Source organism: Pseudomonas sp. TMW22080 (assembly GCF_022496745.1).
GTDB lineage: Bacteria > Pseudomonadota > Gammaproteobacteria > Pseudomonadales > Pseudomonadaceae > Aquipseudomonas > Aquipseudomonas bubulae.
In genome coordinates, this window is record NZ_SCFF01000005.1 from 1 (window position 1) to 224,245 (window position 224,245).

Here is a 224,245-nt window from a genome sequence, read left to right on the forward strand (position 1 = left end):
CCCGAACTCAGTAGTGAAACGATGCATCGCCGATGGTAGTGTGGGGTTTCCCCATGTGAGAGTAGGTCATCGTCAAGATTAAATTCCAAAATCCCTGTCTGCTCGCGCAGACGGGGATTTTGTTTTTATAGAAGTCCCAAGTTTTCGCAGGCACGTTTTGATAACGGATCTGCCACAGAATTTCTTGACGACCATAGAGCATTGGAACCACCTGATCCCATCCCGAACTCAGTAGTGAAACGATGCATCGCCGATGGTAGTGTGGGGTTTCCCCATGTGAGAGTAGGTCATCGTCAAGATTGAATTCCGAAACCCCTGTCTGCTAACGCAGACAGGGGTTTTGTTTTTGCGCGACGTAAATCCCCAGCGCCCTTTCTGTTCGTCTGAACCCCCTTCCAAAAGCCAAACCTCAAATCGCACAGCTGCGCTTTCGTCGGATTAAGCACATTGCCATCAAACGTGGCTAAGTATTCTGCCGTCCGTGCCGACAGCCTGTTGAGCATTGCGTGCGAGCAGAGCTGCCAACAGGTTGCACACACCGTACGCATCCCAACTTTTGGCATAAGAAGTCCCATGCTATGAATCTCAAGTTCAGTCATAAAATCCTTCTGGCCGCTTCAGGCGTCGTGGTTCTGGCGTTTGCGTTATTCACGTTGTACAACGACTATCTGCAGCGCGACACCATCAAGCAGAACATCGAGTCCTCGGTGCAACAGGCTGGCAACCTGACAGCCAGCAGCGTTCAGAACTGGCTTGGTGGCCGCATTCTGGTGCTGGAGAGCCTGGCACAGAATATTGCGCAGCAAGGCAGCCAGGCTGATCTCCCTGGCCTGGTTGATCAGCCGGCATTCACCTCCAACTTTCAGTTCACCTACGTCGGGCAAGCCAATGGCGTGTTTACTCAACGCCCTGACGCGACCATGCCTGCAGGTTATGACCCCCGCGAGCGCCCCTGGTACAAGCAAGCTGTAGGCGCCGGTCAGACCATGTTGACACCTCCTTATATGGCAGCTGTCGGAGGCCTGATTGTGACCATCGCCATGCCCGTTAAAAAAGGCGGTGAGTTGTTGGGTGTGGTGGGAGGTGACCTGAGCCTGGACAGCCTGGTCAAAATCATCAATTCGGTTGATTCCGGTGGCCTGGGCTACGCGTTTCTGGTGAGCAGTGATGGCCAGGTTATCGTTAGCCCGGATAAAGATCAGGTGATGAAGAACCTGAAGGACATTTACCCGGTCAGTACTCTGCGCATCGAGAAGGGCATTCAGGAAGTGACGCTCAATGGTCATGAGCGGATTATTTCCTTTACCCCGGTGACAGGCCTGCCGTCCGCGGATTGGTATATCGGTCAATCAATAGACAAAGAAAAAGCATACGCGCCGCTGTCAAAATTCCGTACGTCTGCGTTGATTGCAATGTTTATTGCAGTGGCCGCGATTGCGTTGTTGTTGAGTTTGTTGATCCGTGTACTGATGCGTCCACTGACCACCATGGGCCGTGCGATGCAGGATATCGCCCAGGGCGAGGGTGACTTGACGCGCCGTCTGGTCATTGAGAACAAGGACGAATTCGGTGAGCTGGCCAGCTCGTTCAACCAGTTTGTCGAGCGTATCCACGCCTCGATCAGCGAAGTGTCTTCTGCTACTCGTCAGGTTCATGACCTGTCACACCGCGTTATGGCCTCATCCAACGCTTCCATTGTCGGCTCGGACGAGCAAAGTGCGCGCACCAACAGTGTCGCCGCGGCGATCAATGAACTGGGTGCCGCCACCCAGGAAATCGCCCGCAACGCCGCCGATGCTTCGCAACATGCAAGCGGTGCCAGCGAGCAGGCAGATGACGGTCGCAAAGTGGTTGAACAGACCATCCAGGCCATGACCGAGCTGTCGCAGAAGATCAGTTTGTCGTGTGCGCAAATAGAAACCCTGAATGCCAGCACCGACAACATCGGGCACATTCTGGATGTGATCAAAGGTATCTCTCAGCAGACCAACCTGCTGGCCCTCAACGCAGCCATTGAGGCTGCGCGTGCGGGCGAAGCGGGTCGCGGCTTTGCCGTGGTGGCGGATGAGGTGCGCAACCTCGCCCACCGCACTCAGGAGTCGGCAGAGGAGATACATAAAATGATCACCTCGCTGCAGGTAGGCTCCCGCGAAGCGGTCAGCACCATGAATGCGAGTCAGGTCTCCAGCGAGGAGAGTGTCGAGGTCGCCAATCAGGCGGGTGCCCGTTTGATCAGCGTGACTCAGCGCATCGATGAGATCGACGGTATGAACCAGTCGGTTGCCGCCGCCACTGAAGAGCAAACGGCAGTGGTCGAAACCCTCAATGTGGATATCAACCAGATCAACTTGCTTAACCAGCAAGGTGTGGTGAACCTTAACGAAACCCTTAAGGACTGCGATGCGCTATCGCAGCAGGCCAGCCGTCTCAAGCAACTGGTCGACAGTTTCAAAATCTGAAACCCGCAGGTCAGCAATAAGTTATCCACAGCCCTGGCGATTCATATGTCAGGGCTGTTTTGTTTTGACCATGCTCAAGTAGTAGGTAATAGCCTTCACCCCGCGCTGCAGGTGCAACTCCAGCTCTGCAATACAAGCCTCGACATCTCTGGCCCGGGCATAACGCAACAACGCACGGTGATCGTCCTGGCACAACTTGCCAAGGTTCATCTGCTCAAGGTTGAAGCGTAGAAAACGCTCTTCTTCAATTAGCCCGGCCTCAATGAGTGCCAGCAGTTTTTTATTAGGAGCCTTGCAGTAAAGCGCCTGATGAAATTGCCGATTGAGTGTGCCGATTTTTCCGAAGTCTTTTTCGATCTCGAGCGCTTCGATATAGCCCTCGGCTTCTTCGAAATCCTCTTTGCTCAACAGTGGTACTGACAGGCGCAGTGCCTGGGCTTCGAGCAACTGTCGCAGTTCATAGGTCTCGAGCGAGTTGTCTTCAATCAAAGGAGCGACCACGGCACCCTTGTATTGCACGACCTGCAGCAAACCTTGAGCTTCCAGCTGACGCAGTGCTTCGCGTACAGGCATACGGCTGACGCCAAACAACTTCGCCAGTGCTTCCTGGCGAATGGCTGTACCGCAAGGCAAACGGCCATCAAGAATGGCGTTGCGCAAGGTTTCTTCGATCTCCGAGCGCGCCAGGTGAGCGGGTATGGGACCCGACACAACTATGCTGTTTAAGGGATTGTTTTTGACGGCCACGTTGCGACTACCTGTGCCGACGAACCGGCATACATGTTTGGATCCAATTCAAGTTAGGTACTGACCTGATTGCTGTCAAACCTTGTTACGCATAGTTTAGCGTGACTGCGGGATAAGAGATTGCATGGGGCCACTATCTTTCTTGGCGGGTGCCCTCCCTTTTGTTATGGGCTGTGCCCTACAATCGCCGAAGTTAGAGCTGCCCGATTTGCAGCACCAATGCACAGCAGGTGAGGGATGGGCGTACTCAGCAACAACGATGTGGGTGAGCAACGGTTTGAACTCCTGTTACAGCCCTCTAACGTTTTTTCCAGCCTGATTCGTCAGCCGTGGCTGTGGTGTATTTTGCTGCTGGCCGCAGGAGTACGCTTTTACGGTTTCACCGCCTCGGCGATCTGGTGCGACGAAGGCTCCAGCCTGATGCTGAGCGACTACCCGCTGTCGGGGATCTGGTTTCATGCTGCGCACGATGTTCACCCTCCGTTGTATTTCATGCTGTTGCACGGCTGGATAGCGCTGTTTGGTGACAGCCTGGTCTCGATTCGTTCCCTGAGTGTCCTGCCCGGCATTGCCACGGTATTTTTCGGTATCTGGCTGGTACGGCTGGTGGCCACCCCGCGGGCTGCATTGCTGGCGGGCCTGCTGCTGGCGTTATTGCCTACCGCCGTGCGCTACAGCCAGGAAGTGAGGATGTATTCACTGATGGGGTTGTGGCTGATAGCTGCCACAATCGCGCTGGTGTACTGGGTCAAGGCCCCGCATAAGTATCGCTACCCGGTGCTCTACACCGTGCTGATGGCGGCTGCTTTTTACACCCATTACTTCACAGCGTTTTGTGTAATGGCCCATTGGCTGTACCTGTTGCTAAGTGGCCGCAGCAGCGGCTGGCTGATCAGGCGCCCGGCCTGGTGGCTGGTTAACGTTGCCATTGTGCTGTTGTTCCTGCCCTGGCTGCCGGGGTTGGTGGATTTGCTGCAACATATGGATGAACTCAAGAGTGGCGGTGATGTGGGGTGGGAGCCTGCAGTCGATGCCCGCTCCTTGCCCGCCATGACGTGGCAGCTGTTGATACAGGATGAAGGCGACTACCTGCCCTGGCCGTTGTTCTGGCTGGCACCGCTGGCACTGCTTGGCGGCGTCGCAGGAATGGCTGTACGCGATTCAAGCCCGCATAAATTCATCACGTTGATCGTGATCTACACCCTGCTGCCGATCCTGGCCATTTACGCCGTATCCTTTATCTCGCCTCTGTTTATCGAACGCTATGTGATGTTTGCAGCGTTGGGTTTGCCGCTGCTTGTGGCGATTGCAGTCGATCAACTGTTCAAGCGCAAGCGGGCGCTGGCCATAGCGCTGCTGACACTGTTCATTGGCGCCGAAGTGACGGGCTTGCGCAGCAACTTCAGCAGCGATGCCGATCATTTTGATCGTCTGGTGGAGCACGTTAACCAGCAGTTCAAACCCGGTGACCGGATCGTCGTCAGTGACTTGTTCTGGTACTTCAGCTTTGTCTATTACAACAAGACCGGATTTCAACCGATGCTCTATACGCCGCCCCTGGAAGATGGCACTTCAGGGCGCCCGAATGACTATGGCTTTGGCACGCTGGTCAATGGCCACGGCACAAGTATCTATGTCGATCGCCTGAGCGATATGCCCCCAGGCCCGGGTCGTATCTGGCTGATCAGCAGCAAACTGCAGCCCGACGACTTCAGTGCAATTCCCATGGATTGGCGCAAAGCACAGGACCTGGCCGTCGATGACACTCAGGCTCGTCTATATTTGACCTGCGTTGCCGCCAAATGCGGCTCTGAACCTGAATGGAGTCAACTCGATGCAAAAGCCAACCCATAGCCTGCCATCCTTGTTCAAGCAGCTGGGCCTGCCGTCCAGCCCGGAAGATATCGAAAAGTTTGTCACCACCCACTCGCCACTCAAGCCTGACCTCAAGCTTGAAGATGCTTTTTTCTGGACGCCCGCCCAAGCGGCTTTTTTGCGTGAGGAGCATCTTGAAGACGCTGACTGGGCTGAAGTTGTCGACCAATTGAATCTGATGCTGCGGCAAAAACCTGTCACGGGCCCTAAGAAATAAATAGCAACACTTGACTGTGCTCATCTGGCCGCGCAATATTAATAGTTAGCAAACTAACATTATGTGACGCCTCTTGCCTGACACTCTCGATCCACTGCAAATGAGCATCAGCACCGGCATGGTGGTTGCGACTCGCCATTGGCGTCGCGTCTGCCAGGCCACGCTGGTCAACTATGGTATTTCCGAAGCCTGCGCCATGCCGCTGCTGATCATCGGCCGCCTGGGTGAGGGTGTGCGGCAAGTCACCGTGGCCCACGCTGCCGGGATGGAAAGCCCGTCGCTGGTGCGCTTGCTCGATCAACTGTGCAAGGCTGGCTATGTGCGCCGCTGTGAAGATGCCAGCGACCGCCGCGCCAAAACCCTGAGCCTGACCGACACCGGGCGTGCTCTGGTGCAATCGATTGAAGCTCAGCTTGTACAACTGAGAAGGGCCGCTCTGGCCGATATTCCAGTGGCTGACCAGGAAGCTGCGTTGCGTGTGATCAAAGCCTTCGAAGCTGCCGGACAACTGCCTGACGGGGCTGCCTCTTGAACGGTTTTTTCAGCAGCATGCCGCCTGCCCGCGACTGGTTCTACGGGGTACGTACCTTCGCCGCGTCGATGATCGCGCTGTATATCGCCTTGCTGATGGAAATGCCTCGCCCTTACTGGGCCATGGCTACGGTCTATATCGTCTCCAGCCCCTTTGTCGGGCCCACCAGCTCCAAGGCCGTGTACCGAGCCCTGGGCACGCTGATAGGCGCTGCTGCAGCGGTATTTTTTGTGCCGCTGTTTGTCCAGACACCGTTCTTGCTGGTGCTGGTGATTGCCCTCTGGACGGGCATTTTGTTGTTCCTGTCGCTGCACCTGCGCACCGCCAACAGCTACGTGTTCATGCTCGCCGGCTACACCATGCCCATGATCGCCCTGCCGATTGTGGATAACCCGCTGAATGTGTTCGACATCGCCGTTTCGCGTACTGAAGAAATCATGCTCGGTATCGTCTGCGCGGCGGTCGTAGGCAGCATGTTCTGGCCTCGGCGCCTGACGCCGGTATTTATCGACGCGGCGGCCAAGTGGTTTGCCGATGCGAGCAATTACAGCAAGCACTTTCTGGCCCGCGATGTCGAACCCAGCAAAGCCAGTGGCCTGCGTTCATCAATGGTGGCGACGTTCAACAGCCTTGAAATGATGATTGGCCAGTTGCCTCATGAGGGCGCGCACCCGCAGACCGTGCGCAACACCAAAGAGCTGCGTGGACGCATGATCCACCTGCTGCCGGTGGTCGATGCCCTGGACGATGCACTCTATGCGCTGGAGCGTCGCGCTCCTGAGCTGCTCGACAAGGTCACGCCATTGCTCGACCACGCCCAGGCATGGCTTGAGCGCACCCGTGAGGGCGCCTCGATCCAGCAGTGGCAAGCATTGCGCCATGAACTTGAAGCGTTGCAGCCCAGCGCCGCCGCTCTGGATGATCGGCGCCAACTGGTGCTCTCCAACGTGCTGTACCGGCTGGGTGAGTGGATCGACCTGTGGCAAGACTGCCGCAGCCTGCAAGAGGCCATCTCGACCGGTAACCAGGATGTCTGGCGTGCGGTCTATCGGCATTGGCGCCTGGGTCGCCTGACGCCATTTCTGGATCGCGGGCTGATGCTTTATTCAGCGTTCTCTACCGTCACCGCGATTGTCGTCGCCTCGGTGTTGTGGATTCTGCTCGGCTGGACTGACGGCGCCAGTGCGGTGATTCTGGCCGCCGTGGCCTGCAGCTTTTTTGCCGCGATGGACGATCCGGCGCCACAGATCTACCGGTTCTTTTTCTGGACCTCGCTGTCGGTGCTGTTTGCCAGCCTCTACCTGTTTGTGATCCTGCCCAACCTGCATGACTTCCCGATGCTGGTGCTGGCGTTTGCGGTGCCGTTTATCTGCGTCGGCACCCTGACCGTGCAACCGCGCTTTTACCTGGGCACCTTGCTGACTATCGTCAACACCGCCTCGTTTATCAGTATCCAGGGCGCCTACGACGCGGACTTCATGGTGTTTATGAACGCCAACCTGGCCGGCCCCGTCGGCCTGCTGTTTGCCTTCGTCTGGACCCTGATCGCGCGCCCGTTCGGTGCCGAACTGGCGGCCAAGCGCCTGACCCGCTTCAGCTGGCGTGACATTGTCAGCCTGACCCAGCCCGCCACCCTGGCCGAACACCGGCAAATGGGCGCGCAAATGCTCGACCGCCTGATGCAGCACTTGCCGCGTCTGGCCCTGACCGGGCAGGACACCGGCAGCGCCTTGCGTGACCTGCGGGTGGCCCTCAACCTGCTCGATCTGCTGGCCTACGCACCCAGGGTTACGGGCGGGCCGCAACTGTTGCTGCGCCAGGTGGTCAGTGATGTGGGTGACTACTTTTGTGCCTGCCTCAAGGCGGGTGAGCGCCTGCCAATGCCAATGGGCCTGCAAATGACCATGGACCGCACGCGTCGCGCCCTCAACGCCAATGACCTGCAAGCCGAAGGCGAGGCACGAGTGCATCTGTTGCACGCCCTCAGCGGCCTGCGTCTGGCGCTGCTGCCCGGTGTCGAATTTATTGTCGACAACGACGACCGGCCACATCCCCAGGCCCACATTGAGGGAGCGCCGCTATGATCGGTGACGTAGATATCAGCGGGGTTTTCCTGCCCACGCTCCTGGTACTGATGGGCATCACCTACTTGTTGTTTCTGGTGGTTCACGGGTTACTCACCCGTGTGCACTTTTACCGCCTGGTCTGGCACCGGGCTTTGTTCAACGTCGGTCTCTACGCTCTGTTACTCGGCGTTGTGGATTCGTTCAGTCGATATCTGATGACATGAAAAAACCTTTACTGACCCTGGGCCGTGTCGTTCTCACCTTATTGGTGGTGACGTTTGCCTGCGTCGTGGTCTGGCGCATGACCATGTACTACATGTTTGCTCCCTGGACCCGTGACGCCCACATTCGCGCCGACATCGTGCAAATCGCCCCCGACGTGTCGGGCCTGATCAAGCAGGTGGATGTGCGTGACAACCAGCCCGTCAGCCGTGATCAGGTGTTGTTTGTCATCGACCAAGAGCGCTTCAAGCTGGCGCTGCGTCAGGCCGAAGCCACCGTGGCCGATCGCAAGGAGACCCTGGCCCAGGCCCAACGTGAGAGCCGCCGTAACAAAGGCCTGGGCAACCTGGTCGCCCGCGAACAGCTCGAAGAAAGCCAGTCCCGTGAAATGCGCGCCCAGGCCGCACTGATAGAGGCCCAAGTGGCCGTGGACAGCGCCCAGCTCAATCTGGATCGTACGGTGGTGCGCAGCCCCGTCGATGGTTACGTCAACGACCGGGCTCCACGGGTCAATGAGTTCGTCACGGCGGGGCGGCCGGTCTTGTCGATCGTCGACAGCAGCTCGTTCCATATCGACGGCTATTTTGAAGAAACCAAACTCGATGGCATCCATGTCGGCCAAAGCGTCGATATCCGTGTCATTGGTGATAACGCACGTTTGCGCGGGCATGTTGAAAGCATTGTGGCGGGCATCGAAGACCGTGACCGCACCAGTGGCCAGAACCTGCTGCCCAACGTCAACCCTGCGTTCAGCTGGGTGCGATTGGCGCAACGGATTCCGGTACGCATCGTGTTTGACGACGTGCCTGAAGACTTTCGCATGATTGCCGGGCGCACCGCGACCGTGTCCATCATCGAAGATTCGGCCAAAGCCCAGCCTGCCCCGGAGCGCGCGCAATGAAAGCCGTTCGCCTGGCAGCCGTAGGACTTGGGCTGCTGCTGTCCGGTTGCCAACTGCTTGGCCCTGATTACCAATTGCCCAAAGACGCGGCCATGCAGCGCCCGGACTTGCAGGGCCAACTGGCTGGCGAGGGCGCCAACGTGGTGTCCGCCCCGGTTCCAGTTGACTGGTGGAAGCTCTATGAGGACCCCAGGCTCAATGAACTGGTGCGCCAGGCGCTGGCCTCCAACACTGATCTGCGGGTCGCTGCGGCGAACCTGTCGCGGGCGCGGGCCCAGGTTGAGCAGGCACAGTCGGCCGGTGGCTGGAGTGGTTCTGTGAAAGCGGGCGCCCAGCGCCTGCAGGAGTCCGGTGAAGCGTTCCTGCTGGCGGACAAGGTGCCGGTAGCCAATGTCGGTGATCTGGGTATCAGCACTTCATACCAGTTCGACTTGTGGGGCACTTTGCAGCGCGGGATCGAAGCGGCACAGGCCAACGCCGACGCGACTCAGGCTGCCGCCGACACCGCGCGCATCACTCTGGTGGCGGATGTGGTGCGGGCGTACACCCAAGTGTGCGCAGCCAATGAGGAACACCACATCGCAGAAGAGTCCCTCAAGCTGCAAGCGCAAAGTACCAGCCTGACCCAGCGCCTGCGTGATGCGGGTCGCGGTGATGAAACCCAGGTCACCCGTTCTGAAACCCAGTTCAAATCGTTGCGTGCAGAATTGCCCCGTTACGAAGCATTGCGCCAGTCCGGCCTGTTCCGTTTGTCGATGTTGCTGGCCAGGCCGCTGGATCAACTGCCCGCCGGTGTGGCTACCTGCGCCGAGCTGCCGCATATCGCGCAATTGCTGCCCGTGGGGGACGGTGCAGCACTGCTTAAACGCCGCCCGGACGTGCGTCAGGCCGAACGCCATCTGGCTGCCGCCACCGCCGAAATCGGTGTGGCCACAGGTTCGCTGTACCCGGACATCAGCATCGGTGCCAGCATTGGCACAGTGGGGATTATCGACAACCTGGGCACGGCCCCTACTAACCGCTGGGGCTTCGGCCCGATGCTGAGCTGGACGATTCCGACCAATGGCTCGCGAGCCCGAATTCGTGAGGCCGAGGCGGTGACTCAAGGCGCTTTGGCCAAGTTTGACGGTGTGGTGCTCAATGCCATCCGTGAAACCCAGACCAGCCTGGTGCAATACACGGCGTTGCTGCAGCGCCGTGATGCCCTGGCAGAGGCCGAGTTGTCGGCCAAAACGGCGGCCGACCAGACCCATCAGTTCTTCCAGGCGGGGCGCGAGTCATTCCTGGCCGATCTGCAGGCAACCCGCACCTACACTGACATGCGCGCGCAATTGTCGGCGGCCAACACCCAGGTTGCCATGAGTCAGATCGATCTGTTCCTGGCCCTGGGTGGGGGCTGGGAAAGTGGACGAACGCAAGCGGCGACAAACGCCAAACCCTGACAGCGTTGCTATGCTCTGAATTATCGGTATCAGAACGATGGTTCAGGGCGTTTGCGGTCTGTAGCCCTCCTCATCGTGCAGACCATGCCTGATGGGGATACTAATAATGAAAAACCCTTATGCTCCCGGCTTCTGGTGTGCAGTGGCAGCCGTGGTGCTGCTTTCGGCGACCTACTTCTACGGCATCATGCTGGCGCACCAGATCGACAAGGCAATGATCTTTCTCGATAGCGCGAGTGCGTTGATTGCCGTTCTGGCCATAGTGGTGGTGGCCTGCGCCTCGGTGCAAACCCGGCAGATCAAAAAACGCCAGATCAACCAGGGCCAGACCCGCGTCCTGATCTGGGACACCAAGGTTGCCCTGCGGCGGGTAGAGACGGTATTTGACCGCTATTTCTGGGGCAGTTACTGGCAACCGGGCCGGACCTTCCAGGAGTTTATGGGCGAACTTACCGGCACCCCGCTGGAAAAAAGCCTCGAAGCCCTCAAGACCCAATGCCTGAAACTCGACAAGGCCCTGCCATCCGAAGAGCGCCAATGGCTCGACACTGCGCGTGAGCTCTCGAATGTCGCGGCAGCGATGGCGCGTGAGCGTTATCAGCTGGATTACTCGGACGTTTCTTTTAATTCTGTAGGAGAAACATGCATCGACCATGATCTGGAAGTGCTGGTGTACACCTGGAGTGCCAGTCTCAAGAGTTTCGACCACCAGCTCGACGAAATTGACCAGCGTTACGCCCAACCTGCATAAAGCCAGGTATCACGTTGGAGGAGCGTCTGCTCTGCTGCCAGTGTTAATCTGCTAGCACTTTTCGGCCCATGAAGGGCTTGGCAAAGACCGCTTTACTTTCAACATAACGGACATTGAACGGGTCAATTGATGAATAAACCATTAGGTGTGCTGGTAGGGATCGTTGTTGTCGCCGGGGCGCTGAATACCGCTGGCGCGTGGTATACCGGCAGCAAAATCGAGGGTGTGTTGCAGACCTCGATCGAGCAGACCAACCAGGAGCTGGCCAAGCAACTACAAGGCACCACCACTCACGGCACTATTGAGCTGGTTTCCATTGAGCGCAACCTCTACAGCAGCACCGCGCACTATCGCCTGAAGATCCAGGACGACAAGGCGGGCCCGGATGCGAAGCCGGTGGAATTGCTGTTTGTCGATAATATCGAGCATGGTCCATTGCCGTGGTCGCGTATCAAGACGTTCAAGTGGATGCCAGTGATGGCGGTCAGCAATTACTCGCTGGAAAAAACCCCATTTACCGAAAAGTGGTTTGCCGCAACCAAGGATCAGGCTCCGCTCAAAGGTCAGGTCACCCTGGGTTACGACCGCTCGGTTGACGGTCATATGGAGCTGATGGCACTGGAGACCCAGCTGGACGAGCACTCCACGTTCAGCTTCTCGGGCATGACCATGCAAGCCCAGACCGATGCCGATGGCCAGAACCTCAAGGCCAAAGGCTATATGGACCACCTCAAGCTCAATGCGATCACGATTGAGAACCCGCCGGTAACGGTCGAGCTCAACGGCCTGACCCTGGCCAGTGACCTGAAGAAGACCGACTTTGGCTTCTATCTTGGGCAGAACGTGATGGCGCTGAGCGAAGGTCAGCTGACTTATGGCGTCAAGCAATCGGTCATTAAACTCAAGAACTTCGAGTACACGGATTCTGCTTCCGCCAATGGCAATCTGATGTCCGGGCGTCTGGCCTATAACGTCGGTGATATCACCCTGGATGGCAAGCCGGTGGGCAGTGCGCAAATGGTACTGACTGCCAGCAGCCTGGATATCCCGGCCATGCAGGCGCTGCTGCAGATTTATCAGAACAAGTTCCAGCCTCAGGCCGACGGTACCCTGCCGCAAACCCCGCTGACCCCGGCGGAGCAAGTGCAGATGCAGCTTCAGGTTGAAAAAATTCTGGCTGCCAAACCGCAACTGGCGTTGGAGAAATTCACGATCAAGACCGCCAATGGTGAAAGCCAGCTCAACGTTGTCATGGGGCTGGCCAAGCCGACCTCATTTGAGCAGCCGCCAGTTGACGTTACCAAGCAGATGCTGACCGCGCTGGATGCCAAGCTGTTGCTGTCCAAGCCGATGATTGCTGATTTGTCAGCGGTGCAGGCACAGTTGGTTGGCCAGACCGATCCGCAAGCCATTGCCAAGATGGCCAGCATGAACAGCGAGATGGCAGGCGTGATGGCGGTGCAAACCGGGCTGGCCAAAGTGGAGGGCAACAACATCCTGGCTTCGCTCAATTACGCTGATGGCCAGGTGGATCTCAATGGCCAGAAAATGAGCCTTGAAGACTTCATCACTGCGATGAGTACCCGCTTTGGTGGTGTGGCCAGCCAGTAAAGCCGCGACTTAAACTGTGGGAGCGAGCCTGCTCGCGAACGATCTTCGCGAGCAGGCTCGCTCCCACTGTCTTGCTCTGTTCAATAAGCCAATGACCAGGTCATGGTGTATGTGCGGCCACGGCCCTGATAGTCATACAGATACTCCGGGCCGTAGGTCGGCGAGTAGAACAGCGCCGCACGCTGGCCCCAGACGGTGCTGTACTCCTTGTCCAGAAGGTTCTGGATGCCGGCGCTGAACGTGCCGAATTCAGTCTCCTGGCTGCCCATCAAGTCGAACGTGGTGTAACCGCTGATCTTGTGGTCGGAATCGTCTTTAAGCGTAAAGGCATGGTTACCCTGCAAGCGTACATTGCGCCCATCACCGTGCCAGCCAACAAACGCGGTGGATTTGGACAATGACGCATACCGGGCGTCACGCTTCATCCAGTCGCCTTGCGCGTCCTCTTCCTCTGAACGTACCAGATGCAAGGTGCCGCCTGCGTCCCAACCGTTATTGAAGTGACGGGTCAGCGCGCCTTCAAAGCCAAAATCACGGCTCTTCTTGTCGGTTACATCAATCGTCAGCGTGGCAGCGTCCGTGGTGATGACCTTGTCAGACCAGATGTAATAGATCGCCGCCTGCGCGTCCCAATCCACATCGGCAAAGCGCCAGCCGGTTTCGACCTGACGGCTCTTGATCCCGGCCAACGGGTTGTCTTTGACGCTCAGCCCCGCCTTGCCGTAGTACTTGGCCGGGTCCGGCAAATCAAAGCCTTCGCTGTAGTTGACCCAGGTTTGATGGCCATTCTTGAAGTCATAAATGGCGCCCAGGTTGAACAGGTTGACCGCGTAGTCGTTGCTGCCACCGGCAATGCCCTTGAACACACCGACATCGACGTCCATTTGCTGGCGCCGCGCGCCGCCAGACAGGGTCAGGGCATCGGTAAGTTTCCAGTCAAGCTGGGCGTAGGCCGAATGCCCATCAACCCGGTAACTTGGGTAGCGCGGGGACTTGCTTTGGGTGACCAGGTCCAGGCCGCCGCTTTCGGATGAAATGGCCGAATCGAACACGCTTTGTTCGGCATTGAAGCGCTCGCGGTCGAGGTCTACGCCATAGGTCAGCTTCAGGCTGTCCCATTGTTTGGCAAACAGCGCCTTGAGGCTGGTGACTTCGAAGTTCTGCTGCGAAGCGGCGAAGTACACGCCCTTGGAACCCTGCGGTTTACCGGCGTTGTAGTACGGGAACGGATAGAAATTGTTGTCTTCCTTGCGGTACGAGCCCTGCAAGTAGAAGTCCTGGCCCAGCAGGTCGGCGTGGTGATAGTTGGCGTTGAACAGCAGGCGCTTGGAACGCGGCTCCAGGTCGGTGTCGTAGCCGCTGCGGATTTCGGCGTCTTCGAGATTGGACGGTGCTTTGTCGTGCAGGTTGGGGAAGTAAATCCCGACGCTGCCGTTGTTCCCCGAATCATAGTACTGGGCCAGCAAGTCCAGGTCCTGTACGTCATCGAGCTTGATTGCCAGGCTGCCCATCAGGTCCAGGGTGCGGTTGTATTGCAGGTCGGTCTGGGTGTTGTCGATAAATACCTGATCGCCTTTACCATCGTAAAAGGCTTCGTTCTGTTCACCGGAAATCCCCAGGCGGCCATAGACCCGATCAGTGCCGCCGCTGACGGATTGTGAAATGCGGCTGGAGAGGTCGTCGCTGTTGTTGAAACCGCTGGTGGCGGACAGCTCTGTTTCGAATTGCGCGGGGCCGGGGGTGCCCTTTTTGGTCACGATATTGATGATCCCGCCTGTGGCGCCACCACCGTACAGCGCGCTGGCGCCGGACAACACTTCGATCCGCTCTACGTTGAACGGCGAGATGCTGTCGAACTGGCGCGACAGCCCTCGCGAGCTGTTCTGGCTGACGCCGTCGATCATCACCAGCACGTTGCGCCCGCGCATGTTCTGGCCGTAGTTGCTGCGCCCTTCGGGCGCCAGGTCGAGCCCCGGCACCAGTTTGCCGATGGCTTCCTTGAGGGTGACACCAGTGTCCAGTTGCTCCTGCAACTGCACCTGGTCGACCACCCACACGGTGCCCGGGATTTCACTGATGGAGGTGCTGGTACGGGCGCCGACGCTGACTTCCAGGGCCTTGAGTTGCAGGCTCTGAGCGGGGGCTTGAGGTTTACCCAAGATGACGGTGCGGGCATCGCTGAATTGCCAGACCAGACCGCTGTCTTTGAGTAGCGATTGCAGGGCCTGTTCAACACTCATCTCCCCCCGCAGCGCCTGGCTGTGCAAGCCGGCGACTTCGGCTGAGGTAAACAGCAGGTGCAAATCGGCTTGATCGGCAAACTGGGTGAGCGCCTGATCGAGGTCCTGGGCCCTGACGTCCACGCTGACCTGGCGGGTGTGCTGGGACGTGCCGGGCGTGGCCGCAGTTGCGGTCTGGGCACTGGCTTGCAGCGGGCCTCCCAGGCTGGCCAGCAAGGCTGTGGCTACGAATACCTGGCGCAGTCGCTGTTCGTTTAGGTGTGCGCCACGCGGCTTCTTGACGTGCTCGACCATTGCGTTTTTGATCCTTGTTCGAGGTTTTTTATATCGCGAATGGGAACGGATTCGTTCCTGGTCTTAGTACGACGATATGCCCGACAGGATCTTGCAGTGCCTGTGCGAAATTATTTTCAGTGCACCCACGCCACAAAGGGCAGGTAGGTGATGTTGAGGCCGTAACGCTGTTCCAGGGTATGCAGCAGGTTCTGTGGATCGTTGAGGTCGAACACGCCGCTGATCTGCATGGCGCCGAGTGTTGCATCGGGCAGCACGATACGGCCGTATTGATAGCGCTCCAGTTCGGCGAGTACGTCCTGCAGGGGTTTGCGGTTGAAGATCAGCTTGCCGCGGTGCCAGGCGGTGAGGGCATTGGCATCAACCTGCTGGCGCTCGGCGACAGCCTGGCCTGGTTGATACAGTGCCTGCTGGTTGGGTTGCAGATCCAGGGTTTGCGTCTGGTGCTGCACTTGCACCGCGCCCGAGGCGACCAGTACACGGGTCTGAACTGCATCGCGGCGCACGCTGAAGGCCCCGCTTTTAGCCGCCACCCGGTCTTGCCCGGCCTGGACGATAAAGGAGCGCGACGGGTCATCGGCCAACTCGAACAGGGCTTCGCCCTTGCGCAAGATGACGCTACGTTGATTGCCCGTGAAGTCGACCGACAACGCCGTGGCGCTGTTCAACGTGACACGCGTGCCATCGCTCAACAGCCATTGCTGGCGCTGACCGACCCCGGTGTGATGAGTGTCGGACCAGCTTGGTACATAGTCCGTAGCGCCATACCCGAGCACGGCCAGTACCAACCCCGCCGCCAGCCCGCGGGCCCAGCGATAAGCCCGGCGGCGCGGTCTTGCGCGATGTTGCTCGGCGCTGGCGGTCAGACCGATATCCGCCCATAGCGCTTCGGCCTCTTGGGCCGCGGTTTTGTGCGCCGGGCTCAACTGTTGCCAGCGCTGATAGTCCAGGCGCTGGCGTGCGCTGGCTTCGCCCGAGTGCAGCAGGGTCTGCCAGTCGATGGCCTGATCGTCGAGATCGTCAGGGGAGGGCGTTGAAGGCATCACGGCACGCTCAGGCATGGTTGTCTTTTAGCCAGTCACGGCAGTGGCGCAAGGCCTGGCCAATGTATTTTGCCACCATACTTGGCGACACGCCCAGTTCGACGGCGATCTGGGCTTGGGTCATGCCGTCGATGCGACTCAGCAGTAACGCCTGGCGGGCATTGGGCGACAGTTGTTGCAGCGCCTCATCCAGAATGCCGATGCGCTCGGTGGCCAGCAGCAGACCTTCGGGCGGCAGCCCCGGATCAGCGATTTGCAGTGAAGGCGGTTCGCCGCTCAGGTTGCGTGTCTGGCGCTGATCCACGCGCAAGGCATCGATGGCCAGGTTGCCCGCCACCTTGAAAATAAAGTGCCGGTCATTAAGTACTGTGACCGCCTCGGGGTCGATTTTTGCCAGCTTGATCCAGGTTTCCTGCGCCACATCCGCTGCCCGATGCCGGTCACGCAGGCGCCGGGTCAGGAACGACAACAGATCGTCGTAGTGCTCCTGAAAACTGGCCAGCAGGCTGGAGGGTGAAGGCGAGGGCATGGAGCAGGGCTCAGGCGTTAATGAGAAGCCGTATCATTAACGATTGAACCCGATGGCGCAACGACTCTTGCTGGGATGAGCATTGAGTTATAGCGGTCGACAAGTCTTGTGGGAGTGTGGCTTGCCCGCGATGGCATCAATGCGGTCTGGCAGGACGACCGCGCCGCTTGAGTCGAGAGCAAGCCCGCTCCCACAGTTTTCTGCGGACGCGACAAAACCTTGCGCAGGTGCACATCGGGTTTAATTGGGTAGGGGGGAAAACGCGGTTCCCTTGAACAAGGGAACGCATTCAGGTGCCACAAATAATGGCGGAGAACGGGGGATTCGAACCCCCGACACCCTTTTGAGGTGTACTCCCTTAGCAGGGGAGCGCCTTCGGCCACTCGGCCAGCTCTCCGCGAAACGCCGCGTATAGTAACCAGCCTTTCGTCAGTTGCCCATAGAAAATTTAACCTGATCTGCGTTTTGCGCAGAAAAGCTCAAAAAACAGGCGTGCGATCGCTCACCGGGTTCTCGGTGGGAGGCAAAATGCTGTTGGTTACAGGGTTTTGACGCGATTCCCTTGAGCAAGGGAAAAAGAATGGTGCACCAGGCGGGATTCGAACCCACGACCCCTGCCTTCGGAGGGCAGTACTCTATCCAGCTGAGCTACTGGTGCGACGCGGCCGCCATCATACTCATCTGCGTGTCAGTCGTCCATGCCGCTGATTCGTGAGGTGTTTCCTTACGCGTTATGGGCTATTAATGGGGGCCGGGCGATAAAACGGTGAAGTCTGGCAGCTTGTTCTTTTTTTCGAACAGGCTATTGTCCTTTACCCCCTTTATCCCTAGGATTCGTTTGAGATTTCAAACGCTCTTGTCTGGGTGCTGAATCGCACGGCATGTTCTTTGTGCGTCATTTAGATACTTTGGCAGTGAATGACTTCCTGACGGCAGCCTTCCACGGCGCCTTTCTACTTTAATAATTCGCTCCGCGCCTGCGCGGTGCTGTTAAGGAAAGCCCACATGCAGCTCAAAGACGCACAGTTGTTCCGCCAGCAAGCCTATATCGATGGTGCCTGGGTTGATGCGGACGGTGGCCAGACCATCAAGGTCAACAACCCGGCTACCGGTGAAATCATCGGCACAGTGCCAAAGATGGGCGCGGTTGAAACCCGTCGTGCCATTGAAGCCGCAGACAAAGCGTTGCCAGCCTGGCGTGCCCTGACCGCCAAAGAGCGTGCAACCAAGCTGCGTCGCTGGTTTGAGCTGCTGATCGAAAACCAGGACGACCTCGGCCGCCTGATGACCCTGGAGCAGGGCAAGCCACTGGCCGAAGCCAAGGGCGAAATCGTTTACGCTGCTTCGTTTATCGAGTGGTTCGCTGAAGAAGCCAAGCGTATTTATGGCGACGTTATCCCGGGCCACCAGCCGGACAAACGTCTGATCGTGATCAAACAACCGATCGGCGTGACCGCTGCCATTACCCCGTGGAACTTCCCGGCAGCCATGATCACCCGTAAAGCCGGCCCGGCCCTGGCCGCCGGTTGCACCATGGTGATCAAGCCAGCTTCGCAAACCCCGTTCTCGGCCCTGGCCCTGGTTGAGCTGGCACACCGTGCCGGCATCCCTAAAGGCGTGTTGAGCGTTGTAACCGGCAGTGCCGGCGATATCGGTGGCGAGCTGACCAGCAACCCGATCGTGCGCAAGCTGTCCTTCACCGGCTCGACCGAAATCGGTCGCCAGTTGATGGCCGAATGCGCCAAGGACATCAAGAAAGTGTCGCTGGAGCTGGGCGGCAACGCACCTTTTATCGTGTTCGACGATGCGGACCTGGATAAAGCCGTAGAAGGCGCGATCATCTCCAAATACCGCAACAACGGTCAGACCTGCGTATGTGCCAACCGCCTGTACATTCAGGACTCGGTCTACGACGCATTCGCAGAAAAACTGAAAGTAGCGGTGGCCAAGCTCAAGATCGGCAATGGTCTGGACGAAGGCACCACCACAGGCCCGTTGATCGATGACAAGGCCGTGGCCAAGGTCAAGGAGCACATCGCTGACGCACTGAGCAAGGGCGCGACCCTGCTGACCGGCGGCAACAGCCTGGAAGGCAGCTTCTTCGAGCCGACCATTTTGGTGAACGTGCCGAAAAACGCCGCTGTGGCGAAGGAAGAAACCTTCGGCCCGCTGGCGCCGCTGTTCCGTTTCAAGGACGAAGCTGAAGTGATCGCGATGGCCAACGATACGGAGTTCGGCCTGGCGTCGTACTTCTATGCCCGCGACCTGAGCCGTGTATTCCGTGTGGCTGAAGCCCTGGAGTACGGCATGGTGGGCGTCAACACTGGCCTGATCTCCAACGAAGTCGCGCCGTTTGGCGGGATCAAGGCTTCTGGCCTGGGCCGTGAAGGCTCCAAGTACGGCATCGAAGACTACCTGGAAATCAAATATCTCTGCCTGGGCATCTAACCCGGCGGGTGGTTCAAGCAGAGGGGGCACGAGAGCGATGCTTCCCCTGCGTTTCAAACTGTTAATTTTTGTGGCCGGGAGCGCCATGCCAGTCGATCATCGCATGCTGGCATGGGTGTCTGCCTGGCGCGTCAGCCTTGAGCCACGCTGCTTGATCAGCGGCGAATGAGGAACACCATGAGCAACAAGACCAACGCATCCCTGATGAAACGCCGTGAAGCCGCTGTTCCGCGCGGTGTTGGCCAGATCCACCCGATTTTCGCCGAATCGGCGATTAACGCCACCGTTACCGACGTTGAAGGCCGCGAGTTCATCGACTTCGCCGGCGGTATCGCGGTACTGAACACCGGTCACCTGCACCCGAAAATCATTGCCGCCGTGCAAGAACAACTGACCAAGCTGACCCACACCTGCTTCCAGGTACTGGCTTACGAGCCTTACGTCGAGCTGTGCGAAAAGATCAACGCCAAGGTCCCGGGCAATTTCGACAAGAAAACCCTGTTGGTCACCACCGGTTCCGAAGCCGTTGAAAACGCCGTGAAAATCGCCCGTGCCGCAACTGGCCGTGCCGGCGTGATCGCCTTCACTGGCGCATACCATGGCCGTACCATGATGACCCTGGGCCTGACCGGGAAAGTCGTACCGTACTCGGCAGGCATGGGTCTGATGCCAGGCGGTATCTTCCGTGCGCTGTACCCGTGCGAACTGCATGGCGTGAGCGTGGATGACTCCATCGCCAGCATCGAGCGCATTTTCAAGAACGACGCCGAGCCTAAAGACATCGCTGCCATCATCATCGAGCCGGTACAGGGCGAAGGTGGTTTCTATGTGGCGCCGAAAGCGTTCATGGCCCGTCTGCGCGAGCTGTGCGACAAGCACGGCATCCTGCTGATCGCCGACGAAGTGCAAACCGGCGCTGGCCGTACCGGCACGTTCTTCGCCATGGAACAGATGGGCGTCACTGCCGACCTGACCACCTTCGCCAAGTCCATCGCTGGCGGCTTCCCGCTGGCCGGTGTGTGCGGCAAGGCCGAGTACATGGACGCCATCGCTCCAGGCGGTCTGGGCGGCACCTATGCCGGTAGCCCGATTGCTTGCGCAGCAGCGCTGGCGGTACTGGATGTGTTTGAAGAAGAGCACCTGCTGGACCGTTGCAAGGAAGTCGGCGAGCGCCTGGTAACCGGCCTCAAGGCTATTCAGGCCAAGCACCCGGTGATCGGTGATGTGCGTGCGTTGGGCGCGATGATCGCGGTCGAGCTGTTCGAAGGCGGCGATTCGCACAAGCCAAATCCGACGGCAGTGGCACAAGTGGTTGCCAAGGCTCGCGACAAGGGTCTGATCCTGCTGTCGTGCGGCACTTACGGCAACGTCCTGCGCGTACTGGTACCGCTGACCTCGCCTAACGAGCAATTGGACAAAGGTCTGGCCATCATCGAGGAGTGCTTCGCTGAACTGGCGTGAGCTGCGCACCTGATGGTGTGACCTGATAGACAAAAAAACCGCTTCGGCGGTTTTTTTGCGTCTGAAGCGTCTATTTGGGTGTTTTGGCCTGTATCCGCGTGCGCCCTTTGACTAAGGTGCCTGTATCGCACGGGGAGCAAACTGGATGACGGTTGTAGATTTAATGGCAGCACCCACTGTATTGATTGCCGAGGCCGATCCCTGGACCCGGGATTTGCTCAAGCAAGTGGTGCTGACGGTACGTTGCGACGCTCAACTGGATGTCTGTGGCGACGGTCAGCAGGCGCTTGCGCAGTTGGGCAGGAAAACTTATGGCCTGGTGATTGCTGACCGTGAGCTGCCGGGTGTAGGTGGTCTGGATCTGTTGCGCACTGTGCGCCAACGCCGCGCGGTTGCAGCGCAGCCATTTATTTTGTTGAGTGCACGTAATGACAGCGCCAGTGTGCGCGAAGCCTTGCCGCTGGCGCCAACGGCTTATCTGACCACACCCTTGGATATTGCCGGCCTGACCAGGCGCCTCAAGAGCCTGCTGCTCTCGGCGGGGCAAGAGATTTCGTGTGACGTACCGGCACTGGCGCCAGGCATGACCCTCAAGCGTTTTCTGGAGCAGCGCCGCGCGTCTTCAGATGGCGCGCCGCTAAGAGTGGATGCGCAATCGGCGCTCAAGGGCAGCCTCACGCCTGAAGGGGTGGACCTGGCACGGCTTGAGCAGCAAGTACGCACCGATCCACAAATTACGGCGGTGCTGATTGCGGCCGCCAACAGTGCGGCGCAGCACCTTGTGAGCCCGGCCCAGACCCTTGCGCAAGCCATGCAGCGGCTGGGGCCTGCGCAAAGCGTGAACCTGGTCCAGGGGCTTACTCTCAAGTACAGCGCGCAGTTGAGCGATCCTTGCCTGGCGGACTACGCCGAGCGTTACTGGGCGTTGTCCCAGCGCGCGGCAGACTATGGCCGCACATTGGCAGGCATGTTGAATCTGGATCAGGAGCGTTGTTTCTGCGCCGGGTTGTTGCACTGCCTGGGTGATCTGGCCTTGGTGCGTTGCTTGCAGGAGTGGCGCCAGGCGGGTGGGGAGCTGGATACCCAGGCTATTGATGCTTCTCTGGCCGAGTTTGGCGCAGCCTATGGTTCAGCCTTGCGCACGCGCTGGCGATTGCCGCTGGAGCTGCGGGAGTTGATTGCGGCGATGTATCACCTGGGTGGCGGGGTGTACTCGCGAGAAGCGCTGGTGATGAACCTGGCGGCGCAAGTGGCCAATCTGGAGTCGGAAGAGGGGATTGCCGAGGTGGCCGGCGGGAAGACGGCGCGCTTGTTGCGGGTGGGTATGTCGCAGCTTTCGCAGTTGATCAAGAGCCCCTCACCCTCTCCCGGAGGGAGAGGGGACTAAAGGCAAAAGCGGATTTTCGTCACATTGAAGATCAGCACCCTCTCCCTCCGGGAGAGGGTGAGGGCGCTTGCTCTTAAACCGCTGCAGGGCGCAGCGAGTAGGTCTTGAGCTGGTGGGCAAAGTCGCGCAGCGACTGGATCCCGCTGGCTTCTGCCTCGTGAACCCATTCCTTGATCGCCGCCAGCATGTCGTGACCGTTGGTGCTGGTTTTGACCCAGATCTGTTGCAGGGCCAGCCGCTTCTCGTAAATCACTTTCAGTGAGTGGCTATGCTCCAGCATCTTTTCAATACGCTGATGGTGGCGGTCTTCAAGCAGGCTGGTTTCGCGCGACAGCAGACGCTTGGCGCGGCGGAACTGATGACGCACCGAATGATCGACCTTGGCCAGCTCTTGCTGCACCAGCGGTGCAATCACCAGCTTGCGGTACTGCGCCATGATCTGGAAACGGTTGTTGAGGATCGCCATGGCGGTGTCCATATCCAGATTGCCCTTGCCTTCCACCCGGTGGGCGATAGGCGCAACACGCTGAACCTTGGCCAGGCGCAAAAAGCTGAAGACCTTGATCCAGGCCCAACCCAGGTCGAACTCCCACTTCTTGACCGACATCTTGGCCGAGTTGGGGTAGGTGTGGTGGTTGTTGTGCAGCTCTTCACCGCCAATGATGATGCCCCAAGGCACCAGATTGGTGGCTGCGTCGCGGCATTCGAAGTTGCGATAACCCACCGCGTGACCCAAACCGTTGACCACACCTGCCGCCCACACCGGGATCCACATCATCTGGATGGCCCAGATAGTCAGGCCGATAGCACCGAACAGCAACAGGTCGATGACCAGCATGAGCGCCACGCCAAGCATTTTGTAACGCGAATAAAGGTTTCGCTCAATCCAGTCTTCAGGGCAGTTTTTGCCATAAATACGCAATGTTTCAGGATTTTGCGCTTCTTCACGATACAGCTCTGCACCTTTTCGCAAAACGGTCGATAACCCTTTGATAACCGGGCTGTGCGGGTCATCGACGGTTTCGCATTTGGCGTGGTGCTTGCGGTGGATGGCTGTCCACTCACGGGTATTCTGCGCGGTGGTCAGCCACAGCCAGAAGCGGAAAAAGTGTTTCAGGCCACCATTGAGCTCAAGCGAGCGGTGGGCTGAGTAGCGGTGTAGATAAACCGTGACACCGATAATGGTCACGTGGGTCATCAACAGAGTGACTGCCACCAGTTGCCAGGCTGACAAGTCGAGAAAACCGTTGTACCACATAGGCTGTTTGGCCCTCGGGAAGATGAAAAAAACTGCAACACGCATTATCACCATGCAGCCAGATAAAACCAGTCGGCCTTTCAGATAAGAGTGCCCGGATGTTTCTTACACTATAATTCCCACTTTTTTGTAGGCGCATTAACTTTCTTATGTCTGTTTCTTCTCGCGATGCCTTGCGTACGGCCCTGTTATACGGGCTGCTAGCGGTTTTCTGGCTGCTGGTGACTGATCATTTATTGAACAGTTATTTCGATGATTCAGCACAGTTGGTGCGGTGGCAGCAGGTAAATGGCTATGTTTTTGCCCTGTTCAGCGCCGTACTGATTTTTTTCGCCCGGGCCCGTTTGTTCGATTTTTTGGGGATGAACCCCGGTCTGAAGCGCCAGCTTCAGGATAGGGAGCGCTTGCGTCAGGCAGCGGTGGTGTTTGACTGCACCCGTGAAGGGGTGCTGGTCAGCGACAGCCGCGGGGTGATCGTTCACGTCAACCGTGCCTTGGTTGAAATAACCGGCTACCCGGCCGAAGAGGTGCTTGGCCGACGCCCGAACATGTTCAAGTCGGGTCGCCACGGCCCCGCGTTTTATCAGGCAATGTTCAAGACGATCGATGAGCGCGGCGAGTGGCACGGCGAAATCTGGAACCGGCGCAAAAGCGGCGAGGTCTACCCGCAGTGGCAGACCGTGCGCTCGATTACCGATGACAAGGGCCAGGTCAGTCACTATGTCGCGGTTTTTTCGGATATCTCCGCGATCAAGAACTCCCAGACCGAGCTCGCACGTCTGGTTCACCATGATCCCCTGACTGACCTGCCCAACCGTCTGCTGTTCACCGACCGCACCGAGCAGGCGCTGGCTTCTGCGCAACGCCACCAGACCGGCTGTGCTCTGCTGATGATCGACCTCGATCACTTCAAGATCATCAATGACAGCCTGGGCCACAACGTCGGTGACCTGCTGCTCAAGGCGGTGGCCGAGCGTTTGCTCAGGGTGTTCGGCAAAGGCTTTACCGTGGCTCGGCTGGGCGGTGATGAGTTCGCCGTGCTGGTCGACAGCTGTGAGCACGCGAGCCAGGCCGCCGGGCTTGCGCAGCAGGTGCTGGAGGTCATGAAAGGCCCGTTCGATGTCGACAGGCATCAACTGTTTATCAGCGCCAGCGTCGGCATCAGCGTGTTCCCTGGCGATGCTCTGAACGCCGAGCAATTGCTGCGCAATGCCGACTCGGCTTTGTTCAAGGCCAAAAGTTCGGGACGCGAGGGTTATGCCTTGTACACCGAGGAGCTGACGGCCCATGCCCAATACCGGGTTGAGGTGGCCAGCGATCTGCGCCGCGCCCTGGAGCAGCACGAGCTGCGCGTGTACTACCAGCCGGTGCACAACCTTAAAACCAGCCGCCTGATTGGCGTTGAAGCACTGGTGCGCTGGGAGCACCCGCTGCGGGGGCTGTTGTCACCGGGTGAGTTTATCCCGATCGCGGAACGTACCGGGTTGATCGCCGAGATTGACGCCTGGGTGCTGGAACAAGCCTGTTGGCAGATGGTTCAGTGGCAGGCTGCAGGTGTGGAACTGTCGTTTGTGGCGGTGAATATTTCCAGCCGACTGTTTGCCCGTCCCGAGCTGTTTTCGCTGGTTTCAACGGTACTGGCAGACACCGGGCTGGATCCGGCCTTGCTGGAGCTTGAAGTGACCGAAAGTGCGGTGATGGACAACTCGCAAGTGGCCCTGGAGCAGATGCATCGTCTGCGGGTGCTGGGTTTGCGCCTGGCCATCGATGATTTCGGCACCGGTTTTTCATCTTTGCTGCGACTCAAGCGCCTGCCTGTGCAGAAGCTGAAAATCGATCAGGGCTTTGTCGCCGGCTTGCCTGGGGACAATGATGATGTGGCGATCGTGCGAGCGGTTATCGCACTGGGTCAAAGCATGGGCCTGGAGGTGCATGCCGAAGGGATAGAGCAGGTTGAGCAGGCGCAGTTCCTGCTCGACCTTGACTGCAACCTGGGCCAGGGCTACTGGTTTGGGCGTCCGATGCCTGCCAAGGATCTGGACTGGCAGCGGGCGCCGGCAATTCGCCCCTGAACCGGGCTTAGTCCTTTTCTGGCGGCAGGGTCGGCAGCGCGCGCAGTGCGGCTTCGTACCACTCAGTGTTAAAGGCGCGATCTTCTTCGAGGATCGCGTCAATCTCCACGGCCAACACATGGGCCATCATCTGCAGAATATCGTCGCGCTCGTAGCCGACCAGGGTCAGTTTGTTGAACGTGGCTTTGGCAGCAGGCGGGTTGTCGCTTTCAATCTGGTTTTCAATCGCCTGAATCAGGGTGGATTCGGCGAACTCTTCTTCTTCGTTGTCGATATCGGTTGGCTCGCTCATGGGCAGGCTCCTTGGGTAAAGGTTGGCAGTCTAACGGTATTCAGGATGCTGATGCTGCTAGCCAGCCTGATGGCGAAGCTCTATAACAGCTGCTGCCAACCCCAACACGGCCTGGAGGCTTTGTAATGCTCAAGCTTTATGGATTCGCAGTCAGCAACTACTACAACATGGTCAAGCTGGCGCTGCTGGAAAAGGGCGTGCCCTTTGAAGAAGTGCCGTTTTTCGCTGGCAAGACCCCTGAGGCGCTGGCCATCAGCCCCCGCGGCAAAGTCCCGGCACTGGGCGTTGAACAAGGGTTTATCAACGAAACCAGCGTGATCCTGGAATATATCGAGCAAACCCAATCGGGCCTCAGGCTGCTACCAGTGGATCCGTTTGAGCGTGCGCAGGTGTTGGCACTGGCCAAGGAAATCGAGCTGTATATCGAGTTGCCTGCCCGCGCCTGTTACCCCGAGGCGTTTTTCGGCATGCAAGTGCCCGACGCGATCAAGGAAAAGGCCCGCACCGAGCTGCTCGACGGTATCGCCTCCCTGGGCCGTCACAGCAAGTTCGCGCCTTATGTCGCGGGCGAGACCCTGAGCGTGGCGGATATCTACTTCGCCTTCAGCGTTGATCTGGCCTGTGGCGTCGCACACAAGGTGTTTGGTCTCGACCTGCTGGCCGACATGCCGGGGGCCAAGGCATTGCTGGAGCGTCTGCAGCAAAACCCGCACGTGCAGAAAATCGCCGCGGACAAGGACGCCGCCATGCCGCAGTTCCTGGCGTGGATCAGCAGCAAGAAATAACCAGTACACAGGGTGTCGCCCCCTATTGTGGGAGCGAGCCTGCTCGCGAAGGTCTCAAGAACATCGCGTTTATCCAGCAAAACGCGTTATCCATAACACCTTTCGCCAGCAGGCTCGCTCCCACAGGGGCGCCGCTTTGAGGTTTAACGGCTGGCCAGCAGCGCCTTGCCGCGAACTACTGCCGCTTTCACCTGCGCCGGCGCAGTGCCGCCGATGTGATCACGGGCATTGACCGAACCTTCAAGGGTCAGTACGGCAAACACATCGTCTTCGATCTGATCGCTGAACTGACGCAGTTCTTCGAGGCTCATTTCCGCCAGGTCCTTGCCGGTTTCAACGCCGTACTTCACAGCGTGGCCGACGATTTCGTGGCAGTCACGGAACGGCAGGCCACGGCGCACCAGGTAGTCGGCCAGATCGGTCGCGGTGGAGAAACCACGCAGCGCCGCTTCACGCATGATCGCGTGCTTGGGCTTGATCGCCGGGATCATGTCGGCAAAGGCGCGCAGCGAGTCGCGCAAGGTGTCGGCGGCGTCGAACAGGGGTTCCTTGTCTTCCTGGTTATCCTTGTTGTAGGCCAATGGCTGGCCTTTCATCAGGGTCAGCAGGCCCATCAGCGCACCGAATACACGGCCGCTTTTGCCACGTACCAATTCCGGCACGTCGGGGTTTTTCTTTTGCGGCATGATCGAGCTGCCGGTGCAGAAGCGGTCGGGCAGGTCGATAAACTGGAATTGCGCGCTGGTCCATAGCACCAGCTCTTCGGAGAAGCGCGACAAGTGCATCATCGCGATGCTGGCGGCGGCGCAGAATTCGATGGCGAAATCGCGATCGGAGACGTTGTCCAGCGAGTTGCCGCCCACGGCGTCAAAGCCCAGCAGTTGTGCGGTGAATTCGCGGTCGATCGGGTAGGTGGTGCCGGCCAGTGCGGCGCTGCCCAGAGGCATACGGTTGGTGCGTTTGCGGCAGTCGACCAGGCGCTCGTAATCGCGGCTGAGCATCTCGAACCAGGCCAGCATATGGTGACCAAATGTTACCGGCTGTGCGGTCTGCAGGTGGGTAAAGCCGGGCATGATGGTCTCGGCTTCACGCTCTGCCTGTTCCAGCAGGCCTTTTTGCAGGCGGGTGATCTCGGCCAGGATCAGATCGATTTCGTCACGTAGCCACAGGCGGATATCGGTCGCAACCTGGTCATTACGGCTACGGCCGGTGTGCAGTTTTTTGCCGGTCACGCCGATGCGGTCGGTCAGACGCGCCTCGATGTTCATGTGCACGTCTTCCAGATCGATGCGCCAGTCAAACGTACCGGCTTCGATTTCGCTCTGGATGGTTTTGAGGCCGTCGATGATGCTGTCGCGTTCGGCATCGGTCAGCACGCCGACCTTGGCCAGCATCGTGGCGTGAGCCACGGAGCCCATGATGTCATGGCGATAAAGGCGCTGGTCGAAAGTGACGGAGGCGGTGAAACGCGCAACGAAGGCGTCGACGGGTTCACTGAAGCGGCCGCCCCAGGACTGATTGGTCTTGTCGGTGCTCATGGATTCGCTCGTAATCGGCTGAGGGGAGTTACACAAATAGTTACCGCGAATCATAACAGGGTTGCCATTCATGGCGTTGACGCAGCTCGGCAGGTTTTTGTGTGAAGTGCGGTATAAATAAATTTCCGAAAGGAAATGTATCGTTTGAATACTTTCGCCTTGGCAACCGTCTACAGTTGGTCGTATGGATCAGTCATAGCAGGTCTTTGTAGATTGCCAGACGTATCCGGTATTAAATCGAGCAATCGAGGCAGGTGAATATTGCTGTGAGGTTTGCGGCACTTTTTGGCCTTCGCGCTAGTCTTAGCGTGGATCGCCGTGACAGTCGTCACATCACCTGTCTACGCTATCCTTGTGCGAGACTCACGCAGGAATACAGCGCTATATGAATGTCCTGATCGTTGATGACGAAACCCTGGCCCGCGAGCATTTGAGCCATTTGCTCAGCACGCTCGGGGGCTATACGTTGCTGGAGCCTGGCGCCACTAATGGCGAAGAGGCACTTAACCTGATCGAAAGCCTGAAACCGGATGTCGTTTTGCTCGATATCCGCCTGCCAGGCCTCGACGGGTTGCAGGTTGCAGCCAAATTGTGCGAGCGCGAGCTACCGCCTTCGGTGGTGTTTTGCGTGGCGCCTGACGAGTTTTCCGTACAGGCCCTGCAAGAGAGCGGTGTCAGCTATGTGCTCAAGCCGGTCACCGCAGATGCCCTGCGTGCTGCCCTGAAAGAGGCGCACCGGCCCAACCGCATCCAGCTGGCTGCACTCACCCGGCCTGCCGCGCAAACCGGCAGTGGCCCACGCAGTCATATCAGTGCCAGAACCCGAAAAGGCATTGAGCTGATCCCTATCGACCAGGTGATCTACTTTATCGCTGACCACAAATACGTGACATTGCGTCACGCTGGCGGTGAAGTTCTGCTCGACGAGCCGCTCAAGGCACTCGAAGACGAGTTTGGTGAACGCTTTGTGCGTATTCACCGTAATGCACTGGTGGCCCGAGACCGCATCGAGCGCTTGCAACGCACGCCCCTTGGGCATTTCCAGCTGTTCCTGCGCGGCCTGAACGGGGATGCGCTGATTGTGAGCCGCAGGCATGTGGCGGGTGTTCGCAAGATGATGCAGCAACTGTAATTCGTGCTCAAAAGGCGTGGATACGCCGTTTTTGGGCCAGGGAGGCCGAGGACTTTCTGATACAAGTCAAAGCTGTTTTGGCTGAGCTGTTATTATCAGCCGTATCTTTTCAGTACGGATTGATCCATGTCCTCTCGCGAAATCCGCATCGCTACCCGTAAAAGCGCCCTGGCTCTTTGGCAGGCCGAATACGTTAAAGCCCGTTTAGAGCAGGCTCACCCCGGTATTTTGGTGACGCTGGTGCCCATGGTCAGCCGTGGTGACAAGCTGCTGGACTCGCCGCTGTCGAAAATTGGCGGCAAGGGGCTCTTCGTCAAGGAGCTGGAAACAGCCCTGCTCGAAAACGAAGCAGACATCGCCGTGCACTCCATGAAAGACGTACCGATGGACTTCCCTGAAGGCCTGGGTCTGTTTTGCATTTGCGAGCGCGAAGATCCGCGTGACGCCTTCGTTTCCAACACCTATGCCAGCCTCGACGATTTGCCTCAGGGCAGCATTGTCGGCACGTCGAGCCTGCGCCGTCAGGCCCAGTTGCTGACTCGCCGTCCGGACCTGCAAATCCGCTTTCTGCGTGGCAACGTCAATACCCGTCTGGCCAAGCTCGATGCAGGTGAATACGACGCCATTATCCTCGCGGCTGCCGGCCTGATTCGCCTCGGTTTTGAACAGCGCATCACTTCACCTATCAGCATCGAAGACAGCTTGCCAGCCGGTGGCCAAGGCGCAGTGGGTATCGAATGCCGCAGCGCAGATCCCGAAATCCATGCCCTGCTGACGCCTTTGCATCACGCCGATACGGCCGTGCGCGTTACGGCCGAGCGTGCGCTGAACAAGCATCTCAACGGTGGCTGCCAAGTGCCGATTGCCTGTTATGCCGTGCTTGAAGGCGAGCAAATCTGGCTGCGCGGCCTGGTCGGCGAGCCGAGTGGCGGTGTGTTGCTCAGTGCCGACGCCCGTGCGCCGCGTGCACACGCCAGTGAGTTGGGTGTGCAAGTGGCTGAGGCTCTGCTGGCCCAAGGGGCTGGGGATATTCTCAAAGCCGTTTATGGTGAGGCAGGTCACGAGTGACAGGCTGGCGCTTGCTGCTGACCCGGCCAGCCGAGGAATCGGCCGCGCTGGCCGCTGAGCTGGCGGCTGCCGGGATATATAGCAGCAGCTTGCCACTGCTGGCGATCAGCCCGTTGACTATGACTGATGCTCAGCGTGCGCTGATTGCGGGTCTTGACCGGTATTGCGCAGTGATTGTGGTCAGCAAGCCTGCGGCGCGCCTGGGGCTTGAGCTGGTCAGCCAGTACTGGCCGCATGCGCCCCGGCAGAAGTGGTTTAGCGTTGGCGCCGCGACGGCGCAGATTCTCGCCGATTACGGCCTCGATGTTAGCTACCCTCAACGGGGTGATGACAGCGAGGCGCTGCTGGCGATGCCCGAGTTCAAGTCTGCAGTGGGGGGGGATCAGCCCAGCGTGTTGATCCTGCGTGGGGAGGGTGGTCGCGAGTTGCTCGCGGATCGTCTGCGCAGCATTGGCGCGCAGGTCGACTACCTTGAAGTCTACCGCCGCGTACTGCCGTCATACCCGCCTGCAACCCTGTCCCGGCGGGTTGAAGTGGAACGCCTGAACGCGCTGGTGGTCAGCAGTGGGCAGGGTTTTGAACATTTACGGCAGATGGCAGGCGATTCCTGGCCCATGCTTGGGTGCCTGCCGTTGTTTGTTCCAAGCCCGCGGGTTGCTGAGCTGGCTCGCAGCGCCGGGGCGCAACATGTTGTGGATTGTCGTGGTGCAAGCGCCACGGCTTTGCTGGCGGCGCTGCGGGAGCATCCCGCACCTGCTTTCTAATGCAAAGGATGGATTCGTGAGCGAAACAGTCTTGTCCAAAGAACACGTGCAGTCCGCGCCAGAAGCGCCGGCTAAAAAAACCGAACCTGCACCACAGGGTCGAGGCAATGGCCTGGCGGTTTTCGCCCTGTTGCTCGGCGCCGCCGGTGTTGCTGTCGGCGGCTGGGGGGTATGGCAGGTGCGTCAACTGCAAGCTGCCACCGCAGAGCAGCTGAGCGACGTACCGGCCCTGGCCGCGCAAACGCTTTCGATCAAGCAGGGCGAGCAGAAGCTGCTGGCGCGGCTCAACCAACTGCCTTCGGCCAGTGAACTGGATAATCAGCGCCAATTGGTCGTGCAGCTGCAAGGCGATCAGCAGCGCCTGAACCAGCGCCTGGAAACCGTGCTGGGCGAAAGCCGCAAAGACTGGCGCCTGGCCGAGGCCGAGCACTTGTTGCGTCTTGCCACCTTGCGCTTGTCGGCCCTGCAAGACGTCACCAGCGCCCAGGCACTGGTACAGGGCGCGGACGCGATTTTGCGTGAGCAGAACGATCCGGGTTCATTCGCCGCTCGTGAGCAACTGGCCAAAAGCCTGACTGCATTGCGCAGTGTTGAGCAGCCGGACCGCACCGGACTGTTTTTGCAGTTGGCGGCCTTGCGTGATCAAGTGGCGCAACTCAGTGCGCTGGCCCCGGCCTATCAGAACCAGGGTGACTCGCTGGCCAGCCTCACCGCTGATGGCGATGGCGCGAGCCGTTGGTCCCGGTGGTGGGAGGAGATCTCGCACTACATCCGCATCGACTTCAATGCCGACAAAAATGTGCGCCCCCTGTTGGCTGGCCAAAGCCTGACCCAGGTTCGCCTGGCCTTGAGCCTGGCGCTGGAGCAAGCCCAGTGGGCGGCGCTCAATGGCCAGGAGTCGGTTTACACCCAGGCCCTGGCGCAGGCGCAAGATGTGCTCAAGGGCAACTTCAATGCGGATAACCCGCAGAGCAAAAAAATCCTCGAGCAAGTGATTGAACTCGGCAAGCAGCCGGTTACGGTAAAAACCCCGGACCTTGCGGCTGCCTTGAGCGCGGTACAGGCCTACCTTGAGCGTCGGCATGTGCGTGCGCAAGAGCCGGTCAAAGCGGCTGCCAGCCCGGCGCAGGAGGCACTTCCATGAAGCGCTTCTACGTGATTGTGTTCTTGTTGATTGCAGCTGCGGCCTGCATCGGCCTGGCAATTGCTGAAGATGCGGGCTATGTGCTGATCGCCTATAAAAATTTCCGTTACGAATCCAGTGTCTGGGCAACGCTCGCGCTGCTGGCCGTCCTGTGGCTGCTGGTGTGGGGAGTCAAGCTGCTGGTGGAGCTGGTGACGGCTTCTACAGGGCTGGTCAACCCGTGGTCGCGGCGCAACCGCAGCCGTCGAGTGCAGATCGCCATCGAGCAAGGCCAGATGGACCTTGCCGAGGGCCGCTGGGCCAGCGCACAGAAGCATCTGGCCCGTGCCGCCGAAGCCGAGCCGCAGCCATTGCTCTACTACCTGGGGGCTGCACGAGCGGCCAACGAGCAGGGGCACTACGAAGAAAGCGACAACCTGCTGGAGCGAGCGCTGGAACGCCAGCCTCAGGCCGAACTGGCCATTGCCCTGAGCCATGCCCAGTTGCAGGTGGACCGTGCTGACACCGAGGGCGCGCTGGTGACCTTGCAGGCCATGCACGAGCGCCATCCACACAATGTTCAGGTGTTGCGCCAGCTGCAGCGTCTGCACCAGCAGCGTGGCGACTGGACGGCGTTGATCCGCCTGTTGCCAGAGCTGCGCAAGGACAAGGTATTGCCGCCCAAGGAGCTGGCCGAGCTGGAGCGACGGGCCTGGGGGCAGAATCTGAGCCTGGCGGCCCAGCGTGAAAGCGAAGGCGAGGCGGGGTTGCAGTCACTTCAACGCGCCTGGCAACAGCTTACCTCGGCCCAGCGCCAGGAGCCCGCGCTCGTGCTGGCCTATGCCGAGCAATTGCGCCAGCTGGGCGCGCAAACTGAAGCCGAAGAAGTCTTGCGCGGGGCGCTCAAGCGCAGTTATGACAGCCATCTTGTGCGCCTCTATGGCTTGCTGCGCGGCAGTGACCCGGTGAAGCAGTTGCAGGCCGCCGAAGGCTGGCTCAAGAGCCATCCCGGCGATGCCAGCCTGCTGTTGACCCTGGGTCGCCTGTGCCTGCAAAACAGCTTGTGGGGCAAAGCGCGGGATTACCTTGAAAGCAGCCTCAAGGTGGAGCGCAACCCCGAAACCTGTGCCGAGCTGGCGCGACTGCTGGCCCAGTTGGGAGATACCGGGCGCAGTAATCAGCTTTTTCAGGAAGGGCTGAATTTGCTGGATGAGCGTTTGCTCGCATCCCCCTTGCCAGTCACTGCCACGACCCTGTGAAGAGGTCAGCCTGGCGTGTGTTTCGGCACACGTGGGGCTGCCTGCAGTATTGAGCGAGCGAGGGGCAATCTGCCTTTTCCTACATGATTTGTTCTAAAGGCTTAGTGTTTCTGTTGGGGTTTCCTTGGTTTCTTCGAGAACTATCCGCTTAGGGTCACCTTGAAAGGGCTAATGGCTTTCATCTACCGTAACCCACTGTCTCTTTTGTCATGGAAAAGCCATGTTCTTGGCAGCTTCACGTTTTATTTTCTTTTTAGCCTTTGTAGTAGGCGCCTTGGTAATGGGCGGCACTTTTTATCTCGAGTACGGGCCCGGGCTCAAGCCTTGTTCGCTATGTCAGGTTCAGCGTTTTTTCTTGCTGGATTTCTGCCTCGTCAACCTGGTGGCTTTTGCCCATGGCCCCAAAGGTTTTGGCATGTTGTGTTACTCCCTTGCCTCCATGTTGTTCGCGCTGGGTGGCGCGGCGAGTGCCTTGAGGCAGGTATGGCTGCAAGAGCTGGCGCCAGATCAACTGATGCTCTGTCAGCCAGAGCTGGCCTGCATCTGGCGCGACATGTCGCCGAGTGAAATCATTTCGATGATTTATCGTGGCAGTGAGGACTGCACACATATTCACTGGACCATCTTTGACTTGAGCATTCCCGAGTTGAGCTTGCTGGCCTTTATCGGGCTGCTTGTTCTTGCCATCTTTCAGATCAGTCGCTCGATTGCCAGGGACAAATTACCCCGTGACTGCGACGTGAAGTAGCACTTGGGATTAAACACTTGTATGAATTTTCTCTCGTGGGTACCTTGAAGCAGTTGGCAAGCGGGCATAATCTGGCCCGCACGTATCACGGAGTTATGCCGCCCAATGCCCGTGCAATCGTGCAGGTTTTGGTTCACACAGGCCTGGCTGATGTCGGGTGGCATGGGCCCACAAGGGAAGAGAGATCATCATGCTCGAAAGATGCGAGAGTGCTCAGGAACGATTCAACGGCGTCCACCAACTGGTAGACCGCTGGTTGCTTGAGCGCCGTAAACTTGTGAAGGCTTATGCGGCTCTGCTGGAGCAGCAAAACAATCCCAAACGCGGGCCTCAAAAAGAGTTTTGCCAGCTGCTGGTCGATTATGTGTCCGCAGGCCATTTCGAGATTTACGAGCAGCTGAATCAGGAGGCCAAGGCCTTCAATGACGAGCGCGGGCTTGCCCTGGCAGAGACCATCTATCCGCGTATCAACGTGATTACGGAGGCTGCCCTGGCTTTCAACGATCATTGTGATGGTAAGGCCCATCGCCCTGACTGTGACAAGCTGGCAGAAGAGATCAAGGTTTTGGGCGCTCTGCTTGATGAGCGTTTTGAGCTTGAAGACTGCTTGATCGAAGTGCTGCACAGCGCGCACAAGCAGAAGGAAGCCGCTCAGGCTTAAGCAACAATCCATTTAAAAAACGGTGCGCAATGGCGCGCCGTTTTTTATTTCCGGGACGGTTACTTTCGGGTAGCGAACAGTTCGATTTCAAACACCAGTGGTGTATTGGGGGCAATCAGATCCCCGGCCCCCTGGGTGCCGTAAGCTTGGCTTGAAGGTATCGCCAGCCGCCATTTCGCACCCACCGGCATCTGTACCAATGCACTGCGCCAGCCGGCGATAACGCTGCCCAGGCGAAACCATTGTGGTTGGGTGCTGTGGTCGAACACGGTGCCATCGGGCAGTAGGCCCACATAGCTCACATACACCGAATCCTGTGGGCCGGGCTTGGCGCCTTTGCCGGGTTTTAGTTCGGTCAGGATGATGCCGTCGGCCAGCTCGCGAGCCTGGGGTTGCTGTTTTTCGACCAGCAAAAAAACTTCTTCAGCGCTCAGGGCGGCGTTGATGCCTGACGAGGCCTGCCCGGGATCTGTTTGAGCCTGATGCTGCGCCAGAATCTGGCCGATGCGCTCATCTGTCAGGGCCAGCGGTTTGCCTTGGTAGGCGGTGTGCAGGCCCTCGATCAGTGCCTGGATCTGTAGCTCGGGGACTTCCTGGCGCAAGCGTTCGCCCAGGCTGGCGCCCATGCTGTAGGCCAGATCGCGGGCGTCGTCGGGGGAGGGAGAGGGGGCTGCGTCAGCCACAGGCGCAAGGCACAACAACATCCAAAACATGTAACGCGGCATGGTGGTTCTCCGGCGTGATGTGCGAGCGATTATGCCAGCGCCCGAGCGGCGCCGATGTTTTAATTCGAAGGGGCTAAAAGACGTTTGGGCACTCTTTGAATTTAGCTGGCTTGGCCGTTAAAGATTGATCCAGCACAAGTTTTTCGACGTCATGCAACGTGCAGCTATCCTTAGTGTCAACATGCCCTAGCGGCGGTAGTTGCAGAGGTCTAGTATGAGCCGCACTCACTTCAGCCAGGAGGTAAACCATGTCGGCCAATAAGAAGCCCGTAAATACGCCGTTGCACTTGCTCCAACAGCTCTCAGGCAGTCTGCTTGAGCATTTGGAAAACGCTTGCTCCCAAGCGTTGGCTGATGCTGAGAAACTGCTCGCCAAGCTTGAAAAGCAGCGCGGTAAAGCGCAGGAAAAACTGCACAAGTCACGTGCAAAACTGCAAGACGCCGCCAACGCCGGAAAATCCAAGGCTCAGGCCAAGGCCAAGTCTGGGGTCAAAGAGCTCGAGCAACTGCTCGACTCACTCAAAGACCGTCAAAGCGAAACGCGCACTTATATTCTGCAACTCAAACGTGATGCTCAAGAAAGCCTGAAGTTGGCCCAAGGTATCGGTCGAGTCAAAGAGGCTGTTGGCAAGGCTTTGTCGAGTCGCGATGCCAAGCCTGCAGCGGCAGCGAAAAAACCGGCTGCCAAAGGGGTTGCCAAGGCTCCGGCCAAAGCTCCGGCCAAAGCAGCCGCCAAGCCTGCCGGCAAAGTAGCGGCGGCTAAGCCTGCGACCAAGCCAGTTGCTGCAAAAACCGTAGCGGCCAAGCCGGCAGTGTCCAAAACGGCTGCGGCAAAACCGACCGCCAAACCCGCAGTAGCCAAACCAGTACCAGCAAAAGCCCCGGTAAAAGCGGCGGCCAAACCTGCTGCTAAACCTGCAGCGGCCAAACCTGCCGCTAAAACCGCAGCGGCCAAGCCCGCAACGGCCAAGCCTGCGGCAAAACCCGCAACGGCCAAACCTGCAGCGGCCAAGCCTGCGGCAAAACCCGCAGCGGCTAAACCTGCAGCAGCCAAGCCTGCCGCAAGAAGGCCAGCAGCTGCCAAACCGGCCACGGCTCCGGCCAAGCCCGCCGTGACGTCCGCCGCCGCGGCACCCGCTACAACCCCGGCGTCAACTCCGGTAACCGCTACAAACTCGGCTACGACCCCAGCCAGCGCTTCTTAAGCGCGATTGATTGCGACGCGCAGCGTATGCAGCGCGTCGCAATCAGGGTGACCGGCATCGACCGTCATCTTCTGCAGCCAGGCGCAGGTATCCTGCGATTGCGTTTTCGACCAGCCATGAGTCACGGATTCCAGGCGCCGCAACAACATCCGTTCGGCCTCCAGCTCCAATGCCTTGACCTGCACGCGCAGCGTCGCCAGTGCATCGTCGTGCGCGGCTGCTTCGCGCCAGCGTGTTCGCAGTTGTCGTAACGGCTGAACCACTTCGTTCTGCCAGGGTCCGGCACAGGCATTCAGTTGCCCAAGGCGCGCCTTGTCGAAGGCCACGCCGCGCTCCTCAAGCCAGGCTGCACACAGCAGCACACACACATCCACACCCTGGTCCTGCAATTGCAGGCAGGCCTGCTCCACCCCAGGTCGGGCATAGAGGTTCAAACAGTAATTCCACAGGTCAGTCTGCATAGTGCAATTCGCGCCAGTTGAGAGGGAAGCTGGTAGACTCCGCCGCCATTATGATCCGACTTCAGAACCTGACTTTACAGCGTGGCCCGCAACGTCTGCTAGAAGACGCCGAGCTGACCCTGCACGCCGGCCACAAAGCCGGTCTGGTCGGCGCCAATGGCGCCGGTAAATCCACTTTGTTCGCCTTGCTGCTGGGTGAGTTGACGCCTGATTCCGGGGATTGTCTGCTCCCGGCCGACTGGCGGATCGCCCATATGCGCCAGGAAATCGACACCCTCGACCGCATTGCGATCGACTATGTGCTCGATGGCGACCAGCGATTGCGCCAGGTGCAAGCTGATCTTGCCAGGGCCGAAGCTGACGAGGACGGTGCTGCGCAAGCGCGCCTGCACTCCGAGCTGGACAGCGCCGACGGCTACACCGCCGATGCACGGGCGCGCAAAATGCTCGCCGGACTGGGCTTTACCAACGAACAGATGGATCGCCCGGTTGCCGATTTTTCCGGTGGCTGGCGGATGCGCCTGAACCTGGCTCAGGCCCTGATGTGCCCGTCGGATCTGTTGTTGCTCGATGAACCGACCAACCACCTGGATCTCGACGCCATTCTCTGGCTTGAAGACTTCCTCAAGAATTACCCTGGCACCTTGCTGCTGATCTCTCACGATCGGGACTTCCTGGATGCCGTGGTCGACAACATTGCCCACGTCGATCAACGCAAAATCACCCTCTATCGCGGTGGTTACAGCGCATTTGAGCGTGCCCGTGCCGAACGTCTGGCCCAGCAGCAACAGGCCTACGAAAAGCAACAGGCGCAACGTGCGCATATGGAAAGCTATATCGCCCGCTTCAAGGCCCAGGCCACCAAGGCCCGTCAGGCGCAGAGCCGGATCAAGGCCCTTGAGCGTATGGAAGAGCTGAGCGCGGCCCATGTGGATTCGCCGTTCGACTTCGTGTTCCGCGAAGCGGTCAAGCTCTCCAGCCCGTTGCTCGACTTGTCCGATGCGCGCCTGGGTTATGGCGACAAAACCATCCTCGAGAAGGTCAAGCTGCAACTGGTTCCGGGCGCCCGTATTGGCTTGCTCGGGCCAAACGGCGCGGGTAAGTCGACCCTGATCAAAAACCTCGCAGGCGAGTTGGAGCCACTGTCGGGTCGGTTGGCCCGTGGCGAGAATCTGGTGGTTGGCTATTTTGCCCAACATCAGCTCGACTCACTGGATTCCAAGGCCAGCCCGTTGCTGCATATGCAGCGTCTGGCGCCGACCGAGCGCGAACAGACCCTGCGCGACTTCCTCGGTGGTTTCGACTTCCGGGGTGCGCGGATCGACGAGCCGGTACTGAACTTCTCCGGTGGCGAAAAAGCCCGCCTGGCGCTGGCATTGATAGCCTGGGGCCGCCCGAATCTGTTGCTGCTCGACGAACCGACCAACCACCTCGATCTGGAAATGCGTCTGGCGCTGACCATGGCTCTGCAAGAGTTCAGCGGCGCGGTGCTGGTGGTGTCCCACGATCGCCATCTGCTCAAGAGCACTACGGATGAGTTCCTGCTGGTTGCCGATGGCAAGGTTCAGGAATTTGACGGCGACCTCGAAGACTACGCGCGCTGGCTGGCCGACTACCGTTTGCGCAATGCGCCGGTCAGCACCACGCTGGTCAACCCTGACAAGACCGATAAAAAGGCTCAACGTCAGGCCGCTGCAGCGTTGCGTCAGCAGCTGGCACCGCATAAACGCGAAGCTGACAAGCTTGAGAGCGAGCTGGGCAAGGTCAACGAAAAGCTGGCGAAAATCGAAACCAGCCTGGGCGACAGTGCCGTTTACGAAGCTGCGCGCAAAGATGAATTGCGTGATCTGCTGGCGGAACAGGCCAAGCTCAAAGTGCTCGAAAGCCAGCTGGAAGAGCGGTGGATGGAAGCGCTGGAATTGCTTGAGTCCATGCAAGCAGAACTGGAAGCCCTGTCCTGATGGAAGCCCTGCACTTGCCAGTGCCCGCCGAACTGATCGCACCGCTGTGGATCGGTGTGCAGATTTTGCTGATTCTGTTGGCGGGTTACTTCTCCCAACGTGTCGTGGCGCGCTTCCTGACGCGGCTGGGCGAGCGTTATCCGTTCCCGCCACAGCTGATGATGCCGCTGCGCGGCGGTTTGCGCTGGTTCATCATGGGCAGTGCGGTGATCGTCGTGCTGGAACGTCTGGGGGTTTCGGCCACCGTGTTGTGGACGGCGCTGTCGGGCTTTGTGGCGGTGGCGGCGATTGCCTTCTTCGCCATGTGGAGCGTGCTTTCCAATCTGCTGTGTGCAGTGTTGATCTTTACTGTGGGGCCGTTTCGCATTGGCGACGTGGTGGAGTTGCTCGACACGCTGGACAAGCCCGGCGTCAAAGGTCGTGTGGTGGCCATCAATCTGCTTTACACCACGCTGATCGAGCCCGCTGAATCGGGCAGTGGTAGCAGCATGGTGCAAGTCCCCAACAGTCTGTTCTTCCAGCGCTCGGTACGCCGCTGGCGAGAAAGCGACCTGTAACGCTCCCGCAGAGTCAAAACTACCCTCAGAAATTTGTGGTCAATTTTCAACCAACGCATTAGCTTAAGGGACTTGTTACAGATCTTGTCCGAGGTGTGCGATGTCGTTGGAAACGTGGTTGGCCTTTTTTGCTGCCTGTTGGGTGATCAGCCTGTCCCCCGGCGCTGGCGCGATTGCTTCGATGTCGTGCGGTCTGCAGTATGGTTTCTGGCGCGGTTACTGGAATGCCCTGGGCCTGCAACTGGGCCTGGCGTTGCAAATCGCCATTGTCGCAGCCGGTGTCGGCGCCATCCTTGCAGCCTCGTCTACCGCTTTCTATGCCATCAAATGGTTCGGCGTGGCTTACCTTGTTTACCTCGCCGTCAAACAGTGGCGTGCCCTGCCGGCTGATCTGAGCGATGACGCCGCCGTGCGTCCCATCGGCAAGCCGCTGGCTCTCGTATTTCGCGGCTTTCTGGTCAACGTCAGCAACCCCAAGGCGCTGGTGTTCATGCTCGCGGTGCTGCCGCAGTTCGTAAACCCGGCAGCGCCGCTGGTGTCCCAATACCTGACGTTGGGCGTGACCATGATCTGCGTCGACCTGATCGTCATGGCCGGTTACACAGGGTTGGCGTCCAAGGTCCTGCGTCTGCTGCGTACGCCGCAACAACAGCGCCGGATGAACCGCACCTTTGCCGGTCTGTTTGTTGGCGCGGCGGGTTTTCTGGCGACGTTGCATCGCGCTACAAACTGAAATCTGTGCAAAAAGCGCATAAGTCATATGCGCGCCCTGGCGTTGTTGCGAGGTATCGGTCTTTTTAGACTTTTACCCTCCGTTGCATCATTCCAAACCAGAGGTTCATATGACTTTTACAATGCCCAAACTACTGTCCTCATTGCTCGCCTGTCTGAGTCTGGCGGCAACTTCAGCCATCGCGGCTGAGCCTGCCGTCAATCCCAACCCCACTATCCGTGCCATGTCTGGCGCTGTTCCGATTGATCGTCTTGACCCGGCCTCTACGGCTTTACTGGTGATTGATTTTCAGCAGGAGTACTTCACCGGCCGGTTGCCGATCCCGGACGGCCAGAAGGCACTCAACAAGGCTCGCGAGCTTATTGCATTCGCGGACAAGGCCAGGATTCCGGTTTATCAGATTCAGCATATCGCCCCGGCGGGCTCAGCGGTTTTTGCGCTGGACGGCGAAGGTGTGAAATTCCACCCGCAGATGCTGCCTCGCGCGGGTGATACGGTGTTGCAAAAAACCACCGTGAGCGTTTTTGGCAGCACTGAACTGGACCGCCTGCTGAAGGAAAAAGGCATCAAGACGGTAATTATTGCCGGCCTGATGACCCATGCCTGCGTGGCCGGCGGCGCTCGGGACGCTGCGCCGCTGGGGTACCAGGTCGTGGTAGCATCTGATGCTTCCGCTACCCGCAGTATTACCCGGGCAGACGGCTCGAGCATTGATGCAAATAGCCTGCACCGCGCAGCCCTGGCTTCAGTCGAAGACACCTTTGGCGACGTCATGACTACGGCGCAGATCGTTAAATTGCCTCTAAAGTGAAGCTCAATCGATGAATCAGTTGCTGGCCATGCGGGCGTTTTGCTGCATCGTCGAGAATCGTGGATTTTCGGCAGCAGCCGAGCAATGGGAAACCACGTCTTCGACATTGTCCCGGCATTTACAGCATCTGGAGGCACAACTCGGTGTGCGGTTGATCAACCGCACAACCCGGCACTTGAGCCTGACTGAGGCAGGGGAGCGCTATCACGCGGCCTGCCTCGACATTTTGCAGCGGCTCGACCAAGCGGCGTTGGCTGTTGCCGACGATGGCAGCGAACCGTCAGGGACTCTGCGTATCAGCGTGCCTTTGGTGATCGGGACGCTGGAGTTGGGCAATTGGTTGCCCGGGTTCCAGCAACGCTACCCCAAGATCCGGGTAGACCTGTCCTGCGAGGACCGTTTTGTTGATCTGGTGGCTGAGCGCTTCGACCTTGCACTGCGCATCAGCGGCCCCCTGGAAGACTCCTCGCTGGTGGCCAAGAAACTGACCGTATCCGATCTGATTCTGGTGGCTGCACCCGGTTATGTCAGTCGCCAAGGCTTGCCACGCCAGGTCGACGAGCTGGCTACCCATCAGTTACTCGGTTTTACGGGGAGCAATGAGTGGCGGTTGAATTCGGCGCGGGCTGATACCGTGGTGGTGGCGCTCAACGGACGTTTCAAAACCGACACCATTACCTCCCTCCACAGCGCCGCGTTGGCCGGTCTGGGCATTGCCGCGTTCACACGGGCGACGGTGCAACAGAACTTGCAAAGCGGCCAGTTGGTACAGATTCTTCCCGACTACAACGCAGGCCAGCGTCATTACTTTGCCCTCTATCCGCACGCCCGCCTTCTGGCCCCCAAAGTGCGTGTTTTTGTCGAGTTCATGGCTCAGCATTACACGTCGGTCTGATCTCAGCTGTTGAGCGACAACTGGCTTGTGCTCAGGGCTCAGCGCAGAATCACCGCAGCTTCATCCTCGGGTAGTCTGTTGAGTGGTGCTGGCGCGCTCTTTGGCGGCTGAGGTGCAATGCCTGTCAGTTGCTCTTGTAGTTGCCGTACCACGTCCTCGCCAAGGGTTGCGGCTACGTCGCGTATAACCTGGGGCCGGTTAAGGGACACTCTGAGATCGTGGCGGTTTGTCAGTTTGATGTCCTCCCCTTTACCCATGGCAGTGAATGCTGAGGTGACCTCAAGGGTACGGGTGTTGATCAGGCTGAAGTCAGCAACCAGCGTCAACCCCAGTATCGCCGAATAACTCCTGGTATTGGCCAGTGCGTTGAGGTCCCGGGTGAAATCAATGTCAGACACCGTGCCAAACAGAACGTAGTCGGCGCCTTTGAAATGACCGGCCTTTATGCGCTTGATGACGTCATAAACATCCGTTTTGTCGCTGGCTTTGTAAGGCGTGGCCTGCACCAGTCGGAACAACCCGGATTTGAGAATCTTTCCTTTGATATCGCCACTGAAATTGCGCAACTCGTTTTGCTGGATGTAGCTGTTGCGGTTCTCGTACGTTTGGTAGCTCGCCGAGCCATTGGCGTTGTACGGGCCGGACTGAAAACGGTTACGTGCAGTGGTTGACTGGACGTATTGCTGTACGCGGGTCTCATAAGCCAGGTCGGTCACGGCTATTTTGGGGGCAGCTTGAACTTCCCAGATACAGAGCAGGCTGATAACGCATATCCAGATACGCATCGCTTAGCGCTCCGTTGTTTTGCGGATTTCTTTGTCGTCCATCCATTCCGCCAGGCCGCTTTCGAGATCGACCAGTTGCAGGTTGAATGTGTAGAAAACATCTTTGAAGTCCTTGCTGCGCTTCACAATCGAGGTAATGGAGCCTTCGAGGCGGTATTTGGCTGCGATCATGTTACCGGTCTTGCTGATCGTCGTTTTTTTGTACAAGCCGCTTTGGTTTTGCAACTGAAGTTGGTCGACCTGGCTTTGCATGTCGGTGTTGTCGCTCGCAAAACGAACGGTGCCAGTTTTCATCAGTTGGGTTTTTATCGACGTTGTTATCTGGCGGGTGTCGATGTACTCGCTGGTTTTGTTTTTCACATCGTAGACCTGCACCACCGGTCTTCCCTGAAGAATGCCGGACTGCGCAAGGGAGCGTGTCATGCTTTCGGCGATCATCTGCAGGTCAGTCGAGCCAAATTCATTGGTGATCAGTTCCACAGCCTTGGTGTCGCCATAAGCTATGTTTTTGCCGCCGATGACTGGCGAAGTGTTGGAACACCCGCTGATCAGAATCAGCATAAGGGCGAGTAATGAAGTGCGTGCAAGCATGGAATAGCTCTCCAGGAGTGACAAAAGTTATGGGTTCAGGGCGTTTTCACTTCCAAACGGAAATCCCTGGCCTGGGGCACTGGTGCAATAGCAGGAATAAAAGTGTTTTGTTTGGCGTACAGGGTGATGGTTTTCCAGCCTTCTTCATTGGCAACGGGAAAACCGTCCTTGCCCAGCCAGGTAAAGCGGTAATAAACCATTCGGTTGTGGCGGCTGGTGTTGGTCATCTGGGCGTTTACGGTCATGAAGCCATTTACACGCGCTACGCGGATCGCTCCGGCAGAGATATGTTTGAACTTGCCCATGACCGTAATCTTGCTTGCTGCACTGTTGGGTTGTGGAGGTGACGGTGTGGCGCAGCCGATCAGTAAAAACAGCGCCAGAGCGCCCGAGAGCAAATATCGCATCGTGGGTTCCTCAGGGTTTTTGTCGGCTTATGAAAGCCAGCGGGGGGGTGACGGGTGTAGTACTGCCAGCGGCGGCATGGTGGAAAACGCGATTACCGATCGTGCGTATCGTGATGACCTGATAGCCGCGTTCGGCCCTTATGCGTATCGGCGTACTGCCCGGGATGTCGGGCAGACTAATTTGATGCTCACCACGGTTGAGGCGTAAACGCACCACATATGTGTTGTCTGCCAGGGTGCGCCAGGTGCGCGTATCCGCGTCTTCCAGAACAGTCGAAGCAACTCCCAGAAGCAGGCCGGCCAGCGGGTTGTCGTCATTGAGTTGTTTTTGTGCGACGCCTCGAGTGACAGCCCGCGCGCTGCTACGCAGGAGGATCCACGGCAGTTCATCGCGCAGGGCGCGACGCGACATGGTCGTGGTGGTGTTAAGCAAGGTGAGGGGATGAAGCTGGCCGTTGACGACGACATGGGTGAGGGGCGTATTGGGGGTGTAAGGCCTGATCACCGGAAATGACAGCGGCGTAATGACGAGGTTGTTGCTGATGGTTAATGGCAGTGGGAGACGTATTGAGTCTCGCGCCGGTGCAAAGCCATTTTGCAGCACTATCAGAACTTCGCTTTCATCGCTGCGGGCCTCTGGTTTGTCCAGGTTCAGCAGGTTTTGCTCGATCAGAGGTGTGTTGGGTCGCAGTTCTGCGGCCTTTCGATAGCCTGGTGCGGCAAGGCTTCGTTCTCCCAAAGCCTCGTAAACAAAGCCCGCCAAATAATGACTAAAGGCGCTCTGATAACTATTTTTCAGCTCCAGTACGTCGGGTGCATCAAGACTTTCCAGCGGGTAGCCACGCAGATCCTTGAGCCGGGCCCGTACTCCCCTGCGTTCTGCTTCCTGCTCACGTTTCAAGTATTCCTTGTCCCGAAGTTCAGTGATCAGGGCTTCGCGTTCATGGGTTTTTTTGATTTCCGTGCGGGCACCTTCGAAATCGTTAAGGTTCAACAGATTCAGAGCCATTTGCGTACTCAACCAGACTTTCTCGTAGTCATGGCCTTCATAGCGGCGGACTTTGTCGTTGACCAGAAAACTGGAGAACTGTGCGAGGTACCTGGCGGTATCGAGCCTGACCGACTCCTCCCAGGCATATATCAATTTGTCAGCGTTGCGCCATGCCTTCTGGCTTGCAGCAAGGTCGCCCTTTGCGCGCAATAACTCGCCTTTTTCCAGGTAGTAGAGAAGGTCTTTGTTCTGGCTGCTGTTGTTTTGTTCGAGCAGGACCAGTGCGCCATCGACATTGCCAGCCGACAACTGCTGGTTGGTGGCTTGCAGTTCGCTGTCATAACTACGAAATACCGAGCATCCAGTCAGTAAGGTGAGCACGCTCAAAATGAGAGCGTTAAGGGCGCGAGCGGTCATGGGTATGAGTGTCCCCGGGCGTCTAAACCATAAATACTTGTCGATACCGCAGAGACCGGGCCCGAGTACGGGTGATCAGTTGTGGTGAAGGATCGGTATTTTTAGCAGCGTCGGCGGAGGGGAAGTAGCCTTAATCAGGGCGTGATGGCTGTGTTTAATCACTTTGGGAAATTGCCTACATTTGTGGCGATAGTTAACCCACAAGCACTTGCAATAAAGGGGCTATTAATCTCCAAGGCTCGCTATGTTTAGCCAGTTCAATCGCAGAATTGCAATTCGCTGATTTACGGCGCGATCGCATACGAGGGCCTTGAGTCGGCGGCCAGTAACGGTAAACAATATGTTACTTCTCATTTCCATCCGGATTGATCGATGACCTCCCGCTCGCGTTTTTTGGCATGGCTATTGTTGCCCGTGCTCGCGTTGTGCAGCCTTGTTGCCTCTGCCAACACCCCGGAAGGCGCCTCACAAGCGCTGCACCTGATTGACTACATTGGTGCTGACTATCCGCCTACAGTTGAAAACGGCAAGGTTATTGATGAGACCGAATACCGCGAGCAACTCGAGTTTCTGGCCGTGCTCAAAGGCCTGCTCGCGGACTTGCCGCAACGCCCTGAGCGTGAGGAGCTGCTGCAAGGCGTGAACGCCCTGCAAAGCGCCATCGAACAGCGTGTAGACGGCACCGCCGTTGCGCATGAAGCACGTCAGTTGGGTGCCAAACTGGCGGTGGCCTACGAGGTCAGCCAGGCCCCCGCCATTACCCCTGACCCTACCCGTGGCGCACCCTTGTATGCCCAGCATTGCTCGGTGTGCCACGGTGAAACCGGCGCCGGTGACGGCCCTGCCAGTGTCGGTATGACGCCGCCGCCTGCGAACCTGCGTGACGCGCAGCGCCTGGACCGGCTGAGCCTCTACGCGATCTATAACACCCTTGGCCTGGGGGTTGAAGGCACCGATATGCCTTCGTTTGCTGATCAGCTGGACGAGCGTCAGCGCTGGGACCTGGCCACCTACATCGCCGGGCTGAGTGCCGACCCGAGTGCCAGCAAGGCAGACAAAACCTACAACCTGGCGGACCTTGCCCGTCAAACCCCGAATGAAGTGCTGGCGGCTGAAGGCCCCGAGGCGACCGCAACGTTCCGTGCCCAGCGGGCGCAGCCGCCGCAAGTCAAACGCGGCCCGGCGCAGCTGCTCGACTACACCAGCGCCACCCTGGATAAAAGCCTTGCGGCTTACCGCGCCGGTGACCGTGAGCAAGCCTACGACCTGTCGGTGGCGGCTTATCTGGAAGGTTTTGAACTCGTTGAAAGCTCGCTGGATAACGTTGACGCCAATGTGCGCAAAAACACTGAAAAAGCCCTGATGGCCTATCGGCAATCGCTGCAGGACGGCTTGCCGATCGAGCAGGTCGAGCAGCGACTGGAAGCGGCCAAAGTCTTGCTCAAGGAATCTGCCGGGCTGCTGGGCAGCGATGGCCTGAGCTGGACTTTGAGCTATATCTCCGGCCTGCTGATTTTGCTGCGTGAAGGCCTGGAAGCAATTCTGGTGCTGGCCGCGATCCTGGCTTTCCTGCGCAATACCGGCCAGCAATCGGCGGTGCGCAGTGTCAACGTCGGCTGGGGTCTGGCCCTGGTGGCCGGGCTGGCGACCTGGGCGCTGGCGGCCTATGTGATTGACGTCAGCGGTGCCCAGCGTGAACTGCTGGAAGGTTGTACTGCGTTGTTCGCCAGCGTCATGGTGCTGTGGCTGGGGGTATGGATGCACGACCGTCGTCACGCCGCCGCGTGGCAGGATTACATCAAAAGCAGCCTGGTCAGCGGTGGCGGTCGTTTTGGCTTCGCGATACTGGCGTTCTTTTCGGTGTACCGCGAACTTTTCGAAGTGATCCTGTTCTACGAAACCCTGTGGCTGCAAGCCGGCCCGGCGGGCCACAACGCGGTACTGGCGGGCGGCGCCACGGCACTGGTCTTGCTGATGGGCCTGGCGTGGATCATCCTGCGTGGCTCGGCCAAATTGCCATTGGCGCTGTTTTTCAGCATCAACGCGGCTTTGCTCTGCGCCCTGTCGGTGGTATTCGCCGGGCATGGCGTGAAAGCGCTGCAAGAGGCGGGCATCTTTGGCACGCGGCCTGTCGCGTTCTTCGACTTCGACTGGCTGGGTATTCATGCAGATGCGTACTCGCTGAGTGCGCAGGCCGTAGCCATTTTGGCAATTATCGTGTTGTACGGCCGTAGCAAACTGGCGGAAAAGCGTCGGGTGCAGGCTTCTTAAATCCTTATACACCTCCCCTCAGTGGGAGCGGCAACACTCAGGAGCAATTCTCTATGCGTGTCTGGATCGACGCAGACGCCTGCCCCAAGGCGGCAAAGGATCAGGTCATCAAGTTCGCTCTCAAGCGTCAGTTTGAGGTGGTGCTGGTGGCAGGGCAGAGCCAGATCAAACCGACCTACGCCCTGGTCAAACTGATTGTGGTGCCCAGCGGCCCGGATGCGGCGGATGATTATCTGGTGGAGCACGCCGTGCCCGGCGAACTGGTGATTTGCAGCGATGTGCCGTTGGCCGACCGGCTGGTCAAAAAGGGCGTTGCCGCGCTGGACCCGCGCGGCAAGGAGTTTGACCCGCAAAACATGGGCGAGCGCCTGGCGGTGCGTAATCTGTTTACCGATCTGCGCGAGCAAGGCCAGGTCAGCGGCGGGCAGGGTGCCTATGGCGAACGCGACAAGCAGGCGTTCGCCAATGCCCTGGACCGTATCCTGACCCGGCTGGCACGGGGTTGATCAGTTTTTTTGCGTCAGCTCAAGCACGCGGTCAACCATCTTGTTGATCCCTGACGCTGCTTCGCTGATGGATTTGGCGAGCATATAGGCCGGGGTGCTGACCAGCTTGCGGGCCTTGTCCTCGACAATTTCCGACACTTCACACTCTTGGTGGGTGCCACCCATTTTGGTGACGGCTGCAGCGGTATCTGCGTCGGTGCCGATGGTGCAGATCACGCCTGGGCCATAAATCTTGGCGGCAATGGCAGGTGAGATGCACATCAGGCCAATCGGTTTGCCAGCTTCGGCAAAGGCTTCGGCCAGGCTCAGCACATCAGCCTGAACCGAGCACGCAGCACCATCGGTGGCAAAGCTGGAGAGGTTTTTGGCGGCACCAAACCCGCCCGGTATGATCAGGGCGTCAAAATCCTCGACCTTGGCCTCACGAACATCCTTGATCTCGCCCCGGGCAATCCGCGCTGACTCCACCAGTACGTTGCGTGACTCGGGCATTGGCTCGCCGGTCAGGTGGTTGATGACATGCAGTTGTGCAATGTCGGGGGCAAAGCACTGTACTTTGGCGCCGCGCTGGTCCAGGCGTAGCAGGGTGATCACGCTTTCGTGGATCTCGGCGCCGTCATAGACGCCGCAGCCGGAAAGAATCACGGCAACTTTTTTAGTGGTCATGTCGATCTCCTTGTTCATGGCATTAATGTCGCCTGATTTGGCGCTTGATGCCATAGGGTTTCGCAGCAAGTGCGCCTACGCTTGATGGAATACCGCTCGGGGTGTGCCATGAAGCTGATTCTGTATGCCGTACCGTTTTTCTTTGTGCTGATTGCTGTCGAGCTGCTGGCCGACCGCTGGCGCGCAATGCACACCTATCGCCTGGCTGACACTATCAGCAGCCTGAGCGCCGGTGTGCTGTCGACCACCACCGGTTTGCTGACCAAAGGCGTGGGGCTGATCACCTACGCGCTGGCACTGAAATATCTGGCGCTGCTGCAATTGCCCGAAGACAGCCTGTGGGTGTGGCTGTTTGCGTTTGTCTTCTACGATTTTTGCTACTACTGGCACCACCGCCTGGGGCATGAGCGCAACGTGCTCTGGGCCGCGCATTCGGTGCATCATCAGAGCGAAGACTACAACCTGTCCACCGCCCTGCGCCAAACCAGCACCGGGTTTGTGCTTGGTTGGGTCTTTTACCTGCCAATGGCGGTGCTGGGTGTGCCGCTGCCGGTATTTGTCACCGTGGCCACCGTCAACCTGCTCTATCAGTTCTGGGTCCATACCCGCCATGTGCCCAAGCTGGGCTGGTTCGAGTGGTTGTTTGTGACACCTTCCAATCATCGGGCTCACCATGCGCAGAATGCTCTGTATATGGATCGCAATTACGGTGGAGTGTTCATTGTCTGGGACCGTTTGTTCGGCACTTTTCAGGAAGAAGACGACGCCGAACCGGTGATTTTCGGCGTGACCACGCCGCTGCAAAGCTGGAATCCGCTGTGGGCCAACTGGCAGTTCTATGGCCAGTTGCTGGCTGATGCGCAGCGCACCGAGCGCTGGCGGGACAAGCTGAGGATCTGGTTTATGCCCACGGGCTGGCGTCCGGCGGATGTAGCGGCGAAGTACCCGATAAACAAGCCGGACCTGAGCCGGTTTGTAAAATTCGAGGTGCCACTGGCACGGCGCCAACAGGTGTATATCGCGGCGCAATTTGCAGTTTATCTGGCGCTGGGCAGTTATTTGCTGAATCTGGGCGAGACGTTGTCGCCCCAGGCGCTGATGCTGGGCTGGGGGTATATGGCGTTGGGGCTGTTTGTGCTGGGGGCAGGTCTGGAGAACCGGCCCTGGGCGCTGAAACTTGAGTGGCTGCGCCTGGCGCTCAACCTGCCACTGGTCTGGCTGGCCCCTGTGGCCGGTCTGTGGCCGGCCAGCGCATTGGGCTGGGTCGGCCTGTCCAGTTACACCCTGTTGAGCGTGATGGGGCTCTACGTGTGCAGAAACCGTATCACTCGGCTGGCGGGTTGCTGACTTCGGCGTTGCTCTTGTTTTTCTCTTCAAGAGCGGTCTGTCTGGCCAGGCGTGCATTCTTGAAGCGGCGGCGGGCCCACAGGCACAGGCCGATCAGGAGCAGGGCACCGAGCACCCACAGCTCATATTTCTTGACGTTGCCCAGCAAGCCTTCGAGCACGGCGCCAAAGTGATAGGCGGCGGTAGCCAGGGCAATGGCCCAGATGGCCGCACCAATGCCGTTGAGCAGCAAATAGCGGCCCGGAGGGTAGCCTGACAGGCCGATTGCCACGGGCATGACGGTACGCAGGCCGTAGACGAAGCGGAAACTCAGGACCCAGATATCCGGGTGCCTGCGAATGTGCTCCAGCGCCTTGTCGCCCATAAGTTGCCAGCGCGGTTTGCGCGCCAACAGTTTGCGGCCGTGCTTGCGCCCCAGGAAGTACCACAGCTGATCTCCGGCATAACTGCCGAGGAATGCCACGATCATGACCAGTTTGAGGTCCATGTATCCGCGGAACGCCAAGAAGCCTGCGAGAACCAGAATGGTCTCACCTTCAAAGAACGTCCCTAGAAACAGGGCGAAGTAGCCGAATTCTTGAAGAAATTGTTGGAGCATTGTCTGGATGCTGGCGAAATGAACGCGCAGCCTACGCCTTAAGGGACGTTCGGGAAAGTATCGAAATGTGACTTTGCGTTAACAAGTCCTACAAATCATGTGTATTTGACCTACATCATTAGCGTTGTCATCTAGTGTTCATGGCGAAGCGTTATAACCATGCGCGCAGGTGATTATTGCTTCGAACCTGTGGGAGCTGGCTTGACTGCGATGGGGTTGACTCAGTCAATCTGAAACTCTGCGGTGTTTGAATCGCGAGCAAGCCCGCTCCCGCAGTGTCTGCGTCGGTTGCCCAGGAAACAATTTCGACAAATCGGCCTCTAACCAGTCTCTGGCCCGCATAAAGCGCCCGGGAGCGGTTTAAACCCACAGGCGTTGATGGCATTCTGACAACTTGACTGCTGGTGTCGCTTAACTGTTACGAGAGTCAAACCCGCTCTTACAGGAACATTCAATGAATACCGAAGGACTTGCTGAAATCGTTGCCACTGAAGCTCAGCCGATTGTTGAGCCAGTCCCTGAAACCCCGCCTGAACAGCAAGCCCATGCGCCTGCTGCGGCCGAGTCGCACGCGGCGGTGCATCCGGCGATTGCCGTTCCTGGCCTTGATGACAGCAGCCTGTACATCCATCGTGAGTTGTCGCAATTACAGTTCAACATTCGCGTATTGGAACAAGCGCTGGATGAGTCCTATCCGCTGCTTGAACGCTTGAAGTTTCTGCTGATTTTTTCCAGCAACCTGGATGAGTTTTTCGAAATTCGTGTCGCAGGCCTGAAAAAACAAATCACCTTCGCCCGTGAGCAGGCCGGTGCCGATGGCTTGCAGCCGCATCAGGCGCTGGCCCGCATCAGCGAACTGGTCCACGGCCATGTGGATCGCCAGTACGCGATCCTCAACGACATTCTGTTGCCCGAGCTTGAAAAGCATCAGGTGCGCTTTATCCGTCGCCGGCACTGGAACACCAAGATCAAGGCGTGGGTACGCAAGTTCTTCCGCGACGAAATCGCGCCGATCATCACACCGATTGGCCTGGACCCGACGCACCCGTTCCCGTTGCTGGTGAACAAGAGCCTGAACTTTATCGTCGAGCTGGAAGGCATTGATGCCTTTGGTCGTGATTCAGGCCTGGCGATCATCCCGGCACCGCGTCTGTTGCCACGCGTGATCAAACTGCCTGAAGACGTGGGTGGGGCAGGCGACAACTATGTGTTCCTGTCGTCGATGATTCACGCCCACGCCGATGACCTGTTTCAAGGCATGAAGGTGAAAGGCTGCTACCAGTTCCGCCTGACCCGTAACGCCGATCTGGCGGTTGATACCGAAGATGTTGAAGACCTGGCCCGTGCGCTGCGTGGCGAGTTGTTCTCGCGTCGATACGGCGATGCCGTACGCCTGGAAGTGGCCGACACATGCCCCAAGCATCTGTCCGACTACCTGCTCAAGCAGTTCAGCCTGCATGAGACCGAGTTGTATCAGGTCAATGGTCCGGTCAACCTGACACGCCTTTTCAGCATCACCAGCCTCGACAGCCACCCTGAGCTGCAATACACGCCGTTTACCCCGGCGATTCCCAAGCTGTTGCAGAACAGCGAGAACATTTTTAGCGTGGTCAGCAAACAGGACATCTTGCTGCTGCACCCGTTTGAGTCGTTTACTCCGGTCGTCGACTTGCTTCGCCAGGCTGCCAAGGATCCGCATGTGCTGGCCGTACGCCAGACCCTGTACCGCAGCGGCGCCAACTCGGAAATCGTTGATGCGCTGGTTGATGCGGCGCGTAACGGTAAAGAAGTGACCGCGGTGATCGAGTTGCGTGCGCGCTTTGACGAAGAGTCCAACCTGCAACTGGCCAGTCGCCTGCAAGCTGCCGGTGCGGTGGTGATCTATGGCGTAGTCGGTTTCAAGACCCACGCCAAGATGATGCTGATTCTGCGCCGTGAGGCGGGGGAGATCGTGCGTTACGCGCATCTGGGTACCGGCAACTACCACGCCGGCAACGCCAAGCTTTACACCGACTACAGCTTGCTGACCTCCGACGACGCGCTGTGTGAAGACGTCGGCAAGTTGTTCAGCCAGTTGATCGGCATGGGCAAGACGCTGCGCATGAAAAAACTGCTGCATGCGCCTTTCACTTTGAAAAAGGGCATGCTGGACATGATTGCCCGTGAGACCCAGTTCGCTGTTGAAGGCAAACCGGCGCATATCATCGCCAAGTTCAACTCGCTGACCGATCCGAAAATCATCCGTGCGCTGTACAAGGCCAGTCAGTCCGGCGTGCGTATTGATCTGGTGGTACGCGGGATGTGCTGCCTGCGTCCCGGGATTGCCGGCGTTTCGCACAATATTCATGTGCGTTCGATCATCGGTCGCTTCCTGGAGCACACACGGGTGTTCTACTTCCTCAATGGCGGCGAGGAGCAGATGTTCCTGTCGAGTGCCGACTGGATGGAGCGCAATCTCGATAAGCGTGTTGAGACGTGCTTCCCGGTCGAGGGTAAAAAGCTGATTCTGCGGGTCAAGAAGGAGCTTGAGTGCTATCTGACGGACAACACCCACAGCTGGAGCCTTCAGTCGGACGGGCGGTATATCCGCAATACGCCAACGGGCAACCAGAACCCGCGCAGTGCGCAAGCCACGCTGCTTGAGCGTCTGAGCCTGCCGGTACTGGCCGTGAGTACCGGGCCATCGGTATAACGCTGTAACGACTGTGGGAGCGAGCCTGCTCGCTCCCACAGTTGGTTTGAGTTGTGCCCGGTCAGGAAACCGTCAGCACAATTCCGACCCGGGTCAGCCATTGCGCTTCTTGTTCGAAGTCAGCCTGGGTCAGCGGGTTCTGTTCCAGCCAGCCGTCGGGGAAGATTACGTCCAGGTGATCGCCCTCGGCGCGCAGCTTCACCTGCGAGGCTTCCTGGTTGCCACGGATGTGGTAGAACAGGATCGCAAAGCGCAACAGCACGCACAGGCGAATCAGCTTGATGCCGTCTTCGCCAAATTCGGCGAACTTGTCTTTAGGAATGTTGCGACGATGGCCGCGCACCAGCAGCGCGAGCATTTGCTGGTCTTCGCGTGAGAAACCAGCCAGGTCGGAGTGCTCTATCAAGTAGGCGCCGTGCTTGTGGTAATGATAGTGGGCAATGTCCAGCCCGACTTCATGCACCTTGGCCGCCCAGCTCAGCAGTTCACGCCATACACCGTCCTTGAGGCCCCACGACTTGGCCACTTGATCGAAGGCGCGCAGCGCCTTGCGTTCAACCCGTGCCGCTTGCTCGCGATCGACATGGTAACGGTCCATCAGCGAGCTGAGGGTGCGCTCACGCACGTCTTCGTGGTGATGGCGGCCCAGAAGGTCGTACAGCACGCCTTCGCGCAGGGCGCCGTCACAGTGATCCATACGTTGCAGTTCAAGGGCGTCGAAGATTGCTTCAAGAATCGCCAGCCCGGCCGGGAAGATGGCGCGACGGTCGGGCTTGATGCCTTCGAAGTCGATCTTGTCCGCGTCGCCCAGCTTGAACAGCTTGCGCTTGAGCCAGGACAGGCCTTCGGCGTTTACTTCGCCGTTACCATGACCGCCCGCCTTGAGCGCCAGGCCAATGGCCCGAATGGTACCCGAAGAGCCGATGGCCTCATCCCAGGTCAGGCGGTGCAGGGCGTGCTCGATGCTCATGATTTCGAGACGCGCAGCCGTGTAGGCCTGGGCGTAGCGTGCCGGGGTGATCTTGCCGTCGCGGAAATAGCGCTGGGTAAAGCTGACGCAGCCCATTTGCAGGCTTTCGCGTAGCAGGGGCTCAAAACGCTGGCCAATGATGAACTCGGTACTGCCGCCGCCGATGTCGGCCACCAGGCGTTTGCCCGGCGTGTCGGCGAGGGTGTGGGACACACCCAGGTAGATCAGGCGCGCTTCTTCACGACCGGAAATCACTTCAACGGTGTGACCCAGGATCTCTTCGGCACGCACGATAAACTCGTTGCGGTTGCGCGCCTCGCGCAATGCGTTGGTTCCCACAATACGCACGGCACCCAACGGCATACCGTTGATCAGTTGGGCGAAACGCTTGAGGCAATCGAGCCCGCGCTGCATGGATTCTTCGCTGAGCTTGCGTTCTTCGTCGATGCCGGCAGCTAACTGCACCTTGTCACCAAGACGCTCAAGTATGCGGATTTCGCCGTTCTGGGCCTTGGCCACCACCATGTGAAAGCTGTTAGAACCCAGATCAATGGCGGCGATCAGGGACGGATTCCTTGCTTGGGATTGGGGCATGGTTGAGGGGTCTCGGTCGATAACCCGGCCATCGTGCCACGATCAAAGGCTCGCGCCAACGCGTGATATCACCTGCCTTGATGTGGAGCACGAAAGCAATGAGGTTAGCTGTTATCCGAGGCCTCGTGTTTTCAGGCTCTACGATTCCCGTAGCCTCGTACCTCGTCAGTGGCTACAACGTTCCGATGAAATTCGCCAGTTCCGGGGTTTGCGGGTTGGCGAACAGCACTTTGGGGTCACCCACTTCATGCACCTTGCCCTGGTGCATAAACACCAGTTTGTCGCCAACTTCACGGGCAAAACGCATCTCGTGGGTGACCATGATCAGCGTCATGCCTTCACGGGCCAGCTGACGCACCACGCTGAGCACTTCATTGACCAGCTCCGGGTCGAGGGCCGAGGTGATCTCATCACACAACAGCACCTTGGGTGACATGGCCAAAGCCCGGGCAATCGCCACCCGCTGCTGTTGACCGCCCGACAGGCGCTCCGGGAAGGCGTCGAACTTGTCGCCCAGCCCCACCCGTTCCAGCATCTGGCGCGCCAGTTCGGCGGCCTTGGCTTTGGGCACCTTTTGCACCACTTGCGGGGCCAGCATGACGTTTTCGCCCACGCTCAGGTGCGGGAACAGATTGAACTGCTGAAACACCATGCCGACCTTCTGGCGCAGGCTTCGCAAGTCTGCGCGGGCGGCATCCAGGTATTCGTCATCGACCTCAATCACCCCGTCGTTAATGGACTCCAGCCCGTTCAGGGTTCTGAGCAAGGTACTCTTGCCCGAGCCGCTGCGGCCAATGATAGCGACCACCTGGCCCTGTTCGACCGTCAGGTCGATGCCTTTGAGCACGTGGTGGTCGCCGTAGTATTTATGCAGGGCGGTAACTCTAAGCAGAGGCATGCAGTCTCCTTTCCAGATAGCGCGCACTGAGCGACAGGGGGTAGCACAAGAGGAAGTAACCCAGAGCCACCAGGCCATAGACCATGAAAGGCTCGAAGGTGGCATTGGCCAGCATGCTGCCGGTCTTGGTCAATTCGGTGAATCCAATAATCGAGGTCACGGCAGTGCCTTTGATGACCTGCACCGAAAAGCCTACGGTCGGCGCGATGGCGACGCGCAAGGCTTGCGGCAGGATCACGTAGCGCAATTGCTCCAGCGGGCTGAGTGCCAGGCTGGCCGAGGCCTCCCACTGGCCGTGGGCAATCGACTCGACGCAGCCGCGCCAGATCTCGGCCAGGTAGGCACTGGTGAACAATGTCAGCGCCAGGGCCGCGGCCATCCACGGCGAAATATCGATGCCCAGCAGGGCAATGCCAAAGAAGATCAAAAACAGCTGCATCAGCAGGGGCGTACCCTGGAACAGCTCTATATAACCGCGCGCCAGAGTGCGGGCGAAGCGGCTTTTGGAAATGCGCATCAGCAACACCAGCAAGCCGATAAAGCCGCCGCCGATAAACGCAACAAGAGACAGGGCGACTGTCCACTGCAAACCCGTCAGCAAGTTACGCACGATGTCCCAGAACGTGAAATCCATCAGCGACTCCTGCTCAGGTAGCGGCGGCCGAACCAGTTCAGTAACTGGCGGATCAACAAGGCCATGCACAGGTAAATCAGAGTGGTCAGGACGTAGGTTTCGAAGCTGCGAAAATTGCGTGACTGAATGAAATTGGCAAAAAAGCTCAGCTCTTCAGTGGCAATTTGCGAGCAGACCGCCGAGCCGAGCATCACGATGATGATCTGGCTGCTCAGGGCTGGCCAAACCTTGGCCAGCGCCGGTTGCAGGACCACATGGCGGAACGCCTCGAATCGGCTCATGGCCAGTGCAGATGCTGCTTCCAGCTGGCCTTTGGGGATCGCCTGAATACCTGCGCGGATAATTTCCGTGGAATAGGCACCCAGGTTGATCACCATCGCCAGCACCGCGGCCTGCCACTCGCTGATATGCACACCCAGGCCCGGCAAGCCGAAAAAGATAAAAAATAGCTGCACCAGAAACGGCGTGTTGCGGATCAACTCGACATACAACCCGAACAACGCAGCGAAAGGTCGAATATTCCACGCCCGGACCACGGCGCCGACAATCCCCAGGCTGACGCCGAATACTGTGCCGATCGCTGTCAGTTCAAGGGTAAACAGGGCGCCGCGTAATAACAGGTCGCTGTTTTGCAGCACCGGTAAAAAGTCGAACTGATAAGCCATGATTGACCCCGTCGCAAAGTGTCAGAGGTCAGCTGGCAGCGGCTCTTTAAGCCATTGCAGCGCGTTTTTTTCCAGGCTGCCGTCAGCCTTGGCCGTGGCCAGAATCTGGTTCACCTTGTCCAGCAACTCGGGCTGGCCCTTGTTCACGCCGACGTAGACCGGTGAATCCTTGAGCTTGAGTTTCATGGCCGGGATGCGCTTGGGGTTGCGTTCGCTGATGGCGACCATCACCACGTTGCCGCTGGCGATCAGGTCCACCTGGCCTGCCAGATACGCGGCGATGGTCGAGTTGTTGTCTTCGAAGCGTTTGATGGTCACGCCGGCTGGCGCCACGTTGGTCAGTTCGATGTCTTCGATGGCGCCACGGGTCACGCTGATGGTTTTACCCTTGAGGTCATCCAGGGTCTTGATCTGCGCGTCTGGCGGGCCAAATACGCCAAGGTAGAACGGCGCATAAGCGTGGGAAAAATCGATGACTTTTTCACGATCCGGGTTTTTGCCCAAGCTGGAAATCACTACATCGACTTTGCCGGTGGTCAGATAGGGCACACGGTTGGTGCTGTTTACGGGCGTCAGTTCAAGTTTGACCTTGAGCTGATCGGCCAGCAATTTGGCGGTGTCGATATCCAGCCCGCGAGGCTGCATGTCCGGGCCGACCGAGCCGAAGGGCGGAAAATCCTGGGGGACTGCGACCTTGAGGGTGCCGCGTGCCATCACCTCATCGAGGTCACTGGCGTGGGCCGGGGCCTGGCTCAGCATCAGGCTGGCGAACAAGGCGCAAATCAAGGCGCTGTAACGCTGGGTCATGGCAATTCTCCGGAAAGGGCGCGCGGTGGTGTGCGCCGTTGAGCCAGAGCACAGGCCATGCCAACAGGGCTTTTATGACCGCCAGGGCTGATTTCAGAAGGCATGCGGCGGTCTGACTGGTCTGAACAGTGATGACGTTTTTTGCACCTCTATCGGGCGTTTCTCACAGGGCTTGAACCGGCTTGGGGCGTGACTTGCCGAGCGTTGGCAATAGCTTTACAACTACGCCTTTCCTGAGCCGATCAAGCCGATTTGTGATGAATTCAAGCGCACGGGCCGTACCCGAAGTGGCATTGCTGGCCATTCGTAAATTGATCGCCGAAAACGCTTTTGCGCCGGGAGATGCCTTGCCGTCGCAGCGCGAGCTGGCGGTGCAGTTGGGGGTCAGCCGGGCATCGCTGCGCGAGGCGTTATCTTCGCTCAGTGCCCTGGGCGTGATCAGTGTGCAGCCGGGTAAAGGCGTGTATGTGCAGGCCGCGCAAGCAGATGTCCCGGTTGTTCCGGTTACGGACTGGCCCTATGCAGCCCAGGCCTGCCCGCAGGATATTTTCCAGCTGCGATACGCACTGGAAGGTTTCGCTGCGGGGCTGGCGGCGGTGCGCTTGACCCGCGACGAACTGGATGTGTTGCAGGACAATGTCGAGGCAATGCGCCATGAGTTACGCGCCGGGGATTTTGAGCGTGCCGCGCAGCTGGACTTCGAGTTCCATCAACTGATCCTGCGTGCCAGTGGCAATCAGGCAATGGCCATTATGCTGATCACCCGTGGCGATATTTTTCTGGAAAGCCAGAAGCTGCCGTTTATCCGCCCGGAGCGGGCCATGGAAACCTGGCAGGAGCACCGCAAAATCCTCCGGGCCCTGGCCCGTCATGCCAGCGGCCCTGCACAAAAGGCCATGAGCGAGCACATTCGCCAGGCTGCCTCGCGAACCGGGATTGCCTTCGTCACCCCCGACGGCTCCTGAAACGGGCGATATCTGCACTCATGCACCACTATAGTGAGAGTCAATCGTCCCTCACCTTCCTGAACGCGGTGATGACAGCTATGATGTGCTACGTTTTTGCTTACAACCACGGAGACTTCCATGAGCAGCGATCTTATTAAACACGTCACCGACGCTAGCTTTGAGGCCGATGTTCTCAAGGCTGAAGGCGCTGTACTGGTCGACTACTGGGCTGAATGGTGTGGCCCTTGCAAAATGATCGCGCCGGTTCTGGACGAGATCGCAGAGACTTACAAAGGCAAGCTGACTGTTGCCAAGCTGAACATTGATGAAAACCAGGAAACCCCGGCCAAGCACGGCGTACGCGGTATTCCTACGCTGATGCTGTTCAAGAACGGCAACGTTGAAGCCACCAAGGTCGGTGCGCTGTCGAAGTCGCAGTTGGCTGCATTCCTCGACGCCAATATCTAAGCGTCGATAAAAGCCCCGCTAAATGCGGGGCTTATTCATGGCTCAAGGACTAGACGCTATGAAACTCAAGTGGTACATTCGGCCCCGCACTGGTTTCTCCATTGCCCCCTGCAAGCCGTCGCCGACGCACTCCTTATCGAATTAGTACGCGATCCTGTCGCCTTCTCTGCGGCGCGGCCTCATTAAGCCCAAAGCTTAATTTCCCTCCCCATAAATGATTACGTCATTCCTATATGAACCTGACTGAACTCAAGCAAAAGCCGATTACCGAACTGCTCGAATTGGCCGAACAGATGGGCATAGAAAATATGGCCCGTTCGCGCAAGCAGGACGTGATTTTCTCCCTGCTCAAAAAGCACGCGAAAAGCGGCGAGGAAATCTCCGGTGATGGCGTGCTGGAGATTCTCCAGGACGGCTTCGGCTTCCTTCGCTCCGCTGACGCCTCGTACCTGGCAGGCCCTGACGATATCTACGTCTCGCCTAGCCAGATTCGACGCTTCAACTTGCGCACCGGCGACACCATTGTCGGTAAAATCCGCCCGCCAAAAGAAGGCGAGCGTTACTTCGCACTGCTGAAAGTCGACACGATCAACTACGATCGTCCCGAGAACGCGAAAAACAAGATTCTCTTCGAGAACTTGACCCCGTTGTTCCCGACCGTACGCATGAAGATGGAAATCGGTAACGGTTCCACCGAAGATCTGACCGGTCGCGTGATCGACCTCTGTGCTCCGATCGGTAAAGGTCAGCGTGGTCTGATCGTTGCTCCGCCAAAAGCGGGCAAGACCATCATGCTGCAGAACATCGCGTCGAACATTTCGCGTAACAATCCTGAAGTGCACTTGATCGTTCTGTTGATCGACGAGCGCCCTGAAGAAGTAACCGAAATGCAGCGTACCGTTCGCGGCGAAGTGGTTGCTTCCACCTTCGACGAGCCACCAACCCGCCACGTGCAGGTTGCCGAAATGGTGATCGAGAAGGCCAAGCGCCTGGTCGAACACAAAAAGGACGTGGTGATCCTGCTCGACTCCATCACCCGTCTGGCCCGTGCCTACAACACCGTTATCCCGAGCTCCGGCAAGGTACTGACCGGTGGTGTCGATGCTCACGCCCTTGAGAAGCCAAAGCGTTTCTTCGGTGCTGCGCGTAACATCGAAGAAGGCGGCTCGCTGACCATCATCGCTACCGCGCTGGTTGAAACCGGCTCGAAGATGGATGAAGTGATCTACGAAGAGTTCAAAGGCACTGGCAACATGGAACTGCCTCTGGACCGCAAGATCGCTGAAAAACGCGTCTTCCCTGCGATCAACATCAACCGCTCCGGTACCCGCCGTGAAGAGTTGCTGACTGCAGACGACGAGTTGCAACGCATGTGGATCCTGCGCAAGCTGTTGCACCCGATGGACGAAGTTGCAGCCATCGAGTTCCTGGTCGACAAGCTTAAGCAGACCAAGACCAACGATGAGTTCTTCTTGTCGATGAAACGCAAGTAACACGGTTTCTCGCACAAAAATCAGGCGCCCCGCGAGGGCGCCTTTTTTATGCCAAAAAAAAAGGAAGGTTTGTGCTTAACTTCGGTCAATAAAAACAATGTATTAGCGAAATTGAGCGTATATGACTTCTCTTGTTTATCGCAGGGACATTGATGGCCTGCGAGCTGTTGCCGTGATTGCCGTAGTACTGTTCCACTTTGGTGTGCCGGGTTTTTCAGGCGGATTCGTTGGCGTCGATGTGTTCTTCGTCATTTCCGGTTATTTGATTACCTCGATCATCTGGCGCCAGCGTGAGGCGGCACGCTTCAGTTTTGTCGAGTTTTGGGCCCGTCGCGCGCGGCGAATCCTGCCGGCCTTGTTCGTGATGATGGCCGCCGTGCTGGCTGTGGGCTGGTTCCTGATGGCACCCAAGGACTACGAAGAGCTGGGGCATTCGGTGCGCTACCAGGTGATGTTCGTTTCCAACCTGCTGTTTATGCGCCAGGAGGGCTATTTCGATGCGGCCAGCGATCTAAAACCGCTGCTGCATACCTGGTCGCTGGCGGTTGAGGAACAGTTCTATATTGTCTTTCCCTTGCTGCTGACCCTGCTGTCCAGCCGATTCAAGCACTGGCGGCTGGCTTTGTTCAGCCTGTTGCTGGTGTCGTTCGGGCTCAGCGTCTGGGCCGTGGCCCAGCATCCCGAGAAAGCGTTTTTCCTGTTGCCGATGCGGGCATGGGAACTGCTGGCCGGTGCCATGCTGGCGATTGCGCCTGCCAGCCAGAAGCGCCTGACCCCGGCGGCAGCGCAAGCTATCAGCCTGTTGGGCATGGGGCTGATTCTTGTTGCTGTGTTCGGCTATGACAACAGCACACCGTTCCCGGGTGCCGCAGCGTTGCTGCCCGTGCTGGGCGTGGTGGCCCTGATCTGGGCCAATGAGCATCAGAGCACCTGGGTCGGGCGTGTGTTGAGCACGCGGCTAATGGTCGGGCTCGGGCTGATTTCCTATTCCTGGTATTTGTGGCACTGGCCGGTTTTCGTGTTTGGCAGTTATGCCGGCGCGGAGGAGTTTGGTCCCGTGCTGACGGGCGGGTTGATTGCGCTGACGTTGATCCTCGGCTATCTGTCCTGGCGTTTTGTCGAAACGCCGTTTCGTGAGCGTCGAATATTGGCTGGCCGTCGTCAGATTCTCGTCGCGGCGGGCTTGGGCATTCTGGTGTTGGGTATCGCCGGCCAGGCGCTGCGCTGGACCGATGGCCTGCCGTCGCGTTTGTCCGAGCAGGCGTTGCAATATGCGCGGGCCAGCGAATGGCGACCTGAGCTGATGGCCTGCATCACTGATGACAAGAGCCCGGCCGACACGCCGTTCTGCCGTTACGGACAATCGCCCACCGCGCCGGCTCAGTTGCTGGTGTGGGGCGACAGCCACGCCACGGCCCTGATCCCGGCACTGGAAGAAAGCGCCCGCCAGCATGGCGTCAATGTGATGCTGGCCAGTTCGGCCGGTTGCCTGCCGCTTGAGGGGCTGGAGCACGGTACGCGGTGCGCCGATTACAACCGTCGTGTCGAGCGTACCCTGGCGACCGAGCCAGTGCGCGACATCCTGCTGGTGGCCCGCTGGAGCCTGTACTTGTATGGCGATGCCAAGGGCGATCACGGCCATGCGTTGCGCGATGGCAATGGCCACTATGACCGCGCGGTCGCCGAACAACGGTTGGCCGATGGCTTGCGGGCGAAGGTCGAGCAATTGCGCAAGGCCGGGTACCGCGTATGGCTGATGAAGGAGGCGCCGTTGCAACCGTTCAATCCGCCGTACCGCCTGAGCCGCCTGGCGATGCTGCACCAGCCAACCGCCGATGTCGGCATGCCGGTTGAAGACCACCTCAGGCAAAAAGCGTTTATCAACCGGCTGTTTGCCGATATCGCGGCTGCTGATTCCAATGTGCAGGTACTGGACCCGACCCCGCAGCTGTGTGATGCCTCGGGGTTGTGCCGGGCCGAACAGGACGGTCATTCGTTGTATACCGATGACAATCACCTGTCCGAAATCGGCGCTCGCCTGGTTCTCCCGGCATTGGCCCCGCTGTTCGATGATCTGGCGTTGCGTGTCCCGGAGCAGGCCAATACCGCCCGCTGAGCAGCGATAAGCTGCCAGCGGCCGGCATAGCAGGTAGGATGTACGCCTATTTTAGGGGTGCCACCGTCAATGAAATTCAAGGATCTTCGGGATTTCGTGCAGCAGCTAGAGCAGCGCGGAGAATTGAAACGCATCCAGATTCCCGTTTCTCCAGTCCTGGAGATGACTGAAATCTGCGACCGCACGCTGCGTGCCAAAGGCCCGGCTTTGCTGTTCGAAAACCCGACTGGCCACACGATTCCGGTGCTCGGCAATTTGTTCGGCACGCCAGAGCGCGTGGCAATGGGCATGGGCGCCGAGTCTGTCAGCGAGCTGCGGGAAATCGGCAAGCTGCTGGCGTTCCTCAAGGAGCCCGAACCGCCTAAAGGTCTGAAGGATGCGTGGTCCAAGTTGCCGATCTTCCGCAAGATCATTGCCATGGCGCCGAAAGTCGTCAAGGACGCGGTGTGCCAGGAAGTGGTCATTGAGGGAGATGACGTAGACCTCGCCATGCTGCCGGTGCAGCATTGCTGGCCTGGCGACGTGGCGCCCCTGATTACCTGGGGCCTGACCGTGACCAAAGGCCCTAACAAGGACCGGCAGAATCTCGGTATCTATCGTCAGCAGGTGATTGGCCGCAACAAGGTCATCATGCGCTGGTTGAGCCACCGAGGCGGTGCACTGGACTACCGTGACTGGTGCGAAAAACACCCCGGCCAGCCATTCCCGGTATCCGTGGCCCTGGGCGCAGACCCGGCGACCATTCTTGGCGCCGTGACCCCGGTGCCCGACAGCCTGTCGGAATACGCTTTTGCCGGCTTGCTGCGGGGCAATCGTACCGAACTGGTGAAGTGCCGCGGCAACGACCTGCAAGTGCCGGCCACTGCCGAGATCATCCTTGAAGGCGTGATCCACCCTGGCGAGATGGCGCCCGAAGGCCCGTACGGCGACCACACCGGTTACTACAACGAAGTGGACAGCTTCCCGGTGTTTACTGTCGAGCGCATCACTCATCGGGTCAAACCGATCTATCACAGCACCTACACCGGCCGTCCACCGGATGAGCCGGCAATTTTGGGCGTGGCGCTCAACGAAGTGTTTGTACCGATCCTGCAAAAGCAGTTCCCTGAAATCACCGACTTCTACTTGCCGCCCGAAGGCTGCTCGTACCGCATGGCCATCGTGACCATGAAAAAGCAGTATCCGGGGCACGCCAAGCGCGTAATGCTGGGTGTGTGGTCGTTTTTGCGCCAGTTCATGTACACCAAATTCGTTATCGTGACTGACGACGACATCAATGCCCGCGACTGGAACGACGTCATCTGGGCCATTACCACGCGTATGGACCCCAAGCGCGACACGGTAATGATCGACAACACGCCAATCGACTATCTCGACTTTGCCTCACCGGTTTCCGGCCTGGGTTCGAAGATGGGCCTGGATGCAACCAACAAATGGCCGGGTGAAACCACCCGTGAATGGGGTCGGGTCATCGTCAAGGATGAGGCGGTCACTCGCCGGATCGATGACATCTGGAATCAATTAGGAATAGATTGATGCGTGTAACCTTGCAGCCTTCAGGTGCGGTACTGGAAACCTTGCCTGGCGAGCGAATTCTGGATGCGGCGCAGCGTCTGGGCTATGAATGCCCGCAGAGCTGTCGCAATGGTAATTGCCACGTGTGTGCGGCCTTGCTGGTTGAAGGCCAGGTCGAGCAGGCGGGAGACGTGCGTGATCATGGCGAGTTTTATACCTGCCTGGCGGCCCCGCTTGAAGACTGTGTGGTGTTGTGGGATGGCGTGCTTGCGTTGGGAGAATTACCGGTGCGTAGCCTGGCGTGTCAGTTGACCGAGTGTGTTGATATGGGTGGCGATGTGTGGCGGGTGCGCTTGCGCGCACCTGCGGGCAAGCCGCCGCGTTATCACGCCGGGCAATACGTGATGCTGGAGCGTGAAAACGGTGACAAGTCGGCATTCTCGCTGGCCAGCGCACCGCACTCGGGGCGCGACCTGGAGTTGCATGTACTGGTGCGTGAAGACAGCGCCCGCAAGCTGATCGAGCAGTTGCAGCGCAACAGGATGGTTCGCCTGGAGCTGCCGTTTGGTGACACGCACTTGTCTGAATTGCCGGACGGGCCGTTGGTGCTGATCGCGGCGGGCACCGGCATGGCGCAAATGCACAGCCTGATCGAACATTGCCGTGCCAAGGGTTTCAAGCATCCGGTGCATTTGTACTGGGGCGTGCGTCGCCCGGAAGACTTCTACACCCTGGATGAATGGGCTGAATGGGAGAAAACCCCCAACCTGTTCCTGCATAAGGTAGTGAGTGATTTGTGTGGTTGGGAAGGGCGCTGCGGCATGCTGCATGAAGCCGTGTGCGAAGACATCAGCGATCTGGCCAGTGTGCATGTATATGCCAGCGGTTCGCCAGCGATGATCTACGGTACTCTCGACGCGTTGGTAGCTGCCGGCATGGACGCGCACCAGATGCGTGCCGACGTGTTTGCCTACTGCCCACGCCCTTAAAACCGCACGCCAGTGGTAATCATGGCGGCATTGAAGCCGAGCAACACCAGCTCGGCGGCTACCGGGCCGTAGTGGGCGCCGACTGAGGGAATGATCACCGGCGCAATGCCGAAGCGATTGAGGGGAATCTTGTTCTTGTACTCGCCGCGGTAACCTTGCAGCAGGCCGCCCGTCAACTTCAAGTAAACAGGATAAGTGTCGCTATCAAAGCGTTTGCCCGCGTAGGTGTAAAACGATCGCTGGCTGAATGAGTTGCGAAAGGTGGCCACTCCATAGACCAGCCCCGAATCTTCATTGCGTTCAATGCCAATCAAGTCCTGATTGTTGTTGTGCTTGGAGTCAGGTGAAAAGTGCCGGGTATACACGCTGGTTTGCAGATACCAGAACCCTTTGTCGTCCTGTGTTGTATTGTCTTGCGCCAGGGTTGTGCTGGCGTATGCAAGTATCGGTAAACAGTAGCAGAGAACTTTTTTTCGCATTTTGCACCTTCTGGTGGTTATTTGAAGTGTGCGTAGGGTGCACAGCTATCCAGAGGTACCTATCCTGTTTTAATTGGTGTAGGCAGTACCTAAGCAATGTCATATATGCTTGTAGGAATTTTCTTTTTCTTATTGGGTGTTTGTGCTTATTTGGCGCGTAACCGATTCTCGCCTGGTTTGAGTCGCTGGCTTGATTATCCTGTTTCGCGCCTGTCAGCAGCCTGTCCGGTTGGTCAGATCATTGAGTGTGCAGTGATATAAGATTGGTGGATTAGTTTCTGTTACGTCATGTTTGCAGGATCCATTTCCCCGTTATGACTGTTATTGAATCTGCTGGTTTAAACTCGATCTACCCCCCGCAGCTTGATCTCGGGGCACCGTTGACTCCAGAGCAACTGCTCAACTCCGTGCACAGCACCATGGCGCGCCATCAGGGCGGGCCGGTCTGGTTATTTGCTTATGGTTCATTGATCTGGCGCCCTGAGTGCACGGCGGTCGAGCGCGTGCGTGGGCGGGTGCATGGCTACCATCGCGGGCTGTATCTGTGGTCTCACGAGCATCGCGGCACACCGCAGTGGCCAGGTCTGGTTTTTGGTCTGGATCGAGGGGGGTCGTGCAGTGGCTTTGCCTATCGCTTGCCGGAAGAAAACCTGGACGCCTCACTGCATGCCTTGTGGCTTCGCGAAATGCCGGTGCCCTCGTATCGCCCGCACTGGCTGACGTGCAGACTGGACGATGGCAGTCAGGTGCAGGCCCTGGGCTTTGTGCTGGAGCGGCATTTACCCAGCTATGCGGGCAACCTGCCGGATGACGTGTTGAGCCAGGTGTTGGCCAACGCCAGCGGGCGCTACGGCACTACTCGCGATTATGTCGAGCAGACCGTAAGTGCCCTGCGCAGCCACGCCATGCCAGATCGAAACCTGGAGGCGCGGCTCAAGCGCTGCGTACCGATTGCGCCTTAAGCGGGAGCGGTTACCGCACGTTCTTCGCTGGCCTGGTTCTTGTGGCGCAGCGTCGGGATCATGAATGCGATGGCCAGCAGGCACGCGCTGATCAGCAGCACAAAGCCGCCATCCCAACCGAAGTGGTCAACCAGATAGCCCATGGCCGCACTGGCCGCCACCGAGCCACCCAGGTAGCCGAACAGCCCTGTAAAGCCTGCGGCAGTACCTGCGGCTTTCTTCGGTGCCAGTTCCAGTGCCTGCAAACCGATCAGCATTACCGGCCCGTAAATCAGGAAGCCGATTGAAAACAGCGCGATCATGTCCACGGTCGGGTTGCCTGGCGGGTTAAGCCAGTAAACCAGGGTTGCGACGGTCACCAGCGACATAAAGACAATGCCGGTCAGCCCGCGATTGCCGCGGAAAATCTTGTCTGACATCCAGCCGCACAGCAGCGTGCCCGGAATTCCCGCCCACTCGTAGAAGAAGTAAGCCCACGACGTGGTGTCCACCGTGAAGTGCTTGGCTTCCTTCAGATAGGTCGGCGCCCAGTCCAGCACGCCGTAGCGCAGCAGGTAGACGAACACGTTGGCCAGGGCGATATACCAGAGCATTTTGTTACGCAGCACGTATTTGACGAAGATCTCTTTGGCGCTGAATTCGTCTTCATGGCTGGCGTCGTAACCCGCCGGGTAATCATTCTTGTACTGCTCGATCGGCGGCAAACCAACGGACTGTGGGGTGTCGCGCATGGTGACAAACGCAAACAGCGCCACCAGCAGCGCCACCGTGGCAGGTACATAGAAGGCCGCGTGCCAGTCGTTGAACCAGGCCATACCCAGTAAAAACAGCGGGCCGATCAGACCACCGCCCACGTTGTGGGCCACGTTCCACACCGATACCACACCGCCGCGTTCCTTCTGCGACCACCAGTGCACCATGGTACGGCCACTGGGCGGCCAACCCATGCCCTGCGCCCAGCCGTTGATAAACAGCAAAATGAACATCATGGTCACACTGGACGTTGCCCAAGGTGCGAAACCGAAAATGAACATCACTCCCGCTGAGATCATCAAGCCAAAGGGTAAAAAGAAGCGCGGGTTAGAGCGGTCGGACACCAGCCCCATGAGGAACTTGGATAAGCCGTAGGCAATGGCAATCGCTGACATTGCGACACCCAGTTGACCTCGGGTGTAGCCCTCATCGATCAAGTAGGGCATGGCCAGAGAGAAGTTTTTGCGCAGCAGGTAGTAACCCGCATAGCCAAAAAAGATACCGGCAAAGATTTGCCAGCGCAGTCGTCGGTAAGTGCTGTCTATTTTTTCTTCAGGCAGAGGCGCCTGGTGTACGGCAGGTCGGAAAAAAGCAAACATTCAAGAGCTCCAAATTTCTTGTTATATCGGCGGTGCCGAACGTTACATTTTCGTTACTGAAAATGACAGGCCTTGCCCTTTAGAGCTGAAGGAAAAATCCCACATGCGATTTTCGCTTATGAACATGTCGCCTGGGTATAAAACCCCATACAGGCTGGCTTCGCTGCTCGGGTCTATCTGAAAACTATCCACAGGCTCGGCGAATACAGCGGCAACAAATGTTTTCGTAGGGTTTAAATGCAAGTTCAATAGGAGCAATCCCACGCTGGAATCGGAGCTCCAGGACTGAGCTATTGGCCTGCACATCAATAGAATTTCCCCTTTGCAGCCCTATGGGGTGCGCCGCTGGGGAAGGCTATGAAGCTTGTGCTGGGGTTTGTGGCGTTTACTGCGTGGGCTGGCGAACCTGCGCCAGATATCAACAGTGTCACCTGCCTGAAGTTAAACCGGGAAATCAGGGGCTATATGCGTCGCGGGGTCGACCTGCCTCTGGCTGAGTTGACGCTGTTCAGGCAAACCCGCAACCGGTTGATTGAAGGGTTTGAGGACGGGCTGTATTCACGCGACCAGCTATCGACTGCCATGTACGAGCTATCGAGGGATGTGGAAAAGGTGGTCAAGACCTGCCGGCGCATAGGCAGTCGTCCATTTGTGGACATGTTGCCCGCGAGCGTTCAGAAACTGCTGATGGCAACCACAGGCACAAGTAAGTCACCCGCTGGCCGATAACGCTAGATAGGCCCTCAAGCAGCCCCGTATGCTTGCCTCCACACCGAATGAAGGAGCGAATTGTGAAAGCGTGGATCATGTTGATGCTGGCCCTGGCTTTGCCGATGGCGGCGGTCGGGGAAGAGGCGCAGGAAGGTGGCGACAAGGTCAGCTACATCAGTCTGAGCCCGCCATTTGTGGGTAACTACGGTCTGGATGGCAGTTCAAGGCTCAAGGTGTACAAGGCTGATATTTCCTTGCGCGTGACGGGTGCCGATGCAGCCAGGGCGGTCAAAGCCAATGACCCATTGATTCGTAATCAACTGGTGGGGTTGTTTACCCAGCAGACCAGCGAAACCCTGGGCAGTGTCGAGGCCAAGGAGAAGCTGCGCCAGGAAGCCTTGAAGCAGATCCGGCAGGTGATGAGCGATGAAACCGGCAAGCCGATGGTGGACGATCTGTTGTTCAACAATTTGATCGTTCAGTAAAGGCGCAGCTACGGGCTTGGCTTTTGTGTGGGAGCAGGCCTGCTCGCGATGCAAGCGCCTCGGTACTTCAGATACGTCGAGGTGAAGCTGTCGCGAGCAAGCCCGCTCCCACATAACCCGTGCCCGTGGTTACGACGCCAGACTCTTGCGAAACCGCGCCAGGGCAATGGCGAAGAACACCAGGCCGATGCCGGCCAGGGCCATCAAGTCCGGCCACACTACGTTCACCCCCGCACCGCGAAACAGTATCGCCGCGCTCAGGCTTACAAAGTGGGTCGACGGCGAGCACTGCATCACCCATTGCAACCACACAGGCATGCTGTCCAGCGGCGTACTGCCGCCCGAGAGCAAGAGCATCGGGATGATCACCGGGATGGCCAGCAAACCGAACTGCGGTGTTGAGCGGGCCAGGGTCGCAAGGAATATCCCCAGTGCGGTACTGGCAAACAGGTACAGCGCGGTAACCAGCAAAAACAGGGTCAGCGACCCCGACAGTGGCACGCCCAGCGCCCATTTCACGATGACTTCCAGCGACACCCAGGTGCACAGCACCACCACCAGCATGTTGCTCCAGATTTTTGCCAGCATGATTTCCAGCGCCGTCAGCGGCAGTACCAGCAAATGGTCGAGGGTGCCGTGTTCGCGCTCGCGCAGCAACGCGGTGCCCGTCAGCACAATGGCCAGGATGGTAATGTTGTTAACGATCTGTATCACCGCCAAAAACCATCCGCCTTCCAGATTGGCGTTGAACAATGCCCGGCTGGAGATCAAGGCCGGGGCTTTCGCCGCTGCGTCACCCTGGCCGGCATAGTTGAGCAGCTCACGCTGGAAAATCTGCCCGATATACCCTGCGCCCATAAAGGCCTGACTCATGGCGGTGGCATCGACGTTGACCTGCAGGCCGGGTTGGCGGCCTGCCAGCAAGTCGGCCTGGAAGTTGGCCGGTACATTGATCACAAAGGTGTATTGGCCGTTATCCATGGCCTGATCGAGCTGGTCATAAGGCAAGGCTTGTGGGGTTTTGAACTCCGGGGGCAGCAGCGACTCACTGAGCTTGCGTGACAGAGGGCTATGGTCTTCATCAATGATGGCAACGCTGGCGTTGTGCACGCCGATGATCGAGCTCGATGCTGGCATATAAATCGCCACGGTAAAGGCATAGAGCAAGAACATCAGCAGCACGCTGTCATGGCGCAGGCTGGTCAGTTCTTTAAGGCCAAGGCGCAGGATGTGCGAGAACTTGTGCATCAAACCTCCTGCTTCTTGAGCATGATCAGGCTCAACCCGGTAAACGCCACAAAAAAGCCGAACAATGCCAGGCATTGCGGCCACAGTTGGCGCAGGTCGAGCGCTTTGGTGAAGGTGCCTACTGCGATATCAAGGAAATGCCCGGCCGGGAACAGCATGCCCATTACCGCCGAGGCTCCTTCGAGTGAGGAGCGCGGCACCAGCAACCCGGAAAACTGAATGGTCGGCAGGCTGGTGATGATCATGGTGCCCAGGATCGCGGCGATCTGGGTGCGGGTGAAGGCGGAAATCAGCAGGCCCATGCTGGTGGTCGACAGTACATACAGCAGCCCGCCCAGCGCCAGGGTCAAGCCGCTGCCCTTGAACGGTACGCCAAACAGCCAGCGGTTCATGGCCACCAGCAGCGCCAGGTTGACCAGGCTCACCGCCAGATAAGGCGCCTGTTTGCCCAGCAGGAATTCAAGGCGTGTCAGGGGTGTGGCGTAGAAGTTGGTGATGGAGCCCAGCTCTTTTTCTCGCACAATGCCCAGCGCGGTCAGCATGGCCGGGATAAACGCCAGGATTAGCGCCATCACGCCGGGGCCGATGGCATTGACGCTGATCACATCCTGGTTGTAGCGGAAACGGGTTTCCAGTTTGACTGAGGCTTGCCGGTTTTGTGCCTGGCTACTCAATGTGGCCAATTGTTCCAGGTTGGCCTGATGCACGGCCTGCACATAACTGCGGCTGGTTTCGGCGCGAAATGGCATGCCGCCATCAAGCCATGCGGCAACCGTAGGCTGGCGCCCGGCATACAAATCCCGGCCAAACCCCGGGGGGATTTCCAGGGCAATTTTTATTTCCGAGCGTTGCAGGCGTTTGTGCAACTCATCTGCACTGCGGATCGGCGTGTGTTCTTCGAAATACCGCGAGCCACGGAATGCCTCAAGATAGGCACGGCTTTGCGGGCTCTGATCCTGGTCGTAGACGGCGAAGGCGAGGTTTTCCACGTCCAGCGAAATGCCGTAGCCAAAAATCACCATCATGAACAGCGCGCCCAGCAAGGCAAAGGCCATGCGCACCTTGTCGCGCAGCAACTCTTTGGATTCGCGACTGGCCACGGCAATCAGCCGGGTCAGGCTGAAACCCCTTTTGCTGACCGGTGGCGGCGAATTGACCGCAGGCGTGGCGACAGGCTCGGGAGAAGAGGCCGCGCTGGCGTCCTGGTCGTTCTGGGCCTGTTCCAGGCAGGTGACAAACGCCGCTTCCAGCGTATCGCCGTGGAACTGGTGTTGTAGCGCATCGGGCGTGTCGCAGGCCAGCACCTTGCCGGCGTGCATCAACGAGATACGGTCGCAGCGCTGGGCTTCGTTCATAAAGTGTGTGGACAGGAAGATGGTCACCCCTTGCTCGCGGGACAACTCGATCAGCAAGCGCCAGAAATCATCGCGGGCGGCCGGGTCCACGCCGGAAGTGGGCTCATCGAGGATCAACACTTCCGGGCGATGCAGCACAGCCACCGCCAGAGACAGGCGCTGGCGCAAACCCAGGGGCAACTCGCCGGACTGTTGTGTGGCCACGTCGCCGAGATCGAAACGCTCGATCAATTCTTCGATACGCGGCTCGCTTTCGGCCTTGGGCAAGTCAAACAGTTGTGCGTGCAGCACCAGGTTTTGGCGCACGCTCAACTCGCCGTACAGCGAGAAGCTTTGCGACATGAAACCCACGCGCTTGCGGGTGGCCAGATCCTTGGCGTTCACCGGGTTGCCCAGCAATTTGGCGCTGCCTTCGGTGGCCGGCATCAACCCGGTGAGGACCTTCATGGTGGTGGTTTTGCCGCAACCGTTAGAGCCCAAAAAGCCAAAAATTTCGCCCCGGCCAATGGCAAAGCTGACGTTGTTCACTGCGGTGAAATCGCCGAATTTCAGGGTCAGGTCGTGGGCTTCAATGGCGATATCACTGTTGTCGCTGGTGCGCGGTGGAATCACCAGTGGCTCGCTGCTGTGGCCGCTGTCACCCTGATAGTGGGTGAAGGCCTCGTCGAGCTTGCCGGTTGTGGTGACTGCCGCCAGTTCCTGGCTCAGACCGGTGGCAATCAACTTGCCGCGATCAAGCATCAGGCAGTGTTCGAACTGCTCGGCCTCTTCCATGTAGGCCGTCGCCACCAGCAGCGTCAGTTGCGGGCGCTGGCGGCGCACATCTTCCACCAGCTCCCAGAAGCGTCGGCGTGACAGCGGGTCGACACCTGTGGTGGGCTCGTCGAGGATCAGCAGGTCGGGCTCGTGAATCAATGCGCAGCACAGCCCAAGTTTTTGTTTCATGCCGCCCGAGAGCTTGCCCGCCGGGCGCTCGGCAAAACGCTCAAGGTCGGTGGCCTTGAGCAGTTCGGCCATGCGTTGCTCGCAGTCGTCTTTCGACAGGCCAAACAGGGTGCCGAAAAAGCGGATGTTTTCGCTGATCGACAGTTCCGGGTAAAGGTTGCCACCCAGGCCCTGGGGCATAAACGCGATCAGCGGGTACAGGGTGTTGCGATGCCGGCGGTTATCAATCGGGCCGCCGAGCACCTCAAGGGTGCCCTCCTGGAGCTTCTTGACCCCGGCAATCAGCCCCAGCAGGCTCGACTTGCCCGCACCATCAGGGCCGATCAACCCGCAGCGCGTGCCTTTGGGCAGGCTGAACGTGATGTCCAGCAGCGCCTGCTGGCTGCCGTACCTGTGGCTGATGCCACTGGCGTTTAGCGCCAGATCATTCATTGCAGATTAGCCGGCCATGGTACATCGGCGGTTCGCACATAACCGGCACCCGGCATGCCCGGTTTGGCCTGGGGCACGGCACCCGGGTCGGTGAGGCGCAGCTTTACCCGGAATACCAGTTTTTGTCGCTCGTCGCGGGTTTCAACTTCTTTGGGGGTGAACTGGGATTTGGCTGCGACAAAAGTGATTTTGGCCGGCAGCGCCCGGTCTGGCAGGGCGTCGAGCACGATGCGTGCCTCAGAACCCACAGTCAATTTGCCGACCACCGAAGCGGGCATGTACAGGTTCATGTACTGGTCGCCGGGGTCGATCATCATAAATACCCGGCCGCCCGAGCCGAGGACTTCGCCAGGTTCGGCCAGGCGCAGCTGGATCACGCCGTTGATCGGTGCGCGCAGGCTGCTGTCGTCAATTTCGCTGGTCAGCTGTGCGACCTGAGCCTGGGATGAACCAATCGCGGCCTTGGCAGCCGCTACCTGGGCCTGGGCGGCGACTACTGCTGCGTTGCTGGTGTCGAATCGGGCTTGTTGCTGATCCAGTTGCTGACCGCTGGCAAAACCGCGCTGGGACAGTTGGCGAAAGCGCTTGAGTTCCTGGCTGGCCAGCAGTTTTTCGCTCTGGCGCAGTTGCACGTTGGCTTCGTTGGCGGCCAGGGTCTGGCGGGCGCGCAGCACTTCGGCTTCAGCTTGCGCACGACTGGCTTCCAGGGTGCGGGTGTCCATGCGGGCCAGCAGTTGGCCCTGGGTTACCCGGTCGCCTTCGTCAACCAGCACTTCAGCCAGACGCCCGGGGATTTTTGCTGCGATTTGCACTTCTGTGGCTTCGAGGCGGCCGTTGCCCATGCTGATGCCTTCGGGGAGGCGGTCGTGCTGGGATTTCCAATAACCGAACCCGCCTGCTGCGATCAGCAAGACAGCCAAAGGGATAACGAAATAATGGGAAATACGGTGATTGCTAGACATGCCGACATCCTGTGTCACAGAGCGCTCTAGTTTGACGGTTTCAAGCCGATTGCGACTTGATGCCAGTCAAAGGAAGTCCAGAGCGTAGACGCTAAAATCGGATGCTGCTTGTCAGGTGCAGAGCCGGAGTGTTGTAGGAGCGGGCTTGCTCGCGATGGGATCGCTGCGGATCACCTTATAAACCACACCGTCTGAATCGAGAGCAAGCCCGCTCCCACACCAAGCCCTCTCCCACAGCGATTCGCTTTACAGCAACCCCATCACCACAGCCCATTGCTCACCCGTTACGGGCATCACCGAGAGGCGGCTGCCTTTTTGCACCAGCGGCATTTCGGCCAGGGCGCTTTGCTGTTTGAGGTAGTCGAGTTTGATCACCCGGGGAAAGGTCTGCTCATGGGCGACCTGCAGTGCGCTCCACGGGTTTTTCTCGACGCTGGCCTTGGGGTCGAAGTAATGACTTTCAGGGTCCAGGGCCGTCGGGTCCGGATAAGCGGCCTGGACGATTCGGCCTACTCCGGCAATCCCTGGCTCGGGGCAACTGGAGTGGTAGAAAAAGAACAGGTCACCCACCGCCATGGCTCGCATGAAATTGCGCGCCTGATAGTTGCGCACACCGTCCCAGCGAGCTTCGCCGAGCTTTTGCAAATCCTTGATCGAAAATTCGTCAGGCTCGGATTTCATCAGCCAATAAGCCATCTTCTATACTCCAGAAACATGCTGTGATTATTTTGTCCGGCAACATTTTGCTAAACCGACAGTCGGTTGACGTCAGCGTTTGCTTGCGTGTGCGTGTTGCCGCAAAATGCCCGCCTTTTAAGCTTGACGCTGCTGCACGGCCTATAACAAAAACCGTTGCTGTCATCGTGTTGATTTGCCTGAAGGAGGGCAATCGATGAAACGCAAACCGGATTTACTGTGGATGCTGGTTATTTTGTTCGGTTTGGGTGTGGTTACAACAGGCTACGCGCAAAGTCTCTGGTCAAACTCGACAGACGCGCCGATTGAGCTGGCGCAACAGCAAGTACAACCCTTCAAACGCTAAAAACTGATTCCTGGGCATCGCTTTGTCAGTGATGCCTTGATTGTCAGTGGGCGACGTACCACTGTCTGTCCGAGACCGTGCCCTGCAAAGGGACATCCCAACTGGCTTGGTCCAGGCACGCCACTTTCTGACATTCGTGGGCCAGCCCCAACAGTGTCGGCTTGCGCCAGCTTTGGCGTCTTGCCTGATAGGCCAGGCTGCGGTCATAAAAACCGCCGCCCATGCCCAGCCGTCCCCCCGTCGCATCAAACCCCACCAGTGGTAGCAGCACCAGGTCCAGCGCCCAGACCTTGCGTTGGCGTGCGCGGTTGATACGGGGTTCAAGAATGCGGAAACGGTTGGGGATCAGCTTTTCGCCGGGGGCGACCCGCTGAAAGACCATTTTAGTTTTCGGCCAGGCACTGAGAACCGGCAGGTAGGTGATTTTGCCCCGACGCTGAGCTTCGCGCAGCAGCAGGCGCGGATCGATTTCACCGTCAGTGGGCAGGTACAGCGAAATGTGTTTGGCGCGGCGAAACAGCGGGTGTTGCGCCAGTTGCCGGTACAGGCCACGGGCTGCCTGGCGTTGCTCGCAGGGCGACAGGTCGCGGCGGGCTTTGCGCAGGATTCGGCGAAGTTGCGGGCGGGAAGGCGGCGCAGGTTCGTTCATATGGCGTGCTGTTCAGGATCGAGACACCGGGTGGTGGCTCGTGCAAGCCAATGCCAGCAGTTGGCTGGCATTGCGCTAGGAAATCAGGCTCCCCGACGTACCGCTGTCGGCTTGGCCCTTGAACCCGAAAGTTCAAGGTGGAAGTTGCAGTAGACCTTAAGGCTTTCCGTCTAGCGGACATGCACACCGGCCCAACGTGCAAGCTCCAGGGTAGTGCGAATCGGCTCAGGGACATCGCTAACTGGCGAATACTCCAGGGAGTGGCGCGAGTATACCCCAAAGTAACGATTTGAATCAGCTTTGGCGTTCGTTCGGATCAGTGGCCAGCACCAGATCAACGCGATCGAGCAGGTCGCGTACCTGTTCTCGGGTAGTGCTGCTGGTCTGAACTTCGGCGACTTCCTGCTTGTGCAGCAGATCATGGGTAATATTCAGCGCAGCCATTACGGCGATACGGTCGGCGCCAATGACTTTGCCGCTGCTGCGAATTTCGCGCATTTTGCCGTCCAGGTAGCGGGCGGCGCTCACCAGGTTGCTGCGTTCTTCCTGGGGGCACATGATCGAATACTCTTTATCGAGGATGTGCACGGTGACGCTACTGCTTGAACTCATGAGTCTTGCTCCAGGGCTTTGAGGCGCGAAATCATCGATTCCACCTTGTTTCTGGCGATTTCGTTTTTTTCAATGAGGTGCGCGCGTTCCTCGCGCCAAGTCTTTTCCTGAGCAGTTAAGAGTGCGTTTTGACGGTTAAGTTGCTCGACTCGGCTAATCAGCAACTCGAGTCTAGCCATCAGTGCATGCAGGTCGGTGTCTTCCATTGTGTCCTACTGTGTATTTTCTGATGGGCGGTGACTGTCAAACGAGTTGACGCCTCGATGGTCTGGCACGGCTGCCGATGCTAGGATACAAGCCCTCCATTCTAGACATAGCGCCGCTTGGCGCCTAGCTGACCATGCCTATTCAGAATTCCCCGTATCAAGCCTTTGTAACCCTGCTGACCGCCAACGGCCACTCCGTCTCGCCTGCCGAACTGCATGGCCACCTGCTGGGTCGCAGCTGTGCCGGTGCCGGTTTCGATGCCGACGCCTGGCTGGTCGAAGCTGCCGAACTGTTGGCTGGTGAGCCACAAGACAACGTACGCAATGCCTTGATCGGATTGCAAGAGATGGTCAAGGGCGAGCTGACCAGTGACGACATGACCGTCGTGCTGTTGCTGCCGACCGACGACGCACCATTGACCGAGCGCGCTGCTGCCCTGGGCCAGTGGTGCCAGGGTTTCCTGTCCGGTTTCGGTCTGACCCGCCGCGCCTATTCGCTGAGCGATGAAGCCAACGAAGTGCTGCGCGACCTGGCCGCCATCGCTCAGGTGCAAGATGCCCTGGAAGAGTCTGAAGACGGCGAAAGCGACTATATGGAAGTGATGGAATACCTGCGCGTCGCGCCGCTGTTGCTGTTCACCGAAACCAAAAAAACTGCTGACGCCGCGCCAGCCAAGCCTTCGCTGCACTGATTGATCGACAAGAGGGAAACCGTCTGCCCATGATCCATATCCCGAAATCGGAATACGCACGTCGCCGCAAGGCACTCATGGCGCAGATGGAGCCCAACAGCATTGCGATCCTGCCCGCTGCGGCGGTGGCCATTCGCAATCGCGATGTCGAACATGTTTACCGCCAGGACAGCAATTTCCAGTACCTGAGCGGCTTTCCCGAGCCTGCGGCCGTGATCGTCCTGATTCCGGGCCGGGCACATGGCGAGTACGTGCTGTTTTGTCGCGAGCGCAACGCCGAGCGTGAATTGTGGGACGGCCTGCGGGCCGGGCAGGAAGGCGCAATTCGCGACTTCGCTGCTGACGACGCGTTCCCGATTACCGATATCGACGACATCCTGCCGGGCCTGATCGAAGGCCGCAGCCGGGTGTATTCGGCGATGGGCGGCAATCCCGAATTCGATCGCAATCTGATGGAGTGGATCAACGCGATTCGCTCCAAGGCCAGCCTCGGCGCCCAGCCGCCCAACGAATTCGTTGCTCTGGATCATCTGCTGCATGACATGCGCCTGTATAAATCGGCGGCAGAGCTCAAGGTCATGCGCCATGCGGCGCAAATTTCGGCTCGCGCCCATGTGCGTGCAATGCAGGCCAGCCGCGCCGGTTTGCATGAGTACAGCCTGGAGGCAGAGCTGGATTACGAATTTCGTAAAAGTGGGGCAAAAATGCCAGCCTATGGCTCGATCGTCGCCTCTGGCGATAACAGCTGCATCCTGCATTACCAGGAGAATGATGCACTGCTCAAAAGCGGCGATCTGGTGTTGATTGATGCTGGCTGCGAGATCGACTGCTACGCCAGCGATATAAGCCGTACGTTCCCGGTCAACGGCCGTTTTTCAGCGGAACAGAAAGCGATCTACGAGCTGGTTCTGGCTGCACAAGAGGCGGCATTTACCGAAATTGCCCCTGATAAACACTGGAATCAGGCCCATGAAGCCACAGTCCGGGTAATTACCGCCGGGCTGGTGGAGTTGGGGCTATTGCAGGGTGACGTTGACGAATTGATCGCCAGCGAGGCCTACAAGCCGTTTTACATGCACCGTGCTGGCCACTGGCTTGGGCTCGATGTGCATGACGTGGGTGAATACAAGGTCGAGGGTGAGTGGCGCGTGCTGGAGGCGGGCATGACCCTGACCGTCGAGCCGGGTATCTATATCAGCCCCGGCAACCTCGATGTCGCGAAAAAATGGCGCGGCATCGGCGTGCGAATCGAGGACGACGTAGTGGTCACCAAACATGGCTGTGAAAGCCTTACGGGCGACGTGCCAAAAACTGTCGCCGAGATCGAAGCGTTGATGGCAGGCGCGGCATGAGCCGCGTCAATCTGGCCATCATCGGTGGCGGTCTGGTGGGGGCGAGCCTGGCGCTGGCGTTGCAGGCCGGGGCCAGGGCCCGTGGCTGGAAAATCGTATTGATCGAGCCGTTCGCCCCCGGCAACGCCTATCAGCCAAGCTACGATGCCCGCTCTTCGGCGCTCAGCTATGGTGCCCGGCTGATCTATGAACACTTGGGCCTGTGGCAGGCTATTGCTGAACGCGGTGAGCCGATCAAGGATATTCATGTATCCGATCGCGGGCGCTTCTCGACGGCTCGCTTGTCGTCCAGTGAAGAAGGCGTTCCGGCGCTGGGGTATGTGGTCGAAAACGCCTGGCTGGGCCAGTGCCTGTGGAAAAGCCTGGACCCGGACGTGATCAGCTGGCGTTGCCCGGCTGAAGTTATCCACATGCAACCGCTGGATGATGGCTATCGCCTGACCCTCAACGACGAAACCACGCTGGACTGCGATCTCGCCGTCCTGGCTGATGGCGGGCGTTCGGGCTTGCGCGAGAAACTGGGCATCCATGTGCGTCAGCAGCCCTACAACCAGAGCGCGCTGATAGCCAATATCACGCCGAGCCAGCCCCATGCTGGCATGGCGTTCGAACGTTTTACAGAAGAAGGCCCGATGGCTCTGCTGCCATTGCCTGACAACCGCTGCGCGCTGGTGTGGACGCGTTTGGGGATGGACGCGCAGCGTCTGGCAGCCCTGGATGAGCGCAGCTTTCTCAGCGAGTTGCAGGGCGTATTTGGCTATCGTCTGGGCACCCTCAAACGAGTGGGCGCGCGGCACCTGTATCCTTTGACGCTGATTGAAGCGCAGGAGCAGGTACGTCCTCATCTGGCGGTGCTGGGCAATGCGGCCCACAGCCTGCACCCGATTGCCGGACAGGGTTTCAACCTGTCCCTGCGCGATGCCCGGGCGCTGGCCGATGCCTTGTTGGGCAGTGACAAGCAACCCGGGGATTTCGCCACCCTGCTGAGTTATCAACAGGCGCAGCAACTCGACCAGCAACTGACCATCGGCTTCTCCGACAAGGTGACGCGGGTGTTTGGCAGTGAGCAGCCACTGGTGTCCTTTGGTCGCAACCTGGGCCTTCTAGGCCTTGACCTGTTGCCACCGGCCAAGCGCTGGTTTGCCCGTCAGGCAATGGGCCTGGGCACCCGCGCAGACAGTTGATGACGACCGGGGCGAGCTTGCCCCGTGTCGATCCATTTTTTCAGGTGCGGCGTACGCCGCTAGCGAGACAGGCTTAAAGCATGGAAATGCGCGCAGATCTGCTGATTGTTGGGGCCGGAATGGTCGGAAGCGCACTGGCGCTGGCGCTCAAGGACAGCGGGCTGAAAATCCTGCTGCTCGACGGTGGCCCGCTGAGCGTCAAGCCGTTTGCCAGCGAAGCGCCGTTCGAGCCTCGGGTCAGTGCCCTGTCGGCGGCCAGCCAGCGCATTTTGCAGCGTCTGGGCGCCTGGGACGGCATCATCCACCGCCGTGCCAGCCCGTACTCACATATGCACGTGTGGGATGGCAGCGGCACCGGGCAGATCCACTTTTCGGCAGCCAGCGTGCATGCGGACGTGCTGGGCCATATCGTCGAGAACCGTGTGGTGCAGGACGCACTGCTGGAGTGCCTGCAGGGCAGTTGTATTGAAATGCTGGCCAATGCACGCCTGGAGCAGATGCGCCGTTCCGGCGACGACTGGCTGCTGACCCTGGCCGATGGCCGCACCTTGCGGGCGCCGCTGGTGATTGCCGCTGATGGCGCCAACTCGGCCGTACGTCGCCTCACCGGCTGTGAAACCCGTGAGTGGGATTACCAGCACCACGCTATCGTCACCAGCGTACGGTGTGCAGAACCGCACCAGCAGACCGCCTGGCAGCGTTTTACCGACCAGGGGCCGCTGGCATTCTTGCCGCTCGAGCGTGACGGTCAGCAGGACTGGTGCTCGATTGTCTGGTCGACCACCCCCGAACAAGCCCAATACCTGATGACGCTGGATGACGCAGCGTTCAGTCGTGAGCTGGAGTTGGCTTTTGAAGGTCGTCTTGGCAGTGTACTGAGTGCCGATCCACGGGTATGCGTGCCACTGCGCCAGCGCCATGCCAAACGCTATGTCGCCGAAGGCCTGGCGTTGATCGGTGATGCGGCGCACACCATCCACCCGCTGGCCGGGCAGGGCGTGAACCTGGGCTTCCTGGATGCAGCGGTGCTGGCCGATGTGCTGATGCACGCGGTGGACCGTGGCGAACGTTTGGCGGATGTGCGTGTGCTGAGCCGTTTCGAGCTGCGGCGCATGCCCCACAACCTGGCGCTGATGGCGGCGATGGAGGGCTTTGAACGCTTGTTCCAGGCCGACTCCCTGACCGCCCGCCTGTTGCGCAACACCGGTTTGAAATGGGTGGATAAAATGCCCGAGGCCAAGGCCTTGTTTGTGCGTCAGGCACTGGGCCTGAGTGGCGACCTGCCGCCGTTGGCCAGGCCGTAACATCTGGTAACTCCTCCGGGGCGAGTTAGGTTGAGATGGCAAATGTGATTCACTACCATTTACGCCCGATTCGCATTAAGAGAGACCGCCCCTCATGTTGGCACGCAAGCGTCTACTGACTGCCCTGGCCCTGACCGTTTTTGCGAGCGGTGTTTCTGCTGCCGATGAGGTGGTGGTTTACTCCTCGCGTATCGACGAACTGATCAAACCGGTATTTGATGCCTACACCGCGAAAACCGGGGTCAAGGTCAAGTTCATCACCGACAAGGAAGCGCCGCTGATGCAGCGCATCAAGGCCGAGGGGCAAAACGCCACCGCCGATCTGTTGCTAACCGTGGATGCCGGTAACCTTTGGCAAGCTGAGCAAATGGGCATCCTGCAACCGTTCACCTCCGAGGTGATCGACAAAAATATCCCGCCGCAATATCGCTCTTCTTCTCACGAGTGGACTGGTCTGAGCCTGCGCGCACGGACTATCGCCTATTCGACGGACCGGGTTAAACCAGAAGAACTGTCGACCTATGAGGCTTTGGCCGACAAGAACTGGGAAGGTCGCTTGTGTCTGCGCACTGCCAAGAAGGTTTACAACCAGTCGCTGACCGCCACCATGATCGAAGTGAATGGCGCCGAGAAAACCGAAGAAATCCTCAAGGGCTGGGTCAACAACCTGTCCACAGACGTGTTCTCGGATGACATCGCCGTGCTTGAAGCCATCAACGCCGGGCAATGTGACGTGGGCATCGTCAACACTTACTACTACGGTCGCCTGCACAAGCAGAAGCCCGATCTGGCGGTGAAGCTGTTCTGGCCCAACCAGGCGGATCGTGGCGTTCACGTCAACTTGTCGGGTATTGGCCTGACCAAGTACGCGCCGCATCCTGAAGCGGCCAAGGCATTGGTGGAGTGGATGACCACCCCTGAAGCCCAATCGATTTTCGCTGGCGTAAACCAGGAATTTCCGGCCAACCCAAGCGTTCCACCTTCGGCGGAAGTGGCGAGCTGGGGTAGCTTCAAGGCCGATGCACTGCCGGTTGAAGTGGCAGGCAAGCGCCAGGCTGAAGCGATCCGCATGATGGACCGTGCTGGCTGGAACTGATCAAAATCTGAAGTAATACCTGTGGGAGCGGGCTTGCTCGCGATAGCATCGCCGGGGTTTCATTGGAAACTGCGGTGTTTGCATCGCGAGCAAGCCCGCTCCCACATTTGTTTTCACGTCGTCCCATCCACCTCCGAGAGTTTTTCGTGGCCCATCCTGCCCAACGTCGCTGGTACCCGCTGGTTTTTGTCATTGCTGCCCTGGTGCTGCTGCCGCTGAGCGTGTTGCTGCTGTCCTGGCAAAGCATTGATGCCCAGATCTGGAGCCACTTGTGGGACACGCAGATGCCGCGCCTGCTGGGCAACACCCTTACACTGATCGTCGGTGTGGGCATCGGCGTCACGCTGTTGGGCGTAAGCCTGGCCTGGTTGACCAGCCTCTGTGAGTTCCCTGGCAGGCGCTGGCTGGACTGGGCGTTGATGCTGCCGTTTGCGATTCCCGCCTATGTGCTGGCGTTTGTGTTTGTGGGCTTGCTGGACTTCGCCGGGCCCATACAGACCCTGCTGCGCGAGTGGTTCGGCATGGGCTTGCGGCTGCCTCGGGTGCGCTCAACCGGGGGGGTGATCACCGTGCTGATTCTGGTGTTCTACCCCTATGTCTACCTGCTGGCGCGCACGGCGTTTCTGGCCCAGGGCAAAGGCCTGATGGAAGCGGCACGGGTGCTGGGGCAAAGCCCGTGGCAGGCATTCTGGCGCGTGGCATTGCCGATGGCGCGCCCGGCAATTGGTGCCGGCGTAGCGCTGGCCTTGATGGAAACCCTGGCTGATTTCGGTGCTGTGTCGGTGTTCAACTTCGACACCTTCACCACGGCTATTTACAAGACCTGGTACGGTTTTTTCAGTCTGTCGACGGCAGCACAACTGGCCAGTTTGCTGTTGCTGGTGGTCATGCTGGTGCTCTACGGCGAGCGCCGCGCCAGGGGGGCCAGCCGTGCCAGCAACGAGCGACCACGGGTCACTGCCCTTTACCACCTGAGCGGGCCCAAGGCATGGCTGGCCAGTGGCTGGTGTCTGCTGGTGTTTGCCTGTGCATTCGTGATCCCGATGTTGCAACTGGTGGTGTGGTTCTGGCAGCGCGGGCGCTTTGATCTGGACGAGCGTTATGTCGGTTTGATCGTGCATACCCTGTATCTGGGGGCAATGGCGGCGCTGATTACCGTCAGCGTGGCGCTGGTGCTGGCCTTTGCCCGACGCCAGGCGCCAACCCCGGCTATCCGTGCCGGGGTCAGCCTGGCGAACCTGGGCTATGCCTTGCCGGGTTCGGTGCTGGCGGTGTCGATCATGCTGGCGTTCAGTTATCTGGACCGCGAACTGGTGATCCCTGTTTCGGGGTGGCTGGGCGGTGCGGGCAAACCGTTGCTGCTGGGCAGCCTGTCGGCCCTGTTGCTGGCGTATCTGGTGCGATTTATTGCCGTGGCCTATGGGCCGCTGGAAAACAGCCTAGCGCGGATTCGTCCGTCTTTGCCCGAAGCCGCCCGCAGTTTGGGCGTCAGTGGCCCGCGACTGTTTTTCAAGGTGTATCTGCCATTACTGCTGCCGGGCACCTTGAGCGCTGCGCTGCTGGTGTTTGTTGATGTGCTCAAGGAGATGCCGGCGACCTTGCTGATGCGCCCGTTTGGCTGGGATACGCTGGCCGTACGCATCTTCGAGATGACCAGCGAGGGTGAGTGGGCGCGGGCTTCGCTGCCGGCCTTGACCCTGGTACTGGTCGGTTTGTTACCGGTCATCGGTTTGATTCGACGCTCGGCCCATCGCATCGGTTAGGTGTCAGTCCTCCTGCATGCGGCTACAATGCGCGGCATTCGGTGCGGTCTGTCTGTCAGGCCAGGTTTCTGCGTGATGTAAAAAAGCCGCTTGTTTGGCTTGAAATGCTCCGCAGCCTGTCCGCACCTTCGCCAAGCCCGGAAGGAGAAACCCATGGGACAGCGTACGCCTCTGTATGACCTGCATCTCGCCCTAGGCGCGAAGATGGTCGATTTTGGCGGTTGGGATATGCCTTTGCATTACGGCTCGCAGGTTGAGGAGCACCATGAGGTGCGCCGCGACTGTGGGGTTTTTGATGTCTCGCATATGACCGTGATCGACATCACCGGGCTTCAGGCCAAGCAATGGTTGCAGTATTTGCTGGCCAACGATGTCGAACGACTGAACACCCCCGGTCGCGCCTTGTACAGCGCCATGCTCAACGAGCAGGGCGGCGTGGTCGACGACATGATCGTCTACCTGATGCCTGGCGGTTATCGGCTGATCGTCAACGCCGCCACCCGCGATCAGGATCTGGCCTGGATGCAGGCTCAGCTTAAGGGCTATGACGTGCAACTGCAGGAGCGTCCAGAGTTGGCCCTGCTGGCCATTCAGGGGCCACAGGCGCGACATAAGGTCGCCGAACTGGTGAGCCAGGCCCGTGCCCAACTGATCCAGCAGCTCAAGCCCTTTGAAGGGCAGAGCTGTGGCGACTGGTTTATTGCCCGCACCGGCTACACCGGCGAAGACGGCCTTGAAATCGTGCTCCCGGCCGATCAGGCCCCGGCTTTTTTCAACGATCTGGTCGGCGCCGGTATTTCACCGATCGGCCTTGGCGCCCGCGACACCTTGCGTCTGGAAGCCGGCATGAACCTCTACGGTCAGGATATCCACCTGTCGGTGTCCCCCCTTTGCGCCAATATGGCCTGGACCATTGCCTGGGAGCCTGCTTCACGCAAGTTCGTGGGGCGCGAAGCGCTGGAGGCCGAAAAGGCCGGTGGCGTGCAGCTCAAACTGGTGGGTTTGGTGCTTGAAGAGCGGGGTGTTTTGCGCGCCCATCAGGTGGTTCGCATCGCCAATGTTGGCGAAGGAGAGATCACCAGTGGTAGTTTCTCTCCCACGCTAAGCAAATCGATCGCTCTGGCGCGAGTTCCGATGGCAACGGCTGACCGTGCCGAGGTTGAGATTCGTGGCAAGTGGTACCCGGTTCGCGTAGTCAAACCGACTTTTGTTCGTCTTGGCAAAGCCTTGATCTAACGTTTACTGGCGGGCGTGCACAGAGTGCATGCCGCTGACATTTATACTTGAGGACACTGAATATGAGCCTGATCCCTGCCGAGTTGCGCTTTGCTGAAAGTCACGAGTGGGCCCGTCTGGAAGCAGATGGCACGGTAACCGTAGGCATCAGCGATCACGCTCAGGAAGCCTTGGGGGATGTGGTGTTTGTTGAGCTGGCTGAAGTTGGCAAAGTGTTCGCTGCTGGCGATACCGCGGGTGTTGTGGAGTCGGTAAAAGCCGCTTCCGACATCTACTCGCCGGTGTCGGGCGAAGTGATTGCCGTCAATGAAGCGCTGGCTGACAGCCCTGAGTCGCTGAACAGCGAGCCGTACACCAGCTGGATTTTCAAGCTCAAGCCAAGCAACACCGCCGAGCTGGAAAAACTGCTGGACGCTGCCGGCTACAAGGCTGCCATCGGCGAGTAACGAGCAAAAGATTCTCAACTGTGGGAGCGAGCCTGCTCGCGAACAATCTTCGCGAGCAGGCTCGCTCCCACAGGGAGGTCAGGCGTTATGCAGAACTGCTTTCACCGCTGCCACCGAACGCTCTACATCGGCCTTGGTCATCGCCGTAAACATCGGCAATGATACGATCAGGCGCCCGACACGTTCGGCCACCGGGAACATCCCTTCTTTAAAGCCCTGCGCGCGGTACAGGCTGAGCAAGTGAATTGGCGGGTAGTGGTAACCGATGCCCACGCCCAATGCCTGCATTTCTTTCATAAAGGTCGCCCGCGCCGGTTGACCATCCTTGCGCTCAGGCAGCACGAGCTGGAACAGATGCCAGTTGGTGTTGTTGAAATCCGCCACCGGCAGTTGCGCGCCGTATTCCGCTTCAAAATCCGACCCGAAGCACTCAAAGTAATGCTTGGCCAGCGCCCGACGATGGGCGGTGATGGTTTCGATATGGGCGAACTGGCCCAGACCAATCGCAGCCGCAATGTCGGTCATATTGAACTTGCCACCCAGCACGTCGACATCCAGGCCGTCGAAACCGGTACGGGTAACGCCTTGCAGGCGGTATTTTTCGGCCAGCCGCGCTTCTTCTTCATTGTTCAGTACCAGGCAACCACCTTCGGATGAGGTGATGTTCTTGTTGGCCTGAAAACTGAAAGAAACGAAATCGCCGCGTGCGCCAATGCGCTCACCTTGCCAGCTGGAGCCCAGGGCCTGGGCCGCATCTTCAACCACGCGCAGGTTATGCTTTTTGGCAATTGCGTAGAGCGCGTCCATGTCCACTGGCAGGCCCGACAGGTACACCGGAATGATGGCCTTGGTGCGCGGGGTAATGGCTGCTTCGAGCTTGTTAAGATCGATATTGCGGGTTACCGGGTCGATATCGGCAAACACCGGCGTGGCACCGACTTCGATAATCACATTGGCAGTAGCGACCCATGAAATAGGCGTGGTGATGACTTCATCGCCGGCTCCGATTCCGGCAATGCGCAGAGCGATTTCCATGGTGCAAGTGCCGGAGTTGAAAGTGCGCACCGGGCGCCCGCCAAAATACTCGGACAATTGTGCTTCGAATGCCTGCACCTTGGGCCCGCTGGTGATCCAGCCCGAGCGCAACACGTCGCCCACGGCAGCAATGGTGGCTTCATCAATGGTGGGTTTGGAAAACGGCAGGAAAGGCAGCGAGCTCATAGAGGCATGACGTCCGATGTGAGTGAATTTGAGTAACCAAAGAGCAACAGCATAGCGCTCAAGATCATACCCGCAGGATCACTCACAGCTGGTGAAAATTCTGTATGGCGGCTGAATGAGCAAGGGCCGTATTGCGTAGCAGCTGCTTTCGGCAGCTGCTACAGGAAAACTGCAACTGTGGGAGCGAGCCTGCTCGCGAAGGTCGTTCGCGAGCAGGTTCGCTCCCACAATAAGGCTTGACCTGCAACAGAGAATCCACAGATGGAGGTGTTTACTCAGCCGTGGCGTTTTTAACCAGAATCGCGTTAGCCAGGTCCATATCGCTGACTTTCAGGTTCGGGTTATCGGCGCGCACTTGTTGCATGGCCGACTCCAGGTACGGGCCACGAATTGATCCGTTACTGGCGACAAAACTGCCGGCGTCATCTTGAGCTGCGATGACTTTGCGGTCTTTTTTGAAGGTCAGGTAAGTGGACCCGGTGGTTGCGCCGGAAGACAGCACATTACGCCAGAAGCTGTCGGCCATGGCCGAACCAACAGGCAGGGACAGCAAGGCGATAGCGGCAACAGCATATTTGAGACGCATGACGGTGACTCCGGATAGATTAGCTATAGTATTTGATTGCCAATAGTGCGCAGGAGTTCCGTAACCTTACGGCACAATTTCTACGCTCAACACGGCTCCGTTTTGTTCGGTTACGCGTACCGATGTTCCCACCGGAGCGTCAGGCCCTACTGCCATCCATACGCTGTCCCCTACCTTGATTTTGCCCCGCCCTTCGACAATCGCCTGTTGCACGATAAAAGTACGACCGATCAGCTCATGACCGCGGCGGTTGAGGTTCGGCTGGTCGCCACTCTCCCCAGTGCCACGTTGGCGCCGCCACCAGAATACCGCCGTGAGGATCGCCAGCACGCCAAACAGCGGCAATTGCAGTGTCAAGGGCAGCTCCGGGGCCAGGAACGTCAAGCCGCCCACAATCAGGGCAGCAAGGCCCACCCACAGCAGATAACCACCGGAGCCGAATACCTCCAGAATCAGCAGTACCGTGCCAAGAGCCAGCCAGTCCCAGAAGTTCAGGTCTTGCAGAAACTCCCACATGTATCAGGCCTTCCTGGTATCAAAGGTGGCTTTGACGATTTCGCTGATGCCTCCCACGGCGCCGATCACCTGGCTGGCTTCCAGCGGCATGAGGATGACCTTGCTGTTGTTGGCAGAAGCCAGTTTGCCCAGCGCATCGATATATTTTTGTGCAACAAAATAGTTGATCGCCTGCACGTTGCCTGAGGCAATGGCTTCCGACACCACTTGTGTGGCGCGGGCTTCGGCTTCGGCCTGGCGTTCGCGGGCTTCGGCTTCGAGGAACGCTGCCTGGCGGCCCCCTTCGGCTTCGAGGATCTGTGCCTGTTTTTTGCCTTCGGCGGTGAGGATTGCTGCGGCCCTTAGCCCTTCAGCTTCAAGAATTTGCGCACGCTTGATACGTTCGGCTTTCATTTGCCCGGACATGGCGGCCATCAGGTCGGCCGGCGGGCTGATGTCCTTGATCTCGATACGGGTGATTTTGATGCCCCACGGTGCCGTTGCTTCATCAACGGTGCGCAACAGTTTTTCGTTGATGCCGTCACGCTGGCTGAGCATGGCATCCAGCTCCATGGAACCCAGCACGGTGCGGATGTTGGTTTGCAGCAGGTTGCGAATGGCATGCTCGAGGTTGTTGACCTCATAGGCGGCTTGCGCCGTGTTGACCACCTGGAAGAAACACACGGCATCGATTTGTACCGTGGCGTTATCGGCGGTAATCACTTCTTGTGGGGGGATATCCAGCACGCTTTCCATGACGTTGATCTTGCGTCCGATACGATCCATCACCGGGATGATGATGTTCAGGCCCGGCTTGAGGGTATTGGTGTATCGCCCGAAGCGTTCCACCGTCCATTGATAACCTTGCGGCACCACCTTGAAGCCCATAAAGAGCACGGCAATGGCCAGGGCGACAAATAACAGGATCACAGTACCCACTTGCATAACCATTCCTTGTTTTTGAGGTGTAAGAAACAAACGAGCGTGAAGCGTAGCGATCTAGAAAATTGTCCAACTCCCTGGATTTTAGTCAAAACAACTCAAGCATGCGGGGTGACTCGCAGTGCTTCTTGCAGTGAGGTCACCCCGTCTGCAACTTTTAGGGCCGCAGCAAGCCTGAGGCTGAGCATTCCTTGTGCACCTGCCTGGCGACGAATGGCGTTGAGGTCGGTTTCGCGGCCAATCAGCCCCCTGAGTTTTTCGCTTATGACCATGACTTCGTAAACACCGACCCTCCCGGTGTAACCGGTTTCGCGGCACTGCGCACAACCAACGGCCCGGCAGATTGTGTCCGGTGCTGCCCCGGCCCAGGCCGGGGCAAAATCCTGCCATTCGTCGGGAGCCGGCGGATGTTCGGTCTTGCACTCCGGGCACAAGGTTCTGACCAGTCGCTGGGCCATGACACCCAGCAATGTGGCCTTTATCAGATAGGGGGCAACCCCGAGTTCTTGCAGGCGGCTGATGGCGCCGGGAGCGTCGTTGGTATGCAGGGTCGAGAGCACCAGATGCCCGGTGAGTGCAGCCTGAACAGCCACTTCGGCGGTTTCCAGATCACGTATCTCACCGAGCATGATGATATCCGGGTCCTGGCGCAGCAGCGCCCGCACACCGTTGGCGAAGGTCAGGTCAATGTTGGTCTGAACCTGCATTTGATTGAACGCCGGCTCGATCATTTCGATGGGGTCTTCGAGGGTGCACAGGTTGATTTTGGGGGTGGCCAGTTGCTTGAGCGTTGCATACAGGGTGCTGGTTTTGCCCGAGCCGGTGGGGCCGGTAATCAAAATAATGCCGTTGGGCCGGGTGGTCATGTGCTGCCAGCGTTGCAAGTCGTTCGGGGAGAGGCCCAACTGGTCGAAATCTTTGAGCAGGACCTGCGGGTCAAAAATACGCATCACCATTTTTTCGCCAAAGGCGGTGGGCAGGGTGGCGAGCCTCAGTTCCACTTCAGCACCCTGGGGCAGGCGGGTTTTTATCCGGCCGTCCTGGGGTTTGCGTTTTTCGGCAACATTCATCCGGCCCAGGCTCTTGAGGCGACTGACAACGGCCATCGTTACCTGTGGCGGGAAGTGGTAAACATCATGCAGCACGCCGTCGATCCGAAAGCGCACGCAACCCTGCTCACGGCGGGGCTCCAGGTGGACATCGCTGGCGCGTTGTTCAAAGGCGTACTGAAACAGCCAGTCGACGATATTGACGATGTGCGCATCGTTGGCATCCGGTTCCCGCTCGCCTGCGCCCAAGGTCAGCAGTTGTTCGAAGTTGGCCGGCGGGCTGGTCTTCTGATCGTTGAGTACAGCCCCAGTGACCGATTTGGCCAGCTGGAAAAACTCTACGTTGAGGCGCTGGATTTCCAGGGGGTTGGCAATGACACGTCTGATAGGGCGCTTGAGCGACTGGCGCAAATCGGCCTCCCAACTGCTGACCCAGGGCTGGGTGTTGGCAACTGTGATGGCTGAGGCATCGGCCGCCACCGCGATGATTCCATGCCGCTGGGCGAAGGCAAAGGACATTGCTCCGGTCACGGTGGCGACATCGACCTTGAGCGGATCAAGGCGCAGGTAGGGTTGCCCTGCATGGTTGGCGAGCCAGGCAGTGAGGGTTTCAAGATCGAGAATCCTGCCTCCCCGATCGGGATCGCAGAATTGTTGCTGCGCAAGAAATACCAGGGGGTGGAGGGTGGCACTGGACGCTTCGCGACTGCGCACCATTGCCTGCGTGGCGCAGCTTTGCTGGATACGATTTTGCGCCAACAGCGCGGATAACAGATTGTTGAGGTTCAGCCACCGGTCATGGGACGGGGTGATGCGCATAACGGCTCCTTGAGGCATCGGCGCAGACAGGTCCTTGTCTGGCCATGTACCTGATAAAGCCTAGTTGCGCCGTGTTGGCCCGCCTGCCACCAATGGTTGCGAACTATTACCCGCAAGCTTGCATTGCCGGGTCCTTGGCGGCCTGCACGGGTTGCAGCTGCATGTCGAAGACGCTGATCAGGCTGCGCAGTTTTTCGCCGATGATCCGGGCACGGTGCCAGCTCTGTTCGTGACTGCGGATGTCAATGCTCAAGGTGTCCCCGTCACGTACCACATCCACTTGCTGCGGGATCAGTTGCTGCAGGGCAAACAGATTGAGCACCCGGCACAGCACGTCGGCATCGGCTTCGGCCTGGATACGGAAAAGCACCTGGCAAGGGGCTGCATTGCTGGCCCATACGTCGGGGCGAGGGGCGTGGGTAATGACTTCAAGATGCGGCATGCAATGGCTCCTGTTCAGACTGGAGAAATATTTACACGTCGCGGGAGAATTTTTTTATCTAAGATGTTTTGAATTGACGATAAATAGACTCGAACAAGTCTCAGCTTATTCATTAATGGGTATTTTTATGCAAAGCGAGCTGGATGCTTACGACCGACGCATATTGGCGCTGCTGCAAGAGGACGCTTCGCTGTCCAGCGCGCAGATCGCGGAGAAGGTGGGGCTTTCGCAATCGCCCTGCTGGCGGCGGATCCAGAAGATGAAGGACGAGGGCATCATTCGTGGCCAGGTCACCTTGCTCGATCGCAAGAAAATCGGCCTCAATACGCAAATTTTTGCCGAGATCAAACTCAATGCACACGGTCGCTCAAACTTCACCGAGTTTACTGACGCGATCCGCGGTTTCCCCGAAGTGCTGGAATGCTATGTGCTGATGGGAGCGGTAGATTTTCTGCTGCGTATCGTGACGGCTGATATCGAAGCCTACGAGCGGTTTTTCTTTGAGAAACTGTCGATGGTGCCGGGCATTCAAGAGGTGAATTCGATTGTGGCGTTGTCCGAGATCAAGTCCACCACCTGCCTGCCGGTCTGAATCCCGGAAAACACAACGGCCTTCTCAAGGAAGGCCGTCGGCTGGGTTTGCGCACTGTTATCAGTGAACAAACAACGCAATCAGAATAATGATCGGAATTGGAATACCGAGGAAAAACAGCAGAAGTGAGCGCATTTTATTCTCCAGTCAACGAATAGCCCGGGTTAAACCAGCGGGGTTGTGGTGGTGGGGGTCAGATACGTCACGGCATCCCGGCGACGGCCGCCAAAGGTGGCGCACAGGCTGGCAAAGAAAGCGCCGATCAGCAGTGTGATAAACATCCACAAGGTGGACCAGGCGGCGACCTTGGCAGCGGTATCAGCGGCTTCCTTGGCTTTTACCTTGGCTTCTTCAACAGCCTGATGGGCCTTGGCGTAGACCTGGTCGACCCGTTGCTCGGCTTCAGGTTGGCTGAGGTTGGTGCGCTGGGCGATGATTTGGGCCAGGTAGGTACGGTCTTCACTGCTCAATTGGCCGTCATTGGCCAGGCTGTGGGCGAAGATGCGGGCCACGGTGCCATGGGCTGCGTCTTCGCTGACAGCGGTGCCGCGGTCATCGCGAAACAGGCTGTCGATAAAATAGTCCGAACCTTTGTCGCCATTGTTGGCTGCGGCACTGCCGGCTGCACTGCTGATCGCCGTTGCGGCACCTGAAGCCACGCTGGCCCCGGCTTGAACGCCGCTGCCGATCACGCTGCTGACCGAGCCTGCAACCAGGGTAGCGGTTACCAGCGTGGCCACGGCCCATGCCAGAAAACCATGGGCGGTGTCGCGAAAGTAGGCTTCATCGCCATGCAGGTTGGTCCATTTGACCCGCAAACGACCGGCCAGATAACCGCCCATGCCGGAAGCAATGATCTGGGTAACGGCCAGCCAGACGATGGCGGTAATGCCCAGGCCTTTGGCGCCCACCCCTTCATTGGCCCACGGAGAAACCGCAGAAAACCCAAGCCCCGCCCCCAGCATCAGCAGCAGCAGGGAGAGGACGGCAGCAGTGGCGGCGCCGGCAAAGATGGCGGCCCAGGAAACACCGGATTGACCGGAGGAATCTTGCAGGGCTGCGGGATAGTGTTCAGTTGTCCCGATCATTGTTGTTGTGCTCCTGAATGGTAGGAAGTGCAGCGTTCATTCAGGTAATTGCAGGGGATGTGCCAACCCTGTGTTGCAGGTAATTCCATATCTTTCAATGGCTTGCAAATGGTTGGTTTTTTCGGTGCATGCAGATTGCATGATCAGGGGCAAAACAGGCGGGCGTAATGCATTGAAACAATTTGCCCGGAGCAGGCGCAGGTAAAAAAAACGGGAGCCTTTCGGCTCCCGTTGTACGCATCAGTCGTGACGATGCTTGTTTTTGCGATGGCCATACGCGTGGCCACGGCCGCGATGGTCGTCGCGGTAGTAGCGACGGTTATCGCGGTCACGATAGCGGCGATCGTCGCTGTCGCTTTTATTGCCCATATAGTTGCCCAGCGCGCCACCGGCACCACCGCCAGCGGCCGAGCCTACCAGTGCGCCTGTGCTGCCGCCGACACTGCGGCCCAGCACGTTACCGCCTGCCGCACCCAGTGCGCCGCCAATGGCGGCTTCACCACGGCTGCGTTTGTCGGCACCTACGGCACTACCTGCCGCACCACCCACACCTGCACCAATCGCAGAACCGGTCGAGCCGCCGAGCTGTTGGCCAACAACGGCGCCAAGAACCCCGCCTAATGCGCCGCCTACACCGGCTTCGGTGGTGCCACCGGCCGAGGCTACGCCACTGACCAGGCCAAGGGACAACAAGAGAATCGAGGTGAGCTTCATGGATGAGCCTCAAAGAGATGACGGCGCGATCCTGAGGCTGCAAGCGGTTGGTGACAATCGAAATCCGACGAGTAGCACGAGTTGTACACAATTCTATAAGTTGTTGTTTTTACTAGGGAACTTAATCTGTTTTCGAGGGTCTGTTAGCTAGTTCGGTTAGGTCGTTTTCGTAGGAAAACGGCCTTTTTTGTGGCCGCAGTTCAGAGGCGCGCTGCTTGAATGTGGGAGCGGGCTTGCCCGCGATTCAGGCACCGCGGGATGACGGTCAAACCGCGGAGATGCCATCGCGGGCAAGCCCGCTCCCACCACAAACGAACAAAAAGTGCTCAGCTGGCCTTAGCCATGATCAGCGTTGACGGGCTGGCTGCCTCCAGGCAAATCGCCACGAACTTGGACGTAGGCGTATGGCTGCCATCGCCCGTGCTTTCCAGAGGCACCAGCGGGTTGACCTCCGGGTAGTACGCCGCAGCTTGCCCGGCAGGAATATCAAACGCCAGCAGGGTGAAATTTTTCACCCTGCGCTCGTGCCGGTCATCCCAGATCGAAACGATATCGACCTTCTGCCCCGGCTTGAAGCCCAGGCGGATGATGTCGGCTTCGTTGACGAACAGCACATCACGCTGGCCCTTGACCCCGCGATAGCGGTCATCGAGGCCATAGATAGTGGTGTTGTACTGATCGTGAGAGCGCATGGACTGCAAGATCAGGTCGGGCAGCCGGCCTGTAGCGCGGGTGCGGGCATCTACCAGGTCTTGAGGCAGTGCGTTGGGGCGGAAGTTGGCGCGCCCGGACGGCGTGTTCCACTGTCGCGCACCGGCCGAGTTGCCCAAATAGAAGCCGCCCGGGTGTTCGATGCGCGTGTTGAAGTCCTTGAAACCGGGAATGGTGTCGGCAATCAAGTCGCGAATGCGTCGGTAGTCAGCGACGACCCAGTTCCAGTCAATCGGGTGGGTGCCCAGTGTGGCCGCAGCAATGCCGGCAATGATTGCGGGCTCCGAGCGCATCTGCCTGGACAGTGGCTGCAACTGGCCATTGGAGGCGTGGACCATGCTGAACGAGTCTTCCACGGTCACCGCTTGCGGGCCTTCTGCCTGAATGTCGATATCGGTACGGCCCAGGCATGGCAGGATCAGCGCTTGTTTGCCGTGCATCAGGTGGCTGCGGTTGAGCTTGGTGCTGATCTGTACAGTCAGGGCGCAATTGCGCAGGGCCTGTGCGGTGCGCGGGCTGTCTGGAGTGGCCTGGGCGAAGTTGCCGCCCAGGCCGATAAACACCTTGGCTCGGCCTTCAAGCATGGCGTGGATGGCTTCAACCACGTTGTGGCCGTTTTCACGGGGCACCTTGAACTGGAAGCGACGCTCCAACGAATCGAGGAAGGCCACCGGCGGACGTTCGTTGATGCCCATCGTGCGGTCGCCCTGTACGTTGCTGTGGCCGCGTACCGGGCACAGGCCGGCGCCGGGGCGGCCTATATTGCCGCGCAACAGCATCAGGTTGGCGATTTCCTGGATGGTCTGCACCGAATGACGATGCTGGGTGATGCCCATCGCCCAGCACATGATTACGTTCTTGCCCTTGAGGTACATGCGTGCGGCGCGTTCGATATCAACAAGGGTCAGGCCCGATTGCTCCACGATATGGTCCCACGAGGTGTCGTCGAGGCTGGAGATGTAATCGAGAATGCCCGCAGTGTGCTCATTCAAAAATGCATGATCGAACACGGCCGGTTCGCCTGCGGCCTGGGCATCGCGCTCCCACTGCAGGAGGAACTTGGCCATGCCGCGCAACAGCGCCATGTCGCCGCCCAGTGCCGGGCGCAGGTAGGCCGTGTTGGTCGGACGGTCGCCGTTGGTGAGCATTTCCAACGGATGCTGCGGGTGCTGGAAACGTTCCAGCCCGCGCTCCTTGAGCGGGTTGACGCACACTACCTGGGCGCCGCGCTTGACCGCCTCGCGCAGTGGTTCGAGCATGCGCGGGTGGTTGGTGCCGGGGTTTTGCCCCAATACAAAAATCGCATCCGCGTGCTCGAAATCATCAAAGGTCACGGTGCCTTTACCCACGCCGATGCTTTGCGCCAGGGCCACGCCGCTGGCCTCGTGGCACATGTTCGAGCAATCCGGGAAGTTGTTGGTGCCAAACGCGCGCACAAACAGTTGGTACAAATACGCCGCTTCGTTGCTGGCCCGGCCTGAGGTGTAGAACTCGGCTTCGTTGGGGCTGGCCAGGTTGAGCAAGTGCCTGGCGATCAAGGCGAAGGCGGCATCCCAGCTGATGGGGACGTAGCGGTCGGTTTCCGGGTCATAGCTCATGGGCTCGGTCAGGCGGCCCTGATATTCGAGCCAGTAATCACTTTGCTCCAGCAGCGCGCTGACGCTGTGCTTGGCGAAAAACGCCGCATCGACCCGGCGCTTGGTAGCTTCCCAGTTCACTGCCTTGGCGCCGTTCTCGCAAAACTTGACCAGGCCGCTTTCCGGCGAATCACCCCAGGCGCAGCCCGGGCAGTCGAAGCCGCCGTTCTGGTTGGTTTTGAGCATCATGCGCAGGTTTTTCAGTGCGTTGTCGCTGGTCAACCAGGCTTGCGCCACACTGATCAGCGCGCCCCAGCCACCGGCCGGGCCTTTGTAGGGCTTGTAGCGGGGAGTCGGGGTTTTGTCGGCTTGATGGTGTGTGCTCACGGTTGTTTCTCCTGCGCGGGGCTGTAGACCCTGGGCGCGCTTTTTTGTGGCAGATGAATAAGGTTGAGGTTGTGCCGCCGCGCCCATTGCAGCGCCAGGCCCGTGGGCGAGGACAGGCTGATCAGGGTCTGGATGCCGGCGCGCAGCACTTTTTGAATCAGTTCCAGGCTGCAACGGCTGGTGACGATTGCTGTGCCACCCGTCAGATCGATTTGCTGGCGTACCAGAGCACCGATCAATTTATCGAGGGCGTTGTGCCGGCCTATGTCTTCACGACCCAGCAGCAGTTGGCCCTGGCCGTCCATATAGACTGCAGCGTGTACGGCGCCGCAGTGCTGGCCCAAGGGTTGAAAGTCGCTGATGCGCTGGCGCAGGCCTTCCAGCCACTGCGCCGGTGGCAAAGGCGCGCCGGGCAATACCTGGAGATCGGGCAAGGCCTGTTCCACCGCTTCCACCCCACACAGCCCGCACCCACTGGTGCCGGCCAGTTGGCGGCGTTGCTGCTTGAGGTTCCAGAACGCCCGGCTGGCGATTTCGACCTGAGCGTATTGGGCAGACCCTGCACCGGTCAGTTTGAGGTCGTAGATTTCGCTGGCGTCTTGAATGATGCCGCTGCCCAGGCTGAAGCCGACGATAAAGTCCTCAAGGTCAGTGGGTGTGACCAGCATCACGGCCTGACTGATGCCGTTATAGGCAATCGCCAGGGCGACCTCTTCGGCCAGTGCAGTTTGCGCACCACCACTGTGGTCCAGGTTGACGTAGTCATAGCTCTGGCTGGCAGCAGGCGCGGGCGTGACAGAAGCAGGCGCCGCGCACAGAGGGCGCTTGGCGTTCATAAGGCAGTACCGACAATCAATTGAGCTCTAAGCCTAGGCGCGACACAGTGTCGCGTCTAATCGCTAGTGCTGATCTATTGATAGATGGCGTCGATCAAGAAGAGCTTGGTGATTTCTGATAAAGCGCGAAACAGGCTTCGGCCAGCGCTGAGCGCGGTGCCTCACGACGCATGATCAAACCCAGGCGGGCCAAGGTGCGTGCATCTTCTATGGGGTGCAGGCGCAGGTGGTCGGTCAGGGCTTCCAGCCCGCCCTCAAGGGGCATCACCGCGCAACAAAGCCCGCCGTGGACAGCTTGTAACAGTTGATGAACGGCATCGGTTTGCAACAGGGGTTGTGGCGTAAGGCCCCGGCTGTGGAAGTTGTGGTCGATGGACTGGCGAAAGTGCATGCCGCTGCTGAGCAGGCCCAACGGCAAGCTGGTCAGCGCCTCCCAGCTAAGCGGCTGGTCACCGAAGTTGAAATACCGCTGGTCGTATAGCAGGCCCATGCGGGTTTCGCCCAGGGCCAGGGAGTCAAAACGTTCCTGGTCAAGGCGTTCAAGATAGGAGACACCCACGTCCAGCCGGTTGCTGGCCAGTTGCTCAAGGATTTGTTCCGAGCTCAGTGCTGACAATTCGAAGCGCAGATCGGGATGTTCCTGATGCAGACGCTGCAACAGCGGCAGGGGGTCAAAACTCGACAGCGGCACCACGCCCAGGCGCAGAGTACCGATCAGGTTACCGCGACAGGCAGCGGCTTCGGCCTGCAAACCGTCGTAGGCGGCCAACACGGTACGGGCCCAGGCCAGCACCCGCTCGCCAGGTGCGGTAAAGCTTTCGAAGCGCTGTCCGCGATTGACCAGTTGCAAGTCCAGTTCCTGTTCAAGGCTGCGCAAACGCATGGACAGGGTGGGCTGCGTGATATGGCAACGCGCGGCGGCCTGACCGAAATGTCGGGTTTCGTCGAGGGCAATGAGGAATTTCAGCTGTTTGATGTCCATCGTCGCTCCGGGTGCAATTCAGCGGGCGATTCTAGCGCGCTTGCACATGGCGTAGATGGTCTACGCTCTTGAGTCTGGATCTTCCAACCTAGGAGCGTGATGTATGAGTATTTTCAGCTTTGTGAAAGAAGCCGGCGAAAAATTGATCGACCTGCTGACACCGGGCAACGCCAATGCGGGCGAGGAGCTCAAGAAGCACGTACAGGAAGTGGGCTTGGGCAATCCGAACATCACCGCTACCGTGGAAGGCGACAAAGTGACAGTCAGCGGTGAAGTGGCCACCCAGGAAGAGAAAGAAAAAATCATCCTGGCGGCGGGTAATATCGCAGGCGTGGCCAGTGTTGAAGACAAGATCACCGTGACCGGCCCGGCTGTTGTGGCTTCGCGTTTTGTCGTGGTGAAAAAGGGCGACACCCTGAGCGCAATTTCGCTGCAGGTGTACGGCAACGCCAATCTGTACAACAAGATTTTCGAAGCCAACAAACCGCTGCTCAAGGACCCGAACAAAATCTATCCGGGCCAGACGCTGCGTATTCCTGAGTAAACCGTTTTTACCCTGTGGGAGCGAGCCTGCTCGCGAATGCACTTCGCGAGCAGGCTCGCTCCCACGGGTTCAGAGATTCACAGCCCTTCCAGCAACTCGCGATAGTCCCCCAGCGCAGCAAATTCTGCAGTGTCTTTCGGGCCTTTTTGGCTGTCGGGCTGTTTCACTGCCAGCAAGTGAGCCACCCCAAAATCACGGGCACTGCGCAAAATTGGCAGGGTATCGTCGATAAACAGGCTGCGGGCTGGGTCAAAACCGATATCTGCTTGCAGGGCATCCCAGAACGCCGGGCTTTCCTTGGGATAACCGTAGTCGTGGGAACTGATAAGTCGCTCGAAATACGGGGCCAGCTCAATGCGCTCCATTTTCAACGACAGCGAATCACGGTGCGCGTTGGTGATCATGATCACTCGCTTGCCAGCTTTGTTGATGGCTGCCAGAAAAGTATCGGCATCGGGGCGCAAGGCAATCAGATGAGCGGTTTCGAGTTTGAGTTCGCGCACCGGGATCTTCAGCTCGCGGCTCCAGAAATCCAGGCAGTACCATTTCAACTGGCCCGCGTTGCCTTCAAATAGCGGCGTCAGTTCCAGATCCGCCATCGCCCGGCTGATGCCATGCAGCTCGGCATAGCGTTGGGGCAGGTGCTCCAGCCAGAAATGGTTGTCGTAGTGCAGGTCGAGCAGCGTGCCGTCCATGTCGAGCAGCACGGTATCAATGTCGCGCCAAGGTAAAACGGTCATGCAAAACTTCTCCCACAGGTAAAAATTTCCGACACAGACAATCGGAAAAGCCGGGGTATAGTACCCCGTTCATATTGAGGAGCCGCTATGCGCCAAAAACCCACCGTACTTGCCCGTGAAATTGTTGCCAGTAGCCGATTGTTTCGGGTTGAAGAAGTGCAACTGCGCTTCTCCAATGGAGTAGAGCGCACTTACGAACGGTTGGTGGGGCGCGGCAACGGTTATGGCGCAGTGATGATTGTGGCCATGATCGATGCTGAGCACGCGATTCTGGTTGAAGAATATTGCGGCGGCACTGATGAATACGAAGTTTCGCTGCCCAAGGGCCTGATCGAGCCGGGCGAAGATGTGTTGGCTGCGGCTGAACGAGAGCTCAAGGAGGAGGCCGGTTTCGGTGCTCGCCAGCTCGAGCATTTGACCGAGCTGTCCCTGTCCCCCGGCTATATGAGTCAAAAAATTCAGGTGGTCCTGGCTACCGATCTTTACGAAGAGCATCTGGAAGGCGACGAACCTGAGCCGATGCGCGTTGATCGGGTCAACCTGCGTGAGCTGTCGAGCCTGGTGCTTAACCCGCAATTCAGCGAAGGTCGTGCCCTGGCCGCGCTGTATCTGGCCCGCGATCTGCTGACCCAGCGTGGAGCATTCCAGCCGTGAGTGTCTTGCCCCATCCTTTGCTTGAAGGCGTGATCAAACTGGCCCATGCCGCTGGCGACGCGATTTTGCCGTTCTGGCGAGCGGGCGTTGAAGTCAGTGCTAAGGCCGATGATTCGCCAGTCACGGCCGCTGATCTGGCCGCCCATCACATCCTGCTTGATGGCCTCACCGCGCTGGCCCCGAGTATTCCGGTACTGTCGGAGGAAGACGCCAATATCGCGCAAGACGTGCGCGCGGGTTGGACGCGCTGGTGGTTGGTTGACCCGCTGGATGGCACCAAGGAATTCATTTGCGGCAGTGAAGAGTTCACCGTCAACATTGCGTTGATCGAGCAGGGTCGTGTGGTGTTTGGCGTGGTATCCATGCCCACCAGCGGTCGTTGCTACTACGGCGGCGCGGGCCTGGGGGCCTGGCGGGCGGAGGGCGATGAACCTGTGCCCATCAGCGTGCGAAACACACCGCCTGCGGGTGAGGCGTTGACCGTAGTCGCCAGCCGCCGCCATTCCAGTCCTGAGCAGGAGCACTTGCTGGCCGGTCTGAGTGAGCATCTGGGCGAATTGAAGTTGGTCAGCGTGGGCAGTTCCTTGAAGTTCTGTTTGCTGGCTGAAGGAGCGGCTGATTGTTATCCGCGCCTGGCGCCGACTTCGCAGTGGGACACGGCGGCGGCTCAGGGTGTGCTGGAAGGAGCTGGTGGTGTGGTGCTGCAACTGGATGGTGAACCGTTCAGTTATCCGGCCCGTGAGTCGCTGCTCAATCAGTCGTTTCTGGCGTTGCCGGCGCAGGCGCCGTGGCGTGAAAAATTGCTGGATCTGGCACAACGCTAGTCCACCCCTGTGGGAGCGGGCTTGCCCGCGATGCAAACGCTGCGGTCTTTCAGCCAGACCGCGCCGCGGCCATCGCGAGCAAACCCGTTCCCACAAAAATCGAGTTAGCGGTGCAACACGTACTGCCCGCTAAACCTCACCGCATCTTCCCCGCCCTGAACATTGACTACCCGCGTTTCCAGGGTCAGCCGCGCGCGGCCGTGGCGTTTGTACATGGCCAAAAACCTGTTCCATTGCGCATCATCTGGCGCATCACATAACGCAATGGCGTCCTCGGTCACGGGCAGCGGGTAGCTGATATGACCTTCCTGAATCACGATATGCCCGTCTTCGATTCCCGCTTCGCGCAGGCTCAAATGCAGCCAGCCCCAGCCCGCCAGCACTGCGCCGCAGTACAGGCTGCCGCCGAACATGGTGCTCTTGTGATTGATATTGGCTTCAAGCGGCAACTGCAGACGCAACTGCCGGTCTTGCCAGCCCAGTACCTTGAGACCCATTTCCCGGGTCAGCGGGATGTCGTGATGAAGAACTGACTCCAGATAACGACTGTCGCGGTTCATGCTGCGGCCTCTTTAATCAAGTTCATCTGGGTGTGGATGGCTGGCGCTGTCGAAGTTCAGCCCGTGCTTGCGCAGCTTGTCGTGCAGGGTCTTGCGCGGCACACCCAGTGCTTCGGCCAGGCTGCGCATGGAGCTGTGGGTGCGTTCAAGCTCGGCGGCGATCAGGCTTTTCTCGAAGTGCTCGACCTGCTCGCTCAAGCCGCCAGCTACTTCATTGCCCGCTGCTGGCTGGCCTTCAGCGGAGTTATCCAGAGCCAATTCAAGGCCAAGGGCAAAGCGCTCGGCGACGTTTTGCAGCTCGCGCACGTTGCCAGGCCAGGTGTGGCGCAACAATAAAGCCCGCTGCGCCGGTTGCAGCACGTTGGGCGTCAGGTCATGGCGCACGCTGGCTTCGCCGGCAAAATAATCGAACAACATCAGCACATCTTCACCCCGCTCACGCAGGGGGGCGATGCGCAAGGGCGCTACGTTGAGGCGGTAATACAGGTCGGCGCGGAAGCGGCCCTGATCGGCGGCCTGGCGCAGGTCTTCCTTGGTGGCGGCGATCACCCGGATATCCAGCGGGATCAGCTGGTTCCCACCCAGGCGCTCGACCACGCGCTCTTGCAGCAAACGCAGCAATTTGACCTGCACGTCCAGGCTCATGCTCTCGATTTCGTCGAGGAACAGGGTGCCGCCATTGGCGAACTCGAACTTGCCAATGCGCCGCTTCTGCGCGCCGGTAAAGGCTCCCGGCTCATGCCCGAACAGTTCGCTCTCAACCACGGATTCAGCCAGGGCCCCGGCATTGATCGCCACAAACGGGCCGTTACGCCGCGCCGATAAATCATGCAGCGCCCGTGCAACCACTTCTTTGCCCGAGCCGGTCTCGCCGAGGATCAGCACATCGGCCTTGGTGGCGGCCAGAGCGCCGATTTGCTCGCGCAAGCGCAACATGGCCGGTGATACCCCCACCAGCCGCGAGCTCAGCAACTGGCGATCGCTCAGAGCCAGGCGCAGGCTGCGGTTGTCCATAACCAGGGCGCGCAAGGCCAGAGCACGACGCACGCTGTCGAGCAGGGCGTCACTGGCAAAGGGCTTTTCGAGAAAGTCATAGGCACCTGCACGCATGGCCTGCACCGCCAGCGGCACATCGCCGTGACCGGTAATCAGCAGCACCGGCAGTTCCGGGTCCTGGCCATGCAGTTGCGCCAGCAGCTCAAGACCGTCCATGCCCGGCATGCGGATATCGCTGACTACCACACCCGGCCAGTCCCGGCCGATACGCTCGGCCAGGCCGTTGGCTTCGGCCAGTGGCAGCACCTTGAGCCCGGCCAGGTCCAGGGTCTGATACAAAGCCTGGCGCAGATGCGGGTCATCATCGATCAGGATGACCTGAACGTGCGGATCGATGGGCTGGCTCATGACCTGGAGTCCTCTGAAGCTTGCAAGCTCACACCTGGCGCACCTGCGCGCAGGCGTAAGGTAATTAAGGCGCCGCCTTCTTTGTGGTTGGCGAACAACAATTCGCCACCAAAGGCGCGGATCAGTGTGTCGCAAATGGCCAGCCCCAGGCCCAGCCCCTGAGTACGGGTCTTGGTGGTATAGAAAGGCTCACCGGCGCGGCCCAGCGCTTCCATGCAAAAACCCGGGCCGTTGTCGCGAATGTACACAGTGACGCCTTCCGGCGTGGATTGGGCACTTAGCCACAAGCGCCGGGGCGGGCCTTTTTCGGTCAAGGCATCGAGGGCGTTGGCCAGCAGGTTACCCAGTACCTGACGCAGGCGTGTTTCACCGGCTTCAACCCAGAGCGTGGCGGCGGGCAAGTCACGGATCAGTTCGACTTCCATGCTGCGTCGACGCTTGGCCAGCAACGCCAGGGCATCGTCCAGCGCCGGTTGCAGGGCGACGCTTTCCGGTGCGTGGCGATCGCGGCGGGCGAAGGCGCGCAGGTGGGCAATGATGGAGGACATGCGGCCGGTCAGTTCGTTGATCAGCTTGAGGTTGCCGCGGGCATCGTCGATACGTTGGTGGTCGAGCAACACTTCGGCGTTTTCGGCATAACTGCGGATAGCCGCCAGCGGCTGGTTGAGTTCGTGGCTGATGCTGGCCGACATGGTGCCCAGCGCCGACAGCTTGCCTGCCTGCACCAGATCGTCCTGGGCGCGCACCAGTTCCTGTTGCGCATGTTCGCGCTCCAGTACCTCTTCACGCAGACGCCGGTTTAGCCCTTCAAGGTCGCTGGTGCGCTCTGCCACACGCATTTCCAGCTCGCGGCGGGCCTTGGCTTCAAATGCAATGCGATCCAGGTAATGACGCCGACGCTGCATCATTAAACCGATCAACAGCATGACCACCAGCAAGGTGGCGCCGCCGATGGCCAGCACGGTGCGCACCGAGCGGTCGATCAATGTGCGAGGGGCAAGAATGTTCGCCTGCCAGCCGGTTTCGTCGATGGTCTGCGTCTGTACCAGCCAGGCACTGGGGTCGAGCGCCAGGGGCTTGGGGTCGCTGGTGGGGTAGGGGAGAATGGCGAAAATGGCCTGACGTTCTTCCTCAGACAGATCACGGGTGGACCTGAAGCGCCATTCAGGGCGCGAAGTGAGAATGACCACCCCATTGCTGTCGGTCAGCAACAGTTGTTCCGGTGTTTTGCCCCAGAGTCGCTCGGTGTGGTCGAGGTCGACCTTGACCACCAGTACGCCAAGCTTTTGGTTGTCTACCTCAACCGGTGCTGCGAAGTAGTAGCCGCGTTTTCCGGAGGTCGTGCCCTGGCCGAAGAAGCGCCCGAGCTTGCCTTGCATTGCTTCGCTGAAATAGGGGCGGAAGGCAAAGTTACGTCCGATAAAACTATCGCTTTTATTCCAGTTCGACGTCGCAATAGTGTCACCATGAGCATCCACCAGGTACATGACTTCAGCGCCGGTCTGGCTGGTGATTTCACTGAGCAACTGATTGGCTTTACTCAGGGCTTGCGGGCTTTCCGGGTCAGCCAGCAGCTCGCGCAGGTCAGGCAACTGGCCCAGAATCTGCGGCAGCACCTCATAGCGATGCAGCGTGCCCAGCAGGTTGGCCACGTACAGGTCGAGCGTCTGGCGGTTTTGCCCGGCCAGTTCGCTGCGGTAATAGCGCTCGGCCAGGTGTTGCAGCGGCCACAGCAAAGGCGCCAGGCACAGCGCCAATAAGGCCAGGCTACGCCAGCGGGGTCTGCGAGGAACTGAGGAAGAGGTGATCATCGTTGAGCTGCGCTGCAAGAATACGTTGCAGTATACCCAACGAACCCTGTGGGAGCGGGCTTGCTCGCGATGCAAACGGCGCGGTTTGTCAGGCAGACCGCAGTGATGTCATCGCGAGCAAGCCCGCTCCCACAAGGGGATTGGCGTTAGCGTGGTTGCTCGGCCACGCAATCGCTCAGCGCGGCGGTCCATTCGGGTTGGGTGACTTGCCATTCGCGGGCCAGCTTGCTGCAATCCAGGCGCGAGTTTTGCGGCCGTGCTGCGGGTGTCGGGTAGGCGCTGGCAGGAATGGGTTCCAGCGTCGCGCAGGCCTTGCCCTGGGCGCTCAGGTGCGCGGCGATGGCCTGGGTAAAGCCAAACCACGAAGTTTCACCCTGAGCAGTCAGGTGGTAGGTGCCCCATGCCCCGGTTTCACCGGCTTGCCAGCGCTCGATCAATGCCCGCGTGCTTCGGGCTATGGTGCCGGCCCAGGTCGGTGCGCCGATCTGGTCAGCCACTACGCGTAATTCCGGGCGTTCTTGCAGCAAGCGCTGCATGGTCAGCAGGAAGTTTTTACCATGGGTCGAGTACACCCAACTGGTGCGCAGGATCAAGTGTCGGGCACCGCTCGCCGCGATGGCCAGTTCTCCCGCCAGCTTGCTTTTGCCGTATACGCCGAGCGGGTTGGTGGCGTCGTCTTCGGTGTAGGGCGCAGGTTTGCTGCCATCAAACACGTAGTCGGTGGAGTAGTGAATCAAGGGGATGCCCAGGGCCGCCGCTTCTTCAGCAAACACACCCGGTGCGGTGGCGTTGATGGCAAAGGCCAGTTCCGGCTCGCTTTCAGCCTGATCCACGGCAGTGTGAGCTGCGGCAATGATGATCAAGTCCGGCTTGTGCGCCCGCACCTGGGCACGGATTTGCTCGGGCTGGCTCAGATCGAGTACATCGCGGCCCAGCACAATCAGGTTGCCCAGACCGGCAAGGTGCTTTTGCAACTCAACGGCAACCTGACCGGTTTTGCCGCTGATAAGGATTTTCAGCGGGGTTTTAAGGTCATTCACGCGATCAGGTCCCTGGGCTCGGTGAAGCCCAGGCGCTGGCCCTGATAGCTGCCGTCTTGCACGCGCTGGCACCACTCCAGATGGTCCAGGTACCACTGCACGGTTTTGCGCAGGCCGGTTGCGAAAGTTTCTTCGGGCACCCAGCCCAGCTCGCGTTCAATTTTGCCGGCGTCGATCGCGTAGCGCTGGTCGTGGCCCGGGCGGTCCTGGACGAAGGTGATCAGGTCGGCAAACTGCGCGACGCCCGCCGGACGCTCGGGCGCCAGTTCTTCGAGCAGGGCGCAGATGCTGCGCACCACGTCGATGTTCTTTTGCTCGTTATGCCCGCCGATGTTGTAGGTCTCGCCTACGACACCTTCGGTCACGACTTTCAGCAGGGCGCGGGCGTGATCCTCGACGAACAGCCAGTCACGCACTTGCAGGCCATTGCCATACACCGGCAGCGGTTTGCCGGCGAGGGCGTTGAGGATCACCAGCGGGATCAGTTTTTCCGGGAAGTGGAACGGCCCGTAGTTGTTCGAGCAGTTGGTCAGCAACACCGGCAAACCGTAGGTACGGTTCCAGGCGCGGACCAGATGGTCGGACGCTGCCTTGCTGGCCGAGTACGGCGAGCTTGGCGCGTAGGGGGTAGTCTCGGTGAACAGATCGTCGACGCCGTGCAGGTCGCCATACACTTCGTCGGTGGAAATATGGTGGAAGCGAAATGCGCTTTTTTCCGGCTCAGGCAAGGTCAACCAGTAAGCGCGGGTGGCTTCCAGCAGGCTGTAGGTACCGACGATATTGGTCTGGATAAAGTCCGACGGGCCATCGATGGAGCGGTCAACGTGTGACTCGGCCGCCAGGTGCATGATCGCCTGCGGCTGGAAACGCGCAATGATCGCGCTGACCGCTGCCTGATCGACGATATCGGCCTGCACGAATTCGTAGCGGGTATCGGTGGCAATGCTTTGCAGCGATTCCAGGTTCCCGGCGTAGGTCAGCTTGTCGAGGTTGAGCACTTCATGCCCGGTATTTTTGATCAGATGACGGATCAACGCTGAACCAATAAAACCGGCGCCGCCGGTGACTAAAATGCGCATGTGGTGATTCCTTATTCCCTGAAGGCACTTAAACGTATGAGGTATAGCTTGTGGGGATGCGGCGGGGGGTGCAAGTGGGAGCTGTCGGGAAAATAGCGGTAGGGATAAAAATGCAGATTAATATCTGTTTATTCACGGTTTAAATACGCGTTGAAACTTATAAAGTGTTTTTGTTGTCGATATTTATCGGCTATAAGTGTGCTCGCCGTTGACGCAAAGCTGAGCTGCGTCCACTGTCCTGTTTGTTTCGCACTCAAAACCCAAGACGTTTTCCAGGAGTCCAGATGACCACTTTGCACAGTTCGCCGCGCGCTGACGGCTTTTACATGCCTGCCGAATGGGCTGCGCAGACCCAGACGTGGATGATCTGGCCTGAACGTCCGGACAACTGGCGCCTGGGCGGCAAGCCGGCACAGGCGGCGCACGCGGCTGTGGCCAAGGCCATTGCGCGTTTTGAACCGGTGACCGTCGGGGTGTCGGCAGCCCAGTACGAAAACGCCCGCGCTCAGCTCGATGTGCCGAATATTCGTGTGGTCGAAATATCCAGCGACGATGCCTGGGTACGCGACAGCGGTCCGACCTTCGTGATCAACCGCAGTGGCGAAGTGCGCGGCGTAAACTGGGATTTCAACGCTTGGGGCGGCTTCGACGGTGGTTTGTACTTCCCGTGGAACCGTGACCAGCAAGTGGGCAGCAAGGTACTGGAAATCGAACGTTGCCCGCGTTACTACACCGAAGGTTTTGTGCTTGAAGGCGGCTCAATCCACGTCGATGGTGAAGGCACGCTGATCACCACGGCCGAATGCCTGATGAACCGCAACCGCAACCCGCATCTGTCACGTGAAGAAATCGAAGACGTGCTGCGCTCGCATCTGGCTGTGGACAAGATCATCTGGCTGCCGGACGGCCTGTTCAACGACGAAACCGACGGCCATGTGGATAACTTCTGCTGCTACGTTGCTCCGGGTGAGGTATTGCTGGCCTGGACTGACGACGAGCGTGACCCTAACTACGTGCGCTGCCATGCGGCGATGAAGGTGTTGGCGACCAGCACTGACGCCAAGGGGCGGCCGTTTGTGGTGCACAAAATGCCGATCCCGGGGCCGATGTATGCGACCCAGGAAGAGTGTGACGGTGTTGATAAAGTGGCTGGCAGCCAGGACCGTAATCCGACTGAGCGTCTGGCCGGTTCCTATGTGAACTTTCTGATCGTCAACGGTGGCATCATCGCACCGAGCTTTAATGACCCTATGGATGCGCAGGCAAAAGACATTCTGCAGAAAATTTTCCCGCAGCACGAAGTGGTGATGGTGCCGGGTCGTGAGTTGTTGCTGGGTGGCGGCAATATCCATTGCCTGACTCAGCAACAGCCTGCGCCGTACAAAATCTGAGGGATGTGGGAGCGGGCTTGCTCGCGATAAATGCGCTGCGGTCTGTCTGACATACCGCAGTGATTCAATCGCGAGCAAGCCCGCTCCCACAGGGTCAGTACTTATTCAGAACTTGTACGTCCCCGTCATCACCAGGCTGCGCGGCTCGCCCGGCATGATCTGCGCGGCGCTGGTGGCCGACGCATAGTAGTAACGGTCGGTCAGGTTGGTCAGCGCACCGCTCACATCCCAGTCTTTTTCGCGATACCCCGCCAACGCATCCCAGCGCCCGTAGCCCGGCAATACCACGGTGTTCTGGTTATCGGCATAACGCTGGCCCACCAGGGTCAGGCCCGTTTCGGCGTACCAGCCCATCTCCGGCTTCCAGGTAATAAACAGGCTGCCATTGTGCTTGGCCACGCCATTGATGCGTTTGCCCTCAAGCCCGTTGTTGTCCTTGACCACCGTTGCATCCTGCACACCCACGCCGCCGCGCATGTACCAGTTGCCGCCCAGCTTGCCGCTGGCGGTCAGTTCGATGCCGCGTGAGCGTTGCAGGCCGGAGAGCAGGGTGATGGTCGGGTCGCCCGGGTCCTTGGTGCGGCGGTTGTAGAGTTCCAGCTCATACACCGCCAGGGTGGTGCTCAGACGCTCGTCCAGCCAGTCGCTTTTGACGCCGATTTCCTTTTGCTTGGTCAGCTCCGGACTCAGGTCGTTGGTGTTGCCTGCAGCACCGGGGGTGATGCCGATCAGGCCGCCGCCCACCGGTGAGAAGGTCTTGGTCCACGAGGCGTAGAACGAGTGGTTTTGCAGCGGCGTCCAGACCACGCCAAGGCGCGGGCTGGTGCTGTGGCTTTGGCGTTCTTCGGTCGGGATCAAGGGCCTGAGATGGTTGGTGGTCTCGACGTTAAAGCGGTCGTAACGCAAGCCGGCCAGTACCTGCCATTGATCGTTGAGGCGAAGCTGGTCCTGGACATACAGGCCCTGGCTCTCGACTTCGGTGTGGTTGTCGCTGGAAATTACCATCGGCCCGGTCGGGCGCAGGCTACGATCGGGGTTGTACACATCTACTGGCGGTACGCCCCCGGCTTTGTAGAGTTTGGGGTCGCGGCGCTGGCTGCCGAGTTCCAGCCCGGTCAGCAGGCGGTGCTCCAGGCCAAAGGTGTCAAAGCCGCCTTCGATTTCGAGGTTGTTGAAAATATTGCGGGTGGTCATGTCCTGCTGCCAGCTCTGGCGGTTGACCTTGTTGATTTTCGGGTCGTAGCCGGTCAGGTAGGTGTTTTCGAACTGGCTGTCGAGCTTGAACACGCCCAGGGTATGGCGCAGTTGCCAGTTGTCGCTCAGTTCATAGCTCAGGCGCGAGCGCAGGTTCTGGACTTTATCGTCGATAAAATCGTTTTGCCCGCCGTAGGTGGTGCCACGGCTGACATCCGCCGGGCGCCCGTCGATGCTCGGAATGCCGCGATCCGGGGTACGGTTGTAGCGGTTGTATTCGTATTGCACCAGCCAGTTCAGGTCGGGGGTAATTTGCCAGCTCATCGATGGCGCGAACAGCTGACGGTTACCGCTGACGTGATCGCGAAAGCTGTTTTTGTCTTCGTTGCCCATGTTCAGGCGCAGGCTCACGGTGTCACTCGGGTCAGCGCTAAGGTCGGCATACAGGCTGCGCAAATCCTCGCTGCCGCCCTGGGCCTGAATGCTCGACTGGCGGCCGGACTGGGGCATCTTGCTGACGCGGTTGATGATCCCGCCCTGGCTGCCACGGCCATACAGCACGGCCGCAGGGCCCTTGAGCACTTCAATACGCTCGATATTGTGCAGGTCGCGTACGTATTGGCTGTCGTCGCGAATACCGTCCAGATAAAAGTCGTTGCTGGCGTCAAAGCCGCGGATGCGCAGGCTGTCAAAACGGGTGTCGGCAGTGCTGCTGACGTTGGGAATCCCGCTCAGGGCTTCGCCGATGCTGTTGATGCCGTAATCGAGGACGTTGCTGGTTTTTACCGAGTCGATGGCTTGCGGCACATAACGCGCCGGAGTCGAGGTGCGAGTCGCGGTGGTGACATCCTTGACCCGTGGGTCATCGGCCTCAGCTTCGCTGGCGCTGATCGACAGCTCCGGGAGCACAGTGGTGGCGTTACTGAATCCGGCGTACAGCAAGGCACACAGCCCCAGATTCAAGGGTGTTAAACGGCAGGGGGAGAGCATGGTTGAGGGGTGTCCGGGCGGTTGAGAGGGTCGTTATATTTTTAGGGCGTGAATGGTAATGGTTCTTGTTGCCTTATGTTGAGAATTACCAATAGCGCGCCCTGCAAATATGTTTCTGTTTGTTTCTCTGCCCTGCAGCCCTTACAGCACCTGATTCGCCCGGTTCGCGCAACACACTAAAAGGCATACCGATGTTTTTCCCCTGGCCCTGCAAGACTAGGCTGGCGTTCTGTTTTAGTGATGACCCGGAGCCCTACATGACCGCTACACCTGTCCTGCATTACATCTACGACCCCCTGTGCGGCTGGTGCTATGGCGCCAAGCCGCTGATCGACGCCGCGCGCGATATTTTGCCGGTCGTGGCCCACGGTGGCGGGATGATGGCAGGCGCACATCGCCGAGCTGTGTCGGCGCAACTGCGCGATTACGTGATGCCCCATGACCAGCGCATTGCCCAATGCACCGGGCAACCATTTGGCGAGGGGTACTTCGAAGGCTTGCTGCGCGACACCACGGCAGTATTCGATTCGGCGCCGCCGACCACCGCCGTGCTGGTTGCCGAACAATTGGCCGGGCGCGGCCTGGAGCTGTTGGGGCGCCTGCAAACGGCGCATTACGCAGAAGGGCGGCGGATTGCCGATAAAGACGTATTGCTGGCAGTGGCGACCGAAATGGGCCTGGATGTCGATGCATTCCGCGCCGCTTACGCTGCGATGAGCGGCGATGTAACGCAGGCCCACTTCAAGGCCAGCCGGGCATTGTTGTCCCGGGTTGCTGGGCAGGGCTTTCCGACTGTTGTACTGGAGCAGTCCGGCCAGTATCAGGTGATCGACCTTGGGGAGTATTTGGGCAAGCCTGAAGCTTTTGCTGCCTGGTTGCGCCAGTGCGCTGGCGTCACCGGTACAGACACAATCGTTTCAGCGCCAGCCTGTGGCCTGGATGGTTGTCAGTAACAATTTCTGACACTTCGGTCAAAGCTTTGAAAAGCCTTGGCAATTAACAAATTTTTCACGAAATTGACACCTCGCCTTCACGGCAGCTAGGATCCCTGCCAACGCCTGTGGCGATAAGCCATACACCAACTTTTCGAAAGACCTGCACACAGTCTTCGTGCGGGTCTTTTTGTTTATGTGAAGCAACCACCACTCAATGTTTCAGCTTGAACCCCACAGCGCGCTTCTATTCAGAAATAAGGAAAATAATATGTTGAACAAACGGATAGGTCTTCTCGCTCTGGGCGTACTCAGTGCTACCCAGGCTATGGCTAACGATCAAGCTGACGCAAAAGGTTTTGTAGAAGACAGCCACCTCAATGTACTGGCGCGCAACGCCTACATCAGCCGTGACTACAAAAACCACCAACAAGACAAAGCTGAATGGGGCCAGGGTTTCCTCGGCACATTCACTTCGGGCTTCACCCAGGGCACCGTAGGTGTGGGTGTGGATGCTTTCGGCATCTACGCACTGCGTCTGGATGGCGGTCGCGGCAACAGCGGCGCGGGCGGTATCGATTTCTTCAAGCAGGGCGCCAGCGGTAAAGCGGCTGACGACATCGCCAAGGCTGGCGCTGCGGTGAAGGTTCGCGTGTCCAACACTGTGCTCAAGTACGGCGATCAAATGCCTGCGCTGCCGGTGTTGATGTATGACAACTCGCGTCTGATGCCGGAAAGCTTCACCGGTACCCTGTTGACCTCCAAGGAGATCAACGGTCTGGAAATCAACGTCGGTCGCTTCACTGCAGAGTCGCGTAAAAGTGCTGAAGCACGCGACAGCGGTGACTTGAAAAGCATCAACGTGTTCGGCGGTAGCTACAAGTTCACCGACAACCTGTCGGCGTCCCTGTACGGCTCCGAGATGGAAGACGAGCTGAACAAGCAATACGTGGGCGTAACCTACGCAATCCCGCTGCAAGACAAACAGTCCCTGACGTTTGATTTCAACGGCTACCGTACTCACGTAAAAGAAGACTACGCCCGTGACGTGCTGAAGGTTGACGGCCAGGACAACAAGATCTGGAGCCTGGCAAGCACCTACGCTTTCGGCGCGCACACGGTGACCCTGGCGTACCAGAGCAGCACCGGCGAAATCGGCTACCCGTACGGCGGCTATCGCAACGCAGGCGGCGTGGGCGACGGTGGCAACACCATCCTGCTGGCCAACTCCTACTGGTCCGACTTCAATGCCAAGGACGAACGTTCGTGGCAGCTGGGTTATGGCTTCGACTTCGGTGCCGTTGGTATTCCGGGTCTGACCTACAACATCGCCTACGTGCGCGGCACCAACATCGACGACGGTTCCGACCGTGGCCGTGGTACCGAGCGCGAAATCTTCAACCAGGCCAAGTACGTCGTACAAAGCGGCCCGGTCAAAGACCTGAGCGTGCGTCTGCGTGGCTCGTGGTTGCGCGTATCGAACAACGCCAGCGAGTACAACGTGGGCGGCAACGAAGTACGTGTATTTGTTGATTACCCGATCAGCATTTTCTGATGCTACCGACCTGTTGAACAGGTTGGACATCTGAATAAAAACGCCCCGACTGGTTCGGGGCGTTTTTTTTGGCCGCGATTAACCGCGGCGTGAGGAACGCATCCGGATGAAACCATCACTCACACTTGGGTTGGACCGAGAACTAGTTGGCCATTATCGGAAGTGTTTAAGATTATTCCCTTGAGATTATATTCCTTTGGTGGCATATTTTGAGCATGACATGGAACGTTGAGTACACCGACGAATTTGGCCTATGGTGGGAAACGCTCAGTGAAAAGGAACAGGTCAGCGTGGCGGCCAGTGTCAAATTGCTAGAGCTGCTCGGTCCGGCCCTGCGCTTCCCCCATTGCAGCGATATCAAGGGGGCGCGCTACGGTAACCTTCGCGAACTACACGTGCAGCATGGAGGTCACCCCTACCGGGTGCTTATGCCTTTGACCCACGCCGCTGCGCCTTGCTGTTAACGGGCGGTCACAAGACCGGTCACGACCGATGGTATGAAGAGAATGTCCCTTTGGCGGAAATTCTCTACGAAGTCCATTTGCAGACACTGATTGAAGAGGGCCAGGAAAATGGCTAAAAAATTTGCCGAGCTTGAAGCGCGCATGTCCCCAGAGGCGCGTGAGCAAACCCAGGCTTTATACCATCAGCATTTGCAGGAAATGCCTTTGCACGAGTTGCGCAAAGCTCAGGCGCTGAGCCAGGAGACACTGGCCAAAGCGCTGAATATCAACCAGGCGGCAGTTTCCAAAATGGAGCGGCGCACTGACATGTATATCAGTACGTTGCGTAATTACATTCAAGCCATGGGTGGCGAGCTGGAAATCATCGCGACTTTCCCGGATGGTCAGGTAAAAATAGAAAACTTCGCGCACAAATAACGCGTTCTAAAATACCCAAACCGCCAATGCCATTGAAGGCCCTGCAACGGCCAGCGGCACGATCAGGCGCGGCCGGTATGTCAGCAATATCACCAGCCCGCCAGCCGCAACGCTGAGCACTGCCGCCCACAAGGCGATACCCACTGACGGGCCCAGTTCGATAACGCCGGGGATCACCGCGCCAACCAGCAGCAGCCAGCCCAGCAGGCGCAATAGCTGGCGCTTGAACGGGCTGCCTTTGTCTGCAAACACCTGCCCATGATGGCGCTCGGTACTCAGGCTGAGTGCGCTGAAACCACTGAAACTCAACGCCAGGCATATCCAGATCATGCTGCGCTCTCTTGTCGGGTGTTGACCGTACGCGGTTGGCGCTGTGGCCTTTGCAGCGGTTGATGGCGGTTGAGTTTCCAAGCCGCGTAGCCAAGCAGCGCTGCACTGGCGAGCAAGGTCAGGTCCATGCCCGCCAGCAACCATTGGCCCTGTGCAAGGCTGGCCAGCAGATGGCTGTGTGCAAGGCCGAAACTGAACAGCGGCAAGGCTGCAAATAACCCTGCAGCTACCCAGAGCTGTTCAAGCCAGGCTCGTTTGTGGCTGCGCAGCAGTGGATGAACCAGGCACAGCAACCAGATGATAAAGAAGCTGCGAATTTCCCAGGCGCTGCGCTGGGTCATGCCCACGGGTAATAACCGATTAGCCCAAAAATAGGCGGCAATGGCCAGCGGCAGACCCGCAACAGTGCCGACATTGAGCACCTCCACCAAACGATGGCCGATGGGTGTGCGCCCCAGTTTCTGCCGTTCCGGCAGGCGTTTGACCACCCATAGCACCAGCCCGGTGGCAATCATTGCCGTACCCACGACCCCGCTGATAAAGAAAAACCAGCGCAGCGGAGCACCGGCAAAGCGGATCAGGTGCAGGCTGGAAAACACGTTATAGATTGCGTTGGGCGTGCTGATCGCAGGGGCGGGTGGGCTGTTCAACAAAGCACCACTCACACCGTCAAAACGCAGCCGTTCGCTGTTGCCCCGGTCGATCAGGCTGTCGCCACCGCGTTCACGCAGTTCGATGACGGCATCCGATGTGCCGGGCCGGGTCACGCTGATGCTGTTGACTCCTCGGGGCCAGCGCTGCTCGGCCTGGGCCAGCAGGGGGGCAACGTCCGTCAGTGGCACCTGCTCGCCCAATGGCTGATCGCCTGCACCCATTGCTGGCGCAGTACGGGCACCGCGCCCGCCGCTTTCGTTGAAGAACTTTTGGGTATCACCGCGATAGGCGCTTTCAACGCCCCAGGGCATCAACATAAACATCAGCAGCAACAAACCGCTGTAGGTGATCATCAAGTGAAACGGCAGGGCCAGCACTGCAGTGGCATTGTGCGCGTCCAGCCATGAGCGTTGTCCCTTGCGTGGACGAAAAGTGAAGAACTCCTTAAAGATTTTTTTGTGGGTGATCACCCCGCTGACAATCGCCACCAGCATCACCATGGTCGCAATACCGACGATCCAGCGCGCCAGCACTCGCGGCATGCCGTACAGCTCAAAGTGAAAGCGATAAAGAAAACCGCCGCCACGGGTTTCCCGCGGGGTCACCGGTTCGGCCGTGCCCGCATCCAGGGCCACGCTTTGGCCGCCCCTTTTGACGACCGGCTGGCCGATGTCGAACCACTGTGCCTGCGCCCCGGCATTGCGTTCGCCGGGCAGGGTGAGGGTCCATTGCGCAGCGTTGGGCGCCAGGCTTTGCATGGCTTGCGCAAGGCGCTGCGCGGTCTGGTTGTCGGGCACAGAGGCGTGCAGTTCAGGTTTCATCCAGAACGTGATTTCTTCCTGAAAAAAACTCAGGGTACCGGTCAGGAACACGGCATACAGCAACCAGCCGAGTAACAGCCCGACCCATGTGTGCAGCCAGGCGTTGGCCTGACGAAAACCGAGGGCCTTCATGGCATGACTTCCCGCAGCAGCAGGTGGAGGGCCGGCGGCACGCAGCAAGCCAAGGCAACAAGCCAGGCCCGGATTGCAGATGCGGCGCTAAATGCCCAGATTGCCATCGCGCAATACAGCGCAAAGGCCAGCATGGTGGCGCTCAGCACTGCCTGCGCCCGAGGCCCGGGCAGCAACAGACTGAGGCTCGCCGCCGCCAAGGCGGCAAACAGGTAACTGCCAAAAATGGCCAGTACGGTGCGTGCGGCAATGGCCAGACGGTAGGCCGTCTGCGGCGCAGGATTAAGGGCATCGCTCATATGAATACCTTGGGCGCGCAGCCCGGTTCAGGGTCAGAACGTATAGTTGGCTTTGACCCAAAAGCGTCGGCCGTCTTCGGCATAGGAATAATCGGAGTCCACATCCTGCTCCCTGACCTGATTGGTCAGGTTATAGCCGACCAGGCTCAAGGACAGATCCTGGGTAGCTTGCCAGGTGGCGCCCACATCCACGGTAGTGATGGCTTGCTCGCTTTGTGCCACGGCGCCGCCCTGACCCCAGGCAATGCTGGTTTCTTCACCGCGATAGCTGACGGTGGCGAAGCTGGAAACCGAGTCGATGATTTGCCAGTCCAGCGTCGCGCTGCCAGAGTGCTTGGGCGTGGCTACCAGAGGCTGGCCCTCGGCCAGTGGGTAGCCAAAGCCTAGAATGGTTGCCTCGCCGCTCGACAATTTGGAGTGCAGGTAGGTGTACTCGCCCTTGAGCTGCACCCGGTCGTTGAAGCGATAACGGGCAGCGGTCTCGATGCCGCGCACCGTGGCACCGGTGATATTGAAATAGGTGCTGTAGATGCGCCCGGTGATCGGGTCTGCGGGTACCGGGCTGCCGTCCGGGTAGTACAGCTGGCGGGTGCCGGTGTTGGCGATCTTGTTTTCGTAGTCGGTGTCGAACAGCGTGACATTACCGCTGAATTTTCCACCGGCGTCGTAGTAAAGGCCGATTTCGCGGTTTTCGCTTTCTTCCGGTTTCAAATCCGGGTTGCCCCAGGTGTAAGCACCACCGCGTTGCGGCAGGCCGATATTGGGGTTGGTCTGGGTGATGGTCGGCGACTTGAAGCCCTTGGCCACGCCGCCTTTTAGCGTCCAGTCCGGATTGAGGCGCCATACGCCGTAAAAGCGTGGTGTCCAATGGCGACCGAAGAACTCGTTGTCGTCCATGCGAATACCGGTGGTCAGGCTGAAGCTGTCAGTCACGCTCCATTCGTTCTCGGCGAACAGCGATTTTTCTGTCATCGAAGTGCCAATCCCAGCACCCTGCGGGCTGGCGTAATAACCGTCCGCCTCCAGCTCGTCTTTTTTCCACTGGGCGCCGGCAACAAAGACGTTGCGGTCAAACGGCAGGCTGATTTTGCTTTCGAATACCGAGTTGGTGACTTCAGGCGTGACGCTCTGATTGCCGGTCTGGACATCGCTGGCGCGGGTCGCTTCTTCGCGATACAGGCTGATATCGGTAGTACCGAAATCCCAGTTGCCGGTGTGGGCCAAAACATAAGTATCGCGGGTGTACTGGTTGTTGTTTTTCGCGGCTGTAGGCGCCAGGCTTTTGCCCGGGTTGTTCCAGAACTCCTGCTCGGTGCGGCCGGCTTCGAGCATGAACTCCTGTTGCTCATCAGGGGTCAGCCACAGGCGTGCGGTGCCGCTGTGGCGGGTCGATTTGGAGAAGCCGTTGAGGATTTTGTCCTCGTCGCGTTGCTTGTCGTAGCCCCAGAGCTGAATGCCGAGACGGTCTTCGACCAGCGGACCGGACACGTACCCGTCCAGTTGCGTGCTGTCACCTGCTTTGGAGCTGTCCTGGAAGGTGTGGTCCGCGGATACCGACCCTGACCATTGCCGCGCCACTTTGCGAGTGATGACGTTGATCACCCCGCCCAGTGCTTCGGAGCCGTAGAGCGTGGACATCGGGCCGCGCACCACCTCAATACGATCAATCGCTTCGACGGGCGGTATCCAGTTCATGCCCAGGCCTTCGGAGGTGCCGCCCTTGAGCGTGACCTGGCTGGTGTTCTGGCGACGACCGTCAATCAGGATCAGGACGTGGCTGGACTCCATGCCGCGAATGGAAATCTCGCCCTTGTCACCGCCGATGATGCTCACGCCTTCAACATTGCGAACGGCATCGGCAAGTGAGCGGAACTGCTTGTTTTCCAGCTCTTCGCGGGTAATCACCGAGATGCTGGCGGGTGCATCGCGCACGTCCTGGCTGAAGCCCGAAGCCGTAACCACCGTTGAGCCGACCTCCAGTGGCGCGGCATTGGCCGTTGCCCCGGAAGGTAGTTCTTCTTCATCGGCGCAAACTGCCGTCAGGGGCAGGCCAAGGCTGACCAGTGCGGTAAAAATAGCCAGAGGCTTGCGGGCAAAAGGAGAGGGGGCAACGGTGCTGCAGCGGTGGCAGTTCATAAACAGCGTTCCTGGGATTCTTGCTATTGCGCAAATGAAAATAATAAGCTGTCTCAGTTGCGTTTCTTGTTTGCGAATGTTGCCAGCTCAACCTGACCGGAACCTGACGAGCCCTCGTTGATTTCCCGCTGCGCCGTTTTTTATCGTCGTGGCTGACCTTTTTGTGGATTGAAGTAAATGAAAGTGCTGGTTGTTGAGGATCACCGGGCACTGCGCGGTTTGCTGATCGAGCATCTGCTGCAAGCCGGATTTGCCGTGGATGGCGCCGAAGATGGGCGCACGGCCCAGGCTTTGCTGGAAGTCGGCAGCTATGACGCGATGATCCTGGATCTTGGCTTGCCGGACATGGACGGCATGTCGCTGCTGGCCATGCGTCAGCACAGCGCCAATGCCGATTTGCCGTGCATCATCCTGACTGCGCGGGATGCCCTGCAAAGCCGGGTCAACGGGCTGAATGCAGGCGCGGACGACTACATTCTCAAACCCTTCGACATGCAGGAACTGGAGGCGCGATTGCGCGCAGTCTTGCGCCGTCCCGGAAGCCGTGTCAGTACCTTGTTGCGCTGCGCCAATCTGACATTCGAGCCTGAAACCCGGCACTTGAGCGTGGATGGCCACCCCGAGGTGCTGGTGCTGGCCCGACGCGAAGCCATGCTGCTGGAAGAAATGCTGCGCATCGCACCGCGTATCGTGATCAAGGAGCAACTCGAAGAGCGGCTGTATGCCTTCAATGAGCCTGTGACCCTGAATGCCATCGAAGCACTGGTCTCACGACTACGGCGCAAACTCGCTGAGGCGGGTGCTCATAGCCGGATCGAGACCGTACGCGGGCTGGGCTATCGCTTGCTTAACCTCGATCCCGCCCATGATTAAGCGCAGCCTGCGCTGGCGGCTGTTGACCGCCATGCTGCTGGTGTTCGCCCTGGGTTTTGGCAACCTGGCGATTTACCTGTATGGCACCCGCGACGAATTGCGCCGCGGGGTAATGACTATTGAAGCGCAGGTGATTGCCGATGGTTTTCGGGTGGACAGCGACCCTGCCAGCCTGCCGCGCCACTATGCCGGTGGCGAACTGTCTTATTCGTTGTACTCGGCCGATGGTCGATTGTTGTGGAAGTCCGAAAACCTCAAACATCCCCGTCGGCTCAAGCAGCCAGGTGCGAACCCGGGCTGGATGCGCTGGAGCGCTTTCAGCGGGCGGGTGGTCAGCGTGCCGGTGGAGTTGCCCGACGGTGCCATATTGATGGTGGCCAAGCAGGACAATCTTGAGCGCGAAGTGATTGGCAACCTGCTGGCGGCCCGCTTGCGCCAGAGCCTGGTGATGATGGTACCTATCGGTTTGCTGTCATTGGGTCTGATCCTTTTATTGCTGCACTGGACCTTGCGTCCGGTGCGGGTGGCGGCCAAGTTGGCGCGCAGTATCGGGCCGGCAAACCCAGAACAACGTATCCCGCTGGACAACCTGCCGAGTGAAATCCAGCCCCTGGCGGCTGCGGCCAATACGGCGCTTGATCGTTTGGCTGCGGCCTACACTGCCGAACGGCGTTTCGTGGCCGACGCAGCCCATGAACTGCGCACGCCGTTGACCGTGCTGGATTTGCGCTTGCAAGCAGCCCGGCGCACAGGGCAGATCGAGTGGCCTGCGCTGGACATGGAAATGCGCCAGATGCGCCGTTTGGTGACTCAGCTACTGGAACTGGCGCGTCAGGAAGGCGAGGCCGCCCAAGGCCATAACGGGCAGCAGCGCACCCATCTCTCGCGTCTCACTCGCGAAGTCTGTGCCGCGCTGTTACCGCTCTTTGAGGCCAGTGGTCGGGTAATCGAGGTGGATATCACCGCAGGTTGCGAATGCCGGGGCAATCCCGATCAGTTGCGTGAAGCTTTGGGTAACCTGCTGGAAAACGCCCTGGTCCACGGCAAGGGCACGGTTCAGGTGACTCTGCGCAGGGTTGTCGGGCACTTGCAACTGGAGGTCAGCGACCAGGGGCAGGGTATTGCGCCAGAGGAGCGCGAAGCCATGTTCCTGCGCTTTCGCAAGGGCCGGCAAAGCAGCGAAGGTACCGGGTTGGGGCTGGCGATTGTGCGTCAGATCGTGCAAAACGCAGGTGGTCATGTAGCGTTCGTACAGGCGCCAAACACCACCATCAGGGTCAGTTTGGCCGTTGCTCAATCGTCTGTTCCTGAGCGCACATGTGCAGCCAGTTCATAAACACCTGCAAGCGCTTGGGCACCACATTGAGCGGTGGGTGCACCAGATAATAATCATAGTGACCGTACTGCCTGAAACCGCCAAAAGGCAGCACCAGTTCGCCGCGATCAACACGTTTTTGCACCAGTTGCTGGCGCCCGATGGCGATCCCCGCGTGGCTCATAGCGGCCGTGACGCACAGGTCCGAACGGTCGAAGGTCAGGGTACGTTTGGGCAGTGCCGCGAGCAGGTTGTGTTGTTCGGCCCACAGGGTCCACTCGGCATCATAGGCGGCATGGTCCCAGGCCAGGGAGTCGTGCAGGGTGGTGCAGTTGCTCAGGTTTTGCGGGTTTTCGTGCAGACGGTGACGCTGCGCATATTCCGGGCTGCACACCGGCGCCATGCATTCGCGCATCAGCCGCTGGCTGGTGAGGCCGGGGAATTCGCCGTTGGCGTAGTACAAGGCCAGATCTATTTTGCGTGTGCGAAAGTCGACATTGTCATTGCCCACCCGCAGGTCCAGTGAGACCAGCGGATAGCGCTCGATAAAGTCGGCCAGCCGGGGCACCAGCCAGCATTGGGCCACCGATGGCCTGGCATAGAGCGCAATGGCTCCGGCAATTTCTGGCTGTGACGAGCGTTCAAGGGCTTCGGACAATTCCCCCATCGCACTTTGCAGTATTTCGAAAATTCGCTCGCCTTCGTCAGTCAGGCTGACCTGGCGGGTAAGACGCTGGAACAGCTTCATATTCAACGCCGTTTCCAGCCGGCTGATGCGGTGGCTTACGGCGCTGGCGGTCAGGCAAAGTTCCTGCGCAGCGCGGGCAAAACTCAGGTGTCGGGCGGCCACCAGAAAGGTATGAAGGTTGGCGAACTGGCTGCTGTTGAGCCGTGAGCTGATGCGGGGAGGAAGATTAAGCACGGTAGTTTGCCCTCAAGCCAAAGGCCGACTTCTTGCAGAATGTGGCAATGAGTCCATCTTGCCACATCCGCTTTACGCCTGAGTCAGCCCAGTAACTCACGACCCTTGGCCAGATAGGCGTCCATCTCGGCCGCAGGCACCATATTTCCTCCCGTTGCCCACACCAGGTGGGTGGCGTTGGCCATGGCCTGCGGGCTCAGGCCAGCGCGGGCCAGATAGCCTTGCCGCTCGCCCAGTACCCGGGCAATACCTGGCACACCTGCCAGTGCGGAAGGCTCAAGGCGCAAGCCTTCACTGCGTTCCATCAGGGCCAGCAGGCTGTACATTTCCTCGTCGCTGACGGTGTAGAAGCCGTCGAGCATGCGCTGCATGGCCTTGCCGACAAAGCCGGAAGCGCGGCCCACGGCGAGGCCGTCTGCGGCGGTGACGTTATCGATGCCGAAATCCTGCACGCTGACTTCGTCGTGCATCCCGGTGTTCACACCCAGCAGCATGCAGGGCGAGTGGGTCGGTTCGGCGAAGATGCAATGCACTGCATCACCAAAGGCCAGCTTGAGGCCGAAAGCCACGCCGCCGGGAGCGCCCCCCACACCGCAGGGCAGGTACACAAACAGGGGATGCTGGGCATCCACGGTGATTTGCGCCGCCGCGAACTGCTGTTTCAAACGCTCGCCGGCCACTGCGTAGCCGAGGAACAGATTGACCGAGTTTTCATCGTCGACAAAATGGCAACTCGGGTCGGACTCAGCCTGCTGGCGACCCTGGGCCACGGCCACGCTGTAATCACTTTCGTATTCGACCACCGTCACGCCATGGGAGCGCAGTTTGTCTTTCTTCCATTGCCGGGCATCGGCCGACATATGCACGGTCACTTGAAAGCCCAGCGCAGCACCCATGATGCCGATCGACATACCGAGATTGCCGGTGGAGCCGACGGCGATTTTGTACTGGCCAAAAAAGGCCCGGGCCTTGTCGCTGTGCAGCAGCGCGTAGTCGTCGTCGAGCTTAATCAGGCCACCGGCCAGGGCCAGGTCTTCGGCATGCTTGAGCACTTCATAGATCCCGCCGCGGGCCTTGATCGAGCCGGAGATGGGCAGATGGCTGTCGCGCTTGAGCCACAGCGCGCCATTGAGGCTTTGCCCGTAACGCTCGCCGAGCAACGGCTGCAAATGCGTCAGGGGCAGAATGTCCGACTCGATAATGCCAGCACTGCCCTCTGTCTCAGGGAAGGCAACCCGCAGGTAGGCAGCAAACCGCTCAAGGCGTGCGCTGGCATCGGCCACGTCGGCACTGGTCAGGCCTGTATCGCCAAGCGCCTGCGCCACCGGTGCCACCCCGGGGTTGAACCAGGTGGTTTCTTGCAACGCGACCAGTTCGCGGATCAGCGGGAAGCTGGCGCACCAGTTTTCAAGTGTTCTGCCCAAAATCATGGCGGGGTCCTTTAAACGATAAGTCTGAATATACGGTTTGAATCAAACAAAGCGCGACAGCAGCAGGGTCAGCCCCAGCGCGATCGATGAAGCCAGTACGGTGGCGGTGGTAAAGGTTTTCAGGGCGTCGGTCAGGGATACACCCAGGTACTCCTTGACCACCCAGAAGGCCGAATCCGTGACGTGGGTCCAGCCCATGGCTCCGGCACCGATGGCGATGCAGATGATCTCCTTGCTCACGGTCGGGTGAGCTCCCAGCATAGGCAATACCATGCCTGCGGCGCTGATCATGGCCACTGTTGCCGAGCCGACCGCGAAGTGCATCAAACCAGCCACCAGCCAGGCCAGCACGATGGGGTTCATATTCAATTGGGTCAACGAGGCGGACAGCGCGCTACCCACGCCACTGTCGATCAGAATGCCATTGAATGCCCCGCCGGCACCGATGATCAGCAGGATACTGGCCAGCGGCGGAAAACTTTTTTGCGTGTAAGCCAGCAGGTCGGCCATGGTCAAACCGCGGCGCAAGCCCAGTGCCCAATAAGCGAATACCACGGCAATCGACAGTGCGATCAGCGGGGTGCCCATAAACGAAATCACGCTGAATGCGGTGGATTCATGGGGCAGACCGGCAGCGAAACTTTTACCGACCATCAGCAGCAACGGCAGGGCGATGGTCAGCAGGGTGACGCCAAGGCCTGGCAGGTCGCGGGTTTTGCTGTCATCGCAATGCTCGTTCAAAAAAGCTTCCTGAGTGGCTGGTGCTTCGGTCTTGCACACCAGTTTGACCCACAGCGGCCCGGCAATCATGGCGGTCGGCAGCGCGACAATCAGACCGTACATGATTACTTTGCCGACATCGGCGCCCAGCATCCCGGTGATCGCCATCGCAGCAGGGTGTGGCGGCAACATGCAATGCACTGCCATCAGCGACACCGCCAGAGGTACGCCCAAGTACAGCAGGTTGATGCGAGTCTCTTTGGCCACTACATAAATCAGCGGAATCAGAAGCACGAACCCCACCTCGAAAAACACCGGGATGCCTGCGATAAATCCGACGAGCATCATCGCCCACGAAGCGCGGTCCTTGCCCAGGGTGTTCAACAGCGCCTGAGCGATGCGCTCCGCACCGCCGGACTCCTCCAGCATCTTGCCCAGAATCCCGCCCAGGCCAATGATCGTTGCCAGAAACCCGAGGGTTCCGCCGACACCGGCTTCATACGACGAAGCAATTTTTACCAACGGCATGCCTGACCCGATTCCCACCACAAAGCTCGCAGCGGTCAGGGCCAGAAAGGCATGAACGCGGACTTTGACGATAAGGAAAATGATCAGGGCGATGGCGCAAAACAACACCAGCAAAAGAGTGGGACCGCTGTGCATGGGAGGTGCTCCGGGAAGCGCTTTTATTGTTGAAATAAGTGATCGTCGTCACTTTGCTTCCGGCAATTAGAGGTTACATCTCCGTAGGCTGACAAAGGATGGTTTTTCATGGGACAGATGATGTGGTGTCATCTGTTGGAGGGTAAAACAGGTGGGAGCGAGCCTGCTCGCGAAGGCTTTAAGAGTTTCGCGAGCGGGCTCGCTCCCACAATTGGATATGCGTGTCAGAAATCCCAGCGAGTGGTCAGCATAAAGTTGCGCGGCTCGCCATAAATCGCCGAGTTATAGAACCCGATATTGGTGTAGTAATACTTGTCGAACACGTTGTTGACGTTAAGCGTGGTCGACAGGTTTTCCGTGAATTGATAACGGGTCATCAGGTCCACCACCCAGTAGGGCTTTTGCGAGAAGTCTTCGTACCTGTCCTTGGGACCGTTGAACATCTCTTGCCAGGCCGTGCTCTGCCAGCGTGCGCCACCGCCCACGGAGACTTTGTTGAGGTCGCCCTTCAGTTTGTAGATGGTGTAGAAGCTCAGTTGGTCTTCGGGTTCGAAGGTCGAGATCTTTTTACCGTTGTCATCGCGTACCACCTTGTGCGTGTAACCGGCCTGCAGGCTCCAGCCCGGGCTCAGCTCGCCGGATATCTCCAGCTCGTAGCCCTTGGTTTTAGCCGCAGTGCCCTTGAAGGCATAGTTGGGCGGGGTGGGTTGCAGGTTGTTCCAGGCATCGTCGGGGATGGGACGGTTGCTTTCCTTGACCTCAAAGTACGCCAGGCTGGCGTTCAGACGGCCATCGAAGAACTCGCTCTTGAGGCCGATCTCGTAGTTTTCACCCTCGTCTGGGTCAAGCATTTTGCTGTTGCGATCCAGGTTGTAGAACTCCTGGGGCATGAATACATCGGTGTAGCTGGCATAGGCCGTCAGGTAATCGGTCAGGTCATAAGTAATGCCCGCATAGGGAATCAAGCGTCCTGTTTCGCGATAGGTATTGGTGGTGCCCGTAAGGGTGTAGTCGACCACCCGCCCGCCCAGAAACACTTTCAGCTCATCTGTTACATTCAGACGCGTGGTTGCATACATGCCGGTCTGGCGCACGGTGTCATCGCTGATTTGAGATGCGTTGCCCCAGTCAGGTTTGGCCAGATGGCCGTCCCAGTTGAAGTAATCCACCAGATTGGGGGTGGAGAAGGTCACGTCCCAATAGCCTTTGCCTTTCCAGTTGGCGGTACTGATGGAGCCGCCCAACACCAAATCGTGTTCACGGCCGAGAAACTCGTAGGGGCCGCTGACATAGAGATCGGCCGCGTCGCTGGTGGTTTCGCCCTTGTAACGTTGAGCATTGATATTGGCGGTGCCATCAGCCGCAGGCTGGTTGAACTGAATCGCCCCCAGCTGGGCATCGTAGCCATTGATCTTGTGGTCCAGTTGCAGCTTGCCCACCCAACCACTGCCCAGGTCCTGTTCCAGGGTCGCGAACACCGTGCGGGTGTATTGCTGCCAGCTGCTCCAGTCGGTGGCGTTGCTGAATGAGCGTTTGGCGCTGTTGATCTCGCCCGCGTAGTTGTACAGCGGGAAGCTCCCCGACCAGGTGGAGCCCTGGGGTTTGTTGTCCTGATAATCGGCGCCCACGGTCAGCAAGGTGTCTGGCGTCAGGTCGACTTCGAGGATGCCGTAGAACACCGAACTCTGGTTGGAGTAGCGGTCGATATACGATTGCCGGTCCTGATAGGCCGCTACCGCACGACCGCGCACATTACCGGTTTCGGTCAATGGGCCGCTGAGGTCTACTTCAGTCCGGTAGTTGTCCCACGAGCCTGCGCCTGCGGTGATATGGCCGTGAAAATCATGGGTGGGTTTTTTACGCACCAGGTTGATGGTGCCGCCCAGGGACCCCGCCCCGCTGAGCAAACCTGAAGCGCCCTTGAGTACCTCGATACGGTCATAAATAGCCATGTCGCTCAGGGTATTACCCGCTGAATAGGCAACGTTGCGTACGGCGGAGGGGATGCCGTCGTACTGGAAGTTGTTGATCGAAAAACCACGCGAGTAGTAGTTGGTGCGGTCCGTGTCGTAGGCCGAGACGGTAATGCCCGGAGTATGGCGCATCACGTCGTCAACATTGTCGAGGGCGAAGTCATCCATATGCTGGCGGGTGATTACGCTGATCGATTGCGGCGTTTCCCGCGGTGTGAGCACCAGGCGAGTGGCCGTGGCGATAGCGCCCGGCGTGTAGGAACCGGTGCCTTCGGTAACGGTACCCAACTGGTTGGTGACAACTTGAGTGGCCCCCAGCTCCAGCGCGGCTTCACTGTTGCTGGCGACCAGTACATAACCCCCGTTGCTCTGGCGCTCGGCTTGCAACCCGCTATTGGCAAGCAAGCGCTCCAGGCCTTCCTCGACGCTGTATGAACCTTCAAGCCCGCCGGTCTTGAGGTGACGGGCCTGTTCGGTATCAAACGAAATCGTAACCCCAGCCTGCACACCAAACCGGGTCAGGGCGCTGCCCAGAGGGCCAGGGGCAATCTGGTACTGCGCCTGGCTTTGCGCTGCGGCCTGGGCCGGTAGCAGCGCCAGACCGGACAGGCTGGCGAGGGACGCGCCAAATACCGCCAGGCGCACAGCGCGGGCTATTTTGGTGGTGGTATTGAGGGGGAGCGGGGGCATTCGATGATCCTTGCGTGGTCATGGCACAAACGCGCTGTAGTCGCGGCTTATGTCATTGACGGATGAGAATCTAAATCAGCAAGGTTAAAGTTCAAACCATTTGCACCTGAGCTTATGCCGGTTCGATGCTGGCCCAGTAGCGGGTGAAGAAGCGAACGTTGACTGGCAGGGTTTTACCCAGATTCTCCAGCACCGTATCGGTGTCATCGATACGAAAGGCCCCCGAGATGCGTAAATGCTGAACGGCTGTTGCACAACGCAGCACGCCCGGACGATAACGGCCCAACTCCTCGATAAAATCGCCCAGGCGCCAGTCGTCCACGCTCAACATGCCCTGTACCCAGGCGGTTGAGGCCGCAGGCAAAGGCTGAACCCTGCCGATTGCATTGCTATCGAAAGTGACTTGTTGTCCGGTCTCCAGACGCAGGGGCTGATGGATCAGCTCAAGCGGGCGAATTTCCACGGCGGATTGCAGCACCCCGACTCGCGTGTGCTCGGGCAATTGGCGCACGCTGAAACGGGTGCCAAGGGCGCGCACGCTGCCGTCCTCGGTCTGCACGATAAAGGGACGCTGCTCAGGATCCTTGGCGGTCTGAATCAAGATTTCACCCTGGTGCAGACGAATCACACGCTGTTTGGCGTCGAAGTGGATATCCAGCGCCGTGTTGGCGTTGAGCTCCAGTTGTGAGCCATCCTCAAGGCGCAGCGAACGCCGCTCACCGACGCCGGTACGCTGCCCCGCAAGCATCGAGCGATAGGGCACCTGCTCGGCCGCCAGCCAGGTACCGCTGCCAACGGCCAGCAGCATGCCAAGGATTTTCAGCACATCACGGCGTTGGGTTTTCGCGGCGTCGAGGCTGGAGAGAGCGGCCTCCTGGGGCATCAATGCCCATTGGCGCTGGAACCTCTCAAGCCGTGCCCAGGCCGCTTCATGTTGTGGGCAGGCTCTCAACCAGGCCTGCCAGTCCCGGGTGCGAGCCTCGTCGGTGGTGCCGTCATTAAGTTGTACATACCAGGTGGCAGCAGCCTCCAGCGCCTTGAGATCCGGGGCAGGGGACATCAATTGTCGACCAGCAACAGGCAGCGGGTCATGGCGCGAATCAAATGATTTTTCACCGTGGTAACCGACACCTCGAAACGCTCGGCGACGGCAACATAACTCAAGCCTTCGAGCTGCACGGCGAGGAAAATTTCCCGCGTTCTGGGGCCCAGCTCATCGAGCAGGCTGTCGATCGAAATCAGCGTTTCGATAATCGACAGGCGTATTTCTGGCGAAATATCCACAGGCTCGGGCTTGAGTGCCAGCGCCTGCAGATAGGCTTGCTCGATGGTGCGGCGGCGCACTTTGTCGATCAACAGCGAGCGGGCAATGGTGCTCAGATAACCACGGGGCTCCCGAATGGGCGTGTCATGGCGTGCGGTCATGACCCGCAGGAACGTGTCCTGGGCCAGGTCGCAGGCATCCGCCGTATTGCCCAGGCGCACGCGCAACCAGCCCTTTAGCCAACTGTTGTGATCGCTGTACAACCGATGAAGAACTGAAGGGTCGAGCGCCGACATAATGATGCAACCAAAATGTAATTGGTAATCGATCGCATTATTGTGATGGGACAGTATTTATGCAAGGGGGAGGTTCATTGGAGGGGGGGGCGGACAGCGATAATACTGCTGGAGATAGAGTCGTTCGGGTGCACAGGGTGTAACACAACTCTAAGCCGATCGCGTTTTTTGTGTGTAGTGTGTGTATTTTCCGATTGCACCATTTTTCAATGGTGTGTAGCGTACACACAATGCGTGGTAATCAAGTGCGAAGTCGTGAGCTTATTGAATTATTGGTGGCAGATGGATGGTTTGAGATCGCAATCAAGGGAAGTCACCATCAGTTCAAGCATCCAGCCAAAGCGGGTCGGGTAACGGTTCCACATCCCAAGTCAGAAATTGCCAAAGGGACGCTGCACAACATTCTCAAATCCGCAGGTCTCAAGGGAGAGTTACGGTCATGAAATTTCCAGTGGTCATACATAAAGACGCAGATTCCGAATTCAGCGTAACGGTGCCTGATGTGCCAGGCTGTTTTTCTGCCGGGAGCACTTTTTCGCAAGCGCTGGATAACGTGCAGGAAGCATTGGCGTTGCATCTGGAAGGCATTGTTGCGGACGGCGGCGAGCTGCCGCAGGGCAAGGACGTGGATGCCCACCTGGAGAACCCGGATTTTGTCGGTGGAATATGGGCAATCGTTGACTTCGATTTGACGCCTTACCTTGGTAAGTCGGTTCGGTTCAACGCTTCTTTGCCAGAAAACCTGTTGCAGCGCATTGATGAACGAGTGAGCAGGGACCACCGCTATGCATCCCGTTCGGGGTTTCTAGCAACAGCTGCATTGCGCGAGCTGAGCGTTCAGAATTTTTAATCGGCTCAAGACCATCACCATGTGGTGCTCTTGAGTCTTCTCCAAACCCTGAAAACAAAAAAGGCCCACCTTTCGGTGAGCCTCTTCTGGTGTTGCGTATGGTGCCGGCACCAAGAGTCGAACTCGGGACCTACTGATTACAAGTCAGTTGCTCTACCAACTGAGCTATACCGGCGTTATGGGCGACGAGTATACCCGGATGTTTGGGCTTGTAAACCCCTGATAACAGACTATTTTCACGTTTCTGACCGGCGCTCGGTGAAGGAGGGGGGCAAGTGCTCCGTCGTGACCCGATTTTTCGCCGAATTGGTCAGCGCCGACACTTCGTCGCACCGCCGCGCCCACAGGAAAACTAAAAAGGTTATTGAGCAAACCCCAGTTCAAACAGCGTGCCGCTGGTATCACTGACCACCCGCACCTGGCCGCCATGCAATTGCATGATCGAATGCACAATCGCCAACCCGAGCCCGCCCGAGTCCCCCGGTTGGGCCCGTGAAGGATCGACCCGGTAAAAACGGTCAAACAACTTGCCCAGATGCTGCGCCTCAATCGGCGGGCCAGGGTTGTGCACACCGATCCAGCAAAACCCGGCATCGTCATGGCGCTGCAAGCGTACGGTAGAGCCCGGTTGAGCATGGCGCACGGCATTGGCCAGTAAATTGCCCAGTGCCCGCTGCAGCAGCTGTTGATCGGCCATCAGCGAGCCGCTGAGCTGATTGTCCAACTGCAGCTGCCGGTCCTCAGCCAGTGCTTCGAAGTAATCGCACAGCTCGTCGCCCACCTCACCAAGGTCCAGCACTTGCAGCTGCAACGGGCGCTGGCCGTGTTCGGCGCGGGCGAGAAACATCAGGTTTTCGGCCATACGGTTGAGCCGCTCGTACTCTTCGATATTCGACGCAAGTACTTCCTGGTACTCAGTCGGGCTGCGTGACTGGTTCAGTGCCAGGCTGTTGCTGCCCAGCAGGTTGTGCAACGGCGTGCGGATTTCATGGGCCAGGTCGGCGGAGAACTGTGACAGCCGCGCAAAGCTGTCTTCCAGGCGTGTCAGCATGGCGTTGAGAGCCTGTACCGGCTCCTTGAGTTCGGCAGGCACGTCATGTGTGGCCATGCGCTGGTCAAGGCTGCGCGGATCGATGCCAGCCATGGCGTGGGCCAGCTCACGCAAAGGCTCAAGGCCGCGACGCAACAGCAGCAGGCCAAGGCCGAAAGCCAGCAGCGCGCCCAGGCCCACGGCGCCATATAAACGCATACGGTAGCTAGCGAGCATTTGCTCACGCTCATCCAGGCGTTTGCCTACGGTCACCCTGAGGATTTCATCGGCCGGGCCTCGGGCCATGCCGGCGAGCAGCACCGTCTGGTCCAGTGTCTGGATATCGGCACGCTGTGGCGCCCGGTCCTGAGCAATGGGCGGTATATCAGGCAAGTCCTGCCGGTGCGGGTTAATGGCGATAAGCGGGCTGCCATCTGCCCGCTTGACCAGTAGCACACTGTCCAGGTTGCCCAGCATGTTCTGGTACAGGCGCGGGCGCTCCTGCAGGGCTTCGAGGCTATCGCTGTCATGCAGCAGGGCGCGCACTTGTTCAAGGCGCCCGAGCAGCGCCTGGTCATCACGAAACGCCAGTTCCGAGGCCAGCGATCGATACAGAAACACCCCGATCACACTCAGTACCAACGCGCAGGTCATGGCGATCGCCAGCGCCAGACGCCAGGCGATGGATTTACTCATCGGGTGCTTCCAGTTGATAACCAACGCCGCGCACGGTGTGGATCAACTTGGGCATGTAGGGATCGTCGACCTTGGCCCGCAGGCGACGCACGGCGACTTCGACCATATTGGTGTCGCTGTCGAAATTGAGGTTCCACACTTGGGAGGCGATCAGGGTGCGGGACAGCACCTCGCCCTGGCGGCTGGCCAGCAGTTGCAGCAGGGCGAATTCCTTGTTGGTCAGGCTGATGCGCTGGCCACCCCGGCTGACCCGGCGGCGCAGCACGTCGATTTCAAGATCGGCGATGGCATACGACTCGGCCTCGCGTAGCGGGCCGCGACGCAGCAGCGTGCGCACCCGGGCGAGCAACTCGGCAAAGGCGAAAGGTTTGAGCAGGTAATCGTCGGCGCCTAGCTCCAGACCGCGCACGCGGTCTTCGATAGCATCCCTGGCGGTCAAGAACAGCACCGGAGTGGCGCCGCGCTGGCGAATCAGTTGCAGCAGTTGCCAGCCATTGAGCCCCGGCAGCATCACATCAAGGATGATCAGGTCGTATTCCTGCTGTTCGACAAAATAGCGCCCGTCCAGGCCGTTGAGTGCCACATCCACGGCAAAGCCGGACTCCTTGAGGCCCTTGGCCAGGAAATCGGCGGTCTTGGCTTCATCTTCAACCACTAGCAAACGCATCGCACACCTCGATCAATCGTCTGCACAGGCTAGGCGCCTTCGTCGGTGTTGCCTATTACAAACTTGTAATGCAACTGACGGGGTTCTGACGAGGAGCGCTGGTTAAGGTGGGCCCATTCGTACAGGAGCTTGCCCATGATGTTGAAAACCTTGTTGTTGTGGACTGCCGTTGGCGTTGCCGGCGTGGCCCAGGCGGCGCCGAATCTGGCGCGCCATGCCGATCTGGACCTGGCCACCGCCCGCCAGTTGGCCGACGCGACCCTCAAGCACTGCACCGGGGCGCTGAGCGTGCTCGACCGGGGTGGCAACGTGCTGATGGCGCAGCGTCCGGAAGGCGTTGGCCCGCACAACCTGCTGGCGAGCCAGCGCAAGGCGTATACCGCGCTGTCGACCAAAACCCCGACCCGCCTGTTTGCCGAGCGTGCACGTAACAACCCCGAGGCCGCCAATCTCAACTCCATTGCCGAGCTGTTGCTGCTGGGCGGCGGTGTGCCGTTGTTCGCCGAAGGTGAACTGGTGGGCGCGCTGGGCGTGGCCGGGGCGGGCGGTGCTGAGCAGGACGAAGCCTGCGCGATCAAGGCTGCCGGGCAAGTTGGCCTGACCATTCAACGTTGATCAGATTTTAACCACTGAGGACTTACCATGAAATCGTTGCGAATCACCCTGGCGGCTTTAAGCCTGAGCGCTGTGTCGAGCCTGGCGCTGGCTGCCGGTAACCCGTTGAGTGTGCATGTGCTGAATCTTGAAAACGGTCTGCCGTCCCCGGGGGTCAATGTGACCCTGGAAAAGCATGTGGGCAAGGATTGGCAGCCACTGGCGCAAGGCGTGACCAATGAGCAGGGACGTATTGGCGAGTTGTTCCCGGGCAAGCAGGCGTTCGAGGCGGGGGAGTACCGGGTGGTATTCAAGACCGGCGATTATTTCAAGAAGGCAGGGCGTGACACGTTCTTCCCGGAAATCCCGGTGATTTTTGAAGTGAAGAATGTGGATCAGCATTACCACATTCCGTTGTTGCTCAGCCCTTATGGTTTTTCGACATATCGCGGGTCGTAGTCCTGCGAAACCCTTTGTGGGAGCGGGCTTGCTCGCGATGAGATCGCTGCGGATTAACTGTCAGACCGCAGCGCCTGAATCGCGAGCAAGCCCGCTCCCACAGGGTTACCCACAGCGCTGCGCAAGCACCATCAAATTGCGCGGCGTCAGCTGGCTGTCGCAGAACTCGCCAACCTGCACTGCATAGCCGTTCTCCTCCAGGTAGAGCGCCCGATCGAGCACCAACCACAGCTCCAGCGGGCGGCGAAACAGCCCGCGCACCAATTCCAGGTTGCGCACCTGCGCCAACCTCTCCCAGCCTGCGGCTTCCAGCGCCGGCCAGTCTTCTTCGCCACTTGTGGATAAGTTCTTCAGCGCCGCCAAGTCCGAGCAGTACTCGGCAAACGGCTTGTTCAGCCAACTGCTGGGCAGCGAGGGTGTGGATAAGTACTCATCACACTGACGGCGCTGGCGCTGCCACAGATCAAAACCCAAGCGCCGTGCCATCGACTGGTCACGCTGAAGGCGCACGCGGGTGCCAGCGGTCACGGTTTCGCTCATGGGCAGGCTCAGGTCCTCCAGTGACAGTTGCAGGGAAGATGCCTTGGCGGCTGTGGATAACGCTTGATAGTGCGACCTGCCGATGCGGTTGTAGCAGCAGGGGGACACGGCAAGTTGTGCACAACCCGCCGCGCTGGCCAGTTGCAGCAGGCGCACATGCAAATCGCCGCAGGCGTGCAGCGCCACGGGTGTCATTTGGGGTGTGAGCTGCCGGGCTGCTGCTTCAGCGAGCACATCTTGCTGAACATGACGGGCCGCCAGTTGATGACGCTGGCTCAGGTGTTGGCCGGATTCGATCAATGCCGGATCATATTCCAGGCACGTCAGTTGTTGCCCGGCACTTAACAGCCGGCGCCCCAAATGCCCCTTGCCCGCACACCAGTCCAGCCAGTGGGTTGGCGCTTGTGCAAAGGTCAGGCTCTGGGCGAAGGCCTCGATCTGTTGCCATTTGCGCCCGGGTACATCCACTTGTAAGCGCGGGTTTACGGGCGCAAGGGCTTGGGCCGCTAGTCGTGGCACTGCGCTCAGGGCAAGGGAAGTCGCCGCCAGTTCAGGGAACGGCGCAGGGGCGGGCAGGTGTTGGGGGTGGTTGTGGCTGGCTTCGGCGTCTTGCAGCGAACGCTGGCGCAACCACTGCGCCAGTTCCGGGTGTTGCGCTTCCCACGGCACGTTCAACTGAGTGAAGGGCCGTGGGCGCCAGAGGTGCTGGTGGTTTTGCAGAAACCCGTCCAGCGCCTCGAAGCGGGCAAGCAGGTCAGCGCCCTTGGCAGGCATCGACGCGCAACCAGCGCTCCAGCAGTTTGAAGCCCTGGATCAGCACAAACGACATGACCAGGTAAATTGCCCCGGCAGCCAGGAACATGTCCACGGTCTGGTAGTTGCGGGCAATGATGGTGCGGGTCATGCCGGTCAGTTCCAGCAGGGTCACGGTACTCGCCAGCGAGCTGGCTTTGAGCATCAGGATCACTTCGTTGCTGTAGGCCGGCAGACCGATGCGTGCAGCGCGTGGCAGGACGATATGCACCAGGGTCTTGAAACGCGACATGCCCAGGGCCCGTGCTGCCTCGATTTCACCTGGCGGGATGGCCTGGATCGCGCCGCGCAGGATCTCGGCAATGTAGGCAGCGGTGTGCAGGGTCATGGTGATGATCGCGCACCAGAACGGGCTGCGCAGGTACGGCCACAACGCGCTATCACGCACCACATCGAACTGCGCCAGGCCGTAATAGACCAGAAACAGCTGGATCAGCAACGGCGTGCCGCGGAAGAAAAAGATGTAGGCGTAGGGCAGTGAGCGCACATACCAGAGCTTGGATGAGCGGGCGATGCCCAACGGGATGGCCACGATCAGACCGGCGATCACCGAGATGGCGGTCAGCTCCAGGGTCAGGGTCGCACCCTGCATCAGCTTGGGCAGCCACTTGAGGATTACTTCCCACTCCATTACGTCCTCCTCACGAAGCCGCGCGCTGCGCGTTTTTCAAGCACGTGCATGGTGCCCATGGCCAGTACGGTAAGGCCCAGGTACATCACGGCTGCCACCATGTAGAAGGTGAACGGGTGTTTGGCGAAGGTCACGGCGTTTTGCGCCTGACGCATGATTTCTTCAAGGCCGATGACCGACACCAGCGCGGTGTCCTTCATCAGGATCATGAACAGGTTACCCAGGCCGGGCAGGGCAATACGCCACATTTGCGGCAGCACCAGCTTGGTGAAAATCCGCGGTTTGGACAAGCCCAGTGCCATGCCCGCTTCGCGGTGGCCCTTGGGAATGGCCAGGATGGCACCGCGGAACACTTCGGTGGCATAGGCACCAAAGCACAGGCCCAGCGCGAGTACACCCGCCGCAAAGGCGCTGAGGGTGAGGTCGGGCATGCCGATGTATTCGCCGATGGTGCGCACCAGGTTCACGCTGCCAAAGTAGATCAGCAACACCCAGAGCAGTTCGGGCACGCCGCGAACCAGGGTCGAATAGGCGCCGCCCAACCATCTAAGCGGTTTGAAGGGGGAGGTCTTGGCCAAGGCACCGAGCAATCCGAGCACCAGGCCCAGACACAGCGCGGTAAGTGCCAGTTTGACGGTCATCAGCGCGCCAGCGGCAAGCGCCGGGCCGAATCCGTATAAATCGATAGTCATGGGGTAGGCAGGCTTTGCTAGGGACCGGCGCGCCTACAGGCGCACCGGTCAGGCAGGTCAGTAGATGCTGAACGGGAAGTACTTGTCGTTGATCTTCTTGTACGTGCCGTCTTCAACGATTTGCTTGAGGGCCAGGTTCAGCTTGGCACGCAGTTCGTTGTCGCCTTTGCGCAGGGCGATGCCGACCTTGTCGTCTTCGTTGACCGGTTCACCCTTGAACTCGTATGCCTGGCCAGCCGGGCTTTTCAGCCAGTCGTAGTTGGCGTACTTGTCAGCCAGCAGCGCGTCTACACGGCCCGAAGTCAGGTCGAGGTAGGCGTTTTCCTGAGTGTCGTACAGGGAGATGGTGGCGTCGGTACCCAGGTTGTCATCCAGCCAGGTCGCAGCCTGGGTTGAACGCTGAGTGCCCAGGGCCTTGCCCTTGAGGGACGCGAGGTCGGTTTTGAAGTCGACTTTTTTCGGCGCGATGAACTGCTGCTTGTTGGAGTAGTACGGGTCGGTGAAGTCCACCGCCTGCTTGCGTTCGTCAGTGATCGACAGCGACGACACGATGAAATCGTACTTTTTGGCGTTCAGTGCCGGGATGATGCCGTCCCAGTCGGAGGTGACGATTTCACACTCGGCTTTCATCTTGGCGCACAGGGCCATGGCGATATCCGGGTCGAAGCCCACGACTTCACCACTGGCGTTCTTGTTGTTGAACGGTGGGTAAGCGCCCTCAATGCCGACTTTGTACTTGTCTGCAGCCAAGGCGTTGGCGCTGAAAACCAGTGTGGCGGCAGCGGCCATGAGAAGCTTTTTATAGTTCTGCATTCGTGTTGCTCCGTTAGCGGTTGCTGGACATGAATTGTTTACAGCGCGCCGAAACCGGGTTGTCGAACACCTGTTCTGGCGACCCTTGCTCTTCGATCAGGCCCTGGTGCAAAAACACTACTTCGCTGGACACCTGACGGGCAAAGCCCATTTCGTGGGTGACCAACAGCATAGTGCGACCTTCTTCGGCGAGTGCGCGGATCACACTAAGTACTTCTTGAACCATTTCCGGGTCAAGTGCCGATGTCGGTTCATCGAACAGAATCACTTTGGGCTGCATGGCCAGGGTGCGGGCAATCGCTGCGCGTTGCTGCTGGCCACCGGACAATTCGGACGGATAGGCATGGCGTTTTTCGGCAATGCCGACTTTGGCCAGCAATGCTTCGGCCACTTCGATGGCCTCGGCCTTGCTTTGCCCCAGTACGCGACGTGGCGCCTCGATAATGTTGTCGAGGATGGTCATGTGCGGCCACAGGTTAAAGTTTTGAAACACAAAACCCAGTTCGCTGCGCATGCGGTTGATCTGCTTGCCGTCGGCCGCGATCAGTTCGCCATTTTTGGCTTTCTTGAGTTTGAGCTCTTCCCCGGCGACCACGATCTGGCCTTCGTGGGGGTTTTCCAGAAGGTTGATGCAGCGCAGCAGAGTGGACTTGCCGGAACCGGAAGAACCCAGGATCGAGATCACGTCGCCGTCGCGTGCGGTCAGCGAGATACCCTTGAGTACCTCAAGCTCGCCGTAGCGTTTGTGCAAGTTGCGGATTTCAAGCGCGGGCGTGGCCAAAGCCATGTGCGTTCCTCTTTGTGTTCGGGTGCGATCCTGCTGTTGGGCGGCCTTCCTGGCGCAGGCCAAGCTAGCATAGGGTTGCAGAGGCAACCAGCCGCCCTGAAGACACAAAAGGCGCGAGGGTGGCAGTTTGTCGCATCGCTACAGCAGAGTGTCGCGCCGACAACAACCGACCCTGTAATTCGCCGTTCGGCCAGACAGGTGTCGCTTAAAAAAGGTCGCGATGTTGCCAGCTTTGGCCCGGTGTTGGAAGCGCGAACCTACTAAAGGTTAAAGATGTGCACTGCTTTTGGGCCATATGGGGTGTTTTGGGTATTTTTGGTGCGTCGAGACCCTTGTAGCTGAGTGTTTCGGTAACGACTTGGCGAAATGCCATTGCGCTCAATGGCTTGCAATGTCTGTTGCAAATCGTTGCAGCCCGCGGAAACCGTGCATATGTCACATTCTGGCTCAGTTATTGCGTCAAGGATTCTAAACGCCCCGTTGGTTACTTTTTACGAAAGTCAACGCGGGTGCTCGGAATGGCTTCAATGAAAGGTAGTCCCAATGAGCAATACGCAATCCTCTAGCGGCCTGGAACAAGGGCTCAAACCACGGCATGTGACCATGCTGTCGATTGCCGGTGTTATCGGCGCCGGTTTGTTTGTCGGTTCCGGACACGCGATTGCCCAAGCGGGCCCTGCCGTGTTGCTGGCTTATGCCGCAGCAGGCACCTTGGTCGTGCTGGTGATGCGCATGCTGGCCGAAATGGCCGTTGCCTCGCCTGATACCGGTTCGTTCTCCACTTACGCCGACCGTGCCATCGGGCATTGGGCTGGTTTTACCATTGGCTGGCTGTACTGGTGGTTCTGGGTCCTGGTGATCCCGCTGGAAGCTGTCGCCGCAGGTACCATCCTGCATGCCTGGTTCCCGGGTACGGCGATCTGGGTGTTTACCCTGGTCATCACCCTGTTGCTGACCGCCACCAACCTGTTCAGCGTCAAGAACTACGGTGAGTTCGAGTTCTGGTTTGCGCTGGTCAAGGTGCTGGCGATTATTGGCTTTATCATTTTGGGTCTGCTGGCCATTTTCGGCTATCTGCCTACCAGCCAGGTCAGCGGTGTCGCGCATCTGTCCGATACCATCGGCTTTATGCCCAATGGCATGGGCGCTGTTCTGGCTGCCATGCTGACCACCATGTTCTCGTTCATGGGCACTGAAATTGTCACCATCGCGGCGGCGGAATCCAAAGATCCGAGCAAGCAGATCACCAAGGCCACCAATTCGGTGATCTGGCGTATTGGCCTGTTCTATCTGGTATCGATTTTCATCGTTGTGGCCCTGGTGCCGTGGAACGACCCGAGCCTGGCGCAGTTGGGTTCCTACCAGACCGTACTTGATCGCATGGGCATCCCGAATGCCAAGCTGATCGTTGATATCGTGGTACTGATCGCCGTAACCAGCTGCCTGAACTCGGCGCTCTACACCTCTTCGCGCATGCTCTACTCCCTGAGCAAGCGTGGTGATGCACCGGCTGCGGCCAAGCGCACCAATGCTGCGGGCACGCCTTACTGGGCGGTGATGATGTCCACGGGTGCAGCTTTTGTAGCGGTATTTGCCAACTATGTGGCGCCGGCTGCCGTGTTCGAGTTCCTGCTGGCCAGCTCTGGCGCGATCGCGCTGCTGGTGTATCTGGTGATTGCCGTGTCGCAACTGCGCATGCGCCAGAAGCGTACGGCCCTGGGCGAGAACATCTCGTTCAAGATGTGGCTGTTCCCGGGCCTGACCTATGCGGTAATCGTCTTTATCGTGGCTATTCTGACGGTCATGCTGTTCCAGGAAGCGCATCGCGTTGAAATCATGGCGACCGGTATGCTGAGCATTCTGGTGGTGGTGGCAGGCCTGCTGGTGGCACGCCGTCGTCGCATTGAGAAGTTGGGGGCACCGGTACTCAACTGAGGCCAGGACGGTTCTCGCGGTTGAATACCCAGAAAAGCCGTCATCCTTCGGGATGGCGGTTTTTTTGTGCCTGTAAGGGGGGCAATTTGCGACCGCTGATCACTATCTGGCGGTTTTTTCCCATTCAGTGGGAATCGAATTTCAGCTAATGGGAAACACCGTGCACCATGCAGGCAAGAGCATGGGGCCGATAATGAACTACAACACGCCAACTGATCGCTTGCTGCAAATCCTCGTCAGCCTGGGGCAATCCGCCGAGGCGATCTCCGCCAAGGCGCTTTCCGAGCAACTGGGGCAACCGCTGAGCAGCACCTATCGCCACCTCAACACCCTGTTGCGTTGGGGCCTGGCCGAAGAGAACGGCCAGGGCCGCTATCTGCCAGGGCCAGCCTGTTTGCAGCTGGCGAAAAAATTTGACCGCGAAGCGGTGCTGGTAACGCTGGCCAAACCTGAACTCAAGCGTCTGGCCGAGCAAAGCCAGGAGAGCGTGGCCTTGATGGTGCCGAGCAACGGTCAGGCGATTTGCATTGAGCTGGTCGACAGCCCGCAGCCGCTGCGCTGCTGTTACCAGAAGGGGCTGGCCCAGCCGCTGCTGGTCGGCGCTTCTGCGCGGGTGCTGCTGGCGTATATGGATGAAGCGCACAGTGTGTCGGCGCTTCTGGCGCAAGGCGTCGAGCCTGAAGAAGTTGCCACCTATCAGCGCAGCTTTGCCCAGATCCGTGCTGCCGGTTATGCCGTGAGTGTGAGTGAGATCGACGACGGTATCTGGGGCATCAGCGCGCCGTTGCTCGACAGCCGCAATCGCCTGCAAGGCGCCATCAGCCTTATGGCCCCGGCTACCAGGGCACACACCCGCAGTGAACGCCTGATCCGCTGGACCCAGGACGTTGCCCTGCGCCTGAGCGCCCGGCTCGACTGAACTTGACTGGAGTTTCAAACATGACGGTTGTACCCGACATGTCCTTGTGGACAGGCCGTATTGATGCCGCTGAAGGGCAGGGCGCGTTGCGCTGGCATCAATGGGTCAAGCCTGTGGCCGATGGCCTGCCAGCGGGGGCTGCATTGATTGGTTTGGCCAGCGATGAAGGGGTCAGGCGCAATCAGGGCCGTACCGGTGCCCGCAAGGGGCCGGTGGCCTTGCGCAAGGCCTTGGCCAATCTGGCATGGCACGGTCACGCGCCGCTGTACGACGCCGGTGATGTGAGCTGTGCGGGCGATGATCTGGAGGGCGCGCAGCAAGGCTATGGCCAACAGGTCAGCCATTTGCTCGACCAGGGGCATTTACCGCTGGGCCTGGGTGGCGGGCACGAAATCGCCTTTGCCAGTTTCAGTGGTCTGGTTGATCACTTGCGCCGCAAGCACCCGCAGCCACGCATTGGCATTCTCAATTTCGATGCGCATTTCGATTTGCGCCACGCCGAACAAAGCAGCTCAGGCACACCCTTCCGGCAGATTGCCGAGGCTTGCCAGCGTTTCGATATGCCGTTCACCTATTGCTGCCTGGGTGTCAGCCAGTTGAACAATACCCAGGCCCTGTTTGAACAGGCCGGGCGCCTGAATGTGCGTTACCGCCTCGACCGGCAAATGAACAGCTGGGACATCCCCGCCTGCGAAGCGTTGATCGATGATTTTCTGCAAGACGTCGATCACCTCTACATGACCCTTTGCCTTGATGTCCTGCCCGCCAGCCAGGCCCCCGGCGTCAGTGCGCCGTCTGCCCATGGGGTGGACATGCAGATCGTCGAGCACCTGGTACGCCACGCCAAAGCCAGCGGCAAATTGCGCATGGCCGACATCGCCGAGCTCAACCCGAGCCTGGACATCGACAACCGAACCGCCCGCATTGGCGCGCGTCTGCTCGCCAGCCTGATTGATTAAGTTTTGCGCAAATCCCTGAAACCGCTTGTTGAATCATAAGAAAAAGAGAAATTCGCCATGCTGACATTCGAACTGGATGCGCTGAGCACCCTTGCTCTCGCGTTGCTCCTGCTGGGCCTGGGTGCCCAACTGAAAAAGCGCAGCTACTGGCTGCGTCAATTGTGTGTTCCTGCACCGGTCATCGGTGGTTTTGGGTTTGCCTTGGTGATCTGGTTATTACGGGATCAGCAACTGCTCAACCTGAGCCTCGACACCAGCCTGCAAACCCCGCTGATGGTGGCGTTCTTCACCACCGTGGGTTTGGGTGGCAGCCTGGGGTTGTTGCGCAAGGGCGGCAAGCTGCTGTTTATCTATCTGGGCGCGTGCTGGGGCCTGGCGCTGGTGCAAAACGTGGTGGGAGTGAGTGTGGCCAAGCTGCTGGGTATCGACCCGCTGCTGGGGATCATGGCCGGGGCGGTGTCACTGGAGGGCGGCTTTGGTGCGGCGGCAGCCTTTGGGCCGATTGCTGAAAACCTGGGGGCGGTCGGGGCTACGACTGCCGCGCTCGCCGCTGCAACCTTTGGCATGGTGGCCGGCGGTTTGCTCGGCAGCCCGCTGGCGCGCTGGTTGATCGAGCGCAACAAACTGGTGGTCAAGGCCGAAGCCGCGGGCAGTCTCAAGGCGTTCGAAGACGTGGTCCACACCCCTGTGGCCGCGCTGGATGCCGCAACCCTGCTGCGTTTGCTGACCTGCATTGTGGTGATCATGGTGCTGGGGTTCTGGCTGGGCTCCAGCTTGCAGCAGCATCTGGGTATCGTCTTGCCGAGCTATGTGGGGGCCATGTTCGTCGCGATCATCCTGCGCAACCTCAATGACCGGGCCCAGCTGATCGAGGTGCCCGACCATGCCGTCAGCACTATCGGTGATGTGTGCCTGGGCATGTTCCTGACCATGGCCATGATGAGCCTGAAGTTCTGGGAGCTGGAGAAGCTCGGCTTGCCGTTGCTGGTGATTCTGGTGGTGCAGGTGGTGATCATGATCCTGCTGTGCGTGTTCGTCCTGTTCCGCCTGTTTGGCCGCAACTACGACGCCGCGGTCTTGTGCGCTGGTTTCATGGGGCACGGGCTGGGCGCGACGCCCAATGCCGTGGCCAATATGGGGGCCATCTGCGATCACTACAAAGTCTTCTCGTACAAGGCCTTTATCATCGTGCCGCTGTGTGGGGCGGTGCTGATCGATATCGTGGCGATCCCGATGATCACCTGGTTTATCAACGCCTTCAGCTGACGGGTTGAATGTAAAACGGCCGCTCTCCCGTCAAGGAGGCGGCCGTTTTTATGCAGCATTCAGGTGTGATAGCTGCAGGGCATTGTGCTGTTAACCATCAGACCATTCTTGGGACCGTGAAGCGAAACTCGCTGCCTTCTCCCGGTGTACTTTCGGCCAGTAGCTGGCCGCCATGGGCCTTGATGATGCCCTGGGAAATGTACAGCCCCAGGCCCGTGCCCAGCGCGTTGCCTTCTTTAGCCGTCCAGTAGCGGTCGAAGATATGTGGCAGCTGTTCGGGGGCTATGCCCTTGCCCGAATCTCGCACGCTGAACACGATATCGTCCCCGTTGGACATGGCTGCTACGCCGATCTTGCCCTGTGCGGGGGTGAACTTGATCGCATTGCCGATCAGGTTGGAAAGCACCTGGAACAGGCGTTCGGGGTCGGCGCTGATTTTCAGGTCGGGCTCGGCGTGGAAAGTCAGTTCCACGGCCTTGTCCAGCGCCAGCGGCGCGAGCAACGACAGTGCCTCTTCAAAAATCTGGCTGACTTCCAGTGGCTGCGGGCTGATGGTGTAGCGTCCGGCTTCGATTTTCGAGGTGTCGAGCAAATCGTCGAGCAGCACGTTCATGCGGCTGCTGGCCTGCTGCATGGTGTCGATGGCCGAGGTGATGCGTCGCGATGTGTGCGGGCCGTCGCTACTGAAGGCCTTTTGCATCATGCCGCAGAGCATCGAGATGATGGTCATGGGGTTGCGCAGGTCGTGGGAGACCACCGCCACCAGCTCGTCGCGTGCGCGCACGGCCTGTTGCTCGCGCAGCACCTGGCGCGACAGGTCGTTTTCCAGGGCCGAGCGGCGCAGGTCATTGGCAGCAAACAGATCGCCGTGGCTCCATTTGCTGGAGATGCCGTCCATCTCGACTTTCCAGATTTCGAACGAGGTGCGCGGGCTCAGGCGCAGGCCGTTGCTGCCGGCTTCCAGGTTCAGCGGTTTATTGGGGTCGCCGCTCCACTGGATGCTTTCTTTGACTTCGCGGCGAAACCACAGCACGGCGTTGTCCACGGGCTTGGGCAGGGTCATGGCCAGCAGGCCGCTGGCGATGTCCTTGTACTGTGCTGCCGGGGCGTGCAGGGTGCTGAGGTTGTGGCTGGAGAAGACTGGCTGGCCGCTGTCCTTGAACCATTGGTACAGCGCGCGAGTGTCTTCCGGGGAGGGGCACTGACCATAACGGTGCAGCACCTTGTCTTCCAGAATCGCCACGCCGCTGGCGCCAGTCAGATCCATCAAGGCTTCGGGCATTTGTGCCAGGCCTTCAAATACGGCTGCGGTGCTTTGCACCATGGCGGCGTTGAGGCGCACCAGGGCATCCATCTTGGCTTCGCGCTGACGGCTGATTTCCAGGGTTTGCAGGGCGCTGATCTGCAGGGACAGCACCTGACCAATGGTCTGGCAGGCCATGCGCAGTTCATGGGGGACATGCAACGTCTGGCGATGCCCGCAACTGATGAGTCCCCACAGGCGCTCGCCATCCATCAGCGAGATGCTCATGGACGACAGCACGCCCATGTTCTTCATGTACTGGCAGTGAATCGGAGACACGCTGCGCAATACGGCCCCGCTCAGATCCAGTGCCTCGCCGGTGTCCGGGCGCAATGTGGGAATCAGCGGCACAGGTTGGTAATCGGCGTTCGGAATAATGCGCAGCCAGTGGGTGCGGTACAGCTCGCGGGCTTGTTCAGGGATGTCGGAGGCAGGGAAAAACATGCCGTTGAACAATTCCATCGCTGGCGAGGAGGCTTCCGCGATGACCTGGCCGTGGCCTTCATCCTGAAAACGGTAGATCAGAACCCGGTCGTAGCCCGTCAGTGCCTGGATCTCGCGCACGCAGATTTCATACAGTGCGGTGAGGGTCTTGGCCCCTTGCAGGCGTTGCAGCATACGGCTCAGGTTGCGCACCTTGCCCATGGTGCTGTGAATTTCTGAGTCATCGGGTTTGAGTTCCAGCTCCAGAACCAGAATGCCCTGGTCACGGTGCAGCAGGCCTTCGTATTCACGCCCCAGCAGGTTCAGGGCCAAAGGCGGAGCATCGGCCAGCGTGGTGTAGACGGCGGCCTGCTGCACTGCGTTGGCGGCTTCGGAGCCGCTGAGGGCGGCCAGTGGCAGGCCCAGCAGTGATTCGGCACTGACGCCGAACAGGGTCAGCACATTGGCACTGACCTGCTGGATCTGCAGCCCCGGCTCCGTCAGTGTCACGAGCAGGCCGTGGGGCTGGATCGCCCCGGGAAAGCGAATGGGTTCATCAGCACAATTGGCCAGCAAGCGTTCAAAGGCTTGAGGGTCCTGTGGGGTCATAATAAAACCTCCTGACGTTCGAGCCAGTGCTCGAAACAGCTAAATGTTGAGCTGGCAGCCTGTACGGCCTGGTCTCGCGCTTGGGCGTCCAGGGGCTCGCTGCCCAGAAACTCCAGGAATGCCTTCCATTGCCGCCCGGTGGCCTCGCCGTACACGTAAAGGAAAGCGCAGCCGTTGTGTCCCTCCAGGCCCAGTCGTTGCGACATCTGCTTGCGCAGCACGTTGCCGCCCAGAGTGGCGCCTTCCAGCACATACAACACACCCAGTACGCAGGCGGGGCTGTGCAATGCCGGAAGGGTTTCGCACAGTGCAAGCGACTGGATGCTGACCCCCAGGGCCTGCAGATCCCGACGCAGCGCGGGTGTTTTGAGTCGTGCCTGCAGGTCGAAATCGTGGGTCATCCAGGGGCTGTGTTGCAGTCGCTCCTCCAGCTCGTGATAGAAGCCGTAGTAAGCGCTCAACAGGCGCGTGTAGCGTTCAAGGTCGAGTGTATTGCTGAAGAACGGCAGGCGTTTTTCAAGGGCTACATGGCGTGTATGAGTGCCAGCGCGTAGCTCGTGCAGAACGGGCGATACCGCTGATAAAGGTTGGTCTTCTGACATGCCTTGTAGGACGGCTCTCTGTGTGGCGCGTGAATTAGGCGCTCATAACTGTAGGAGGTCATGGTAATAAAAAAGTGCAATTATTTTGCTACAAAACCCGGCAGAACAGTGGTTGTTTGAGTGCGCACAGGCTCGACTTCTCCCCTTAGCAGGATGCTTATTGGGTAGGCTCAATTCGTGACGCGCTGCGTCACAGCTTCTAAGGTTTGCAATGGCGAGGATGTGTATCGCAGGTCGGATACATTTAGGCCATTCCCGAATTCAGCTCTCTTGGCTTAGATCGGGGTTGGTTTTTCGTGGGAAGCGTCTTAAATGTAAAGATGAAAATTACCGGTTCAATGTGAGGTGCTTATGCTCGAATTACGCCCCAATTGCGAATGCTGTGATTGCGATTTGCCGCCAGATTCAGCACAAGCGCGGATTTGCTCATTCGAGTGCACCTTTTGTGCGACGTGTACGGAGCAGCATCTAGGTGGTCTTTGCCCCAATTGCGGGGGCGAGCTGTTGGTCCGGCCGCGTAGACCGGTGAGCAAGTTGGCGAGCAATCCGCCGTCCAGTGAGCGGGTGTACAAACCTGAAGGCTGTGCTGCGCGTTGATTTTAAAGCCCCTCACCCTGGCTCTCTCCCGAGGGAGAGGGTGCTTTTACAGAGACTGTCTGCCCCGGGACATCCACGTTCAATTCCCCGCGTTGCAACCACTGCAAGGCAATCGGCCATAGGCTGTCCTGAAAGCGGCTATGGAAAAACGCGAAATGACCTATGGCTGTTTCGCCAATGTCTTGCGGCTGGATACGCAGATGCGTACGCGAGCTGGCACTGAAGTAGTTCAGCAGGCGTTCGATGGCCGCGACAGTACCGAAAGGATCGTCAGTGAAGCTGATGGCGAGGGTTTTGGCCGTAACCGAGCAAAAGGGCAGGGCAGTGAAGCTTCGGGCGCTGGGGAGTTTTTCGTAGCGGGTACTGAAGGCGCCCCAGTCCTTGACCACCCCCGCCGGGGTATCTTCGAGCCAGCCCAGGCGCTTGCCGGGGAAGTAGCCGCACATGCGGGTCAGCAACGGCATGACCCCGTGCCATTTGGCGAGCATCTGCCAGCGCTGTGCGGGTGCGTAGTCACGCCAGTGGGCATATTGCGCGCCGACTGTGACCAAATGGCGAATCGCCAGCCCGGAAGCCGCCAGGCCCGCCGCACAACCGCCAAAGCTATGGCCCACCACGTCGATCGGCTGGCCGGGGTACTCGCGCTGTGCGCGCTTGAGCACCGCTTCTGCGTCCAGCGTGCCCCAGTCCGACCAGGAGGCCGTAAAACCGCGCAACGATCCGCTGCGTGAGGCGCCGATGCCGCGGTAGTCGAACAGCATCACGTCCATGCCCTGGCGGAACAGGTATTCGGCAAACCGCGAGTAATACTGGCAACGCACCGAGGTGGCGGCGTTGATGATGATCACTGCTCGCGTGCTGTCAGGTATGCGCTGGCGCCATTCGAAACCGCCCAGCAGGTAACCGTCAGCAGCAGGCTCGGTGAACGCCCGGCTGACAGGTTCGGGCAGGGCTGCTGTCAGTGCGCGCTCCGGGCGTTGCGTTCTGTCAGCAGCCGTGAAGCTTCGACGTAGGCTTTCTGGAATGCCGGGGTTTCGATCCAGGCCACGGCGCTGTCTTCATCATCGCCATGTACGGCAATGCGGTATTCGATCAGCAAGCCCATCAGAAAATCGGTGGCCGGCTCTTCCTCTTCTTCCGAGATCACCAGTTCCAGTACCGGGTACTGCAGGAATACCGCACACAGGGTTTGCAGGTTGATGGCTTCGGCGGCTTTCATGGCCTGGAACAGGTCATCGTAGTCAGCGGGGTCAAAACCGTTGTCGAGGATGTCCTGGAAGTTGAAGGTGCTGAGGTCGATTTTCACGTCATCGAACGGGTTGTCGATCAGGGCGCCAGCCGAGGCTTTGGCCGGTTTGCCCACGCGATTCTGCTTGGCCTTGGTTTTGGCCCGCTGCGCGTTTTTTTGCTGCTTTTTTGGCGATGACATGAAGGTGTGTCCTTTGCAGGCTGATGAGAGGATTGAACCCCATCTCTTTGCAATCGCCAAGAGAGGTGGCGCCGCCGGGTATAAATAACGGCCAAAAAAAAACCCGCACTAGGCGGGTTTTCTTTGTTTTGGCGTGGTGTGAACACCACATCAAAACTGAATGTGGTGCCCAGAGACGGAATCGAACCGCCGACACGGGGATTTTCAATCCCCTGCTCTACCGACTGAGCTATCTGGGCAACGGGGCGCATTAGAAGCCTTTTTCGATAACCCGTCAAACACTTTTTTGAAAAATATTTAATTATTACCGTCGCTTACGGATCAAAGCCTTTAAAACCGGGGTTTATTCGGTTGGCGGAACGTAGCCTTCGGCTTGTGCGTATTCCTCGCCGCTGAAGAACTTGTCCATTTCGCCCTGCAAATATTTACGGTCTTCGGCGTTCATCATGTTCAAGCGCTTTTCGTTGATGAGCAGGGTCTGGTGTTTTTGCCAGTCAGCCCAGGCTTTGGCCGAAACGTGGTCAAAAATGTCCTGGCCTTTGGCGCCCGGAAACGGAGCGCGCTCAAGGGCAGGCAGTTCTTCTTTGTACTTGCGGCAAATGATGGTGCGGGTCATGACGTCTCTCCAGCGTTCAATAGGTCGGCTGCGCGTTTGAGCAGCTTCTTGACCGGGGCGGCAAGGCCCAGGCGCGGCGGGGTGGCGAGGTTATACCAGAGCCAGTCGGCCTCGGCCACGTGATGGCCGGACTCCTTGACGTGGATCAGCCAGGGTTCGATGGCCAGTTGGAAATGGCTAAAGGTATGGGTCAGGCCGGTCAGTTCGTGTTGCGCGCCCAGGGCCAGCGAGTGTTGCAGCGCCAGATGCTCGATGTCCTGCAGGTCATCGAGCTCGGGCAGGCTCCACAGGCCGCCCCACAAGCCGGTCGACGGACGGCGGTAAAGCAGGATTTCGCCCCCGGCATTGGCCAGCATTGGCATCAGCGTGCGCTTTTGCGGGATGACCTTGCGCGGTTTGGGGATCGGGTAGCGGGTTTCCAGGCCCAGCAAGTGCGCTTCACAGCCGCTTTCAAGCGGGCACAACAGGCAGCTGGGCTTGCTGCGGGTGCAGAGCGTGGCGCCCATGTCCATCATCGCCTGGGTGTAGGCGTTGACGCGGTCGTGGGGGGTGAAGCGCTCGGCAGTGGCCCACAGCTGTTTGGCCACTTTGGGCTCGCCGGGGTAGCCCTCTTGCGCCGTGTAGCGCGCCAGTACCCGCTTGACGTTGCCGTCCAGAATCGGCGCCCGCAGACCCATGCTCAGGCTGGCAATCGCACCGGCTGTGGATAAACCGATACCGGGTAACTCGACCAGTTTTTCCACATCCCGCGGAAATTGGCCGTCATATTCGGCGACAACGATTTTGGCGGTCTTTTGCAGGTTGCGCGCACGGGTGTAGTAGCCCAGGCCGGTCCACAGGTGCAGTACTTCGTCTTCCGGTGCAGCGGCCAGGGCCTCGACCGTCGGCAGTGAAGCCATAAAACGGTCGAAGTAGTTCAGCACGGTACTGACCTGGGTTTGCTGCAGCATGATTTCCGAGACCCATACCCGATACGGGGTGATGCCCTGTTGCCAGGGCAGGTCGTGGCGACCGTGCTGGTCATACCAGTCCAGCACCGCGGTTGAAAACTGCTCATCTCTCATCGGTTGAAAAGCCCTTTGAGCGCGTTCTTGAGCTCGGGGCTGACCTTGTCACCGAGCTTTTCTTCGAGTTTGTCAGTGAGCTTGTTGCCCGCCACTTTGGCGGCAACCTTGCCCAGCCCTTCCTTGTCCAGACGGCAGGCCTTGGCCCCCAGCTCCAGCGGGCCACGGCAGCGTAATGGCAGCTCGATGCCGACAAAGTTCTTGCCGACCTGGCAGGCCGGGTCCGGCATGGCGCGGGTGTCGCCTTCGATGATGATGCCGATGCGGTAATCCATGCCCAGTACGCGCAGGTCGATGTCGCCATCGCCTTTGACGCTCAGGCCGGGGATGCGCACGATCATGTCCGGGTTGCTGGCCACGCCGTTGCGGAACACCAGGGTGCCCTTGAGCTCCTTGAATGGCGTGTCTTTGCCCAGGGGCGCGCCGCTCAGGGTTTTGCGGTTGAGTACCGAAATACCCTTGCACAGTTGTTGCTCAAGGTTGGCGTTGAGCAGCACACCATCATTAAGCATAAAGCTGGCGGTGCCGTTGAGGCTGGAAATCAGCTCGCTCTGGCTGTTGCCGCTGCCAGTGACGTTGCTGTTGAGGGTTAGCAGACCGGTCACCGGTGGTTTTTGCCCCTGGCTTTGCAGGATTTTATCCACCGGCACATTGGTAATGCGGGTCTGCAGTTTGACCACCGGTAGCATGGGTTGTACGTCCAGGCTGCCATTGGCGGCAAAGCTGCCTTTGTAAAGGTTACCGCTGAGGTTTTCCAGGGTCAGGACACCGGCTTTGCTGTTGGCCTTGAACACCGCGTTTTGTATCGGCAGTTTGCTCAGGGTCAGTTGGCCAAAGCTGATATCAGCATTCAGGTCGAGCGCTTTGAGGCGGGTGACCGGAATGATCCTGGCGGTGCTCCAGCCGCTTTTGGTCGGTGCCTCCGGCAGCGGCGTATCACCCGATGCGGCCAGGGCGCCGGCTTCGCTGCTCTGTACTTCAGCCTTGCGCGCAACGCTGGCGCTGCTGGCTTCGGCCGACTTGGGCGGCATGTAGCGATCAGCGTCGAATGTGTCGCCTTTGAGCTGAATACGTACAGCTTGTTTGGCGAAATCGTCAATGGCGACGAGGCCGGTGAAGGTGCTGTCATCGACTTTCAGGTTCAGCTCGTCAAAGGTCACGCTGCTGGGCGTGCCCGAAAGGCGACTGACCAGTTCGACCTTGCTCAGGCTGTTCGGCGCCATGGCAGGTAGCGGGTGGCCGATGCTGTCGAGGAACCGGGCCAGATCAAGCTGGGCAATCGACAGGCCGCCACTGATTTGCGGAGTGGTATCGAGGCTGTTGGCCTTGAACTCACCCAGGGCGCGCAACTGGTTGGCTGAAATCTTCAGGCTGCTCCATTCGGCGACGTTCGCAGCCAGATCAACCAGAATTTGCCCCTGTGCGGCGAACGTCATGGTCTTGCCCTGCAGCGGCTCACCGGAGGCTTCGCCGGTGACCTTCATGTCTTCAAACTGATAGCGCTTGAGTACACGGTCAAAGCGCAACTTGCCGTCAACTTCGGTCTTGACCCGCATCACCGGCTGGTTGGTGCCCAGGAAGGCGGTCAGCTTGACCGGGATACTGGTAGCTTCGTGAACCGGGCCGGTGCTCAGCTGGATGCTCTCGGCGCTGAACTGCTTGCCGCTTTGCTCGTCGTTATATTCAACCCGGGCGTTGTTCACGGTCAGGCTGTCGATATCGAGCTTGAGGGGCTGGCCGGCGCTTTCAGGCTTGTTGCTCGCAGCGGGCTCGGTGCCGGTGGTTGGCGCGGCGGCGGTGGCCGGCTTGCCGATGTCCTGCCAGTTGCCGTGGCCGTCCTTGTCGCGGGTCAGGCGCAGGTTCAGGCCTTCGACGCGCACGTCGCTCATCTGCACTTCTTTGCGCAGCAGCGGCAGTACGCGTACGGACAGACCGAGCATCTGAAGATCGGCGAAAGGCTGGGTCGGCGCTGCGAGAGTGGCAACGCTGGCGTCGTGCAGTTCCAGGCCAAGCCAGGGGAAGAGGCTCCAGCCGATGTCGCCATTGAGGGTCAGCTCAATGTGGGCTTTGTCACGGGCTATCTGGCGGATCTCGTCTTTATAGTCGTTGGGATCGAACAGATGGCTGAGGGCAAAGCCCAGGGCCACGATGATCAGCAACAATCCGAGAAGCACCAGACCCAGGATTTTGCCGAACGCTTTCATGGGCGAGTCCTTGTAAGTCTGTGTGAGAGTAAGTTTTAAATTCAGCCGCAGAGTATAGCGCCACGCGCATGCCGACTGGGGGGTGGATAGTAGCGGATCAGTTGCTTGGCCAAAGACCACATCAGGTTAGGGCCAGGCTGGCGATCAAATGGTAATCTTTGCTTGTTTTTCGGGCCTTCTGCGGCACATTGCCGCGTCTCGATCCAATAAAAACGACTGTGTGCCACAGAGCGCCAAAGTCAGGGAGCGAGCGTGCCGGGGAAATAACTTCATTACCTGGGGGAAACACCTATGAGTATCAGCATTGCTGCGGGCAGTTCTGCTTCGCCGCCTGCGTTCCTGTCCAAGGAGCGCATCATCGCCAAACCCGGCTTCAACCGCTGGCTGGTGCCGCCAGCTGCTCTGGCCATCCATCTGTGCATCGGCATGGCCTATGGCTTTTCGGTGTTCTGGCTGCCGTTGTCCAAAGCCCTGGGCGTGACTGCACCTGTGGCTTGTGCGCCAGACATGAGCTTTATCGCGCAAGTGTTCTCGTCGCAATGCGACTGGCCGATTTCGATGCTCGGCTGGATCTACACCCTGTTCTTTATCTTCCTCGGTTGCTCGGCCGCGGTATGGGGCGGCTGGCTTGAGCATGCCGGGCCACGCAAGGCCGGTGTGGTGTCGGCTTTGTGCTGGTGCGGCGGTTTGCTGATTTCTGCATTGGGTATTTATACCCATCAGATCTGGCTGATGTGGCTGGGTTCTGGGGTTATCGGCGGTATCGGCCTGGGGCTGGGTTATATCTCGCCGGTGTCGACACTGATCAAGTGGTTCCCGGACAAGCGTGGCATGGCTACGGGCATGGCGATCATGGGCTTTGGTGGCGGGGCAATGGTGGGCGCACCGTTGGCTGCCGCATTGATGAACCATTTTGCCGGGCCGGACGGTGTGGGCGTGTGGCAGAGCTTTGTCGCAATGGCGGCGATTTACTTCGTGTTCATGATCGGCGGCGCGTTGTCTTATCGCGTACCACCGACCGGCTGGAAGCCTGAGGGCTGGAAGGCGCCGGCAAAAAAAGCGGCCAACGCGATGATCACCCAGCGCCATGTACACGTAAGTGTGGCGTGGAAAACTCCGCAATTTGCGCTGGTATGGCTGGTTCTATGCCTTAACGTATCGGCCGGTATCGGCATTCTGGGCATGGCCTCGCCATTGCTGCAGGAAGTCTTCGCGGGCAAGTTGCTGGGCAATGATCTGACCTTCAGCCAGCTGGATGCAGCGCAGCTGGCGCAGATCGCCGCGATTGCAGCAGGGTTCACCGGTTTGCTGAGTCTGTTCAATATTGGCGGGCGGTTTTTCTGGGCGTCGTTCTCGGATTACCTGGGCCGCAAAAACACCTACTTTGTGTTCTTCGCCCTGGGTTTTGCGCTGTACGCGATGATTCCGAACCTGGGCCATCTGGGCAACGTATCGCTGTTCGTGGCGGCGTTCTGCATCATTCTGTCGATGTACGGCGGCGGGTTTGCCACAGTGCCAGCGTATCTGGCCGATCTGTTCGGTACGCAGATGGTCGGCGCGATCCACGGTCGCCTGCTGACCGCCTGGGCGGCGGCGGGCGTGCTGGGGCCGGTGCTGGTCAACTACCTGCGCGAGTATCAGTTGAGCATCGGTGTGGAGCGTGCGGCGGCGTATGACATCACCTTGTACATCCTCGCCGGTCTGCTGGTGTTGGGCTTTATCTGCAACCTGCTGGTACGCCCGGTGGCCGACAAATACTTCATGACCGACGCCGAGCTGGCCGCCGAACAGGCGCTGGGGCACGACAAGGGCGCGGACGCCAGTACGTCGCTGGAGTGGAAAGCCGCACCGGGCAGTCAGCCATTGGTGATTGCAGCCTGGCTGGCCGTGGGCATTCCCTTGTTGTGGGGCGTGTGGGTAACGGTGCAGAAGACGGCGGTGTTGTTTCACTGATTGACGTGTTGAGTCAGCGCTGACGCCATCGCGAGCAAACCCGCTCCCACAGACGGATTGCGTCTCTGTGGGAGCGGGCTTGCTCGCGATTCAGGCGGCGCGGCCTGTGCGTCAACGCGCATTACGTCAGCCACCGCACCCTTAATGTTTCTGTTTGCCTGACCCGTGCCTATAATGGCCACCTTTTTCGCCCAATGATTTTGCGGAGCTGGTGATGGCCGAACGTAAGGCGTCAGTCGAGCGCGATACTCTGGAAACCCAGATTAAAGCCTCGATCAACTTGGATGGTACCGGTAAGGCCCGATTCGATATCGGTGTTCCTTTTCTTGAGCACATGCTCGACCAGATCGCCCGACATGGGTTGATCGACCTGGACATCGAGTGCAAAGGCGACCTGCATATCGACGATCACCATACCGTCGAAGATGTCGGCATTACCCTGGGTAAAGCCTTCAGCGAAGCAGTCGGCGATAAAAAAGGCATGACCCGCTACGGTCACGCTTACGTCCCGCTGGACGAAGCGCTGTCCCGTGTAGTCATCGACTTTTCCGGTCGTCCTGGTCTGCAAATGCATGTTCCCTACACCCGCGCCACCGTCGGCGGCTTCGATGTTGACCTGTTTCAGGAGTTCTTCCAGGGCTTCGTGAACCACGCCAATGTCAGCCTGCACATCGACAACCTGCGCGGCACCAACACCCACCACCAGATCGAAACCGTGTTCAAGGCTTTCGGCCGCGCCCTGCGCATGGCCGTGGCGCTGGATGAGCGCATGGCCGGGCAAATGCCTTCTACCAAGGGCGTGCTCTGATGCAGACAGTGGCGGTAATCGATTACGGCATGGGTAACCTGCACTCGGTGGCCAAGGCGCTGGAGCACGTTGGCGCCGGTCGGGTGCTGATTACCAGCGATGCCAGCGTGATTCGCGAAGCCGACCGCGTAGTGTTCCCTGGTGTGGGTGCGATCCGCGATTGCATGGCCGAAATCCGTCGCCTGGGTTTTGACTCGCTGGTGCGTGAAGTCAGTCAGGATCGTCCGTTTCTCGGTATTTGTGTCGGCATGCAAGCCTTGCTCGACAGCAGCGAAGAGAACGGCGGTGTTGATTGCATCGGCCTGTTCCCGGGCGCCGTGAAGTTCTTCGGCAAGGACCTGCACGAAGACGGCGAGCATCTCAAGGTGCCGCACATGGGCTGGAACGAAGTGCAGCAAAAAGTCGATCACCCGCTGTGGCACGGCATCCCCGACCTGGCGCGTTTCTACTTTGTACACAGCTACTACATTGCGGCGGGCAATCCTCGCCAGGTAGTCGGTGGCGGGCATTACGGCGTCGATTTCGCCGCAGCGCTGGCCGAGGGCTCGCGCTTCGCGGTGCAGTTCCACCCGGAAAAAAGCCATACCCACGGCTTGCAGCTGCTGGAAAACTTTGCGGCCTGGGATGGCCGCTGGTAATGGCGCCGCGCAAAAAGCCGCCGATTCTTACGCTCACCCCTGAGCAAGAGAACGAAGCCAACAGCAAGATCAAACGCTTTATGGAAGACCGCTTCGAACTGGACCTGGGTTCGTTCGAGGCGGCTGAAATCCTTGAGCTGTTCACCCGCGAAATCGCCCCGCATTACTACAATCGGGCGATTTTCGATGTGCAGGCGCACCTCAAAGAGAGGTTCGAGAGCATCGAAAGCGACCTGTGGGCGCTCGAGAAGAACTGATTTCCGAGTCTCAGACTCCCGAATTTGAAGGTTTGCCACATGCTGATTATTCCCGCTATCGATCTTAAAGACGGTGCCTGTGTACGTCTGCGCCAGGGCCGCATGGAAGACTCCACGGTATTTTCCGATGACCCGGTGAGCATGGCTGCCAAATGGGTAGAGGGCGGTTGCCGCCGTCTGCACCTGGTCGACCTCAACGGCGCCTTTGAAGGCCAGCCGGTCAACGGCGAAGTGGTCACTGCCATTGCCAAGCTGTACCCGCACCTGCCGATCCAGATCGGTGGCGGGATTCGCTCCCTGGAAACCATCGAGCATTACGTCAAAGCGGGCGTGAGCTATGTGATCCTGGGCACCAAGGCAGTGAAAAACCCTGAGTTCGTGGCCGAGGCCTGCCGCGCGTTCCCGGGCAAGATCATTGTCGGCATGGATGCAAAAGACGGCTTTGTGGCCACTGACGGCTGGGCTGAAGTGAGCACCGTGCAGGTCATCGACCTGGCCAAACGATTTGAAGCAGACGGCGTGTCGGCCATCGTTTATACCGACATTGCCAAGGACGGCATGATGCAGGGCTGCAACGTGAGCTACACCGCCGCATTGGCCGCTGCCACCAGCATTCCGGTGATCGCTTCGGGCGGCATCCACAACCTGGGTGACATCAAGGCCCTGATGGACGCCAAGGCGCCGGGCATCGTGGGCGCCATTACCGGTCGCGCCATCTATGAAGGCACGCTGGATGTGGCCGAGGCGCAAGCCTTCTGCGACAGCTACAAGGCCTGAGGAGAGACCCATGGCGCTGGCCAAACGCATCATCCCTTGCCTGGACGTGGATAACGGCCGGGTCGTAAAGGGCGTCAAGTTCGAGAACATTCGCGATGCCGGCGACCCGGTAGAGATCGCCCGTGGTTACGATGAGCAGGGTGCTGACGAGATTACCTTTCTCGATATCACTGCCAGCGTCGATGGGCGCGACACCACGCTGCATACAGTCGAACGCATGGCCAGTCAGGTGTTTATCCCGTTGACCGTAGGTGGCGGGGTGCGCTGCATCCAGGACATACGCAACCTGCTCAATGCCGGTGCCGACAAAGTCTCGATCAATACCGCAGCGGTGTTTAACCCGGAGTTTGTGGGCGAAGCGGCGCAACATTTTGGCTCGCAGTGCATTGTGGTCGCCATTGATGCCAAGAAAGTCTCCTTGCCGGGCGAAACCCCGCGCTGGGAAATTTTCACCCACGGCGGGCGCAAGCCAACCGGGCTCGACGCGGTCGAGTGGGCCATGAAGATGGAAGGCCTGGGCGCCGGCGAAATCCTGCTGACCAGCATGGATCAGGACGGCATGAAAAACGGCTTCGATCTGGGTGTTACCCGCGCAATCAGTGATGCACTGGGCATTCCGGTGATTGCCTCGGGCGGTGTCGGTAACCTCCAGCATCTGGCTGACGGCATTCTGGAAGGTCACGCCAGTGCAGTGCTGGCGGCGAGTATTTTCCACTTTGGTGAATACACGGTGCCAGAGGCCAAGGCGTACATGGCAGAGCGCGGAATCGTGGTTCGCTAAGGCCAAAGGCTACTGGACAGCATGGCGTGCCCACGGCACTCTTGAGCACGCCATGGATTCAGGTCGCCTGTCATGTTTAAACGCTTTGTGCCTATTCTCGTCAGTTCCACGATGTGGCTGGCGAGTACCGCTTTTGCGGCTGATACGTCGAACTCATCGATCGTGTTACTGACTGAAAACTTCCCGCCGTACAACATGGCCAAAAACGGCAAGAATTTTGCGCAGAACGATAATATTGAAGGTATCGCCGTCGATATCCTGCGTGAAACCTTCAAACGTGCCGGCATCCCCTACAGCATGACCCTGCGTTTCCCTTGGGAGCGTATCTACCACCTTGCCCTCGAAAAACCCGGATACGGTGTGTTTGTCACCGCCCGCGTGCCCGAGCGTGAAAAGCTGTTCAAGTGGGTCGGCCCTATTGGTCCTGATGACTGGGTGTTGCTGGCCCGAGGGGATAGCCCGATTACCCTGACGTCCCTCGAACAGGCCCGCCAGTATCGGGTGGGAGCTTACAAGGGCGACGCCATTGCCTTGTCCCTAGAGAAGCAGGGGCTGGCGCCGGTGATTGTGCTGCGCGATCAGGACAACGCCCGCAAGTTGCAGGCCGGGCAAATCGACTTGTGGGCCACAGGTGCTCCAGCTGGCCAATTTTTGGCGCGTCAGGTAGGGATTTCAGGGTTCAAGACGGTGTTGCGTTTCAATCAGGCCGAGCTGTTTTTGGCGCTGAACAAAGACGTGCCGGACGAGGTGGTGAGCAAGTTGCAGAAGGCGCTGGATGAGTTAAAGGCAGAAGGCGTGGATGAGAAAATCCGCGCAAAGTACCTGTAACACACAGAGCGTGTAGCCGCTGACGAGGAACGAAGGCTGCGCTCCTCAGCGGCTACAAATGGCACGGGTCTCAGCGATAAACCCCATCCTTCCCATGCCCGGCCATCGCCTTGTTGCTGCGCACGCCGATCATTTGCCTGATATCGATCCAGTCAATGCCCTGGGCCTTGAGCTTGGGCAGCTCCCGTTCAAGCACGGCGAGGGTTTGCGGGTAGGGATGGCCGATCATCACCGCCGAACCTTGCTTGCGCGCCAGATTGATCGCGGTATGCAGTTGTGTGGTGATCGCCTGCTCGGTACGTACGTCATCGAGAAACACATCCCGCGAAACACTGGCCAGGCCGATTTTTTGCGCCTCGGCCGCCGCGACCGTCTGCGCGCTGGTGCGGCTGTCGACAAAGAATTTGTGACGTTGCTGCAAGTTGCCCATCAGCCAGGCCATCGCTTGTGGCTGGGAGGTCATTCGGCTGCCCATGTGGTTGTTGATACCGCTGGTGTAGGGCACTGCCTTGAACGCGGCGTTGAGGCGCTTTTCAAGTTCGTCGACAGGCAGGTCCGGGTGCCAGGCAAAGGGCCCGGTGGCCGGGTCCATTGGCATGTGCAAAATGACGATCTTGCCGGCCTTGTGGGCTTCGCGGGCAAATTCGGCAGCATGGGGGGTGTCGGGCATCACGGCGGTGGTGACCGGGCCGGGCAGCGCCAGCACGCGGCGGTCCCGGGGCAGGTTTTGCCCAAGGTCATCGATAATCAGGCTCAGGTAAGCCTTGTGCGGTGTGGCGGGCGCGCTGACCGGTGCCGCGTGGGCGGTACCGGTCAGGCAGCAGAGCAGGGTGAGGGCCAGGGAAAGACGCACCTCAGTTGCCGCGTGTGATGCTCAAGCCTTTAAGCAGGCTCAGGGCCTGGCTCAGCTGGAAGTCATCGTCCTGGGGCATCGGCTTGGCTTTGGGGCCGGAGCCGGTCGGCTTGTCGGCACCGCCGTTACCATTGCCGAGGTGACCTTGCAGGTCGGCCTCTTTGTAGTACTCGGTGTCTTGCTCGCGGGTGATCCTGGCGCGGCTGACTTCGATATCCGGAACAATGCCCTGGGCCTGGATCGAGCGCCCGTTCGGAGTGAAGTACAGCGCCGTGGTGATCTTCAGCGCGCGGTCATTGTTCAACGGCAGTACGGTTTGCACCGAGCCCTTACCGAAGCTGGTGGTGCCCATCACCACACCACGCTTCTGATCCTGCAAGGCACCGGCGACGATCTCTGACGCCGAGGCGCTGCCGCCGTTGATCAGTACCACCAATGGCACGCCTTCGCTCAGATCCTTGCCGGTAGCCGAGAAACGCAGCTCAGAGTTGGCGATACGGCCCTTGGTATAGACGATCAGACCTTTGGTGATGAAATGGTCTACCACTTCAACTGCCGACTGCAGCACGCCGCCCGGGTTGTTGCGCAGGTCAAGGATGATGCCCTTGAGGCGCTTGTTGCCGTTTTCCCTGCGCAGTTTGGACAGCGCAGCGGCCACTTCTTCGCCAGTCTTGACCTGGAACTGGGTAATGCGGATGTAGCCGTAGCCGTCTTCAAGCAGTTGGGCCTTGACGCTCTTGACCTGGATATTGGCCCGGGTCAGGGTTACGTCAAACGGTGCGCCACCGTTGCGTACCAGGGTCAGGGTGATTTTCTGACCGATCTTGCCGCGCATTTTGTCTACGGCCTCGGTCATGCTCAGGCCACGGGTGGGCTGACCATTGATCTTGACGATTAAGTCACCGGCCTGGATGCCGGCTTTGCTGGCAGGGGTGTCGTCGATCGGCGAGACGATCTTGATGTTGCCGTCTTCAGTGCCGACTTCAATGCCCAACCCGCCAAATTCGCCGCTGGTGCTTTCCTGCAGCTCGGCGAAATCTTCCGGCCCCAGATAGGCAGAATGCGGGTCGAGGTTGCTGAGCATGCCCTTGATGGCATTCTCCAGCAGGGTTTTGTCGTCTACCGGCTCAACATAGGCGGCCTTGATCCGATCCATGACCTCGGCAAATGTGCGCAGCTCTTCCAGAGGCAGCGGTGCCTTGGCGCTGGTAGCAGCCCCGGCTGGCGGAATGCTCGGCTCGGCAGCAAATGCCAATGGCGAGCCGATCAGCAGAGCGATCGTCAGGGCCAGCGAGTTGAGGCGGGACAAATGCGGCATGTTGAGCGAACTCCTACGTATTAAAGGTGATGGACTCATCCCTGAGTGCGACACCATTGTGCAGGGTCGCTTGGGCGTCCCTGCTGACGAATAGCAAAATACAGTGCTGGCGTGGCCTGACCACCGCTGTTGCCCACGGTGGAAATTACCTCGCCGGCTTTTACAACGTCGCCGGCAGACTTGAGCAACGTCTGATTGTGGCCATACAAGCTTAAGAAACCATTACCGTGGTCCAGAATCACCAGTTGGCCTGCACCGCGCAGCCAGTCGGCAAACACCACGCGCCCGCCGTGTACGGCGTGTACCTGGGTGCCGGCACCGGCGCTGATCATCACGCCGTCCCACTTGGTGCGCGAGTCGTCGCCACGGGTTTCACCGAAACGTGCAAGCAGTCGACCATCAACTGGCCATGGAAGTTTGCCCCGGGCTTGAGAAAAAGCACCGCCGTAAGACGCACCTGCGCTGGAGACCAATGGCCCCGGTGTGGATTGCACCGGTTTTCGCGGGGCATCGGTAACGACCGATGCAGCCTCGCGCTGGCGTTTTTTCTCGGCTTCCTGCTGCGCAATCAGGGCTTTTTGCCGCGCCTGCTCGGCTTCGCGGGCCTGGCGGGCGAGGGTTTCTTCGATGGTCTTGAGGACTTTCGCCAGATCGGCCTGATCCTGCTCGCGGGCCTGCAACTTCTGGTCGCGGTCCTTTACGTCGGTATTGAGCTTGGCCAGCACTTGCTGGCGCTCTGCACGCACCTTGTCGAGCTCGGCGCGCTGGGTGTCCAGGCTGCTTTTCTGGGTCAGCAGTTGCGCTTGCTGCAAGTTGATATCGGCCTCGACATTGGCCAGTTGGCGCAGTGTCTCGTTGAAGCCTTTGAGCTGGGCCAGACGGGCTTCGCTCAAGTAGTCGTAATAAGTGAGGGTTCGGGCGAACTTCTCGGGGTTTTGCTGGTTGAGCAGCATCTTCAGGTATTCCTGACGCCCACCCTGATAGGCGGCGCGGGCCTGAATGGCGATCAGGCGTTGCTGTTCAAGTTTTGCGCTGTGGAGTTTTTTTTTCTCGCTATCTAGGCGCAGCAGCTCGCCTTCACTCTTTTTTAGTTCTTGTTGCAGGGTTTCAACCTGCTTCTCCAGCTTGCCGATTTCGGTTTCGGTACCGCGCAGGTCTTTCTGCACGCCGGACTTTTCTTCCTGCAGCTTGCCCAGGAGCTTTTTCAGCTCGCTGATATCCTGGCGCGTGGCATCCAGCTGCTGTTGGGTTTGCGCGCGCTCGTCGGCAAACGCCGGTTGGAGCATGCATGCGAGGGTCAAGGCTATAAGGGCGCGAAGCATGGGGCGGGCGACACCTGGGGAACGGGACGGCCTAGTATGCCCGCCCTCGTCACCTATAAGAAATGGATGAAGGTGAAATTGTAGCCGTTGATCCTGTGGGAGCGGGCTTGCTCGCGATAGCATCACCACGCAATGCCTGATGCACCGCGTCGCCGGTATCGCGAGCAAGCCCGCTCCCACAGGCATTGCGTTGTTTTAAGCGTCGACCAGAATCGATTTGCCGGTCATCTCTTGCGGCTGTGGCAGCCCCAGCAGTTTGAGCATGGTGGGTGCCACGTCGGCCAGCACGCCGCCTTCGCGAACTTTGAGCGAGCGCTTTCCTACATAGATAAACGGCACGGGCTCACAGGTGTGGGCGGTATGCGCCTGGCCTGTGGACTCGTCTTCCATCTGCTCCACGTTGCCGTGGTCAGCGGTGATCAGGGCTTCGCCGCCGACCTTGTCCAGTGCTTCCACGATACGGCCCACGCAGGCATCCAGGCATTCAACTGCCTTGACGGCTGCGTCGAATACGCCGCTGTGGCCAACCATGTCGCCATTGGCGTAGTTGACCACGATCACGTCATAACGCTGGTTTTCGATGGCATCGACGATATGGTCGGTGACTTCGGGGGCGCTCATTTCCGGTTGCAGGTCGTAGGTGGCGACTTTCGGCGACGGCACCAGAATGCGCTCTTCACCCGGGAACGGCTCTTCACGGCCGCCCGAGAAGAAGAAGGTCACATGGGCATACTTCTCGGTTTCTGCAATGCGCAACTGGGTTTTGCCGTTTTTGGCCAGGTAATCGCCCAGTACGTTTTCCAGGCTGCCGGGCGCGAATGCGCTGGGTGCCGGGATACTGGCAGCGTATTGGGTCAGCATCACGAAACCGGCCAGTTTTGGCTGGCGGGCGCGGGCGAAGGCGTTGAAGTCATCTTCAACGAATACACGGGTCAGCTCGCGGGCGCGGTCGGCGCGGAAGTTCATAAAGACCACGGCGTCGCCGTCTTCCACTTTCACCGGCTCGCCGATGGTCGTGGCTTTGACGAATTCGTCGCTTTCGCCACGTGCGTAGGCAGCTTCCAGGCCTTCCTGGGCGGTAGCGGCGTTGAACTCGCCCTTGCCGTCGACGATCAGGTTGTAGGCCTGCTCTACGCGGTCCCAGCGATTGTCACGGTCCATGGCGAAGTAACGGCCGATCAGGCTGGCGATACGGCCTTTGCCCAGGTCTTTGAACGCTTCGTCCAGCAGTTCAATGGAAGATGAGGCACTTTTTGGCGGGGTGTCGCGGCCATCAAGGAAGGCGTGCAGGTAGATTTTTTCTGCGCCGCGCTTGAATGCCAGCTCGGCCATTGCGATCAGGTGGTCCTGATGGCTGTGAACACCACCATCGGACAGCAGGCCCAGGATGTGCACGGCCTTGCCTGCAGCCACGGCCTTGTCGACCGCGGCGCAAATGGTCGGGTTTTCAAAGAACTCGCCATCGCGGATGGATTTGGTGACACGGGTGAAATCCTGATACACCACGCGGCCGGCGCCCAGGTTCATGTGGCCGACCTCGGAGTTGCCCATCTGGCCGTCAGGCAGCCCGACATCCATGCCCGAACCCGAGATCAGGCCGTTCGGCATGCTCGCGCAAAGACGATCCAGCACCGGTTTCTTGGCCGAATAAACGGCGTTGTATTCGTGACTTTCACTGTGACCGAAGCCATCCAGGATGATCAGGACCAAAGGTTTAGGCGTGGTAGTCATAGATCCCACTCGTGGCTGGTTTATAAGAAGGTATACAGAGGACGCGCAGTTTAAAGCGAAGTTCATGTGGCGTCACCGCCGGGCGGGGTTTGGCCGACCAAGGTGGCTGTGTATACTGGCCCACATTTTACGACCCTGGAACCTTCTGATGGTTGAGCACCTGATTGCATTTGCGACTTCCCACTACCTGCTTGTAGGCGCGTTTGTCATCCTGCTGGCGCTGTTGATCGCCCACGAGATGAGCCGTGGCGGGCGCAGCATCAGCACGGGCGAACTGACCGGCCTGGTCAATCGCGACGAAGGTGTGGTGATTGATATTCGCCCGGCCAAGGATTTTGCCGCCGGCCACATCGTGGGTGCTATTAATATCCCGCAAGACAAACTGATGGCGCGCATTGCCGAGCTGGACAAGCACAAGGGCAAGACCATCATTCTGGTCGACGCTGCCGGCCAGCACTCGGGCGGCCATGCCCGTGAGCTGCTCAAGGCTGGTTACAATGCTGCCAAGCTGTCTGGCGGCATTTCCAGCTGGCGCGCTGACAACCTGCCAGTGGTGAAGTAACTATGTCCAAGGTCATCGTTTACTCCAGCGACTATTGCCCTTATTGCATGCGTGCCAAGGCTCTGCTTGAGAACAAGGGTATTGCCTTCGAAGAGATCAAAGTCGACGGCAAGCCACAGGTACGTGCCGAGATGGCTCAGAAGGCAGGCCGCACGTCGGTTCCGCAAATCTGGATTGGCAACAAGCATGTTGGCGGATGCGATGACCTGTTTGCTCTGGAGCGCGCAGGTAAATTGGATGCGCTGCTGAACGTCTGACTCTCATTCTCTATAAGCCCCAAGATCAACAAGGATCTGTGATGACTGACCAACAGAACACCGCCGCTGTTAGCGATGAAGACACCGCACCACAATTCTCCCTGCAGCGCATCTACGTGCGTGACCTGTCGTTCGAAGCGCCAAAAAGCCCGGCGATCTTCCGTCAGCAGTGGGAGCCGAGCGTTGGCCTGGATCTGAACACCCGTCAAAAGCCGCTGGAAGGCGACTTCCACGAAGTGGTTCTGACCCTGTCGGTTACCGTTAAAAACGGCGACGAAGTGGCTTTTATTGCTGAAGTGCAACAGGCTGGCATCTTCCTGATCAAAAACCTTGATCCAGCGTCGATGAACCACACTCTGGGCGCGTTCTGCCCGAACATCCTGTTCCCGTATGCCCGCGAAACCCTGGACAGCCTGGTGACACGTGGCTCGTTCCCTGCGTTGATGCTGGCTCCGGTGAACTTCGATGCCCTGTACGCGCAAGAACTGCAGCGCATGCAGGAAGAAGGCAGCCCGACTGTTCAATAAACAGCCGATTGCCAAAAAAAAGCGCCTGAGGGCGCTTTTTTTGTGTGTGGGAGCGGGCTTGCTCGCGATTGAATCGCTGCGGTGCAACAGGTACATCGCGTAGCTTTCATCGCGGGCAAGCCCGCTCCCACAGGGTGTGTGTTTACTTGAAGCCTAGCTGGCGCCAGGCCTCATACACGGCGACCGCTACGGTGTTAGACAGATTCAGGCTGCGGCAGCCTTCGCGCATAGGCAGGCGCAGGCGGTGCTCGCCGTCCAGGCTGTCGAGCACTTCGGGCGGCAGGCCACGGCTTTCAGGGCCGAAGAGAAAAGCATCGCCCTCGGCAAACTGCACGTCGTGAAACGGCCTGGAGCCTTTGGTGGTAAAGGCGAACAGGCGCGGATGGCCCAGGCTTTCCAGGCAACTGGCCAGGTCGGCATGACGCTTGAGCGGCGCATACTCGTGGTAATCGAGCCCGGCACGGCGCAAGCGCTTGTCGTCCAGCTCAAAACCGATAGGCTCGATCAAATGCAGGTGGCAGCCGCTGTTGGCGCACAGCCTGATAATGTTGCCGGTATTCGGCGGAATTTCTGGTTGAAAAAGGATGACGTGAAACATGCACGGCTCCGAACTTAAAGATGGACAGCATTCTACGCTTGAAGAGGACCCGCGACCGAAACTATGGCCACGGGTTTTAGGTTCTTTGGCGATAGTCGGTGTGATGGTGGGGATGATGATCGGTCGATTGACCGCGCCAACCCCTGTAGAGCTGCAGCAGGTGGACGTGCTGCCCGGCGGCCTGGTGGTGTGGTTCAGCGCCGAGCCCAAGCTGCATGGTGAGCTGGTCGACGGCACGCTGGGGTTGCTGTTTGATGCCAGGGGCAAGGTGCAGAGCGGCCAGTTGAGGTTTAACGGCAAGAGCGTGAACTGGCGGGTGCGTGATACGGATGGCGGGTTGCTGCTGACCCTGGTGGCGGCCCGTGCCTTGAAGGGCGACTGGGCCGGGGCGTCGCAAGATGGACGCTGGCGGTTGCAGGTGAACCTGCGAGAGTAATAAAAGAGGGAATTCCAGCCTGCCTGTACCGGGTTCCCCAAAAGCGCTGTGCGCGTTGATGCAAAAGGCATCAAGGCTGCGGTGTAAAAGTGGGGAGTCTTGACCTGCCTGTATCAAGGTCCCCTAAAGCGATGTTGCGTGTAATAGGTATTGCAGGGCGCGTGCCAGTTTTTGATTTTTTGTAAAAATTGCCCCTTGAGTACGCAAAAGCCCCGGAATCCGGGGCTTTTGTTTGGGGGCTGATTTTGTTCCCGGGTTTGGCGCAAACCCTTGAGCTAGAGCTGTGCACGATATTGGGGCGGGTTGCTTGAGGGTGGTGCGGTCAGATCAAGAGCCCCTAACCCTCTTCCGCAGGGAAAGGGGACTAAAGGCAAAAGCAGATTTATGAAACACCACCCATCAGCTCCCTCTCCCTCCGGGAGAGGGTTGGGTGAGGGCGCTTTTGAACGGCTTCAAGCCTCGTCGCCCTCATCCTCGTCGCCATCGATCTTCATGCCCAGTTCCTTGATCTTGCGGGTCAAGGTATTGCGGCCCCAGCCCAACAGCACGGCAGCGTCGCGACGGCGGCCTGCGGTGTGCTTGAGCGCCGTCTCGATCATGATCCGCTCAAAGGTCGGCACTGCACTGTCGAGCAGGTTGGACTGGCCACGCCCCAGCGCCTGGTCAGCCCACTGGCGCAGTGCCTGCTCCCAGTTGGTGACAGGGGAGGCGTCCTGTTGCAGGTTGAGCAACTCGGGAGGCAGGTCGCCGATATGCACTTCGCGACCCGAAGCCATCACCGTGATCCAGCGGCAGGTGTTCTCCAGCTGGCGCACGTTGCCTGGCCAGGGCAGGTTTTTCAGGTACTGCTCGGTCTCGGCCTTGAGCAGTTTTGGCTCTACGGACAGTTCTTGCGCGGCGCTGCTGAGAAAGTGCCGGGCCAGGGTCGGGATGTCTTCGCGGCGGTCTGACAGGCGCGGAATATGGATGCGGATTACGTTCAGACGGTGGAACAGGTCTTCACGAAACTTGCCGGCCTGCACCAGGGTTTCAAGGTTCTGGTGTGTGGCTGCGATGATGCGAACATCGACCTTGACCGGCGTGTGCCCGCCAACCCGGTAGAACTCGCCATCGGCCAGTACCCGCAGCAACCGGGTTTGGGTGTCCGCCGGCATGTCGCCGATCTCATCGAGGAACAGGGTGCCGCCATCGGCCTGCTCAAAACGGCCCCGGCGCAGGTTTGCAGCGCCAGTGAAAGCGCCTTTTTCATGGCCGAATAGCTCGGATTCCATGAGGTCCTTGGGGATCGCAGCCATGTTCAATGCGATAAATGGCGACGCGGCCCGCGGGCTGTGGCGGTGCAGGGCGTGGGCCACCAGCTCTTTGCCGGTACCTGATTCACCGTTGATCAGCACCGTGATGTTGGAGTGGCTCAGGCGGCCAATGGCACGAAACACCTCTTGCATCGCCGGGGCTTCGCCGATGATTTCCGGCGTCGGGGCCAGCGTCGGCGCTACGGCCAGGCCTTGCTGTTCCTGGGCGTGCTGGTTGGCACGCTTGACCAGAGACACGGCGTCATCGACATCAAACGGCTTGGGCAGGTATTCGAATGCGCCGCCCTGATAGGACGCTACCGCGCTGTCCAGATCGGAATGAGCGGTCATGATGATGACCGGCAGGCGCGGGTGCTGTTCGCGGATTTTGGCGAGCAGGTCCAGACCGCTGGAGCCGGGCATGCGGATATCGGAAATGATCACGTCAGGCTGTTGGCGAGCCAGTCGGCTCATGACCCCATCGGCACTGTCGAAACTTTGTGTGGTCATGCCTTCCTGTTGCAAGGCTTTTTCCAGTACCCAGCGGATTGAACGGTCGTCGTCGACGATCCACACGGTTTCACTTCGGCTCATGTCGATGCGGCTCCTTGTTCCAGTGGTAGAAAGATCGAGAAGAGTGTGTGGCCGGGGTGGCTTTCACACTCGATCAACCCCTGGTGCTGACTGATGATGTTTTGCGTGATGGCCAGGCCAAGCCCGGTACCGTCCGGGCGGCCGCTGACCATCGGGAAAAACAGGGTGTCTTGCAGCTCGAACGGTATGCCCGGGCCGTTGTCGATAATTTCGATTTTTGTCACCAGCCGGTGGCGTATGTGGCCAATGGTGAACTGGCGCATGGCGCGGGTGCGCAGGCTGATGCGGCCCAGGCGCAGCTCATTCTGGCTGCCGATGGCCTGCATGGCGTTGCGCACGATATTGAGTACTGCCTGGATCATCTGTTCACGGTCGATCAGCAGGTCAGGCAGGCTGGGGTCATAGTCACGCACCAAAGTGATGCTGCCCTGGGTCTCGGCCTCGACCAGGTTGCACACGCGCTCCAGTACTTCGTGGACGTTGGTCATGGCCAGCGACGGCAGTTTGTTGGAACCCAGCATCCGGTCGACCAGATTACGCAGGCGATCTGCTTCTTCGATGATGACGTTGGTGTAGTCGCGCAGGTTTTCGTCGGGCAATTGCCGGGCCAACAGCTGGGCCGCACCGCGAATGCCTCCCAGAGGGTTCTTTATCTCGTGGGCCAGGCCGCGCACCAGCATCTTGCTGGTTTCTTGCTTGGACAGCTGGGCTTCTTCTTTGGTGATGCGCAGCAGACGGTCGCGGGGGTGTACCTCAAGCAACAGCATGGTGCCGCCATTGCTCAAGATGGGCGTTACGGCATAGTCCACCGTCAGGTTCTGGCCCGTCAGCGAGGTCAGCATGGCTTCGCGTTTGGTAAACGGGTGCGCTTGCTCAACTGCCTGGCGCAGCGAGTGCAGAGCCTCGGTGGACTCCGTAAAGAGCTCGCTGATGAACTGGCCGTGACTGCGTTGACCGCTGATCGCCAACAGCATCTCTGCCGCCGGGTTCATGTACTCAAGGCGCAAATCAGCATTGAGTAAAAGCGTGGCAGTGGTCAGGTTGTCGAGTAACAGTCGGTGCAGGGCGTCACTGATGGTCATGGGCCGATCCCGGATTGCGTGCGCGGTGAAGCGCTGGTGCAAGGAAAATGCAAAAACCAAACCAAGGCTCCGAAAAGAAGCGTCGCCCCCCCTGAAATAGGCGTTTACAAGCTGGGCGCATATCGCCGCAGCCCGGCATGCGAATGTTTATGAACCAAATTGGGCTGGTAAGTGCACTATCAAACTATAGTCGCACCAATATAGTGCAATTTAGATGAATGGATTCAGTTGCCTGAAAATGTGCGCGGGATATTTGCTATGGGTGCAGCCAGAGGTTGTGTACCGCGATCGAGCGCACACCGGTCACAAGCCCCGAGTGTGCGATGCGACACAGGCAGCGCCCACTCTGAGGTGACCACCGTTTTGAGTTTCGAACGCAGCTTCCGGTACCTGCTACGGGCCTTGCGTGGTTAATGGGACAGCGGCATGCCGGGCGTGCCTGCATAGAACACGATCAGTTCTACCGGGGCCTTGCCGCTGGTGCCTCGATGGGAAGTATTGACCATCTCGGGCAGTACCTGGCCAGGTTTGAGCGTGGTTTTGTGCATGCCGTCTTCGGTTTCGACCAGCAGTTCGCCAGCGACCACGTAGGCGATATTGGGCATGGGGTGCGTGTGCCATTTCAGTGCGGTGTTGGCCGGGAGCGTGATTTTGACCACGGTGAATTCCGGCTTGCCGTCCGGCCAGGTGTAAGGGGTGCCTGTCCAGGATTGGCCTGTCTTGAGCAGTTGTTCGACCGTTACCGCAGTGGGTGAACTGTTGCAGCCCAGCATGAGCAGGCAGGCGCATGCCAGCAGCAGGGTTTTGAGGGCGAGTAAGGGGTGCATGTCAGTCTCCATTGGTTGAGTGGCGACAAACTACCGGTCACTCAGCAGGGTGGCTGTCAGGTGCAGGCACGAATCCAGAAGCTCTGATCCGATGCTTGTGTAAGACGGCGCCCACAAAAAAGCCTCCCGAAGGAGGCTTTTTCAAATCACGCCGCTTGCGCAGGCGTCACCGGATTAGCAGCTGTAGTACAGCTCGTATTCCAGTGGGTGTACGAAGGTACGAACCTGGATTTCTTCTTCGCTTTTCAGGGCGATGTACGCGTCGATGAAGTCGTCGCTGAAAACGCCGCCTTTGGTCAGGAACGCGCGACCTTTGTCCAGTTCCTCCAGGGCCTCTTTCAGGCTGCCGCACACTTGCGGGATCTCTTTGGCTTCTTCAGGCGGCAGGTCATACAGGTTTTTGTCCGCTGCGTCGCCAGGGTGGATCTTGTTCTGGATACCGTCCAGACCAGCCATCATCAGTGCCGCGAAGCACAGGTACGGGTTGGCTGCCGGATCCGGGAAGCGTGCTTCGATACGGCGAGCTTTAGGGCTGGACACGTAAGGAATACGGATCGAAGCCGAACGGTTACGAGCCGAGTAGGCCAGCATTACCGGTGCTTCGAAGCCTGGTACCAGACGCTTGTAGGAGTTGGTAGCCGGGTTGGTGAAGCCGTTCAGGGCCTTACCGTGCTTGATGATACCGCCGATGAAGAACAGGGCAGTGTCGGACAGGCCGGCATAGCCTTCGCCTGCGAAGGTGTTCTTGCCATCTTTGGAGATGGACATGTGAACGTGCATACCCGAGCCGTTGTCGCCGTACAGAGGCTTTGGCATGAAGGTAGCGGTACGGCCGTAGGCATCTGCCACGTTGTGTACGCAGTATTTCAGGGTCTGAACTTCGTCAGCCTTTTTCACCAGGGTGTTGAACTGCACGCCGATTTCGTTCTGGCCAGCAGTTGCCACTTCGTGGTGGTGAACTTCGATAACCAGGCCCATCTCTTCCATAGCGTTGCACATGGAGGTACGGATTTCGTGGTCATGGTCGAACGGCGGAACCGGGAAATAACCGCCTTTGACGCCAGGACGGTGGCCTTTGTTGCCGCCTTCCACGTCCTGGTCGGACATCCACGAACCCTGTTCGGAGTAGATCTTGAACATGGAGCCGGAAATGTCGGACTTGAACTTCACCTGGTCAAAGATGAAGAACTCTGGCTCCGGGCCAACGAAAACGGTGTCGCCGATACCGGTGGACTTCAGGTATTCCTCGGCACGGGTAGCGATGGCGCGTGGGTCGCGGTCATAGCCTTGCATGGTCGACGGTTCGATGATGTCGCACACCAGGATCAGCGTAGGCTGTTCGGTGAACGGGTCCAGAACAGCCGTGCTGTCGTCTGGCAGCAGGATCATGTCGGACGCTTCGATGCCTTTCCAGCCAGCAATGGAGGAGCCGTCGAACATTTTGCCGTCGGTGAAGAAGTTTTCATCCAGCGCATCACGGGCCGGCATGGTCACGTGGTGCTGAGTGCCTTTGGTATCAGTGAAGCGCAGATCAATCCACTTGACGTCATGATCTTTGATGAGTTGAACCGACTTCGACATAGTGTCCTCCGGGGTGGCTTAGGGCTGGTAGTGGAATGCCCTTAATAAGTGGTTGATGCCGGCGCGAATACTCTGCCAAGGCAACCTGCCTCACAAGGGAGCAAATTGCATGCCAGTGCCCCGACTTGGGCGTAATGCGCCAATCTCAAGCAGGTAAGCGGGGCAGACTACCGATTAGCCGCGTTTATCGCACCCAAATGAAGCGAAATCTGGCGTTTATGTTCTATTTTGGTGCGATGAAAACCGTTTGTACGATAACTGGTTAAACCTTGAGCAATTTCCGCTATAATCCGCGCCCCCCTTTTTTGGCAGGCTGCTCGCGCGCTGTTTTCATGAAACTAATCGTTAAAGTCTTCCCCGAAATCACTATCAAGAGCCGTCCGGTTCGGATGCGTTTCGTCCGTCAATTGGCCAAAAACATCCGTACTGTGCTCCGCGATCTGGACCCGGCTGTGGTGGTGACGGGCGTGTGGGACAACATCGAGCTGCAAACGCGCGTAAGTGACCCTAAAGCCTTGAAAGAAATGACCGAACGCCTGAGCTGCATGCCGGGCATCGCGCATTTTCTGCAGGTTGACGAGTACCCGTTGGGCGACTTCGACGACATCGTTGAAAAGTGCAAATTGCACTTCGGCGATGCGCTGGCGGGCAAGATCTTTTCGGTGCGTTGCAAGCGCGCCGGCAAGCACCCGTTTACCTCGATGGAAGTCGAGAAATACGTCGGCAGCAAGCTGCGTCGTGAGTGCGGTGCGGCCGGAATCGAGCTGAAAAAGCCAGAAATCGAAGTTCGAATTGAAATTCGCGACCAACGGTTGTTTGTGATTCACAACCAGCACGACAGTATTGGTGGCTACCCGTTGGGTTCGCTCGAGCAGACCCTGGTGCTGATGTCCGGTGGTTTCGATTCTACCGTGGCGGCCTACCAGATCATGCGTCGCGGCCTCATGAGCCATTTCTGCTTCTTCAACCTGGGCGGACGTGCCCATGAACTGGGCGTGATGGAAGTCGCGCACTATATATGGAAGAAGTACGGCAGCTCCCAGCGCGTGCTGTTTGTGAGCGTTCCGTTCGAAGAAGTTTTGGGCGAAATTCTCGGCAAAGTCGATAACAGTCATATGGGCGTCATTTTGAAGCGTATGATGTTGCGCGCTGCAACGCGTATTGCCGAACGCCTCGATATCGAAGTGCTGGTGACCGGTGAAGCGATTTCCCAGGTGTCGAGCCAGACGCTGCCCAACTTGTCGCTGATTGATTCGGCTACAGACAAGCTGGTGTTGCGCCCGCTGATCGCCAGCCACAAGCAGGACATCATCGATCTGGCAGAAGAAATCGGTACGGCCGACTTCGCCAAGCATATGCCTGAATATTGCGGGGTGATTTCGGTCAACCCCAAGACCCACGCCAAGCGCAACCGCGTGGAGTATGAAGAACAACAGTTTGATATGGCCGTGCTTGAGCGTGCGCTCGAGCGGGCCAAACTGGTGCCGATTGATCGGGTAATCGATGAATTGGGCCAGGACTTGCAAGTCGAAGAAGTCAGCGAAGTGCTGGCGGGCCAGATCGTAATCGACATCCGTCACCCGGATGCTCAGGAAGATCAACCGCTGGAACTGGCTGGCATCGAAGTACAAGCGTTGCCGTTCTATGCTTTGAACAGCCGCTTCAAGGAACTGGATGACACCCGTCAGTACCTGTTGTATTGCGACAAAGGCGTGATGAGTCGCCTGCATGCTCACCATTTGCTCAGTGAGGGACATGCCAATGTGCGCGTTTATCGACCGAGCTAAGAGCCCGGGGCTGTATGCCTGTGGCCTGCGTCACCGGCCCCCCGACGCCGCCGTCAAGCTGTAACGGCTTGCACGGACTCTACTGTTAATCGCTGCCTGGACTCAGTCAGCACACCGAATCCTCTGATCGAGATACACAAGTGATCGAAAATCTACGTAACATCGCCATCATTGCTCACGTTGACCACGGTAAAACCACCCTGGTAGACAAACTCTTGCGTCAATCCGGCACCCTGGAGCGCAACGAGCTTAACGACGAACGCGTAATGGACTCCAACGACCAGGAGAAAGAGCGCGGTATTACCATTCTGGCGAAAAACACCGCCATCAACTGGAACGGCTACCACATCAACATCGTGGATACCCCGGGCCACGCCGACTTCGGCGGCGAAGTTGAACGCGTAATGTCGATGGTTGACTCCGTTCTGCTGCTGGTTGACGCTCAAGACGGCCCTATGCCGCAAACCCGTTTCGTGACCAAGAAGGCTTTCGAAGCCGGCCTGCGTCCAATCGTGGTCATCAACAAGGTTGACCGTCCGGGCGCACGTCCGGACTGGGTTCTGGACCAGATCTTCGATCTGTTCGACAACCTGGGTGCTACCGAAGAACAGCTGGACTTCAAAGTGGTTTACGCCTCTGCCCTGAACGGTATTGCTGGTCTTGACCACACCGACATGGCTGAAGACATGACCCCGCTGTACCAGTCGATCGTCGACAACGTACCAGCACCAGCCGTAGACCGTGACGGTCCGTTCCAGATGCAAATCTCGGCACTGGACTACAACAGCTTCCTGGGCATTATCGGTGTTGGCCGTATCGCTCGTGGTCGCGTCAAGCCGAACACCCCGGTTGTTGCCATCGACGCTGACGGCAAGCGCCGCAACGGTCGTATCCTGAAGCTGATGGGTCACCACGGTCTGCACCGTGTAGACGTTGAAGAAGCTTCGGCAGGCGACATCGTTTGCATCAGCGGTATGGATTCGCTGTTCATCTCCGACACCCTGTGTGATCCGATGAACGTTGAAGCGATGAAGCCGTTGACCGTTGACGAGCCAACCGTTTCCATGACCTTCCAGGTAAACGACTCGCCTTTCTGCGGTAAAGAAGGCAAGTTCGTGACTTCCCGTAACATCAAGGAACGTCTGGACAAAGAGCTGCTGTACAACGTTGCTCTGCGCGTTGAAGAAGGCGACTCGGCTGACAAATTCAAAGTATCGGGCCGTGGCGAGCTGCACTTGTCCGTACTGATCGAAACCATGCGTCGTGAAGGCTTCGAAATGGGCGTTGGTCGTCCAGAAGTGATCATCCGCCTGGTTGACGGCGTCAAGCACGAACCGTTCGAAAACGTCACCATCGACCTGCCTGAAGAATCTCAGGGCAAGGTGATGGAAGAGATGGGTCTGCGTAAGGGTGACCTGACCAACATGGTGCCGGATGGCAAAGGCCGTGTGCGTCTGGAATACAACATCCCTGCTCGTGGTCTGATCGGTTTCCGTAACCAGTTCCTGACCCTGACCAACGGTGCTGGCATCCTGACCTCGATCTTCGACCGTTACGACGTGATGAAGTCGGGCCACATGTCCGGCCGTCAGAACGGCGTTCTGGTATCGGTTGAAACTGGCAAGGCGCTGACCTACTCCCTGGAAACCCTGCAGGCGCGTGGCAAGCTGTTCGTTGAGCACGGTCAAGAGATCTACAACGGTCAGATCGTTGGTCTGAACAGCCGTGACACCGACATGGGCGTTAACCCTACCAAGGGCAAGAAGCTCGACAACATGCGTGCTTCGGGTAAAGACGAAACCATCGCTCTGGTTCCACCTGTTCGCTTCACTCTGGAACAGGCTCTGGAATTCATCCAGGACGACGAGCTGTGCGAAGTGACTCCTAAGTCCATCCGTCTTCGTAAGAAGATCCTGGACGAAGGCGAGCGTACCCGCGCTGCTAAAAAGGCCAAAAACTAAGTTACTTAGTTAGCGGTTACAAAAACGCCCCCGACCTTGCGGTCGGGGGCGTTTTTTTATGGTCGGGATTTGACTCGTTCATCGCTGCCCGTGCTGCGGCGAGCGCGGTCTGTCAGGTCATTTGCGTACAGGCCATCGCGGGCAAGCCCGGCTCCCACAGGGGGCTGTGGTAATTGTGGGAGCGGGCTTGCCCGCGAAACGATCTGTCAGTCGATTCTGCGCTGCAGGTTAAAAATCCATCAGCTTGACGCTGCTGTTCTTGCGCTCAACGGCCTTGGGCACATACGCGCAGTAACCTGGGCGCGGGCCAATCCGCGGATGGTTGCGGCAGGTATCCGGGCGAATCTCATAAATCGTGCACATGCGCGATTTGCGGTCCAGGTACAGGCAGTCGTTATTGCTCATGCGCTGCAGGGTGAAAATCCCGGACTTCTGGTTGAAGCGCTCAACGATCCCTTCCTTTTGCAGGCGCTTGGCGATGTTCTTCGGCGGGTCGCCCATCTCGAACTCGTCAACGATGCCGATGCGGATCAGGTCTTTGATTTTGACCTCGACCGGCAAGGTGCAGCAGCTGGAAATGCAGGAGCCGCACATGGGCGCGGAGTATTTGGCCCAGGTATCGAGACGGTCGATTTCCGCGGCGGCGATCAGGTTGGACTTCATCAGACTTGTATTCCAGCGTGCATCAGGGCGCGCGATCATACCGGGGTTGCTGAAGGAGTGAACAACCATTTGCCGGTTTTTCGATCAGAGCCATGTTTTAAAGCGTTCAACTGCGAATGTGCCTCGTTTTGGGGCGGCATTCACTTTGTCAGCTTTTTTTAAATAATCGCCGAAAAAAGCCCGAATCAAAGCACTTGGTTTCTGTTGAAGCGTCTAGGCTGACACCACTCGCTCTTCAAATCGCCCCATCTCGATTGAGGTTGTATCGATGCCCCAAGAACCGCTTGTTCGTGACGCACAGGTGGCGGCTTTCCGTGCCGCTGTAGTAGCCAAGCTGACTTACGCGGTGGGTAAGGACCCGGAACACGCGTTTGACCATGACTGGTTTGAGGCCATAGCCCTGGCCGCCCGCGACCATATGGTCGAGCACTGGATGGACAGCACCCGGCAGATTTATCGCAAGGACCAGAAACGGGTGTACTACCTGTCGCTGGAGTTTCTGATCGGTCGCCTGCTGTATGACAGCCTGAGCAACCTGGGGTTGCTGGAGGTGGCGCGTGAGGCACTGGGCGAGCTTGGCGTGGATCTGGAGCGCATCCGTGTCCTGGAGCCGGACGCGGCCCTTGGTAATGGTGGCCTGGGTCGGCTGGCGGCGTGCTTTATGGAAAGTATGTCGACCCTGGGCATTGCCGCCCACGGCTATGGCATCCGCTATGAGCACGGGCTGTTTCGCCAGAGCATTGTCGATGGCTGGCAGCAGGAACAAACCGAGAACTGGCTGGATTTCGGCAACCCGTGGGAGTTCGAGCGTGCTGAAGTGCTGTACTCGGTGGGTTTTGGCGGTTCGGTTGAAACCAAACAGGATGAACAAGGCCAGCTGCGGCAGATCTGGTGGCCGGGCGAGACGGTGCGGGCTATTGCCTATGACACGCCTGTTGTGGGCTGGCGCGGGGCCAGCGTCAACACCCTGCGTCTGTGGCGGGCGAGGGCCCTGCACGATCTGAACCTGGGCCGCTTCAACGCAGGCGATCATTTGGGGGCGGTGGCCGAAGTGGTACGGGCCGAGAGCATCTCCCGCGTGCTGTACCCGGCTGACAGCAACGAGGCTGGCCAGGAGCTGCGTCTGCGCCAGGAATTCTTCTTTGTCTCGGCCTCGTTGCAAGACCTGCTGCGCCGCCATCTGCACGTCCATGAGACGCTGCTGAACCTGGCCGAGCATGTGTCGATCCAGCTCAACGACACCCACCCCTCGATCGCCGTGGCCGAGCTGATGCGTATCCTGGTTGATGAGCACGGCATTGAATGGCATGCGGCGTGGCAGGTCACCGTCGACACCTTGTCCTATACCAACCACACGTTGCTTCCGGAAGCGCTGGAAACCTGGCCTGTGGGCTTGATGGAGCGGCTGTTGCCGCGCCATATGCAGATCATCTACCTGATTAACGCACACCATATCGATGCGCTGCGGGCCAAGGGCATTCATGATTTTGACGTGTTGCGTGCCGTTTCGCTGATCGAGGAAGACCACGGCCGCCGGGTACGCATGGGCAACCTGGCATTTCTCGGATCCCACAGCGTCAATGGCGTTTCCGGGCTGCATACGCAATTGATGCGCAGCACCGTGTTCGCCGAGTTGCACAAGCTCTACCCGGAGCGCATCAACAACAAAACCAACGGCGTGACCTTCCGCCGCTGGCTGTTCCAGGCCAACCCGCCATTGACCGCCATGCTGGTGGATGTGCTGGGCCCGGATGTGCTTGATGAAACCGAACACAAACTGATCAGGCTGGAGCCTTTTGCCGAGCGCTCCGATTTTCGCAAACGCTTCGCCGAACAGCGCCTGCAAAGCAAATGCACCCTGGCGGCGCTGATTTATGAGCGCCTGGGGGTCGTGGTCAACCCTGAAGCCCTGTTCGATGTGCAGGTCAAACGGATTCACGAGTACAAGCGCCAACTGCTCAACCTGATGCACACCGTAGCGCTGTATCAGGCCATTCGGGCCGAGCCGGGCAACCAATGGGTGCCACGGGTGAAGATTTTTGCCGGCAAGTCGGCGGCCAGTTATGAACAGGCCAAACTCATCATCAAACTGGCCAATGACATCGCCCGTACCGTCAACAACGATCCTACCGTACGCGGTCTGCTCAAGGTGGTGTTTATCCCCAACTACAACGTCAGCCTGGCCGAAAGCATCATTCCGGCGGCTGACTTGTCCGAACAGATCTCCACGGCAGGCTACGAAGCGTCGGGCACCAGCAACATGAAGTTCGGCCTTAACGGCGCGCTGACCATTGGCACAATGGATGGCGCCAACGTCGAAATGTGCGAGCGGGTGGGTGCCGACAATATGTTTATCTTTGGTCTGAGCTCGCAGCAGGTCGAAGCGCGCAAGCGCAATGGCGAGTTCCATGCAGCACCGGATGTCGCGGCCTCACACAGGCTCAATGACGTGTTGCAGGCGATTCGTGGGGGGGTGTTCTCCCACGACGACCCTGCGCGCTACACCGGCCTGGTGGATTCGCTGATCGAATATGACCGGTTCCTGGTGTGTGCCGACTTCGATGCCTACTGGGATGCCCAGATGCGCGTGGAGCACCTGTGGCACGACAGGGAAGAGTGGTGGCGCAAATCCGTGTTGAACACGGCACGCATGGGCTGGTTCTCATCGGACCGGACCATTCGCGAATACGCGACCGAGATCTGGAAAGCGTTGTAGGAAGTTTCACGCGCTGTGGGAGCGAGCAAGCCTGCTCCCACAGGGTCTCTGGTGGCTGTTTTGGAACCCGTTCGGCCAGTTCTGAGTCTGATTAGAAGATTTGCACGGCAACACGCGCTAAACTGCGCGGGTTTTTCGCCCCCTCCCCCTTGTTCGGAGCCTTACATGTCCCGCGTTACCCTGAGTCGCTATTTGATCGAGCAGACCCGCAGCAACAACACGCCTGCTGATTTGCGTTTCCTCATCGAAGTGGTGGCGCGTGCTTGCAAAGAGATCAGCCACGCCGTATCCAAAGGCGCCCTGGGTGGTGTTCTGGGCAGCATGGGCACCGAAAACGTGCAAGGTGAAGTGCAGAAGAAGCTCGATGTGATCTCCAACGAGATCCTGCTTGAAGCCAACGAATGGGGCGGTCACCTGGCCGGCATGGCGTCCGAAGAAATGGACAATGCCTACCAGATCCCGGGCAAATACCCGAAAGGCGCGTACCTGCTGGTATTCGACCCGCTGGACGGCTCGTCGAACATCGATATCAACGCACCAGTTGGCACTATCTTCTCGGTACTGCGTTGCCCGAACGAATACCTGACCCAGAACGAACCTTTGAATGAAAAGGCCTTCCTGCAGCCAGGCACTCAGCAAGTCGCTGCCGGTTACGCCATCTACGGCCCGCAGACCATGCTGGTTCTGACCCTGGGCGACGGCGTCAAAGGCTTTACCCTGGACCGCGAAATGGGCAGCTTCGTACTGACCCACGAAGACATCACCATTCCTGACGCTACCCAGGAATTTGCCATCAACATGTCCAACCAGCGTCACTGGGAAGCCCCGGTACAGCGCTACGTTGACGAACTGCTGGCAGGTGAAGAAGGTCCGTTGAAAAAGAATTTCAACATGCGCTGGATTGCCGCCATGGTTGCCGACGTGCACCGTATCCTGACCCGCGGTGGTCTGTTCATGTACCCGCGCGACAGCCGTGAGCCGTCCAAGCCGGGCAAATTGCGTTTGATGTACGAAGCCAACCCGATGTCGTTCCTGGTGGAACAGGCTGGCGGCGCATCGACTGATGGCCATCAGCGCATTCTCGACATCCAGCCAGAAGGCCTGCACCAGCGTGTAGCCGTGTACCTGGGCTCGAAAGAAGAAGTCGCACGCATCACCGCTTACCACAAAGCGTAAGCCCCTGTGGGAGCGGGCTTGCTCGCGATAGCATCGACCCGGTATGTCAGGCATACCGGGTTGCCTGTATCGCAAGCAAGCCCGTTCCCACTGTTGTTATCCCTCCTGAAATAAATCCCTGCGTCCTGCGGGAACCAGCCTGCGCTTTTCTCTTCTAAGCTTGGATCAAGCGGCGCTGCCGACTTTCTTTCTCAGGAGCTTTCCATGAAGTTGCGTTCTCTGGCGTTGTTGTCGTTCTGTGTCTTGCTGGCCGCGTGCAGCAAAATCAATCAGCAAAACTACTCGAAACTGTCGACCGGCATGACCAAGGCCGAAGTCGAGCAGTTGCTGGGCACCCCGACCGATTGCTCGGGCGCGCTGGGCATGTCGAGCTGCACCTGGGGCGATCAGAAGAGCTTTATCAGCGTGCAGTACGCAGGCGACAAAGTGCTGATTTTCTCGGGCCAGGGTTTGAAGTAAGACCGATCAGGAGCGTTTACGATGAAACGTCTTTTAGTCAGTCTCGGGGCTGCGCTGTTATTGGGCGGGTGTGCAAGTTCCAGCAGCGATTCGCTGGCGCCCAACACCGTCTCCAGTGTCGACCTCAAGCGCTATCAGGGCACCTGGTATGAATTGGCGCGATTGCCGATGTTCTTTCAGCGCAATTGCGCGCAGTCCGAAGCCCATTACAGCTTGAAGCCGGATGGCGACGTGGCGGTGTTGAACCGTTGCCGCACCGCAGAGGGCAAGTGGGAGGAGGCCAGGGGCACGGCAACGCCGCAAGTGGAGGGCAAGACCGACAAGCTGTGGGTCGAGTTCGACAATTGGGTATCGACCCTTTTGCCGGGTGTGACCAAGGGCGATTACTGGGTGTTGTACCTGGGCGACAACTACAGCACGGCGCTGGTAGGCAATCCCGACCGTAAATACCTGTGGTTGCTGTCGCGTAAACCGCAGGTTGATCAGCAAACCCGTGACGAGTTGCTCAGCAAGGCTCAGCAGCAAGGCTATGACACCACACGCTTGATCTGGCGCACGCCGGATGCGGACATGCCCAAGGGCACGAAGTAAGGCAGGAATGTCCCTCAGCAGGCGCTGAGGGACACAGGCCGGGCGCTTAAGCGCGCAGCAGGGTCTTCCAGGCGCGGTTCTGGTACACGGCGATGGCTTGCTGCTTGCGGGCGTTGAGCAGTTCGTCGTTGCTCTCGGCGTCTTCAGAAATCGGCAGGTTGGCCAGTTCCTGCAGCTTGTTCATCTCGCCGTACAGACGGTCCAGTTCCGGGATTTCCAGCACGTTACGCGCCAGACGCAGCCAGGCCTGAATACGCTCGATGCGCGGCAGTTGCTCGGCCAGGTCTTCGGGTTGCTGCTGGTATCGGTTCAGACGCAAGGCAATCGCTTCGTCCGACAACAACCGCGGCAACCAGCTTTGCAGCTGCGCAGCGCCCTGACGGTTGCCCCGGGTGGTGCCACGGTCCACAGTCCAGCTGCGCTCCATCAACCAGCGCGAAGTGTTCAGGGAGAACTGGCCCCAGCGCGGGTCTTCCAGTTCCTCGAGGAACTGCTCCGGTGCGGCTTTGCGCACATCTTCGTCGTCCTGACCGATCTGCACCAGCGGGCGCCAGTCTTCCAGCAGGGCGTCCAGCGCAGCGCGCAAGGCGCTGGTGGACTGACGTGGTGCGGCTTGACCCAGGCTGCTGACCAGTGCACGCAGGTCGATCAATTGCTGAACCCAGTCTTGCAGCAAACGCCAGTGGCCATTGAAGCGATACTGCTCGGCCAGGCGCTGGCTATTGCCCAGCAAGTGCCAGGCCAGGGCGACGAAGGCATCGTCCAGGGGTGTTTCTGGCGCCAGCACCGGGGCTGGCAGGGTGACGGCGTAGCTGTTGGCGTCGAACAGGCGATAGCCGCGCTCGGCCTTGCTGATATCACACGGCATCAGGGCCAGCTTCTCGGCCAGTTCGGCGGCCAGTTCCAGCAGGGCAGACGGCTCGCCTTCGCGCAGTTCGAGCTCCAGCTCGCAGATTTCTTCCTTCTGCTTGCCGGCAATCACATGGCCCAGGTCCAGAGCGGCTTCGATGACCACTTTGGCTTTGCCACGGCCCCAGGAAATTTCAGCACGTTCGCGTACGAAATCCGTGGTGAAAATGGGCTTGAGAGTTTTTTTGTCCAGCTCGGCCAGCTCTTGTGGCCAGCATTCGCCGTCGAGCTTCTTGATGTCGAGCTTGGCTTTGGGCAGGTTCCAGTCGTACTCGTTGCGTACGGACAGGCCAGCAACGCTTTCGCCGCGGGTCTTGAGGGTCTGGATCACGTCTTCGCCATCACGGCGCAGGCGCAGGGCAACCTTGGCCTTGGCCAGGTCGCGCTCAGGTGTATCGAAGTACTGGTTCAACAACTCACGGCTTTCCCAGCCACTTTTGTTGCGCTTTTTCAGCAAAGGGTGCTCGCGCAAGGCGGCGAGGGTTTCGCGGCTGACGCGCAGTTTGATTTCGGTTTCTTTTTGCATGGCCGGAAAATCCAGGAACGGTTGCGCAGCCGGGAAAAAGTGTGGCTGCCAAGGCCGTGCAGTGTACAGGACTCGCCGCCCCGGCGGGCCGCGAGGGTTTATTCTGCGGCGCAGATAGCTCTATGATGGGCCTCGCCCCGCCTACAGGAAGTCAGCGCATGCCCTTACCTTCCATGAAAGAGCAGTTCGCTGCCTTGATCGCCGTACCGTCGGTCAGTTGCACCCAGCCGACACTGGATCAGTCCAACCGCGGGGTGATCGATTTGCTGGCCAGCTGGCTTGGCGATTTGGGTTTCAACTGCGATATCCAGCAGGTCAGCCCCGGCAAATTCAATTTGCTCGCCAGTTTTGGCAGTGGCCCCGGCGGGCTGGTGCTGGCCGGGCACAGCGACACCGTGCCCTACGATGAAGCGCTGTGGCAGACCGATCCGCTCAAGCTGACAGAGGTGGATAACCGCTGGGTTGGCCTTGGCAGTTGCGATATGAAGGGCTTTTTTGCGCTGGTGATCGAAGCAGTGCGGCCTTTGCTCGATCAGCCCTTCAAGCAGCCACTGCTGATTCTGGCCACCTGTGACGAAGAAACTTCGATGGCCGGGGCCAGGGCGCTGGTCGAAGCTGGTCGCCCGCTGGGCCGTGCTGCGGTGATTGGTGAACCGACCGGGCTCAAGCCGATCCGCATGCACAAGGGCGTGATGATGGAGCGCATCGAGATCCTCGGGCAGAGCGGTCACTCATCCGACCCAAGCCTGGGCCACAGCGCGCTGGAGGCCATGCACGACGCGATCAGCGAACTTAAGGGGTTGCGTCAGCAGTGGCTCAATGAGTACCGCAATCCGCAGTTCAGCGTGCCGCAACCGACCCTTAACTTTGGCTGTATCCATGGCGGCGACAACCCCAACCGGATTTGCGGCCAGTGCTCGCTTGAATTTGACCTGCGCCCGCTGCCGGGCATGGACCCGAATGCGCTGCGGGCCATTATCCGCAGCAAGCTGCAACCTCTGGCCGAGCGTCATCAGGTGAAGATCGATTTCGCGCCCATTGCCGCCGGAGTGCCGCCCTTCGAGCAGGATGCCGATGCCGAGTTGGTGCGCGTGGCTGAGCGCCTCACCGGGCATCGTGCGCAAGCAGTAGCGTTTGGCACCGAAGCGCCTTATCTTCAGCAGCTTGGTTGCGAAACGCTGGTATTGGGCCCGGGTGACATCGCCTGTGCGCATCAACCAGGGGAATACCTGGAAATGTCACGTTTGCAGCCGACAGTACGTCTACTGACTCAATTGATCGAACACTATTGTCTGAAATAGTGAAGATACCCATACGATTTATCCACAAGGAGAGCCGCGTGTTGCCAACAATGTTTCGACGATAGCCATCAGCCCGTTGTGCGTTTGCTGTTCTAGCCCTTTTTAGGCGATTTATTTTCTACAGGCTCTGGTTATGCACGATTACGTTAACTGGTTGCGTCACGCGTCTCCCTACATCAATGCCCACCGCGATTGCACCTTTGTTGTCATGCTCCCTGGCGACGGTGTGGCACACCCCAACTTTGGCAATATCGTCCACGACCTGGTGCTGTTGCACAGCCTGGGTGTGCGTCTGGTGCTGGTCCACGGTTCGCGCCCGCAGATCGACAGCCGCCTTGAGGCGCGTGGCCTGGTGCCGTATTACCACAAGGGCATGCGTGTCACCGATGCATCAACGCTCGAATGCGTGATCGATGCTGTCGGGCAACTGCGCATTGCGATTGAAGCGCGCTTGTCGATGGACATGGCGTCTTCGCCGATGCAGGGTTCGCGTCTGCGCGTAGCCAGCGGCAACCTGGTCACTGCGCGGCCGATCGGCGTGCTCGACGGTGTGGATTTTCACCATACCGGCGAAGTGCGCCGGGTGGACCGCAAGGGCATCAACCGCCTGCTCGATGAGCGTTCGATTGTGCTGCTGTCGCCCTTGGGTTACTCGCCCACCGGTGAGATTTTCAATTTGGCCTGTGAAGACGTCGCCACCCGTGCCGCCATCGACCTGGCGGCGGACAAACTGCTGCTGTTTGGTGCTGAATCGGGTTTGCTCGATGCCGAAGGGCGGTTGGTGCGTGAGTTGCGTCCCCAACAGGTGCCGGCGCATATGAAACGTCTGGGCAGTGACTACCAGGCCGAATTGCTGGAAGCCGCCGCCGAGGCCTGCAGTGGCGGCGTGGCTCGTAGCCATATCGTCAGTTATGCCGAAGACGGTGCGCTGTTGACCGAGCTGTTCACCCGTAACGGTGGCGGTACGCTGGTGGCGCAAGAACAATTTGAAGTTACGCGGGAGGCGGCGATTGAAGACGTCGGCGGCCTGCTTGAATTGATCAGCCCGCTGGAAGAGCAGGGCATTCTGGTGCGTCGTTCGCGTGAAGTGCTGGAGCGTGAGATCGAACAGTTCAGTGTGGTGGAGCGCGAAGGCATGATCATCGCCTGTGCGGCGCTGTACCAGATTGCCGATTCGGATGCGGGGGAGCTGGCGTGTCTGGCGGTGAACCCGGAGTACCGTCATGGCCGTCGTGGCGATGAGTTGCTCGAACGTATTGAAAACCGCGCCCGTGCCCAGGGGCTGAAAACCTTGTTCGTGTTAACCACGCGCACTGCTCACTGGTTCCGTGAGCGCGGGTTTGAGCCTAGCGGTGTAGAGCGCCTGCCGGCGGCGCGGGCGTCGCTGTACAACTACCAGCGTAACTCGAAGATCTTTGAGAAAGCGCTGTAAGGCGCCAGCTGTTCAGGCTCTGGGCTGGAGAAGATTCGTAGCAGCTGACGAGTGGAACGAGGCTGCGTTCGGCGGCGAAGCCGTCGTAAAGTCAAACACCGTGGTGTGCCAGTTAAACTTGGAACTCTGGTTTTACGGTCGCTGCGCAACCGAACGCAGCCTCGTTCCACTCGTCAGCTGCTACGGATAACTGCAACTGCGGTGCTCAACAAGCCCCGTCAAAACTCCCGCAAACACACATCATCTATTACCGCCTTGCCCATGTCGCACAAGTAATGTGAAGCCCAGGCATGGCGCTCGCAGTTCTTGTCCAGCGCGGCATCCAGCGCCAGTTTTTTTGCGCAATAAAGCAACGCCGACACCTGCTCCAGCGCCTGGCGCAGCGGTATGTCGGGGTTGACGCGGAACAGCTCGTGGTTGTCCTGGCCGCAGGGGCCGAAGGTGACAGTGCCGAGAGTTTTGATTGGGGGATGATCAGCCATTTAGCGCGCTCCTAAAGTAATTAAGAGCTGTCACTTTCGTTTCCAGGCGAAGGTGGCAGCTGTACGCAGGCTGGAAACCGGGACAATAGGAACCCGGCAGGTCCGAAGACCTCCCGCGTACAGCCGCCATAGCACATAAAAACAGGGATTGATGGCATTAAGGCGAATATTGTTACCCGGGTTTCCAGGCCCGGTCACTGTTTTTTCAGTGACGGTGCACAGTACGCTTTGCTGTAAAACCCGTAAGCCGTCCCTTGCCTCAGTGGGCGTAGGAACTGACCGCCCGCGCTCGCACGAACACCACCGGTCTGTCCCCTCGCCCTCCGGGAGAGGGCTAGGGTAAGGGGCTTTTGATCTGCCTAGTTACTGATCGCCAAAATACTCGCCTGGTACGAAGCCACAAACAGGTCGAAGTCGCCTTCTTCCGTTTGTTCGGTCTCGGCCTGCTCGAGCAGTGACTTGCGCGCTTTCTCTTCAAACGCAGCCTGATCTTCAGCACTCAACGGTTCACTGCGGAAGAACTCGGCATGGGCCAGGCTCTGGCGCATCGAGAACTGAGCGAAGCTCTCCTTGTGCTCGGCCATGCTGGCCAGCACTTTGGCAGACGGCGTCAGCGACACGTCCTTGATCTTCGCCAGCTGTTCGTCGACTGCCTTGCTGTGGTTATCGCCACCCTGGCTCTGGTCGAGCAAGGCGGCCAGCGGCGCGATTTTTTCCAGCAGCTCGGTAGCCCATTCCTTCATGTCAACGGCTGCGCCATCACGCTGCAATTGCAGGCCCGGACGGCGACCTTCCTTGACTACGCTGAGGAAGTTGGAAGAGCAGCTGCCACAGCCTGCGCTGTCGAACTGCGGGCTGTCTTGCAGCGCGCAATACAGCAGGAAGGCGTCCAGAAAACGCGCTTCAGGCAAATCAATGCCCACCGGCAGAAACGGGTTGATATCCAGCAGGCGCACTTCAACGTACTGCACGCCACGGGACACCAGGGCCTGGATCGGCCGCTCGCCGGTGTAGGTCACGCGCTTGGGGCGAATGTTGGAGTAGTACTCGTTTTCGATCTGCAGGATGTTGGTGTTCAACTGCACCCACTCGCCATCCTTGTGCGTACCGATTTCTACATACGGCGGATAAGGTGTGGCCACTGCCTTGCGCAGGCTGTCGGTGTAGCTGTCGAGGTTGTTGTAGCACGGCGTCAGGCCTGCCTGGGCGTTGCTCTGATAGCCCAGGTCGCTCATGCGCAGGCTGGTGGCATAGGGCAGGTAGAGCGTGTCGGCATCCAGTTGCTCCAACTGGTGCGAACGACCGCGCAAAAAGCCCGCATCCAGCGCAGGCGAAGCACCGAAGAGGTACATCAGCAGCCAGCTGTAGCGACGGAAGTTACGAATCAGGGCGATATAGGCGTCGGACTGATAATCGCGCTCGGTGCCGACAAAACCCTCTGCCTGCATCAGCACTGGCCACAGGGCCTCTGGCAGGGAGAAGTTGTAGTGGATGCCGGCAATGCATTGCATGGTCTTGCCGTAGCGCAGGGCCAGGCCCTTGCGGTAAACGTACTTGAGCTGTCCGATATTGGACGTGCCGTAGTAGGCAATCGGAATATCTTCTTCGGCCGGCAACGGGCACGGCATCGAAGGGCTCCACAGGAACTCGTTACCGAGCTTGCTGTAGGCAAAGCGGTGGATCTTGTCGAGGCTGGCCAGCGTCTGCGCCGGATCAGGCAGGGCCGGGGTGATGAACTCCAGCAGCGACTCGGAATAGTCGGTGGTGATTTGATCGTTGGTCAGGGCCGAGCCCAGTTCTTCCGGGTGCGGGGTTTGCGCCAGGCGAGCATCGGCCGTGACGCGCAGGCATTCGCGCTCGATGCCGTGCAGGCACTGCTCCAGAAGAGAGAGGTTGGCGCGCTCGCTGAGCAGAGCCAGGCGGCGGTTGAGAAGTTGGCTCAAGTTGGATTCCTTCACGCGTCAGTCGCCCCAATATGGGGGTGGTCAGGACGGTCTACAAGGGTGAAGTTGAAACTGGCGTGGTCGCCTGGTTTTGTTGGCATCGCTCAGTTCCGTCCCTGATTCGGCGCCGCGGCGCTCCAAGCGCATTTCGGCACTGCATTGGCAGTGCCGAAATTAACTCAAATCAGCCGTTGGCCGCTACAGGACAGCGAACGTGCCTTGTGCTTTTGCGACCAGCTTGTCGCCCTGCATAACATCCGCTTCGACGACCAGCGTGCGTCGCCCGGGGTGGATGACCTTGGCGATACATATCACTTCGCCTTCAGCCACCGCGCGAATGTAGTTGATTTTGCACTCAATGGTCGCGCTCTGCTGATCGAAGCCATGGGTGCTGGAACAGGCCAGGCCCATGCTGATGTCCACCAGGCTGAACAACACACCACCGTGCAGCTTGCCGGCGCGGTTGCGCAATTGCGGCTCCAGGCTCAGCGCAACATGCGCCACACCGTCTTCCAGCGATTGCACGCGGCAGCCGAGCAACTGGCTGAAGGCGCTCTGGGTCAAGCCGTCCGGGAGGGCCATCAGCGTTTCTTCAACTGTTTGGCGTTGGCGAACAACGAGGCCATGGCGTTATTGGTCGGTGCGGCGGCAACGCTCTCCTTGCGCGGTGCCGAGCTTTGCTGGCGCGGGGCCGAGCCCGGACGTGCGCCGCGAGCACCGTCGATTTTCTCGCCCGGGGTGTCGCTCATGCGCATCGACAGGCCTACGCGTTTGCGCGGGATGTCGACTTCCATGACCTTGACCTTCACCACATCACCGGCTTTCACGGCTTCGCGCGGGTCCTTGATGAATTTCTCGGACAAGGCCGAGATATGCACCAGACCGTCCTGGTGCACGCCGATATCGACGAAAGCCCCGAAGTTGGTCACGTTGGTCACCACGCCTTCCAGGATCATTCCCAGTTGCAGGTCTTTGAGGTCTTCGACACCTTCCTGAAACTCGGCGGTCTTGAACTCCGGGCGCGGGTCGCGGCCTGGTTTCTCCAGCTCCTGGAGAATATCGGTCACCGTCGGCAGGCCGAAGGTCTCGTCGGTGAATTTCTTCGGATCAAGACGCTTGAGGAACCCGGCGTCGCCGATCAGCGAGCGGATGTCCCGCTCGGTGTCCGTAGCGATGCGTTTGACCAGCGGGTAGGCTTCGGGGTGAACCGCCGAGCTGTCCAGCGGATTGTCGCCATTCATCACGCGCAAGAAACCTGCCGCCTGCTCGAAGGTTTTTTCGCCCAGACGGCTGACTTTTTTCAGCGCTGCACGGGTTTTGAATGCACCGTTTTCGTCGCGGTGAGCCACGATATTTTGCGCCAGTGTGGCATTGAGGCCCGAAATTCGCGCGAGCAGTGCTACCGAAGCCGTGTTCACGTCCACGCCCACGGCGTTCACGCAGTCTTCAACCACAGCGTCCAGGCCGCGTGCCAGCTTGAGCTGGGACACGTCGTGCTGGTACTGGCCGACACCGATGGATTTAGGGTCGATTTTCACCAGTTCGGCCAGCGGGTCTTGCAGGCGGCGGGCGATCGATACGGCGCCACGGATCGAAACGTCCAGATCCGGGAATTCCTTGGCTGCCAGTTCCGATGCCGAGTACACCGAAGCACCGGCCTCGGACACCATCACTTTGGTGACTTTCAGGGCCGGGTATTTTTTCATCAGATCGATGACCAGCTTGTCGCTTTCGCGGCTGGCAGTGCCGTTGCCAATGGCAATCAGATCGACCGAATGCTTGGCACACAGGGCGGCCATGACCGAAATGGTCTGGTCCCACTTGTTGTGCGGCACGTGCGGGTACACGGTGGCGTACTCCAGCAGCTTGCCGGTGGCATCGACCACGGCAATCTTGCAACCGGTGCGCAGGCCCGGGTCCAGGCCCAGGGTGGCGCGCGGGCCAGCCGGCGCGGCCAGCAGCAGGTCGTGCAGGTTGTGGGCGAATACATTGATGGCTTCGGTTTCAGCGGCGTCGCGCAATTCACCCAGCAGGTCGGTTTCGAGGTGGGTGTAGAGCTTGACCTTCCAGGTCCAGCGCACCACTTCGCTCAACCATTTATCAGCCGGGCGGTTTTGATTTTCCAGACCGAAGCGCTGGGCAATCATCATTTCGCCGGGGTGCATCGTGCCGGGCAATTCTTCACCGACTTTGAGCGACGAGCTCAGAATGCCTTCGTTGCGACCGCGGAAAATCGCCAGTGCGCGGTGCGATGGCATGCTTTTGAGCGGTTCATCGTGCTCGAAGTAATCGCGGAACTTGGCGCCTTCCTCTTCCTTGCCGGCAATTACGCGGGCGCTGAGGATGGCTTCCTGTTTGAGGAAGCTGCGCAGCTTGTCCAGCAGGCTGGCGTCTTCGGCGAAGCGCTCCATGAGGATGTACTTGGCGCCATCAAGGGCTGCCTTGACGTCAGCCACACCTTTTTCAGTGTCGACAAAACGGGCAGCTTCGGCATCTGGCGTGAGTGTCGGGTCGTTGAACAGGCCGTCTGCCAGCTCGCCGAGGCCAGCTTCCAGGGCGATCTGGCCCTTGGTGCGGCGCTTTTGCTTGTACGGCAGGTACAAGTCTTCAAGGCGGGTCTTGGTGTCGGCGAGTTTGATGTCGCGGGCCAGTTCGGGGGTCAACTTGCCTTGTTCTTCGATGCTGGCGAGGATGCTGACGCGCCGCTCGTCGAGTTCGCGCAGGTAGCGCAGGCGCTCTTCGAGGTGACGCAACTGGGTGTCATCCAGGCTGCCGGTCACTTCCTTACGATACCGAGAGATGAAGGGTACGGTGGAGCCCTCATCCAGAAGAGCGACGGCCGCTTCGACCTGCTGCGGGCGCACGCCGAGTTCTTCGGCGATGCGGCTGTTGATGCTGTCCATAAAACCACCTGACAAAATGTGATGCAGGCTCGCAGGCCCGGGCTTGAAGGCTTGCGAGGCTGGTTGAGCAGCCCGGAAGGGGCCGCTGCCTGGGCCAAAAGGGCAGCCTGTTGACCCGTGAAGTCAGCTGATTACGCCAGATGTTGAAAAAATAAATACTGGCACAACCATTGAAAGTTCGAGATTGCCCGACACAAAAGGCCGCGCATTATAACCAGCGTTCCCGGATTCAGGGGATTGCGCGCGGTGGTCTCATTACCTGGTCTAATGTTTAAGGAAGAAAAATCTGCTAACAATGCACACAATGCGTATCGCAGCGGCTGAGCCATAATGCGCGCCGAGATCACAGGAGCATCCTAATGAGCAGCACTGCACAAACGTCTGAAGGCGAAAAAATCCTTATCGTTGATGATGATCCTGGGCTGAGCAACTTGCTGGTACGTTTCTTTTCCAGCAAGGGTTATCGCGCCACTTCCGTGACCAATGCAGCGGACATGGATCGTCGGCTGGCCCGCGAAATGTACCACCTTGTGGTGCTGGATCTGATGCTGCCCGGCGAAGACGGCCTGTCAGCCTGTCGCCGTTTGCGTGCAGCGGGCAATCGCGTGCCGATCATCATGCTGACAGCCAAAGGTGATGAACTTAGCCGTATCAAGGGCCTGGAACTGGGTGCCGACGATTATCTGGCCAAGCCTTTCAACCCCGATGAGCTGATGGCCCGTGTGCGTGCGGTATTGCGTCGTCAGGCGCCGCCGGTGCCGGGTGCGCCGGGTAGCGAAGACGAAAGCGTGACATTCGGTGATTACGAGTTGTCCCTGGCAACCCGCGAACTCAAACGTGGCGACGAAGTTCACATGCTCACCACGGGTGAGTTTGCGGTACTTAAAGCCCTGGTCATGCATGCCCGCGAGCCATTGACCCGCGACAAGCTGATGAACCTGGCCCGTGGTCGTGAGTGGGATGCGCTGGAGCGTTCAATCGATGTCCAGATTTCCCGTTTGCGCCGCATGATCGAGCCGGATCCGTCCAAGCCCCGCTATATCCAGACCGTCTGGGGCGTGGGTTATGTGTTCGTGCCGGATGGCAACGCAACCAAATGACAGATCATTTGTAGGAGCGAGTCGCACTGGTGCTGTCTGGTACCGTGTGGCTCGCGATTTATCTTTTTTTCGGGCCTCGGGGCTCGCTCCTGCAAAGTATAAAAGCGGCTGTCTATGAAAACCCCTGTCTGGTTCCCCCAAAGTTTCTTCTCGCGCACACTCTGGCTTGTCCTGATTGTTGTGCTGTTTTCCAAGGCCCTGACGCTGGTTTATCTGCTTATGAACGAGGACGTGCTGGTTGACCGCCAGTACAGCCACGGCGTGGCGCTGACCCTGCGTGCCTATTGGGCCGCCGATGAGGAAAACCGCAACAAGATCATCGATGCCGTTGATTTGGTTCGCGTCGTGGGCGGAGGTGTACCCGAGGGTGAACAGCACTGGCCTTACAGCGAGATTTATCAGCGTCAGATGCAGGCCGAGCTTGGCCCCGATACAGAGGTGCGCTTGCGTATGCACACATCCCCTGCGCTGTGGGTGCGTGCCCCGAGCCTGGGGGATGGCTGGTTGAAAGTGCCTTTATATCCGCATCCTCTGCGTGGGCAAAAAATCTGGAATGTACTGGGTTGGTTTTTAGCCATCGGCTTGTTGTCCACTGCTTCGGCGTGGATTTTCGTCAGCCAGCTTAATCAGCCCCTCAAGCGTCTGGTGTATGCAGCTCGCCAGTTGGGGCAGGGGCGCAGCGTGCGCTTGCCTGTCGGCGACACGCCCAGCGAAATGACGGAGGTGTATAGCGCCTTCAATCAGATGGCTGAAGACGTCGAACAGGCGGGCCGCGAGCGAGAACTGATGCTTGCAGGCGTGTCCCATGACCTGCGCACCCCGCTGACCCGCTTGCGTCTGTCTCTGGAGCTGATGGGCAACCACAACGACCTGACCGACGACATGGTGCGTGATATTGAGGACATGGACGCGATTCTCGACCAGTTCCTGGCCTTTATCCGTGACGGCCGTGACGAGCCGGTTGAAGAGGTTGATCTGTGTGAATTGATCCGTGAAGTGGTGGCACCCTATAACCAGAACGGAGAGCAGGTGCGCCTGCGTCTGCAGCCGATTCAGCCGTTTGCGCTACGTCGGGTATCGATGAAGCGTTTGCTCAACAACCTGATCGGCAATGCCTTGCACCATGCTGGCGAAGACGTGGAGGTTGCGGCTTACGTATCGGGTGATGTCAGCGCGCCGTATGTGGTGCTGAGTGTGATGGACCGGGGGGCAGGGATTGATCCTGCGGAGCTGGAAGATATCTTCAACCCGTTTATCCGCGGTGACCGTGCCCGTGGCGGTAAAGGTACGGGGCTGGGGCTGGCGATCGTCAAGCGGATTGCCTCCATGCATGGTGGCAATGTCGAGCTGCGTAACCGCAGCGGCGGAGGGCTTGAAGCCCGTGTACGTTTGCCGCTGGGGCTTATGTTGCCAAGAGGGGCGGTATAGCTTTGACCCTGTGGGAGCGGGCTTGCCCGCTCCCACAACAAGTCTGCTCACCCAAGGGTTGATGCGCTGTCAGCCTTTGCCCTTGGTCCGGGTCATATGCGGGCTGCTGTTTTTTTCCAGGTGCTGGATGATAATCCCGGCCACATCCTTGCCGGTGGTGGTTTCAATGCCTTCCAGGCCTGGCGATGAGTTGACCTCCAGCACCAGCGGGCCGTGGTTGGAGCGCAGGATATCGACACCCGCCACACTCAGCCCCATGACCTTGGCCGCACGAATGGCGGTCATGCGCTCTTCGGGGGTGATCTTGATCAGGCTGGCGCTGCCGCCCCGGTGAAGGTTGGAGCGGAACTCTCCAGGTTTGGCCTGGCGTTTCATGGCCGCGATCACCTTGTCACCGACCACGAAGCAGCGAATATCGGCACCCCCGGCCTCCTTGATGTATTCCTGCACCATGATGTTTTGCTTGAGGCCCATAAAGGCCTCAATCACCGACTCGGCGGCGGTAGCGGTTTCACACAGCACCACGCCGATGCCCTGGGTGCCTTCCAGCACCTTGATGACCAGCGGAGCGCCGTTGACCATTTCGATGAGGTCGGGAATATCATCCGGTGAGTGGGCAAAACCGGTTACCGGCAAACCCAGGCCACGCCGGGACAACAGCTGCAACGAACGTAATTTGTCCCGCGAGCGAGCAATTGCCACCGATTCGTTGAGCGGAAACACGCCCATCATTTCAAACTGGCGCAGCACCGCGCAGCCATAGAACGTGACTGACGCGCCAATGCGCGGGATCACCGCATCAAAGCCTTCCAGCGGCTTGCCGCGATAGTGAATCTGCGGCTTATGACTGGCTATGTTCATATAGGCGCGCAGGGTATCGATCACTACCATCTCATGGCCTCGTTCGGTACCGGCTTCAACCAGACGACGAGTGGAATACAGACGCGGGTTACGCGACAGCACAGCGATCTTCATGCAACACCTGTGGCAGAGGTAGTAGTGACCGGGAATTCCGGCTTGTCTTGTACATATTTTAGTGCAGGGTTGACGACCAATTGGCCGTCGATCAACGCTTTTGAGCCCAGCAACAAGCGATAACGCATCGATTTGCGGCAGGCGAGGGTGAACTCGACCGGCCAGACCCTATCACCCAGCGCCAGGCCGGTGCGGATCACATAGCGAACCTGGGTGTGGCCATTGGAGCTTTTAATGGTTTTAATTGCCACCAAAGGCGCTTCACAGTGACGGTGACGCAGTTGTACCAGGGTGCCCAGGTGGGCATTGAAACGTACCCACTCGACACCGTCGCGCACAAAAGGCTCGATTTCGGTAGCGTGCAGGCTGGAAGTACTGGCACCGGTGTCGATTTTCGCGCGCAGGCCGGCGACTCCCAAATCGGGAAGCGCCACCCACTCGCGCAGACCGACAACGGTCAAGTGATCAAAAGTCTTCAATATAAGTAACCAGCGATTAACGTATTCAGGCCGCAGGAGGAACCCTGCAGGTAAAGCAATCGGCGATGCCGATTTGGCAATGTACAAAGAGCATTCACGCAGAATATTCAGCAAATGGCGACAGTTATCTGCGTGTCCGCTACTCGGCAGGCAGGCATTCTATCGGGGCGAATGCTTCAGTTGTTCATTGCAAGTAGTAGTACAGTTCTGACTATTCAAGTGAAGAGGAATTCCAGTGGCGCAAAAGCAGGAAGAGGACGGCAAGGTTCGCCTGGATAAGTGGCTCTGGGCGGCGCGTTTTTACAAGACCCGGGCACTGGCCAAGGCCGCGATTGAAAGCGGCAAGGTGCATTGCCGGGGTGAGCGCTGCAAGCCGAGCAAAGAACCTCGCCTGGGCGATGAACTGCAAATTCGTGTTGGCCTTGAAGAGCGCACTGTCGAAGTCAAAGCGCTGTCTGTGGTCCGCCGTGGCGCCCCTGAAGCCCAATTGCTGTACGCCGAAACCGAACAAAGCATCGCCAAGCGCGAAAACGCGGCTGCCATGCGCAAATCCGGGGCCATGGGCATCACGACTGATGGCAAACCGACCAAGAAGCAGCGGCGCCAACTGCATCAGTTTCATGACGCCAGTGGGGGCGAGTGAGCTGGCCAGGGCCCGCAAGCCGTACGTCGAGTCCGTGGCTGCATAGCTTGTAATCATTCAGGTATGGCGCCATATAGGGTCATCAGACCTGCACGATATTTAATGGCGCTTACACATTTTGTCACCAATTCAGAACTCTATTCTTATGTCCGACTTACACAAAACCGATGCCACACAACGCTTTATGTTCGATACCAGCGACGCCCGCGGCGAACTGGCCTCGTTGGAGCACAGCTACGCTGACGTGTTGGCCAAGCACGCTTATCCACAGCCGGTCCAGCAATTGCTGGGCGAGCTGATGGCTGCGGCTGCGTTGCTGGTGGGCAACCAGAAAATCGATGGCTTGCTGAGCCTGCAGGCCCGTTCCGAAGGCCCGGTGCCGCTGCTGATGATCGAATGCACCAGCGACCGGGAAATACGCGGCCTGGCCCGTTTTGACGCCGACCAGATTGCTGCCGATGCCACGCTGGCTGATCTGCTGCCTAATGGCGTGCTGGCCATTACCATCGATCCGGTGGTCGGCAAGCGCTACCAGGGCATCGTGGACCTGAACGGCGAAACCCTGGCTGACTGCTTCACCAATTACTTCGTGATGTCCGAGCAAGTGCCGACCCGCTTCTGGCTGGTTGCTGATGGCCAGCGTGCGCGGGGCATGTTCCTGCAGCAGTTGCCTGCCGATGTGGTCAAGGATGAAGACGAGCGCGTCGACAGCTGGGACCGCCTGCTGATGCTGGGCGATACGCTCAAATCAGAAGAGCTGCTGGGGCTGGATAACGAGACCATCCTGCACCGTTTGTATCACGAAGAAACCGTGCGCCTGTTTGATAATCAGGCCATTGAATTCAAGTGCAGTTGCTCCCGTGAGCGTTCGGGCAATGCCCTGACCAGCCTGGGTCATGCCGATGCGCTCAATCTGGTGACCGAGCATGGCGGTCATATCGAAATCGATTGCCAGTTCTGCAACGAGCGTTACCTGTTTGATGCAGCAGATGTCGATCAATTGTTCGCTGGCGCAGGTGTTGAATCCCCTTCAGGCACTCATCACTAAAACGTTTCAGCTCAGGTAAAACACCTGTCAAAGCCCGTTCTTGCGCGGTTCTGACAGGTGGGGCCTACTCTTTTTGGGGTTTTCTGGCATAATCCGGCCCACTTTTTTCGCGGTAGTAGTGCAAACTTTTCTACTACAAAACGTTTGGCGCACTCGGCCAATGGCCGACGGGGAACCTCATGACGCAAGCTAATAACGCCGTGTACACCGATCTGAGCATCGACGATCTGGTCAAAGAAGCCCTGAACCGTGGTGAAGGCGTGCTTGCCGACAATGGCGCACTGGTTGTCGAAACTGGCCACCGTACAGGCCGTTCGCCGGCTGACCGCTTCATTGTTGAAGAACCGTCCACTCAGGCTGCCATTGCCTGGGGCCCGATCAACCGCAAGTTCCCGGCCGACAAGTTCGATGCCCTGTGGGACCGCGTCGAGGCGTTCAACAACGCGCAAGAGCATTTCGTTTCCCACGTGCATGTAGGTGCTTCCGAAGACCACTACCTGGCCGTGAAAATGACCACCCAGACTGCCTGGCAGAACCTGTTCGGTCGTTGCCTGTTCATCAACCCGGCCAAGTACAACCCTGCCGGTCGTGATGAGTGGCAAGTGCTTAACGTGGCCAACTTCGAGTGCGTGCCTGAGCGTGATGGCACCAACTCTGACGGTTGCGTGATCATCAACTTCGCCCAGAAAAAAGTGCTGATCGCCGGCATGCGTTACGCCGGTGAAATGAAAAAAGCCATGTTCTCGGTACAGAACTTCCTGCTGCCTGCTGCTGACGTACTGCCGATGCACTGCGCTGCCAACATTGGCGAAGAAGGCGACGTGACCCTGTTCTTCGGTCTGTCCGGCACCGGTAAAACCACCCTGTCCGCCGATGAAAGCCGTTACCTGATCGGTGACGACGAACACGGCTGGGGCGAGGGTGTGGTGTTCAACATCGAAGGCGGTTGCTATGCCAAGTGCATCGACCTGTCGGAGAAGAACGAGCCGGTTATCTGGAAAGCCATCAAGCACGGCGCTGTTCTGGAAAACGTTGTGCTCGACGCTGCCGGTCACCCTGACTATGCCGATGTCAGCCTGACCCAGAACAGCCGCGCCGCTTACCCGCTGGAGCACGTTGCCAAGCGTTCCGAGAAGAACCTGGGCGGCGAACCAAACGCTGTGATCTTCCTGACCTGCGACCTGACTGGCGTACTGCCACCTGTGTCGATCCTCAGCGAAGAGCAAGCGGCCTACCACTTCCTGTCTGGCTACACCGCACTGGTGGGCTCGACTGAAATGGGTTCGGGCAGCGGCATCAAGTCGACTTTTTCCACCTGCTTTGGCGCACCGTTCTTCCCGCGTCCGGCCGGTGAATACGCAGAGCTGCTGATCAAGCGCATCCGTGGCTTCGGCTCCAAGGTGTACCTGGTGAACACCGGCTGGACCGGCGGTGGCTACGGCGTTGGCAAGCGCTTCAACATCCCGACCACCCGTGCGGTGATTGCTGCGATCCAGAGCGGTGCTCTGATCGGCGCTGAAACCGAGCACCTGGACATCATCAACCTGGACGTGCCTAAAGCCGTACCTGGCGTTGAGACTGTTCTGCTCAACCCGCGCAACACCTGGGCTGACAAAACTGCCTACGACGAAGCTGCCAAAGCATTGGCTGGCCTGTTCGTAGAGAACTTCAAGAAGTTCGACGTCAGCGACGCGATCAAGGCAGCCGGCCCGAAGGCGTAAGTATTCGGTCAGTGTGTTGATCCACAAAAAAGCCGCCTGAAAAGGCGGCTTTTTTGTGCCTGAATTTTTCTGTGGGTATACATCCTGTGGGAGCGGGCTTGCTCGCGATGGCATCGCGGCGGTGAATCAGACAAAACCGCAGCGTCTGCATCGCGAGCAAGCCTGCTCCCACATGCCTAGGCCTCCAGGCCTTGGGTATCCCACTGTCCGCTGCAGATCGCCGCGTAGAGCATACCGATGGTCAGCGGTACTTTGCTTTCCCGACCCTTGGCCTTGCGCTTGAGGTGCGGGTCATTACCGGCGGGCTGGAAATAGCGATAGGCATCGTAGTCCGCCAGTTCCAGGCCAAAACGTTCTTCCAGGGCTTCTATCAAATGCTGGGCATCCGCGCCATTGCAGCCCAAATCAGCATTGATCGCGGTCTTGAGGCTGATGGTCTTGTGCTCCGGCAAACCGATTTCTTCATGCAGCAACTGCAGCAGTTCACGCAGGGTGGGGGTATCCGGGAGGTCTGGGGCGAGGTTCATTATTCATTGTCCCGATTTTCAGTGTGAGCGTTTGTTGGAGTGTCTTTTATGGCGCTGTTAAAAGTGCTATTTTTAGTGCTTGATTGTGTTGGCTCAGCAGCTTACAGATTTAGCAGATGAGTCTTTCCGTATACATAGGCATGAGGCCATATCATGACATTCGCCATGCTCGCTAAAGTCGCTGCGTCAGTAACAGATCTGAAAAAAGACCCTATGGGTACTTATCGTGAAAGCGGTGGTGACCCAATGGTCATTCTCAATCGTAACGAACCTGCGTTTTATATTCTTTCCCCTGAGCGCTACGAGCTGTTGCTGGAGATGATCGACGACGCTGAATTGGCCAGGTTGGTCAAAGAGCGGCGTGGCAATCCTACAATCAAGGTCGAAATTGATGAGCTCATCGCAACTGCCGAGAAAAACTGAGTCGCAGGCAGATGCAATCAAGACTTATACCCTTGAGTTCGAAATTGAAGCAAAAAAGGAGCTGGAAAAGCTGGATAAGGTGCTCCAGATCCAGCTACTAAAGAAGCTCAAGTGCCGTTTGTTGTCCCCAAAGGTTCCAGCCGCCGGGCTCAGGAATATGCCGAACTGTTACAAAATCAAGCTGCGTGCCAGCGGGGTGAGGCTGGTGTATGAAGTGATTGATAACCGTCTGATAGTTCTGGTGCTTGGTGTCGGTCGTCGTGATGACAATGCTGTCTATATCGCCGCGAAGAAGCGTCTGCACTAGTGATATCGGGTAATTTCAAAACACACCTGTATCATCCTCTCTCAATTTGCCCCGACCTTTTCTCGATCGTCTGCAAACTTGGCGTTAAAGTTTTGCGCGTGTGGCGGTCAATGGAGTGACAGTGATGTACAACACCCTGGAACAGGTTTTCGGTTATCCACAATTTCGTGCCGGGCAAGAGGCGGTGGTCAGTGCTGTTTTGGCCGGGCGTTCGGCGGCAGCGATTTTCCCCACGGGCTCGGGCAAGTCGTTGTGTTATCAACTGCCGGCGCTGCTGTTGCCCCACCTGACGCTGGTGGTTTCGCCGCTGTTGGCTCTTATGCAGGACCAACTGGCTTTTTTGCAGCGCCACGGCATTGCCGCCGCCAGTATTGATTCCGCGCAAAGTCGTGAGGACGCCAGTGCCGTGATGGCCCGGGCCAAAGCGGGCGAATTGAAGATCCTGATGATTTCGGTCGAGCGCCTGAAAAACGAGCGCTTCCGTAACTTTTTGCAGCAAGTACCGATTTCACTGCTGGTGGTGGATGAAGCCCACTGTATTTCTGAATGGGGGCATAACTTTCGCCCTGATTATCTGAAACTTCCAGACTACCAGCGCCAGTTCAATATCCCCCAAGCCTTGCTGCTTACAGCGACCGCCACGCCCAATGTGATCGCGGACATGCAGGCCAAGTTCGCGATTGCCGAGACGGATGTGATCACCACCGGCTTCTATCGCGCCAACCTCAACCTGTGGGTTGAGCCGGTCAGCGGCGCGGCAAAGCGCCAGCGCCTGGTGCAGTGGATGAACGGGCGCATCGGCCAGCCGAGCATCGTCTATGTCACATTGCAACGGACCGCCGAGCAGATTGCCGAGCACCTCAGCCAGCACGGTATCAGTGCCAATGCTTATCACGCCGGTTTGCCCCATGAGCAGCGCGAGGGCATTCAGCGCCAGTTCATGGGCGGGCAGCTGAACTGCATCGTCGCCACCATCGCCTTCGGGATGGGTATCGATAAAAGCGATATCCGCAATGTGGTGCATTTCGACCTGCCCAAATCGATTGAAAACTATAGCCAGGAAATCGGTCGCGCCGGGCGTGATGGCCAGCCCTCCGACTGTCTGGTGCTGGCCAACCGCGACAGCCTTAACGTGCTGGAAAACTTTGTGTATGGCGACACGCCCGAGCTTGCGGGTATTCGCTGTGTACTTGAGGAGTTGCGTGGGGCAATACCTGAAGGGCAGTGGGAATTTATGCTGCTGCCGTTGTCCGATCAGAGCAATATTCGTCAGCTACCACTTAAAACCTTGCTGGTGCAGCTGGAGTTGCGCGGCTTGATAGCACCGCGCTATGCCTACTTTGCCGAGTATCGTTTCAAATTCCTGATCGAGCCCGAGGTATTACTGGCCAAATTCGAAGGTGAACGTCAGCAATTTGTCTCGGCCATCATTCAGACCTCCACCCGCGCCAGAACCTGGGCCACGGTAAATTTCGACACCCTGTACGGGCAGCATCAGGCCGATCGCAATCGGGTGGTCAAGGCGCTGGATTATTTTCAGGAGAAGGGTTGGATCGAGCTTGAAAGCAAGCAGATGACCGAGGTCTACAGCCTGCTGGTGAGCGATTTTGATGCCGAGGCATTAAGCCAGGAGCTGCATGCTTACTTCTGTGCCCACGAGAGCGGCGAGATCAAGCGGATTCACGCAATGCTGGCGCTGTTTGCCAGTGATACCTGTCTGAGCTACCGACTGGCCCGGTATTTTGGCGATGACCAGGCACCTCGGCAGTGCGGGCATTGCTCGGTATGCGCAGGGCAGGTGGCGCGTTTACCGGAGCCCCCCGCGCTGGCGCCGCTTGTAGATAAAAACGTTGAAGCACTGTGTGGCGCTTTTATCCACAGGCATCAGGAATACGCAGGAAGTTATCCCCCGGCAGAACGCCTGACCCGGTTTTTATGCGGGATCAGTGTGCCGATGTTCACCAAGATGAAAGCGCGGGCCATTCCGGGGTTTGCAGCGTTGGAAAATTATCCCTATGCCGAGGTTCGCGATTGGGCTGCGAAGCATCTGAACGGTCTGTAATCCAACTACCTGTGGGTGTTGTGGGAGCGGGCTTGCTCGCGATTGGATCGCCGTGGTTTGACAGATAGACCGCGTCGTAGCCATCGCGAGCAAGCCCGCTCCCACAAGGTGTTATGCACCTACCCCAACAACTCGCGTAGCACACGGGTGAAGTCGCGGCAGCTGGCCTCTTCATCGGCATGATGCCCGTCGCGAACTACCCATTGGCCGTTAACCATCACGTTGCGTATCTGGCGGTCGCCGCCGGCAAACAACCAGCGGTTTAGAATGGCGTCGTCCTGTGCGGTGGCCAGGTACGGGTCGTTGCCGTCAAGCACCAGCCAGTCGGCGCGTTGACCAACGGCCAAGCCAGCGACTGGTTGCCCCATCGCTTGTGCACCACCCGCCAGGGCGGCGTCGTACAGCGTACGCCCGACCATCGGCTGATCACTGCGATACATCCGGTTGCGGCGTTGGTCGCGCAAACGTTGGCCGTACTCCAGCCAGCGCAGTTCCTCGACCACGCTCAGTGACACATGGCTGTCCGAACCGATGCCCATGCGCCCGCCTTGAGCGAGGTAATCCACCGCCGGGAAAATACCGTCACCCAGATTGGCTTCAGTGGTCAGGCACAATCCGGCGACGGCCTTGCTCTGCGCCATCAGTTGAACTTCGTCTGCGTTGGCGTGGGTGGCATGCACCAGGCACCAGCGCGAATCGACTTCGACATTGTCATATAGCCACTGGATCGGACGCTTGCCGCCCCAGCTCAGGCAGTCGTCGACTTCCTTTTGTTGCTCGGCAATATGGATATGCACCGGGCAGGTTGTGTCGCTGGCGCCCAGCACTGCGTTTATTTGCCCGGGAGTAACGGCGCGTAACGAGTGAAAACACAGCCCCAGGGTCTGCGCTGGCTGTTGCGCCAGTAGCGGCTTGAGCTGTTGCTGCAATTTGAGGTATTGCTCGGTGCTGTTGATAAACCGCCGCTGACCGTCGTTGGGTGCCTGGCCGCCAAAACCCGAGTGGCTATAAAGTACCGGCAGCAACGTCAGGCCAATGCCGGTGGAGCGTGCAGCTTCGCTAATTCGCAGTGCCAGCTCAGCCGGGTTGGTATAGGGCTGCCCTGACAGATCGTGATGGACATAATGGAATTCCGCCACCGAGGTGTAACCGGCCTTGAGCATCTCGATGTACAACTGACGGGCAATGACGCCGAGTTGTTCAGGGCTGATTTTTCCGACGAGCCGATACATCAAGTCGCGCCACGTCCAGAAGCTGTCATTGGGGTTGCCCGCCACTTCGGCCAAACCGGCCATGGCCCGCTGGAACGCGTGAGAGTGCAGGTTCGGCATGCCCGGCAACAGCGGGCCGCTCAAACGTTCTGCCCCGTGCGCGTCGGCATTGGCTGTAATTTGTGTCAGGCGACCATCGGCACCCACCTCGATTCGGACATTGGCAGACCAGCCAGTCGGTAGCAGGGCGCGCTCGGCAAAGAAGACAGACATCGGTTCGGTACCCCAAAGCTTGTTATTTGTATATACATATACAGACGTTTGCCTGCCCGGTAAACTCCGGCAAGCTACGCCCTTTACTCATGAACAAGGATTGCCTGTGTCGACTCCGCCTGTCGTGTCCCCGCTGGCCGCCCACATGGGCGACAGCCCGGCCCCGCTTTACGCCCGCGTAAAGCAAATGATCACTCAACAGATCCAGAGTGGAAACTGGCCGCCGCATTACCGTGTGCCATCTGAAAGCGAACTGGTGACCCAGTTGGGTTTCAGCCGCATGACCATCAACCGTGCGCTGCGTGAAATGACCGCCGACGGCTTGCTGGTGCGCATGCAGGGTGTCGGTACCTTTGTGGCCGAGCCCAAGACACAGTCCGCGCTGTTTGAAGTCAACAACATCGCTGATGAAATTGCTGCCCGCGGGCACACTCACACCTGCAAGGTCATCAGCCTGGGTGAAGAAATGGCCGGCTCGGAACGCGCCGCCGTGCTCGATATGCGTGAAGGGCAAAAGGTCTTTCATTCCCTGATCGTGCATTACGAAAACGGGATTGCCGTGCAAATCGAGGACCGTTTCGTGAATGCACAGGTGGCGCCGGACTACCTCAAGCAGGATTTCACCCTGCAAACACCGTATGCCTATTTGTCTCAGGTCGCTCCGCTGACCGAAGGCGAGCATGTGGTCGAAGCGATTCTGGCTGACCCCAAAGAGTGCAAGTTGCTGCAAATCGAGCCAGGCGAGCCGTGCCTGCTGATTCGCCGCCGCACCTGGTCGGGCCGTCAGCCTGTGACCGCCGCCCGGCTGATCCACCCCGGTTCCCGTCATCGTCTTGAAGGACGCTTCAATAAATGAGCCAGCCCGTTGTTTTACGTGCCGTCGATTATCCACGCATGCCGTGGAAAAACGGCGGCGGCAGCACTGAAGAAATCACCCGTGACGCAGGTGAAGGCCTTGTCGGTTTTGGCTGGCGCCTGTCGATTGCCGATATTGGCGAATCAGGTGGCTTTTCGCGTTTTGAGGGTTATCAGCGGATTATCAGCGTGCTGCAAGGCGCGGGCATGAACTTGCAAGTTGACGGGGCGAGCACGCGGGCACTGTTACCCTTTGATGCATATGCGTTCAAGGGTGAAAGCACCGTCTCCTGCACCCTGATTGATGGGCCGATCCGTGACTTCAACCTGATCTACGCCCCGCAGCGCTACGCAGCACGTCTGCAATGGCTGGATGCAACCGTCCCGCAACGCCTGTTCAGTTCGGCGCAGACCGTATTGGTGTTCAGTGCGGGCGAGCAGGTGCATGTTGGCCTGGGTAACACCTGCCATGAACACCTGGGCCGCTACGACTGCCTGCAACTAAGCGGCAATCGCGAGTTGCTGGAAATCACGCTAACCGGGCTGTGTTGCGTGATTGAGTTGAGCGCGGTCTGACACAGTCCTGATCAGGTGGGAGCGGGCTTGCTCGCGATGCAGGTGACTCGGTTTATTGGCGGGTCGCAGTGATGCGATCGCGAGCAAGCCCGCTCCCACAGAACACATGCGTTACCAAACGCCCCAAATCAGCGCACACATCTACTTCAGTAACACCCCTCGCTAATTTCTCCCTCTCCACCAAAAAACTTCTCTTGCGGTTGCGCACCTTTATTTCCGTGGCTTGCAGCTTTTTCATCAGGAAAATTTTCAGATTGGCCGCTAACTTGCATATGCTTGTATGTACAAGTACATAAGTGTGCGTCGATCCTCTTCTCACACCCGACGCATCTGCCCAACGCTGAGGAGTTACCCGTGACTTCAACTACCCCAAAATCGCCTGCCGAGTTCACCCGTCACCGTGATGGTGAGATCCGCGCCGCCCGCGGCACCCAGCTCACTGCCAAAAGCTGGATGACCGAAGCACCCCTGCGGATGCTGATGAACAACCTCGACCCGCAAGTGGCCGAGAACCCGACTGAACTGGTGGTGTATGGCGGTATTGGCCGGGCAGCGCGCAACTGGGAGTGCTACGACAAAATCGTCGAAAGCCTGACCAACCTAAACGATGACGAAACCCTGCTGGTGCAATCGGGCAAGCCGGTCGGCGTGTTCAAAACCCACAGCAACGCGCCACGGGTACTGATCGCCAACTCCAACCTGGTACCGCACTGGGCCACCTGGGAGCACTTCAACGAACTCGACGCCAAGGGCCTGGCCATGTACGGCCAGATGACCGCCGGCAGCTGGATCTACATCGGCAGCCAGGGCATCGTCCAGGGCACCTACGAAACCTTCGTCGAGGCCGGTCGCCAGCACTACAACGGCAGCCTGGTCGGCAAGTGGGTACTGACCGCAGGCCTGGGCGGCATGGGCGGCGCACAACCGCTGGCAGCAACTCTGGCCGGTGCCTGCTCGCTGAACATCGAATGCCAGCAAAGCCGTATCGATTTCCGTCTGGCCACCCGTTATGTCGACGAGCAAGCCGCGGACCTGGATGACGCACTGGCGCGTATTGCCAAATACACCGCTGAAGGCAAAGCGATTTCCATTGCCCTGTGCGGCAACGCTGCTGAACTGCTGCCAGAAATGGTTCGCCGTGGTGTGCGCCCGGACATGGTCACCGACCAGACCAGCGCCCACGACCCGCTGAATGGCTACCTGCCAAAAGGCTGGACCTGGGAGCAGTACCGCGACCGCGCCGTGACCGATCCGGCTGCTGTGGTCAAAGCTGCCAAAGCGTCAATGGGTGAGCACGTTGAAGCGATGCTGGCATTCCAGAAAGCTGGCGTGCCGACCTTCGACTACGGCAACAACATCCGTCAGATGGCTAAAGAAGTTGGCGTAGAAAACGCCTTCGACTTCCCGGGTTTTGTCCCTGCTTATATCCGCCCACTGTTCTGCCGTGGTGTAGGGCCGTTCCGCTGGGTCGCGCTGTCGGGGGATGCCGAAGATATCTACAAGACCGATGCCAAGGTCAAGGAGCTGATCGCCGACGACGCTCACCTGCACAACTGGCTGGACATGGCGCGCGAGCGCATCAGCTTCCAGGGGCTGCCGGCACGTATCTGCTGGGTCGGCCTGGGCCAGCGTGCCAAGCTGGGCCTGGCGTTCAACGAAATGGTGCGCAGCGGCGAGCTGAAGGCCCCGATCGTGATTGGCCGCGACCACCTGGACTCCGGCTCGGTATCCAGCCCGAACCGCGAAACCGAAGCCATGCAGGACGGTTCGGATGCCGTGTCCGACTGGCCACTGCTCAATGCCTTGCTCAACACTGCCAGCGGCGCGACCTGGGTGTCGCTGCACCACGGCGGCGGCGTGGGCATGGGCTTCTCCCAGCATTCGGGCATGGTGATCGTGTGTGACGGTACCGACGAAGCGGCTGAGCGCATCGCCCGTGTCCTGCACAACGACCCGGCCACCGGTGTAATGCGTCACGCCGATGCCGGTTACGACATCGCCATCGATTGCGCCAACGAGCAGGGCCTGAACCTGCCGATGATCAACGGCTGACCTCTGGTCTCCCGTGGGAGCGAGCCTGCTCGCGAACGGCCTTCGCGAGCAGGCTCGCTCCCACATGGTTGTTAAAGATTTCTATAATTTTCGGTAACACGCGTGAAGGAGTATTAACGTGCTTGAGTTAAACCTGATCCCCGGCCAACTGAGCCTTGCCCAACTGCGTGACATTTATCAGCAGCCGGTTACCCTCAGCCTGGACGCGAGCGCCTCGGCGCAGATCGATGCCAGCGTGGCGTGCGTTGAGCAGATCCTTGCCGAAAACCGCACCACCTACGGTATCAATACAGGTTTTGGCTTGTTGGCTTCGACCAAAATCGCCAGCGAAGACCTGGAAAACCTCCAGCGTTCCCTGGTGCTTTCCCACGCCGCCGGTATCGGCGAGCCAATCAGCGATGATCTGGTGCGCCTGATCATGGTGCTCAAGGTCAACAGCCTGAGCCGTGGTTTCTCCGGGATTCGTCGCGTGGTCATCGATGCATTGATCGCCCTGATCAATGCCGAGGTTTACCCGCATATTCCGCTCAAAGGTTCGGTGGGCGCATCGGGCGACCTGGCACCCCTGGCGCATATGTCCCTGGTGCTGCTGGGTGAAGGCAAGGCTCGTTACAAAGGCGAGTGGCTGGATGCCGTCACTGCCTTGAAACAAGCCGGTCTTGAGCCGCTGACCCTGGCTGCCAAGGAAGGCCTGGCCCTGCTTAACGGTACTCAAGTATCGACGGCCTACGCTCTGCGCGGTCTGTTTGAAGGCGAAGACCTGTTTGCCGCTGCGATGGCCTGTGGCGGCCTGACCGTTGAAGCCGTTCTGGGTTCGCGCTCGCCGTTCGACCCACGCATTCATGCTGCCCGCGGCCAACGCGGTCAAATCGACGCGGCGGCGATTTATCGCGATCTGCTGGGCACCAGCAGCGCAGTGTCCGAGTCGCACAAAAACTGCGACAAGGTACAAGACCCGTACTCCTTGCGCTGCCAGCCACAAGTCATGGGCGCCTGCCTGACCCAGTTCCGTCAGGCCGCCGAAGTGCTGGGCATTGAAGCCAACGCAGTGTCGGATAACCCGCTGGTATTTGCCGAACAGGGCGACGTGATCTCTGGCGGTAACTTCCACGCCGAGCCGGTTGCCATGGCTGCAGACAATATGGCGTTGGCCATTGCCGAAATCGGTTCGCTGAGTGAGCGTCGCATCTCGTTGATGATGGACAAGCATATGTCGCAACTGCCTCCGTTCCTGGTGGCCAATGGCGGCGTCAACTCCGGTTTCATGATCGCCCAGGTGACGGCTGCGGCCCTGGCCAGCGAGAACAAGGCGTTGTCCCACCCGCATAGCGTGGACAGCATTCCTACCTCGGCCAACCAGGAAGACCACGTATCGATGGCGCCTTCTGCGGGCAAGCGTCTGTGGGAAATGGCCGAAAACGTTCGCGGTGTTCTGGCCATTGAATGGCTGGCCGCGTGCCAGGGCCTGGATCTGCGTGATGGCCTGAAAACGTCCGCCAAGCTGGAAATCGCCCGCACCACCCTGCGCAGCAAAGTCGCGCATTATGAAAAAGACCGTTTCTTCGCACCGGACATCGAAATCGCCATGCAACTGCTGGCGTCCCGTTGCCTGAACGCACTGCTGCCTGCACACGTTCTGCCAAGCCTGTAATCCAAAAAAACGCAGAGGGCCTACGGGCTCTCTGCGTCTCTGTTTTCGCCGACAAAAATAATCAAGGACGCGAAATGCAAAACCAGACTCAAGGTTTGAAACGCGGGCTTTCCGCTCGCCACATCCGTTTCATGGCGCTGGGTTCAGCGATCGGGACGGGTCTTTTCTATGGTTCAGCCGCTGCCATCCAAATGGCTGGACCTGCTGTGCTGCTGGCTTACCTGATTGGTGGTGCGGCGGTCTTCATGGTCATGCGCGCACTGGGCGAAATGGCCGTGCACAATCCGGTGTCCGGTTCCTTCGGTCACTACGCCAGCACCTATCTGGGGCCCATGTCGGGCTTTATTCTCGGCTGGACCTATGCCTTCGAGATGATCATCGTGTGTCTGGCCGATGTCACCGCGTTCGGTATTTACATGGGCTTCTGGTTCCCGGAAGTGGCGCGCTGGATCTGGGTGCTGGGTATCGTGCTGCTGATTGGCGGCCTGAACCTGTGCAGCGTTAAAGTCTTCGGTGAAATGGAGTTCTGGCTGTCGCTGCTCAAGGTTGCCGCCATCGTGGCGATGATCCTGGCCGGTTTCGGCATCATACTGTTTGGTATCGGCACCTCGGGCAGCTCCGATGCGGTGGCGACCGGCATCAGCAACCTGTGGTCCTTCGGCGGCTTCATGCCCAATGGCGTGGGCGGTTTGATCGCCTCGTTTGCCGTGGTGATGTTTGCCTTTGGCGGCATTGAAATCATTGGTATCACCGCTGGCGAAGCCAAAGACCCGCAGCGTGTGATCCCTAAAGCGATCAACGCGGTGCCGCTGCGCATTCTGCTGTTCTATGTGCTGACTCTGTTTGTACTGATGGCCATTTACCCGTGGACTCAGATTGGCAGCCAGGGCAGCCCGTTTGTGCAGATCTTTGACAGTCTGGGTATCAGCTCGGCGGCCACCATCCTCAATATTGTGGTGATCTCGGCGGCAGTGTCGGCGATCAACAGCGACATCTTCGGTGCAGGCCGCATGATGTACGGGCTGGCCCAGCAAGGGCAGGCGCCCAAGGGCTTTGCCAAAATCTCCAGACACGGCGTGCCGTGGATGACCGTGCTGGTAATGGGCGCCACCTTGCTGGTGGGTGTGGTGCTTAACTACCTGATCCCGGAAAACATCTTTTTGGTGATCGCCTCGATTGCGACCTTTGCCACGGTATGGGTATGGCTGATGATTCTGGTTACCCAGGTGGCCATGCGTCGTTCCATGACCCGTGAACAAGTGGCCGAACTCAAGTTCCCGGTGCCGTTCTGGCCGTATGCGCCGATTGCCGCCATTGTGTTCATGGTGTTTATCTTCGGCGTACTGGGTTACTTCCCTGAGACACAAGCCGCGCTAATGGTAGGTGTGGTCTGGATTCTCATGCTGGTTGTGGCTTATCTGCTGTGGGTAAAACCTGCAGCGGGTCGGGCAATTGAAGTGGCTCCCGAGCTTTCCTGAGTTTTTGATCATTGACGGAGTGACGCGATGAAAACCCTTTGGCAGCACTGCAATGTCGCAACAATGGCCAACGGCACGTACTCGATCATCGAGGATGCCGCCCTCGTCACCCGTGACGGCTACATTGAGTGGCTTGGCCCGCGTCAGCAGTTGCCGACGGGCGAATATGGGCAAACCCACGGCCTTGAAGGCGCGTGGGTAACGCCGGGGCTTATCGATTGCCATACGCACACGGTGTTTGGCGGCAACCGCAGCGGTGAGTTCGAGCAGCGTCTGCAAGGCGTGAGCTATGCCGAAATCGCCGCGGCCGGAGGCGGTATTGCCAGCACTGTGCGTGCGACCCGCGCGGCCAGCGAGGACGAGTTGTTCGACAGTGCCCGTCAGCGTTTGCGGTGTTTGCTGCGCGATGGCGTGACCAGTGTCGAGATCAAGTCTGGTTATGGCCTGAGCCTGGAGAGTGAACGCAAAATTTTGCGGGTGATCCGCCGTCTTGGCGAAGCATTGCCGGTCACGGTGCGCAGCACCTGCCTGGCCGCCCATGCCTTGCCGCCGGAGTTCAAGGATCGCGCCGATGACTATATCGAGCATATCTGCAACGAGATGCTACCCGCGCTGGCAGCCGAAGGGCTGGTGGACGCTGTGGATGCGTTCTGCGAATACCTGGCGTTCTCACCGGCCCAGGTCGAGCGGGTGTTCAAGGTAGCGCAGCAATTGGGCCTGCCGGTCAAATTGCACGCCGAGCAGCTGTCTTCATTGCATGGCTCCAGCTTGGCGGCGCGCTATCAGGCGCTGTCGGCCGATCATCTGGAATTCATGACCGAAGAAGACGCCATTGCCATGGCCGCCTCCGGTACCGTGGCCGTGCTCTTGCCTGGTGCGTTTTACTTCTTGCGTGAAACCCAGTTGCCGCCGATGGAGGCCCTGCGCAAGCACGGGGTAAAAATCGCCATTGCCAGTGACCTCAACCCGGGAACCTCGCCGGGACTGTCGTTGCGCCTGATGCTGAACATGGCCTGCACCCTGTTCCGTATGACCCCCGAAGAAGCCCTGGCCGGGGTCACCCTGCACGCGGCAACGGCATTGGGCATGGGCGAGACCCACGGCTCGCTTGAGCCCGGCAAGGTGGCCGACTTTGTCGCCTGGAACATTGATCGTCCGGCAGACCTGGCTTATTGGCTGGGCGGTGATCTGGACAAACGCGTCGTGCGTAGCGGCGTTGACGTAACGCTTTAGGAGAAAGCTTGTGGACAAGGTTCTGACATTCAAACAAGGCCGCGTGCCGTTGCTGATCAGCATGCCCCATGCTGGTCTGAAACTGACTCCGGCAGTCAAGGCCGGGCTGATCCCTGAGGCGCAAAGCCTGCCGGACACCGACTGGCATATCCCGCAGCTTTACGACTTTGCCAGCGAGCTGGGTGCCAGCACCCTGGCAGCCGAGTATTCGCGGTTTGTGATTGACCTCAATCGCCCGCAGGACGATGCGCCGATGTATGTGGGCGCTACCACAGGTTTGTTCCCGGCCACGCTGTTTGATGGCGTGCCATTGTTTCGTGAAGGGCTGGTGCCTACGAAAGAGGAGCGTGCGACGTACCTGGAGCAGATCTGGAAACCCTATCACCAGACCCTGCAACAGGAACTCAATCGTATGAAAGACGAGTTTGGCTATGCGCTGCTGTTTGATGCGCATTCCATTCGTTCGCAAATCCCTCATCTGTTTGACGGCCGTCTGCCGGACTTCAATCTGGGCACCTTCAATGGTGCCAGTTGCGATCCGACGCTGGCCCGCGATCTTGAAGCCATTTGTGCAGAGCATCCAGCCTACAGTCATGTGCTGAACGGTCGTTTCAAGGGCGGTCATATCACTCGCCACTACGGCAGTCCGGTGGACAACATCCATGCTGTGCAACTGGAACTGGCGCAGTGCACCTATATGGAAGAGTTCGAGCCGTTCAACTATCGCGAAGACCTTGCGGCACCGACCCGGGTGGTACTCAAGCAATTGTTGGCGCGGATTATTGAGTGGGGGCGGGAACGTTAAGTCAAAAGCCCCTCACCCTAGCCCTCTCCCGGAGGGAGAGGGGACAGAATGCGCGCGGCCTCAAGAACACCGACAATCAGCCCCCCTCGCCCTACAGGAGAGGGTAGGAGGCGCGCCACCGATCCAAACCCCATCCTTTTAGTAAGGGCATGCTCAATACCTCCAATCGGGTTTATGATGCCTGACGGCAATCTCTTTCGACCCCTCCCTGGAGTGCGTAATGCAGACCTTGTTCCCGCAGATCAAACCCTACGCCCGGCATGAACTGGCGGTCGATGGCCCGCATGTGCTCTACGTTGACGAGAGCGGTTCGCCAGACGGCCTGCCGGTGGTGTTTGTCCACGGCGGGCCGGGGTCGGGTTGCGATGCCAACAGCCGCTGCTATTTCGATCCGGGCCTGTATCGCATCATCACCTTTGATCAGCGCGGCTGTGGTCGCTCGACACCGCACGCCAGCCTGGACAGCAACACCACGTGGGATCTTGTCGCCGATATGGAGCGGATTCGCCTGTACCTGGGCATCGACAAGTGGGTGTTGTTCGGCGGTTCGTGGGGCTCGACCCTGTCACTGGCGTACGCGCAAAGCCATCCAGCGCAAGTACATGGCCTGATTTTGCGTGGGATCTTTCTGGCGCGGCCGCAGGAAATCGAATGGTTCTATCAGGCAGGGGCCAGCCGGATTTTCCCCGACTACTGGCAGGACTATATCGCGCCGATCCCTGAGGAAGAGCGTGACGACCTGATGAGTGCCTTTCACAAGCGCCTCACGGGCAACGACCAGATTGCCCAGATGCATGTGGCCAAGGCATGGTCGACCTGGGAAGGCCGCGCCGCCACCCTGCGGCCCAACCCGCAGGTGGTCGAGCGCTTCTGCGACCCGCACCGGGCATTGTCCATTGCCCGTATCGAATGCCATTACTTTATGAACAACGCGTTCCTTGAGCCCAATCAACTGCTGCGGGACATGCACAAGATTGCCCACCTGCCGGCCGTGATCGTGCATGGCCGCTACGACATGATCTGCCCGCTGGATAACGCCTGGGAGCTGCACCAGGCCTGGCCGGGCAGTGAGCTGCAAATCATCCGTGAAGCCGGGCACGTCGCTTCCGAGCCCGGCATTACCGACGCCCTGGTGCGCGCCACCGAGCAAATGGCCCGTCGTCTGCTCAACTTGCAGCCTGACGAAGCATGAAGGGGCTGTTGCAGCGCGTCAGTGGCGCGCGGGTAGAGGTGGCGGGGGAGATTGTCGGTTCAATCGATCAGGGCTTGCTGGTGCTGGTTGCCGTCGAGCCCGGGGATACCGAAGCCAGCGCCGCCAAGTTGCTGCATAAGCTGCTCAACTATCGAGTATTCAGCGATGCCGAAGGCAAAATGAACCTGTCACTGGCCGATATCGGCGGCGGCTTGCTGCTGGTTTCGCAATTTACCCTGGCGGCAGACACCAAGAGCGGCCTGCGTCCGAGCTTTTCCACGGCAGCACCACCGGCATTGGCCGAGGCGTTGTTCAATCAGCTGCTTGAAGCGGCAAAACGACTTCACCCCAGCGTCGAATCGGGGCGTTTTGGCGCTGATATGCAGGTGCATTTGATCAATGATGGCCCTGTGACATTTTTGTTACAAACCTAAAACCCTGAAAAACCGTGTTTTCGTCTGAAAACAGGGGGGTTTAGCGAGAAATACTTGCTGACAGTAGATGCGTTGTAACGCGGGCTACTAGATAATCCTGCGCTACACAGAGACTAATCCGACACGTCCGGGGAATCATTTATTCCTTTGACGGTCGGAACAGTGCTCGCCAACCTGGCATTTAGATCGCTGGCCGTTGGTTTCATCATCTGTTTTCGGCGAGGTTTGCTCGTGATTGTTAGTCCATTAAATGCACCAAAAATGTCTGCCAAGCGGTTGCGTAACGCACTGGTGACGGGCTCTGCGCTCTTTTGCTTGTTCGGTGCGGGTCAACTGTGGGCATTCAGTCTGGATGACGTGGCGGCTGAGGCTAAAACCCTCGCCGAGCAGAAGTACCAAGCGCCGCGCAGCAATTTGCCAAAGGAATTCCGCGACATGAAGTTCGCGGACTACCAGAAAATCCAGTTCAACCGTGACAAGGCCCAGTGGGCGGGTGACAAAACCCCGTTCAAACTGTCCTTCTATCACCAGGGCATGCATTTCGACACGCCGGTGAAAATCAACGAAGTGACCGCCACCACGGTTGAAGAGATCAAGTACGACCCGAGCCGTTTCGACTTCGGTGACGTCAAGTTCGATCCTAAAGCCACCGAAAACCTCGGTTGGGCGGGTTTCCGCGTGCTGTATCCGATCAACAAGGCGGACAAACAGGACGAGATCATGACCATGCTCGGCGCGAGTTACTTCCGCGTTGTGGGCAAGGGCCAGATCTATGGTCTGTCGGCCCGTGGTATGGCGATCGACACGGCATTGCCGTCGGGCGAAGAGTTCCCGCGCTTCACCGAATTCTGGATCGAAAAACCCAAGCCTAACGACAAGCATCTGGTGATCTTCGCCCTGCTGGACTCGCCACGGGCTACCGGTGCTTACCGCTTCACCCTGCGCCCGGGCGTGGACACGGTAGTGGACGTCAAGGCGCAAATGTTCCTGCGTGACAAGGTAGGCAAGCTGGGCATCGCTCCGCTGACCAGCATGTACCTGTTTGGCGCCAACCAGCCGTCCAAGGTCCTCAACTACCGTCGCGAACTGCACGACTCGTCGGGCCTGGCCATTCACGCCGGTAACGGCGAGTGGATCTGGCGTCCGCTGAACAACCCGAAACACTTGTCGGTAAGCAACTTCGCCGTTGAAAACCCGCGTGGTTTCGGCTTGCTGCAACGTGGCCGTGATTTCAGCCACTACGAAGACCTGGATGACAACTACCATAAGCGTCCAAGTGCGTGGATCGAACCTCAGGGCGACTGGGGCAAAGGCTCGGTTGATCTGGTAGAAATTCCGACTGCTGATGAAACCAACGACAACATTGTTGCTTTCTGGAGCCCGGACACCCTGCCGGAGCCGCTCAAGCCGTTTGATTTCGCTTATCGCCTGCACTGGACCATGGATGAAGCAGCTCTGCACCCGGCCAACAGCGCCTGGGCACAACAGACCCTGCGTTCGACCGGTGACGTCAAGCAATCCAACCTGATCCGCCAGCCAGACGGCAGTGTGGCGTATCTGGTGGACTTCGAAGGCCCGTCCCTCAAGGCTCTGCCGGAAAATGCTGCTGTGCGCAGCCAGGTCAGTGTGGGTGACAACGCCGAACTGGTTGAAAACAACGTGCGTTACAACCCTGAAACCAAGGGCTGGCGTTTGACCCTGCGGTTGAAAATCAAAGACCCGAGCAAGGCCACGGAAATGCGTGCAGCGCTGGTCCAGGACGTTGAGCCGGCTGCGGCCGCCAAAGCGGATAAGGCACCTGAGACCAAAGCCGAGAAAGCTGCGGCCAAGGCACAGGACAAGAAAGACCACGCAGCCAAGGACGCCAAGGCGCCTGAAGCGACCCCAGCCACTCCGGAGCCGGTCAAGACTGAAAAAGTGCTGACCGAGACCTGGAGCTACCAGTTGCCAGCCGATGAGTAATGCTCAGCCCCACCCGGCCTCGCTCAGCGAGTACCTGGCGCATTTACCACTGAGCGATGAGCAGCGCGCGGAACTGGCGAACTGCTCCTCGTTCGCCGAGTTGCATGCGCGCTTGTCGGCGCAGAGCGACGTGGATGCTGCCGAGGCCGCTCAGGCTTCGGTGGGCACGCGTCTGAACCTGACTTCGGCGGCTGAACTTGAGGAAGCAGAAATGCTCGCCCTCGACGCCAGCGGCCGGGTCATGCTCAAGGCTACGCCGCCGATTCGCCGTACCAAGGTAGTGCCAGAGCCATGGCGCACCAATATCCTGGTGCGTGGCTGGCGGCGCCTGACCGGACGCAGCAACCCGCCCAAGCCGGAAATCGACGAACGCGTCCTGCCCAAGGCCCGCTGGCGTACGGTGGGTTCGATCCGCCGCTACATCCTGCTGGTATTGATGCTCGGCCAGACCATCGTTGCGGGCTGGTACATGAAAGGCATCATGCCGTACCAGGGCTGGTCGTTCGTTGACCTTGAAGAAGTATTGCACCAGCCGTTGATGCAAACGGCCCAGCAAGTGCTGCCCTATGCCCTGCAAACCAGCATCCTGATCCTGTTCGGGATTCTGTTCTGTTGGGTGTCGGCGGGTTTCTGGACCGCCCTGATGGGCTTTCTGGAACTGCTGACCGGGCACGACAAATACCGTATTTCCGGCGCCAGCGCCGGTAATGAACCGATCCCGGAACAAGCGCGTACCGCGCTGGTGATGCCGATCTGCAACGAAGACGTCACCCGTGTATTCGCGGGTTTGCGCGCGACTTACGAGTCGGTGGCCGCCACCGGCGACCTGGACCGCTTCGACTTCTTCGTCCTCAGTGACAGCAACGACCCCGATATCTGCGTTGCCGAGCAACAGGCCTGGCTGGATGTATGCCGCGAAACCGAAGGCTTCGGGCGGATCTTCTACCGCCGTCGCCGCCGCCGTGTAAAACGTAAAAGCGGCAACCTCGACGACTTCTGCCGTCGCTGGGGCGGTGATTACAAGTACATGGTGGTGCTCGACGCAGACAGCGTGATGAGCGGTGAGTGCCTGACCAGCCTGGTACGCCTGATGGAAGCTACGCCGGACGCCGGTATCATCCAGACCGCGCCACGAGCCTCGGGCATGGACACGCTGTATGCGCGCATGCAGCAGTTCGCCACCCGTGTGTACGGCCCGCTGTTTACTGCCGGCTTGCACTTCTGGCAGTTGGGTGAATCCCACTACTGGGGTCACAACGCAATTATCCGCATGAAGCCGTTTATCGAGCACTGCGCCCTGGCGCCGCTGCCGGGCAAAGGCGCTTTTGCGGGCGCGATCCTGTCCCACGACTTCGTGGAAGCCGCGTTGATGCGCCGTGCCGGTTGGGGGGTGTGGATTGCCTACGACTTGCCGGGCAGCTATGAAGAATTGCCGCCTAACCTGCTGGATGAACTCAAGCGTGACCGTCGCTGGTGCCACGGTAACCTGATGAACTTCCGCCTGTTTCTGGTCAAGGGTATGCACCCGGTGCACCGTGCGGTGTTTCTGACCGGGGTGATGTCGTACCTGTCGGCACCGTTGTGGTTCTTCTTCCTGCTGTTGTCGACGGCCCTGCTGGCGGTCAACACGCTGATGGAGCCACAGTACTTCCTGGAACCACGGCAGTTGTACCCGTTGTGGCCACAGTGGCACCCGGAAAAAGCCGTGGCGCTGTTTTCCACCACCATCGTCTTGTTGTTCCTGCCCAAGCTGCTGAGCATCATTCTGATCTGGGCCAAGGGTGCCAAAGAGTTCGGTGGCAAGTTCAAAGTAACGCTGTCGATGCTGCTTGAGATGCTCTTCTCGGTGCTGCTGGCACCGGTGCGCATGATCTTCCACACCCGCTTTGTACTGGCCGCGTTTCTGGGCTGGGCGGCGACCTGGAACTCGCCACAGCGTGACGACGACTCCACGCCGTGGAGCGAAGCCGTACGCCGTCATGGCCCGCAAACCCTGCTGGGTGCGGCATGGGCTGCATTGGTGCTGTGGTTGAACCCGAGCTTTTTGTGGTGGCTGGTACCGATTGTCGGTTCACTGATGTTGTCGATCCCGGTTTCCGTGATCTCCAGCCGGGTGAAACTGGGCCTAAAGACCCGTGACGAAAGCCTGTTCCTGATTCCTGAGGAATATGCGCCGCCCCGTGAGTTGTCGGCTACCGCCGAATACACCCATGAAAATCGCTACCATGCGCTGCATGACGGTTTTGTCCGGGCCGTGGTTGATCCGCAGCAGAACGCATTGGCCTGTGCTTTGGCGACCTCGCGTCACCGGGAAGCCGAGCCGATTGAGTGGTTGCGTACCGAGCGTGTGCGTCATGCACTCAAAGTCGGTCCAGAGGGCGTTACCAACAACGAGCGCATGCAGTTGTTGAGCGACCCGGTTGCCCTTGCACGCCTGCATGCGCTGGTGTGGAGCGAGGGGCACGAAGGCTGGCTGAACGCCTGGCGTGAGTCGGTTGCTGCCGACCCTCACGCACCGCTGTTGCCGTTGCAGCCTGCTGCTTGATCCTTCGTGAGCAACCCGTTTCCGCTTTAAGTGGGAGCGGGCTTGCTCGCGATTGCATCACCTCGTAATACCTGTTGCACCGCGTCGCTTGTATCGCGAGCAAGCCCGCTCCCACAGTGACTGTATCCCCCGGCCATTGGCCTTTTCTGTTTCAAAACTCGTCTCACAACCCTCAGTGAGTTAGCATCCGTTTTCGAATGGGTGAGCGCCCGGCTTTATTGGCTTTTTGCTTCAAGCCAGCCGCAGGCCAACACCTTAATTGAGTAGGTGAGGGGGAGTTGATGATGAAGAAGTTTGTCTCGAAACTGCTGTGCGGTGTCACTGCACTGCTGGCGATCAGCGCAGCCCATGCAGGCGCAATTGATGATGCGGTCAAGCGTGGCACCTTAAAGGTGGGCATGGACCCTACCTACATGCCCTTTGAAATGACCAACAAGCGTGGCCAGATCATTGGCTTCGAAGTTGACCTGCTCAAAGCGATGGCCAAGTCCATGGGTGTCAAGCTGGAGCTGGTGTCTACCGGTTACGACGGCATCATCCCGGCCCTGATGACCAACAAGTTCGACATGATCGGCAGCGGCATGACCCTGACCCAGGAACGCAACTTGCGCCTGAACTTCAGCGAACCCTTCATTGTTGTGGGCCAAACCCTGCTGGTACGCAAGGAACTGGCTGACAAGATCAAGTCCTACAAAGACCTCAACGACCCGCAATACCGCCTGACCTCGAAAATCGGCACCACCGGCGAAATGATCGCCCGCAAGCTGATGTCCAAAGCCCAGTACCACGGCTACGACAACGAGCCTGAAGGTGTGCTGGACGTGGTTAACGGTAAGGCTGATGCCTTTGTATACGATGCGCCTTACAACGTTGTAGCCGTCAACAAGTTCGGTAACGGCAAACTGGTGTTCCTTGACCAGCCATTCACCTACGAGCCACTGGCCTTCGGTCTGAAGAAGGGTGACTACGACAGCATCAACTTCATCAACAACTTCCTGCACCAGATCCACGAAGACGGCACTTACGATCGCATCCATGACAAGTGGTTCAAAGACACCGCCTGGCTCAAGGACATGGAATAAGGCTGATTGAATCATCGCGGGCTTGCCCGCGATGACGGCCTCCCTAGCGATACAAGACGTGGAACCTGAAAGTGATCAAACAAAAAAAAGCCCAGTGGCCCTGGCACGTATTGACCGTGCTGGTGCTCATCGGCCTGGCGGGGGCTTTGTATTACGCCACCTCGCTGATGTCTTACGAATGGCGCTGGAACCGCGTCCCCCAGTATTTCGCTTATCAGGCCGAAGAAGCCCAGCGGGCTGCTGAGCACTCGACCATCATCGAACTGGTACGCAAGGGCGACACTGCCGAAGTGCTGTTGCGCGGTGATGATGGCAATGAACAACGGGTGAGCGTTGCCGGCAATAGCCTGCAACTGGCCGAAGGTGACGAAGTCGACGAAGGCGATGTGATTGGCGTCAACCGCCACTGGGCTGCGGGGCCGCTGCTGTGGGGCCTGTGGACGACCGTCTGGCTGTCGCTGGTGTCTGGCGTACTGGGTTTGATTATCGGGCTGGTTACGGGCCTGTGCCGGCTATCGAACAACCCGACCCTGCGCGACCTCTCGACACTGTACGTCGAACTGGTCCGTGGCACGCCGTTGCTGGTGCAGATTTTTATCTTCTACTTCTTTATCGGCACCGTACTCAACCTGTCTCGCGAATTTGCCGGTATTGCCGCGCTGTCGCTGTTCACCGGTGCGTATGTGGCTGAAATCATCCGCTCGGGCGTGCAGTCCATTGCTCGCGGGCAAAACGAAGCGGCCCGCTCGCTGGGCCTCAACGGCAGCCAGTCGATGCGCTATGTGGTGTTGCCGCAGGCGTTCAAGCGGGTGCTGCCGCCATTGGCCGGGCAATTTATCAGCCTGGTCAAGGACACTTCGCTGGTGTCGGTGATTGCCATTACCGAACTGCTCAAAAGCGGTCGGGAAGTCATCACTACCTCGTTTTCGCCGTTCGAAATCCTGTTCTGCGTAGCGGGCCTGTACCTGTTGATCAACCTGCCGCTGTCGCATTTCGCCAGCCGGCTTGAGCGGAGGCTCGCGCAAAGTGATTGAAGTTCGCGAACTGGTAAAAGTCTTCGACACCCGCGGCCATATCGTGCGCGCCGTGGACAACGTCAGCACCACCGTCGCCCAGGGCGAAGTGCTGGTGGTGATTGGCCCGTCGGGTTCCGGCAAGTCGACTTTCCTGCGCTGCCTCAACGGCCTGGAAGACTTCGACTCGGGCTCCGTCAGCATCGACGGCCTGGACCTGGCCAACCCCAAGACCGACGTGAACGCCTACCGGCGTGAAGTCGGCATGGTGTTCCAGCATTTCAACCTGTTTCCGCACATGACCGTGCTGGAAAACCTGTGCCTGGCGCAGAAGGTTGTGCGCAAGCGCGGCAAGACCGAGCGCGAAGCCAAGGCCCGGGCATTGCTGGACAAGGTCGGGATCGGGCAAAAAGCCAATGAGTACCCGTCACGTCTCTCGGGTGGCCAGCAACAGCGTGTGGCAATTGCCCGTGCGCTGGCGATGGAACCCAAGGTGATGTTGTTTGACGAGCCGACTTCGGCGCTCGACCCGGAGATGGTCGGCGAAGTGCTGGACGTGATGAAGACCCTGGCCCGCGAAGGCATGACCATGGTCTGCGTGACCCACGAAATGGGCTTTGCCCGTGAAGTGGCGAACCGCGTGTTGTTCTTCGACCACGGCAAGTTACTGGAAGATTCCGCCCCGGAAGATTTCTTCACCTCGCCCAAAGACCTGCGCGCCCAGGCGTTTTTGCGTCAGGTGCTTTAAGAGCACGGCCTGCCTGCTTTTGTGGGAGCGGGCTTGCCCGCTCCCACAGGGGCAGAGGTTTCTAGACCTTGAACCGCCCCACCAATGTCTGCAAATGCGTACCCAGGCGCGCCAGTTCAACGCTGGAGGCTGCTGTCTCTTCGCTGGCGGCGGCGGTTTGCTCAGACACATCACGCACATTCAATACACTGCGGTTGATTTCCTCCGCCACCGCGCTCTGCTGCTCGGCGGCTGCGGCAATCTGCTGGTTCATGCCCTGAATCGTAGACACCGTGCGGGTAATATTGCCCAGTGATTCGCCTGCTCGACGGGTCAGCTCAACGCTGTTGTCAGTCAGGGCGCGGCTGCTGTCCATGCTGCTGGAGACCTGCTGGGTGCCGCTTTGCAGCCCGGCAATCAGCTCTTCGATCTCCTCCGTGGATTTTTGCGTGCGCTGCGCCAGGCTGCGTACCTCATCGGCCACCACGGCAAAGCCGCGACCGGCTTCACCCGCCCGTGCCGCTTCAATCGCCGCGTTGAGCGCCAGCAGGTTGGTTTGCTGGGCCACGGACTTGATCACGTCAAGCACACTGCCGATCTTGTCGCTTTCGCGCTTGAGATGGCCCATGGCGTCGGTGGAGTGGCCGACTTCGATGGCCAGCTTCTCGATCTGGGCCAGGGCCTGCGCGACCACTGTGTCGCCTTCACGCGCCTGCTGGTCGGCCGCGAGCGCAGCCTCGGAAGCTTCTTCGGCATTACGCGCCACTTCCTGCACGGTTGCCGCCATTTCGTGCATGGCGGTAGCGACCTGATCGGTCTCGACCTTCTGGTTGTTGACCCCGGCGCTGGTTTGCTCGGTGACCGCCGAGAGTTCTTCGGCGGCACTGGCGATTTGCGTTATGCCGTCGCTGATACCGCCAATCAACTCCCGCAGGCCGGCAGTCATGCGCTGTATGGCTTGCTGTAGCTGGCCCAGCTCGTCGCGGCGGTCGGTCGGGTGGTCGTGGGTCAGGTCGCCTGCTGCAATGCGCTCAACGGTTTTGAGGGTGCGTTGCAGCGGTATGACTATCTGGCGGGTAATAACCCAGGCAGCAATGATGCCCAGTACCAGTGCCAGCAGTGTGCAGCCGATCAGCAGGTTGGTAGCCTGACGGCTTTCGTTGTTGCGTTTGGTGGCCTGCAGGGTCGAGAGCTTCTGGCTTTGCTCGATCAGGACATTGCCCTGCTGGTGCATGCGTTCAACGGCTTGATCACTGGCCTGGGTGCCCTGGATCAGGTCGGCGAAGGCACGTTTGTACTCCGCCACGGCGTTGAGCTGCTGCTCAACCAGGGCCAGGTCGTCGGGAGAGGTCAGTTGTTTGCGCGACAACGCCAGTGCGTTGTCCAGTTCGCTCAGTTGGTTGGTAACGCCGGCAAGTGCGCTTTCCCCGGGCTGGCGTTCATATTCGAGGCGGGCAATACGCAGGTCTTTGGTCAGGCTGATGATTTTCGAAATGTTGGCCAGCTTGTCGCCCCGGTCGATCACCGAGACCAGGCCGTTCCAGCCCGTGCCGGCAATCAGCAGGGTCAGCACCAGCACCAGGCCGAAGCCCAGGCAGAGTTTGCGGTTGACGCTGATATTGCCCAGCAGTTGGGCCAGCTGACGGTACATGGTGATACTCCTTGGAGGGGTATCAGGTCATCGGCGTCGTGGCCCGGAACTGAAGGACAGTTGCCGTTAGTGTGACGAAAGTCGCACCGCTCCTGGTCAGACCTTGAAACGGGCCACCAGGGTTTGCAGCTGTGTGCCTAGCCGTGCGAGTTCAATGCTGGAGGCGGCGGTCTGCTTGCTGGCGGTGGCAGTTTGCTCTGACACGTCGCGCACATTCACCACACTGCGGTTGATCTCTTCGGCCACCGCGCTTTGTTGCTCGGCCGCGGCCGCAATCTGCTGATTCATACCTTGAATGGTCGATACGGTACGGGTAATGGTGCTCAAAGACTCACCCGCCCGCCGGGTCAACTCTACACTGCTGTCCGTCAGCAACCGGCTGCTGTCCATGCTGCTGGATACTTGTTGCGTACCGTTTTGCAGGCCCGTGATCAGCACTTCAATCTCTTCCGTGGACTTCTGCGTGCGCTGCGCCAGGCTGCGTACCTCGTCGGCCACCACGGCAAAACCACGACCTGCCTCTCCGGCACGGGCGGCTTCAATTGCGGCGTTGAGGGCCAGCAAGTTGGTTTGTTGCGAAACAGCCTTGATGACATCCAGTACGCTACCGATCTTGTCACTTTCGTGCTTCAGATGTGCCATTGCATCAGTGGATAGCTGCACTTCCGCCACCAGGCGGCCAATCTGCTCAACGGCCTGGGCCACCACGGTGTCACCCTCCTGAGCTTGCAGGTCGGCGGTGATCGCGGCTTTGGACGCTTCCTGGGCATTGCGCGCGACTTCATGCACGGTGGCGGCCATTTCATTCATGGCAGTGGCGACCTGATCGGTTTCGATGCGCTGGCTGTTGACCCCTGCGCTGGTTTGCCCGGTAACAGCAGACAGCTGCTCCGCTGCGCTGGCAATTTGGCTAACGCCTTCGCCGATCCCGCAGATCAGTTCGTGCAAGCCCCCGCGCATGACTTCAATGGCCTGCTGCAGCTGGCCGGGTTCGTCACGGCGGGTTGTCGGGCGGCTCTGGCTGAGGTCACCGGCTGCCACGGCCCGGACAATATTGAGCGTGTCGCGCAAGGGCGTAACGATCTGCCAGGTGATGATCCAGGCCGCGATAATACCCAGCACCAGTGCCAATGATGCGCAGACCAGCAGCGCGGTTTTGGCGTGTCGGGTATCGATATCCCGTTGGTCAAGTTGTGACAGGGACAGTTTGTTGCTCAGGTCGACCAGTGCATCGCCCAGTACTTGCAGTTGTGATAATTGCTTGTCGCTATTCACTTGGGAATCGCGAAAGTCGATAAAGGCAGCGCGGTAGTTCTTCAGTGAAGCGATGGCCTGCTCGAATTGAGGGGCATAGGTAGCGGGCAGTCGCTTACTGAGGCTGGCCAGTTCTGCCAGCGCTTGATCGATGGCTTCCACGGCAGGCACCGCGGCATCGATGTCGCCGGTGTGGGTGTAGCCGCGCACCTCGAAGCGGGCCTGCAACAGCGACCGGTTGACCTGGTTGACGCTGTTGAACTCGGCCAGGTTTTCACTCTGGAGCACATCCTTTTCGATCCCGGCAATCTGGCTGAGGGCGGCGACGGATGTTGCACCGAGCTTGGCCCTGCTGACTTCGCGTGCCCGGGTCGCCTCATCGATAGTGGCGAAGATGCTCTTGTACTGCTCGACGGCCCTGATTTCGTCCTTGCTCATGCTCAGGTCATTGGCCTGGACCATCAGCTTGTTGGCGGCGACCAGCTGGTTACCGATCTTGTTGAGCAGGTCATTGACCTCGCCCGGGCCGTTTTCACCGTTGTTCTTGTCGTAGGTGACGCGGGCAATGCGCAAATCCTTGATCAGGGCGATGACCTGGGAAATATTGGCCAGCTTGTCGCCCCGCTCAATCACGCTGGTCAGCCCCTTCCAGCCGGTGATGGTGATGAGCAGGGTCAGCAGCAACACAAGGCCGAAGCCCAGACCGAGCTTACGATTGACACTGATATTGCCTAGTGTGGCAGTCAACCAATGGTTCATGGACGAGTTCCTTTTTTTGATCGATTGGCATCGATAACAGCCGTCCATGGCTTCTTGAGTGATATTGAAGTGCTACTGCATCGGCTCGAGCGAGCAAATCTTAAGGAGGAAAAGAGGCTACACAAATGTCAGGGGCTGCTGCGGGCCTGGAATGCGCCCGCAGCGCCCTGCAGAGCGGTCTAGAACAGGCGGGCGAGCAGCGCCGTGACGGCGGTTTCGACCCGCAGGATGCGTGCGCCCAGTTGCACTGGCTGCAAGCCCGCCTTGGCCAGCAAGTCGATCTCGTAGGGGATCCAGCCACCCTCAGGGCCGATGGCCAGGGTTACGGCCTCATCCAGCCCGCGCGGGCAGGCCGGGTAATCCCCCGGGTGGCCCACCAGGCCCAGGGTGCCTTCCACCAGCGCCGGCAGGCGGTCTTCGACAAACGGCTTGAAGCGTTTTTCGATGATGACCTCGGGCAACACGCTGTCACGGGACTGCTCCAGCCCCAGGATCAACTGTTCGCGGATGGCTTCGGGCTCCAGAAACGGTGTCTGCCAGAAGCTTTTTTCAACCCGGTAGCTGTTGACCAGAATGATCTTGGGCACACCCATCGAGGCTACGGTTTGCAGCACCCGGCGCAGCATTTTCGGGCGCGGCAGCGCCAGCAGCAGGGTCAGTGGCAGTTTGGCGGGTGGCGGCAGGTCCAGGCTGTGGATAACCAGCTCAGCCTCTTTGGCCTCCAGACGCACCAGTTCGGCGCTGCCCATCAGCCCGCCAATGCGCCCCACGCGCAGGCTGTCGCCCACTGCAGCACGGTGAACTTCCTGCATATGCGTCAGGCGCCGGTCACGCAGGATCACGCGGTCGGCGGCAATGAAATCAGCCTCTTCGAGGAGCAGCAGGTTCACGCTTGTGGTGCTGGCGGTTGGGCGTCGTTATCGGCCGGTTGCTCGTCTGCGTCATCGCCACGCTTGTTTTTGCTGACCAGGCTGCCAAACAGGATGCCGATTTCAAACAGCATCCACATCGGGATCGCCAGCAAGGTTTGCGAGAAAATGTCGGGCGGGGTCAGGATCATGCCGACCACGAAGCAGCCGATAATCACGTAGGGGCGGATCTTGCGCAGGTATTGCACATCGACGATGCCGATCCACACCAGCAGCACTACGGCTACGGGGATTTCAAAGGCCACGCCAAAAGCAAAGAACAGGGTCATGACGAAATCAAGGTAGCTGCTGATATCGGTCATCATCGCAACCCCTTCCGGGGTGGCAGCGGCGAAGAACTTGAACACCAGCGGGAATACCAGGAAGTAGGCAAAGGCCATGCCGGCGTAAAACAGGAAAATGCTCGACACCAGCAGGGGCACGGCGATGCGTTTTTCATGCTTGTACAGGCCCGGTGCAATAAACCCCCAGATCTGATGCAGGATCACCGGAATGGCGATAAACAGCGAGACCATCATGGTCAGCTTGAGCGGGGTCAGGAACGGCGAGGCCACGTCGGTGGCGATCATCGTTGCACCCACCGGCAGGTATTCACGCAGCGGCGTGGAGACCAGGGTGTAGATCTGCTGGGTAAAGGCAAACAGCCCGGCAAAAATGATGAAAATCGCCGCGATGCAGCGCAACAGGCGGGTACGCAACTCGGTCAGGTGCGAAACCAGCGGCATTGGCTGGTCGTGTTCAGGCTTATCGCTCATGCGCTTAAGGGGCTC

General features: G+C 59.0%; 205 protein-coding genes, 4 tRNA genes, 1 rRNA gene, 1 other RNA gene and 2 pseudogenes (1 of these 213 cut by a window edge). 113 read left to right on the top strand and 100 right to left on the bottom strand.

Annotation, left to right across the window (positions count from 1 at the left end; all coding sequences use genetic code 11):
- The first annotated feature begins 183 nt into the window (after positions 1 to 183).
- Together rrf and EQV96_RS17030 are read left to right on the top strand one after the other, a co-directional pair.
- Positions 184 to 299, top strand: a 5S ribosomal RNA gene (rrf, locus tag EQV96_RS17025).
- Positions 300 to 578: 279 nt separating this feature from the next.
- Positions 579 to 2,459, top strand: coding sequence for a methyl-accepting chemotaxis protein (locus EQV96_RS17030; RefSeq protein ID WP_095017816.1), 1,881 nt, complete (start codon positions 579 to 581; stop codon positions 2,457 to 2,459).
- A 48-nt stretch (positions 2,460 to 2,507) separates the two neighbouring features.
- Here EQV96_RS17030 and EQV96_RS17035 read toward each other — a convergent pair whose 3' ends face one another.
- Positions 2,508 to 3,206: a GntR family transcriptional regulator gene (locus EQV96_RS17035; RefSeq protein WP_095017815.1), complete on the bottom strand. Its 699-nt coding sequence runs from the start codon at positions 3,204 to 3,206 to the stop codon at positions 2,508 to 2,510.
- Between the two features lie 237 nt (positions 3,207 to 3,443).
- Here EQV96_RS17035 and EQV96_RS17040 point away from each other — a divergent pair, with 237 nt between their 5' ends.
- The 9 genes from EQV96_RS17040 to EQV96_RS17080 all read left to right on the top strand — a co-directional run bounded on the left by EQV96_RS17040 (position 3,444) and on the right by EQV96_RS17080 (position 12,823).
- Entirely contained in the window at positions 3,444 to 5,060 is a 1,617-nt protein-coding gene (locus tag EQV96_RS17040) for a glycosyltransferase family 39 protein (RefSeq protein ID WP_095000656.1), read from the top strand.
- Positions 5,041 to 5,298, top strand: coding sequence for a DUF2789 domain-containing protein (locus tag EQV96_RS17045; protein ID WP_095000657.1), 258 nt, complete (start codon positions 5,041 to 5,043; stop codon positions 5,296 to 5,298). Before EQV96_RS17040 ends, EQV96_RS17045 begins: the two co-directional genes overlap by 20 nt.
- 100 nt (positions 5,299 to 5,398) lie before the next feature.
- The gene (locus tag EQV96_RS17050; RefSeq protein WP_016782970.1) at positions 5,399 to 5,830 is read left to right on the top strand and encodes a MarR family transcriptional regulator; all 432 of its coding nucleotides are present in this window, start codon (positions 5,399 to 5,401) and stop codon (positions 5,828 to 5,830) included.
- On the top strand, positions 5,827 to 7,914 hold the full coding sequence (locus EQV96_RS17055; protein ID WP_095000658.1) for an FUSC family protein: 2,088 nt from the start codon (positions 5,827 to 5,829) through the stop codon (positions 7,912 to 7,914). The genes EQV96_RS17050 and EQV96_RS17055 overlap by 4 nt, the downstream gene beginning before the upstream one ends.
- Positions 7,911 to 8,120, top strand: coding sequence for a DUF1656 domain-containing protein (locus tag EQV96_RS17060; protein ID WP_016782973.1), 210 nt, complete (start codon positions 7,911 to 7,913; stop codon positions 8,118 to 8,120). The genes EQV96_RS17055 and EQV96_RS17060 overlap by 4 nt, the downstream gene beginning before the upstream one ends.
- Complete coding sequence (locus tag EQV96_RS17065; protein WP_095000659.1) at positions 8,117 to 9,019, top strand: HlyD family secretion protein; 903 nt, start codon at positions 8,117 to 8,119, stop codon at positions 9,017 to 9,019. The genes EQV96_RS17060 and EQV96_RS17065 overlap by 4 nt, the downstream gene beginning before the upstream one ends.
- Positions 9,016 to 10,461, top strand: a complete 1,446-nt coding sequence (locus tag EQV96_RS17070) for an efflux transporter outer membrane subunit (RefSeq protein WP_095000660.1) — start codon at positions 9,016 to 9,018, stop codon at positions 10,459 to 10,461. The genes EQV96_RS17065 and EQV96_RS17070 overlap by 4 nt, the downstream gene beginning before the upstream one ends.
- A gap of 106 nt (positions 10,462 to 10,567) precedes the next feature.
- A complete protein-coding gene (locus EQV96_RS17075) occupies positions 10,568 to 11,212 on the top strand; it encodes an NADH:ubiquinone oxidoreductase subunit N (protein ID WP_095000661.1) in 645 nt (214 codons plus the stop codon).
- 129 nt (positions 11,213 to 11,341) lie between these two features.
- Entirely contained in the window at positions 11,342 to 12,823 is a 1,482-nt protein-coding gene (locus EQV96_RS17080) for a YdgA family protein (protein ID WP_095000662.1), read from the top strand.
- 80 nt (positions 12,824 to 12,903) lie between these two features.
- Here EQV96_RS17080 and EQV96_RS17085 read toward each other — a convergent pair whose 3' ends face one another.
- From EQV96_RS17085 to EQV96_RS17105, 5 genes are all read right to left on the bottom strand, one after another.
- Complete coding sequence (locus EQV96_RS17085; protein ID WP_232527666.1) at positions 12,904 to 15,357, bottom strand: TonB-dependent receptor; 2,454 nt, start codon at positions 15,355 to 15,357, stop codon at positions 12,904 to 12,906.
- 116 nt (positions 15,358 to 15,473) lie between these two features.
- Positions 15,474 to 16,418, bottom strand: a complete 945-nt coding sequence (locus EQV96_RS17090; RefSeq protein WP_240882204.1) for a FecR family protein — start codon at positions 16,416 to 16,418, stop codon at positions 15,474 to 15,476.
- Positions 16,411 to 16,929 (bottom strand): RNA polymerase sigma factor, encoded by a 519-nt coding sequence (locus EQV96_RS17095; RefSeq protein WP_095017812.1) that lies wholly within the window; start codon positions 16,927 to 16,929, stop codon positions 16,411 to 16,413. Before EQV96_RS17095 ends, EQV96_RS17090 begins: the two co-directional genes overlap by 8 nt.
- A 306-nt stretch (positions 16,930 to 17,235) precedes the next feature.
- Positions 17,236 to 17,326: transfer RNA gene (locus EQV96_RS17100), tRNA-Ser, on the bottom strand.
- A 184-nt stretch (positions 17,327 to 17,510) separates the two neighbouring features.
- Positions 17,511 to 17,587: transfer RNA gene (locus EQV96_RS17105), tRNA-Arg, on the bottom strand.
- Between the two features lie 347 nt (positions 17,588 to 17,934).
- Here EQV96_RS17105 and gabD point away from each other — a divergent pair.
- From gabD to EQV96_RS17120, 3 genes are all read left to right on the top strand, one after another.
- Positions 17,935 to 19,377 (top strand): NADP-dependent succinate-semialdehyde dehydrogenase, encoded by a 1,443-nt coding sequence (gene gabD, locus EQV96_RS17110; RefSeq protein WP_095000664.1) that lies wholly within the window; start codon positions 17,935 to 17,937, stop codon positions 19,375 to 19,377.
- Between the two features lie 177 nt (positions 19,378 to 19,554).
- A complete protein-coding gene (gene gabT / locus EQV96_RS17115) occupies positions 19,555 to 20,838 on the top strand; it encodes a 4-aminobutyrate--2-oxoglutarate transaminase (protein WP_095000665.1) in 1,284 nt (427 codons plus the stop codon).
- A gap of 145 nt (positions 20,839 to 20,983) precedes the next feature.
- Entirely contained in the window at positions 20,984 to 22,225 is a 1,242-nt protein-coding gene (locus EQV96_RS17120; RefSeq protein ID WP_095031433.1) for an HDOD domain-containing protein, read from the top strand.
- 73 nt (positions 22,226 to 22,298) lie between these two features.
- On the opposite strand, the gene desA is transcribed toward EQV96_RS17120, so the two are convergent.
- The gene (desA, locus tag EQV96_RS17125) at positions 22,299 to 23,483 is read right to left on the bottom strand and encodes a delta-9 fatty acid desaturase DesA (RefSeq protein ID WP_165446538.1); all 1,185 of its coding nucleotides are present in this window, start codon (positions 23,481 to 23,483) and stop codon (positions 22,299 to 22,301) included.
- 149 nt (positions 23,484 to 23,632) lie between these two features.
- On the opposite strand from desA, the gene dibA reads away from it, so the two are divergent.
- Positions 23,633 to 25,555 carry a phosphodiesterase DibA gene (dibA, locus tag EQV96_RS17130; protein ID WP_095017810.1) on the top strand — a complete coding sequence of 641 codons (1,923 nt, stop codon included), beginning with the start codon at positions 23,633 to 23,635 and terminating at the stop codon, positions 25,553 to 25,555.
- Positions 25,556 to 25,562: 7 nt separating this feature from the next.
- Here the strand turns inward: dibA and EQV96_RS17135 are convergent, their stop codons facing one another.
- Entirely contained in the window at positions 25,563 to 25,847 is a 285-nt protein-coding gene (locus tag EQV96_RS17135) for a hypothetical protein (RefSeq protein WP_016782995.1), read from the bottom strand.
- A gap of 125 nt (positions 25,848 to 25,972) precedes the next feature.
- Between EQV96_RS17135 and EQV96_RS17140 the strand changes: the two genes are divergently transcribed.
- The gene (locus tag EQV96_RS17140) at positions 25,973 to 26,632 is read left to right on the top strand and encodes a glutathione S-transferase (RefSeq protein ID WP_240882205.1); all 660 of its coding nucleotides are present in this window, start codon (positions 25,973 to 25,975) and stop codon (positions 26,630 to 26,632) included.
- Positions 26,633 to 26,775: 143 nt separating this feature from the next.
- Here EQV96_RS17140 and argH read toward each other — a convergent pair whose 3' ends face one another.
- Positions 26,776 to 28,170 carry an argininosuccinate lyase gene (gene argH, locus EQV96_RS17145; protein ID WP_095000670.1) on the bottom strand — a complete coding sequence of 465 codons (1,395 nt, stop codon included), beginning with the start codon at positions 28,168 to 28,170 and terminating at the stop codon, positions 26,776 to 26,778.
- A 257-nt stretch (positions 28,171 to 28,427) separates the two neighbouring features.
- Between argH and EQV96_RS17150 the strand changes: the two are divergent.
- From EQV96_RS17150 to rsd, 8 genes and pseudogenes are all read left to right on the top strand, one after another.
- Positions 28,428 to 28,559: pseudogene (locus EQV96_RS17150) on the top strand (sensor histidine kinase); the annotation flags it as partial.
- The gene (locus EQV96_RS17155) at positions 28,556 to 29,302 is read left to right on the top strand and encodes a LytTR family DNA-binding domain-containing protein (protein ID WP_095000671.1); all 747 of its coding nucleotides are present in this window, start codon (positions 28,556 to 28,558) and stop codon (positions 29,300 to 29,302) included. The pseudogene EQV96_RS17150 and the gene EQV96_RS17155, both read left to right, overlap by 4 nt.
- A gap of 126 nt (positions 29,303 to 29,428) precedes the next feature.
- Positions 29,429 to 30,370, top strand: a complete 942-nt coding sequence (hemC, locus tag EQV96_RS17160; protein WP_095000672.1) for a hydroxymethylbilane synthase — start codon at positions 29,429 to 29,431, stop codon at positions 30,368 to 30,370.
- Positions 30,367 to 31,134, top strand: a complete 768-nt coding sequence (locus EQV96_RS17165; RefSeq protein ID WP_095000673.1) for a uroporphyrinogen-III synthase — start codon at positions 30,367 to 30,369, stop codon at positions 31,132 to 31,134. Before hemC ends, EQV96_RS17165 begins: the two co-directional genes overlap by 4 nt.
- A 16-nt stretch (positions 31,135 to 31,150) precedes the next feature.
- Complete coding sequence (locus tag EQV96_RS17170; protein ID WP_095025169.1) at positions 31,151 to 32,278, top strand: uroporphyrinogen-III C-methyltransferase; 1,128 nt, start codon at positions 31,151 to 31,153, stop codon at positions 32,276 to 32,278.
- Positions 32,275 to 33,516 carry a heme biosynthesis protein HemY gene (locus EQV96_RS17175; protein ID WP_095000675.1) on the top strand — a complete coding sequence of 414 codons (1,242 nt, stop codon included), beginning with the start codon at positions 32,275 to 32,277 and terminating at the stop codon, positions 33,514 to 33,516. The genes EQV96_RS17170 and EQV96_RS17175 overlap by 4 nt, the downstream gene beginning before the upstream one ends.
- Before the next feature lie 220 nt (positions 33,517 to 33,736).
- Entirely contained in the window at positions 33,737 to 34,264 is a 528-nt protein-coding gene (locus tag EQV96_RS17180; RefSeq protein WP_095017808.1) for a disulfide bond formation protein B, read from the top strand.
- A 190-nt stretch (positions 34,265 to 34,454) separates the two neighbouring features.
- Positions 34,455 to 34,925 carry a sigma D regulator gene (rsd, locus tag EQV96_RS17185; protein WP_095017807.1) on the top strand — a complete coding sequence of 157 codons (471 nt, stop codon included), beginning with the start codon at positions 34,455 to 34,457 and terminating at the stop codon, positions 34,923 to 34,925.
- A gap of 59 nt (positions 34,926 to 34,984) precedes the next feature.
- Here the strand turns inward: rsd and EQV96_RS17190 are convergent, their stop codons facing one another.
- A complete protein-coding gene (locus EQV96_RS17190; protein ID WP_095000678.1) occupies positions 34,985 to 35,650 on the bottom strand; it encodes an FKBP-type peptidyl-prolyl cis-trans isomerase in 666 nt (221 codons plus the stop codon).
- Positions 35,651 to 35,898: 248 nt separating this feature from the next.
- On the opposite strand from EQV96_RS17190, the gene EQV96_RS17195 reads away from it, so the two are divergent.
- A complete protein-coding gene (locus EQV96_RS17195) occupies positions 35,899 to 36,855 on the top strand; it encodes an AlgP family protein (RefSeq protein WP_240882206.1) in 957 nt (318 codons plus the stop codon).
- On the opposite strand, the gene EQV96_RS17200 is transcribed toward EQV96_RS17195, so the two are convergent.
- The gene (locus EQV96_RS17200) at positions 36,852 to 37,316 is read right to left on the bottom strand and encodes a TIGR02444 family protein (protein WP_240882207.1); all 465 of its coding nucleotides are present in this window, start codon (positions 37,314 to 37,316) and stop codon (positions 36,852 to 36,854) included. The genes EQV96_RS17195 and EQV96_RS17200 overlap by 4 nt on opposite strands.
- A 50-nt stretch (positions 37,317 to 37,366) precedes the next feature.
- Here EQV96_RS17200 and EQV96_RS17205 point away from each other — a divergent pair, with 50 nt between their 5' ends.
- The 5 genes from EQV96_RS17205 (at position 37,367) to EQV96_RS17225 (ending at position 42,273) form a co-directional block, all read left to right on the top strand.
- Complete coding sequence (locus EQV96_RS17205; protein ID WP_095000682.1) at positions 37,367 to 39,277, top strand: ATP-binding cassette domain-containing protein; 1,911 nt, start codon at positions 37,367 to 37,369, stop codon at positions 39,275 to 39,277.
- The gene (locus tag EQV96_RS17210; RefSeq protein ID WP_095000683.1) at positions 39,277 to 39,834 is read left to right on the top strand and encodes a mechanosensitive ion channel family protein; all 558 of its coding nucleotides are present in this window, start codon (positions 39,277 to 39,279) and stop codon (positions 39,832 to 39,834) included. Before EQV96_RS17205 ends, EQV96_RS17210 begins: the two co-directional genes overlap by 1 nt.
- 100 nt (positions 39,835 to 39,934) lie before the next feature.
- Positions 39,935 to 40,567, top strand: coding sequence for a LysE family transporter (locus EQV96_RS17215; RefSeq protein ID WP_095000684.1), 633 nt, complete (start codon positions 39,935 to 39,937; stop codon positions 40,565 to 40,567).
- A 121-nt stretch (positions 40,568 to 40,688) separates the two neighbouring features.
- Positions 40,689 to 41,378 (top strand): cysteine hydrolase family protein, encoded by a 690-nt coding sequence (locus tag EQV96_RS17220; protein WP_232527664.1) that lies wholly within the window; start codon positions 40,689 to 40,691, stop codon positions 41,376 to 41,378.
- 10 nt (positions 41,379 to 41,388) lie between these two features.
- Positions 41,389 to 42,273, top strand: a complete 885-nt coding sequence (locus tag EQV96_RS17225) for a LysR family transcriptional regulator (RefSeq protein WP_095000685.1) — start codon at positions 41,389 to 41,391, stop codon at positions 42,271 to 42,273.
- A 38-nt stretch (positions 42,274 to 42,311) separates the two neighbouring features.
- Here EQV96_RS17225 and EQV96_RS17230 read toward each other — a convergent pair whose 3' ends face one another.
- From EQV96_RS17230 to EQV96_RS17245, 4 genes are read right to left on the bottom strand one after another with little or no spacing between them, the layout of a single operon-like run.
- Complete coding sequence (locus EQV96_RS17230; RefSeq protein WP_095024230.1) at positions 42,312 to 43,058, bottom strand: penicillin-binding protein activator LpoB; 747 nt, start codon at positions 43,056 to 43,058, stop codon at positions 42,312 to 42,314.
- Between the two features lie 3 nt (positions 43,059 to 43,061).
- Positions 43,062 to 43,649, bottom strand: coding sequence for a penicillin-binding protein activator LpoB (gene lpoB / locus EQV96_RS17235; RefSeq protein WP_095017803.1), 588 nt, complete (start codon positions 43,647 to 43,649; stop codon positions 43,062 to 43,064).
- 35 nt (positions 43,650 to 43,684) lie between these two features.
- Positions 43,685 to 44,056, bottom strand: a complete 372-nt coding sequence (locus tag EQV96_RS17240; protein ID WP_095000688.1) for a YcfL family protein — start codon at positions 44,054 to 44,056, stop codon at positions 43,685 to 43,687.
- A 10-nt stretch (positions 44,057 to 44,066) separates the two neighbouring features.
- Entirely contained in the window at positions 44,067 to 45,464 is a 1,398-nt protein-coding gene (locus EQV96_RS17245; RefSeq protein WP_095017802.1) for a hypothetical protein, read from the bottom strand.
- Between the two features lie 372 nt (positions 45,465 to 45,836).
- Between EQV96_RS17245 and EQV96_RS17250 the strand changes: the two genes are divergently transcribed.
- Both EQV96_RS17250 and EQV96_RS17255 read left to right on the top strand, forming a co-directional pair.
- Complete coding sequence (locus tag EQV96_RS17250) at positions 45,837 to 47,735, top strand: cytochrome c/FTR1 family iron permease (protein ID WP_095000690.1); 1,899 nt, start codon at positions 45,837 to 45,839, stop codon at positions 47,733 to 47,735.
- A 53-nt stretch (positions 47,736 to 47,788) separates the two neighbouring features.
- Entirely contained in the window at positions 47,789 to 48,241 is a 453-nt protein-coding gene (locus EQV96_RS17255; protein WP_016783011.1) for a YaiI/YqxD family protein, read from the top strand.
- On the opposite strand, the gene elbB is transcribed toward EQV96_RS17255, so the two are convergent.
- Positions 48,242 to 48,907 (bottom strand): isoprenoid biosynthesis glyoxalase ElbB, encoded by a 666-nt coding sequence (gene elbB, locus EQV96_RS17260; protein ID WP_095017800.1) that lies wholly within the window; start codon positions 48,905 to 48,907, stop codon positions 48,242 to 48,244.
- A gap of 108 nt (positions 48,908 to 49,015) precedes the next feature.
- Between elbB and EQV96_RS17265 the strand changes: the two genes are divergently transcribed.
- Positions 49,016 to 50,254 (top strand): sterol desaturase family protein, encoded by a 1,239-nt coding sequence (locus tag EQV96_RS17265; RefSeq protein WP_150628911.1) that lies wholly within the window; start codon positions 49,016 to 49,018, stop codon positions 50,252 to 50,254.
- Here the strand turns inward: EQV96_RS17265 and EQV96_RS17270 are convergent.
- Positions 50,232 to 50,852: a DedA family protein gene (locus EQV96_RS17270; protein ID WP_086799407.1), complete on the bottom strand. Its 621-nt coding sequence runs from the start codon at positions 50,850 to 50,852 to the stop codon at positions 50,232 to 50,234. The genes EQV96_RS17265 and EQV96_RS17270 overlap by 23 nt on opposite strands.
- 454 nt (positions 50,853 to 51,306) lie before the next feature.
- Here EQV96_RS17270 and ppk1 point away from each other — a divergent pair, with 454 nt between their 5' ends.
- On the top strand, positions 51,307 to 53,544 hold the full coding sequence (gene ppk1, locus EQV96_RS17275; RefSeq protein WP_095000693.1) for a polyphosphate kinase 1: 2,238 nt from the start codon (positions 51,307 to 51,309) through the stop codon (positions 53,542 to 53,544).
- A gap of 61 nt (positions 53,545 to 53,605) precedes the next feature.
- Here ppk1 and ppx read toward each other — a convergent pair whose 3' ends face one another.
- From ppx to EQV96_RS17300, 5 genes are all read right to left on the bottom strand, one after another.
- Positions 53,606 to 55,108: an exopolyphosphatase gene (gene ppx / locus EQV96_RS17280; RefSeq protein ID WP_095000694.1), complete on the bottom strand. Its 1,503-nt coding sequence runs from the start codon at positions 55,106 to 55,108 to the stop codon at positions 53,606 to 53,608.
- A 172-nt stretch (positions 55,109 to 55,280) separates the two neighbouring features.
- A complete protein-coding gene (locus EQV96_RS17285; protein ID WP_095000695.1) occupies positions 55,281 to 56,006 on the bottom strand; it encodes an amino acid ABC transporter ATP-binding protein in 726 nt (241 codons plus the stop codon).
- On the bottom strand, positions 55,993 to 56,643 hold the full coding sequence (locus EQV96_RS17290; RefSeq protein WP_169916205.1) for an amino acid ABC transporter permease: 651 nt from the start codon (positions 56,641 to 56,643) through the stop codon (positions 55,993 to 55,995). Before EQV96_RS17290 ends, EQV96_RS17285 begins: the two co-directional genes overlap by 14 nt.
- Positions 56,640 to 57,305 carry an amino acid ABC transporter permease gene (locus EQV96_RS17295; RefSeq protein WP_095000697.1) on the bottom strand — a complete coding sequence of 222 codons (666 nt, stop codon included), beginning with the start codon at positions 57,303 to 57,305 and terminating at the stop codon, positions 56,640 to 56,642. Before EQV96_RS17295 ends, EQV96_RS17290 begins: the two co-directional genes overlap by 4 nt.
- 21 nt (positions 57,306 to 57,326) lie before the next feature.
- Positions 57,327 to 58,112, bottom strand: coding sequence for a transporter substrate-binding domain-containing protein (locus EQV96_RS17300; protein ID WP_095000698.1), 786 nt, complete (start codon positions 58,110 to 58,112; stop codon positions 57,327 to 57,329).
- A gap of 257 nt (positions 58,113 to 58,369) precedes the next feature.
- Here EQV96_RS17300 and EQV96_RS17305 point away from each other — a divergent pair, with 257 nt between their 5' ends.
- The 6 genes from EQV96_RS17305 (at position 58,370) to EQV96_RS17330 (ending at position 65,640) form a co-directional block, all read left to right on the top strand.
- A complete protein-coding gene (locus EQV96_RS17305; RefSeq protein WP_095017797.1) occupies positions 58,370 to 59,077 on the top strand; it encodes a FadR/GntR family transcriptional regulator in 708 nt (235 codons plus the stop codon).
- A 120-nt stretch (positions 59,078 to 59,197) separates the two neighbouring features.
- Positions 59,198 to 59,527 carry a thioredoxin TrxA gene (gene trxA / locus EQV96_RS17310; RefSeq protein ID WP_016783018.1) on the top strand — a complete coding sequence of 110 codons (330 nt, stop codon included), beginning with the start codon at positions 59,198 to 59,200 and terminating at the stop codon, positions 59,525 to 59,527.
- Positions 59,528 to 59,760: 233 nt separating this feature from the next.
- Entirely contained in the window at positions 59,761 to 61,020 is a 1,260-nt protein-coding gene (gene rho / locus EQV96_RS17315) for a transcription termination factor Rho (protein ID WP_016783019.1), read from the top strand.
- Positions 61,021 to 61,141: 121 nt separating this feature from the next.
- Complete coding sequence (locus EQV96_RS17320) at positions 61,142 to 63,136, top strand: acyltransferase family protein (protein WP_240882208.1); 1,995 nt, start codon at positions 61,142 to 61,144, stop codon at positions 63,134 to 63,136.
- 69 nt (positions 63,137 to 63,205) lie between these two features.
- A complete protein-coding gene (gene ubiD, locus EQV96_RS17325) occupies positions 63,206 to 64,672 on the top strand; it encodes a 4-hydroxy-3-polyprenylbenzoate decarboxylase (protein ID WP_095000701.1) in 1,467 nt (488 codons plus the stop codon).
- On the top strand, positions 64,672 to 65,640 hold the full coding sequence (locus EQV96_RS17330; RefSeq protein WP_095000702.1) for a CDP-6-deoxy-delta-3,4-glucoseen reductase: 969 nt from the start codon (positions 64,672 to 64,674) through the stop codon (positions 65,638 to 65,640). The genes ubiD and EQV96_RS17330 overlap by 1 nt, the downstream gene beginning before the upstream one ends.
- On the opposite strand, the gene EQV96_RS17335 is transcribed toward EQV96_RS17330, so the two are convergent.
- A complete protein-coding gene (locus EQV96_RS17335) occupies positions 65,637 to 66,119 on the bottom strand; it encodes a sn-glycerol-3-phosphate transporter (protein ID WP_095025175.1) in 483 nt (160 codons plus the stop codon). The genes EQV96_RS17330 and EQV96_RS17335 overlap by 4 nt on opposite strands.
- A 314-nt stretch (positions 66,120 to 66,433) precedes the next feature.
- On the opposite strand from EQV96_RS17335, the gene EQV96_RS17340 reads away from it, so the two are divergent.
- Positions 66,434 to 67,081 carry a gamma-glutamylcyclotransferase gene (locus tag EQV96_RS17340; RefSeq protein WP_095000704.1) on the top strand — a complete coding sequence of 216 codons (648 nt, stop codon included), beginning with the start codon at positions 66,434 to 66,436 and terminating at the stop codon, positions 67,079 to 67,081.
- On the opposite strand, the gene glpT is transcribed toward EQV96_RS17340, so the two are convergent.
- Entirely contained in the window at positions 67,078 to 68,433 is a 1,356-nt protein-coding gene (gene glpT, locus EQV96_RS17345; RefSeq protein ID WP_095017794.1) for a glycerol-3-phosphate transporter, read from the bottom strand. The two genes, EQV96_RS17340 and glpT, sit on opposite strands and share 4 nt — an antisense overlap.
- A 357-nt stretch (positions 68,434 to 68,790) precedes the next feature.
- Between glpT and EQV96_RS17350 the strand changes: the two genes are divergently transcribed.
- Positions 68,791 to 69,162, top strand: a complete 372-nt coding sequence (locus tag EQV96_RS17350; protein ID WP_240882209.1) for a hypothetical protein — start codon at positions 68,791 to 68,793, stop codon at positions 69,160 to 69,162.
- Positions 69,163 to 69,224: 62 nt separating this feature from the next.
- Positions 69,225 to 69,629, top strand: a complete 405-nt coding sequence (locus tag EQV96_RS17355; protein ID WP_095000707.1) for a flagellar basal body-associated protein FliL — start codon at positions 69,225 to 69,227, stop codon at positions 69,627 to 69,629.
- A 129-nt stretch (positions 69,630 to 69,758) separates the two neighbouring features.
- On the opposite strand, the gene EQV96_RS17360 is transcribed toward EQV96_RS17355, so the two are convergent.
- From EQV96_RS17360 to EQV96_RS17375, 4 genes are all read right to left on the bottom strand, one after another.
- Positions 69,759 to 70,877, bottom strand: coding sequence for an ABC transporter permease (locus EQV96_RS17360; RefSeq protein WP_095017793.1), 1,119 nt, complete (start codon positions 70,875 to 70,877; stop codon positions 69,759 to 69,761).
- Positions 70,877 to 73,609, bottom strand: a complete 2,733-nt coding sequence (gene rbbA, locus EQV96_RS17365; protein ID WP_095025177.1) for a ribosome-associated ATPase/putative transporter RbbA — start codon at positions 73,607 to 73,609, stop codon at positions 70,877 to 70,879. Before rbbA ends, EQV96_RS17360 begins: the two co-directional genes overlap by 1 nt.
- On the bottom strand, positions 73,606 to 74,571 hold the full coding sequence (locus tag EQV96_RS17370; protein WP_095000710.1) for an HlyD family efflux transporter periplasmic adaptor subunit: 966 nt from the start codon (positions 74,569 to 74,571) through the stop codon (positions 73,606 to 73,608). The genes rbbA and EQV96_RS17370 overlap by 4 nt, the downstream gene beginning before the upstream one ends.
- A 246-nt stretch (positions 74,572 to 74,817) precedes the next feature.
- Positions 74,818 to 75,267: an EVE domain-containing protein gene (locus EQV96_RS17375; RefSeq protein ID WP_095000711.1), complete on the bottom strand. Its 450-nt coding sequence runs from the start codon at positions 75,265 to 75,267 to the stop codon at positions 74,818 to 74,820.
- Positions 75,268 to 75,463: 196 nt separating this feature from the next.
- Between EQV96_RS17375 and EQV96_RS17380 the strand changes: the two genes are divergently transcribed.
- Positions 75,464 to 75,613 carry a hypothetical protein gene (locus EQV96_RS17380; protein ID WP_095000712.1) on the top strand — a complete coding sequence of 50 codons (150 nt, stop codon included), beginning with the start codon at positions 75,464 to 75,466 and terminating at the stop codon, positions 75,611 to 75,613.
- A gap of 43 nt (positions 75,614 to 75,656) precedes the next feature.
- On the opposite strand, the gene EQV96_RS17385 is transcribed toward EQV96_RS17380, so the two are convergent.
- The 4 genes from EQV96_RS17385 to EQV96_RS17400 all read right to left on the bottom strand — a co-directional run bounded on the left by EQV96_RS17385 (position 75,657) and on the right by EQV96_RS17400 (position 77,080).
- Positions 75,657 to 76,262: a 5-formyltetrahydrofolate cyclo-ligase gene (locus EQV96_RS17385; RefSeq protein ID WP_095017791.1), complete on the bottom strand. Its 606-nt coding sequence runs from the start codon at positions 76,260 to 76,262 to the stop codon at positions 75,657 to 75,659.
- Between the two features lie 85 nt (positions 76,263 to 76,347).
- Positions 76,348 to 76,525: non-coding RNA, 6S RNA (ssrS, locus tag EQV96_RS17390), on the bottom strand.
- 31 nt (positions 76,526 to 76,556) lie between these two features.
- Complete coding sequence (locus EQV96_RS17395; RefSeq protein ID WP_095000714.1) at positions 76,557 to 76,874, bottom strand: cell division protein ZapA; 318 nt, start codon at positions 76,872 to 76,874, stop codon at positions 76,557 to 76,559.
- Positions 76,871 to 77,080: a TIGR02449 family protein gene (locus EQV96_RS17400; protein WP_095000715.1), complete on the bottom strand. Its 210-nt coding sequence runs from the start codon at positions 77,078 to 77,080 to the stop codon at positions 76,871 to 76,873. Before EQV96_RS17400 ends, EQV96_RS17395 begins: the two co-directional genes overlap by 4 nt.
- A 134-nt stretch (positions 77,081 to 77,214) precedes the next feature.
- Between EQV96_RS17400 and EQV96_RS17405 the strand changes: the two genes are divergently transcribed.
- The 8 genes from EQV96_RS17405 to gcvH all read left to right on the top strand — a co-directional run bounded on the left by EQV96_RS17405 (position 77,215) and on the right by gcvH (position 86,153).
- Positions 77,215 to 77,772, top strand: a complete 558-nt coding sequence (locus tag EQV96_RS17405) for a YecA family protein (protein ID WP_095017790.1) — start codon at positions 77,215 to 77,217, stop codon at positions 77,770 to 77,772.
- 29 nt (positions 77,773 to 77,801) lie between these two features.
- A complete protein-coding gene (pepP, locus tag EQV96_RS17410) occupies positions 77,802 to 79,124 on the top strand; it encodes a Xaa-Pro aminopeptidase (protein WP_240882210.1) in 1,323 nt (440 codons plus the stop codon).
- The gene (gene ubiH / locus EQV96_RS17415) at positions 79,121 to 80,308 is read left to right on the top strand and encodes a 2-octaprenyl-6-methoxyphenyl hydroxylase (protein ID WP_095000718.1); all 1,188 of its coding nucleotides are present in this window, start codon (positions 79,121 to 79,123) and stop codon (positions 80,306 to 80,308) included. Before pepP ends, ubiH begins: the two co-directional genes overlap by 4 nt.
- 86 nt (positions 80,309 to 80,394) lie before the next feature.
- Positions 80,395 to 81,612: a 2-octaprenyl-3-methyl-6-methoxy-1,4-benzoquinol hydroxylase gene (locus EQV96_RS17420; protein ID WP_240882271.1), complete on the top strand. Its 1,218-nt coding sequence runs from the start codon at positions 80,395 to 80,397 to the stop codon at positions 81,610 to 81,612.
- A 94-nt stretch (positions 81,613 to 81,706) separates the two neighbouring features.
- Entirely contained in the window at positions 81,707 to 82,708 is a 1,002-nt protein-coding gene (locus EQV96_RS17425) for an extracellular solute-binding protein (protein WP_095000720.1), read from the top strand.
- 146 nt (positions 82,709 to 82,854) lie between these two features.
- The gene (locus EQV96_RS17430) at positions 82,855 to 84,471 is read left to right on the top strand and encodes an iron ABC transporter permease (RefSeq protein WP_095000721.1); all 1,617 of its coding nucleotides are present in this window, start codon (positions 82,855 to 82,857) and stop codon (positions 84,469 to 84,471) included.
- A gap of 153 nt (positions 84,472 to 84,624) precedes the next feature.
- A complete protein-coding gene (gene gcvT, locus EQV96_RS17435) occupies positions 84,625 to 85,707 on the top strand; it encodes a glycine cleavage system aminomethyltransferase GcvT (RefSeq protein ID WP_095000722.1) in 1,083 nt (360 codons plus the stop codon).
- Positions 85,708 to 85,769: 62 nt separating this feature from the next.
- The gene (gene gcvH / locus EQV96_RS17440) at positions 85,770 to 86,153 is read left to right on the top strand and encodes a glycine cleavage system protein GcvH (protein ID WP_095000723.1); all 384 of its coding nucleotides are present in this window, start codon (positions 85,770 to 85,772) and stop codon (positions 86,151 to 86,153) included.
- Positions 86,154 to 86,231: 78 nt separating this feature from the next.
- Here gcvH and EQV96_RS17445 read toward each other — a convergent pair whose 3' ends face one another.
- From EQV96_RS17445 to EQV96_RS17470, 6 genes are all read right to left on the bottom strand, one after another.
- The gene (locus tag EQV96_RS17445) at positions 86,232 to 87,374 is read right to left on the bottom strand and encodes a DegT/DnrJ/EryC1/StrS aminotransferase family protein (protein ID WP_095000724.1); all 1,143 of its coding nucleotides are present in this window, start codon (positions 87,372 to 87,374) and stop codon (positions 86,232 to 86,234) included.
- A 271-nt stretch (positions 87,375 to 87,645) separates the two neighbouring features.
- Positions 87,646 to 87,960, bottom strand: coding sequence for a DUF2388 domain-containing protein (locus tag EQV96_RS17450; protein ID WP_095000725.1), 315 nt, complete (start codon positions 87,958 to 87,960; stop codon positions 87,646 to 87,648).
- A gap of 66 nt (positions 87,961 to 88,026) precedes the next feature.
- Complete coding sequence (locus tag EQV96_RS17455; protein WP_240882211.1) at positions 88,027 to 88,476, bottom strand: NfeD family protein; 450 nt, start codon at positions 88,474 to 88,476, stop codon at positions 88,027 to 88,029.
- A gap of 3 nt (positions 88,477 to 88,479) precedes the next feature.
- Positions 88,480 to 89,400 (bottom strand): SPFH domain-containing protein, encoded by a 921-nt coding sequence (locus EQV96_RS17460; RefSeq protein ID WP_095000727.1) that lies wholly within the window; start codon positions 89,398 to 89,400, stop codon positions 88,480 to 88,482.
- Between the two features lie 95 nt (positions 89,401 to 89,495).
- Positions 89,496 to 91,265 (bottom strand): GspE/PulE family protein, encoded by a 1,770-nt coding sequence (locus EQV96_RS17465; RefSeq protein ID WP_153327165.1) that lies wholly within the window; start codon positions 91,263 to 91,265, stop codon positions 89,496 to 89,498.
- A gap of 106 nt (positions 91,266 to 91,371) precedes the next feature.
- Positions 91,372 to 91,707: a hypothetical protein gene (locus EQV96_RS17470; RefSeq protein WP_095000729.1), complete on the bottom strand. Its 336-nt coding sequence runs from the start codon at positions 91,705 to 91,707 to the stop codon at positions 91,372 to 91,374.
- Between the two features lie 127 nt (positions 91,708 to 91,834).
- On the opposite strand from EQV96_RS17470, the gene EQV96_RS17475 reads away from it, so the two are divergent.
- Complete coding sequence (locus EQV96_RS17475; protein ID WP_095000730.1) at positions 91,835 to 92,299, top strand: Lrp/AsnC family transcriptional regulator; 465 nt, start codon at positions 91,835 to 91,837, stop codon at positions 92,297 to 92,299.
- Positions 92,300 to 92,463: 164 nt separating this feature from the next.
- On the opposite strand, the gene EQV96_RS17480 is transcribed toward EQV96_RS17475, so the two are convergent.
- From EQV96_RS17480 to EQV96_RS17500, 5 genes are all read right to left on the bottom strand, one after another.
- Positions 92,464 to 93,387, bottom strand: a complete 924-nt coding sequence (locus EQV96_RS17480; RefSeq protein ID WP_095000731.1) for a hypothetical protein — start codon at positions 93,385 to 93,387, stop codon at positions 92,464 to 92,466.
- A gap of 240 nt (positions 93,388 to 93,627) precedes the next feature.
- Positions 93,628 to 94,101: a glycine zipper domain-containing protein gene (locus EQV96_RS17485; RefSeq protein WP_095000732.1), complete on the bottom strand. Its 474-nt coding sequence runs from the start codon at positions 94,099 to 94,101 to the stop codon at positions 93,628 to 93,630.
- 326 nt (positions 94,102 to 94,427) lie between these two features.
- Entirely contained in the window at positions 94,428 to 96,776 is a 2,349-nt protein-coding gene (locus tag EQV96_RS17490; RefSeq protein ID WP_095031419.1) for an FdhF/YdeP family oxidoreductase, read from the bottom strand.
- On the bottom strand, positions 96,773 to 97,612 hold the full coding sequence (fdhD, locus tag EQV96_RS17495) for a formate dehydrogenase accessory sulfurtransferase FdhD (protein WP_095020114.1): 840 nt from the start codon (positions 97,610 to 97,612) through the stop codon (positions 96,773 to 96,775). Before fdhD ends, EQV96_RS17490 begins: the two co-directional genes overlap by 4 nt.
- Positions 97,613 to 97,706: 94 nt before the next feature.
- The gene (locus EQV96_RS17500; protein WP_095000735.1) at positions 97,707 to 98,594 is read right to left on the bottom strand and encodes a LysR family transcriptional regulator; all 888 of its coding nucleotides are present in this window, start codon (positions 98,592 to 98,594) and stop codon (positions 97,707 to 97,709) included.
- Between the two features lie 103 nt (positions 98,595 to 98,697).
- On the opposite strand from EQV96_RS17500, the gene lysM reads away from it, so the two are divergent.
- Entirely contained in the window at positions 98,698 to 99,138 is a 441-nt protein-coding gene (lysM, locus tag EQV96_RS17505; protein WP_095000736.1) for a peptidoglycan-binding protein LysM, read from the top strand.
- A 77-nt stretch (positions 99,139 to 99,215) separates the two neighbouring features.
- On the opposite strand, the gene yrfG is transcribed toward lysM, so the two are convergent.
- Positions 99,216 to 99,878 (bottom strand): GMP/IMP nucleotidase, encoded by a 663-nt coding sequence (yrfG, locus tag EQV96_RS17510; RefSeq protein ID WP_095000737.1) that lies wholly within the window; start codon positions 99,876 to 99,878, stop codon positions 99,216 to 99,218.
- A gap of 87 nt (positions 99,879 to 99,965) precedes the next feature.
- Between yrfG and nudE the strand changes: the two genes are divergently transcribed.
- Together nudE and cysQ are read left to right on the top strand one after the other, a co-directional pair.
- Positions 99,966 to 100,532, top strand: a complete 567-nt coding sequence (gene nudE, locus EQV96_RS17515; protein ID WP_095000738.1) for an ADP compounds hydrolase NudE — start codon at positions 99,966 to 99,968, stop codon at positions 100,530 to 100,532.
- Positions 100,529 to 101,356, top strand: a complete 828-nt coding sequence (cysQ, locus tag EQV96_RS17520; RefSeq protein ID WP_095000739.1) for a 3'(2'),5'-bisphosphate nucleotidase CysQ — start codon at positions 100,529 to 100,531, stop codon at positions 101,354 to 101,356. Before nudE ends, cysQ begins: the two co-directional genes overlap by 4 nt.
- 104 nt (positions 101,357 to 101,460) lie before the next feature.
- Here the strand turns inward: cysQ and EQV96_RS17525 are convergent, their stop codons facing one another.
- From EQV96_RS17525 to rfbB, 5 genes are all read right to left on the bottom strand, one after another.
- Positions 101,461 to 101,916 carry a thioesterase domain-containing protein gene (locus tag EQV96_RS17525; protein WP_095000740.1) on the bottom strand — a complete coding sequence of 152 codons (456 nt, stop codon included), beginning with the start codon at positions 101,914 to 101,916 and terminating at the stop codon, positions 101,461 to 101,463.
- A 12-nt stretch (positions 101,917 to 101,928) separates the two neighbouring features.
- The gene (locus EQV96_RS17530; protein WP_095000741.1) at positions 101,929 to 103,320 is read right to left on the bottom strand and encodes a sigma-54 dependent transcriptional regulator; all 1,392 of its coding nucleotides are present in this window, start codon (positions 103,318 to 103,320) and stop codon (positions 101,929 to 101,931) included.
- Positions 103,317 to 105,131, bottom strand: a complete 1,815-nt coding sequence (locus tag EQV96_RS17535; RefSeq protein WP_095017781.1) for a cache domain-containing protein — start codon at positions 105,129 to 105,131, stop codon at positions 103,317 to 103,319. The genes EQV96_RS17530 and EQV96_RS17535 overlap by 4 nt, the downstream gene beginning before the upstream one ends.
- Positions 105,132 to 105,277: 146 nt before the next feature.
- Complete coding sequence (gene rfbD / locus EQV96_RS17540; RefSeq protein WP_095020201.1) at positions 105,278 to 106,150, bottom strand: dTDP-4-dehydrorhamnose reductase; 873 nt, start codon at positions 106,148 to 106,150, stop codon at positions 105,278 to 105,280.
- A gap of 17 nt (positions 106,151 to 106,167) precedes the next feature.
- Positions 106,168 to 107,250 (bottom strand): dTDP-glucose 4,6-dehydratase, encoded by a 1,083-nt coding sequence (rfbB, locus tag EQV96_RS17545; RefSeq protein ID WP_095000743.1) that lies wholly within the window; start codon positions 107,248 to 107,250, stop codon positions 106,168 to 106,170.
- A 284-nt stretch (positions 107,251 to 107,534) separates the two neighbouring features.
- Here rfbB and aguA point away from each other — a divergent pair, with 284 nt between their 5' ends.
- Positions 107,535 to 108,641 carry an agmatine deiminase gene (aguA, locus tag EQV96_RS17550; RefSeq protein WP_095000744.1) on the top strand — a complete coding sequence of 369 codons (1,107 nt, stop codon included), beginning with the start codon at positions 107,535 to 107,537 and terminating at the stop codon, positions 108,639 to 108,641.
- Between the two features lie 105 nt (positions 108,642 to 108,746).
- Here aguA and EQV96_RS17555 read toward each other — a convergent pair whose 3' ends face one another.
- The gene (locus EQV96_RS17555; RefSeq protein ID WP_240882212.1) at positions 108,747 to 110,825 is read right to left on the bottom strand and encodes a TonB-dependent siderophore receptor; all 2,079 of its coding nucleotides are present in this window, start codon (positions 110,823 to 110,825) and stop codon (positions 108,747 to 108,749) included.
- A gap of 257 nt (positions 110,826 to 111,082) precedes the next feature.
- On the opposite strand from EQV96_RS17555, the gene EQV96_RS17560 reads away from it, so the two are divergent.
- The 4 genes and pseudogenes from EQV96_RS17560 to EQV96_RS17575 all read left to right on the top strand — a co-directional run bounded on the left by EQV96_RS17560 (position 111,083) and on the right by EQV96_RS17575 (position 114,193).
- Complete coding sequence (locus EQV96_RS17560) at positions 111,083 to 111,778, top strand: DsbA family protein (protein ID WP_095000746.1); 696 nt, start codon at positions 111,083 to 111,085, stop codon at positions 111,776 to 111,778.
- Between the two features lie 250 nt (positions 111,779 to 112,028).
- Positions 112,029 to 113,312 carry an OprD family porin gene (locus EQV96_RS17565; protein WP_095000747.1) on the top strand — a complete coding sequence of 428 codons (1,284 nt, stop codon included), beginning with the start codon at positions 112,029 to 112,031 and terminating at the stop codon, positions 113,310 to 113,312.
- A gap of 215 nt (positions 113,313 to 113,527) precedes the next feature.
- Positions 113,528 to 113,892: pseudogene (locus EQV96_RS17570) on the top strand (type II toxin-antitoxin system RelE/ParE family toxin).
- Positions 113,885 to 114,193 carry an XRE family transcriptional regulator gene (locus EQV96_RS17575; RefSeq protein ID WP_095017778.1) on the top strand — a complete coding sequence of 103 codons (309 nt, stop codon included), beginning with the start codon at positions 113,885 to 113,887 and terminating at the stop codon, positions 114,191 to 114,193. Before EQV96_RS17570 ends, EQV96_RS17575 begins: the two are co-directional and overlap by 8 nt.
- A gap of 6 nt (positions 114,194 to 114,199) precedes the next feature.
- On the opposite strand, the gene EQV96_RS17580 is transcribed toward EQV96_RS17575, so the two are convergent.
- The 4 genes from EQV96_RS17580 to EQV96_RS17595 are packed head-to-tail and all read right to left on the bottom strand — an operon-like array spanning position 114,200 to position 118,565.
- A complete protein-coding gene (locus EQV96_RS17580) occupies positions 114,200 to 114,523 on the bottom strand; it encodes a DUF3325 domain-containing protein (protein WP_095000750.1) in 324 nt (107 codons plus the stop codon).
- Positions 114,520 to 116,130 (bottom strand): PepSY-associated TM helix domain-containing protein, encoded by a 1,611-nt coding sequence (locus tag EQV96_RS17585; RefSeq protein ID WP_240882213.1) that lies wholly within the window; start codon positions 116,128 to 116,130, stop codon positions 114,520 to 114,522. The genes EQV96_RS17580 and EQV96_RS17585 overlap by 4 nt, the downstream gene beginning before the upstream one ends.
- On the bottom strand, positions 116,127 to 116,429 hold the full coding sequence (locus EQV96_RS17590) for a hypothetical protein (protein WP_095000752.1): 303 nt from the start codon (positions 116,427 to 116,429) through the stop codon (positions 116,127 to 116,129). Before EQV96_RS17590 ends, EQV96_RS17585 begins: the two co-directional genes overlap by 4 nt.
- Before the next feature lie 33 nt (positions 116,430 to 116,462).
- Positions 116,463 to 118,565 (bottom strand): TonB-dependent receptor, encoded by a 2,103-nt coding sequence (locus tag EQV96_RS17595; protein WP_240882214.1) that lies wholly within the window; start codon positions 118,563 to 118,565, stop codon positions 116,463 to 116,465.
- A gap of 177 nt (positions 118,566 to 118,742) precedes the next feature.
- Here EQV96_RS17595 and EQV96_RS17600 point away from each other — a divergent pair, with 177 nt between their 5' ends.
- Both EQV96_RS17600 and EQV96_RS17605 read left to right on the top strand, forming a co-directional pair.
- Positions 118,743 to 119,438 carry a response regulator transcription factor gene (locus EQV96_RS17600; protein ID WP_133143912.1) on the top strand — a complete coding sequence of 232 codons (696 nt, stop codon included), beginning with the start codon at positions 118,743 to 118,745 and terminating at the stop codon, positions 119,436 to 119,438.
- Positions 119,431 to 120,774 carry a HAMP domain-containing sensor histidine kinase gene (locus tag EQV96_RS17605; protein WP_240882215.1) on the top strand — a complete coding sequence of 448 codons (1,344 nt, stop codon included), beginning with the start codon at positions 119,431 to 119,433 and terminating at the stop codon, positions 120,772 to 120,774. Before EQV96_RS17600 ends, EQV96_RS17605 begins: the two co-directional genes overlap by 8 nt.
- Here the strand turns inward: EQV96_RS17605 and dsdC are convergent.
- From dsdC to EQV96_RS17635, 6 genes are all read right to left on the bottom strand, one after another.
- Complete coding sequence (dsdC, locus tag EQV96_RS17610; RefSeq protein ID WP_095000756.1) at positions 120,716 to 121,675, bottom strand: DNA-binding transcriptional regulator DsdC; 960 nt, start codon at positions 121,673 to 121,675, stop codon at positions 120,716 to 120,718. The two genes, EQV96_RS17605 and dsdC, sit on opposite strands and share 59 nt — an antisense overlap.
- A gap of 83 nt (positions 121,676 to 121,758) precedes the next feature.
- Positions 121,759 to 123,105: a D-serine ammonia-lyase gene (gene dsdA / locus EQV96_RS17615; RefSeq protein WP_240882216.1), complete on the bottom strand. Its 1,347-nt coding sequence runs from the start codon at positions 123,103 to 123,105 to the stop codon at positions 121,759 to 121,761.
- Between the two features lie 42 nt (positions 123,106 to 123,147).
- A complete protein-coding gene (locus EQV96_RS17620) occupies positions 123,148 to 124,488 on the bottom strand; it encodes a gluconate:H+ symporter (RefSeq protein WP_095000758.1) in 1,341 nt (446 codons plus the stop codon).
- A 224-nt stretch (positions 124,489 to 124,712) separates the two neighbouring features.
- Positions 124,713 to 127,151 carry a TonB-dependent siderophore receptor gene (locus EQV96_RS17625; protein WP_095025192.1) on the bottom strand — a complete coding sequence of 813 codons (2,439 nt, stop codon included), beginning with the start codon at positions 127,149 to 127,151 and terminating at the stop codon, positions 124,713 to 124,715.
- Positions 127,152 to 127,263: 112 nt separating this feature from the next.
- Positions 127,264 to 128,211, bottom strand: coding sequence for a FecR domain-containing protein (locus tag EQV96_RS17630; protein ID WP_095025193.1), 948 nt, complete (start codon positions 128,209 to 128,211; stop codon positions 127,264 to 127,266).
- The gene (locus tag EQV96_RS17635; RefSeq protein ID WP_095031409.1) at positions 128,211 to 128,711 is read right to left on the bottom strand and encodes a sigma-70 family RNA polymerase sigma factor; all 501 of its coding nucleotides are present in this window, start codon (positions 128,709 to 128,711) and stop codon (positions 128,211 to 128,213) included. The genes EQV96_RS17630 and EQV96_RS17635 overlap by 1 nt, the downstream gene beginning before the upstream one ends.
- A 245-nt stretch (positions 128,712 to 128,956) precedes the next feature.
- Here EQV96_RS17635 and EQV96_RS17640 point away from each other — a divergent pair, with 245 nt between their 5' ends.
- Together EQV96_RS17640 and EQV96_RS17645 are read left to right on the top strand one after the other, a co-directional pair.
- Positions 128,957 to 129,154, top strand: coding sequence for a type II toxin-antitoxin system HicA family toxin (locus EQV96_RS17640; RefSeq protein WP_095001086.1), 198 nt, complete (start codon positions 128,957 to 128,959; stop codon positions 129,152 to 129,154).
- Complete coding sequence (locus tag EQV96_RS17645) at positions 129,151 to 129,561, top strand: type II toxin-antitoxin system HicB family antitoxin (protein ID WP_095025194.1); 411 nt, start codon at positions 129,151 to 129,153, stop codon at positions 129,559 to 129,561. Before EQV96_RS17640 ends, EQV96_RS17645 begins: the two co-directional genes overlap by 4 nt.
- 99 nt (positions 129,562 to 129,660) lie before the next feature.
- Here the strand turns inward: EQV96_RS17645 and EQV96_RS17650 are convergent.
- From EQV96_RS17650 to EQV96_RS17660, 3 genes are all read right to left on the bottom strand, one after another.
- Positions 129,661 to 129,736, bottom strand: a tRNA-Thr gene (locus EQV96_RS17650).
- A gap of 186 nt (positions 129,737 to 129,922) precedes the next feature.
- Complete coding sequence (locus EQV96_RS17655; protein WP_095025195.1) at positions 129,923 to 131,287, bottom strand: heavy metal sensor histidine kinase; 1,365 nt, start codon at positions 131,285 to 131,287, stop codon at positions 129,923 to 129,925.
- The gene (locus tag EQV96_RS17660) at positions 131,280 to 131,954 is read right to left on the bottom strand and encodes a heavy metal response regulator transcription factor (protein WP_095000765.1); all 675 of its coding nucleotides are present in this window, start codon (positions 131,952 to 131,954) and stop codon (positions 131,280 to 131,282) included. The genes EQV96_RS17655 and EQV96_RS17660 overlap by 8 nt, the downstream gene beginning before the upstream one ends.
- 135 nt (positions 131,955 to 132,089) lie before the next feature.
- Here EQV96_RS17660 and EQV96_RS17665 point away from each other — a divergent pair, with 135 nt between their 5' ends.
- Together EQV96_RS17665 and uraH are read left to right on the top strand one after the other, a co-directional pair.
- A complete protein-coding gene (locus EQV96_RS17665; protein WP_095000766.1) occupies positions 132,090 to 132,569 on the top strand; it encodes a heme-binding protein in 480 nt (159 codons plus the stop codon).
- A 27-nt stretch (positions 132,570 to 132,596) separates the two neighbouring features.
- The gene (uraH, locus tag EQV96_RS17670) at positions 132,597 to 133,007 is read left to right on the top strand and encodes a hydroxyisourate hydrolase (protein ID WP_095017768.1); all 411 of its coding nucleotides are present in this window, start codon (positions 132,597 to 132,599) and stop codon (positions 133,005 to 133,007) included.
- Positions 133,008 to 133,112: 105 nt separating this feature from the next.
- Here the strand turns inward: uraH and EQV96_RS17675 are convergent, their stop codons facing one another.
- The 5 genes from EQV96_RS17675 to EQV96_RS17695 are packed head-to-tail and all read right to left on the bottom strand — an operon-like array spanning position 133,113 to position 137,283.
- Positions 133,113 to 134,321 carry a methyltransferase gene (locus tag EQV96_RS17675; RefSeq protein WP_240882217.1) on the bottom strand — a complete coding sequence of 403 codons (1,209 nt, stop codon included), beginning with the start codon at positions 134,319 to 134,321 and terminating at the stop codon, positions 133,113 to 133,115.
- On the bottom strand, positions 134,302 to 134,991 hold the full coding sequence (locus EQV96_RS17680) for an ABC transporter permease (protein WP_095000769.1): 690 nt from the start codon (positions 134,989 to 134,991) through the stop codon (positions 134,302 to 134,304). The genes EQV96_RS17675 and EQV96_RS17680 overlap by 20 nt, the downstream gene beginning before the upstream one ends.
- Positions 134,991 to 135,683, bottom strand: a complete 693-nt coding sequence (locus EQV96_RS17685) for an ABC transporter permease (RefSeq protein WP_095000770.1) — start codon at positions 135,681 to 135,683, stop codon at positions 134,991 to 134,993. Before EQV96_RS17685 ends, EQV96_RS17680 begins: the two co-directional genes overlap by 1 nt.
- Before the next feature lie 57 nt (positions 135,684 to 135,740).
- Positions 135,741 to 136,496 carry an ABC transporter substrate-binding protein gene (locus EQV96_RS17690; RefSeq protein WP_095000771.1) on the bottom strand — a complete coding sequence of 252 codons (756 nt, stop codon included), beginning with the start codon at positions 136,494 to 136,496 and terminating at the stop codon, positions 135,741 to 135,743.
- Between the two features lie 13 nt (positions 136,497 to 136,509).
- Positions 136,510 to 137,283 (bottom strand): ABC transporter ATP-binding protein, encoded by a 774-nt coding sequence (locus tag EQV96_RS17695; RefSeq protein WP_095017766.1) that lies wholly within the window; start codon positions 137,281 to 137,283, stop codon positions 136,510 to 136,512.
- Positions 137,284 to 137,826: 543 nt separating this feature from the next.
- On the opposite strand from EQV96_RS17695, the gene gabP reads away from it, so the two are divergent.
- From gabP to gltS, 4 genes are all read left to right on the top strand, one after another.
- Positions 137,827 to 139,218 carry a GABA permease gene (gene gabP, locus EQV96_RS17700; RefSeq protein WP_095017765.1) on the top strand — a complete coding sequence of 464 codons (1,392 nt, stop codon included), beginning with the start codon at positions 137,827 to 137,829 and terminating at the stop codon, positions 139,216 to 139,218.
- Positions 139,219 to 139,411: 193 nt separating this feature from the next.
- Positions 139,412 to 140,137 carry an IclR family transcriptional regulator gene (locus tag EQV96_RS17705; RefSeq protein ID WP_095000773.1) on the top strand — a complete coding sequence of 242 codons (726 nt, stop codon included), beginning with the start codon at positions 139,412 to 139,414 and terminating at the stop codon, positions 140,135 to 140,137.
- A 20-nt stretch (positions 140,138 to 140,157) separates the two neighbouring features.
- Positions 140,158 to 141,096: a formimidoylglutamase gene (gene hutG / locus EQV96_RS17710; protein WP_095000774.1), complete on the top strand. Its 939-nt coding sequence runs from the start codon at positions 140,158 to 140,160 to the stop codon at positions 141,094 to 141,096.
- Between the two features lie 57 nt (positions 141,097 to 141,153).
- Positions 141,154 to 142,362, top strand: coding sequence for a sodium/glutamate symporter (gltS, locus tag EQV96_RS17715; RefSeq protein ID WP_095000775.1), 1,209 nt, complete (start codon positions 141,154 to 141,156; stop codon positions 142,360 to 142,362).
- Between the two features lie 97 nt (positions 142,363 to 142,459).
- Here the strand turns inward: gltS and EQV96_RS17720 are convergent, their stop codons facing one another.
- On the bottom strand, positions 142,460 to 144,697 hold the full coding sequence (locus EQV96_RS17720; protein WP_095000776.1) for an ATP-binding protein: 2,238 nt from the start codon (positions 144,695 to 144,697) through the stop codon (positions 142,460 to 142,462).
- The gene (locus EQV96_RS17725) at positions 144,694 to 145,299 is read right to left on the bottom strand and encodes a biliverdin-producing heme oxygenase (RefSeq protein ID WP_240882218.1); all 606 of its coding nucleotides are present in this window, start codon (positions 145,297 to 145,299) and stop codon (positions 144,694 to 144,696) included. The genes EQV96_RS17720 and EQV96_RS17725 overlap by 4 nt, the downstream gene beginning before the upstream one ends.
- A 351-nt stretch (positions 145,300 to 145,650) precedes the next feature.
- On the opposite strand from EQV96_RS17725, the gene EQV96_RS17730 reads away from it, so the two are divergent.
- Positions 145,651 to 145,896, top strand: a complete 246-nt coding sequence (locus EQV96_RS17730; protein ID WP_095000778.1) for a DUF1272 domain-containing protein — start codon at positions 145,651 to 145,653, stop codon at positions 145,894 to 145,896.
- A 2-nt stretch (positions 145,897 to 145,898) separates the two neighbouring features.
- On the opposite strand, the gene EQV96_RS17735 is transcribed toward EQV96_RS17730, so the two are convergent.
- The 6 genes from EQV96_RS17735 to EQV96_RS17760 all read right to left on the bottom strand — a co-directional run bounded on the left by EQV96_RS17735 (position 145,899) and on the right by EQV96_RS17760 (position 151,209).
- The gene (locus EQV96_RS17735) at positions 145,899 to 146,795 is read right to left on the bottom strand and encodes an alpha/beta fold hydrolase (RefSeq protein ID WP_240882272.1); all 897 of its coding nucleotides are present in this window, start codon (positions 146,793 to 146,795) and stop codon (positions 145,899 to 145,901) included.
- 59 nt (positions 146,796 to 146,854) lie between these two features.
- Positions 146,855 to 147,325 (bottom strand): hypothetical protein, encoded by a 471-nt coding sequence (locus tag EQV96_RS17740; protein ID WP_095000780.1) that lies wholly within the window; start codon positions 147,323 to 147,325, stop codon positions 146,855 to 146,857.
- Positions 147,326 to 147,488: 163 nt separating this feature from the next.
- Positions 147,489 to 147,564 (bottom strand) — tRNA-Phe (locus EQV96_RS17745).
- Positions 147,565 to 147,668: 104 nt separating this feature from the next.
- The gene (locus EQV96_RS17750) at positions 147,669 to 147,941 is read right to left on the bottom strand and encodes an oxidative damage protection protein (RefSeq protein WP_003438557.1); all 273 of its coding nucleotides are present in this window, start codon (positions 147,939 to 147,941) and stop codon (positions 147,669 to 147,671) included.
- Positions 147,938 to 149,005 (bottom strand): A/G-specific adenine glycosylase, encoded by a 1,068-nt coding sequence (mutY, locus tag EQV96_RS17755; protein WP_095000781.1) that lies wholly within the window; start codon positions 149,003 to 149,005, stop codon positions 147,938 to 147,940. Before mutY ends, EQV96_RS17750 begins: the two co-directional genes overlap by 4 nt.
- The gene (locus EQV96_RS17760) at positions 149,002 to 151,209 is read right to left on the bottom strand and encodes an AsmA family protein (protein WP_095000782.1); all 2,208 of its coding nucleotides are present in this window, start codon (positions 151,207 to 151,209) and stop codon (positions 149,002 to 149,004) included. Before EQV96_RS17760 ends, mutY begins: the two co-directional genes overlap by 4 nt.
- A 291-nt stretch (positions 151,210 to 151,500) precedes the next feature.
- Here EQV96_RS17760 and EQV96_RS17765 point away from each other — a divergent pair, with 291 nt between their 5' ends.
- From EQV96_RS17765 to EQV96_RS17795, 7 genes are all read left to right on the top strand, one after another.
- On the top strand, positions 151,501 to 153,162 hold the full coding sequence (locus EQV96_RS17765) for an OFA family MFS transporter (RefSeq protein ID WP_095023763.1): 1,662 nt from the start codon (positions 151,501 to 151,503) through the stop codon (positions 153,160 to 153,162).
- A 214-nt stretch (positions 153,163 to 153,376) separates the two neighbouring features.
- Complete coding sequence (hisB, locus tag EQV96_RS17770; protein ID WP_016783108.1) at positions 153,377 to 153,970, top strand: imidazoleglycerol-phosphate dehydratase HisB; 594 nt, start codon at positions 153,377 to 153,379, stop codon at positions 153,968 to 153,970.
- Positions 153,970 to 154,608, top strand: a complete 639-nt coding sequence (hisH, locus tag EQV96_RS17775) for an imidazole glycerol phosphate synthase subunit HisH (protein WP_016783109.1) — start codon at positions 153,970 to 153,972, stop codon at positions 154,606 to 154,608. Before hisB ends, hisH begins: the two co-directional genes overlap by 1 nt.
- Positions 154,608 to 154,865: a DUF2164 domain-containing protein gene (locus tag EQV96_RS17780; protein WP_095000784.1), complete on the top strand. Its 258-nt coding sequence runs from the start codon at positions 154,608 to 154,610 to the stop codon at positions 154,863 to 154,865. Before hisH ends, EQV96_RS17780 begins: the two co-directional genes overlap by 1 nt.
- 39 nt (positions 154,866 to 154,904) lie before the next feature.
- Complete coding sequence (hisA, locus tag EQV96_RS17785) at positions 154,905 to 155,642, top strand: 1-(5-phosphoribosyl)-5-[(5-phosphoribosylamino)methylideneamino]imidazole-4-carboxamide isomerase (RefSeq protein ID WP_088378464.1); 738 nt, start codon at positions 154,905 to 154,907, stop codon at positions 155,640 to 155,642.
- Positions 155,643 to 155,652: 10 nt separating this feature from the next.
- Positions 155,653 to 156,423: an imidazole glycerol phosphate synthase subunit HisF gene (gene hisF / locus EQV96_RS17790; RefSeq protein ID WP_240882219.1), complete on the top strand. Its 771-nt coding sequence runs from the start codon at positions 155,653 to 155,655 to the stop codon at positions 156,421 to 156,423.
- Between the two features lie 72 nt (positions 156,424 to 156,495).
- Entirely contained in the window at positions 156,496 to 157,251 is a 756-nt protein-coding gene (locus tag EQV96_RS17795; protein WP_095000785.1) for an ABC transporter substrate-binding protein, read from the top strand.
- A 70-nt stretch (positions 157,252 to 157,321) separates the two neighbouring features.
- Here EQV96_RS17795 and EQV96_RS17800 read toward each other — a convergent pair whose 3' ends face one another.
- The 4 genes from EQV96_RS17800 to gpmI form a co-directional block, all read right to left on the bottom strand.
- Positions 157,322 to 158,104, bottom strand: a complete 783-nt coding sequence (locus EQV96_RS17800) for a divergent polysaccharide deacetylase family protein (protein ID WP_095017756.1) — start codon at positions 158,102 to 158,104, stop codon at positions 157,322 to 157,324.
- A gap of 1 nt (position 158,105) precedes the next feature.
- Positions 158,106 to 159,422: a S41 family peptidase gene (locus EQV96_RS17805; protein ID WP_095000787.1), complete on the bottom strand. Its 1,317-nt coding sequence runs from the start codon at positions 159,420 to 159,422 to the stop codon at positions 158,106 to 158,108.
- 35 nt (positions 159,423 to 159,457) lie between these two features.
- Complete coding sequence (locus EQV96_RS17810; protein ID WP_095000788.1) at positions 159,458 to 160,744, bottom strand: murein hydrolase activator EnvC; 1,287 nt, start codon at positions 160,742 to 160,744, stop codon at positions 159,458 to 159,460.
- Between the two features lie 195 nt (positions 160,745 to 160,939).
- Positions 160,940 to 162,475, bottom strand: a complete 1,536-nt coding sequence (gene gpmI, locus EQV96_RS17815) for a 2,3-bisphosphoglycerate-independent phosphoglycerate mutase (RefSeq protein WP_095017755.1) — start codon at positions 162,473 to 162,475, stop codon at positions 160,940 to 160,942.
- A 148-nt stretch (positions 162,476 to 162,623) separates the two neighbouring features.
- Here gpmI and EQV96_RS17820 point away from each other — a divergent pair, with 148 nt between their 5' ends.
- From EQV96_RS17820 to secB, 3 genes are read left to right on the top strand one after another with little or no spacing between them, the layout of a single operon-like run.
- Positions 162,624 to 163,037, top strand: coding sequence for a rhodanese-like domain-containing protein (locus EQV96_RS17820; protein ID WP_086799305.1), 414 nt, complete (start codon positions 162,624 to 162,626; stop codon positions 163,035 to 163,037).
- Positions 163,038 to 163,039: 2 nt separating this feature from the next.
- Positions 163,040 to 163,294, top strand: a complete 255-nt coding sequence (gene grxC / locus EQV96_RS17825; protein WP_095023766.1) for a glutaredoxin 3 — start codon at positions 163,040 to 163,042, stop codon at positions 163,292 to 163,294.
- A gap of 41 nt (positions 163,295 to 163,335) precedes the next feature.
- Complete coding sequence (secB, locus tag EQV96_RS17830) at positions 163,336 to 163,821, top strand: protein-export chaperone SecB (RefSeq protein ID WP_003438592.1); 486 nt, start codon at positions 163,336 to 163,338, stop codon at positions 163,819 to 163,821.
- Positions 163,822 to 163,963: 142 nt separating this feature from the next.
- Here the strand turns inward: secB and trmL are convergent, their stop codons facing one another.
- Positions 163,964 to 164,419 carry a tRNA (uridine(34)/cytosine(34)/5-carboxymethylaminomethyluridine(34)-2'-O)-methyltransferase TrmL gene (gene trmL, locus EQV96_RS17835; RefSeq protein WP_095000791.1) on the bottom strand — a complete coding sequence of 152 codons (456 nt, stop codon included), beginning with the start codon at positions 164,417 to 164,419 and terminating at the stop codon, positions 163,964 to 163,966.
- Here trmL and EQV96_RS17840 point away from each other — a divergent pair.
- A complete protein-coding gene (locus tag EQV96_RS17840) occupies positions 164,418 to 164,855 on the top strand; it encodes a hypothetical protein (RefSeq protein ID WP_240882220.1) in 438 nt (145 codons plus the stop codon). The genes trmL and EQV96_RS17840 overlap by 2 nt on opposite strands.
- Before the next feature lie 452 nt (positions 164,856 to 165,307).
- Here the strand turns inward: EQV96_RS17840 and ntrC are convergent, their stop codons facing one another.
- The 4 genes from ntrC to glnA form a co-directional block, all read right to left on the bottom strand.
- Positions 165,308 to 166,741: a nitrogen regulation protein NR(I) gene (gene ntrC / locus EQV96_RS17845; protein WP_088378458.1), complete on the bottom strand. Its 1,434-nt coding sequence runs from the start codon at positions 166,739 to 166,741 to the stop codon at positions 165,308 to 165,310.
- Positions 166,738 to 167,823 (bottom strand): nitrogen regulation protein NR(II), encoded by a 1,086-nt coding sequence (gene glnL, locus EQV96_RS17850; RefSeq protein ID WP_095000793.1) that lies wholly within the window; start codon positions 167,821 to 167,823, stop codon positions 166,738 to 166,740. Before glnL ends, ntrC begins: the two co-directional genes overlap by 4 nt.
- A gap of 410 nt (positions 167,824 to 168,233) precedes the next feature.
- Entirely contained in the window at positions 168,234 to 168,650 is a 417-nt protein-coding gene (locus EQV96_RS17855; protein ID WP_095023767.1) for a cupin domain-containing protein, read from the bottom strand.
- Positions 168,651 to 168,824: 174 nt separating this feature from the next.
- Positions 168,825 to 170,231: a glutamate--ammonia ligase gene (gene glnA / locus EQV96_RS17860; protein ID WP_095000795.1), complete on the bottom strand. Its 1,407-nt coding sequence runs from the start codon at positions 170,229 to 170,231 to the stop codon at positions 168,825 to 168,827.
- A gap of 332 nt (positions 170,232 to 170,563) precedes the next feature.
- On the opposite strand from glnA, the gene thiI reads away from it, so the two are divergent.
- Entirely contained in the window at positions 170,564 to 172,018 is a 1,455-nt protein-coding gene (gene thiI / locus EQV96_RS17865) for a tRNA uracil 4-sulfurtransferase ThiI (RefSeq protein WP_095000796.1), read from the top strand.
- Positions 172,019 to 172,158: 140 nt separating this feature from the next.
- Positions 172,159 to 173,979, top strand: a complete 1,821-nt coding sequence (gene typA / locus EQV96_RS17870; protein WP_016783126.1) for a translational GTPase TypA — start codon at positions 172,159 to 172,161, stop codon at positions 173,977 to 173,979.
- A 228-nt stretch (positions 173,980 to 174,207) separates the two neighbouring features.
- Here the strand turns inward: typA and EQV96_RS17875 are convergent, their stop codons facing one another.
- Complete coding sequence (locus EQV96_RS17875) at positions 174,208 to 174,645, bottom strand: YkgJ family cysteine cluster protein (protein ID WP_095001087.1); 438 nt, start codon at positions 174,643 to 174,645, stop codon at positions 174,208 to 174,210.
- Between the two features lie 265 nt (positions 174,646 to 174,910).
- On the opposite strand from EQV96_RS17875, the gene EQV96_RS17880 reads away from it, so the two are divergent.
- From EQV96_RS17880 to EQV96_RS17895, 4 genes are all read left to right on the top strand, one after another.
- Positions 174,911 to 177,358: a glycogen/starch/alpha-glucan phosphorylase gene (locus EQV96_RS17880; protein ID WP_095000797.1), complete on the top strand. Its 2,448-nt coding sequence runs from the start codon at positions 174,911 to 174,913 to the stop codon at positions 177,356 to 177,358.
- 165 nt (positions 177,359 to 177,523) lie between these two features.
- Positions 177,524 to 178,534 (top strand): class 1 fructose-bisphosphatase, encoded by a 1,011-nt coding sequence (locus tag EQV96_RS17885; protein ID WP_016783129.1) that lies wholly within the window; start codon positions 177,524 to 177,526, stop codon positions 178,532 to 178,534.
- A 204-nt stretch (positions 178,535 to 178,738) separates the two neighbouring features.
- Positions 178,739 to 178,993 carry an outer membrane protein assembly factor BamE gene (gene bamE, locus EQV96_RS17890; protein ID WP_016783130.1) on the top strand — a complete coding sequence of 85 codons (255 nt, stop codon included), beginning with the start codon at positions 178,739 to 178,741 and terminating at the stop codon, positions 178,991 to 178,993.
- Between the two features lie 21 nt (positions 178,994 to 179,014).
- A complete protein-coding gene (locus EQV96_RS17895; RefSeq protein WP_095000798.1) occupies positions 179,015 to 179,584 on the top strand; it encodes a lipocalin family protein in 570 nt (189 codons plus the stop codon).
- A 46-nt stretch (positions 179,585 to 179,630) separates the two neighbouring features.
- On the opposite strand, the gene EQV96_RS17900 is transcribed toward EQV96_RS17895, so the two are convergent.
- On the bottom strand, positions 179,631 to 181,019 hold the full coding sequence (locus tag EQV96_RS17900; protein ID WP_095020142.1) for a CYTH domain-containing protein: 1,389 nt from the start codon (positions 181,017 to 181,019) through the stop codon (positions 179,631 to 179,633).
- A 158-nt stretch (positions 181,020 to 181,177) separates the two neighbouring features.
- Between EQV96_RS17900 and argE the strand changes: the two genes are divergently transcribed.
- Together argE and argA are read left to right on the top strand one after the other, a co-directional pair.
- Entirely contained in the window at positions 181,178 to 182,320 is a 1,143-nt protein-coding gene (gene argE, locus EQV96_RS17905) for an acetylornithine deacetylase (protein ID WP_095000800.1), read from the top strand.
- A gap of 133 nt (positions 182,321 to 182,453) precedes the next feature.
- Positions 182,454 to 183,752, top strand: a complete 1,299-nt coding sequence (gene argA, locus EQV96_RS17910; RefSeq protein WP_095017751.1) for an amino-acid N-acetyltransferase — start codon at positions 182,454 to 182,456, stop codon at positions 183,750 to 183,752.
- Between the two features lie 218 nt (positions 183,753 to 183,970).
- Here the strand turns inward: argA and EQV96_RS17915 are convergent, their stop codons facing one another.
- The 4 genes from EQV96_RS17915 to EQV96_RS17930 all read right to left on the bottom strand — a co-directional run bounded on the left by EQV96_RS17915 (position 183,971) and on the right by EQV96_RS17930 (position 189,080).
- Positions 183,971 to 184,234: a DUF3077 domain-containing protein gene (locus tag EQV96_RS17915; protein ID WP_095000802.1), complete on the bottom strand. Its 264-nt coding sequence runs from the start codon at positions 184,232 to 184,234 to the stop codon at positions 183,971 to 183,973.
- A gap of 359 nt (positions 184,235 to 184,593) precedes the next feature.
- Positions 184,594 to 186,177, bottom strand: coding sequence for a glutamate--cysteine ligase (gene gshA, locus EQV96_RS17920; protein WP_095000803.1), 1,584 nt, complete (start codon positions 186,175 to 186,177; stop codon positions 184,594 to 184,596).
- A gap of 198 nt (positions 186,178 to 186,375) precedes the next feature.
- Positions 186,376 to 186,759, bottom strand: coding sequence for a PaaI family thioesterase (locus EQV96_RS17925; RefSeq protein ID WP_240882221.1), 384 nt, complete (start codon positions 186,757 to 186,759; stop codon positions 186,376 to 186,378).
- Positions 186,759 to 189,080, bottom strand: a complete 2,322-nt coding sequence (locus EQV96_RS17930) for a Tex family protein (protein WP_095026355.1) — start codon at positions 189,078 to 189,080, stop codon at positions 186,759 to 186,761. Before EQV96_RS17930 ends, EQV96_RS17925 begins: the two co-directional genes overlap by 1 nt.
- Before the next feature lie 359 nt (positions 189,081 to 189,439).
- Here EQV96_RS17930 and ompR point away from each other — a divergent pair, with 359 nt between their 5' ends.
- Complete coding sequence (gene ompR / locus EQV96_RS17935; RefSeq protein WP_095000806.1) at positions 189,440 to 190,180, top strand: two-component system response regulator OmpR; 741 nt, start codon at positions 189,440 to 189,442, stop codon at positions 190,178 to 190,180.
- 114 nt (positions 190,181 to 190,294) lie between these two features.
- Entirely contained in the window at positions 190,295 to 191,608 is a 1,314-nt protein-coding gene (locus tag EQV96_RS17940) for an ATP-binding protein (protein WP_016783139.1), read from the top strand.
- A gap of 69 nt (positions 191,609 to 191,677) precedes the next feature.
- Here the strand turns inward: EQV96_RS17940 and rimK are convergent, their stop codons facing one another.
- Positions 191,678 to 192,583: a 30S ribosomal protein S6--L-glutamate ligase gene (gene rimK, locus EQV96_RS17945; RefSeq protein WP_016783140.1), complete on the bottom strand. Its 906-nt coding sequence runs from the start codon at positions 192,581 to 192,583 to the stop codon at positions 191,678 to 191,680.
- Positions 192,580 to 193,029 carry an ATP-dependent zinc protease gene (locus EQV96_RS17950; RefSeq protein WP_169916200.1) on the bottom strand — a complete coding sequence of 150 codons (450 nt, stop codon included), beginning with the start codon at positions 193,027 to 193,029 and terminating at the stop codon, positions 192,580 to 192,582. Before EQV96_RS17950 ends, rimK begins: the two co-directional genes overlap by 4 nt.
- Positions 193,030 to 193,297: 268 nt before the next feature.
- Here EQV96_RS17950 and EQV96_RS17955 point away from each other — a divergent pair, with 268 nt between their 5' ends.
- The 3 genes from EQV96_RS17955 (at position 193,298) to EQV96_RS17965 (ending at position 196,474) form a co-directional block, all read left to right on the top strand.
- Positions 193,298 to 193,705 (top strand): RNA-binding S4 domain-containing protein, encoded by a 408-nt coding sequence (locus tag EQV96_RS17955; protein ID WP_240882222.1) that lies wholly within the window; start codon positions 193,298 to 193,300, stop codon positions 193,703 to 193,705.
- 145 nt (positions 193,706 to 193,850) lie between these two features.
- Positions 193,851 to 194,753: an Hsp33 family molecular chaperone HslO gene (gene hslO / locus EQV96_RS17960; protein ID WP_095000809.1), complete on the top strand. Its 903-nt coding sequence runs from the start codon at positions 193,851 to 193,853 to the stop codon at positions 194,751 to 194,753.
- A gap of 179 nt (positions 194,754 to 194,932) precedes the next feature.
- A complete protein-coding gene (locus EQV96_RS17965) occupies positions 194,933 to 196,474 on the top strand; it encodes a phosphoenolpyruvate carboxykinase (RefSeq protein WP_095017745.1) in 1,542 nt (513 codons plus the stop codon).
- Positions 196,475 to 196,650: 176 nt separating this feature from the next.
- Here the strand turns inward: EQV96_RS17965 and EQV96_RS17970 are convergent, their stop codons facing one another.
- Entirely contained in the window at positions 196,651 to 197,001 is a 351-nt protein-coding gene (locus EQV96_RS17970) for a DUF1493 family protein (RefSeq protein WP_095017744.1), read from the bottom strand.
- A 153-nt stretch (positions 197,002 to 197,154) separates the two neighbouring features.
- Here EQV96_RS17970 and EQV96_RS17975 point away from each other — a divergent pair, with 153 nt between their 5' ends.
- From EQV96_RS17975 to EQV96_RS17985, 3 genes are all read left to right on the top strand, one after another.
- Positions 197,155 to 197,424, top strand: a complete 270-nt coding sequence (locus tag EQV96_RS17975; protein WP_169916159.1) for a type II toxin-antitoxin system Phd/YefM family antitoxin — start codon at positions 197,155 to 197,157, stop codon at positions 197,422 to 197,424.
- The gene (locus EQV96_RS17980) at positions 197,393 to 197,731 is read left to right on the top strand and encodes a type II toxin-antitoxin system RelE/ParE family toxin (RefSeq protein ID WP_095038729.1); all 339 of its coding nucleotides are present in this window, start codon (positions 197,393 to 197,395) and stop codon (positions 197,729 to 197,731) included. The genes EQV96_RS17975 and EQV96_RS17980 overlap by 32 nt, the downstream gene beginning before the upstream one ends.
- Before the next feature lie 124 nt (positions 197,732 to 197,855).
- Complete coding sequence (locus tag EQV96_RS17985; protein WP_240882223.1) at positions 197,856 to 199,793, top strand: ATP-dependent DNA helicase RecQ; 1,938 nt, start codon at positions 197,856 to 197,858, stop codon at positions 199,791 to 199,793.
- Between the two features lie 119 nt (positions 199,794 to 199,912).
- Here EQV96_RS17985 and EQV96_RS17990 read toward each other — a convergent pair whose 3' ends face one another.
- A complete protein-coding gene (locus EQV96_RS17990) occupies positions 199,913 to 201,277 on the bottom strand; it encodes a formimidoylglutamate deiminase (RefSeq protein WP_240882224.1) in 1,365 nt (454 codons plus the stop codon).
- A gap of 145 nt (positions 201,278 to 201,422) precedes the next feature.
- On the opposite strand from EQV96_RS17990, the gene hutC reads away from it, so the two are divergent.
- From hutC to EQV96_RS18060, 14 genes are all read left to right on the top strand, one after another.
- Positions 201,423 to 202,133 carry a histidine utilization repressor gene (gene hutC / locus EQV96_RS17995; RefSeq protein WP_153326946.1) on the top strand — a complete coding sequence of 237 codons (711 nt, stop codon included), beginning with the start codon at positions 201,423 to 201,425 and terminating at the stop codon, positions 202,131 to 202,133.
- Positions 202,130 to 202,708, top strand: coding sequence for a HutD family protein (locus EQV96_RS18000; protein ID WP_095017740.1), 579 nt, complete (start codon positions 202,130 to 202,132; stop codon positions 202,706 to 202,708). The genes hutC and EQV96_RS18000 overlap by 4 nt, the downstream gene beginning before the upstream one ends.
- A gap of 354 nt (positions 202,709 to 203,062) precedes the next feature.
- Complete coding sequence (gene hutU / locus EQV96_RS18005) at positions 203,063 to 204,760, top strand: urocanate hydratase (RefSeq protein WP_095000817.1); 1,698 nt, start codon at positions 203,063 to 203,065, stop codon at positions 204,758 to 204,760.
- Positions 204,761 to 204,878: 118 nt separating this feature from the next.
- The gene (gene hutH / locus EQV96_RS18010) at positions 204,879 to 206,411 is read left to right on the top strand and encodes a histidine ammonia-lyase (protein WP_095000818.1); all 1,533 of its coding nucleotides are present in this window, start codon (positions 204,879 to 204,881) and stop codon (positions 206,409 to 206,411) included.
- Between the two features lie 74 nt (positions 206,412 to 206,485).
- Positions 206,486 to 207,889: an amino acid permease gene (locus EQV96_RS18015; protein ID WP_240882225.1), complete on the top strand. Its 1,404-nt coding sequence runs from the start codon at positions 206,486 to 206,488 to the stop codon at positions 207,887 to 207,889.
- A 27-nt stretch (positions 207,890 to 207,916) separates the two neighbouring features.
- Entirely contained in the window at positions 207,917 to 209,122 is a 1,206-nt protein-coding gene (hutI, locus tag EQV96_RS18020) for an imidazolonepropionase (protein WP_095000820.1), read from the top strand.
- A gap of 10 nt (positions 209,123 to 209,132) precedes the next feature.
- Positions 209,133 to 209,927, top strand: a complete 795-nt coding sequence (gene hutG / locus EQV96_RS18025; protein WP_095023777.1) for an N-formylglutamate deformylase — start codon at positions 209,133 to 209,135, stop codon at positions 209,925 to 209,927.
- A gap of 220 nt (positions 209,928 to 210,147) precedes the next feature.
- Positions 210,148 to 211,119 carry a prolyl aminopeptidase gene (gene pip / locus EQV96_RS18030; RefSeq protein ID WP_095000822.1) on the top strand — a complete coding sequence of 324 codons (972 nt, stop codon included), beginning with the start codon at positions 210,148 to 210,150 and terminating at the stop codon, positions 211,117 to 211,119.
- The gene (gene dtd, locus EQV96_RS18035) at positions 211,116 to 211,553 is read left to right on the top strand and encodes a D-aminoacyl-tRNA deacylase (RefSeq protein WP_095000823.1); all 438 of its coding nucleotides are present in this window, start codon (positions 211,116 to 211,118) and stop codon (positions 211,551 to 211,553) included. The genes pip and dtd overlap by 4 nt, the downstream gene beginning before the upstream one ends.
- A gap of 231 nt (positions 211,554 to 211,784) precedes the next feature.
- Positions 211,785 to 213,515, top strand: a complete 1,731-nt coding sequence (locus EQV96_RS18040; protein ID WP_346769626.1) for a glucan biosynthesis protein G — start codon at positions 211,785 to 211,787, stop codon at positions 213,513 to 213,515.
- A complete protein-coding gene (mdoH, locus tag EQV96_RS18045; RefSeq protein ID WP_153380633.1) occupies positions 213,508 to 216,060 on the top strand; it encodes a glucans biosynthesis glucosyltransferase MdoH in 2,553 nt (850 codons plus the stop codon). Before EQV96_RS18040 ends, mdoH begins: the two co-directional genes overlap by 8 nt.
- 284 nt (positions 216,061 to 216,344) lie before the next feature.
- Positions 216,345 to 217,142, top strand: coding sequence for a transporter substrate-binding domain-containing protein (locus tag EQV96_RS18050; protein WP_016783160.1), 798 nt, complete (start codon positions 216,345 to 216,347; stop codon positions 217,140 to 217,142).
- A gap of 71 nt (positions 217,143 to 217,213) precedes the next feature.
- Entirely contained in the window at positions 217,214 to 218,176 is a 963-nt protein-coding gene (locus tag EQV96_RS18055) for an amino acid ABC transporter permease (protein ID WP_095000825.1), read from the top strand.
- Complete coding sequence (locus EQV96_RS18060; RefSeq protein ID WP_095000826.1) at positions 218,169 to 218,903, top strand: amino acid ABC transporter ATP-binding protein; 735 nt, start codon at positions 218,169 to 218,171, stop codon at positions 218,901 to 218,903. Before EQV96_RS18055 ends, EQV96_RS18060 begins: the two co-directional genes overlap by 8 nt.
- Positions 218,904 to 218,964: 61 nt before the next feature.
- Here the strand turns inward: EQV96_RS18060 and EQV96_RS18065 are convergent, their stop codons facing one another.
- From EQV96_RS18065 to tatB, 5 genes are all read right to left on the bottom strand, one after another.
- Complete coding sequence (locus EQV96_RS18065) at positions 218,965 to 220,533, bottom strand: methyl-accepting chemotaxis protein (protein ID WP_095000827.1); 1,569 nt, start codon at positions 220,531 to 220,533, stop codon at positions 218,965 to 218,967.
- A gap of 96 nt (positions 220,534 to 220,629) precedes the next feature.
- Positions 220,630 to 222,546, bottom strand: coding sequence for a methyl-accepting chemotaxis protein (locus EQV96_RS18070; protein WP_095000828.1), 1,917 nt, complete (start codon positions 222,544 to 222,546; stop codon positions 220,630 to 220,632).
- A 179-nt stretch (positions 222,547 to 222,725) separates the two neighbouring features.
- Complete coding sequence (locus EQV96_RS18075) at positions 222,726 to 223,436, bottom strand: 16S rRNA (uracil(1498)-N(3))-methyltransferase (protein ID WP_095000829.1); 711 nt, start codon at positions 223,434 to 223,436, stop codon at positions 222,726 to 222,728.
- Entirely contained in the window at positions 223,433 to 224,230 is a 798-nt protein-coding gene (gene tatC / locus EQV96_RS18080; protein ID WP_095000830.1) for a twin-arginine translocase subunit TatC, read from the bottom strand. Before tatC ends, EQV96_RS18075 begins: the two co-directional genes overlap by 4 nt.
- Positions 224,231 to 224,234: 4 nt before the next feature.
- Positions 224,235 to 224,245: the final stretch of a Sec-independent protein translocase protein TatB gene (gene tatB / locus EQV96_RS18085; RefSeq protein WP_095000831.1), read on the bottom strand. The gene runs 406 nt beyond the window's last position; the window shows 11 of its 417 coding nt (coding positions 407-417); its start codon lies beyond the right edge, outside the window; its stop codon occupies positions 224,235 to 224,237.

What these genes read in the sequence shown, in the direction of transcription:
- gabT (WP_095000665.1), top strand. Translation starts at nt 19,555, where the DNA reads ATGAGCAACAAGACCAACGCATCCCTGATGAAACGCCGTGAAGCCGCT.
- tatC (WP_095000830.1), bottom strand. Translation starts at nt 224,230, where the DNA reads ATGAGCGATAAGCCTGAACACGACCAGCCAATGCCGCTGGTTTCGCAC.
- EQV96_RS17405 (WP_095017790.1), top strand. Translation starts at nt 77,215, where the DNA reads ATGCCTATTCAGAATTCCCCGTATCAAGCCTTTGTAACCCTGCTGACC.
- EQV96_RS17760 (WP_095000782.1), bottom strand. Translation starts at nt 151,209, where the DNA reads ATGAAAGCGTTCGGCAAAATCCTGGGTCTGGTGCTTCTCGGATTGTTG.
- argH (WP_095000670.1), bottom strand. Translation starts at nt 28,170, where the DNA reads ATGAGCACCGACAAGACCAATCAGTCCTGGGGCGGCCGCTTCAGTGAA.
- EQV96_RS17795 (WP_095000785.1), top strand. Translation starts at nt 156,496, where the DNA reads ATGTTTAAACGCTTTGTGCCTATTCTCGTCAGTTCCACGATGTGGCTG.
- bamE (WP_016783130.1), top strand. Translation starts at nt 178,739, where the DNA reads ATGAAGTTGCGTTCTCTGGCGTTGTTGTCGTTCTGTGTCTTGCTGGCC.
- EQV96_RS17600 (WP_133143912.1), top strand. Translation starts at nt 118,743, where the DNA reads ATGAAAGTGCTGGTTGTTGAGGATCACCGGGCACTGCGCGGTTTGCTG.
- EQV96_RS17300 (WP_095000698.1), bottom strand. Translation starts at nt 58,112, where the DNA reads ATGACCCAGCGTTACAGCGCCTTGATTTGCGCCTTGTTCGCCAGCCTG.
- EQV96_RS17200 (WP_240882207.1), bottom strand. Translation starts at nt 37,316, where the DNA reads ATGCAGACTGACCTGTGGAATTACTGTTTGAACCTCTATGCCCGACCT.
- EQV96_RS17725 (WP_240882218.1), bottom strand. Translation starts at nt 145,299, where the DNA reads ATGTCAGAAGACCAACCTTTATCAGCGGTATCGCCCGTTCTGCACGAG.
- lysM (WP_095000736.1), top strand. Translation starts at nt 98,698, where the DNA reads ATGAGTATTTTCAGCTTTGTGAAAGAAGCCGGCGAAAAATTGATCGAC.
- rfbB (WP_095000743.1), bottom strand. Translation starts at nt 107,250, where the DNA reads ATGCGCATTTTAGTCACCGGCGGCGCCGGTTTTATTGGTTCAGCGTTG.
- gabP (WP_095017765.1), top strand. Translation starts at nt 137,827, where the DNA reads ATGAGCAATACGCAATCCTCTAGCGGCCTGGAACAAGGGCTCAAACCA.
- EQV96_RS17045 (WP_095000657.1), top strand. Translation starts at nt 5,041, where the DNA reads ATGCAAAAGCCAACCCATAGCCTGCCATCCTTGTTCAAGCAGCTGGGC.
- EQV96_RS17970 (WP_095017744.1), bottom strand. Translation starts at nt 197,001, where the DNA reads ATGAACCTCGCCCCAGACCTCCCGGATACCCCCACCCTGCGTGAACTG.
- EQV96_RS17395 (WP_095000714.1), bottom strand. Translation starts at nt 76,874, where the DNA reads ATGAGTTCAAGCAGTAGCGTCACCGTGCACATCCTCGATAAAGAGTAT.
- EQV96_RS17595 (WP_240882214.1), bottom strand. Translation starts at nt 118,565, where the DNA reads ATGAACTGCCACCGCTGCAGCACCGTTGCCCCCTCTCCTTTTGCCCGC.
- EQV96_RS17425 (WP_095000720.1), top strand. Translation starts at nt 81,707, where the DNA reads ATGTTGGCACGCAAGCGTCTACTGACTGCCCTGGCCCTGACCGTTTTT.
- hemC (WP_095000672.1), top strand. Translation starts at nt 29,429, where the DNA reads ATGTCCTCTCGCGAAATCCGCATCGCTACCCGTAAAAGCGCCCTGGCT.
- EQV96_RS17840 (WP_240882220.1), top strand. Translation starts at nt 164,418, where the DNA reads ATGCACGGCTCCGAACTTAAAGATGGACAGCATTCTACGCTTGAAGAG.
- EQV96_RS17720 (WP_095000776.1), bottom strand. Translation starts at nt 144,697, where the DNA reads ATGACCCCACAGGACCCTCAAGCCTTTGAACGCTTGCTGGCCAATTGT.
- EQV96_RS17135 (WP_016782995.1), bottom strand. Translation starts at nt 25,847, where the DNA reads ATGAGCGAGCCAACCGATATCGACAACGAAGAAGAAGAGTTCGCCGAA.
- EQV96_RS17230 (WP_095024230.1), bottom strand. Translation starts at nt 43,058, where the DNA reads ATGCGTATCTGGATATGCGTTATCAGCCTGCTCTGTATCTGGGAAGTT.
- EQV96_RS17485 (WP_095000732.1), bottom strand. Translation starts at nt 94,101, where the DNA reads ATGAAGCTCACCTCGATTCTCTTGTTGTCCCTTGGCCTGGTCAGTGGC.
- argA (WP_095017751.1), top strand. Translation starts at nt 182,454, where the DNA reads ATGCACGATTACGTTAACTGGTTGCGTCACGCGTCTCCCTACATCAAT.
- EQV96_RS17350 (WP_240882209.1), top strand. Translation starts at nt 68,791, where the DNA reads ATGAAGCTTGTGCTGGGGTTTGTGGCGTTTACTGCGTGGGCTGGCGAA.
- EQV96_RS17665 (WP_095000766.1), top strand. Translation starts at nt 132,090, where the DNA reads ATGATGTTGAAAACCTTGTTGTTGTGGACTGCCGTTGGCGTTGCCGGC.
- EQV96_RS17360 (WP_095017793.1), bottom strand. Translation starts at nt 70,877, where the DNA reads ATGCACAAGTTCTCGCACATCCTGCGCCTTGGCCTTAAAGAACTGACC.
- EQV96_RS17070 (WP_095000660.1), top strand. Translation starts at nt 9,016, where the DNA reads ATGAAAGCCGTTCGCCTGGCAGCCGTAGGACTTGGGCTGCTGCTGTCC.
- gpmI (WP_095017755.1), bottom strand. Translation starts at nt 162,475, where the DNA reads ATGACTACCACGCCTAAACCTTTGGTCCTGATCATCCTGGATGGCTTC.
- gcvT (WP_095000722.1), top strand. Translation starts at nt 84,625, where the DNA reads ATGGGACAGCGTACGCCTCTGTATGACCTGCATCTCGCCCTAGGCGCG.
- EQV96_RS17295 (WP_095000697.1), bottom strand. Translation starts at nt 57,305, where the DNA reads ATGGCTTATCAGTTCGACTTTTTACCGGTGCTGCAAAACAGCGACCTG.
- EQV96_RS17120 (WP_095031433.1), top strand. Translation starts at nt 20,984, where the DNA reads ATGACGGTTGTAGATTTAATGGCAGCACCCACTGTATTGATTGCCGAG.
- EQV96_RS17475 (WP_095000730.1), top strand. Translation starts at nt 91,835, where the DNA reads ATGCAAAGCGAGCTGGATGCTTACGACCGACGCATATTGGCGCTGCTG.
- EQV96_RS17285 (WP_095000695.1), bottom strand. Translation starts at nt 56,006, where the DNA reads ATGCCTCTGCTTAGAGTTACCGCCCTGCATAAATACTACGGCGACCAC.
- EQV96_RS17740 (WP_095000780.1), bottom strand. Translation starts at nt 147,325, where the DNA reads ATGTCATCGCCAAAAAAGCAGCAAAAAAACGCGCAGCGGGCCAAAACC.
- glnL (WP_095000793.1), bottom strand. Translation starts at nt 167,823, where the DNA reads ATGACCATCAGTGACGCCCTGCACCGACTGTTACTCGACAACCTGACC.
- EQV96_RS17965 (WP_095017745.1), top strand. Translation starts at nt 194,933, where the DNA reads ATGACGCAAGCTAATAACGCCGTGTACACCGATCTGAGCATCGACGAT.
- EQV96_RS17555 (WP_240882212.1), bottom strand. Translation starts at nt 110,825, where the DNA reads ATGCTCTCCCCCTGCCGTTTAACACCCTTGAATCTGGGGCTGTGTGCC.
- EQV96_RS17250 (WP_095000690.1), top strand. Translation starts at nt 45,837, where the DNA reads ATGACCTCCCGCTCGCGTTTTTTGGCATGGCTATTGTTGCCCGTGCTC.
- mutY (WP_095000781.1), bottom strand. Translation starts at nt 149,005, where the DNA reads ATGAGAGATGAGCAGTTTTCAACCGCGGTGCTGGACTGGTATGACCAG.
- ubiD (WP_095000701.1), top strand. Translation starts at nt 63,206, where the DNA reads ATGAAATTCAAGGATCTTCGGGATTTCGTGCAGCAGCTAGAGCAGCGC.
- EQV96_RS17565 (WP_095000747.1), top strand. Translation starts at nt 112,029, where the DNA reads ATGTTGAACAAACGGATAGGTCTTCTCGCTCTGGGCGTACTCAGTGCT.
- EQV96_RS17940 (WP_016783139.1), top strand. Translation starts at nt 190,295, where the DNA reads ATGAAAACCCCTGTCTGGTTCCCCCAAAGTTTCTTCTCGCGCACACTC.
- EQV96_RS17680 (WP_095000769.1), bottom strand. Translation starts at nt 134,991, where the DNA reads ATGGAGTGGGAAGTAATCCTCAAGTGGCTGCCCAAGCTGATGCAGGGT.
- EQV96_RS17630 (WP_095025193.1), bottom strand. Translation starts at nt 128,211, where the DNA reads ATGTCCCCTGCCCCGGATCTCAAGGCGCTGGAGGCTGCTGCCACCTGG.
- EQV96_RS17190 (WP_095000678.1), bottom strand. Translation starts at nt 35,650, where the DNA reads ATGCCGCGTTACATGTTTTGGATGTTGTTGTGCCTTGCGCCTGTGGCT.
- EQV96_RS17050 (WP_016782970.1), top strand. Translation starts at nt 5,399, where the DNA reads ATGAGCATCAGCACCGGCATGGTGGTTGCGACTCGCCATTGGCGTCGC.
- fdhD (WP_095020114.1), bottom strand. Translation starts at nt 97,612, where the DNA reads ATGAACGCCAAGCGCCCTCTGTGCGCGGCGCCTGCTTCTGTCACGCCC.
- EQV96_RS17455 (WP_240882211.1), bottom strand. Translation starts at nt 88,476, where the DNA reads ATGTGGGAGTTTCTGCAAGACCTGAACTTCTGGGACTGGCTGGCTCTT.
- EQV96_RS17400 (WP_095000715.1), bottom strand. Translation starts at nt 77,080, where the DNA reads ATGGAAGACACCGACCTGCATGCACTGATGGCTAGACTCGAGTTGCTG.
- EQV96_RS17900 (WP_095020142.1), bottom strand. Translation starts at nt 181,019, where the DNA reads ATGCAAAAAGAAACCGAAATCAAACTGCGCGTCAGCCGCGAAACCCTC.
- EQV96_RS17855 (WP_095023767.1), bottom strand. Translation starts at nt 168,650, where the DNA reads ATGCACCCCTTACTCGCCCTCAAAACCCTGCTGCTGGCATGCGCCTGC.
- EQV96_RS17210 (WP_095000683.1), top strand. Translation starts at nt 39,277, where the DNA reads ATGGAAGCCCTGCACTTGCCAGTGCCCGCCGAACTGATCGCACCGCTG.
- lpoB (WP_095017803.1), bottom strand. Translation starts at nt 43,649, where the DNA reads ATGCTTGCACGCACTTCATTACTCGCCCTTATGCTGATTCTGATCAGC.
- EQV96_RS17180 (WP_095017808.1), top strand. Translation starts at nt 33,737, where the DNA reads ATGTTCTTGGCAGCTTCACGTTTTATTTTCTTTTTAGCCTTTGTAGTA.
- EQV96_RS17535 (WP_095017781.1), bottom strand. Translation starts at nt 105,131, where the DNA reads ATGATCACCTCTTCCTCAGTTCCTCGCAGACCCCGCTGGCGTAGCCTG.
- EQV96_RS18070 (WP_095000828.1), bottom strand. Translation starts at nt 222,546, where the DNA reads ATGAACCATTGGTTGACTGCCACACTAGGCAATATCAGTGTCAATCGT.
- EQV96_RS17695 (WP_095017766.1), bottom strand. Translation starts at nt 137,283, where the DNA reads ATGGCTTTGGCCACGCCCGCGCTTGAAATCCGCAACTTGCACAAACGC.
- EQV96_RS17590 (WP_095000752.1), bottom strand. Translation starts at nt 116,429, where the DNA reads ATGAGCGATGCCCTTAATCCTGCGCCGCAGACGGCCTACCGTCTGGCC.
- hslO (WP_095000809.1), top strand. Translation starts at nt 193,851, where the DNA reads ATGTCCGACTTACACAAAACCGATGCCACACAACGCTTTATGTTCGAT.
- EQV96_RS17175 (WP_095000675.1), top strand. Translation starts at nt 32,275, where the DNA reads ATGAAGCGCTTCTACGTGATTGTGTTCTTGTTGATTGCAGCTGCGGCC.
- EQV96_RS17990 (WP_240882224.1), bottom strand. Translation starts at nt 201,277, where the DNA reads ATGTCTGTCTTCTTTGCCGAGCGCGCCCTGCTACCGACTGGCTGGTCT.
- EQV96_RS17580 (WP_095000750.1), bottom strand. Translation starts at nt 114,523, where the DNA reads ATGATCTGGATATGCCTGGCGTTGAGTTTCAGTGGTTTCAGCGCACTC.
- ompR (WP_095000806.1), top strand. Translation starts at nt 189,440, where the DNA reads ATGAGCAGCACTGCACAAACGTCTGAAGGCGAAAAAATCCTTATCGTT.
- EQV96_RS17980 (WP_095038729.1), top strand. Translation starts at nt 197,393, where the DNA reads ATGAGCTCATCGCAACTGCCGAGAAAAACTGAGTCGCAGGCAGATGCA.
- grxC (WP_095023766.1), top strand. Translation starts at nt 163,040, where the DNA reads ATGTCCAAGGTCATCGTTTACTCCAGCGACTATTGCCCTTATTGCATG.
- gabD (WP_095000664.1), top strand. Translation starts at nt 17,935, where the DNA reads ATGCAGCTCAAAGACGCACAGTTGTTCCGCCAGCAAGCCTATATCGAT.
- EQV96_RS17380 (WP_095000712.1), top strand. Translation starts at nt 75,464, where the DNA reads ATGAAACGCAAACCGGATTTACTGTGGATGCTGGTTATTTTGTTCGGT.
- EQV96_RS17305 (WP_095017797.1), top strand. Translation starts at nt 58,370, where the DNA reads ATGAATTCAAGCGCACGGGCCGTACCCGAAGTGGCATTGCTGGCCATT.
- hisB (WP_016783108.1), top strand. Translation starts at nt 153,377, where the DNA reads ATGGCCGAACGTAAGGCGTCAGTCGAGCGCGATACTCTGGAAACCCAG.
- EQV96_RS17255 (WP_016783011.1), top strand. Translation starts at nt 47,789, where the DNA reads ATGCGTGTCTGGATCGACGCAGACGCCTGCCCCAAGGCGGCAAAGGAT.
- EQV96_RS17895 (WP_095000798.1), top strand. Translation starts at nt 179,015, where the DNA reads ATGAAACGTCTTTTAGTCAGTCTCGGGGCTGCGCTGTTATTGGGCGGG.
- EQV96_RS17370 (WP_095000710.1), bottom strand. Translation starts at nt 74,571, where the DNA reads ATGTCTAGCAATCACCGTATTTCCCATTATTTCGTTATCCCTTTGGCT.
- EQV96_RS17820 (WP_086799305.1), top strand. Translation starts at nt 162,624, where the DNA reads ATGGTTGAGCACCTGATTGCATTTGCGACTTCCCACTACCTGCTTGTA.
- pip (WP_095000822.1), top strand. Translation starts at nt 210,148, where the DNA reads ATGCAGACCTTGTTCCCGCAGATCAAACCCTACGCCCGGCATGAACTG.
- EQV96_RS17205 (WP_095000682.1), top strand. Translation starts at nt 37,367, where the DNA reads ATGATCCGACTTCAGAACCTGACTTTACAGCGTGGCCCGCAACGTCTG.
- hutG (WP_095000774.1), top strand. Translation starts at nt 140,158, where the DNA reads ATGACGGTTGTACCCGACATGTCCTTGTGGACAGGCCGTATTGATGCC.
- EQV96_RS17605 (WP_240882215.1), top strand. Translation starts at nt 119,431, where the DNA reads ATGATTAAGCGCAGCCTGCGCTGGCGGCTGTTGACCGCCATGCTGCTG.
- EQV96_RS17525 (WP_095000740.1), bottom strand. Translation starts at nt 101,916, where the DNA reads ATGAACCGCGACAGTCGTTATCTGGAGTCAGTTCTTCATCACGACATC.
- EQV96_RS17090 (WP_240882204.1), bottom strand. Translation starts at nt 16,418, where the DNA reads ATGCCTGAGCGTGCCGTGATGCCTTCAACGCCCTCCCCTGACGATCTC.
- EQV96_RS17655 (WP_095025195.1), bottom strand. Translation starts at nt 131,287, where the DNA reads ATGAGTAAATCCATCGCCTGGCGTCTGGCGCTGGCGATCGCCATGACC.
- EQV96_RS17320 (WP_240882208.1), top strand. Translation starts at nt 61,142, where the DNA reads ATGACTTCTCTTGTTTATCGCAGGGACATTGATGGCCTGCGAGCTGTT.
- EQV96_RS17330 (WP_095000702.1), top strand. Translation starts at nt 64,672, where the DNA reads ATGCGTGTAACCTTGCAGCCTTCAGGTGCGGTACTGGAAACCTTGCCT.
- EQV96_RS17465 (WP_153327165.1), bottom strand. Translation starts at nt 91,265, where the DNA reads ATGCGCATCACCCCGTCCCATGACCGGTGGCTGAACCTCAACAATCTG.
- EQV96_RS17705 (WP_095000773.1), top strand. Translation starts at nt 139,412, where the DNA reads ATGAACTACAACACGCCAACTGATCGCTTGCTGCAAATCCTCGTCAGC.
- EQV96_RS17335 (WP_095025175.1), bottom strand. Translation starts at nt 66,119, where the DNA reads ATGCGAAAAAAAGTTCTCTGCTACTGTTTACCGATACTTGCATACGCC.
- EQV96_RS17625 (WP_095025192.1), bottom strand. Translation starts at nt 127,151, where the DNA reads ATGCCCCCGCTCCCCCTCAATACCACCACCAAAATAGCCCGCGCTGTG.
- EQV96_RS17215 (WP_095000684.1), top strand. Translation starts at nt 39,935, where the DNA reads ATGTCGTTGGAAACGTGGTTGGCCTTTTTTGCTGCCTGTTGGGTGATC.
- glpT (WP_095017794.1), bottom strand. Translation starts at nt 68,433, where the DNA reads ATGTTTGCTTTTTTCCGACCTGCCGTACACCAGGCGCCTCTGCCTGAA.
- EQV96_RS17095 (WP_095017812.1), bottom strand. Translation starts at nt 16,929, where the DNA reads ATGCCCTCGCCTTCACCCTCCAGCCTGCTGGCCAGTTTTCAGGAGCAC.
- EQV96_RS17240 (WP_095000688.1), bottom strand. Translation starts at nt 44,056, where the DNA reads ATGCGATATTTGCTCTCGGGCGCTCTGGCGCTGTTTTTACTGATCGGC.
- EQV96_RS17750 (WP_003438557.1), bottom strand. Translation starts at nt 147,941, where the DNA reads ATGACCCGCACCATCATTTGCCGCAAGTACAAAGAAGAACTGCCTGCC.
- ppk1 (WP_095000693.1), top strand. Translation starts at nt 51,307, where the DNA reads ATGAATACCGAAGGACTTGCTGAAATCGTTGCCACTGAAGCTCAGCCG.
- EQV96_RS17915 (WP_095000802.1), bottom strand. Translation starts at nt 184,234, where the DNA reads ATGGCTGATCATCCCCCAATCAAAACTCTCGGCACTGTCACCTTCGGC.
- EQV96_RS17885 (WP_016783129.1), top strand. Translation starts at nt 177,524, where the DNA reads ATGTCCCGCGTTACCCTGAGTCGCTATTTGATCGAGCAGACCCGCAGC.
- EQV96_RS18015 (WP_240882225.1), top strand. Translation starts at nt 206,486, where the DNA reads ATGCAAAACCAGACTCAAGGTTTGAAACGCGGGCTTTCCGCTCGCCAC.
- EQV96_RS17420 (WP_240882271.1), top strand. Translation starts at nt 80,395, where the DNA reads ATGCGCGCAGATCTGCTGATTGTTGGGGCCGGAATGGTCGGAAGCGCA.
- EQV96_RS17585 (WP_240882213.1), bottom strand. Translation starts at nt 116,130, where the DNA reads ATGAAGGCCCTCGGTTTTCGTCAGGCCAACGCCTGGCTGCACACATGG.
- EQV96_RS17780 (WP_095000784.1), top strand. Translation starts at nt 154,608, where the DNA reads ATGGCGCCGCGCAAAAAGCCGCCGATTCTTACGCTCACCCCTGAGCAA.
- thiI (WP_095000796.1), top strand. Translation starts at nt 170,564, where the DNA reads ATGAAACTAATCGTTAAAGTCTTCCCCGAAATCACTATCAAGAGCCGT.
- ubiH (WP_095000718.1), top strand. Translation starts at nt 79,121, where the DNA reads ATGAGCCGCGTCAATCTGGCCATCATCGGTGGCGGTCTGGTGGGGGCG.
- EQV96_RS17385 (WP_095017791.1), bottom strand. Translation starts at nt 76,262, where the DNA reads ATGAACGAACCTGCGCCGCCTTCCCGCCCGCAACTTCGCCGAATCCTG.
- EQV96_RS17450 (WP_095000725.1), bottom strand. Translation starts at nt 87,960, where the DNA reads ATGCGTCTCAAATATGCTGTTGCCGCTATCGCCTTGCTGTCCCTGCCT.
- EQV96_RS17195 (WP_240882206.1), top strand. Translation starts at nt 35,899, where the DNA reads ATGTCGGCCAATAAGAAGCCCGTAAATACGCCGTTGCACTTGCTCCAA.
- desA (WP_165446538.1), bottom strand. Translation starts at nt 23,483, where the DNA reads ATGTGGTACAACGGTTTTCTCGACTTGTCAGCCTGGCAACTGGTGGCA.
- EQV96_RS17460 (WP_095000727.1), bottom strand. Translation starts at nt 89,400, where the DNA reads ATGCAAGTGGGTACTGTGATCCTGTTATTTGTCGCCCTGGCCATTGCC.
- EQV96_RS17645 (WP_095025194.1), top strand. Translation starts at nt 129,151, where the DNA reads ATGAAATTTCCAGTGGTCATACATAAAGACGCAGATTCCGAATTCAGC.
- secB (WP_003438592.1), top strand. Translation starts at nt 163,336, where the DNA reads ATGACTGACCAACAGAACACCGCCGCTGTTAGCGATGAAGACACCGCA.
- EQV96_RS17155 (WP_095000671.1), top strand. Translation starts at nt 28,556, where the DNA reads ATGAATGTCCTGATCGTTGATGACGAAACCCTGGCCCGCGAGCATTTG.
- EQV96_RS17635 (WP_095031409.1), bottom strand. Translation starts at nt 128,711, where the DNA reads ATGTCGGCGCTCGACCCTTCAGTTCTTCATCGGTTGTACAGCGATCAC.
- gcvH (WP_095000723.1), top strand. Translation starts at nt 85,770, where the DNA reads ATGAGCCTGATCCCTGCCGAGTTGCGCTTTGCTGAAAGTCACGAGTGG.
- dtd (WP_095000823.1), top strand. Translation starts at nt 211,116, where the DNA reads ATGAAGGGGCTGTTGCAGCGCGTCAGTGGCGCGCGGGTAGAGGTGGCG.
- rbbA (WP_095025177.1), bottom strand. Translation starts at nt 73,609, where the DNA reads ATGAATGATCTGGCGCTAAACGCCAGTGGCATCAGCCACAGGTACGGC.
- mdoH (WP_153380633.1), top strand. Translation starts at nt 213,508, where the DNA reads ATGAGTAATGCTCAGCCCCACCCGGCCTCGCTCAGCGAGTACCTGGCG.
- pepP (WP_240882210.1), top strand. Translation starts at nt 77,802, where the DNA reads ATGATCCATATCCCGAAATCGGAATACGCACGTCGCCGCAAGGCACTC.
- EQV96_RS17065 (WP_095000659.1), top strand. Translation starts at nt 8,117, where the DNA reads ATGAAAAAACCTTTACTGACCCTGGGCCGTGTCGTTCTCACCTTATTG.
- EQV96_RS17140 (WP_240882205.1), top strand. Translation starts at nt 25,973, where the DNA reads ATGCTCAAGCTTTATGGATTCGCAGTCAGCAACTACTACAACATGGTC.
- trxA (WP_016783018.1), top strand. Translation starts at nt 59,198, where the DNA reads ATGAGCAGCGATCTTATTAAACACGTCACCGACGCTAGCTTTGAGGCC.
- dsdA (WP_240882216.1), bottom strand. Translation starts at nt 123,105, where the DNA reads ATGATTTTGGGCAGAACACTTGAAAACTGGTGCGCCAGCTTCCCGCTG.
- EQV96_RS17925 (WP_240882221.1), bottom strand. Translation starts at nt 186,759, where the DNA reads ATGGCCCTCCCGGACGGCTTGACCCAGAGCGCCTTCAGCCAGTTGCTC.
- rho (WP_016783019.1), top strand. Translation starts at nt 59,761, where the DNA reads ATGAACCTGACTGAACTCAAGCAAAAGCCGATTACCGAACTGCTCGAA.
- rsd (WP_095017807.1), top strand. Translation starts at nt 34,455, where the DNA reads ATGCTCGAAAGATGCGAGAGTGCTCAGGAACGATTCAACGGCGTCCAC.
- ppx (WP_095000694.1), bottom strand. Translation starts at nt 55,108, where the DNA reads ATGCCCCAATCCCAAGCAAGGAATCCGTCCCTGATCGCCGCCATTGAT.
- ntrC (WP_088378458.1), bottom strand. Translation starts at nt 166,741, where the DNA reads ATGAGCCGAAGTGAAACCGTGTGGATCGTCGACGACGACCGTTCAATC.
- EQV96_RS17220 (WP_232527664.1), top strand. Translation starts at nt 40,689, where the DNA reads ATGCCCAAACTACTGTCCTCATTGCTCGCCTGTCTGAGTCTGGCGGCA.
- EQV96_RS17340 (WP_095000704.1), top strand. Translation starts at nt 66,434, where the DNA reads ATGACTGTTATTGAATCTGCTGGTTTAAACTCGATCTACCCCCCGCAG.
- trmL (WP_095000791.1), bottom strand. Translation starts at nt 164,419, where the DNA reads ATGTTTCACGTCATCCTTTTTCAACCAGAAATTCCGCCGAATACCGGC.
- EQV96_RS17530 (WP_095000741.1), bottom strand. Translation starts at nt 103,320, where the DNA reads ATGAGCCAGCCCATCGATCCGCACGTTCAGGTCATCCTGATCGATGAT.
- EQV96_RS17085 (WP_232527666.1), bottom strand. Translation starts at nt 15,357, where the DNA reads ATGGTCGAGCACGTCAAGAAGCCGCGTGGCGCACACCTAAACGAACAG.
- EQV96_RS17480 (WP_095000731.1), bottom strand. Translation starts at nt 93,387, where the DNA reads ATGATCGGGACAACTGAACACTATCCCGCAGCCCTGCAAGATTCCTCC.
- rimK (WP_016783140.1), bottom strand. Translation starts at nt 192,583, where the DNA reads ATGAAGATCGCTGTGCTGTCGCGTAACCCGCGTCTGTATTCCACTCGT.
- EQV96_RS17500 (WP_095000735.1), bottom strand. Translation starts at nt 98,594, where the DNA reads ATGGACATCAAACAGCTGAAATTCCTCATTGCCCTCGACGAAACCCGA.
- EQV96_RS18050 (WP_016783160.1), top strand. Translation starts at nt 216,345, where the DNA reads ATGAAGAAGTTTGTCTCGAAACTGCTGTGCGGTGTCACTGCACTGCTG.
- EQV96_RS17470 (WP_095000729.1), bottom strand. Translation starts at nt 91,707, where the DNA reads ATGCCGCATCTTGAAGTCATTACCCACGCCCCTCGCCCCGACGTATGG.
- EQV96_RS17575 (WP_095017778.1), top strand. Translation starts at nt 113,885, where the DNA reads ATGGCTAAAAAATTTGCCGAGCTTGAAGCGCGCATGTCCCCAGAGGCG.
- dibA (WP_095017810.1), top strand. Translation starts at nt 23,633, where the DNA reads ATGTCTGTTTCTTCTCGCGATGCCTTGCGTACGGCCCTGTTATACGGG.
- EQV96_RS17880 (WP_095000797.1), top strand. Translation starts at nt 174,911, where the DNA reads ATGCCCCAAGAACCGCTTGTTCGTGACGCACAGGTGGCGGCTTTCCGT.
- EQV96_RS17805 (WP_095000787.1), bottom strand. Translation starts at nt 159,422, where the DNA reads ATGCCGCATTTGTCCCGCCTCAACTCGCTGGCCCTGACGATCGCTCTG.
- hutI (WP_095000820.1), top strand. Translation starts at nt 207,917, where the DNA reads ATGAAAACCCTTTGGCAGCACTGCAATGTCGCAACAATGGCCAACGGC.
- uraH (WP_095017768.1), top strand. Translation starts at nt 132,597, where the DNA reads ATGAAATCGTTGCGAATCACCCTGGCGGCTTTAAGCCTGAGCGCTGTG.
- EQV96_RS17930 (WP_095026355.1), bottom strand. Translation starts at nt 189,080, where the DNA reads ATGGACAGCATCAACAGCCGCATCGCCGAAGAACTCGGCGTGCGCCCG.
- hisH (WP_016783109.1), top strand. Translation starts at nt 153,970, where the DNA reads ATGCAGACAGTGGCGGTAATCGATTACGGCATGGGTAACCTGCACTCG.
- glnA (WP_095000795.1), bottom strand. Translation starts at nt 170,231, where the DNA reads ATGTCGAAGTCGGTTCAACTCATCAAAGATCATGACGTCAAGTGGATT.
- aguA (WP_095000744.1), top strand. Translation starts at nt 107,535, where the DNA reads ATGACCACTTTGCACAGTTCGCCGCGCGCTGACGGCTTTTACATGCCT.
- EQV96_RS17265 (WP_150628911.1), top strand. Translation starts at nt 49,016, where the DNA reads ATGAAGCTGATTCTGTATGCCGTACCGTTTTTCTTTGTGCTGATTGCT.
- EQV96_RS17975 (WP_169916159.1), top strand. Translation starts at nt 197,155, where the DNA reads ATGACATTCGCCATGCTCGCTAAAGTCGCTGCGTCAGTAACAGATCTG.
- EQV96_RS17730 (WP_095000778.1), top strand. Translation starts at nt 145,651, where the DNA reads ATGCTCGAATTACGCCCCAATTGCGAATGCTGTGATTGCGATTTGCCG.
- EQV96_RS17040 (WP_095000656.1), top strand. Translation starts at nt 3,444, where the DNA reads ATGGGCGTACTCAGCAACAACGATGTGGGTGAGCAACGGTTTGAACTC.
- EQV96_RS17030 (WP_095017816.1), top strand. Translation starts at nt 579, where the DNA reads ATGAATCTCAAGTTCAGTCATAAAATCCTTCTGGCCGCTTCAGGCGTC.
- gltS (WP_095000775.1), top strand. Translation starts at nt 141,154, where the DNA reads ATGCTGACATTCGAACTGGATGCGCTGAGCACCCTTGCTCTCGCGTTG.
- hisF (WP_240882219.1), top strand. Translation starts at nt 155,653, where the DNA reads ATGGCGCTGGCCAAACGCATCATCCCTTGCCTGGACGTGGATAACGGC.
- EQV96_RS17225 (WP_095000685.1), top strand. Translation starts at nt 41,389, where the DNA reads ATGAATCAGTTGCTGGCCATGCGGGCGTTTTGCTGCATCGTCGAGAAT.
- yrfG (WP_095000737.1), bottom strand. Translation starts at nt 99,878, where the DNA reads ATGACCGTTTTACCTTGGCGCGACATTGATACCGTGCTGCTCGACATG.
- EQV96_RS17985 (WP_240882223.1), top strand. Translation starts at nt 197,856, where the DNA reads ATGTACAACACCCTGGAACAGGTTTTCGGTTATCCACAATTTCGTGCC.
- EQV96_RS17060 (WP_016782973.1), top strand. Translation starts at nt 7,911, where the DNA reads ATGATCGGTGACGTAGATATCAGCGGGGTTTTCCTGCCCACGCTCCTG.
- EQV96_RS18065 (WP_095000827.1), bottom strand. Translation starts at nt 220,533, where the DNA reads ATGTACCGTCAGCTGGCCCAACTGCTGGGCAATATCAGCGTCAACCGC.
- hisA (WP_088378464.1), top strand. Translation starts at nt 154,905, where the DNA reads ATGCTGATTATTCCCGCTATCGATCTTAAAGACGGTGCCTGTGTACGT.
- EQV96_RS17080 (WP_095000662.1), top strand. Translation starts at nt 11,342, where the DNA reads ATGAATAAACCATTAGGTGTGCTGGTAGGGATCGTTGTTGTCGCCGGG.
- EQV96_RS17810 (WP_095000788.1), bottom strand. Translation starts at nt 160,744, where the DNA reads ATGCTTCGCGCCCTTATAGCCTTGACCCTCGCATGCATGCTCCAACCG.
- EQV96_RS17245 (WP_095017802.1), bottom strand. Translation starts at nt 45,464, where the DNA reads ATGACCGCTCGCGCCCTTAACGCTCTCATTTTGAGCGTGCTCACCTTA.
- argE (WP_095000800.1), top strand. Translation starts at nt 181,178, where the DNA reads ATGCCCTTACCTTCCATGAAAGAGCAGTTCGCTGCCTTGATCGCCGTA.
- hutC (WP_153326946.1), top strand. Translation starts at nt 201,423, where the DNA reads ATGGGCGACAGCCCGGCCCCGCTTTACGCCCGCGTAAAGCAAATGATC.
- nudE (WP_095000738.1), top strand. Translation starts at nt 99,966, where the DNA reads ATGCGCCAAAAACCCACCGTACTTGCCCGTGAAATTGTTGCCAGTAGC.
- EQV96_RS17560 (WP_095000746.1), top strand. Translation starts at nt 111,083, where the DNA reads ATGACCGCTACACCTGTCCTGCATTACATCTACGACCCCCTGTGCGGC.
- EQV96_RS17690 (WP_095000771.1), bottom strand. Translation starts at nt 136,496, where the DNA reads ATGCAGAACTATAAAAAGCTTCTCATGGCCGCTGCCGCCACACTGGTT.
- EQV96_RS17620 (WP_095000758.1), bottom strand. Translation starts at nt 124,488, where the DNA reads ATGCACAGCGGTCCCACTCTTTTGCTGGTGTTGTTTTGCGCCATCGCC.
- EQV96_RS17660 (WP_095000765.1), bottom strand. Translation starts at nt 131,954, where the DNA reads ATGCGTTTGCTAGTGGTTGAAGATGAAGCCAAGACCGCCGATTTCCTG.
- EQV96_RS17445 (WP_095000724.1), bottom strand. Translation starts at nt 87,374, where the DNA reads ATGAGCTCGCTGCCTTTCCTGCCGTTTTCCAAACCCACCATTGATGAA.
- EQV96_RS17375 (WP_095000711.1), bottom strand. Translation starts at nt 75,267, where the DNA reads ATGGCTTATTGGCTGATGAAATCCGAGCCTGACGAATTTTCGATCAAG.
- EQV96_RS17675 (WP_240882217.1), bottom strand. Translation starts at nt 134,321, where the DNA reads ATGCCTGCCAAGGGCGCTGACCTGCTTGCCCGCTTCGAGGCGCTGGAC.
- EQV96_RS17765 (WP_095023763.1), top strand. Translation starts at nt 151,501, where the DNA reads ATGAGTATCAGCATTGCTGCGGGCAGTTCTGCTTCGCCGCCTGCGTTC.
- EQV96_RS18000 (WP_095017740.1), top strand. Translation starts at nt 202,130, where the DNA reads ATGAGCCAGCCCGTTGTTTTACGTGCCGTCGATTATCCACGCATGCCG.
- EQV96_RS17685 (WP_095000770.1), bottom strand. Translation starts at nt 135,683, where the DNA reads ATGACTATCGATTTATACGGATTCGGCCCGGCGCTTGCCGCTGGCGCG.
- EQV96_RS17270 (WP_086799407.1), bottom strand. Translation starts at nt 50,852, where the DNA reads ATGCTCCAACAATTTCTTCAAGAATTCGGCTACTTCGCCCTGTTTCTA.
- elbB (WP_095017800.1), bottom strand. Translation starts at nt 48,907, where the DNA reads ATGACCACTAAAAAAGTTGCCGTGATTCTTTCCGGCTGCGGCGTCTAT.
- EQV96_RS17075 (WP_095000661.1), top strand. Translation starts at nt 10,568, where the DNA reads ATGAAAAACCCTTATGCTCCCGGCTTCTGGTGTGCAGTGGCAGCCGTG.